Below are 230686 nucleotides of genomic sequence, written 5' to 3' on the forward strand. Positions count from 1 at the left end.
GCTGGGCCGTAAAGTCATAAAATAACACCGGAAATCAAAAAGGTGCCAGCGAATGAAACCCGATAGGTTCGGTGCGGTCATCTTTGTGTTCTTGGGTTTGGCGGGCTGTAAATCGTCTCTCGACTACGCTGCCTACGAGACTTCCAGATTTTGCACGACGCGCGCCCATCAAGGCGCGCCAAAACAAGTGGGCTCTGGTTATGACATCCAGTTCTCGAATGTCCACCGAGCTACAGGCGGCCCGGTTTTTTCAGACTGCATTCTCGTCAAACTTACGACGCCAAGCTTGATCCGGATTATCGCCATTGATGGCTCGGACAGCGCACCTGGCCGGGCTTACGTTCTGGTTGATGGCGAGCCGTTCTCTAGTGCCGAGATTGGCGACGCGGAACTGGTTCAACTGACCGTTGATGCGCGCCCAGGACACAACGTCGTCCGTTTCGAAATCGATGGAAGGCCTATGGAATGGAATGTGTACGTCACCCAATCTGCCGGCAGCGAAGCTGAAACGCGGACAGTTTCTCGAAATCCGCCTGAACCACTGCCAGAGCCGCCCTTTAGCCCAGTGCCAGAACCAGCACCGACGCCAGAACATGATCAAGGTCCGCAGAAAGAACCGGAGATGATCTCAAGCCCGCAGCCTAGTCCTGTCCCCACGCCCAGCCGCGAGACCGACAGGGTTCTTGAAGTGATCACGATCGGCAACGGCGATCGTATCCTGATCAATCTGAATTCGGATCCCATGACCATACTTGAGATGACCACAACCGCGGATGGCGAGCGCGAAATGGTTCCGTCTACGCGATAACACAATAGACCAGAGCAAGTGATGCCGTGAGCTTGTCGCATTTCAGGCCACGGCAGTTCTTCTATGAAATCTGCGCCAAGCCCTGGGGCCGGTGGCAGCGTTTCGAGAGCGCGTTCCTCGTCGACTCCCTCGGCAACAACGCCTTTGTCCGTAAGGGCAAGGCCAGGTTCCCGATCAAGAAGATGTTCGGCCCATCCATCCCGAAGGAGATGGTCCAGGACGCCACACGCGCGGCATTCGAGGCCGCGCAGCCAAACGTGCTGGCAGAAGCCACAAGACGGCTCCGAATGCTGCTTGAGCCCTTCGGCTGACGGGCATTGTGAGGTCTCGCTTTCACGACCTTACGATCAACCGACCAGTTCAGTCAGGTGTCAAAAAACCTCAAATAATACACGTCCAAGGCGAATTCGTATGGTTGGTCAAGATTGTCGAATACCCTTGATATAGGTCAAGTCATCGTATGCACTCCCTTGATATTCTGAATCGAGAATATGAAGGAGCTCAAAAGATGGTACTCAATTGGAAACTCGGGGGGCTGCTGCTCGGGCTGGTGTTTTTCGCCGCCGTGCTGCTTGTCAAGCCCATCGGGGTATCTACGCAATTCGTGATCTTGAACGGTGTCGTTGCAGACATGGTATCCCCAGATTTCATAACCAAGACCGACGAGGCTTACACCTCGACCAACGCCTATATGGCGAAGTCAGGTGGGAAATATGCGGGCAATGCGGCCAACCCGCTGAACTATAGCTTTGTGTTTGTCCTCGCGATGGCTCTTGGTGCCTTTCTGTCCGCACGTCTTCGAGGCGGCATCGACGCCGCGGAACGGGCCGCTCCCGAGATCTGGCGCGCCAATTTCGGCGTCACGCCGGTAGCGCGTTATGCTGTGGCCTTTCTGGGCGGGTTCATCGTGCTCTATGGCGCGCGATTGGCGGGGGGCTGCACGTCGGGGCACATGATGTCCGGGATGATGCAGACCGCGCTGTCGGGCTATATCTTTGCCGCTGGCGCGTTTGCCGCCGCCATTCCCACCGCCATGCTGATGTACAAAAAGGGCTGAGACATGACCTCCATTCTTCTTGCAATCGTGATCGGTGCGGCCTTCGGGGCGGTCCTAGACCGGATCGGAGCCACCAACCCCAACTGGATCGGCGGCATGCTGACATTGCGGCGGCTGCACCTTATGAAGACCATTCTTCTGGCTATCGGTACGGGGTCAATCATGATGTTCGGCGGCCAGATGCTTGGTCTCGTCGATGTCGGCCACATGTCGGTCAAGGCGGCTTATGTCGGCGTCTTCATTGGCGGTTTGATGCTTGGCGCAGGCTGGGCGGCGTCGGGATATTGCCCCGGTACCGGTGTCTGCGCAGCGGCCTCAGGGCGCAAGGACGCACTCTTTTTCATCGCGGGCGGTTTGCTCGGGGCAGCGGCGTATATGGCGACCTATCCAGCGTGGAAGGCGTCTGGCCTGCTCGACGATTTTGCAGGCGGCAAGGTGACCCTGGGCTCGGTGCCGGGAGCGTCATATGATGGCCTAATGGCGATGTCAGGTGACCTTCTGGGCATCGTTCTCGGCGCCGTTTTCGTATTGGTGGCCTTCGTCCTGCCGGACAGCCTTGTCGGAGAGCGACAGTCGGTAGAAGTGCCCGCAGAGTGATCGAAGCCATGATTTAATCAAAGAACGCCCCGACCTCAGTCGGGGCGTTCTTTCGTGTCGACTTCAATATCTTGTACATAACTCGTGAGCTGCCCCCCGGAAGTTCCCTCGCTGTGATGTAGAGTCTGCCCAACCTGAAGGAGCAGACGACATGAGGAAAAGCCGTTTCACCGAAGCGCAAATCATCGGGATGATCAAAGAGCAGGAGGCCGGGCTGCCGACCTCCGAGCTTTGCCGGAAGCATGGGCTGAGCCCGGCCACGTTCTACAAGTTGAAGGCCAAGTATGGCGGGATGGACCTGTCCGATGCCAAACGGCTGAAGCAGCTCGAGGATGAGAACGCGAAGCTGAAACGCCTGTTGGCGGATGCGATGCTCGACAACGTGGTGCTGAAGGATCTGCTGGGAAAGCCCTGACGACGCCGGTGCAACGGCGGGACGCGGTGCTGCGAGCGCTGAGGGATCATCCGATCTCTCAGCGTCGGGCCTGCGTCCTGGTCGGTGTCGATCCGAAGACGGTGCGACGAGAGAGGCCGCCCGACAACCCGGAAATCCGTGAGGAGATGCACAAGATCGCCGAGAAGCGCCGTCGCTTCGGTTATCGGCGCGTGGGCATCATGCTGGAGCGCAAGGGCATGATCATGAACGAAAAGAAACTCTACCGGATCTACCGGGAGGAAGGGCTGTCGGTGCGACGCAGGCGTGGCCGGAAACGGGCACGGGGCAGCCGAACGCCAATGCCGGTGCCGCTGCGGCCGAACCAGCGGTGGTCCCTGGACTTCCTGTCCGACACGTTCGGTGCCTGCCGGAGGTTCCGCATCCTCGCCGTGAACGACGATTGCTGCCGTGAGAACCTGGCCCTGATCGGCGACACCAGCATCTCGGGGGCCAGGGTGGCGCGGGAACTCGATGCGCTGGTCAGGGTCTACGGAAAGCCCAGCTGCATCGTCAGTGACAACGGGACCGAGTTCACCAGCAAGGCGATCCTGAAATGGGCCAACGAGAACGGCGTCGAATGGCATTACATCGACCCCGGAAAGCCCCAGCAGAACGCCTTCATCGAGTCCTTCAACGGCAGCCTGCGCGACGAATGCCTCAACGAGGAGATCTTCGACACCCTAGCCGATGCCCGCCGCAAACTGGCCCTCTGGCGCTACGACTACAACAACGTCAGGCCGCATTCCTCGCTGGGCAACAAGACCCCGTCCGACGCGCGCCAAGCGCTTGAGCAATCTGAGGGCTCCGCGCCCGGCGCGCTTGCCCAACCCGAAACCGACCACTATCAATCCCAAGGACTCTCGTTATGAACGAGGGACGACCGGGGGGCAGGTCACTCGGCCATCATAGACTGTAACTCGTTACGGGCTTTCCAACCTGTGACGTGTGACTAAACCCGCGATGAGCAGGAGACTATCAGATGACCGTTGATCTGGCCTGGGACAACTTTCTGGAACCCGATGAGGAAATCCTCTGGAGCGGCAAGCCTGGTGGTCAAATCATCTTTTCTGATGCCTTAAGCTTTTTGACGATCTTTGGGATCGCAATATCCTTTTTCTCCCTCACTTGGATGGGCGGTACCTTGGTGGCAGTCGCTCGGCCGGGCGCGCCAATCCTCGCATATCTTTTTCCACTTTTCGCGCTGCCATTTCTTCTATTCGGACTGCAAATGGCAGGTGGTCACATCCTTGTCGACGCCTACCGACGCCGAAGAACGTGGTACACGTTGACAAACAAAAATGCTTACATCGCGACTTCAGGCTTGTGGAAGAAGAGTCTGGACATCTATCCGGTTGAGGAGATGAACGTTCTCCGGATTGAACCGGGTGCGCTCGGAACGGTTATCTTCAAGGAGCATAGATCGCGCAAAAGAACCGCGATCAAGCGGCCCAGTGGTTTTTACAAAATACCTGACGCAGTTGATGTTTTCAACTTGCTGAGGGAGCTCCGGGGTCAAAAAGCGCAATACGCCACCAAAGCCAACTAAAGCTCAATACGAAACACGCTGCGTTCACTTCCGGGTTGCTGCTCCACAGGAAGCCCCTTCAAACACGCGTGTATAGCTGCCGATGACCGACATTCAGCCGGTTGGCAATTTCACTAGCCCCGCCCGACCTGGCGCGATGTCGGCCAGCCGCGGCCTGCAGCCCCCCACCCCTTGGGTCCCTTCCGGGGGTTTGATCTCATGCGGGGCCGCCGCCTCGCGGGATTTTCGTGTTTTTTATTTTTTGAAAAATCCATTTCGCTTCGTTTCAGAGGGGGTCCGATGCAAGGATTTCAATGGCTTAGGTCTCGAATTGCCGAAATGCCCCCCGCTGGTTTCGCCAATTGAAACCGCGATCTTGTGCGCTTCAAAGGGGGCCTGACCGAATGATTTCAATAACTTAGGCTTCGATTCAGCGAACAGTCGGCGCTGCAAAACAGCGTGTTTTTGACACAGAATACCCGTTTTTGCAGCGTGACGCTGCAATGTCACTACCTCAGATTGACTAACCCAACCCCGGCCCCGTTTCGGTTCGCGGGCCCAGTTTTCGCACCCAAAGAGCAGGTGGAAACGGCGGTGCAAAATTAGGCCATGGTAGCGGCGGGATAGTCTCGCTGCGGGCGGAGTAAAATCCTGCCACTTTTCCCTTCTTGCATCGGCAGGGAGGGCGGGGAGATCTATACCGTGGAACTTTACAAGAAGGTTCGCTTGGCGTGTTCCGAGGGCATGAGCGCGCGGGCGGCGGCGAAGCATTTCAACATTTCGCGTGGGACGGTTGATAAGATGTTGGCCTTTTCGGTGCCGCCTGGCTACCGGCGGGACAAGCCGATCAGGCGGCCGAAGCTGGACGGGTTCACCGAGTTCATTGACGCCTGGCTTGAAGCCGACAAGGTCGTGCATCGCAAGCAGCGTCATACGGCCAAGCGGATATGGGAACGGCTTCAGGCCGAGCACGGCTTCACCGGAGGCTATACGATCGTCAAGGATTACGTGCGTGATCGCGAGCGGCGGACCCGGGAGATGTTTGTGCCGCTGGCTCATCCGCCGGGCCATGCTCAGGCCGATTTTGGCGAAGCGGTTGTCGTCATCGGCGGTGTCGAGCAGAAGGCGCACTTCTTCGTCATGGACCTGCCGCACAGCGATGCCTATTTCGTCCGGGCCTATCCAGCGGCGACGGCGGAGGCCTGGATAGACGGCCATGTCCGCGCGTTTGACTTCTTCGGCGGGGTGCCGCAGTCGGTGCTCTACGACAACGACCGCTGCCTGGTGTCGAAGATCCAACCGGACGGCACGCGCATCCGCGCCGCGCTGTTCAGCGGCTTGCAGTCGCATTACCTGTTTCGGGATCGCTATGGTCGGCCCGGGAAGGGGAACGACAAGGGCGCTGTCGAGGGGATGGTCGGCTACGCCCGCCGCAACCACATGGTGCCGATCCCCCACTTTGCCAGTTGGGACGATTTCAACGCAGACCTTGAAGGGCAGTGCCGCGCACGCCTGACGCGCATTCTTCGGGGTCACAAGGAGACGATCGGTGAGAGGTTGCAGCGCGATCTGGTCGCGATGCGCCCCCTGCCTGCCGCCCCGTTCGACGCCTGCGACCAAGCGGGCGGCAGGGTCAGCTCGCAGTCTCTCGTGCGCTATGACACCAACGATTACTCGGTCCCGGTCGCCTATGGCCACCAGGATGTCTGGATCCGCGGCTATGTCGATGAGGTCGTGATCGGCTGTCGCGGGGAGGTGATCGCCCGACACCCGCGCTGTTACGATCGCGAGGACATGATCTTTGATCCGGTTCACTACCTCCCGCTGATCGAGCGCAAGATCAATGCCTTGGACCAGGCCGCACCCTTGGCGGAATGGGACCTGCCCGAAGAGTTCCAGACTTTGCGCCGCCTGATGGAGGCGCGCATGCTCAAGATGGGGCGCCGCGAGTATGTGCAGGTGCTGCGTCTGCTCGAGACCTTCGAGATGGATGACCTGCATGCCGCCGTGAAGAAGGCCCTGAAGCTGGGCGCGGTCGGCTTCGACGCCGTGAAGCACCTCGTGCTTTGTCAGGTGGAGAAGCGCCCCCCGAGGCTTGATCTCGATGTCTACCCCTACTTGCCGCGGGCGAATGTCGAGACGACGCGGGCGGCCAGCTACATGGCCTTGATGTCGGAGGCGGCGGAATGACCGAGGCCCCGAAGATCCTGCTTGCCCACCATCTGAAGACGCTGAAGCTGCCCACATTCTTGCGGGAGCACGAGAAGGTTGCGCGTCAATGCGCCGCCGAAGGACTGGACCATGTCCAGTTCCTGTCGCGCCTCGTGGAACTGGAACTCATTGACCGCGAGCGGCGGATGGTCGAGCGCCGCATCAAGGCCGCGAAGTTCCCGGCCACCAAAAGCCTCGACAGCTTCGACTTCAAGGCGATCCCGAAGCTGAACAAGATGCAGGTGCTGGAACTGGGGCGTTGCGAATGGATCGACCGGCGTGAGAACGTGATCGCCCTCGGGCCCAGCGGAACCGGCAAAACCCACATTGCACTGGGCTTGGGACTGGCAGCCTGCCAGAAGGGCATGTCTGTCAGCTTCACCACCGCCGCCGCGCTGGTCAACGAGCTGATGGAGGCGCGAGACGAACGTCGGCTGCTGCGCGTCCAGAAGCAGATGGCTGCCGTGAAGCTGCTGATCATCGACGAGCTCGGATTCGTGCCCCTGTCCAAGACCGGCGCCGAGCTGCTTTTTGAGATGATCTCCCAGCGCTACGAGCGCGGCGCCACGCTGATCACCAGCAATCTGCCCTTCGATGAATGGACCGAGACCTTCGGCACCGAGCGGCTGACCGGCGCGCTCCTCGACCGGTTGACCCACCACGTCAACATCCTCGAGATGAACGGCGAAAGCTATCGCCTCGCGCAAAGCCGCGCACGCAAGCCCGGCGAAAACATCAACTGATCCAAAGCCCAGACTTGGACCTGACGGTCCAAGGCGGCCAGTCACCCGCCAGCTACATGGAGAGCGCGGCTGACTGGCCGCCGCTCATCACCCGCGTCCCGCGTAAACCCAAAGTGGCCCAGTTTTGCGCCGCCCCGTGGCCTAATTTTACTCCGCCGTTGACAGATTTCGGTGCCATTTTACGATCGCGTTGTCCTGCAATGGCGCGGCGATGCCGGGCTGCAACTGAACCGCCCCGGGTTTACCGGAGAGTAAAACACTCAAAGGATGAGCCCTATGACAAAGCAGAGATTCACCCCCGCCTATCCGGCCGAGCTTCGCGAACGCGGTGTTCGGATGTTTCGAGAGAACCGTACCGATTATTCCAGCGATACGGCCGCCTATAAGGCCATCGCGCCGAAGCTTGGCTGTTCGCCGGACAGTCTGCGGGTCTGGTGTCAGCAGGCCGAACGCGATGCCGGGCAGCGGGCCGGTCTGACAAGTGCCGAGAAGGATCGGATCAAGGAACTTGAGCGTGAGGTCCGTGAACTGCGCCAGGCCAACGAGATCCTGAAGAAGGCCAGCGCATATTTCGCAGCGGCGGAGCTCGACCGCCCATTCCGCAAATGATCGCGTTCATTGATGATCACCGTTGTGTCCATGGTGTCGGGCCGATCTGCCGGGTTCTGGGGATCGCACCATCGACTTATTACGCCTTCAAGGCCGTGGAGCGTGATCCGGATCTGGCATCGGACCGGGCCAGGCAGGATCAGCTGGACATGGCTGCGATCAAGCAGGCCTTCGAGGGCAGCCGGGGCCGATATGGCGCGCGCAAGGTCTGGCACCAGCTACGCCGCAGTGGCCATGATATCGCCCGCTGCACGGTGGAGAGGTTGATGCAGGTCATGGGATTACAAGGCGTTGTGCAGGGCAAGAAGGTGATCACCACCAACCCCGATACGGCACAACCTTGCCCGCACGATAAGGTAAACCGAGCCTTCGTGGCGGACATGCCAAACCAGCTTTGGGTCAGCGACTTCACCTATGTTTCCAGCTGGCAAGGAATGGTCTACGTGGCTTTCATCATCGACGTCTTCGCCCGCAAGATCGTTGGCTGGCGGGTCTCGACCTCGATGACGACTGGTTTCGTCTTGGATGCCCTGAACCAGGCCATCTGCCAGAGGGCGCCGTCTGAGGCTGACAAATTGATCCATCACAGTGATCGTGGCAGCCAATACCTGTCGATCCGATACACCGAGCGGCTCGCAGAGGCCGGCATCGATACCTCGGTCGGAAGCGTCGGCGATTCCTATGATAATGCCCTCGCCGAAAGCATCATCGGCCTGTTCAAGACCGAGGTCATCAAGTTCCTCGGCCCCTGGAAGTCGGTCGGTCAGGTCGAATGGGAAACTCTGAAATGGGTCGACTGGTATAACAACACCCGCCTTCACAGCGCCGTCGGTTACATCACGCCACAAGAAGCAGAGGAGGCATTCTACGCAAGCTTGAACGCTGACGAAAAAGCAGCCTAACTATTGAACCAGAAACTCTCCGGTAAACCCGGGGCGGTTCAAACTGCATGCGCGGGAATTCGATGCAGAGTACTTTACAGACGGTCACGTCTGGCACGGTTCCAGTCGTGATGCAGCGCGTGCCGCGACCGGACAGGGCGGGTTTTTGACAACTCTCGGCACAGTGGACGCACCAGACGCGCTCGTGGCCGAAGTCTACACCTTTCCATCGGGTATGACGCAGGCCTCGGGCACTGTCGCGCTGACCATCGAAGCCGAAATCCTTGCGTCGAATTGCAACAGCAGCGTTGAGGCGCAAACACTCGAAATCCGCAGTGGCGCCGAGCTGAGTTCAAAGGAACTGACAATCGACGTTCCGGGATGTGACGCGGTAGGGGATTTCTTGCTGTTGAAAAATCTTGTCGAAGACCTGACAATCGCTGCAAAATAAGCGAGCGGGTCAAAGGCTCTTTGTGAGATGAAACAGTTCTGTGCGGTGCTTTGGGCCGCACTTTTCCTTGTGGTGAATGGTGCCGCGGTGCGCGCCGATGATGTGACACTTCGGTCGCAGGATGGTGCAATCGAATTATCCGGCACATTGTTGGGCTTCGATGGCCAGTATTACCGTGTCCAGACACAGTATGGCGAACTCACCGTCGACGGGTCCGGTGTTCTGTGCGAGGGGCCGGGATGCCCTTCGCTGACCGACTTTGTTGCAGAGCTGTCGATTTCCGGGTCTTCGACAATCGGTGAGGTCATGATGCCTGCGCTGGTTGAGGGGTTTGCCCTTCAGACCGGGCTCAAGGCCGAGCGGATCAAGCAGGACGACACCCATTTCGAATATATCTTGTCCACCCCTGATGGCGCTACGCCTGTCGGGCGGTTCCGTTTTCGTGTGTCGAGTACCGATGAGGGTTTCGCCGATCTGTTGGCAGACGAGGCCGATCTGGTGATGGCCCTGCGCGAAATCCGCAGTGGTGAGCTGGCGCTGGCCGCCGAGGTTGGCCTTGGTGAACTTGATGACGTAAATCGCAGCCGCGTTCTGGCGTTGGATGCGATGACGGTGATCGTGTCTCCGACAAATCCGGTTTCGGCGATATCTGTGTCTGACCTTGCGCGTATTCTTGCCGGTAATATCGACAATTGGCGGACCTTGGGTGGGGCAGATGCACCGATTTCGATCCATATGCGCGACGCACAATCCGGTATCGCCCAAGCGGTCGAAGACAGAGTGATGCAACTGGCAGGCCTGTCACTGATCGACGATGTGACGCGGCATCCAAGCAATGCTTCCCTTGCCGAGGCTGTCGCGCGTGACCAGCTTGCGCTTGGTGTGGCCAGCTATTCCGAAATCGGAAACAGCAAGCCGCTCGCGCTTACCGGAACATGCGGGTTTCAGTTGCGTGCCAACCGGTTGACCATAAAGACCGAGGACTACCCGCTCACCGCGCCGATGTTTCTGTATATCCCAGCCCGGCGTTTGCCCAAGCTCGCGCGGGAATTCCTTGCTTACACACGGACGGGACCGGCCCAGATCATCACGCGGCGCGCCGGGTTCGTGGATCAGGCGCCTGAAGAGATCAGCCTGAATGCCCAAGGTGACCGCTTTGCCAATGCCATTCGGGTGGCCGACGGAGAGAACGGTTTGGCGTCGCTGAAACGCATGGTCGACACGTTGGCCCCGTTGCGGCGATTGTCCACATCGTTTCGATTCGAGGCGGGTGCTGCCCGACTGGATGCGCAGTCGCGATCGAATGTTCAGCAATTGGCCCACGCGATCGAAGCCGGGGTCTATGACGGGCGGCAATTGGTGTTGGTCGGGTTCTCTGACGGTGAAGGCCCCGCAGAGGGCAATCTTCGGATCGCCCAGCAGCGCGCGCAAGCGGTGAAACAGGCCATCGAAGCAGCGGTTGAGACTGCAGACCTTTCGCAAGTGCGTCTGTCTACGGATGCGTTCGGAGAGGCGATGCCGATGGCCTGTGACGACACAAGCTGGGGGCGGCAGGTGAACCGTCGAGTCGAGATCTGGGTGCGGTAGAAGCCGGTCAGAGATAACCTTCGGATTTAAAGCTGACCTCTGTCGATTTGCCAATGATCAGGTGGTCATGCAGTGTGATCCCCACCAATTCGCAGGCGCGTTGGATGGTTTCTGTCATGTCGATATCGGCGGTTGATGGGGTGGGATCCCCTGAAGGGTGGTTGTGTACGAGGATCAGCGCCGAGGCGTTGAGGTCAAGCGCGCGTTTGATCACCTCACGCGGGTAGACGGGGACGTGATCGACCGTGCCTTTGCCTTGGATTTCGTCAGCGATGAGGACATTTTTGCGATCCAGAAAGAGGATGCGGAATATTTCTGTTTCGCGATGGGACATGGTCACCCGGCAGTGTTCAAGCAAAGCGTTCCAGCTTGAGATCACGGGCCGTTTGAGCACCTTGCCTTGCGACATGCGGTGGGTCGCCGCTTCGATCAGTTTGAGGTCGAGGGCGATTTCCGGGCCGATGCCTTTCACCTTTTTCAAGCGTTCGATCGGGGCAGACAGCACACGGTTGGAATCGTCGAATTCTTCGAGAAGGCGATGGGCGGTTGGTTTCACATCCCCGTTCTTGAGACAGCGAAAAAGTAGCAACTCAAGGAGTTCATAATCGGGGAGCGGTTCCGCGCCGCCGACCAGAAATCGCGCACGCAGGCGTTCACGGTGGCCTGCGACGTAATTTGGCTGCTTGGGTGGTTTGGGTTTTGGCGGCGCGATTTGCACAGGGGCGACCGCCGCCGCTTCGAAGAGCGAGAGTTGAGTTGCGCGAGACCGCTTCATGAGCCGACCATGGCGCAGAAGTCCTTAAAAAGACTTTAACGGCCCCGCGTCGGGCGGGGCCGTCGAATCATCCTTTCATGGAGTCCCAAAAGCCTTTGACTGATTTGAAAAAGCTCTTGGATTCCGGGTTGTTGTCTTCGCTCAGCTCTTCGAATTCGCGCAGCAGGTCTTTCTGCTTGGCCGTCAGGTTGACGGGTGTTTCAACCGCCAATTCGATGAACATGTCGCCCTGCCCGGCCCCACGCAATGCGGGCATTCCTTTGCTGCGCAGACGCATCTGGCGGCCAGATTGGCTGCCTGCCGGAATTGCGACGCGGCTGCGCCCCCCATCAATGGTCGGCACTTCGATGTTACCTCCCAAAGCGGCAACCGTCATCGACACGGGCACCCGGCAATGCAGATGCACGCCATCGCGTTCGAAGAGTTCGTGCTGGGCGACTTCGATAAAGATGTAGAGGTCGCCCGGAGGCCCGCCGCGCAGGCCCGCTTCACCCTCACCGGCAAGGCGGATGCGGGTGCCAGTTTCCACGCCTTTGGGAATGTTGACCGACAGAGCACGCTCTTTCTGAACACGGCCAGCGCCGCTGCAGGTTTTGCAGGGGTTCTTGATCGTCTGCCCCAAACCCGAACAGGTCGGACAGGTGCGTTCGACAGTGAAGAAGCCTTGGGTCGCACGGACTTTGCCCATGCCCGAACAGGTCGGACAGGTTGTAGGTTCGGCACCGCCTTCTGCACCCGATCCGGAACACGATCCGCATTGCACAGATGTGGGAACCTGGATCGTCTTTTGCAGCCCGGCAAACGCGTCTTCGAGCGTCACGCGCAAATTGTAGCGCAGGTCAGCGCCGCGTGACGCGCGTTGACGCCCGCCGCCGCGTTGGCCGCCCATGAAATCGCCGAACAGGTCATCGAACACATCGGAGAACGCACTGGCAAAGTCGCCCTGCCCGCCACCGCTGAATCCGCCGGGACGCCCACCGCCCCCCATGCCACCTTCGAAGGCTGCGTGGCCATAGCGATCATAGGCGGCTTTCTTGTCAGCGTCCTTGAGAACCTCGTAAGCCTCGTTCGCCTCTTTGAATTGGTCCTCGGCCTTGGGGTTGTCTGCGTTGCGATCCGGGTGAAGCTCTTTCGCCTTGGTGCGATAGGCTTTCTTGATCTCGTCGGCAGAAGCGCCTTTCTTTAGGCCGAGCACTTCGTAGTAGTCACGTTTGGACATCATGCCCTCCTTCTACGGAACGAAAGAGGCCGGCCCGGTGTCCGGACCGGCCCCATTTCGGTTCCGCCCAACCAGCGTCAGGCGCGCTTGTTGTCGTCGAGATCTTCGAAATCGGCATCAACGATGGTGTCATCGTCGTCGCCACCCCGATCTGCCGCCGTGGGTTCGGCATCGCCATCATCGGCTTGCGCCTTGTAGATCGCTTCGCCCAGCTTCATCGCGGCTTCGGTCACGTTCTGGATGCCCGACTTAATCTTGTCTGCAGTCGATTTTTCGTCTTCCAGATCGTCCTTGAGCGCCGCAATCGCGAGTTCGATTGCTTCCACGGTCGTTGGGTCGACCTTGTCGCCGTGTTCTTCCACCGACTTTTCGGTCGAATGAATAAGGCTTTCGGCCTGGTTGCGGGCCTCGACCATTTCACGACGTTCTTTGTCCGCTTCGGCGTTTGCTTCGGCGTCCTGAACCATCTTTTCGATGTCTTCGTCGGACAGACCACCAGAGGCTTGGATAGTGATGTTCTGCGTCTTGCCGGTGCCTTTGTCCTTGGCCGACACAGACACGATACCGTTGGCGTCGATGTCGAACGTCACCTCGATCTGCGGCATGCCGCGCGGTGCGGGCGGGATGTCTTCGAGGTTGAACTGGCCGAGCATCTTGTTGTCGGCCGCCATCTCGCGTTCACCCTGGAACACACGGATCGTCACGGCGTTCTGGTTGTCCTCGGCGGTCGAGAAGATTTGCGACTTTTTCGTCGGGATCGTCGTGTTGCGGTCGATCAGGCGGGTGAACACGCCACCCAGCGTTTCGATACCCAGCGACAGCGGCGTCACGTCGAGCAGAACAACGTCCTTCACGTCACCTTGCAGAACGCCAGCCTGAATCGCCGCGCCCAGCGCCACAACTTCGTCCGGGTTCACACCCTTGTGCGGCTCTTTGCCGAAGAACTTGGTCACTTCTTCCACGACGCGCGGCATGCGGGTCATACCGCCGACGAGAACGACTTCGTCAATGTCGGAGGTCGAGAGACCGGCATCTTTCAGAGCGGCAGCACAAGGCTTCATCGACGCCTTGATCAGATCGCCCACGAGGCTTTCCAACTTGGCGCGGGTCAGCTTCATCACCATGTGAAGCGGCTGGCCGGTCTTACCGTCCATCGAGATGAACGGCTGGTTGATTTCGGTCTGGCTGGAGGAAGACAGTTCGATCTTGGCCTTTTCCGCAGCTTCCTTGAGGCGCTGCAGGGCCATCTTGTCTTTGGTCAGATCGACGCCGTTCGCTTTCTTGAACTCATCCGCAAGGTAGTTGACGATCCGCATGTCGAAGTCTTCACCACCAAGGAACGTGTCGCCGTTGGTGGATTTCACTTCGAACAAGCCATCGTCGATTTCGAGAATGGTCACGTCGAACGTACCGCCGCCAAGGTCATAGACCGCGATGGTGCGGGATTCTTTTTTGTCGAGGCCGTAGGCCAGCGCGGCGGCTGTCGGTTCGTTGATGATCCGCAGCACTTCGAGACCGGCAATCTTGCCTGCGTCCTTGGTTGCCTGACGCTGTGCGTCGTTGAAGTACGCGGGTACGGTGATGACCGCCTGTGTCACTTCTTCGCCGAGGTAGCTCTCGGCGGTTTCCTTCATCTTCTGCAGAATAAAGGCGGAAATCTGGGAGGGGCTATATTTGTCGCCCTTGGCGCGCACCCATGCGTCGCCATTGCCGCCGTCAATCACTTCGAACGGCATGTTCTTGCGGTCCTTGGCAAGATCCGCGTCGTCGTTGCGACGGCCGATCAGGCGTTTGACACCAAACACGGTGTTTTCCGGGTTGGTCACAGCCTGACGCTTTGCCGGCTGACCCACCAGACGCTCGTCGTCGGTGAATGCCACGATGGATGGGGTGGTGCGTGCCCCTTCGGAGTTTTCAATCACGCGCGGTTGCGATCCGTCCATGATCGCGACGCAGCTGTTGGTTGTACCGAGGTCAATACCAATCACTTTGGCCATGTTTTCGATCCCTTCATGTCTTAAGGCGATGTCACGAGACGATGACCCATTCCGGCATCCCGCCCCGCATTTCATTCCACTGGCGTTACACTCCAGCGGGTCCGGTGGGTATATAAGGAGGCATCCACACGCCTGCAAGCGCCGCTGTTACAGCGAATTTCTGAAAATTGGGTATGTGTTTCCCGGATGCGCGGGTTATTTTCGGGTCATGACCCTGTTGCGCATCCGTGATTTTGCCATTCACCCGGGGTATTTTACCCCGGATGCGCAGGTGGCCCTTGTTGCAGACCTGCGTAAAATTCTCTCGCATGCGCCATTGTTTCGGCCTGTCACGCCACGCGGCACGCAGATGTCGGTGCGGATGAGCGCGGCAGGCAGCTATGGTTGGATCAGTGATCGCAAGGGCTACAGGTACGAGCCCCTGCATCCTTCGGGCGCAAGCTGGCCACCAATTCCAGACAGCCTTTTGCGGATGTGGCGCGATCTTGTTTCGGATGCGCGCCTGCCGGAATGTTGTCTGATCAATTGGTATGACGAGACCGCCAAGATGGGCATGCATCAAGACAGGGATGAAGCCGACCTGTCACAGCCGGTTGTGTCCGTTTCTCTTGGCGATGATGCGCTGTTCCCGATGGGACACGAGACGCGTGGAGGTAAAACCGAGTCCGTGTGGCTTCGGTCGGGGGATGTTGTGGTTCTGGCTGGTTCAGCCCGCCGCGCCTATCATGGGGTTGATCGTATCCGACCTAACAGCTCGACCCTGCTGGCAAACGGGGGGCGGATCAACCTGACGCTGCGGGTCGTGACTTGATCAGCGTCGCGCCGACCAGGACGCAGAGGCGTGCCTGCGCGTGTAGAATTCCCCCATCAGACCGATCATCAAAAGCGTCAGCGACAGGTACACCACGTATTCCCAATTGGTGTTGCGCGGCACATAGTTGATAAAGGCAAACCCACGCGCCTGATCGATCGTGTGAAAAAGAGGGTTCCAGTCGAACAAGGCAATCATGAAGGATGGCAGGGAATTGGCCACAAACATCTTGCCGGACGCGATCATGTTGGCCCGCTTGTAGACGTTGGACAATGTCGCCGTCAGACCGGGGAGCCATGGTTTCAGTGCTAAAAAAACCATGCCCACAGCGCCGCCCGAAAACCATGATAACAGCAGCATTCCCATAACCGGTGCCGGATCGACGATTTCCGTCAGAACGTACGGGTTCATGGCAATGTCGTAGACGAACAGGATCAGGATGATCGCAAGCACCTGAATGTAGAGCACCGACAGCATCCCCGAAAGGATTGAGATAAACGTGTTCATCGGGGCATGCTGCATCATCGCACTTGATGGGCCTTCGCTGCCCAAAACCGCCCCAACCGCCTTGTTGTGGGTCATGAACATGAAGATGCCAGTAAGCAGGAAGATGACGAAATCCCCCCTTAACGCGAGCCCCTTGAGGCCCATGATGCTGAACATGATGTAGAAAAAGAGGACAAAGAGCAGCGACTGAAACACGCTGACCGCAATAGACATAAACGCGTTGCCATGCGCCTTGCGGACGGATCGCACCGTATTGTGGTAGATCAGTTCAAGGATGTTGACTGCCGAAGACGCACGGTTCGTCGGCACCGTTTTCTGGAACATCAGTTTTCTGCCTCTGCCGTAATCCGCGTTTTTCCGTCAATTGGACTGACTGTTGTTGCGGACATTTGTTAAGCCAATGATAAGGGAGGCGCGCTTTTAAATCAATCGACGTGAGGATGGACGCGAATGAACTATGAAGAATTGACGCAAACGATGCGTCGCCTTGCGCTCGAAGCCGGTGACACCATCATGCAGATTTACAACGCCGATGATTTCGAAGTGCGCTCCAAATCCGACGACAGCCCGGTCACGGTGGCCGACGAGGCGGCGGATGCGTTGATCTCGGCCGGGTTACGCGCAACGTTTCCCGACATTGCCCTGATCACGGAAGAACAGGCCGATACGCATGATCTGGACGTGCGCGACTTTCTGATCGTCGATCCCTTGGACGGCACAAAGGAATTCATCAACCGGCGCGGTGATTTCACGGTGAACATCGCGCTGGTGGAAAACGGTGTGCCGACCCGCGGTGTTGTTTATGCGCCCGCCAAGGGCCGATTGTTCTATACCGATGCCAACGGGCAAAGCGTGGAAGAAAGCGGAGCGTTCAACAAGACAACAGCCGGGGCCACAACGCCGATCCGTGTCTCGAATCCCGATCTGGATGCGCTGATGGTCGTTGCCTCGAAATCGCATCGGGATCAGGCGACGGACGATTACATCAACCGCTATTCCGTCAAGGACAGCAAAAGCGCTGGATCGTCGCTCAAATTTTGCCTTGTCGCCACGGGTGAGGCGGATTTCTACCCGCGTTTGGGGCGGACGATGGAGTGGGACACGGCAGCCGGCCATGCAGTTCTCAACGGCGCGGGAGGCCGTGTCTTGCGGCTGGAAGATTTGCAGCCCCTGACCTATGGCAAGCCGGGCTTCGGTAACCCGTTCTTCGTGGCTTCGGCACCGGGCGTCGATCTCGTCCCAGTCTGACCGGCGCAATGCAGCCCCCGGCATTCAGTCTGATCATCGTCAGCCGACATCGGCCGGACTGGTTGCGACGCTGCCTCAAGGCTGTCGGCCAACTGGATTACCCTCGGTTTGAGACAATTGTGGTCGCCTGCCCAAAAGGTGAAGAGGTGGCTAAAGCGGTGCCAGGCACGCAGGTGATCGGCTTTGATGTGGCCAATATCTCGGCAGCGCGCAATGCAGGGGCCGATGCGGCGTCGGGCGACATTATCGCATTTATGGACGATGATTCCGTTCCGGAGCCGACATGGCTTGCACATCTTGCGCTCGCCTTTGCCGATCCCGAAGTCGTACAGGCCGGAGGCATCACGCTTGGTCGCAACGGGATCTCGGTTCAGCATGGTGCGGCTTTGGTCGACGACACAGGCCACAGCCACCCGCTTCACATAGCACCCTCAGAGCCGGTCGTCGTTCACCCCAAGGACCACTGCCACCCGCGTTTGCATGGAACGAATATGGCGCTGCGGCGTGCCGCCCTATTGGAACATGGTGGCTGTGACACACGCTTTGCGTTCTACCTCGATGAAACCGATCTGAGCTACCGGATCTCTCGGGCGGGGGGCAAAACCGTCTTTCAACCCAAAGCCGTGGTGCATCACTCGAGCGGAGCAAGTCGGTTCAGACAGGCGGACAGGACACCGCGGGACGTTTTCGAAATTGCCGCCTCGGCCGCGGTCTTTCACCTTACGCACAGCCCGACGTCCAAACGCAATGCAGCGCAGGACGCGTTCCTGTCTGAGCGGCGCAATTGGATTTTGCGTCATATGCAGACTGGCGGTTTACCACCGGACCGGGCATGGGCGTTGATCCGTGACCTTGACGCTGGATATGCGGCGGGGCGCAGCCGTGTCACACGCCAGCCGGCACAATGGAGCGTACTCGAACGAGGCGACATCTTACCTACCACTACCACCGCGCGTGCAGGCGACCTTTGGCTTGTCACTTCGGGCGGCAATGCCAAGGACATCCATTCCAAGGCAAGGGATCTGGTTGCCCAAGGGAACCGCGTCACTGTCTTGGACTACCAGAGGACTGCACGTTTTCACCATGTCCGGTTTACGCAAGATGGCGTCTGGCTTCACACGGGCGGGATCTACGGCAAGGAAATACGGACCGAGCCGATGTTCCGAAAAAGCTCGAAAGAAGAACGGTGGCGTCAGACGGCGTTGTTGCATTACCCCGGCCTGAGGCGTGACGTCCCCTTACCCCGCTGACGTTATGCCACGCGGACGATCTCGGCGGTGCCGAGGGCGTTGAAGCGGTTCATGAGGGCGATGCGGATGTGGATTTCGGCGGTCTGTCGGTCGGGGTCTCTTGCCATGATACGCTCGCCGAAGGATTTCAGGCAGCGCATCTTCGCCTCGATCCGGTTGCGGGCGTGGTATCCGGTCCAGCGTTTCCAGAACGCCCGCCCGTAGTATCGCGTCGCGCGCAGGGTGTCGTTGCGGGCGCGTGCAGCCGGGCAGTCTTCTTTCCAGAGACGTCCGTTCTTTCGGATCGGGATGATCGGAACGGCGTCGCGTTCGATGATGGCCTTGTGGCAGCGGCGTGTGTCGTAGGCGCCGTCGGCGGTGACCGTGCCTATCTGCTCACCTGCCGGGATCTGGCCGAGCAGGTCGGGCAGCACGGGGCTGTCGCCGTCGCGGCTGGGGGTGAACTCGACTGCCCGGATGTCCGAGGTGGTGGTGTCCATGGCCAGATGGACTTTGCGCCATTGGCGTCGGCCTTGCACCCCGTGCTTGCGGGCCTGCCATTCGCCATCGCCGAGGAACTTGATCCCGGTGCTGTCGACCAGCAGGTTCAGCGGGCCGTCCGCACGGCGATACGGGACCTGGACGGCCAAGGTCTTTTGCCTGCGGCACAGCGTGGAAAAGTCCGGCACGGGCCAGTCCAGGCCGGCCAGTCGCAGCAGGCTGGCCACCATTCCGGCGGTCTGGCGCAACGGCAACTTGAACAGGACTTTGATCGATAAGCAGAACTGTATGGCCGCATCGGAAAACACCGCCGGACGTCCGGGTCGACTGTCACGCGGCGCGCGCCAGGTCATGTCCTTGTCGACCCAGATGAGCAGAGACCCCCGCTTCCTGAGTGACGCGTTGTAGCTGGACCAGTTCGTCGTGCGATAGCGGGCGGGAGATGGCTTGCTCATGCACCGCGTCTAACGCCATGGATTCGCGAAGTGAATCCTTCGTCGTCAGACTTTTGCAACAATGCCGCGTCAGACATTGGATCGATTGGCAGGCATCAGGTCAATTGATCCGCTGAATTTTGTCGATGAGACATAAATTCGACAAAAGTCCTTATTATTTCGTCGTCAAGGCCGTACACTTAGGTGTGCTTATGCATTGTAACCAGTGACGCGCAGTAAGACGCGATAAGGAGGAGCAGACTGATGCGTAGAAAAGTGACCAAAGCCGTTTTCCCGGTAGCTGGACTTGGAACACGCTTTCTTCCGGCCACGAAATCGGTGCCGAAAGAAATCATGACCCTCGTGGACCGGCCACTGGTGCAGTACGCGATCGACGAAGCGCGCGCTGCCGGGATCAAAGAATTCCTTTTCATTACTTCGCGCGGCAAAAGTGCGCTTGAGGATTACTTCGACGAGTCGCCCCTTCTCGAACGCGAACTGCGCAAGAAGGGTAAGCTGGACATCCTCGAAGATTTGAAGGCCACCAATATGGAAAGCGGCGCCATCGCCTACATGCGCCAGCACAAGGCATTGGGTCTTGGCCATGCCGTTTGGTGCGCACGCCGCCTCATCGGGGATGAGCCCTTTGCCGTCATGCTCCCAGACGACGTGATCTCGGCGGAAAAGCCATGTTTGCAGCAGATGGTCGAAGCCTACGAGGAAACCGGCGGGAATATGGTCGCCGCGATGGAAGTGCCACATGAGAAAACGTCGAGCTACGGCATTCTCGACATCAAGGAAGACATGGGGTCCATGGTTTCGGTCAAGAACATGGTCGAGAAGCCGAACGTAGAAGACGCACCGTCCAACCTTGCTGTGATTGGTCGCTACATTCTCGATCCGCAAGTGCTCAAGAACCTCAACAAGCTCAAGACCGGCGCAGGTGGAGAGATCCAGCTGACTGACGCCATCGCGCAAGAGATCGACGGCACCGGCGTTTACGGATACCGCTTCCGGGGGCAGCGCTTTGACTGCGGCTCGAAGGCGGGCTTCCTTCAGGCAACGGTGGCCTTCGGGTTGGCGCGCGACGATCTGAAAGACGACCTCCGTGGTTTCCTTAATTCGGTGATGCACATCGAAAACGCAGCGGAGTGATCCGTGACGCGCCCGCGTCCGACACATCACGACGCGGGGCCGTGTCCCAGTGTCCCCTGTCGTTCATAGCCCCGGTTCTGCGCATCTTCTGGATGTCACGCGGACGGTGCGGCGTGCCGGGATGCGTCCGACAGGGATTGACCGGATCGAACGGGCCTATATCGACCACCTGATTGACGAGAGTTATTGTCAAATCTGGTGCCCAAGCGATCATCATGCGGCGGTTAGCTGCTGGTTTATTGGCTTGATGCCGTTGACGAAATCGACGCCCTGGATGACGTCGGCGAGATGAACGAAGCCGCGCAGCTTGCGCCAGCTTTGCTCAGCGCATTGTCCGAGTTTGAACATCATGTGAAGCATGCCGTCCCGGCTGAGACAGCCTTTGGTGCGCTTGGTCCGGTGCCGGATCGTGGCGAACGCGCTTTCGATCGGGTTTGACGTCCGGATGCTCTGCCAATGCTGGGCTGGGAAGTCGTAGAATGTCAGCAGTTCATCCCGATCCTTGATCAGGCATTCGGTCGCCTTCGGATATTTCGCCTCGAAGGTTTCGATGAACAGATCGAACGCAGCATGGGCATCCTCGCGGGTCTCGGCCTGCCAGATGTCGTGAAGCATCTTCTTAGCCTTGGGCTGGGTGCGCTTGGGGAGGTAATTGAGCACATTGCCCGTTTTATGCATCCAGCAGCGCTGTTGGCGCGTGGTTGGAAGAACCTCTTCCAATGCCGCCCAGAACCCCATGGCCCCGTCACCGGTGGCCAGCTTCGGAGCAGCGAGCCCACGGGCTTTGAGGCCGAGAAGCACCTCGCGCCAGCTTTGCGTGCTTTCCCGGACGCCATCTTCAATGGCCAGAAAGTGCTTCTCGCCACGGGCGTTGACCCCGATCACAACGAGCACGCAGAGCCGATCATCAGTGTCACGGAGCCCGCTGTAGATGCCGTCCGCCCAGATATAGACCCACTCGTCACGGCTCAGATCGGCCTTGCGCCAATCATTGTATTCCGCCGCCCACTGGCCTTTCAAACGTGAAATTGTCTTGGCAGAGAAACCGGTTGCCTCCGGGCCCAAGAGCATCTTCAGAGCCGCGCCCATTTCGCCTGTCGAGATACCCTTGAGATAGAGCCAGGGCAGCGCGGCTTCGATAGTTTTGGCCTTTCGGACGTAGGGCGGCACAAGCGCCGAGCGGAATGTCACGGGCTTGCCGTCCTTCGCCCGTACCTTCGGCACTTTCACCGTGACCGGTCCGATCCCGGTCTGCACCGCGCGCTCTGGATGATATCCGCTGCGAACAACCGCAGCACGGCCTTCTGCTGTCCGGCGTTCAGCAAACGCGGCGAGAAAGGCGTCTCTCTCAGCTTCAACAGCGGCCTGAAGCAATTCCCGGGCTCCTTTTCGCAGAAGGTCTGTCAGCGGGTCCGTGATGGCGTCTCGACCCGCAAAATCGATGATGGTAGCGTCGTCCATGATGGTGGTGCTCCTTTGGATGGTGGCTTGTGTCGCAACAACAAACCAACCAGATGCACCGCCGTCATTCAAACCGCCCAGACACCAGATTCAGCCATAACTCGATTGACGATCCGGCCCCTCTTTTCGGCCTCGTCCGCACCAAGCTTGGCTTTCTTTTGCTGGACAAAGACGGCTGCAGCCAACTGCTAAGTCATTGCGATCAGCCGATCTGGACACAGTCAGATTTGCTGTCCCGCTTATCCCGAACACAGGATGCCGCGCGGGCGAATACGGAAACTGGCCTGCGCCGGATCGCGACAGACCGAGCCATACCGTCACGCTTGGCAAAGATGCTGAACCGAAACCTGCCTGCAGGCGCGGTTTTCCTGAATGTCGGGCAAAGCAATTTCAACGACGTGATCGTGCATAGCCTGCGCACCTGCAAAGGGCTTCGCATCGCAGTCTACGTGCATGATACAATCCCACTGGACTGGCCGGAGTTTCAAACTCCAAAATCGCGTCAGGCCTTCAGGGCTTTTTTTGACAGGGTCGATCGCAATGCCGATTTTGTCTTCTGCAATTCATCGGACACGCGCACACGTGTTCTGTCCGATGCCCGCCATCTTACGGCAGATCGGGTCCGCGTTATCCTTCCAGGGCTCCCGGATATTCGCGTTGATGATCCGCCAACCGGGTCTTGGACAGGCAAGCCATACTTTATGGCGATCGGAACGATAGAGCCCCGCAAGAATGTCGGTTTCCTGCTGGACGTTTGGAAAGGGTTTACCGGTGCAACCGATCCGCACCTTGTTCTTTGCGGGCGCCGAGGCTGGATGAACGAAGACGTTTTCAATCGGCTGGATCAGTCTCCGCCCAATGTGCACGAGCTTCCCGCCCTGTCCGATCAAGAGATGTGGGGTCTTCTTGAACAGAGTAATGGCTTGCTTTTCCCAAGCCTTGCCGAAGGCTTTGGTTATCCGGCTCTCGAGGCAATCCGACTGGACGTTCCGCTGATCTGCAACCCTTTACCCGTTTTCAAGGAAGTCCTCGGCAACTCGCCTATTTACGCAGATGCGTCTGATTGCTACCTTTGGCAGCAAGAAATTAAAAAACTGGCGCACAGACGTCGGGATCGAAGCGGTGAAAGGTACTTGGTTATGTCTTTAGAGACTCCGACTTGGCAGGAGCATTTCAACCAACTATTCACATCACTTTGATACTGGCGTGTGGCGTGCGACCACAAACACAGGCAGCTGACTCTTGGGAGTGGTGCAAAGATACGGTTTGAGACTTCAGCGCAAACGCTGGAGATTTCGCGCGTTTCGTAAACGCCGCGAGCTAAAACCTGTGTCCAATCGCACGGACCTGATCCGCAAAACGGATATCCTCCTGTTCTGCACTGTTCGTAATGAAGGCGTGCGCCTGCCCTACTTCCTTAAGTATTATCGAGAAATGGGGATCTCCCATTTCTTTATTGTCGACAATGACAGCACGGACGGCACCGCCGAGTTGCTGGCCGAGCAACCCGATGTATCGGTTTGGCACAGCCGCAAAAGCTACAAGCGGTCCCGCTTCGGCATGGATTGGATCAATTGGCTGCTGCGCAAATATGGCCATGATCACTGGTGCTTGACCGTCGATCCCGATGAATTCTTCGTCTACCCGTTCTGCGACTCGCGTCCGCTGCCCGCCCTGACGGACTGGTTGGATGCATCCTCGATCCGGTCGTTCAGTGCGATGCTGGTTGACATGTACCCCAAAGGGCGCATCGACGCGGTGCCTTATCAGGCGGGCCAGAACCCGATGGAAATCGCGTCTTGGTTCGATTCCGGGAATTACACGCTGAAACGCAATCATCTTTTGGGGAACCTTTGGATTCAGGGGGGACCACGCGCACGGGTGTTCTTTGCCGACCGACCCGAAGCTGCGCCTGCGTTGAACAAGATCCCGCTGGTCAAATGGCACCACCGATACGCCTATGCCAGTTCGACCCACATGCTTTTGCCACGCGGTCTGAACAAGGTTTACGACGAATGGGGTGGTGAAAAAGCGTCTGGTGTTCTGTTGCACACAAAGTTCATCAGCACGTTCAATGAAAAAGCGATGGAAGAGCTGGAGCGCCGCGAACACTACGCGGGCAGCCTTGAATACGTCGCCTATGCGAATGCGCTGCAGGATAATCCCGAGTTGTGGTGCAAGTGGTCCGAAAAATACATCAACTGGCGCCAGCTTGAAATTCTTGGCCTCATGTCGATGGGCAACTGGGCATGAGCATCGGTATCATCATGCTCGCGCACACGGCCCTTCATCGGGCCGAGCAAGTCGCACGTCACTGGACCAAGGCAGGCTGTCCAGTGGTGATCCATGTTGATCAGGTTGTGTCGCCGAAGCGCTATAAGATTTTCACCGATCGGCTGAGCGATGATCCTTTGGTGCGCTTTTCACGCCGCCATCGCTGCGACTGGGGCACGTGGGGTCTGGTCGCGGCCAGTCAAAACGCCAGCGAACTTATGTTGGCCGAATTCGAAGATGTCAGCCATGTCTACCTCACGTCCGGGTCATGCCTGCCGCTGCGCCCGGTTCAGGAACTGATCGACTATCTCAAGGCGCGGCCGCGCACCGATCACATAGAAAGCGCAACAACCGCGGATGTCCCTTGGACGGTTGGCGGATTGGATGAAGAGCGTTTCACCATGCGGTTCCCGTTCTCATGGCGGCGCAATCGGTATCTGTTTGACCGCTTTGTCGAATTGCAGCGCAAGGTTGGATATAAGCGCAAGATCCCCGATGGTCTGACGCCGCATATGGGCAGCCAGTGGTGGTGCCTTACCCGCCAGACTTTGGCTTCGATCCTCGAAGACCCCAAGCGCAAGGTCTACGACCGCTATTTCCGCCATGTGTGGATTCCCGATGAAAGCTATTTCCAGACGTTGTCCCGGTTGTATTCGACCAACATCGTCAGCCGATCTCTGACGCTCTCGAAGTTCGATTTCCAAGGCAAGCCGCACATCTTTTATGATGATCACCTGCAACTGCTGCGTCGGTCAGACTGCTTTGTTGCGCGCAAAATCTGGCACAACGCCGACCGACTGTATGAGACGTTTCTGAGCCCCAAACCCGGTGAGTTGAGCCTGCAGGAACCCAACCCCGGTAAAATCGACCGCATCTTCGCCAAGGCGGTGGATCGGCGGACGCGAGGGCGGCCTGGGCTTTACATGCAGAGCCGGTTCCCCAATGAGGATTGGGAGAACGGGGTCACTGCCGCCAAGTATTCGGTATTCCAAGGATTCACAGAGCTTTTCACCGATTTTCAACCGTGGCTGGCGCAAGTCACTGGCGCGCGGGTGCATGGGCACCTGTTTGCGCCTGACAGGGCGCATTTCGCCGATGGCCAGACGGTGATGAATGGCGCATTGTCCGACAACGCGACGCTGCGCGACTACGACACCAAGATGTTCCTGACGAACCTGCTGTGGAACACCCGCGGCGAACGCCAATGTTTCCAGCTTGGCCCAAGCAGCACGCGTCACGTTGTGTGGGACATCGCCAAAGATCCGAACGCACAGGTTTTTGTCATCAGTGGCGCTTGGGCGATCCCGCTGTTCCAATCGAACCAGAGCTTTGCCGAGTTGCGGCGCGAGGCGGCGCAGTTGCAGAAGATCGAGACCGAGATGCTGGATGCTTTGCGGTCGCCTTATTCGAAATGCCGCAGACGCATCTGGACGATGGCAGAGTTCATTGAAAGCCCGATGGAAGCGATACAGGTCATCGTGGATGAAATCGGTACGCAACCGCACCGGCGTCTGACCGAAGCGCCCAAAATGGTGGACTTGGCTGGCTTTGGGCAGTTCTTGCAGAACCTCAAGAACCAGGGGATGCACCCTTATCTGATGGGTGACTTCCCTGCCGATCCGATTGCCCAAGGCCCAGCTTTGAACGCACCGCGCCCCCGCCCCTATCTTGTGAAGAAGTGACGCGTGGCTGGTTCGTTAGATCTGTTTGTCGTTTTCCCCGAGATGCGAACAGGGTCCAATCTGCTCGAAGATTACCTGAACCAGATCAACGGCGTGACCTGCCACGGAGAAGCGTTCAACCCCAATTTCATCGGCTACCCGAACCGCGATGACATACTTGGCATCACCCACCGGCAGCGCGAAGACAATCCCGACCGCCTTTTGCGGGCGATCCGTGAAAAGACCGATGGGTTAGGCGGGTTCCGCTATTTCCACGACCATAATCCGCGGGTCCTTGCACCAATCCTGTCGGATCCGCGCTGCGCAAAGATCATTCTCACCCGCAATCCGCTGGACAGCTACATCAGTCTCAAGATCGCACGGGCGACCGATCAGTGGAAGCTGACCAACGTCAAGAACCGCAAGGAAGCGCAGGCTCATTTCGATCTGCCTGAATTTGAGCGCCATCTGGGCCGGACACAAAGCTTTCAACTTGAGGTCATGCGCGCATTGCAAGTGACCGGGCAAAGCGCGTTTTATATCGGCTATGACGACCTGCACGATACAGAAGTGCTTAGTGGGCTTGCACATTGGCTTGGGGCGCAGGCCAATCCTGATGTCTTTCAGGCCAACCTCAAGCCACAGAACCCACAGCCTCTGTCGGACAAGGTGGTTAACTACAGCCAGATGGAAGTGGCGCTGCGCGCGCTTGACCGGTTCGATCTCACGCGCACACCAAATTTCGAACCGCGACGCGGGCCCGTTGTGCCAAGCTATGTGGCCTGTGCCCGCCATCCTCTTCTCTATCTGCCGATCCGTTCGGGGCCGGAAGACAGGGTCACGGCATGGATGGCAGAGCTGGATGGCGCGGGGACCGAACGCGTCACGAATTTCAATCAGAAAAGCTTGCGTGGCTGGTTGCAGGACAATCCCGGACATCAGCGGTTCACGGTGCTGCGTCATCCTTTGGCACGCGCTCATGCGGCCTTTTGCGACAAAATCCTGAACACCGGGCCGGGCAGCTTTGCCAAAATCCGCCAGCAACTGGCACGGTTTCACGATCTGGATCTGCCAGAGGATGCAAATGACCCCGGCTATGGTCCGTCGGCGCACAAGGCCGCGTTCGAGGGGTTCTTGCGGTTCTTGCGGGCCAATCTGAACGGCCAGACCAGTATCCGTGTCGACGCGCATTGGGCCAGCCAAGTGGCCTGCCTTCAAGGAATGTCAGAGTTTTGTCTTCCCGACCGCCTTTTACGCGAAGACGACCTGCCTGATGCATTGCCGCAGATTGCGGCTCAGCTTGGGGTCACCGCCCCCCCGGAGTTTAACAGCGCACCAGATGCAAACACCCGGCGTTTGTCGCAGATCTACGACCAGTCGCTGGATCAGCTATGCCGCGACGCGTATCCGCGTGACTACACGATGTTTGGATTTTCCGACTTCCGCACGCCTGCTTAGGCAGCCGCTCTGCTTACGCCGCCTGCACAGCAGGAGCTTCGGTGATGATGGTGTGCAGCGTGGCCGGATCGGGGTTCGCCCGCAGTTTCGCACAAAAGCTTTGATCCCGCAGAGTACGCGACACAAGGGCCAGAGCTTTTAGATGTTCGACGCCTGCATCTTCGGGTGCGAACAGCGCAAAGATCACATCCACAGGCTGGCGGTCGATCGCTTCGAAATCAATCGGCTTTTCCAGCAGGATGAATACGCCCACCACCGATTCAACCCCGTCAAGCCGCGCGTGAGGCAGAGCAACGCCATGGCCCACACCGGTGGGGCCAAGGCTTTCGCGTTCGAGCAACGCCTCGACGGCGCGCTGAGCAGAGATGCCATAGGCAGACTCGGCCACGTCGGCGATATCGTGCATCAAGCGCTTCTTGCTGGATGCACTTGTCACCGCCTTGACGGCCTTTGAATTCAAAAGGTCTGCAAATTTCATGTGCTGCTCGTTATTGGGACGCAGGACGCCCGTATATCGATATTATGGATCAATCCAGCCGATGTTTCCATCTTCGCGGCGATATACGACGTTCACACCGTCCTTTTTGTCATTTCGGAACACCAGAACGGGCAGTCCTGCCAACTCCATCTGCATCACCGCCTCGCCCACAGTCAGGGACGGAATCTTGGTCTCCATCTCGGCGACGATAATGGGCTGCAACGATTCAGGCTCGTCGTCATGTGTATCAACTTCGCTGGCGAGGATATATGAGGATGCCCCAAAGAGTTCAACTGGTTCCGTACGGTCCTTGTGGTGATCTTTCAGACGGCGCTTATAGCGGCGCAGCTGCTTGTCCATCTTTTCGCAACAGGCATCGAAAGCTGCGTAGATTTCTGTCGCATGTGCCTTGGCGGTGGCGTTCAAACCGGTGGACAGGTGAACCACTGTCTCACAAACAAACTCGTGGGCGCTCTTGGAGAAGACAACGGTCGCATCCGTCGGACGACCGGCATACTTGGCCAACATCGCGTCCAGTTCGGTCTGCACATGGGTCTGAAGGGCTTCACCTACATCAATCTGTTTGCCGGTTATCTGGTAACGCATAGGATGTCCTTTTTATTGTTTTGGTTCTGCAGCCGAACTGCACCGGCAGGGCCGGGCGACAGGTTCGGAAGCAAAAGGTAGATGGCGTACTGACCGTTGTGTTTCATTGTCCAGCCGAGGTGGCAGGCGGAGCGGAACTTGACGGTCTGAGTGTTCAAACGCCATGAGATCATTTCAATCCTGCGCGGGCTTCGTGTCAATGGTTTCCGTAAAATGGCGCGGGAATTATCCGATGCGGAAACTGTCGCCCAGATAGACCCTGCGCACGTTCTCATTGCGCACCACTTCATCGGGTGAACCCGACATCAGAACTTTGCCATCATGCAAGATGTAAGCGCGGTCCACGATCTCTAGCGTTTCACGGACGTTGTGATCGGTGATCAGCACACCGATGCCACGTTTTTTGAGATCGGCAACCAGATGACGGATGTCTCCGACGCTGATCGGGTCCACCCCGGCAAAGGGTTCATCCAGCAGCAGGTACTTGGGATCAGCCGCCAGACAGCGGGCGATCTCGACACGGCGGCGTTCGCCACCCGACAGCGCCAGCGCAGGCGCGCGGCGCAGGTGTTCGATGGAAAATTCGCCCAACAGCTCTTCCAAGCGTTCGCGCCGCTTGTGGCGGTCCGGCTGGCTGATGTCGAGAATGGCGCTGATGTTATCCTCGACGCTCATGCCGCGGAAGATCGACATTTCCTGCGGCAGATACCCGATTCCCATCCGGGCACGGCGGTACATTGGCAGGTAGGTCACGTCCTGTCCGTCGATCAGCACCTGCCCCCCTTCGGGGTTCACCAACCCGGCAATCGCATAGAAGGATGTGGTCTTGCCGCTGCCGTTTGGGCCAAGCAGGGCCACCACCTCGCCGCGATGCACCTCAAGTGACACGTCCCGGATCACGACGCGCTTTTTATAGCTCTTGCGCAGATGCCGGACGATCAGCCCGCTTTCTCCTTCGGTGACAGAGAGGTTCGGGCCCGCCATCAGTTGTCGCCTGATTGGAACACGGTCCGCACCCGACCGTTCATCAGGGCGGTGCCCGCTTCGAGATCGACATCCATACTGTCGGACACCAGCGTGTTCGCGCCCTGCGTCAAAAGCACGTTGCCAACCATGCGAATGGTGCCGCGATTGACTTCGTATTCCGCTGTTTCGGCTTCCGCCGCCTGATCCCCATTAACAAGGGTCACTCCGCCGGTGGCCTGGAGCCGTTCAACCCCGCTTTGGTTTTCGGTATAGAACACCAGAACGCGCGGTGCAGACAGGCGCATTTCGCCCTGACCGATGACGACATTGCCCGTAAACAAAGCCGATCCATCATTCTGCGAGACCGACAGCGAATCCGCACTGACCTCAACTGGAAGCGATGTGTCTTGCTGCACGGTGCCAAAGGCAACCTCTGTCCCCTGCGCCTGCGCCTGCGCGAAACTCGCCACCCCGACCGCAAGTACGGTCATCACTGTTCGGATCATCATTTGGCCCCGTCTTGTTGCGGGATGTATATCAGCTTTACCCCATCCGTGAACAGCAACTGAATGTCCCGCGTTGTTTCATCCTCCTCAACTCGGAGTTTTCCCGCTGACAGGGTCAATCCGGGGCCATCCGCTTCGACATTAGATGTGCTTTCAATGGCAACGCGGTTGATCTCGGCATTAAGGCCTTCGGTACGCACTGTGTATCCGGAACTGCTTTCCAGAGTGACGCCTTCACGAAGCAAAAGTCGGTCGCCCTCTTCCATCTGGCCAAGCGTGGCGTCGATGACAATCCGATTGCCGTCGCGCACGTCGATGATCGCCCGCAGGTCATCCGCGATCATACCCGAGCTTTCAGGGTTGCTGAACCGCGCCTGACGGGCGGCCAGAGTCAGACCTTGCCCATTTTCGGTTGTTCCCGCGTAAAACGGGCCTCCGATCTGTTCAGTCAGCGTCGGGTCCGCCCCACCCGTCAGCAACGGGATGGTCGCTATGGGATCGGGACCACGCGAATACAGAAAGATGGTGGACAACAGCGCAAGTGCACCCAGCGGAAGCAGGATCTTCAGCCAGGCGATCAAGCGCGAATACATATTATATGACCGCGCGATCAGCTATGGGCGAAAATGTCGGTGTCCGGCCAACCCGCAAGATCAAGCTGTGCACGGGTCGGCAGGAAATCGAAACAGGATTGCGCCAGATCTGCACGATCTTCGCGTTCGAGCATGGCAAGCAAGGCGTCGCGCAGTTTGTGCAGATACAGAACATCCGACGCTGCATAGTTGACCTGTGCTTGGCTCAGGGTCTCGGAGCCCCAGTCGCTGGATTGCTGTTGCTTGGAAATATCGATGCCCAGAAGTTCCTGCAGCAGAACCTTGAGACCGTGACGGTCGGTATAAGTCCTGACAAGGCGGCTTGCGATCTTGGTGCAGAACACCGGGGCCGTCACGACACCAAAGGCGTTCTGCATGGCAGCGATATCAAAGCGACCGAAATGAAACAGCTTCAGCACCGTCGGATCCACCAACAGCTTTTCCAGATTGGGAGCCGAGGTTTGACCCTTTTCGATCTGCACAAGATGCGCGGTGCCATCTCCGCTGGACAACTGGACAACACATAGACGATCGCGATGCGGGTGCAGACCCATCGTCTCGCAATCGATTGCAACCTCTGGCCCCAAATCAAGGTCATCGGGAAGGTCACGGAAATGGACAGTGTGGGTCATCACGTTCGATCCTGCTCAGAGAAGTTTGAAGGCAGATAGACCTTCACCGATTGTGGCGCAACCTGCCCAAGCTCGCCACACTTTCGTCTGATTCTGACTTTTCAGACATGATTCGGGCTCAATCGTGACAAACGCTGTCTAAAGATAGACTCAATTATACCAAAAGTATTTCAATTTGTTTCACTCCGTGATCCACGGGCGCGCAGGCCTGCCGTGCGACAGATTGGGGAGGATCATATGCGCATTTTGAAACAATTGATCACATAATGTCCAAAGTCATGCATCTGTATCGTTGGCGATGTGGTAATCGAAAGTGTCGATCTTTCACCGCTACGTGTGATCTAAAGATACTAGTTTATCTTTAGCGATATGCAATTACCTAAAAGAGATGGCCAATCTTGCAGATGCAGCATTTTTTCCTACCGATCTGTCAACAAAACGCAGATGACCTAGGGTCACCGCAGCGCGGCGACTTAACCATCGACAACGACACGTCACAAAGGTCCGGGATTTTAGTGGGCTGGCGATAAATGTGATTGATTGCTGGATTTTTTCCAAAATGGACACACTCGAAAAACACGCATAGAGAGAACTTTTTACTGGGAATGCACGAAAAAGTTTTCCCCCGTTCCGAAAGTTGACCAAATTGAGGCATACCGCCATAAAGATACCATGCTTTGGCAGGTCACAATTCTGCCGCATATTCGTAAGGCACTTGGGGGTTGGTGCTTCCACTTGGGAGTTGCAAAAGGTTCGTCTGCTGAAATCTGCCACATAGCCTGAAAACCTGACCACCATTCTTCTTGATCGGATCAATCCTGTTCGCAGCATAGCGCGGCGAGCAACCGATATTTTCATGCCTGCGGCACCCAGCATGCGGCCCGAGCAAAGGGTCAACAGGGTGTTCAATGACACTGCACATGCGTCAACCAGGACCGAGCGTCGAAATCGAAACGATAGTGAATGCCGCGTTCTCGAAGTCGAACAAGAGCGACGTCTATCGTAATTACTTCAAGCGGGCTCTCGACATCTTTCTAGTCGTCATGGCCGCCCCGGCAGTTCTGCTGGTCATCGCCATCTGCGCTGTGATGATCGCCAAGGACGGCGGAGTTCCGTTCTACCACCAGACACGCGTTGGTCGGTTCGGCAAGACCTTCAAGATGTGGAAGCTCCGCAGCATGGTCATGAATGCGGACGTCGCGCTTGAAGAGCACCTGCGCACAAACACGGCTGCCCGCTTTGAATGGGACCGGAACCAGAAGCTGCGCAACGACCCGCGGATCACGAAAGTCGGCCGAATCCTGCGCAAGACATCGCTGGATGAGCTGCCGCAGCTTTGGAACGTTCTGAAAGGCGACATGTCGCTGGTTGGACCGCGCCCGATGATGGTCGAGCAGCAGTCGATGTACCCCGGTTCGGCATACTATGCACTGCGCCCCGGTATCACTGGCTTCTGGCAGGTGTCTGTTCGCAACGAAAGCAGCTTTGCCGAGCGTGCCAGCTACGACGCAGAATATCTGCGCAAGGTAACCCTGGCGCAGGACCTGACCGTCATGCTGAAGACCGTCAGCGTTGTAACGAAAGCCACCGGCTGCTGATCAGGCAGACCGGTGCGCAACCGCATGATGGCGCAAGGCCCGCATGAGATCATCCAAGGCCTTGGCATTCAATTCATTGATAAGCCGTCCCTGATCATCCCACTGCTTTGACGTCGCCGCGACCATCACTTCCGGTCCGGTCAACAGAAGAGGGCGGAACGGCGTGAGGCACAGGCGCGCCATGTTCTGGGTCCGCTCTCCTCCAGCACGGCCAGCCGCAGCCGACATTATGGCAACGGGTTTATTGGCCCAAGGTGTTCCTTTCGTCCGACTGATCCAGTCCAACGCATTTTTCAGCACACCCGAGATCCCCTTGTTGTATTCAGGGGTCGCGACAATGACAGCATCTGCTGCTGCGATTTGATCGGCCAAAATTTGCACCGCCTCGGGAATGCCGGACTGATCTTCCAGATCTCCATCGTAAAGTGGCAACCGCAGATTACCTTCGATGAATTCCGCCTCCCCAAAGCGCCGTGCGGCTTCCAGCATGAGAAGTCGGTTGGTCGAGGCACCACGCAAAGATCCGCACAGGCCCACAAGCTTCAAATCTGCCATAAGTCTACTCCGTACCAGTCACGATGACAGGTGGCGCACGCCGCCCTTCCGACAAGCGAAAAGCGACCAGCCGTAAAAAAAAGACCCGCGTCACGAAGATACGGGCCTTGATGTGGGACATGATCAGTGATCAGGCGTTGGGCAGGATCACAATCTCGACCCGACGGTTCTGCGCCCGGCCTTCCGGTGTGAGGTTGCTTGCAAGCGGCTGATCTTCACCGCGACCAATGCTTTGGATACGGAACGAAGGAACACCTTCGGTCATCAGGATGTTCGCAACGGATTGCGCACGCTGACGCGACAGGTTCAGGTTATACCCTGCATCGCCTGTGTTATCGGTATGGCCAAGAACCTGAACGGTGGTGTCCGGATAGGCCAACAGGCTTTGACCGACGGTGCGCAGGTCGCGTTGCAAGTCAGGACGCAGTGTTGCGCTGTCGGTTGCAAACAGGATGTCCTGCGGCAGCGTCACAATCAGACGGTCGCCGGTGTTCTGGATGTTGACGTTGCTGTTGCCCATCTGGGCGCGCAGATCAGCCTCTTGCTTGTCAAGCTGGTTACCGATGAGAGCACCGCCACCTGCACCAAGGATCGCACCTGCGGCTGCGTTGCGGCGACGCTCTTCGGGATCATTGCCCATCAGAGCGCCAATCACCGCACCGGTCCCGGCGCCGATCAAAGCGCCATTTTTGGTTTGGCGGTTCGGATCGTTCGGGTTGTTGAAATTGCCGGTCGTACACGCCGAGAGTGCGATGGCACTGCACAGCGCGACGGTCATGGGAAGTTTTGTAAATGTCATAGGTTTTTGCCTCGTCTATCTATGCCCGACTGTAGGGGTCTCTTTGCTGCTATGCGATAACATACCCCGGCAGAACCCGATTGTCGCGGGGAAATCGGCGCATTTCCGCGCAGGGCTCAGGCTTCGACGCGCGCGGATTCCCACGCAAGGATGCTGCGTTTGACGGGCAGACCCCAGTGATAGCCACCCAATCCACCAGATTTGCGCAGGGCACGGTGACACGGGATCAGATAGCTGATCGGATTGCGCCCCACCGCCGTTCCAACCGCACGCACCGCCTTGGGGTGACCGATGAATTCAGCGATCTCGGAATAGGTGGTGACATGGCCCGAGGGGATCTGCATCAGCGCCTCCCACACCTTGATCTGGAACGGTGCGCCAATCATGAACAACGGAACGTCACCGTCGGCCTGTCCAAAGGCGCTGCGCACCCAAGGACCAAGCTTGTCTGGCGCTTCGACATAGGTTGCATTGGGCCAACGACTTTGCAGATCGAGCATCGCTTCGGCCTCGGTGCATTCAGCGCCAAAGCCAATGCCGCATAGACCCTTTTCGGTGCCCATCACGAGCGCGGGTCCAAACGGACTGTCGAACCAGCCCCAATACACCGTAAGACCTTCGCCCTTGCGGGCAAAGTCGCCGGGGCTCATCGCCTCCCAACGCAGGAAGAGATCGTGCAGCCGTCCGCCACCGGACAATCCTGCCTCGTGGGCGGTCTCCAGCGTGGTAAACCGTTCCGCCAAAAGCGCCTTGGCGTGGCCCAGCGTCAGGTATTGTTGATAGCGTTTCGGACTGACGCCCACCCAGCGCGAGAACACTCGTTGGAAATGCGCGGGGCTCATGTTCATCTGGGCTGCAAGGTCATCGAGCGAAACAGCCGGTCCGCTTGCGTCGATCACATCAAGCGCGCGGCGCATGACGTGGAAATGATAGCCTTGGGTCTCGGACATGGTGTGGCCCCTCATTGCCATATTTGCGGTCCTGTTTGGCGCAACCGCGCGCACGGCGCGACCCGGTTTTTGCGCTTTACGCGATACCACTTTGGAAAGCCGTAGTGTCGTGCCATGCTGAATCATGAGCAAGACCGTTGAAACCTTTGGCCCACCATCCTCGCAGGCTCTGCAGGCGCGGGTATGGGCAAAATGGCAGGACCTGCGTGATGATCCCGCCATCGCCACCCACGGGCGTGCGCTGGCACTGGCGTCGCCCGAGGTCGCTCCACTGTCGCGCCAGGTCGCCATGGCCCGCGAGATGGGCGCCTCGGCCTGTGAGCATATACATGAGGCGGACGTTGCCGCCCGCTTTGCCGCGCTGGAGGGTGAAGGGCTGAAAACCGACAGCTTCGTCGATTGGCGCAGCAGTGCGGAAACCCTGCAGCTGGCCCGCGCGCGTCTGGCTGCCCGGCCCTTTGCCGATGACCTGACTTTGGGCCTCGTGGGGCCGGACACGCCTGCCGACATCATGGCCGGTCTTGATGCGGTGACGCAGGTTTGCGATATGATGTTGCCGCTCGGACCATTCATACGCGGCCTCGAACGGCCAGCAGTCTGCGCTTATGTGGCCGAACCGTCAGGGCGGATCGTCGGCACTTCGGCCTCGGTCGAGATGTACCACCCCGCCTCAGACTGGCCGGGGCTGTGCTGGTGGGGCATGCTGTCCACCCACCCGGACCGACGGGGCGAGGGCATCGCCAGCCGCCTTGGTGCAATAGTGCTGGACGAAATGAACCGTCGGCACGGCATGACCGAGTTCTTTACCGGCATCCGAACCGGCAACACCCCGTCCGAGGCGCTGTGCACGCAGCTTGGCTTTGGACCATCGCCGTATCATGTCGTTATTGCCATCGATCCAGAGCTGATGGCCGGGGGACGTCTGACCAAGTAACGTCAGTTTTCCGTTGCAGCCCCCGCCCGCCCCCGGCCATAAGACGGCGATGGCAAAACAACTCGATTATCACACGATCGGCGAGATCTTCACCCGCTTTCAGGCGGTGGACCCTGAACCCAAGGGCGAGCTTGAGCACGTCAACGCCTATACGCTGGTCGTTGCCGTCGCTCTGTCAGCGCAGGCGACCGATGTAGGTGTGAACAAGGCCACCCGCGAGTTGTTCAAGATTGCCGACACGCCGGAAAAGATGCTGGCGCTTGGAGAAGACGGCGTCATCGAACACATCAAGACCATTGGCCTTTACCGCAACAAGGCCAAGAACGTCATCAAGCTCAGCCAGATCCTTGTCGATCAATATGGCGGCGAGGTGCCCAATTCCCGCGCCGCACTGGAAGGCCTGCCGGGCGTGGGGCGCAAGACGGCCAATGTGGTTCTGAACATGTGGTGGGGCCATCCAAGTCAGGCGGTGGACACGCATATCTTCCGCGTCGGCAACCGCACCGGCATCTGCCCCGGCAAAGACGTGGTCGCAGTCGAACGCGCCATCGAAGACCATATCCCGGTCGATTTTCAGCATCACGCCCATCACTGGTTGATCCTGCATGGGCGCTACACCTGTGTTGCCCGAAAACCCAAATGCGGCGTCTGCGTGATCCGCGAACTCTGTCAATTCGAGGACAAAACCGAATGAGCAAGAAATACCAGGTTGTCGGCATCGGCAATGCCGTTGTCGACGTGATCGCACGCGCAGAAGACACGTTTCTGGACCTGATGGGCATCCAGAAAGGCATTATGCAACTGGTGGAACGCGAACGCGGCGAAACGCTCTATGCGGCAATGAAAGAGCGCGTACAGACGCCGGGTGGGTCGGTGGCCAACACACTGGCCGGGCTTGGCAATCTGGGGCTGCGCACCGCCTTCATCGGGCGGGTGCATGACGATGCTTTGGGGCGTTTCTACGCAGATGCGATGGAAAAAGACGGCACTGATTTCGTCAACGCGCCGGTCCCGGGTGGCGAATTGCCCACTTCTCGGTCGATGATCTTTGTGTCCCCGGATGGTGAGCGCTCGATGAACACCTATCTGGGCATCTCGGCTGAACTGGGGCCCGAAGACGTGTCCGAAGATGTGGCGGCTGAAGCCGAATTGGTGTTTCTCGAAGGCTATCTTTTCGACAAGGACAAGGGCAAAGACGCTTTCATCCGCACCGCCCGCACCTGCCGCGCCGCAGGAGGCAAAGCGGGGATCGCAATTTCTGACCCGTTCTGCGTCGAACGCCACCGTGACGATTTTCTGAACCTGATCGAACACGAAATGGACTACGTGATCGGCAACGAGGCCGAGATCATGTCGCTTTATCAGAACAACGATCTGGAAGCTGATCTGGCCGCTGTCGCCGCAATCTGCCCGCTGGTGGTGTGCACACGATCAGGCGATGGTGTGTCGATCATCCACGAAGGCGCACGTTATGACATTCCCGTCGAAAAGGTTGTGCCGGTCGATGCCACAGGCGCTGGCGACCAGTTTGCCGCCGGGTTCCTTTACGGCCTTGCCACAGGTCGCGACATGGACACCGCAGGGCGCATGGGATGCGTTGCGGCCGCCGAGGTGATCTCCCATATCGGACCACGCCCCGAAGCCAACCTGCAAGACCTGTTCAAGACCGCCGGATTGATCTGATCCGGCGAACCGGGGTCACGCCGGGGCTGTCAGCCAGACAATGTCCGACACCCCAGCCAACCGTGCAAAGCGCACCAGTTCACTCTCGAGCTTGCGAACCCGCTGCGCCGACGGCTGGACACCCGGTTCCCACCAGAGGTTCTGCACCGTCAGGGTGCTTCGCTTGCGATCCGCCTTGACCTCGACGCGTCCGACAAAACGGTCTCCTTCCAGGAGGGGAAACACGTAATACCCCCAAACCCGCTTGGCGGCAGGCACGAACATCTCGACCGTGTAGTCAAACCCGAACAGCCGCTTCAGCCGCACCCTGTCGCGGATCGCGGGGTCGAACGGGTTGAGAATGCGCAACCGCGACGTGGGCTGTCCAAGGTTTGCGATCCGTTCTTCGATATCCAGCGTTGCAAAGGCTTTGGTCCAGCCGCCATCTGCTGATTCGATGTCGACTGGAAGCGTGGTTGCAGAATGGCGGTCAGCCCAGCCCGCCACCTCGGACACCTCTGTCGCATCCCAGAACTTGCGGATCTCGCCCAAAGTTCCAAGGCCGATCCGATCCAGCGCCGCATGACATAACCAGTCGATCTGCTCCCGATCTGGTTGATCTTGGGTGCGCAAGTCTTCGGGGAAAACCCGTTCGGCCAAATCATAATACTTGGTAAAGCCATCCCGGTGACAGGTCGCCAATTCCCCGGCATACCAAAGGTAATCCAGCCCGATCTTGTGCGGCGGGCGTTTCCACATCTCGCGTGCGCCTTGGATCTTGGTATCAAAGTCATGGGTCGAAAGTGGCCCTTCCTCAGTGATGCGGCGGCGGATATGGTCAAGGTGATCTTCGGCCAGATGTTTGCCGTACCACGACGACCGGCTGACTTTGTCCTGCATCCGTCGGAATTGTCGCTGCCACATCGGAAGAAACGTCATCGGCAGGACCGAGGCATCATGCGTGAAATGCTCGAATACGCCGCGATCCTGTGCCAGATGCCGGTTCAGCATCGGTTCGCGGTAATTCTGGTTGCGGCTCCAGAGGATATGGTGATGGGCGCGCGACACGACCTGGATCGTGTCGAGTTGCACAAAGCCCAGATCAGGGATCAGCGCGCCCAGATCAAGTGGACCGGTCGGTGACTGCCCCAGCCCGTTTGTGGCAAGCCAAAGCTGTCGCGCGGTCCGGTTCGGTATTTTGAGGGCGGTCACAACATCTCCAACGGCAGTTTATCGGCGGAACGGGCTGGGCCGGAGACCTGACTGAGCGGAACTGACGACATCGGCAATCCGTTTCCTGCGCGTTGCCTCGTTCTTGGCGGTCTTGATCCATTCCAGAGTGCCGCGTTTGACCGATTTCGGATAGTCGTCCCAAACTGGAACAAGATCTCCCATCGCGGCGGTGAGATCGTCGGGCCGTTCCAGCCGCTCCACATCGTCAAGGAAATCCCACATGCCATTGGCCTGCGCCACCGCGATCAGCGCTTCACCGGCGGGTGTCATCAATCCCGCGGCGCGGACTTCCTCGACCTTGGCCTTGTTGACCGCCGACCATGCGGATTTGGGGTTGCGCGGCGCTATGCGGTAAGACGAGCGATCCGCGTCCACCTTACGCGTGACACTGTCGACCCACCCCCAACACAGAAGTTCCGAGACCGCATCCCCCCACGGCAGGTAGTGGTCGGTGTGTTTCTTGTAGACGACCAGCCAGACGCCCTCGGTCCTTGTGTGGTTCTCGGCCAGCCACGCGCGCAGCTCGGCGCGGGATTTGACCTCGACCTCGGTCATGGGCGCGTAAGGCTCTTGCAAGAGCCTTGGGAAGAGATTTCTAAATCTCTTCCCCGCATCAATGCGCCTCGGCCCAGTTCTTGCCTTGCCCAGCATCGGCGATCAGGGGCACTGTCAGGTGAACCACTGGATCAGCAGCGCCTTCCATCACTTCACGCACGACCTTGATCAGATCGTCCTCGGCCCCCTGATCCACCTCGAACAGCAATTCGTCATGCACCTGCAGCAGCATCTTCGCAGGCAATCCCGCAATTGCATCCGGCATGAGGATCATCGCGCGACGGATGATGTCTGCCGCCGTGCCCTGAATTGGCGCGTTGATTGCGGCGCGTTTGGCAAAGCCTGCGCGCGGGCCTTTGGCGTTGATCTCGGGCGTGTGGATCACCCGACCGAACAGGGTTTCCACGCGGTTATGCTCCTGCGCGAACTTTGTGGTCTCATCCATATAGGCCTTGATACCGGGGAAGCGTTCAAAATAGCGGTCGATGAACCCCTGCGCTTCGGCCCGCGGAATGCGCAGGTTGCGGGCAAGGCCGAAGCCGCTGATCCCATAGATCACACCAAAGTTGATCGCCTTCGCCTGACGGCGCACATCTGGTGTCATCTCGTCCAATGGCACATTGAACATTTCCGACGCGGTGGCGGCGTGAATGTCCTGCCCTTCCTTGAACGCGTCCTTCAGCGCCTGAATATCCGCGATATGCGCAAGGATGCGCAACTCGATCTGGGAATAATCCAGCGCTACCAGCGTCTTGCCCTCTTCGGCGACAAACGCCTCCCGGATGCGGCGGCCTTCCTCAGTGCGGATTGGGATGTTTTGCAGGTTCGGATCGGTTGAGGCCAGACGGCCAGTGTTCGCACCCGCGATCGAATAAGACGTGTGAACGCGCCCCGTCTCGCGGTTGATGTGGTCCTGCAATGCGTCGGTATAAGTGGATTTCAGCTTGCTCAACTGCCGCCAGTCAAGCACCCGGCGTGGCAGTTCATGCTCAGTCGCCAGATCCTCCAGCACGTCAGCGCCAGTCGCATAAGCGCCTGTTTTCCCGCGCTTGCCGCCTTCCAATCCCATCTCATCGAACAGGATCTCACCCAACTGCTTGGGTGAGCCTACATTGAACTTGCGGCCCACAAGCTCGTAAATCTCGTCTTCCAACCCGGCCATCTTTTGGCTGAACGCATTGGACATGCGAGACAGCGTATCGCGATCAACCTTGATGCCGGCCATCTCCATCTCGGCCAGCACCGGAACCAGCGGGCGTTCCATGCCCTCATAGACGCGTGTCACCTTGGTTTGGTGAAGCTGCGGCTTGAACATCTGCCACAGCCGCAACGTGACCTCTGCATCCTCAGCCGCATAGGGCACGGCTTTGTCGATGGGCACGCGGTCAAAGGTGATTTGGCTCTTGCCGCTGCCCAGCAGATCCTTGATCGGGATTGGCGTATGGCCCAGATAGCGTTCGGCCAGCGTGTCCATGCCGTGGCCATGCAGCCCCGCGTTCATCGCGTAAGACATGAGCATCGTGTCGTCGATGGGCGCGACACTGATCCCCAAACGCGCCATGATTTTGGCGTCGTATTTCATGTTCTGGCCGATCTTCATAACCGCCGGGTCTTCCAACAGCGGTTTCAAAGCGTCCAGCGCATCGTACAATGGGATCTGCCCTTCGGCCAGATCATCAGAGCCGAACAAACCCTCACCACCCTCGGCACGGTGAAGCAGCGGGATGTAACATGCCTTTCCCGGCTCAACACAGAGCGAGATGCCGACGAGATCAGCGGTCATTTCATTCAGACCTGTGGTTTCCGTGTCAAACGCCACCCAGCCCGTTTCATTTGCTGCATCGATCCAAGCCTGAAGGGCCTTCAAATCCCGCACACACTCGTAACGGGAAGTGTCCATCGCAGGCAATTCCGGGGCATCCCCGGACGGAGGATTCGCGCCCTCGGGCGTCGTGTCAGGGATGGCGGGCGCCTCGACCTTGAGCGCCTCCGCGATGCGTTTGGTAAGCGTTCGAAACTCCATCTCGGCCAAGAACGTCATCAGCTTGTCGGGATCGGGGTCACGCACCTCTAGATCGTCGATAGTGAACCCAAGCGGCGTGTTCTCGTCCAGCAAAACCAACTTTTTCGACATCTCGATCTGCTCGCGCTTTGCGATCAAGGTCTCGCGGCGTTTGGGTTGCTTGATCTCGCCTGCGCGGTCCAACAACTCTTCCAGCGACCCAAACTCATTGATCAGCAGCGCCGCCGTCTTGATCCCGATGCCGGGCGCGCCGGGTACGTTGTCGACGCTGTCGCCGGCCAAAGCCTGCACATCGACCACCCGTTCCGGATAGACACCGAATTTCTCGAAAACGCCCTCGCGGTCGATGGTGCGGTTCTTCATGGCATCGAACATTTCGACCCCGTCGCCCACCAGCTGCATCAGGTCCTTGTCGGAGCTTATGATCGTCACCCGCCCACCAGCCTTGCGCCCCTGCACGGCCAAAGTGGCGATGATATCGTCAGCCTCGTATCCCTCGAGCTCTTCGCAAGCGATGTTGAACGCCTCGGTGGCACGGCGGGTCAAAGGGATTTGCGGACGCAGGTCTTCTGGCATCGCCTCGCGGTTGGCCTTGTACTGGTCGTACATGTCATTGCGGAATGTGTGGCTGCCCTTGTCAAAGATTACCGCCACATGGGTCACATCTGACCCGGCATTCCCTTCGACATAGCGTTGCAGCATGTTGCAAAACCCGCTGACAGCCCCGATGGGCAGGCCGTCGGATTTGCGCGTCAGGGGCGGCAGCGCGTGGTATGCGCGAAAAATGAAGGCCGAGCCGTCGATCAGGTGAAGGTGATGTCCTTTGCCAAATGCCATGTCGCGCGCCCTGTTTTTGCAATCACATGCGGTTCTGCCACGGATTGCAGAGGGGGGCCAGTGCCGCTGCACATGCCAATGGGACGCCACAACCCTGGGCGCTGCTTTTCCCGCAAATGGGCGCGCTTTGGACCAAAGGCCGCCGCATTCGTTTTCTATCGCTGTCAGTGATATTTAAGAAAGGGCATGCGATGTTTCAGTCCCAACATGAGAGTCACAAAACCTCTCTGGATGCCATGCAGACCAGTATTACCGCATATCTGAACAATAGCCCTGTCAAAGGTCTTGTCGCGTTCGGCCTCAATACCTTGAAGCGTGTGCAAAGGCAGCCAGCCATCGCCTGCGCCTATTGTGGATCGTCCGTTGCTCTTGGTGTGCCGAATTGCGCGAACTGCGGCGCCGGAACACCCCCACCGCCGCCCCGCTCTGCCAAAGCCAAAACAAGCATAGGACAGCGTGTGGCAACCGGCGCACTTTGGTATTTCGGCGGATTTCTCGGCCTCCACTGTTATCCAGCCGGACGGCCTGTGCGCGGCTTGTTCTATCTCATCGCGTTCATTGTGATGCTCTTCCTCGCAACATCCGTCAGCGCATCCGGAAACATATTCAGTTACAATGCCGTGCTTCTCGGGATCGGGTTGACGGTTATGTGGGGATTCGATGGGATTCAGATCATGCGCGGGCGTTTCGCAAAATCCCATGGCTGATACATAGACGCGCTTTGAAAGCAAAAACGGGCATGATGGCATGTTCGGGCATATCCACGCCCGCAGGGTCATTGGCAGATCATATCCGGCAGCCTATCTTCCGGGTGTTACGCTTTTTCTTGGTGTGGAGGCTGTATGCTGCGCGGTGCGTTCCTTGGTGTTTCGATTCTGTTCCTGAGTCAGGCCGCGATGGCCAATGAGACCCTAAACCTTGATGGGCTCAGTCCCAAAACCAACCTGAAAGCCAGCCTTCCGGTCTGTGAGAATGTCCCTTACGACAAAGCAAATTGCGTGCGCGCGTTGGCCTGCATCGGGACCGACGGAGTCTATTTCGACGGCCAGGCGCATGGCTGGGACACCGGCATTGTCATCGGCTTTCTGGACGACGGCACGGCCTGCAATGGCGAATGGGTCGCGGGAGGGCCGCAGACCCCGGGGCGCGCCAGCCTGATCTGCGAAAACGGTATGGAAGCGAACGTGCTTTACCATACACTCAACAACGAAACCGGCACAGTGATCGGCAGCGGGTTGGACAATCAGGGGCGCGAGATCATGGCATGGTCTGGTGAAAAGGTGCTGCAATTCCTGACCGGGCCAGACGATAACACGCCAGTGCTGCCCTGTGGGCCTGCGCCGATCCCGATCAGCTAAAGGGCGGTTCCGGCAAAGGCGGGACGGCGGCCCAACCGTTGTCCCGACCAGACAATCAGTGCTCCAAAACCCGAGAACACCACCAGCAAACCAAAGATGTTGATCCCCGTGCGCAGCGGTCCTAGGTCGCTCAGGTTAAGGAAATGGTAAGGGTAGCGCCCATCGAAGAACCCAGCACGCACCATGGCCACAATACAATAAAGCAGCGGCAGGATCAGCCACGGCGGAATGTCTGGAAATCTCAGATCGGCCTTCTGCACGAACACCAGCCAATAGCCTGCAAAACCCAGTGGGATCAGCGTGTGCAGCATGAGGTCGATCACCATGTCGATGCCTTGGTAGTCGCGCAGATGGGCAAGCAAAACATGGTAGACAATAGCCACCATCGAAATCGACAGCAAAAGACCGCCTTGTGCCTTTGCCGGCTCGCGTCCGCCCAGCGCAACCCACGCGCAGGTCAAACCGACAAGCGTGTTTGTCCAGATGGTGAAAAACCGATAATTGAACGCCAGCGTCTCAAGCAGCCCGATGTCGTATCGGTCGATCCGCAGCCAAACCCGCGTGACGATCGTCACACAAACGGCGAGCGCCAGAAGCGCCGCGCAAAACCGTTTTGGCGTCATGAGTCCTGTTGGTCGGCGAAATCTGTGTGGATGTATTTCGCATCGCAATAGCCGCACTCGACCCAACCCGTGTCGTGCGGGATTTGCAGCCAGACGCGTGGGTGCCCCAAGGCCCCTTCGCCGCCATCACAGGCGATGCGGTAGCTGTCCACGATCTTGGTTTCGGGCGCTTGCGTAGCCATCTACTGCGTTTCCTTCGTTCGGAATTTCCACTAGGTGCGGTTTAAGACGACGCGGCCACGGGAGCAAGAGACAGCAATGACACAGCACGCCATTGAGATCGAAGGGCTGAAAAAGACTTATTCCGGAGGCAAAGACGCCCTGAAAGGTATCAACCTGACCGTTCCACGCGGATCAGTCTTTGGTCTTTTAGGGCCGAACGGAGCCGGAAAATCGACGCTCATCAATATTCTGGCAGGTCTGGTGACCAAAAGCGCAGGCAGGGTAACGATCTGGGGCTGGGATCAAGATGTGAACCCACGCCAGTCTCGTGCAGCCATAGGCGTGATGCCGCAAGAGTTGAACCTAGACCCGTTCTTCACACCGCGCGGTGCTTTGGAGGTGCAGGCGGGGCTTTACGGCGTCCCCAAAGCGCAGCGCCGTTCTGACGAAATTCTCGAAATGATTGGCCTCACCGACAAGGCCGAGGCCTATGCCCGGACGCTGTCAGGCGGCATGCGGCGGCGGCTTCTGCTGGGCAAGGCGCTGGTGCACCACCCGCATGTTCTGGTGCTGGATGAACCGACAGCCGGTGTGGATATCGAGCTGCGCCAGATGCTCTGGACCAATGTACGCAAGCTGAACCGCGAAGAGGGCATGACGATCATCCTGACCACGCATTACCTCGAAGAGGCCGAAGAAATGTGCGACGAGATCGCAATCATCAACCATGGCGAAGTGGTGGCCCGCGACAGCACCAGCAATCTGCTGGGGGCGCTGGACGCCAAGACAATGGTCATACAGCCCGACAGCGCGGTGGGCCAGCTTCCCGAAGTGGACGGCATCGGTGTAACGACGCGCGACGACGGCACAATTGCAGTTACCTATCGCGCCCGCCAGACTTCCGCCGAAGATGTGCTTTCAATGCTGCGCGACAACGGCGTGCGCATCCGCGATGTCCGCACCGAACAGGCTGATCTGGAAGACGTGTTCTTGTCTCTGACGCGCTCGGCCTGACACCATGGACGGATCAGCGTTTTCCAAAACGCTTGCCCACAATTTCGAAATTGTGGCCAAAGGCTTTTCGAAAAGCCTTCACCGCGCCGGTTGCAGCATGCGACCAAGCCCCCGTCCGCCAAGCACGTGGACATGCAGATGCGGCACCTCCTGCACACCGGCTTCACCGGCGTTCGAGATGATCCGGTATCCGCCCGACTGCAACCCTTCGGCTTTCACGACCTCACCCACAGCCCGATTGAAATCCACGATCTCTGCATCGCTCGCTTCAAGTACGAAGTGATCGTAGCACACATAAGGCCCTTTCGGGATCACCAGCACATGCACTGGCGCTTGCGGCTGGATATCCCGGAACGCCAGCGTGTGTTCGGTTTCAAGCACAGTGGCATTCGGGATCTCGCCGCGCAAAATTTTGGCGAAGATGTTCTGGTCGTCATAGCTATAGCCCATGCGGCATGTCCTCAGTCTGCAAAAAGATGGTCCGAACGTGCGATTTCAATCGCTTGCTCTGATGGGATCGCCAAAAAGCTGGCTAAAGCCGCAGCGTTGGCCTCAATGCTGTCTTCTTCGCGGATACGCAGGTGATTTTCGAACTCGGCATCGCGAATCCGGTCGCTTTCATGCACGATATCATTGCGGATCGTCGGCAAAAGTCGCTCCAGCGTTTCCTGCGGCGTGCGTTCGCCGGCCAGACCGACACGCATCGCATGACCGATCAGATAATCATCCGTGAAAGTGCAATTGACCTCGAGAAGCCGAGTCGTTGCCCGGTCGCGACAAAAATCCTCAAGCAGGTCAAGATTGCCCGGGTCCATGCAGACCACCATGCGATCTGAGTCGAAATAGTCGAACAGCATCCGCATCAACGACCGCCGATGGCGGTGCCGCTTGCCGAGCGTCGATTGAATGCCTCCCATATCCGGCAGGTCTGTCTGCTCCTCGTTGAACAGGTATTCAATGCAAGGAACGTTCGTCTGCTGTCGGATGCGCGAGACAAGCCGCTTGGCCACATGCCATTTCTTGCAGACCACGATCAGCAACTCGCGCTCTCGCCCAAGCGTACTCTCGGTTTCCCAGAACCGCGGCGCAAAGCGGCGACCAATGCGGCCCTTGCCGGTCAGAAACTTGTAAAGCGACCGACCTTCGTTCGAGATTTGGAAATTCACACCCTTTGCCGAATAAAGCGACCCAAGCCGCTCCTTCAAGAGCAGGGCCTCCGGGCTGATCTTGCGGGCAAACAGGAAATCCTGGCTGAGCAGAAGATCATAATGGTCGTTGTAGAAGGTGACCGGCATCCCGTAATCCGAGAACATCAGAAAGGTCAGCGTCCGGCATTCGATCTCGTTTTCGGGCACGAGGTGCCGCACAAGTGTCTGGAAAAAGGTCTCGTCAGGGATCCATGTGGTGCTGAAAAAGCGCATGACATCCCGTCGCTGCCTGACGAAATCGAGGATCGCCTCAATCGTCCGACGCCGCAGACACCACCACTGGCTGCCGATCTGAATCTCGAGATCATCAGGAACCTTGCGCTTCAATCCCAGCTTTCTCTGCAGATTGAAGCTTTGATAGAAGATCCACTTTTGAGTTCGCTCGTTGAAATAGTGGCGGTAGATCAGCCGCTCTTCCTTCATTCCGGTCTTGATCCAGTCCGACGCGAAAAAGTCAAAGCTTTCGATGAAATCCGCATCCATACGGTCCAGATATTCATGTGCATACTCGGCGGTCTTGATCGCCTGACAATCCCCCGACAGCATGTAGAAATGGGTTGCACGGGGAAACGCCTCGACCGCAGCTTCGACGGCGTAAAGCGTCGCCTGCACCAGCGACCATTCTCCCCAGCCACACTTGATTCGTTTCTTGGCGAAGGTGACGTTCGGGTTGTCCGACAGCGCCGTATGGATCGCCGTGTAGGCCGCTGCGTCAGCGCGGGCATCGAAATGGATGGATATATAATCTCCGACCGCTGTCAGGCTCAGTGCCTGTCGGATGATTGCGTCCGGGTCCTTGTGACACAGCAGTATGAAGGCAATATTCGCCATTCAGCTCTTCATTTGCCCAACTTTTACCTCGTTCTTGTAGTGATAAGCGTGTTCAGAGATTGAATAAACCGACTTTCTTTGATTTTTTGTATACGTTACCGGACGACAAGAGCCCGGAACGAGGCTGGAGGCGGCAGAACGATGGGATTTCCCGGCACATGGATGACCGAAAGCGAAAGCATGGTTTATCGCGTGGTCCCGAAATGCGCATGCTCGACCATTGGTCAGATCATGTTCTATTCCGACCATGGCACGTTTTTTGACGGCGACATCCACGACGCGCAAAGTGGCCTGCACAAATGGGCGCTGGACCACTCGAAAGACCCGATCACGCAACGCATTCAGGCGCATGACACCTATGCCTTCACCTGCGTGCGCAACCCATATACCCGCATCCTGAGCTCGTTCTTCGACAAGATCTGCGGCATCCAGCGCAACGGTAAACGCTATCGCGGCAATCTTGTCCCGCTGCTGATACAGAAATACGGGATCGAAGTCGGCGGCGACGATGGCAAGCAGGATTTTGATCAGATCAAAAGCTTCCGTCGCTTCCTGCTGTTTGCCCGCGACACCATTCGCTGGCGCCGCCCGATGGATCCGGACATTCATTGGTCGGCGATGTCAGGCCATATCAGCACGTTCATCGTCAACGGTGGCCGGTATGATAACATCTTCTGGACCGAAAGCTTCTATGACGGCATGGCTGACGTTCTCAAACATGTTGAAACAAAACAGAAAATCGATCTAAGTGAGATCCCGCGCTTCAACGAAAGCGAAGGGCACGGGCCGAAACGGGCCCATCCGGTCGAGGATTATTTTGATGATCTGTCGATGCACCTGATCTACGAAATCTACAAAAAGGATTTCGAGCTCTTCAAATACGATTTCGAACATCCGGGAAACAAGATGCCCATCGGAGAGATCGACCTCGACGAAGTCCACGCCAAACTGGGTGATTGACGGCAGGAGCTTTAGGACCAACGCTTTTCGAAAAGCGTTTCTAAGCCGCTTCGAAGCGGCTTTCCGTGCCAATCATTCCGGCAGCTCGTCCGAAGGAATGATCGGAAAAAACGCGCCATCCGACCAGACGCCAAACCAGCTTTGACCATCCACCATGTGATGCGCTCCACATTCGACTAAGCGGTAGAAGCTCTTGCGATCGATCAACGCCTCCAGATTGGCACGCACAAGCACATAAGGTGACGGCTCCCCGGTCTCCGCATCCCGCTCGACCCGGATCGGATGATCCGACCCCGCAACAGCCGTATCGCCCACATGGGTGGTAAAGGTCAGAACCTGCGCCTCGCCCTCACCCACAATTTCGAAATCCGTGGCGACGAATGGCGCGTCATCCACTGTGATGCCCACTTTTTCGACAGGGGTCACAAGAAAATACTTGTCGCCATCTTTCCGCAGGATCGACGAGAAAAGTTTGACCAGAGGCGCGCGCCCGATCGGTGTGCCAAGATAGAACCACGTCCCGTCACGGGCGATGCGCATGTCCAGATCACCGCAAAAGGGCGGGTTCCACAAATGGACCGGCGGCAAACCTTTGCTCTTGGTGGCGCGAACAGAGGCAGCGATGCCTTCGGCGGACGGAATAACACGATCTTGTGCGCTCATTGCTTTTGCCATTTTCCCTTTGCGCGTTACACTTTCCTGAAACAGACGTAATGCGCAAGGGAGACACGTCATGGCCACAGGCGAAGATTTGGTCGCAGAGATCGAAGCGCTGGAAGACAAGCTGGCGCAGGCCAAGACCGCAATCACCCGCCGCTTCATCGGTCAGGAACGCGTCGTCGAACTGACGTTGACCTCGCTATTGTGCGGCGGCCACGGTCTTCTGATCGGCCTTCCCGGCCTTGGAAAAACCCGTCTGGTTGAAACCGTGTCGACGGTCATGGGCCTCAATGGCAACCGCGTTCAGTTCACCCCCGACCTGATGCCCGCCGACATCCTTGGTTCCGAAGTTCTGGAAACCGGAAGCGATGGCAGCAGGGCGTTCAAGTTCATTCAGGGTCCGATCTTCTGTCAGCTCCTGATGGCGGACGAAATCAACCGCGCCAGCCCGCGGACACAATCGGCGCTCCTGCAGGCGATGCAGGAAAAGGTGGTCACGGTCGCGGGCGAAACCCGCAAATTGGATGCGCCGTTCCACGTTCTGGCAACCCAGAACCCGATTGAACAGGAAGGCACCTACCCCCTTCCCGAGGCGCAGCTTGACCGTTTCCTTGTGCAAATCGACGTGCAGTATCCCGACCGCAAGACAGAAAAGGAAATTCTGCTCGCCACCACCGGAGCAGAAGAAGCAGACGCCTATGAGGTGTTCACCGCAGCTGAACTGATCGCGGCGCAGAAACTGCTGCGGCGCATGCCCGTCGGAGATGCCGTGGTCGAAATGATTCTCGATCTGGTCCGCGCCTTCCGTCCGCATGATCCGATGTCTGGCGAACGCGTCAAAGACACTGTCGCATGGGGGCCCGGCCCGCGTGCTGCACAAGCGCTGATGCTGACGGTGCGTGCACGCGCCTTGCTTGAGGGGCGCCTTGCCCCGTCGCCGCAAGACGTGATCAATATGGCCCGCCCCGTATTGACCCACCGTATGGCGCTCACGTTCTCGGCCCGTGCCCGTGGTGAGGACCTGGGCAGCCTGATTGACGAAGTCGCCCACCGCATGGTGGCGACCGAGGCCGCTGCGTGACAACCATCACCGCCCTCCGTCAACGCTCGGAAGAAGAAGCGGCCAAGCTGCCCGCGCTTTTGGCACGGGCAGAACACCTGGCGGGAACGGTCCTCTTGGGCGAACACGGTCGACGCCGGTCTGGCTTGGGCGATGATTTCTGGCAATACCGCCCCATGCAGCAAGGTGATGCCCTCCGCGATATCGACTGGCGGCGGTCCGCCCGCAGCGACACGCAATTCGTGCGCGAACGCGAATGGCAGATCGCACAAAGCGTCATTGTTTGGGTCGATCAGGCCGCGTCGATGCGCTTTGCCTCCGACGCCAATCTAAGCACAAAAGCCGACCGCGCCCGTACACTGGCTCTGGCAAGCGCAATTTTGTTGATCAGGGGGGGCGAGCGGGTTGGGCTGACCGGATTTGAACTTCCGCCCCGGCGTGGTCAGGCACAGATCACACGCTTGGCACAGATGCTGTCCGTTGATCATGGCGACGATTACGCCGAACCCGAGGCGCGCGGGATGATCCCGCAATCGCGCGCAATCTTCTTTTCCGATTTCCTCGGCGATCCCGCCCCGGTCGAAGCCGCACTGACCAAAGCAGCCGACCGTGGCGTACGGGGTGCTTTGGTGCAAATCCTTGACCCAAGCGAAGAGAGCTTTCCCTTCGACGGCCGCACAATCTTCCAAAGCATCGGCGGCGGTATTGTGCACGAAACACTAAAGGCAGGCGACCTGCGGACGCAGTATCTGGATCGGCTGGCTGAACGCAAAGACCGGCTGGAACGCCTGTCGCGGGTAACCGGCTGGCAATATCTTTGCCACCACACAAGTGAGAGCGCGCAATCGGCGCTTCTCTGGATTTACCGGGCTATGGATGGGGCTCACGGATGACGCTATTTGGCATCGGCTTTGCGACACCTTGGCTTCTGCTGACGCTTCTCGCGCTGCCGATCCTTTGGCTGATCCTGCGTGCAGTGCCCCCGGCACCGATCCGCCGCATGTTCCCCGGCGTTGTGCTGCTGCTCGGCCTCAAGGACGACGATCAGGTCAGTGACCGCACTCCGTGGTGGTTATTGCTGCTCCGAATGTTGGCGGTCGCAGCCCTGATCATTGGACTTGCCGGTCCGATCCTGAACCCGCAGACCGACGACATCACTGCGAATGACGGCCCGCTTCTTGTTGTCATGGATGGTTCTTGGGCCAGTGCTGCAAGCTGGCGCGCGCGAACACAAGCGCTGGACGGCTTGCTTGTCCAAGCCGCCCGCGATGACCGCCGCGTGGCATTGCTCAAGCTGAGCTCACCTGAACCCACCAGCTTCCAAACCGCAGACGATCTGCGGGCGCGCTTGGTCGGTCTGTCTCCTGAGCCTTGGGAACCGGGTGAAGCCCAAATCACCCGCGCGCTCGAGCTTTTGCCCGAAGGTGATTTCGACACCTATTGGATGTCCGACGGGCTCGAACGCGACAGCCGTACTCCCCTTCTGTCGACCCTCCAAGACCGTGGAACTGTCACTGTGTTTCAGGCCGGACAATCCATCCTCGGCCTCGCGCCAGCGCGGTTCGAAGATGGCAACATCGTCCTGACCGCCCTACGCGCCCAGTCGGGCAGTGACCGCGAAGTGACAATCCTCGCCCAAGGGCGCGACCCCGCGGGCAACCCTGCCGTTCTGGCGCGCGCCACCGCTACCTTTGACGCCGACGCCACCGCGACCGAAACCGCGTTGTCATTGCCTTCGGAACTGCGCGCGCGGATCACCCGGTTCGAAATCGAAGGCAACCGCAGCGCCGGTGCCACAACCCTGCCCGACGACAGCCTGCGCCGCCGCGAAGTCGCTCTGATGGCTGGCCGCGAAGACCGCGAGGGGCTGCAACTTCTCTCGCCCCTGCATTATCTCGAAAAAGCGCTTGAACCCAGCGCTGACCTGCTCAGTGGGGCGCTGATGGATATGATCCCTGCGAACCCGGATGTGATCGCGCTGGCCGATGTGGCCACAATGGGCGCCGCCGAGGAAGAAGCCCTGCTCGACTGGCTCGATGGCGGTGGAATCCTGCTGCGCTTTGCCGGGCAACGCCTTGCCGCAAGCGACATCAGCCGCGAAACCGAAGACCCGCTGATGCCCGTGCGCCTGCGCGCCGGAGGCCGCAGCGTCGGTGGCGCGATGAGCTGGGGTGAACCAAAATCGCTCGCCGAATTCAGCGAAGACAGCCCGTTCTTTGGCCTGTCCATCCCACCCGACGTGACCGTGACAGCGCAGGTCATGGCACAGCCCGACCCGGCTTTGGCCGAACGGGTGATCGCGCAACTCACCGACGGCACGCCACTGGTCACCCGCAAAGCCGTAGGTCAGGGCCAGATCATTCTGTTCCACGTCACGGCCAATGCAGAATGGTCGTCCCTGCCATTGTCCGGCCTCTTCGTGCAGATGCTTGAACGTCTCGCCGTTGCCGCAGGAAGCGCAAGCCAGCCCAGCGCAGAAGACCTCGCCGGAACGATTTGGCAGCCCAACATGGTACTGGACTCGTTCGGATCACTGAACGATGGCAGCACACTGCCCGGCGTGCCCGGCGAAAACATGGTCGACGCCGATCTTGGCCCCGATCTGCGCCCCGGCCTTTACCAAAGTCAGGACCGCACCATGGCCCGCAACGTGCTGTCGTCCGACACCACTTTGACTCCGGTCACGTGGCCCTCCGACATTACAGTAGAAGGGCTGACCCAGTCCGAAGAAACCCCGCTGGCAGGCTGGCTCCTCGCCCTCGCAATCGCGCTACTCTTGGCAGACATCATCGCCTCGCTCTTCCTTTCCGGTCGCCTCTCCGGCCCCCGCACGACCACCGCAGCCGGGATCGCTCTTGCCCTGCTAGTGATGCCCATCACCCCGGCACAGGCGCAATCGACCGAAGATCAGTTCGCTCTCGCGGCCACAGCCGAAGTGACATTCGCCCATGTCATCACCGGCGACACTACTCTGGACCGCACAGCGCAAGCTGGCCTGTTGGGCCTGTCCGAAACACTGTTCTTCCGCACATCCGTCGAACCCGCGGCACCAGTCGCAGTGAACTTGGAAACCGATGAACTGGCATTCTTCCCGTTCCTGTATTGGCCGATCACACCCGACCAACCCACACCTTCGGCCGAAGCCTATGCAAAGCTGAACACGTACCTTCGCTCTGGCGGGATGATCATGTTCGACACCCGCGATGCCGACATCGCCCGTTTCGGCACCGGCAGCCCGAATGGACGCAAGCTGCAACAATTGGCAGCACCGCTGGACATTCCGCCGCTTGAGCCGGTACCGGAGGACCACGTGCTCACCCGCACTTTTTACCTGCTGCAGGATTTCCCCGGCCGTCACAACAGCCGCGATGTCTGGGTCGAAGCCGCACCACCTGATGCCGAACTGGTCGAAGGCATGCCCTTCCGCAACCTCAACGACAATGTCACTCCGGTGATCATCGGCGGCAACGATTGGGCGTCAGCCTGGGCGATGGATGAACGCGGCAACGCACTGTTCCCCATCGGACGCGGCTATTCCGGCGAACGCCAGCGCGAGATCGCGTATCGCTTCGGGGTAAATCTGGTCATGCACGTGCTGACCGGGAACTACAAATCCGATCAGGTTCACGTCCCTGCACTTCTTGACAGATTGGGCAATTGATGACCGGCAGCATTGTCTTCGATCCACTTCTCCCGTGGCTGTTCATCGCTGTTCTGGCAATGCTCGCCGCACTTGGCGTAGGTCTGGCCCTCTGGCGCGGTTTGCAGGGCTGGGCACTGCGCGCGCTGGCCGCTTTGGTTGTGCTCGCAGCTTTGGCACAGCCGTCCTATCAGGTCGAAGACCGCGCCCCGCTGTCCAACATCGTTCTGATCGTTGAAGACAAAAGCGCCAGCCAATCGCTGGGGGATCGCCTGAACGACACCACCAACGCCGCCGTGTCTCTGGCCGCACAACTCAACGCCCGCGACAACACGGAAATCCGCCGGATCGAGGTGCGCGACGGCGAAGGCGACACTGGCACGCTGCTCATGTCCGCCGTCTCTGATGCCTTGGCCGAAGAACCGCGCGGTCGCATCGCGGGCATCTTCCTTCTCAGCGACGGGCGCGTTCATGATCTGGAACGCACTCCAGACCTTCCCGCGCCGCTTCACCTGCTGCTAACAGGCAAGGAAACTGACTGGGACCGCCGACTGATCGTCAAGAACGCTCCGGCCTTCGCCATCCTTGGTGAACCCGTCACTCTGACCCTGCGTGTCGAAGACGACGGCGCGGCCCCGCAAGCCACCTCGACCGTGATCGATATCTCAGTCGACGGCGCAGAGCCGCAGCGCTTTGACATGCCCATTGGCGAAGACATCGAATTGCCGATCACCCTGCCCCACGGCGGGCTGAACGTGATCCAGTTCACCGTTCCCACCGCTGACGACGAACTGACCGACCGCAACAACACCGCGCTTGTCCAGATCAACGGCGTGCGCGATCGTCTGCGTGTGCTTCTGGTCAGCGGTGAACCACACGCAGGCGGTCGCACATGGCGCAACTTGCTCAAGTCCGACAGCTCGGTTGATCTGGTGCATTTCACCATCCTGCGCCCACCTGAAAAGCAGGACGGCGTGCCGGTCACCGAACTGTCTCTGATCGCCTTCCCGACCCGCGAATTGTTCCTTGAGAAGATCGAGGATTTCGACCTGATCATCTTCGACCGCTACAAGCGGCGCGGCATCCTGCCTGCGATCTATCTCGACAACGTGGCGAACTATGTCGAAGGGGGCGGCGCTGTCCTGGTCGCAGCTGGTCCCGATTTCGCCAGCGCCGACAGCATTTACCGCTCTCCTCTGGCAGATATCATTCCCGCCGAACCCACCGCTCGCGTGATCGAACGCGGCTATCGTCCCGCCATCACCGATCTCGGCAATCGCCACCCCGTCACCTCCGGCCTTGCCGGGGCCGACACATGGGGCCGCTGGATGCGCCAGATCGAGGTCGATCCTATCGGCGGCGACGTCGTGATGAGCGGCATTGACGATAAACCGCTGCTCGTCCTTGACCGCGTCGGTGAAGGCCGCGTTGCGCTGATTGCGTCGGATCATGCATGGCTCTGGTCGCGCGGCTTCGAGGGCGGTGGCCCACAGCTCGACCTGTTGCGCCGTCTCGCGCACTGGATGATGAAGGAACCCGAGCTTGAGGAAGAGGCGCTCTGGGCCGAACCCACGGGCCAGACCATGCGCATCATCCGCCGCACGTTGGACGAAACCATCGGCACCGTGACCGTCACGCGCCCCGATGGCACCGGAGAAGAGATCACGCTGGAAGAGGTAACGCCGGGCCGTTTTGAGGCGCTCTACACCGGACCCGAGATTGGGCTCTATCGCTTGGCCGAAGGTGATCAGGATGCAGTTGTGGGCCTTGGCCCTGCCGCCCCGCGCGAGTTCGAACAGACGATCGCCAGCGGTGATTTGCTTGAACCTGCCGTCGATGGCACACGCGGCGGCGTGCGCCCTCTGGAAGACGGCCTGCCCAGCATCCGCGCCGTCGGCGAAGGCCGCTCTGCGGCTGGTCGCGGCTGGCTTGGCATCACCCCGCGTGAGGCGTTCGAGACTCTGGATGTGACTCAAACACCGATGTTACCCGGCTGGTTGGTTCTGCTTCTGGCCTCTGGCCTGATCCTTGGCGCTTGGCTTCGCGAAGGTCGGCGGACATAAAGCTCTGTTAACAAAAGGTTAAAAGGTCCGAACCGGACGCATTGTTTCGCGCGCGAAACATTTGGGCCGGATCGGACCTATTCTCAAACACAACGCAGAAACTAAAAAGGCCGGTCCATCGAACCGGCCTTTCAACGCGTGATGTTTGACGTTTAGCCGCCAACTTTCTCGTCGATGATTTCCTGGAATTCACCATAGCTCATGTTGGAATAAGTCGTCCCGTTGATCACGAAAGACGGTGTCGAGCTGATTCCGTGCTCTTCGGCGTTGGCTTGATACCACTCAATCAGCCCACGCGCCTTGTCACCATTGCTCAAACACGCCTCAAGCTGGTCATTTTCCAGCCCAGCGATCCGACCGATCTTGCGCAGCTCGTCTGCAATCGCCGCTTCCGAACCTGCACGGCTCCATTCGCCCTGCGTGTCATAGATCATTTCGGTAATGCCGAAAAAGCGGTCTTCACCACCACAGCGGGCGACCAGCGACCCCCAAAGGCCGTAACGGTCGAAATACACCTCGCGGTAGGTGAACTTGACCTTGCCGGTGTCGATGTAATCGGCCTTCAAATCCTTGAAGACGCCCTTGTGGAACGTCGCGCAATGCGGACAGGTGTAAGACGCGTATTCGATGATTTCGACCGGCGCATCTTCGGCGCCAAGAACCATTTCCTGAATGGTGACATCAGCCGCAGCGCTTTCCTGTGCATTGGCTGCACCCGGCAGCGCGATGGCTTGCCCGTTGATCGTCGGCGCTTGGCCCGTCGTTCCGGCGACCCACCATCCAGCGCCCGCCACGAGGGCCGTTGCTAGTGCAATCGTCATCAACCGTTGTTTCATTGCGAAACCCTTTGCTCTGTTTGCCGTAGGACCTAGGTCCGATTTTGAGTTTTTGAATAGACGTTCGTGGCCAGACGTTCCAGCGCCGCGCGCAAACCGTCGTCCTGAACGCCCCCAGCCATCTTCTGGGCTTCCGGTAGAATCGCAGCAGGCGTGTCATCCTGCGCCGATTTGGGGCGGTGATCAAAGCTCACCTGACCTTCGGAAAACCCGGTCGCCGCCGTCTGCGTGATTCGCACCTTGGAAATCGCGTTATATCCGTAAACCGCGTTGACCTTTTCGCGCAGCTTTTCTTTCTGCATCTCAAGGATGGGCGCGTTGGCTCCGGTGGTCAAAAGCGTAAGCGTCGCCCCAAAGCCGCTCCGCCCATAGCGCACTTCGACAGGTCGGCTGATCGCCGCGATGTCGTCACCCGCGATCTCGGCCCAGTGGGTCAACAACCGCGATTGCGCAAAGCCACGCGTTTCCGAGGTCTTGCGGATCTGTGTCTGCAAGAGGCTCGAAGTGCGTTTGAAGCCATGTGTCTGACTGTTGCGCGGCGCCATGTTTGACTCCCTTGTCCGAACGCTATTCTAGTGGTGCTGCGCCGTTGCAACCACCCCACAAATGAGAGCCGAAATCAAAGGTATGTCAGACCTGCGTGATCCGCCCGATCCCTCCCTGCTGCTTGAATGGTACGACAGGCACGCCCGCCAGATGCCGTGGCGCGTCGGACCCAAGGCACGCGCCCAAGGCATGTGGCCTGATCCCTACCGCGTGTGGATGTCCGAAATCATGCTGCAACAGACCACTGTTGCCGCCGTCAAAAGCTATTTCGAGGCGTTCACCACTCGCTGGCCCACGGTCAGCGATCTGGCACGGGCAGAAGATGCCGATGTGATGGCCGCATGGGCCGGGCTTGGGTACTACGCGCGCGCACGCAACCTGCTCAAATGCGCGCGCGTCGTGCATCACGATCATGCAGGCGTGTTTCCCAACACCTATGACGGCTTGATCGCGCTTCCGGGGATCGGCCCCTACACCGCTGCCGCCATCGCCTCAATCGCGTTTGACCTGCCGGAAACTGTGCTGGATGGAAATGTCGAACGGGTGATGGCGCGGCTTTATGATGATCACACGCCGCTTCCCGCTGCGAAACCTGTCCTGATGCAATACGCCTCGGCGCTGACACCGCAGACACGTCCCGGGTGCTATGCCCAAGCGGTGATGGATCTGGGGGCCACCATCTGCACCCCGCGCAACCCCGCATGCGGTCTTTGCCCGTGGCGCAAATCCTGCGCGGCATGGGACGCGGGCACCGCCAAGGAGTTGCCCAAGAAATCACCGAAAAAGCGCAAACCCACCCGGTTCGGCATTGCCTACCTTGCCCGCCGGATCGATGGCGCATGGCTTTTGGAACAACGCCCGGACAGCGGCCTGCTGGGCGGCATGCTGGGCTGGCCCGGCAGCGATTGGGGCGATGCTCCAACCGAAGACCCGCCAATCCGTGCCGAATGGCGCACCCTTCCTGAAGAGGCGCGGCACACCTTCACGCATTTCCATCTGCGGCTCACGGTGAAAACTGCGCTAGTGCCAATGGACCGGGCCCCTGCACGCGGCATGTTCATCGAACCAGACACATTTGACCCGAACGACCTGCCGACGGTGATGCGCAAGGCGCATGCGTTGACACTGGGCAAATAACGCAACGTCACGTCAATATTGGTCGACGGCGGTTCTGCCGTTAGTGTGAATGATGTCTGGAAACATATTGGCCCCCATGTCTGACAGCACTCTGCATACGTCCTCAGACCGCCTTCCCTTGAAGGCGGCCCTGCCGTTCTGGCTTTCGCTGTTCATGATCCCACTTGTGCTATCCGCAGCGCTTGTCGGAGGCATTTGGGTGGTGGTGCCCATCATCGCTGCATGGGGCGTCTTCGCCACGCTTGATGCCGCCTTGGGCCTTGATGCCAACAATCTTGATCCACAGACCAAAGACAGCGCACTCTACTGGCACCGAATGATCACGCTGATCTGGCCACCGCTTCAGTTCCTGATGATCTTTGGCCTGATCTGGTACATCCCCCGTACCGAGCATCTGAACCCGCTGGAAATCTATATGGTGACCGTAGGTGTGGGCGTTCTGTCGGGCAGCGTCGGCATCGTCTACGCGCATGAACTCATGCACCAGCGCAACAGGCTGGAACGCTGGCTGGGCGACATCCTGATGTGCATGGCGCTTTATGGGCATTTTCGGTCCGAACACCTGCTGGTGCATCACCGCCATGTCGGAACCCCTCGCGATCCGGTCACAGCACGCTACAACGAAAGCCTCTGGCGGTTTTATCCGCGTGTACTCAAGGGATGTTTGCTGTCCTCGTTTCGCGCCGAACGCGACATGCTGGCCCGCAAGACCCTGCCGTGGTGGCATGCCAGCAATCCGTTCTGGCGCTACTGGGGGCTTCAGGCCGCGTTCCTCTTGCTGGCCTTTGGGCTCGGCGGCTGGCTCGGGGTGCTGATCTTCGTGCTACAAGCCGTGTCGGCGATCTTCCAATTGGAGGTCGTGAACTATGTCGAGCATTACGGACTGACGCGAAAATATCTTGGCGACGGCAAGTACGAGCATGTCAAGCCGCGTCACAGCTGGAACGCATCACACAAGGCGTCGAACTGGTTTCTGATCAACCTGCAACGACACTCCGATCATCACTACAAACCGGATCGGCGCTTTCCTCTATTGCAGACCTATGAAGAGGACGAGGCGCCGCAATTGCCCTATGGCTATCCGGTGATGACCTTCTTCGCACTGTTCCCGCGCAAATGGCGGGCGATGATGAACCCCCGCGTCACTGCATGGCGCAAGAGGTACTATCCCGAGATCGACGACTGGTCTGCATACAACAAGGCCCGGCACGGACTGTAATCCGGCACCGGGCCAAAACTCTTCGAAGAGTTTTCGGCAATCCTTCGAAGGATTGCCGCGCAGTTCAAAGCTCGGCGAGCAACGCCTCGCCACCGGACACTTCGCAGACGCCGGGGCTTTCCTCGACATGCAGCTTGGTGACTTTGCCGTCTTCGACCAGCATCGCATACCGCTTGGAGCGGGCGATCAAGCCAGCGGGTGGGGCGTCAAAATCCATGCCAATGGCCTTGGTGAAGGCGCTTTCCGCATCGCCCAGCATGGTGATTCCGGCCTCAGTGGCGCCGGTGGCCTCGCCCCAGGCCTTCATCACGAACGGGTCGTTGACCGACACGCAGATGATCTCGTCCACGCCTTTTGCGGCGAACTGATCCTTGGTGCGGATGAAGCTGGGCACATGCGCTGAATGGCAGGTCGGTGTGAACGCGCCGGGTACGGCGAAGATCACAACTTTCTTGCCTTTGGCATGGTTGGCCAACGCCACGGCCTCAGGGCCGTCAGCCCCCATTTTCACAAGTGTTGCGTCCGGAAGTGTATCACCCTGTGCGATTGTCATCGTCGGTCCCTCGTTGATGAATTGCATTCTCGATGCTCTGCCATATAGGGTCGCGCGCAACCAGACCAATGGCAGGGCGGAAAAAGGTTTAGCGATGAAGCATGTAATTGTAGTCGGCGCCGGGCAAGCCGGGGCATCCTGTGTTGCCCGATTGCGTGCCAAAGGGTTCGACGGCCAAATAACTTTGATCGGCGAAGAGCCGTTTCCGCCGTATCAGCGCCCGCCCCTGTCCAAGGCCTACTTGCTGGGCGAGATGGAGCGAGACCGGCTGTATTTGCGGCCCGAGAGTTTCTATGTGGAACAGGAGATCACGTTGAAGCTTGGCACCCCGGTGACAGCGATTGATCCTGCAGCGCAGACACTGACTGTGGGCGATGACGTGCTGCATTATGACGATCTGGTCCTGACCACCGGCTCAACCCCGCGCCGCTTGCCTGCCGCTATTGGCGGGGATCTCGACGGGGTAATGGTCGTACGCGGGTTGCAAGACGTGGACGCAATGGCGCCACGCTTTGCCAAGGGCGCGCGGGTGCTGATTGTGGGGGGTGGTTATATCGGGCTTGAGGCGGCGGCCGTGGCGACCAAGCTAGGACTGAGCGTGACACTGGTCGAGATGGCCGACCGCATCTTGCAACGAGTCGCAGCCCCTGAAACCTCGGATTATTTCCGGCAGGTACACAGCAAACATGGTGTGGATATTCGCGAAGGCGTCGGGCTTGATCATCTGACCGGCGCGGAGGGTCGGGTGACCGGCGCTGTGCTAAGCGATGGCAGCACTGTCGAGGTGGATTTCGTGCTGGTGGGTGTGGGGATTGCTCCGAACACGCAACTGGCCGAGATGGCCAGTGTCGAGATCGACAACGGCATCGCGACGGACGCGCAAGGACGCACGTCGGACCCGCACATCTGGGCGGCGGGGGATTGCGCCTCGTTCCCGTTGAACGGTCAGCAGATGCGGCTTGAAAGTGTGGGCAACGCCATCGACCAAGCGGAATGTGTGGCAGACAATATTCTGGGGGAGGGTCGGGCCTATGAGGCTAAGCCGTGGTTCTGGTCTGACCAGTATGACGTCAAGCTTCAGATCGCAGGGCTGAGCACCGGGTATGACCGGATCGTCACGCGACATGGTGAAGACGGAGTAGTGTCGTTCTGGTACTACGCGGGCGACCAGTTGTTGGCCATCGACGCGATGAATGATCCGCGCGCCTATATGGTGGGCAAGCGGCTGATCGAGAGCGGCAAGTCTCCTGCCCCCGAAGCGGTGAGCGATCCCGCCACCGACCTCAAGGCGCTGCTCAAGGCGTGAGGATCATCGCGGGCACATGGCGCGGGCGTGCGCTGGCCAATGTGGGCAAGGGCGATCCCGGTGCGCATCTGAGGCCCACGACGGACCGGGTACGCGAAAGCCTGTTCAACATGCTGGCAGGCGGGCGGTTCGGAGATCCGTTCGAGGGGGCCCATGTGCTCGACCTCTTTGCAGGGACCGGAGCGCTGGGTCTGGAGGCGCTGTCGCGCGGGGCGGTGTCGGCGGTGTTTGTCGATGACGGGCGCAAGGCGCAGTCTCTGATCAAGGAGAACCTCCAGCTGTTGCGCTGCGAAACGGGGCGGGTGATCACGCGGGATACCACGCGGCTGCCGGCTTGTGACACGGAGCGGGCCACGCTGGTGTTTCTTGATCCGCCTTACGGCAAGGGGCTTGGGGACAAGGCGCTAGCGGCTGCGGTGAAAGGCGGTTGGCTGGCCGAGGGGGCGCTGGTCGTCTGGGAAGAGAACGCGCCGCAGATCGCGCCCGAGGGGTTCACCCGGCTGGATGCACGGCGCTATGGCGACACGCATGTGACCGTGTTGCGATTTGAGGGAATGGCTGACCTGTGATACGGTCGGCACATGGATTTCTACAGCCCGACCCTTGAAGAGTTGCGTGTGCTGGAGATGCGCGCGCAGACCGAAACATCCTCACCCCGGCGAAGTGGGCCGGTGTTGATGGCCGATTGCACCACGCCTTTGGCCGGAGAAACGCTTTTGTCGCTTCTTTGGAAGCGTTGGGACCGGGAGAACTGATCCCGCGCGGGTGGTTTTGCGTCGACGCAAAACGACGCGGCATCGATGCCGCGCCGCTCTTGGCACTGTAGGCGCTTTACCCGTCCGTCCCGGTCGCCGCGCCGCGAGTCGCCTCGACGGCTGCGCGGGCATCTTCGACCAGTTGCGCGCCATCCAGGCCACGTTCGGCCATCTCGGCGATCCAGTCTTGTGTGACCTCATCGCCCAGCGCTACGATCTGTGCGGTGACCTCTTCACTGAGCGTCGCGATCTCGTTGCCGGCGTCTTCCATCACGACAAATCCGTCACGATCACCTGTGTCATGGGCCCGGCCCGCCATCGCAGACGTCTCCAGACCTGAGTTGGCGTCGATCACAGCCTTCAGATCATCGGGCAGCGCGTTGTAGCTGTCGGTGTTCATCGCCCAGATGAAGTAGAGGTTGTAGAGCGACTTGTCCCCTGCCACATCGGTGTGGCTATCCGTCAGCTCATCAAGCTTGAGAGAGGGCGACATCTCCCATGTGATCACACCACCATCAACCACGCCTTTGGACAGCGCCTCGGGGAATTGCGGCACGGGCAAGCCGATGGGTTCAGCCCCCAGCTTGTCGAGCAGCAGAGTCGCCGGGCGCGATGGCCCGCGCAGTTTGAGACCTGCGAAATCGCTCAGGTCTTCGATGGCCGCACCTTTCTTGTGCACGATGCCGGGGCCGTGCATGTGCGCCGCGATCAGGTGGACATCGGCGAAATCGTCCATCAGGTGTTTTTGCGTGAATTCCCACGCCGCGCGCGAGGCTTCTTCAGCGCTTTTGGTGACCATGAAGGGCAGTTCCAGCGCCTCGGCTTCGGGGAAACGGCCCGGCGTATAACCGGGGATCACCCAGCCGCCGTCGATCACACCATCGCGGATTAGGTCATATTGCGCGGTGGCTTTGCCGCCAAGCTGCATGAACGGGTAGATCTCGATCTTGATCCGACCGTTCGATTCCGCTTCGACCTTTTGCACCCAAGGATCGAGGAAGTATTTCGGGTTTGCCGAATTGGGCGAGACAAAGTGCTGGAATCGGAGGGTAACCTCCTGCGCGATACCAGCGGTTGCGGTGATGCCAAGCATGGCGGCGAGAGCGGCTGTCTTGAGAAAGGTCATGTCCGCGCCTCCTGTATGAAGCTATGTCCAAACGCTGCTGCACTGCAGCGCAGGGGGTATCTATGCTGCCCCTGCGGAAGTTGCAAATCACTCGCAACGTGGTGCACCATTGGATTGAGCATCAAGTCTTTGGCGTGATTGGCCAAGTTCCCGATATGGGGGAATTAGAATTAATTCTCCCCCCATAGCGGTATGGCTAAAAATCAGAATTGCAGCGTGGCGGACAGTAATGTTATTCACAAATTTGAATTTATCTCTGGGAGGAGACACCATGTTATTGCGCCCCACACGTCGGTCATTCCTGAAAACCGCCGCCGCGATGCCCGCTTTTGCGCTTCCGGGCGCGCAGGCGCTGGCCGAATTGGGAGGCCCCGAGGGCGGCAACCCAGCCTATTTCCGCTTCACCATGGGTGAGGCCAAAATCACGATTGTCTCTGACGGCTACCTAAGCCTGCCGACCAATGGGTTGGGCGTGAATGCAGACCCAGCCGAGGTGCAGGCGTTTCTGGCGGCGCATTACCTGTCGACCGAGACCAACACCTCGCACACCAACCACCTGATCGTCGAGATCGGCGGCAACACCGTTCTGGTCGATGTGGGGTCGGGTAACCGGTTCATGGACACCGCCGGGCGGCTTTGGGGCAATCTGGATGCGGCGGGGATTGATGCCTCTGGCATCACGCACGTGGTCATCACTCATGCGCATCCGGATCACATCTGGGGCGTCCGCGACGATTTCGACGAAGCGATCATTCCGGACGCCGCCTATTACCTTGGCGAAACCGAGCATGATTACTGGATGCAGGACGGGTTGGCGTCGCAGGTGCCTGCCGAGATGCAGCAATTCGTTGTAGGTGCGCAGAATTCGATCAATGTCGATGGTGCCGAGTGGGAGCTGATGTCGGACGGGTTCGAAGTCGTGCCCGGCGTGCGGGTGATCGACACGCCCGGTCACACGCCCGGCCATATGGCTGTGGTCGTGGAAAGCGGCGGGCAGCAATTGATCGCTTTGGGCGATGCGATGAGCCACGCCTACACCAACTTTGCGCATCCCGAATGGTACAACAATTTCGATGCGGACGGCGATCAGACCGTGGCCACGCGCAAGCGGCTCTTGGATATGGCTGCGACGGATCGGATGGCGGTTCTGGGGTATCACTTCCCGTTCCCCGGTGTCGGACATGTGATGCGCGACGGCGATGCCTACAGCTTTGTTCCGGCGCTTTGGAAGTTCGACTGACGGGCCGCGCGGAGATTGGCGGCGCGGTGGGACCACAGAAGGTGACCCAGCGCGCCAAGCGCCGCGACCCCTGCTGCGGCGCCCAGCCATGTGAGGTCACCGACGGTTTGTACGAGGCCGCCCAAAGCGGAGCCTGACGCAGTGCCAACATAGATCGCGGCAGCGTTGAGCGCGAGCACGACGCCCACGAGGTTCGGGGCAAGCTGCATGAGGCGGACCTGTTGCGGTGCCATGAAGGACCAGCCAAAGGCGGACCAGACGAAGGCCAGCACCAGCACCATCCACGGGGCCAGCGGCAGGCCAGAGAAGACCGGCATTAAGATGATCTGACCCAGACAGAGCAGCACCAGCGATGCAACGGACCCTAGGCGGTCGGTGAGAAACCCGCCCAGCAGATTGCCCACCACTGCACCTGCGCCGAACACCAGAAGGACAAGCGTGATCCCGTCACGGCCAAAGCCCATCGTCTGTTCGAGAAGCGGCGCGAGATAGGTGAAGAGGATGTAGATTGCACCAAGGAAGGTTGCGGTGAACAGCACCGCGCCCATGATCAGCCCATCTTTCAGCGCGCGGCCCAGATCAGAGAGCGACACCGGCGTAAAGCGCAGGCCAGCAGGCACTCGGACCCAGATCAGGATTGCCGACAGGATCGCGAGCGCGAGGACCATCCAGAAGGCCATGCGCCAGCCAAAGGTATAGGCGATCCAGCCTCCTGCAGGGACGCCAATCACCTGAGACAACGTCAGACCGAAATAGAAGGCCGAGATGGCCTTGCCCTGCGCGGCAGGTGCCGCCAACGCCATGACCACCGCAGCGCCCACAGGGGTGACCACGCCTGCGCCAGCGGCGGCCAAAGCGCGGGCGATGTAGAGGACCGTCACGTTCGGCGCGAGGGCGGAAAGCAATGCGCCCAATGCAAAGATCGCCATTCCAGCGGCGATCACACGGCGTCGGCCAATCCGACCGGTGACGGATACCAGGATCGGAGACAGGACTGCATAGGCCAGCGCATAGGCGGTCATTGCCCCTCCGGCTGCAGCTGTGCTGACATCAAGGTCGGAGGCCAAAAGCGGCACCATGCCGATCACCACGAAAGCGCCCATGCCGATCACGAAATTGCAGGCCGACAAAAGGGCAAGGATGCCGACGGGCAGTCGGGTAGTGTCGGGCTGCGATGTCATTCGGATTATCCTTCGCGCGGTGCTGCGGCGCGGCTGAGGCGGTCGTTGATCGCGATACCTAGCCCTTCGTGTGGAATAGGCGAGACTGCGATTGTACCGCCGCCCATCGCATCGAGGCGGTGCAGATAGTCAAACAGGTGCGCCGCTGCCTCGACCAAATCCTCGGCTTCTGACAGGTTGAGGTCGCAGTCCACATCGCCGAACCCAAGGCGAATTTCGCCCGGCTCCCATTCGGTCGCGTTGAGGCGCACCAGCGCTGTAGGCGCGTAGTGGGACATCAGCTGACCCGGGGCCGAGATCGCATCGGCCTTGTGGCGCACGGCAAGGTGGCGACCGAGTGTCTGTGCCAGTTCCTGTTCGGTGATGCCTCCGGGGCGCAGCAGGACGGGTTTGTCGGTGAGACCGACAATGGTCGATTCGACACCGACCTTGCACGGCCCACCATCGAGAATTGCAGCGACTCGCGCGCCAAGGCTGTCGGTCACATGGCGCGCCAGCGTGGGGCTGATCTGACCAGACCTGTTGGCCGAAGGGGCCGCAACGCCGCCACCAAAAGCTCGCAGCACGGCGCGCGCAGAAGCGTGGGCGGGAAGGCGCACCGCAATTGTGTCTAGACCCGCGGACACCAATGGCGAGATCGGACTGTCCGACTGTTTGCGCAGCACCAGTGTCAACGGGCCGGGCCAATAGGTCTGCGCCAGAAGCTCTGCCTCTGGGGTCCAGTGGACGTGCTGTTTGAGCATGTCGAGATCGGCAAAGTGCACGATCAGCGGATTGAAGCTGGGTCGGCCCTTGGCCTCGAAAATCTGTGCTACAGCGTGATCGTCGCAAGCATCCGCGCCCAATCCGTATACCGTCTCGGTCGGGAAGGCGACCAACCCACCCGATCGAAGAACAGCAGCGGCTGCGGCGTGGCCCATTTGGGTATCAGGCAACATATCAGGCGAGGTGGTGTTCATGAGTTATGACGCCGCGTTCTTGTTGATGGGGTGGGCCGCATTCGTCAGGGTCGCATCAAAAGCTGTCGGTTGCTTAGCGATCCAGCTCGCAATTGCCAAGCCACAGAACTTAAGTCCTGACGCCCGAGGAAAGTTGACTATGTCGTACCGCGCCCCTGTTTCCGAAATCCGTTTCCTGTTCGACCATGTGGTCGGCTTTGGCCAGGTTGCCGCAACAGAACGGTTTGCCGAAGCGACGCCCGAAACTGTAGAGGCCGTCCTGAGCGAAGCGGGAAAGCTGTGTGAAGACATCCTGTCGCCGCTTCAGCGTGCAGGCGATCTGCATCCAGCACAGCTCGAGAACGGTATCGTGCGCACGTCGCCGGGATATGCCGAGGGCTACCGCGCCATCGCAGACGGTGGGTGGATCGCGATTGCGGCTGATCCGAAGTACGGCGGGATGGGTCTGCCCATGGCTATGACGACTGCGGTCAATGAAATGATGAGCGCGGCGTGCCTTTCGCTGCAACTGGCGCCTTTGATGACGCAAGGCCAGATCGAGGCGTTGGAGCATCACGCCAGCGATGACATCAAGGACCTGTATCTGCCCAAGCTGATTTCCGGCGAATGGATGGGCACGATGAATCTGACCGAGCCCCAAGCCGGGAGCGACGTGGGCGCCCTCACCACAAAGGCCGAACCCAAGGGCGACGGCACCTATGCGATCACGGGACAGAAGATCTACATCTCGTGGGGCGACAACGACATCACCGAGAACGTATGCCATCTGGTTCTGGCCCGCCTTCCAGACGCGGTCCCGGGCACCAAAGGGATCAGCCTGTTCCTCGTGCCCAAGCGCCTTCCGGATGAAAACGGTGTTCCCGGAGTGGCCAATAGCCTCAAGGTGGTGAGCTTGGAGCACAAGATGGGTCTGCATGGCAGCCCAACCGCCGTGATGCAGTATGACGGCGCGACCGGGTGGCTGATTGGCCAAGAAAACGATGGTATGCGTGCCATGTTCACCATGATGAACAACGCGCGTCTTGGTGTGGGTGTGCAGGGCATTGGCGTGGCTGACGGAGCATATCAGCACGCGCTGGCCTATGCCGAAGGCCGCAAGCAGGGCCGGACCGAGCATAATACGATCACCGACCATGCCGATGTCCGCCGCATGCTGGCGACGATGAAGGCCGACACCTTTGCCGCCCGCGCCATCGCACTTGCCAATGCGGTCGCAATCGACATGGAAACCGCCACCGGACACGCCGATTGGTCCACACGCGCGGCACTTCTGACCCCGATCACCAAGGCGTTCGGAACCGATACGGGGATTGACGTAGCGGAACTTGGCGTGCAGGTGCATGGCGGTATGGGATTCATCGAAGAAACCGGCGCGGCGCAGTATTCCCGCGATGTGCGTGTGACCGCGATTTACGAAGGCACCAACGGCATCCAGTCGATGGACCTGGTCGGCCGCAAGCTGATGGATGGGGGCGAAGCCGCCTATCGCCTGCTCGACGAGATGGAGGCCGATGCCGAAGCGGCGCGCACGGCGTTACCAGAGTTGGCAGAGGCCGTCTGGCAGGCTTGTGAAACGCTACGAGAAACAACCGAGTGGATGGTCGCGCATGGCGCGCAGGACCGTTTCGCCGGGTCGGTGCCCTATCTGCGGGGCTTTGCCCGGGTGCTTGGTGCACATTTCCACCTCAAGGCCGCGCGCGCAGATCGGGGTGGCAAACACGAACGTTTGGCCACCTTCTATATCCACAGCCTGTTGCCCGAACATGTCGGTCTGCTGACCCATGCGCGGCAGGGCGCTGATGACCTCTATGCCTTGAGCATGGATGATCTTGCCGCATGAAAGATCGAAGCACAGGCGGAATTCGCTACCCTTGGGACACACCACCAGAAGAAGGCACCGCCACAGAGGTTGCTGAGGGCATTCTCTGGATTCGCCTGCCGCTTCCGATGAAGCTCGATCACGTCAATGTCTATGCGTTGGACGATGGCGACGGCTGGACCATTGTCGACACGGGTTTTGCATCAAAACGCGGCAAGGCGATCTGGGCGCGGCTGCTGGAGGGTCCGCTGCGGGGCAAACCGGTTCACCGCGTGATCGTGACACACCATCACCCAGACCATGTCGGGCTGGCAGGTTGGTTGAAGTCCAAACATGGCGCTGACCTGATCACGACGCGCACCTCATGGCTGATGGCGCGAATGCTGCAGCTTGACGAACAGCCGGTGCCCAGCGCGGAAACCCTTACTTTCTGGACCCGCTGCGGGATGGCATCCGATGTTCTGGATAAACGCCAAACGGAACGCCCGTTCAATTTTGCCGATTGCGTTGACCCTTTGCCGCTGGGCTACACCCGCATTCAGCAGGGCGATACGATCAGCGCCGGTGGGCGGACGTGGGACATTCATATCGGCAATGGGCATGCGCCCGAACACGCCACGTTCTGGTCGCGGGATGACAACCTGATCCTTGCGGGCGATCAGATCCTACCGTCAATCAGTTCGAATATCGGGGTCTACGCGACTGAACCCGAAGCTGACCCTGTCGCGGATTGGCTGGAATCCTGCGAACGCCTGTCCACCATCGCGCGGGATGATCATCTGGTTCTGGGAGGGCACAAACTGCCTTTCACGGGGCTGCCGCTGCGTCTGCACCAGTTGATCGAAAACCACCACGGCGCCTTGCGTCGGCTCGAAGCGCATCTGGACACGCCGAAATCGGCAGGGGATTGTTTTGCGCCCTTGTTCAAGCGGACCATCGGTGACGGCGAATATGGCTTGGCTCTGGTCGAGGCGATGGCGCATTGCCAGCACCTTTGGCATGAAGGGCGGGCCACTCGCCATTTGAATGACGCGGGCGCGTGGGTGTTTCAGACCCAGCCCTGAGCTTTTCGTTTTACAAATGCCTCGGGGCAAGGCCCGAAGACAGTCCGGGACGAGGGGCAGCGCCCTTGCCGGAGGTTTCACCGCCGGCACGCGCCTCTTAGGCGCGTCCGCCCGCCGACGACAGGACCAGCGGTGAAATGCCAAGACGGCCCAGCGCGGCTTCCCACTTTTCGGTATCCACAGTGTCGAACACCAACTCACTGTCGGCCTCGCAAACCAGCCAGCCATTCTGAGCGATTTCACGTTCAAGCTGTCCCGGTCCCCATCCAGCGTAGCCCAGAACGATCAGGCGTTTGTCTGGGCCTGAGCCCTGCGCGATGCTTTCCAGAACGTCAAGCGTGGCAGTCATCGCAAATGCGTCATCCACCTGCAACGTCGTCATGTCGGATTGGAAATCCGGCGAATGCAGAACAAAACCGCGGCCCACTTCGACGGGGCCGCCGAAATGTACGCGTATTTCGGAAAGGTTGCCCGTGTTTTCGATCGGCAGCTGGTCGACAAGCGTTTCAAAACTCATCTCGGCGGAGGGCTTGTTGATGATCAACCCCATCGCGCCGTCCGAGGAGTGGGCGCACAGGTAAATCAAGCTGTGCTCAAACCGGGGATCAGGCATCCCCGGCATCGCGATCAGCATTTGCCCGGTCAGGTCTGTGATGGATGTTTTCTGGCTCACCAAGAGAACATGGACAGCGATGCGTGGGGTTGCAAGAGCACAGACACGCCCTGCACACGACGGATCGCCCGTTTGTGACTTTTCATCGCGGCGGAAAACCGCCATCTGCTAATGTATGACGCATTTTCTTCGTACCCTCATGACAGTTGTGGCCGTGGCTTTTGGCCTCGTTACTCCGACGGTTTCCGCGGCCTCGGACACGACGGGCCTGTCCCTTGTCGAACTGCGTCCGGGTTGGCGGATGGCTGACGGCACACATATGGCCGCCCTGCACATTGTGCTGGAACCGGGGTGGAAGACCTATTGGCGTGCTCCGGGCGATGTGGGGATTCCTCCACAATTCGACTGGAGTGGTTCGAAGAACATCCACGCGATCTCGGCCAAGTGGCCGACACCTATGGTGTTCTTTGAACAGGGGATGCGATCAGTCGGCTACAAGTCCGAAGTGGTGATCCCGCTGCAAATGACCGCGCAAAACACTGACCAAAACATGCATCTGTCCGGTGAGATGCAAATCGGCATCTGCAAGGACATCTGCATCCCGGCCAATCTGCGGTTCACTGCGACCTTGCCGCCCAATGTCACACTGCCAGACCCGATGATTGCGGCGGCCCTCACGAACCGACCCTATACTGCATCCGAGGCCGGAGTGCGCGGTGTGACCTGCTCAATCGAACCGGGGGCGGACGGCGCGCTGGTGCTGCATGCACGCATCGACATGCCATCGGCCGGAGGCACGGAATATGTCGTGGTCGAGGCTGGAAACCCGCATGTCTGGGTTGCGGAGCCCGACAGTCGCCGCGATGACGGTATTCTGCACGCCAGCACGCGCCTTGTTCACGTCGAAGGGGGCAGCTTTGCTTTGAACCGCTCGGACCTGCGGTTTACCGTGATCGGAACTGCCCGCGCCGTCGATATCCTTGGGTGTACGTCCTGAGCGTCAGGCCGAGCGGCTGCGCATCCGAGCGACCACAAGCGCGACAGCAGAGAGCAGGTAAACCGTAAGGCAGATCACTGCGGCTCCACCCAAGAAGAAACCAAGGCTTCGTGCAAGTGTCAGGTCTCCGGCCAAAGGCGTGTCCGCCAGTGCCGATCGAAGTGTCTCAGGCAGCGCGCCGGTCAGGGCAAAAGCCCCCATCGTTGCGCCCAGCCACGCCACAATCAACGCTGATGCGGTGCCCAAAACCACGCGGATACCGCCCTGTCGGAACCGCAAGCCACGCCGGGCGGTCTGGGTTAGACGGCCGATGTCGTTCTGAATGGCAATCAGCGACGGCACGATGAGCAGCACGAGGAACATCCCGAACCCCAGCCCATAAACGAGGGTGATCACCGTCGGTTTCAGGAATTGCGCTTGGCTGGATTGTTCGTAGAGCAAAGGCACAAGTCCAAGAACCGTGGTCGCCGTAGTTAGGAAAACCGGGCGCAGTCGGTCTGCAGCACCGTCAATGATCGACGGGATCAAGCCACGGTCCTGTGCCTTTTCGTCGATCGTCGTCACCAGAACGATGGAATCGTTGATGATGATCCCGGTCATCCCCAAGAGACCGACCACGGTAAACATGCTCAGCGGGACGTCCCATGCGGCGTGCCCATAGATCGTGCCGACCAGACCAAACGGGATCACGGACATAACCACCAAGGGGCGCGTCCAGCTTGCGAACACCCATGACAACACGAGGTAGATCGCAAGCAATGACAGGATCAGGCCCGTACGCGCGTCGTTCAGGAAATCGCCTTCTTGCTCGCTGAGGCCCGACAAGCGGTAGTCCACCTGACGTTCGCTGGCGATGGTGGGCAGGATCTCTGTCTCAAGCGCCAACATGATGTCATTTGCTCGCGCCGGATCGTCTTCGGAGATGTCCCCCGTGACGGAAATCAAACGGATGCCGTTCTCGCGGCGAACGGTTGAAAACCCAGTGCGGCGTTCGACGCTGACAATATCGGCCAACTGCACATACGCGCCCTCAGGCGTGCGCATTTGGGTCCGTTCAAGAAAATCCGCTGTTAGTTCACCGATGGGCAGTTCCACGCGAATCTCGGCGCTGCGAGGGCCGTCGGGATAGGTCGCCGCTTCGACGCCACCAAGACGCGCGCGCAGAACGCTGCCCAGACCGTCGATGGTAAAGCCCAACGCCTGCCCTTGCGGCGTGAGTTCGAGGATCAGTTCTTCTTTGTCATAGGCAAGGGTGTCTTCGACAGCCGACACTTCGGGATACTGAAGCAGCGCGGTTTTCAGATCCTCGGACGCGGCCTTGAGCGTGTCGGCACTGGCGCCATAGAATTGCACATCCAAAGCATCGCTTTGAGGTCCGCTGCCCCAGCTTCGAAAGCTGATGGTTTCCACCATCGGGTGGCGCGGCACGCTGTCCTGCAATTCGGTCACGAACGCGCGGCTGGAGAAAGGGCGAAGATCGGCGTCTATCAATTCAATCGAGATGCCGCCCAACTGATCCGCGTCCTTGGTGTCAGCCCCGGCGATGCCGCGCCCGGCATTGCCGCCGACTTCGGCGATCACGTAGTCAATCGGATTGACGCCATGCCGGTCTTCAAAGCTTTTCGCGACATCTTCGACCGATCTCTGGAAGATACGCATCATTTCGAACGTGTCTTCGCGGGTGGCACCGGGCGCCATGGCGAAATTGCCAGTGACAGAGCTTTGTTCCGGCGAGTTGAAAAATCGCCATTGCACATCGCCCCGGATGAACAGCGCTGCCTGAGAGGCCAGCAGCACCACAGCACCCGCCAACACCGCATAACGCGCCTGAATGACCAACGCCATGAAGGGACGGAACATCGTTTCACGCATCCAGCGGAAGCCTCGGTTCACCACGCGGGACGGGATGTCGTACCAGTGTTCCTTGGCACTGTGGGCGATGGCGTGGGCCATGTGGTTCGGCAGAATGAGGAAGCATTCTACCAAAGACGCAGCCAGAACAGCGATCACGGTAAAGGGAATGTCGGCTATCAGATCGCCAAATCGACCACCAATCGCCACGAGACCAAAAAACGCAATGATCGTGGTCAGCGTTGCAGCAAATACTGGCAGCGCCATACGCTGCGCAGCCCGTTCCGCCGCCTCGACCGGAGACAGGCCAGAGCGGGCGAGATGATCGGCATGTTCGCCCACGACAATGGCATCATCCACGACGATGCCCAACGTGATGATCAGCGCAAAAAGCGAGATCATGTTGATGGTGATCCCACCCGCATACATCAACGCAATCGCCGCCATCATCGCTGCAGGAATGCCTGCGGCCACCCAAAAGGCTGTACGCGCATTCAGGAACAGGAACAGCAACAAGACCACCAGTCCAAGACCCGTCAGACCATTATCAAGCAGGATGTCGAGACGCCCGGTAATCGCTTCGGCGCGCGTGCGGATAAGGTCGACGGTCACACCAGCGGGCAAAGAGGCTTCGAATTCGGTCGCAACCTCTTCGACTTTGCGCTGAATCGCAATCGCGTCGCCTTGATCGCTGCGGTCGACGCGAATGGAGATCGCAGGGTTTTCGCCAACGAAGTAGCTGCGTTCGCGATCAATACCTTCGATAATGATCGTGCCCACATCCCCTACGGTGAGGTTTGATCCATCAGGGTTTGACCGCAGCACAATATCCGCGATTTGTTCGGCGCTGCGCTTTTCGACACCAGTGCGGACGCGGGTGTTGGCATTGCCGACGTCGCCCGCTGGATCGGCATCGACTTCTTGAGCAATTGCTTCGGCGATCTGCCGCATGGAGATATCAAACGCGATCAAGTTGGCCGACGGCACTTCGATCACGGTACGCGGAGCAGAAAGGCCCCGAATGGTGGTGCGGGTAACCCCTTCGGCGAACAGCCGGGCGCTCAGTTCATCGGCAAATCGTGCCAGTTGGTCAACGCCCACGGGGCCCGTGATGACCAGGTCGGTGACCCGGTCCCGCCATGTGCCGCGACGGACCACCGGGTCTTCGGCATCGGCGGGCAAAGTGGACACCGCGTCAATCGCGGTCTGCACATCGTCAGCGGCGCGTGACATGTCCCAGCCGGGTTCGAATTCCAGCCGGATGCTGGCACGTCCTTCGCGCGACGTCGCTTCCGAACTTTCAACACCTTCGACGGAGAGCACGGCGGGTTCCAGCACCTGCACAATGCCCCGGTCCACGTCTTCGGCCCCTGCCCCGTCCCACACAACCGAGACATCGACATCGTCGACGATCACATCCGGAAAGAACTGCGCGCGCATATTCGGGATCGACACAGCACCCGCCGCAAGCAACAAGATCAGCAGAAGGTTTGCGACCGTCCGGTGGCGCACAAAATAGCTGAGGATGCCCCCGGCCTTGCCTGACAGAACCCGCACCATGGCTTAGCCCCCCATCCGGGATTCGATTCGTTCGACGACCTGCGCAGGCACGGCACCTTGGGAGAGCTGTTGCAGAATGCGCTGGCGGGCCTCTTCCGGCATCCGCGTGTTGGACTGCACAAAAGCGGTCAAACGCGCGCGGCGTTCTTCGGTGAGTTCGACCATTTCAGGCTCTTCTGGCGCAGCCTGTCCAGCCTCGCGCAATGGGCGCACCTTGATACCAGCGCCGAGAAGCGGGGTCCGTTCGGCCACAACCTCGCGCCCTTCCAAACCCCGTGCGCGCACCAGAACATCATCGCCCTGACGGCGCAGCAGGTTTACGGAAACGACCTCTAGCCGATCTTCCCCGGCGATCACCAGCACCTCGTTCGCCGCGTTCAATGAAGATGCAGGCAGACGCGCCACATTCTCCAATGGCGGCTCATCAATCTGCACCGTCACGAAGTCTCCGGGACGGAAACCCGGTGCGCTGTTCAAAGTGGCAAACAATTGCCGCCCGGTCTGGCCATCGCCCACGGCAGCGCCGGCGCGGCTGAGCGTGCCGGTCGCAGTCAGGTTGGTGCCGAAGACGTCCAGAATTACAGTGACATCCGACTGCGTCAGTTGCCCGCTTTCATCCAGCAAACGTGCGAATTGTTGGGTCGAGACCCGAAACGCCACTTCGAGCGCGTCCGCGTCTATCAGGCGGGCAAGTTGTTCGTTCGACGACACCAGTCGCCCCTGCACCACCGACACATCCGCCAAGGTGCCCGAGAAATCCGCCGTGATCAGCGTGTCATCCAGCCGCCGCTGGGCTTCGGCCGCGGCTATGACGGCACGGGACAGGCGTGTTGTTGCCTGATCAATGCGTGCCTCTGCCTGTGCGACGGCTTGTCTGCGAGACAGAACCGCCTGCCGCGCCTGCGCTGCTGCAAGTTCAGCGACTTCGACTGCCGCTGCAGTTCCGACGCCGCGATCCTGCAAATCGACCTGCCGCTGATAAGCGCGTTCTCGCAGCGTCGCTTGTTCATCGGCGGCGACGAGTTCATCGCGTGCGAGAATGATTGCGCGTTCCGCCTCGCGCTTTTCGGCCTCGGCATCGAGGATATCGCTTTCAACCCGCTGCAACACCGCTTCGGCATCGGTCGGATCAATCCGCACCAGCATTTGGCCTTCGGTGACGGATCCGCCTTCAATGAACTCGGGCGCGATTTCAAGAACACGTCCGCCAACCGCCGCGCGCAGTTCCAAAGTCCGCACACTGTCGATCTGACCAAAGGCTGTCAGAACCGGTGTGACCGTTTCGAAGTTCGCGGGCACGATATTGACCGCAAACACACGTTCACGCTGCGGAAAGCTGCGCGGTTCTTGCGCCATCCGCTCTTGCACCGCATCGCGCACTTGAACTCCGGCGTACGCCAAAAGCCCAAGCGTCAGCGAAAGTAGAAAAAGCCCGGTCAGGCTACGGCGCAGAAACCGCATAAACGACAATCCTCATTATCCATTCTGCCTAACAGGTAGCCAGAACTGAATGTTTTCCAATAACACATCTCTTCGTTACACGAAGAGAATTGCTATTTCCGTCGCAGATGCTCGTCCAATCGCGGTAAAATCTCGACAAAGTTACAAGGCCGGTGCCGGTAATCGAGTTGCAGGCTCAGAATTTCGTCCCACGCATCCTTGCAGGCGCCGGGGCTGCCGGGCAGCGCAAAGAGGTATGTTCCATTGCGCACACCGCCCGTTGCACGGCTTTGAATGGCGCTTGTGCCGATTTTCTGGAACGACACCATCGTGAACACGGTGCCGAAAGCGTCGATCTCTTTTTCATAGACATCGCGATGCGCCTCGACCGTTACATCACGACCAGTCAAACCTGTGCCACCTGTGGAAATGACAACGTCGATATCGGGTTGATCGCACCATGCGCGGAGCTGGTCTGCGATCTGATCACGCTCGTCTTGGATGATCTTGCGGTCCGCCACGATATGCCCTGCACCTTCGATCCGCCCGACCAGCGTGTCGCCAGAGCGATCTTCGTCAAGTGACCGCGTATCACTGACCGTCAGAACGGCGATACGGATGGGCAGGAAGTCTTTGGATTCATCAATACGGCTCATGGATCAGGCTTTCTTGGTCAGTCGCGCATTCAGGTCGAGCAGATCGGCCCAAGCCTCACGCTTGGCGGACGGGTTGCGCAAAAGGTAGGCTGGATGGAACATCGGGATGACAGGTAGGCCCTCGGCCTCATCCCACTGGCCGCGGAGGCGCGTGATACCACGTTTGCCAAGCAGCGCCTGGCACGAGATATTGCCCATGACCACCAGAACATCGGGTTTGGCAAGCGCGATATGCCGCTTGAGGAACGGCAGCATCATGGCCATTTCATCGGGTTTCGGATCGCGGTTCTGCGGCGGACGCCACGGCAAGACATTGGTGATGTAGACTGCCTGTTCGCCGTCACGGTCTCGGCCCAGATTGATCGCGGCCAGCATTTTGTCCAGCAATTGCCCAGCGCGACCGACAAAGGGTTTGCCGATGCGGTCTTCGTCACGCCCCGGCGCTTCGCCGATAATCATCACGCGCGCGCCCGCAACGCCGTCACAAAAGACCAGATTGCGCGCCCCTTTGCGCAGTTCGCAATGCGGGTATTCGGCCATGGCTGCCTGCAGTGCGGCAAGGTCAGGTGCCGCGCGCGCTGCTGCTTCGGCCTCGGCTACCGGATCAACCTCTGGCACCGCGTGAACCGGTACAGAGGGCGCGGCAACGCCAGAACCGACACCCGCTTTCGGTGGCGGCGCAACCTGTTCAAAGCGATTGATGGGCGTTTCCGAGATTGTCTCGGTCACACCCATCTCAAGCTGCCATTCAAGGGCAGCACGCGCAGCATGCCAGTCTATTTGCGAATCCATGACTGCAACCTAGCCTGAGCGACAGGCCGACAAAAGCGGCGTTACACCGCCGCTCTTGGTGTTCAGGTCACAACGGAGGGAACTGCCCCGGATAGCGCTTCCAGTTGGGAAGGATCGGCTGTGGCGCAGAGTACGTCTGAACGTGTGACGGGGCAGGCGCGACCTTTCCCATCATCGCTGGCGCATGGCGTGCAGGGCCAGCACCGTCAACACATCCCTGTTCAATCATTGCTTTGGAGATCGCGTCGTAGTGACCGCGCGCACTGGCAAGCTGTGCAGACTGGTCAACGCTGATAGGCAAAGCAAAAATTGCCGGCCAGAAGATTAGGGCGCTTGCCGTGAAAAACACGGTGTCAGATTGAGCAGCTTTTCGCTGTTCGGCGGTAACGTGTCGGACATAACCGGCAAGAGTAACCCGCTCGTTGTACAGTTCCAGGCAGTTGGCACCGCGATAGACGATGCTGGGAATGTATGTCGCAGGCACACGCTGAGCCTGTTCGGCGCAGGCAGAGAGAAAAAGCCCGGCCCCTAGCAGGAGGCCAGTGAAGGTCTTGTTAATAATTATGTTTTCCCCACAAGTTCTACACCCGGTTGTATTGACCATGACGAATGCCGTCAACTATATGGAGAGTAATTTTTTAGGTTTATCGCTACATTTAGATTTTGCGGTTCGCTGCCGTGGTTCCAAAGGAGTTGGCTTGCTGCATCGCAATAGGACTCCTATAACCGGGCTGCTCCGGGTTCTAAGGCTCTCATATGATCTTCACACAAAGACACCTGCTTGGGATCGAACCCCTTCGCCCTGACGAAATCACAACGCTGCTTGATCTGTCGGACCAATATGCCGACCGCAACCGTAAGCGAACGCCGAGCACGGATGTTCTGGCGGGCATGACGCAGATCAACATGTTCTTTGAAAACTCCACCCGGACGCAGGCCAGTTTCGAACTGGCGGGCAAGCGGTTAGGCGCGGATGTGATGAATATGGCGATGCAAGCATCGTCGGTGAAAAAGGGCGAAACCCTGATCGACACCGCGCTTACACTGAACGCGATGCATCCCGATCTGCTGGTGGTGCGCCATCCGCATTCCGGCGCGGTAGACCTGCTTTCACAAAAGGTGAATTGCGCGGTTCTGAACGCTGGCGACGGCAAGCACGAACACCCGACGCAGGCGCTGCTGGACGCTTTGACAATCCGCCGTGCAAAGGGGCGTTTGCATCGACTCTCGATCGCCATTTGCGGCGACATCGCTCACAGTCGTGTGGCTCGGTCGAACATCCTGCTGCTGGGCAAGATGGAAAACCGCGTGCGCCTTGTCGGCCCACCGACACTGATGCCAACCGGGATCGGAGAGTTTGGGGTCGAGGTCTTTGAGGACATGCGCGAAGGGCTCAAGGACGTCGATGTCGTGATGATGCTGCGCCTTCAGAAAGAACGCATGGATGGCGGGTTCATCCCGTCCGAGCGGGAATATTACCATCGCTATGGTCTTGACGCGGAAAAGCTGAGCTTTGCCAAGGATGACGCCATCATCATGCATCCCGGCCCAATGAATCGCGGGGTCGAGATTGACGGGACGCTGGCTGACGACATCAACCGCTCAGTCATTCAGGAACAGGTGGAAATGGGTGTGGCGGTGCGCATGGCTGCAATGGACCTGCTCGCGCGGTCGCTGCGCGAAAGACGCGAGGCGCAGTCCGAAGGCGTCATGGTATGAGCACGGAAATGCACATCAAAAGCAGCGAACGGGGTGTGATCCGGGTGTTTCATATCGACCTGCCACGCGAAGCCATCGAACGGTTCACAACGCAGGCCGGCACGGGCGAATGGCCCCTGCAATATGCGCTTGGGGCGAAGACACTGCGGTCGGCCTTTGTCGAGGTCATCAACATCCGCGATCTGGGCGACATGTCCCTGTCGCAATACTTGATCAATGCGCATGATGTTTCCGGTGCCGATTTTCAGGCGATGCGCACGCGGTTGGATGCGCTGACCGGGTTCGCGCTAGTGCTGCCGTCGCAGGCGTTTGACCACACTGAACAAGACCTGGCGATCTCCAACCCGCTGCGGTGGATAGGCACATTCAACGAACCGAAAGTTGCGACAATCGCCACCCCGATCCGCACCAACTCTGCCAAAGGTGTGGTCGGTACTGTCGCCGGGGGACCCACACCCAAAACGAACATCGGATTATGGGTTGTTGTTGGTCTTTTTGTTCTGATCCCACTTGCGATCATCATTGCCCGATTCACGCTTAACTGATTGTATCTGAAAGTTTTTATGATCGAATTCCAACCGGATATGACCACCTACATCCGCGCCCATGCGGTCATGACAGCGTTTGCGATGGCAGCCGGGATGCTGATCCTCTGGGCACTGGACAATCCGCATATCTGGACCGGCGCTGTTGGCGGGTTGGCCGCCGTTACTCTGCGGGGATGGTATATGGCGGATGAAATCATGGACGAGGTATGGACGATGAACAACACCAGCCTCACAGGCCCATATGAGCGGAAGGCACGCCTTGATGACATCACCAAGGTGAGGACGATTGCCGGGTCGGTACAGATCATCACCAAATCCGGCGATAAGCATCTTATCAAATACCAGCCGGACACCGGTGCGGTGATCGACCAGATCAACGCAGCGCGTCAGAAACAGGCGGCGTGACATGACCCTTCTCATCACCAATGCCCGCGTTGTCGATCCAGAGGCAGCAGACGTCAGGCCCGGTGCGATCCTTGTGCGCAATGGCATCATTGCCGAGGTGTTCGACACGCCAACCCCGGAGATCGGCACTGACAAAGTGCCATCCGAAAACCGCCGCGATGCGGGCGGAAAATACCTGGCACCCGGCATTGTTGATATCGGCGTCAAGATCTGTGAACCCGGTGAACGGCACAAGGAAAGCTATGGATCCGCCGGGCTGGCCGCTGCGGCAGGTGGCGTGACCACCATAGTCACCCGCCCCGACACAAACCCGGCCATCGACACGCCCGAAACACTGGAATTCGTCCGCCGCCGTGCAAACGAGGCAGCACCCGTACACGTCCTGCCGATGGCCGCTTTGACCAAAGGCCGCGATGGGCGCGAGATGACCGAGATCGGTTTCCTGATGGATGCCGGGGCTGTTGCGTTCACCGACTGTGACCGCGTTGTGCGCGACACCAAAGTGCTTAGCCGCGCGATGACCTATGCCCGCGCGTTGGGCGCGTTGGTCGTCGGGCATCCGCAGGAACCGAACCTGTCGGCAGGCGCGGCAACGACATCGGGCAAATTCGCATCCCTACGCGGCTTGCCCAGTGTTACGCCTATGGCGGAACGCATGGGGCTGGACCGGGATATCGCATTGGTCGAAATGACTGGCGTGCGCTATCACGCCGACCAGATCACCACGACCCGCGCCCTGCCCGCACTGGAACGGGCCAAGCGTAACGGGTTCGACGTGACCGCTGGCGTGTCGATGCACCACCTGACGCTGAATGAATACGACGTCGCCGACTACCGAACCTTCTTCAAGGTCAAGCCGCCGCTGCGGTCCGAGGATGACCGGCAAGCTGTGGTCGAAGCGGTGAAATCAGGCCTGATCGACGTGATCGGATCGTTTCACACACCGCAAGACGAGGAAAGCAAACGCCTGCCCTTCGAGGAAGCGGCAAGCGGGGCTGTGGGTCTGGAAACCATGCTTCCCGTGCTGATGCGCCTTTATCATTCCGGCGATCTGGACCTGCCGACGCTGTTCCGTGCGCTATCATTGAACCCAGCCAAGCGGCTCGGTCTTGAGTGCGGGCGTTTGACCAAAGGCGCGCCGGCCGATCTGGTGCTGTTCGATCCGGACAAACCTATTGTGCTGGACCGATTCAAATTGCTGTCCAAGTCGAAAAACACGCCCTTTGACGGCGCGCGCTTGCAGGGTAAGGTTCTGGAAACCTTTGTCAGCGGAAACTCGGTCTACCGGAGCACCTGATGCCAACGCTTGAGACAGGCATAGCACTCTACGCCCTTTGGGCCGCCATCGGCTACCTGCTAGGCTCTATTCCGTTTGGCCTGCTTTTGACCAAGGCACTGGGGCTTGGCAATTTGCGTGAGATCGGATCGGGCAATATCGGCGCGACCAACGTGCTGCGTACTGGCCACAAGGGAGCCGCTGCGGCGACCCTTCTGCTGGATGGCGCAAAAGGCGCGGTCGCGGTGTTATTGGCCCGCGAGTTCGCCGGCGAAGCGGCGGCGCAGATCGCGGCGCTTGCGGCGTTTCTGGGGCACTGCTTTCCGGTCTGGCTTGGCTTCAAGGGCGGCAAAGGGGTCGCAACATTCTTGGGCTTGATGCTTGCCCTTGCATGGCCCGTAGGTCTTTTGGCCTGTGCCACTTGGCTTGCCACAGCCGTTATCAGCCGGATTTCCAGCCTATCGGCATTGGTGGCCGCATCATGGTCAACGCTGTGGTGCCTGTTGGTCGGTCAAGGACAGGTGTTTTTCCTGACGCTGATCCTTGCGCTGCTGATCATCTGGCGGCATCGCGAAAACCTTGCCCGTCTTAAGGCTGGGACCGAGCCCCGCATCGGTGGCAATAAAGCCTGAGAACAGACGAAACCAGTCTTCAGGTCGGCTCGGGTTGCCGTGCCGCGCCTTTCGGTATACGAGCGCATTCAGGTGCCGGGCACCTGCCGCCTGCTGACATCCGTCATGGTGAAGCCCGGAACGTAAACACTGTCTCACCCTCGAAGCATTTCGCAGGTGGGTAACGCAGGCCCCCTCCCCGTCCGAAATGCCTCACTGGAGATGTGAGCAATGTCAGAACGACACTCAAACCAGACAGTCGAAATCCGCGATCCACGGCGCAAACCGCGCGTTGCGATGTGCACCGCATTCTTTGAATGTGAGGCGACATGACGGATCTGTTCCTCGAAACCGCAAAGACGCAGGCAAAGGCGCTTAGGCAGGCATTGCAGGCCAAAGGTGCCGCCGTCACGCATGCACAGGCGCTTGAACTGATCGCACAACAACACGGTGCCCGCGATTGGAACACCTTGCATGCGCGGCTCGCGCGGCGGAATGCACCGCTCGAACTTGCGCTAGGCGACACTGTGTCAGGCCAGTACCTAGGTCAGGCGTTCACCGGCCGCATCATCGGACTGTCCGGCCCTGAACATCTGCGACAGATCGAAATCAAACTGGATCATCCGATTGATACTGTTCGGTTCGACAGCTTTTCCAACTGGCGTCACCGTATCCGGGGCACGCTTGGCGAGAATGGCCAAAGCCACCGAAAGACGTCGGACGGCGTGCCTCAACTGATCGTCGAAAAGGCACGCTGATCGCAAAAAAAGGGCCGGAACAATGATCCGGCCCTTTCGATTGCATCTCACAGATTTTGGTAACCTTGCCTGCCGGGCAAGATCACTCCGCAGCGTCGCGTTTGGGAAGCACCCAGTTGGCGCGCGGGAAGTGGCAGGTATAGCCGTTTGGGAACCGCTCAAGGTAATCCTGATGCTCTGGTTCCGCTTCCCAGAAATCCCCCACGGGTTCGACCTCGGTGACGACCCGGCCTGGCCAGATGCCGCTGGCATTCACATCGGCGATGGTGTCCAGCGCGCAATCTTTCTGCGCCTCGTTCACATAGTAAATCGCCGAGCGATAGCTCAGGCCACGGTCATTACCTTGCCGGTTCGGCGTGGTCGGGTCGTGGATCTGAAAGAAGAACTCCAGCAGCTTGCGATACGAAATCACAGATGGATCGAAAATGATCTCGATCCCCTCGGCATGGGTGCCGTGATTGCGATAGGTCGCGTTGGGCACATCCCCACCGGTATAGCCCACGCGGGTTTCCTGCACGCCGGGCAGTTTGCGGATCAGATCCTGCATCCCCCAGAAACAGCCACCGGCCAGTACTGCACGTTCAGTCATGCCGCATCCTCCACTTGATCCAGATAAGCGCCATAGCCTTCGGCCTCCATATCGTCACGATGGATAAACCGGAGGCTGGCAGAATTAATGCAATAGCGCAAACCACCCCGGTCTTGCGGACCATCCGGGAACACGTGACCCAGATGGCTATCGCCATGGGTCGAGCGCACTTCGGTGCGGATCATCCCGTGGGACATGTCGCGCAGTTCATTGATATGCGCGGGTTCGATCGGCTTGGTAAAGCTGGGCCAACCGCAGCCGGACTCGTACTTATCCGCGCTTGCAAACAGAGGCTCACCGCTCACCACATCAACGTAGATGCCGGGTTCCTTGTTATCGAGGTATTCCCCAGTGCCCGGTCGCTCCGTCCCGCTTTCCTGCGTGACGTAAAACTGTTCGGGCGACAGCGTGGCAATCACGTCCGGGTTCTTTTCGTATTTGGCCATACGGGCACCTCCATTCGTCGTCTGGACATATAAATGGCGTGCGCAGCCGTAAGTCCAACCCTTGTTACAGCCCGGTCTCTGGGTCGTGAGCCGCGATCCTTGGCCGTCCGGTCGCCTCAACCACGATCCGCGCCTCCACAAACATCTCGCGCGCTTCGATTTCGGCCCGTTTGACCTCGCGCCAGACTTGCACATGAACCGAGGCGGCACCCGCCGCTTCGGCGTCTTCAGTCGCGGCAGCGCTGAGGGTTGCTTCCAGCATCGCCATTGCCGCATCCGCATCGCGGAAATCCTGCGGCGCATCGGGCAGGTGCGCCCGGAATAGCCCTTCCGACGGGCTACTGACCAACCCTTCGCGCAGCATTCGAATGCGCCCCGTGACGGCACCGATGGCGTTGGCCACATCGCCATGATCCGGCAGCAGCATCTCGGCGTTGAGGTATTGCCCGACCGCCGGATAGGTCGTCTGCGCCGACGCACCCAGGCCGACAACGGGGACCGACAGGCCAGCCGTCAGGTGCACCAGCCCCGGAGTTTGCCGCAACCCGCGCGCCATCAACGGATGGACGGCCAGCGCGGACGGATCCTCCATCCCATCCTCAGCAAAGGCCGCCTCCAGAAGCACCGTCCCTGTCGCACGTGTCAACGCATCAACGATCTGCTCCGCCATCTCTTGCGGAGTCTGGGCATGCTTTTCCCCTGATCCCGCCCGGTTTCGGGCCAACAAGGCCAGCGCCTTTTCCGACGCAGTCGCATCCCAATGGGTGAACCGCCCCAGCACATGCAGCGCATCTGTCGGCGTCGGCCCAGCCACCTGAATTAACCCGCGCGACACCAGAAGTCGCAACGACTGCGCCTCAAGCCGCGACTGCACCACAGCCCCCAAAGGCTGCGGCGCAACGGTGATCCGGTCCAGCACCGCCTGCGCACGCTCCGGCAAGCCTACTGCATCCTGCCCCTCGACTCGACGCACAAACCGCGCGTCGTATTCACCGGGAACTGCGCGGTTCATCTGCTCGTCCAGCGCCTTGTGTACGACCTCAGGCGAGTCCTGCGCCACAAGAGCGATCGGAAGCACCCGGCGCGGCCCAAGCCTCACCCCTCCGCTCAAACCGCCACTCGCCAAATGCACTTCGCTGTCACCGCCCAACCCGTGGGTGCGCATCGCCACCGCTTCGACCATGGTGCGATGCGGACCAACACGCGCGCCATCGGGGTCGATCACCGGCTGACCATTGCGCAGCACGGCAATGTCGGTTGTGGTGCCGCCAATGTCAGACACCAAAGCCTGATCCGCACCTGTCAACCAACGCGCACCAACGATTGAGGCGGCGGGCCCGCTCAGAATAGTTTCGATCGGTCGTTCCTGCGCTTGCGCCGCCGACATCAACGCGCCGTCACCCCGCACCACCATCAGTGGCGCATCAATCCCCAATTCTCGCAGCGCCCCTTCGGCCCGCCCGATCAACCGATGAGTCAACCCGATCAGCCGCGCATTCAGCACAGCCGTCAACGCCCGCTTCGGCCCGCCCAGCTTGGCCGACAATTCGTGCGAACAGGTAACGGGGCGCCCCGTTGCAGCCCGCACCGCTTCCCGCGCCGCTACTTCATGCGCCGGATTGCGCGTGCCGAATTGTGCCGCGATGGCAAAGGCCGACACATCCTGCACAGCGGCCCAATCGGCAATCAACGCCACATCCAAAGGTGTCACTTCCGACCCACTATGGCTGTGCCCACCGGCTGTCACCAGCACCGGATCACCAGCAAGCGCGTCGGCCAAACCTTGCGCTGCCAGATCGCGCTCAGAGAACCCGATATAGATCAGCGCCACCCGCGCACCTTGCCCTTCGACAAGCGCATTCGTGGCCAAAGTGGTCGACAGCGACGCCAAGGCAATGTCTTTCGGAGACACAAAGGACTTCGCCAGCACCGCCTTGACCGCCTCGCTGACACCAATGGCCAGATCCTGCCGCGTCGTCAGCGCCTTGGCGCTTGCGATCACCGCGTCTTCGTCGCGCATCAACACGGCGTCGGTATAAGTGCCGCCGGTGTCCACACCCAGTAGAATTGCCATAAACCCGCCTCCTGCGACTGACCTAGCCTAGTCGCCAGCCCCGGCCCGCGTGTTTGCGACATCGGAAAGTCGCATCGCGGCCCAACGCGCCGCATCGGCAACGGTTTCGTCGGGATCATCCACCAAGACTTGCGCCACGGCACGCAGTCGCGGTGACCCGGAATTGCCGATTGCATAGAGCACGTTGCGCACAAACCGATTGCGCCCGATCCGTTTGATCGGAGACCCCGAGAACCGCTCTCGAAACGCGGCATCGTCCAACTGTGCCAACTCCGCCAGATCGGGCGCAAGCAAATCCTCCCGCGCGTGGTATTTCACCTCGGCCGCGCGACTGGCAAACTTGTTCCACGGACACACCGCCAGACAATCATCACAGCCATAGATGCGGTTGCCCATCAGCCCGCGCAACGCTTCATCGACCGGCCCGTGATGCTCAATCGTGAGGTAGGAAATGCAGCGCCGCGCATCCAACTGATAGGGTGCCGGGAACGCATCTGTCGGGCACACATCCAGACAGGCCCGGCATGACCCGCAATGATCGACCTCTGCCGCGTCGGGTGTCAGATCGAGCGTCGTGAACACTGATCCGATAAAGAACCACGACCCCAGCTCGCGCGACACAAGGTTGGTGTGCTTGCCCTGCCAGCCCAGTCCCGCCGCCTGCCCCAACGGCTTTTCCGGCACGGGTGCCGTGTCGACAAAAACCTTCACCTCACCCCCACCTTCGGCGATCAGCCAGCGCGCCAAACGCTTGAGCCGCTTCTTCACCAAATCATGGTAATCGCGGTTCTGAGCATAGACAGAAATCGCGGCGTGTTCGGGATGCTCCAAAATCTCCAACGGATCATGGGCGGGGCCGTAATTCTCGGCCAACATGATGACCGACTGTGCCTCTGGCCACAGTACTTGCGGCGCGCCGCGCCAATGCGCGCGCTCTGCCAGCCAACCCATCTGCCCATGATACCCTGCATCCAGAAACGCGCGCAGTCGCTCTGGAACCTCCGGAACGTCCCACGGGCGACAGATGCGGCAGGCCGAGAACCCTTCGTTCAACGCCTGCGCTTTCAGTCGGGCTGTGAGGTCCATGCATGTCCCCATGTTCCGATTTTTCGGACGAAAAATCGGGTCCGCCTCAGAAATCCAGATCGGCATAATGCGGCGGTTGCGGGAAGCCCGGCACCTGATCGGCCAAGATCGACCGGAAGGCCGGGCGCGATTTGATCTTGGCGTACCAATCCTTGACCACGGCACTGCGGTTCCAATCCACGTCCCGGATATAATCCAGCGAGGACAGATGCGCGGCCGCGGCGAAATCAGCCAGCGTCATCGTATCGCCCGCCAGCCAGCGGCGATGGTCCAGCAGCCATGCCATGTAATCGAGGTGATACTTGATCGCCTTTGCTCCCGACTTGACGTTCGCGCTGTCCGGAAAGCCTTGCTTGGTCACCTTCTTGTTGACCCGCTCATAGAGCAGTTTCGACGTAACCTCGTTGTGGAACTTGTCGTCGAACCACCCCACCAGACGTCGCACTTCATAGCGCGCATCAAGCGAGCGGGGCATCAGCGGCGGCTCGGGGTATTTTTCTTCGAGATATTCACAGATCGCGGCACTTTCGGCCATCGTGCGCCCGTCGATCTTGAGAACGGGCACCTTGGCGGCAGGATTGCGGCGCAGGAAATCCGGGTCTTTCTCCCAGTATTTCTCTTCCACCAGCTCGCACTCGATCTTCTTTTCCGCAAGGCTCAGCCGGACCTTCCGGCAGAACGGCGACAACGGAACATGATAGAGTTTAGGCATGCGAAACAAGTCTCGAACAAGGGTGAACAGTCCCTCTCTAATTGCCGTGAAGCGCCCCGCAATACAATGGGCCGGGGTTCGATTAATCCCCGACGCGCGGTTTTCGTCTCACCTGCAGAGGCTCAGTTCTGGAAACAGGCCGCCCGACCGTCTTGATTGATGGTCTCGGCCCCGCCCCGGATCGACCGCGCGCGACGTTCCACGAAATTGCTGGGATTCGAGGCGGATCGCGTCTTGGGCGAGGGCAGGACTGCGGCCAGCCGCGCCGCTTGCAGCGCGCTCAGATCGCTTGCATCGACACCAAAATAATGCCGTGCAGCGGCCTGAACGCCAAACACACCTTCGTCGAATTCAGCGACGTTCAGATAAAGCTCGAGGATGCGCCGCTTGGACCACATTGCCTCTGACACCGGGGTCAGCACCGCCTCCATGCCTTTGCGCACCCAGGATCGTTGCTGCCACAGAAAGACGTTCTTCACGACCTGCTGCGAGATTGTTGACGCCCCGCGCGCGCCGCCCGCTTCGATCGCCGCCTGAATTGCTTCGACATCGAACCCCCAATGCAGACAGAAATTTGCGTCTTCCGCCGCCACGGCAGACCGGAACATCACCGGCGCAATCTGATCCGCATCGACCCATATCTGATCCACAGGCGCGCCCAGACGGCGGCCTTCGGACCACATCGTGTGGGTGGTCGGCGGGTTCACCACGCCGAAAAGACCAACGATCACCAATCCCAGAAAGACCAGCCCCAGCCCTGTGCGAAAACCCCATTTCACCAGCCAGCGATAGGGGGCAAGAATTTTGTCGACAACACCGGGTGCCTTGCGGGCACGGCTCCGCTTTGCCTTCGGCTTGTCCAGTCGAGGCCCCTGCTGAGTTGTTGATTTGGGTTTTCCGCCTGCCATAGCCGGCACATTAGGCGCAACTGCCATGCAAGAAAACATCCCCTCTGATCCTGTTCGATCCGAAACGTGCGCGATGAATCCGGTACAAGCTGGGCCACAGAGTGGCGACATGATGAAAGCGGTTTACTTTTTTTCCCGATCCCGGAAAACCACGCCCATGCTCTTGGCTCTTGCACTTCTTGCCTTCTATCTCAGCAGCCTTGCTGTTGCGTTTGCCTTTACACTGGCGCGTCAGGCCGTCGTACAAGGCATCGGCCTTTGCGCCGTGGCTGGTGTCGCGACTTTGACATTGTGGTTGCTCATGCGGTCCGGGCTTGTCGAGCCGTGGCTCTCAATAGGGATGATCGGCGTGATCGCTTTGCCGGGAGGGCTGATCGGCCTTGGCCTTGCTTTGGGCGGGCTGGTGCGGATCACCGCGCAGCATAGAGGCTGGAAACACGGGCTGGCCTGCGTTTGCGCGGCTACACCCGCCGTTCTGGGCATTTACGCAGCCTTTGCACAATGAGCCGCTCATGACATCGACCTCCGTCCGGTAAGGGGCAAGTGGGGAGCGATCCGCTCCCAGATGTTGAGAAGTACCGCACGATATTGCCGGATGGGCCGCTCAAAGAGCGTGGCAAAACCAAAGCAGATCGACAGTGTCAGCAGCAAGAGCACAAGGTTGTAGGCGGGCAGGGTTTCCGGCAGCGTTGCATCCAGCAGATGAAGCGTTGGGTAATGCACAAGGTAGAGCGAGAAACTGCCGCCTGCGACCCAGCGCACCGTCTTGGCCAGACCACCTTCGATGCGTTGCGGCCATGTATCGGCAAGATACCGCACGCCCACCAGATGCAGCGCGAGGCATACAGCGATGACCGTGTTCCAAAGTGCCTCGTTGGAATAAACCAGAATTGCATGGTGGTCATGGGGCGCCAGAACCCGGGCGGTAAAGGCTTCCAGATCGGCGGGGATCGACGACATTTTCATCATAACCAGCGCTACAATGCTACCCACGGCAAAGACCCATGCGCGGCTGCGCCCGTGGCCAGCGGTCAGAACCGACGCATGCCGCCAGACCCAGACGCCAACCCACCACGCGGGCAAGAGCGCAAGCGCGGGGGGACCAACCAAAAGCACCAGCGACAGTAGTACGGCGATGCGGACGGCGCCTTTCAGGAACAACACCGCACCAAATATCAGGTAGAACGCCACTTCGTAACTCAGCGACCAGATCGGGCCGTTTGTACCCAGCCGCACCCAGTCACCAGTGCCGGTCCAGAGGTTGGTCAGGGTCAGGCCGCGCCACAGGAATTCACCCAATGACACATCATGATAGTAGGGCGCCGGATAGGCCGATATGTCCGCTGACGTGCCGACCGCATCAAACACGAGCGTCAGCATCAGGGCGGGAACCAACACAGACATGATCCGCGTGATCCGATTGAAGGCATAGCGCCCCAAGGTGCCATCCCGTTCGGCGGCATAGGCGATGACTACACCGGACAGGCCAAAGAACACGGCAACCGCGTCGCTGGCCACGTTCCAGTCGCGCAGGAACTGATACTCACCCCCGGTAAAGCGCGTATGCGCCATATGTCCGAAAAGCACCGTCAACGCTGCCCCGGCCCGCAGCGCATCCAACCAAAGCGAAAACCCTTGGCTCATGCGCGCGGGATCGGCTTTGGCCTGTCCGTTGCCCCGAGCTTTCCATAGAACGGCAAGCACGTTTTCCATACTTTCCACAAAGGGTTTGAAAAGCGCGGCACCCAATGTCTCATAGGGTTGTTCGCGGCGTTGGCCCTTTGCGTCCGAAACCCCAAAGGTCAGGTCTTCATAGCTCTCGGGGACATAGAGGGTTCCGAACATCCAATCCCAAATCGCAAAGATCGACCCGTAATTCTTGTCATGGTGTTTCACAGCAACCGAATGATGGATTTGGTGCTGCGCAGGCGAAATCAGGATGTGCTCCATCACCCGCCCATAGCTGATCCAGATGTGGCTATGGCGAAAGTTCGATCCAAGCGTGTTGAAGAGAAAATACGCCGCATTCGCCCCTCCGATGTAAGCGGTGTCTGAAGGGCACTTGGGTTTCAGCTTGACGGCTGGAAGTTCCAAGGAAGCAACTCGTCGATGCGGTGTTGCGGATGTCCGGCCGCAATGGCTTCGAGCGTAGCCTTGAGATAGGCGAAAGGCTCGATGGCGTTGATCTTGGCGGTCTCGATCAGGGATGCGATGCGGCCCCATGCCTTGCCCCCCTCGTCATGACCGGCGAACAATGCGTTTTTCCTGTTCAAAGCAATCGGCCTGACCAGATTTTCGACCTTGTTGGAGTCGATCTCGACGCGTCCGTCCGTCAGGAAGGTCTGCAAACCATCCCAGTGTCGGTGGATGTAGGCAAGCTTCTCTCCGAGGCGCGATTTGGCCGAGATGCGCAGGCGCTGCGCTTGTAGCCAGATGCCGAAGGCTTCGACCAGTGGCGCGGATCGTGCCTGGCGCGCTGACAGGCGCTGGCCCGGGGACGTGTCGCGGATGTCTTTCTCGACGGCATAGATTCCTGCGATCTGGCGCAGGCCCTCGGCGGCGATCTCGGAACCATCGCGATCGAAGATTTCCTTGAGCTTGCGACGCGCATGCGCCCAGCAATGGGCGACAACGATCGGATCACCGCCCTTGCGGTCAGGGCGCGTCAGCCGGTTGTAGCCCTGGTAGCCATCGAGTTGCAGCGTGCCGTTGAAGCCGGTCAGGAATTTCTCGGCATTCTCCCCGCGGCGATCGGGAGCATAGAAAAAGACGACCCCGGGGGGATCATCGCCGCCCCATGACCGATCATCGCGCGCCAGAGCCCAGAGGTAGCCTGTTTTTGTCCGCCCGCGGCCCGGATCGAGGACCGGCGCCGTGGTTTCGTCCATGAACAGCTTCGTGGATGTCTTCAGGTGCTCGGCCAGCCGGTCCACGATGGGTCCAAGGTGGAAAGCTGCCACACCGACCCAATCAGCCAGCGTCGAGCGGTGAATGTCGATGCCAGAGCGGGCGAGGATCTGTGATTGTCGGTAGAGCGGGGCATGGTCCGCATATTTGCTGACCAGAACATGCGCGATGGCGCCTTCGGTTGGGAGCCCGCCCTCGATCAGCCATGCGGGCGTCGGTGCTTGTGTGACCCCATCGGTGCAGGTGCGGCAGGCATATTTTGGGCGGACCGTCACGATCACACGGCACTGTGCCGGGACGATGTCGAGCCGCTCGTTGCGGTCCTCGCCGATCCTGTGCATCTGCCCGCAACCACAGGGGCACATCAGGCTGTCGGGTTCGACTACCTGCTCGATGCGTGGCAAACCGGCGGGCAGGTTGCCGCGGTTGCGCCTGGCCACTCGCTTTCGCTTGGGCTTGTCGTCTCCGGGCGTCTGCACCTTCTTTTGTTCACGGGCCTCGGCGACGGCAGCTTCAAGATCCTCGAAGGTCAGCTGGCGATCATCTTCGCTGAGCTTCTCGGACTTCTTGCCGTGGACCACCTGGTTCAGCTCGGCCACCAGATGCTCAAGACGTTTGACGATGTCCTCCAGCTCCGCGGCCCGCGCAGCTTTTGCCTTCAAGGCCTCAAAAGCTACGCGGTATTCCGGTGGCAGGACGGACAGATCGAGGTCTTTGGCAGCGGCGCTCATGATCAGTATTATACACTGGGATCAAAGCCATGATCCCTGCATTCGTCGCCCCGAGTCACTCCGCCGCAGCTGGTGGGCGGGTCTCCAGCGCCTTGACCTTGCGCCAGTCCAGCCCGGAAAAAAGCGCCTCGAACTGTGCGTGGTTCAGCGCCATCATTCCGTCCTTGATCGTGGGCCAGGTGAAGGTCGTGTCCTCGAGCCGTTTGTAGGCCATGACCAGACCGCTGCCGTCCCAATAGAGAAGCTTCAGCCGGTCCAAGCGCTTGGCCCGAAACAGGAACACTGTCCCGGTGAACGGATCTTTGCGGAGCACGGTCTGCACCATGGCTGTCAGCCCGTCGTGTCCTTTTCTGAAGTCAACCGGCTGCGTTGCCACCAAAATGCGCACACGGTTCGAAGGGAAGATCATGCGCCACCCCCAAGCGCACGCACGATGTCCCCAATCCGGGCTGCAGGCGTGGCACCGTCCAGCCGGACAGAAACCGATCCAGCTACGATCTCGATTGCCCTACTCGCCGAACCCGTATCTTCCGCCGATGGCGAACTTTCGACATCGAACATCACCAACGGGGCGAAGTCCGTGTCAGCCTCTGGCGCGGGCAAAACAAGTTCACCATCCTTGGCCAGCCGCCGCCATCCCGACAGGTGGTTCGGGCGAAGGTTATACTTGCGCGCAACGTCATTCACCGTTGCTCCAGGCACCAGCGTTTCTGCCACGATCCGCGCTTTCACACGATCTGGCCACCGTCGGCTCCCGGTCCGTGAGACCTCAACGCCCAAACGCGTGAGAAACTCGTTCGTAGTCTCCATGGCGAAACTCACCTCCTGTTATCCAACAGGGCGTGAGTCTCAAATCACAAGGATCAAGAGAAGGTGGGCGCCACACAGCGCTTACCCTCCGATGGTCAACATGCTCAACTCACCGACAAGGAAATACAGTGTCAGACCTTGAGCGATGCCGACGAAGAGGGTCATCAAGAGCGCATTGATCATGGGTTCCAACGGATGAACCCGCTGCACCGTCAACGGGGTCAGCACGTCCGCCGAATGGTGGACCGCATGGAACGGCCACAGGGCCTTCCATTCGTGATGTGCCCGGTGCGCCCAGTATTTACAGAAATCACTGACAACCACGACGATAACCGTCACGACCGCAATCCGCATCCATGTGGTTTCAGGCGGTGCGTAATCGGCCCCACCGAATTGCGCAAGCAGACCGAAGGCCACTGTGGTCGGAAAGAAAACCGCGCCGAAGACACCCAGCACAGAAAACAGCCGGGATGCAAAGAACAGCTTGATGTCCAGAAGATTGGATCAGTGCCGGTACACTTCTTTCGGCAACAACCAAGATGTGAACGTGCCCGGACTACCCCGGTACTTCCAGATTCCAAAGGCAATCAGAATCGTGCAGGTGAGGTAGAAAATGGAGTACCGCACGTTGAAATCGAAGGGCGCATCAAGCGTCGCTGCGACAAAGTCCTGCAGTGTTTCCATATCCCGAACTCCGTAATGGTTCAGGATCCGCATAAAGGGGCATTTGGGCCGTATTGAGGCTCGTTTTTGTCGCCAATACGTAATCAATCGCCCAAAAACAAACGACCCGGCCACAGGGCCGGGTCGCTGATCTGGTCATTGATGCCCGCTTATTCGGCAGGCACCGCTGTCTTTTCGATTCCAAGCGGATGGCTGATCTTGTCCAGCATCTCCTTCGGGCAAACCTGAACAAAATTCGCCAGTTCGATATCCCAATGCTGCAAGATGTCCTGCGCCTTGCGGCTCATGGTTTCATCCACATGCCGTTCAATCAGACCCTTAAGCTGATCCACCCAATGATCCACGGTCACCGGACAGGTTACGAGGCTCTCCATGTTCATAAGCGCCTGCGCTTTGCCTTCGGGATCGTAGAGGTAGGCCATACCGCCAGTCATACCTGCACCAAAATTGGCACCGATATCCCCAAGGATAACCGCAACCCCGCCGGTCATGTACTCGCACCCGTTCGAACCACAGCCCTCGACCACCACTTTCGCGCCCGAGTTCCGCACGGCAAAGCGCTCACCTGCGCGGCCCGCCGCAAAGAGGTAACCGTCAGTCGCCCCATACAGAACGGTGTTGCCGATGATCGTATTGTTGGCCGCCACCAGTGGCGACATCATCGGCGGACGCACCACGATCGTGCCCCCTGACAAACCTTTGCCGACATAGTCATTGGCATCACCTGAGACTTCGAGCTTGAGCCCCGGAGCGGCAAACGCGCCCAGCGACTGGCCCGCAGAACCAGTGAGTTTGACCGTCAGGTGGTTCGGCTGCAACGCATTGCGCATCCCGAACTTGCTAACGATATGGGACGAGGTGCGTGTGCCCACGGTCCGGTGCGTGTTCTGCACGGCATAGGACAACTGCATCTTCTCACCATCCTCAAGGAACCGCGCCGCATCGCGCACGATTTCCGCATCCAGAGTATCTGGCACCGCATTGCGCGGCTTGTTGCGGTCGTAGACAATGTCGTCCGATCCATCGACACGGATCAGAAGCGGGTTGAGGTCCAGATCGTCCAGGTGATCCGACCCACGGCTGACTTGGCTGAGCAGATCGGCGCGGCCGATCACTTCGTCCAGCGACCGTGCGCCGATAGAGGCCAACACGTCCCGCACTTCTTGCGCATAGAACGTGATCAGGTTCACCACTTTGTCCGCGTTGCCAGTAAACTTGGCCCGCAGCGATTCATCCTGCGTACAGACTCCAACCGGACAGGTGTTCGACTGGCACTGACGCACCATGATACATCCCATCGCGATCAGCGCGGCGGTGCCGATGCCGTACTCTTCAGCACCCAGCATCGCCGCCATGACAATATCGCGTCCGGTGCGCAGACCACCATCGGTCCGCAGGGTCACACGATCCCGCAGCTTGTTCATCGACAGAACCTGATGCGCTTCGGTCAGACCCATCTCCCACGGCAGACCAGCATATTTGATCGAGGTCGCGGGCGACGCACCGGTGCCACCGTTGTGCCCGGAAATCAGGATCACGTCCGCCTTGGCCTTGGCCACACCAGCAGCAATCGTGCCAACACCCGAGGACGCCACCAGCTTGACCGTCACCTTGCAGCGCGGGTTGATCTGCTTGAGGTCGTAGATCAGCTGCGCAAGGTCTTCGATCGAATAGATGTCGTGGTGCGGCGGCGGTGAAATCAGCGTCACACCCTTGGTCGAATGGCGCAAACGGGCGATCAGGTCAGTGACCTTCATTCCCGGAAGCTGACCACCTTCGCCGGGCTTTGCACCCTGAGCGACCTTGATCTCAAGCTCTTCACACTGGTTCAGGTATTCAGCGGTCACACCAAACCGGCCCGACGCCACCTGCTTGATCTTGGCAGAGGGGTTGTCGCCGTTCGGTTCCGGCACGAAATGCGCCGGGTCTTCGCCGCCTTCACCACTGTCGGACTTGGCCCCGATCCGGTTCATTGCCACGTTCAGTGTCTTGTGCGCCTCGGGCGACAGCGCGCCCAGCGACATGCCCGGAGTCACGAAACGCTTGCGGATCGAGGTGATGGATTCCACCTGCTCCAGCGGGATCGGCTCTCCCAGAGGCTTGATCGCCAAAAGGTCCCGCAGATGGATTGGCGGGTTCGCCTGCATCGCCTTGGAATAGGTCTTCCAGATCTCGTAGGACGCCTTGTTGCAGGCCATCTGCATGAGATGCATCGTCTGCGCACCCCAGGCATGGGTCTCGCCAGATTTACGCGCCTTGTAGAAGCCACCAATCGGCAGCACGTCCTGACCACCCCGGAAGCCCAGCGCGTGGATTTCCTCGGCCTTGCGCTGCAGCCCGTTCAGGCCAATGCCCGAAATCCGGCTCAGCATACCGGGGAAGTATTCGGCGCACATGGCGCGGCTCAGACCGACGGCCTCGAAGTTCAGACCGCCGCGATAGGACGAGATGACCGAAATGCCCATCTTGGACATGATCTTGAGCAAGCCCTGATCCACCGCTTCACGGTATTTCGCGACCGCTTCGGTCAAGGTCAGGTCCAGCAGACCGCGCTTGATGCGGTCGGCCAAAGAATCCTCGGCCAAATAGGCGTTCACAACGGTCGCACCCGCACCGATCAGCACAGCAAAGTAATGCGGGTCGATACATTCCGCCGACCTTACATTGATCGAACAGAAGGTCCGCAAACCTTTGCGCGTGAGGTGGCTGTGCACCGCGCTGGTGGCAAGGATCATCGGCATCGCCACCTTACCGTCACCGCAATATTCATCTGTCAGGGTGATGTGGCCTGCACCAGACCGCACAGCATCTTCCGCCTCGGAGCGGATACGCTCCAACGCGACCTGCAACGCGCCCTGTTCGCCCGTTGCCGGGAAGGTACAGTCGATCTCGCAAAGACCGGCGTTAAAGTGGTTGGCAAGTTCCTTGAACTGCGCATTGCCCACAAACGGGCTGTCCAGAACAAGGATCTCGGTCTGCGCGCTCGACTCGTCCAGCACGTTCTTCAGATTGCCGAACCGCGTCTTGAGGCTCATCACGCGGAATTCGCGCAAGCTGTCGATCGGCGGGTTGGTCACCTGACTGAAGTTCTGACGGAAGTAGTGCGACAGCGGGCGATATTTCTTGGACAGAACCGCAGACGGCGTATCATCCCCCATCGAGGCCAAAACCTCTTTTCCGTCCTCGGCCATCGGCGCAAGCACCTGCTCAAGCTCTTCGATGGTGTACCCGGCCGCAATCTGACGGCGGCGCAGCTCTGCGCCTTCATAGATCGGCGCTTCGGACACGCGGCCCAGTTCTTCGTCCAGTTCGTTGATCTTGCCGACCCATTCCCCAAACGGCTGACTGGCAGCCAGTTTGTTCTTGATCTCGACGTCGTGGTAAAGCTTGCCCTCTTTCATATCGACGGCAAGCAATTGCCCCGGTCCAAGCGCGCCTTTTTCGCGCACAGTGCCTTCATCGATCGGCACCATGCCTGCTTCCGACCCGGCGATCAGCATGCCATCACCTGTTACGACATAGCGCATCGGACGCAGGCCGTTCCGGTCCAGACCAGCACACACCCAGCGACCATCGGTCATGGCAAGTGCCGCGGGGCCGTCCCACGGCTCCATCACAGAATTGCAGTAGGAATACATGTCGCGCCACGCCTCAGGCAGTTCAATCGCCTGCTTGGACCACGATTCCGGCACCAGCATGGTCTTGGCCATCGGTGCATTGCGCCCCGCACGCACCAGCACTTCGAAGACCGCGTCCAGCGCAGCGGAATCCGACGCACCATTGGCGATGATCGGCTTGATGTCCTCGGCCATGTCGCCAAACGCAGACGACGCCATCCGGATCTCGTGGCTCTTCATCCAGTTGACGTTGCCCTTGAGCGTGTTGATCTCGCCGTTATGCGCCAACATGCGGAACGGCTGCGCCAACCACCACTGCGGGAACGTGTTGGTTGAATAGCGCTGATGGTAGATCGCAAACGCGCTCTCGAAGCGCTCGTCCTGCAGATCGGGATAGAATTCGGCCACCTGTTCGGCCAGCATCATGCCCTTGTAGATGATCGACCGGCAGGACAGCGACGCAATATAAAGTTGACCGATGCCAGCGGCAGCCGCCGCCTTTTCGATCCGACGGCGGATCACATAAAGCTCACGCTCAAAGGTTTCCTCATCCACGCCCTTGGCGTTGGAGATAATGATCTGTTCGATCTCAGGCCGGGTCGCATTGGCCTTTTCGCCAAGGCACCCAACGCTGACCGGCACGTGCCGCCAACCATAGATGTAATAGCCCATACGCAGGACTTCGGTTTCCACAATGGTCCGGCAGGTCTCTTGGGCGCCGAAATCAGTGCGCGGCAGGAACACCTGTCCAATTGCCATCAGCTCGTCTTTGCGCGGCTCGTGGCCTGTGCGCTTGATCTGATCGTAGAAGAACGGAGCCGGGATCTGCACGTGGATGCCCGCGCCATCGCCGGTCTTACCATCGGCATCGACAGCACCCCGGTGCCAGATCGCCTTGAGCGCATCAATGCCCGCGTCGACCACCTTGCGCGACGGCTTGCCATCAAGACTGACCACAAGGCCAACGCCACAGGACGAATGTTCGTCTTCTTCCGAGTAAAGACCATTCTCCGCCATCCATTTGCGCTTGGCTTCCTCGGCACGGACCCATTCTGCATCATACTTGGTCATGGCGTGTCTCCTTCGACAAAAGGGTTGTTCGCTTCGTATTGCGCCTGCGTCGCGCGCTTGTGGTCGCCTTTGAGCTGCCCATAAGCGGGTGCGCGGTCGCAGTAGATTTCAGATATGACGGGGAACGAATCCGCCTCGATAAACAGCGCTGGCATCAATTCGTATTCGTCGTCTTCGCCGTTGTTGCGAAGCCAAACGTTGGTCCCGCATACCTCGCAAAAGGTGCGCGAGGCAAACGGCGTCGAGGCATAGCTTTTGGTCGGACCTTCGACATGCACAGCGTCGGGTTTGGCAAGGAAGTATCCAGTGATCGTCCCGGACCAGACCCGACATTTCCGGCAATGGCACACACCAACGGCGGCAACATAGTCACCGTCCACACGGATGCGCACGCCGTTGCACAGGCATGTACCCGCAAGTGTGCCCGTCCGCTGGTATGGTGCCGCAAGATCGCTCATTCCGCAGCGACAGCGCTCGCGCCGTTCAACTGGCGCAGCACCGCCTCGGCGCAGTCGCGCCCGTCGCGGATCGCCCAGACGACAAGCGACGCACCACGCACGATGTCACCCACGGCATAGACCCCCGGCAACGCGGTGGCACCCGTGGTAAACTCGGCCTTGATGGTGCCCCAACGGGTCACGTCCAGTTCCGGCACACCCCACAGCGTCGGCAGCTGTTCCGGCTCAAACCCAAGCGCCTTGATCACGATATCCGCAGGTTCGATATAGTCCGACCCTTCGATCACCTCGGGCATCTGACGACCGGTCGCATCGGGCAGGCCAAGGCGCATCCGCTCGACGATCACACCATTCACCGGATCGCCGGTAAAGCCCTTGGGCGCGGTCAGCCATTCGAACTGCACGCCCTCTTCCTCGGCGTTCTGCACTTCGCGCTGCGAGCCGGGCATATTGGCACGGTCACGACGATAGAGGCATTTGACCGACTCGGCGCCCTGACGGATCGCCGTGCGCACACAATCCATAGCTGTGTCGCCGCCGCCGATAACGACCACCTTCTTGCCTTCAGCATTCAGCTTACCGCTATCGAATTCGGACACCTCGTCACCAAAGCTTTTACGGTTTGACGCGGTCAGGTAATCAAGCGCCTTGACGATGCCATCGGCTCCCGAACCCGGACCACCCAAATCGCGCGACTTGTAGACGCCAGTTGCGATGATCACTGCATCATGCTGCGCGCGGATCTCTTCGAACGACATGTCCTCGCCGATGTTACAGTTCAGAACAAAGCGCAAACCGCCCTTTTCCAACTGCTCGTTCCGGCGCATGACCACCGGCTTTTCCAGCTTGAAGCCGGGGATGCCATAGGTCAGCAGACCACCCGCGCGGTCGTACCGGTCATAGACGGTGACCTGCACACCCTGACGGCGCAAAACGTCAGCTGCGGCCAGACCACCGGGGCCAGCACCGATGATGCCAACGCTTTCCTTACGTTCGTGCGCGGGCTTGATCGGCAGAACCCAACCTTCTTCCCACGCGGTATCCGTGATGTATTTCTCGACCGATCCGATGGTCACAGTGCCGTGGCCCGACTGTTCGATCACGCAATTGCCTTCGCACAGACGGTCCTGCGGGCAGATACGGCCACAAATCTCGGGGAAGGTGTTGGTCGCCTGGCTGACCTCATAGGCTTCCTGCAACCGGCCTTCCGCGGTCAGGCGCAGCCAATCGGGAATGTTGTTGTGCAGCGGGCAATGCGATTGGCAATAAGGCACACCGCACTGGGAACAGCGGCTCGCCTGCTCTTTGGCCTTCGCTTCCGCGTATTCCGCATAGATTTCATGAAAGTCCTCGCGCCGCTCATCGGCAGCACGCTTTGTGGGCATGTCGCGTTCAACTTTGACGAACTTCAACATCGGCTGGTTTGCCATGGCTCACATCCTTCCCTTCATGTGGTCGCGATTGATTATAGAAGACTGGAGAGAAAGAAAAGTCACTTATGCTGACCTATTTTTCCAAATTTCGCCGCGGCTCGACTAAAAATATGCTGCATCGCAGCTATTTTAGGTCCGAACCGGACTTAAAATTATCCTTCCCATTGGTTTTAAAGGCTTTATACCCAAGTGAGTTTTTGCTCTTGGACGGCACATCATGGCCCTGACCCATCTGCTTATCCTGGCACTGATTCAGGGCGTTACGGAATTTCTGCCGATTTCTTCGTCTGGCCACCTGATTCTTCTGCCGAATCTGACGGGTATGGCAGATCAGGGACAAGCGTTGGATGTGGCTGTACATGTCGGCACACTGCTGGCTGTCATCCTGTATTTCTGGTCCGACGTGAAGATCGTGACCTCGGGTCTGGGACGGCTCATCAAAGGTCGGATCGACACCCAAGGTGCGTTCTGGGCCTTGTGCCTGATCATCGCCACCATCCCCGTGATCCTCGTCGGACTGGCGCTCAAGCTGTCAGGGCTGAATGACCTTCTACGCTCGACCGCAGTGATAGGCTGGACCATGCTGCTGTTCGGTATCGTCCTGTATTGGGCTGATCAAACGGGTCCGGTCCTGAAACGTGCCGAAAACTGGGGTTTGAAAGACGCTATCATCATGGGCCTCTGGCAAACGCTGGCCCTGATACCGGGCACGTCACGGTCGGGCATCACGATCACCGCAGGGCGGCAATTGGGCTATGATCGCGAAAGCGCGGCACGGCTGTCCATGCTGATGTCGATCCCGACGATCCTCGCCTCAGGCGCGTTGCTCAGCGTCGAAGTGGTACAAGACGCAGATATGAGCATCGTCCGCGACGCAGGCATTGCCGCAGTCTTTGCCTTCCTCGCGGCTTTGGCTGCACTGAAACTGATGTTCAAACTGCTGAAATCGGTGAGCTTTACACCTTATGTGATCTACCGCGTGATCCTTGGCGTGGTGCTTCTGGTCATCGCATATACCTGACCACCCGCGCTGGCTTTCGGTCAACCGAAAGCCGCGATGCGTCCACGCATCGTGCCCCTAATCCCGATGATAGGGCGTCCCCGCGATGATCGACGCCGCCCGATAGAGCTGCTCTGCAATCATCACACGCACCAGCTTGTGCGGCCAGACCATCTTGCCAAAGGACAGAAGCATATCCGCCTCGGCCCGCAGTGCCGGATCAATCCCATCCGCCCCGCCAATGACGAAACAGACATCCGACCGCCCCTGATCGGCCCAACCCTGTAGCTTTTTGGCAAAGTCAGGCGTGGACATAAGACTGCCCCGCTCATCCAGACAGACCAGAAGGGAACCGGCCGGGATCGCGGCCCGCAGCAACGCTGCTTCCGCTGTCATCCCACCGTTTTTCTTGTCTTCGACCTCGGTCTCGCCCTCAAAGCGCCAACCAAGGCCGCGCCCTGTCTGGCCGAAGCGAGACAGGTAATCGTCGGTCAGCGCGCGTTCTTCCGAGCGGCCCGCGAGCCGCCCCACCGCGCGAAGATGTACGCGCATCCTAGTTGGTCAGGGCTGTCCCTGCCGGGAGCCACATTTTTTCCAACTGGTAAAATTCGCGAACTTCCGGCCGGAAAATGTGTACGATCACATCGCCGGTGTCGATCAGCACCCAATCGCCAGTTTCCTTGCCCTCGATTTTGGACAGGATACCACGCTCTGCTTTGAGCGTTTCGACCAGCTTTTCGGCCAGTGCCGATACTTGGCGGGTGGACCGCCCCGAACACACGACCATGTAGTCGCCAATAGACGTTTTGCCGCGCAGGTCGATCTGCACAATGTCTTCGGCTTTGTTTTCGTCGAGTTCAGAAAGAATCACCGCGAGCGTCGCTTCGCTGGCTGATCCGGTTCCGGGTGTGCCGGTCATGGGCAGACCCCCGTCAGTGGCACGCGCCACATCCGTTTGAAAAGACAGGACATCGTCCTCCTAAGTGTAAACGCCGTTCCGCCCCGGCGCTGGGTGAGCAGAAAATAGCATCGCATTGCCGAATTCTCAATGACCTGCGCGAAAATTGGCGGTCATGCGCCATAAGGAACCCACACCGTCTTGGTTTCGGTCGCCGCATCAAGAAATGCGTGCCCCTCGCCCTCGGCCCCAAGCCAGTCGCGAGTACGCCCGTTATTGACCCATGTCCGCTTGAGGTTGAGCGCGGCCCCACGTTCAATCTCAGCCGAAAGATCCGTCGATGAGAACGACCAAACCGCCTCCACATCCATGTGCTGCGCCAATGTCGGTCCCAGTTCCGCGTGCCGCCCGGTGAGGATATTGACCACTCCGCCCGGCACATCGGATGTATCAAGCACCTGATAGAAATCCGTCGCCGCCAGCGGGAAAGGTTCCGACGCCACCAGCACCACACGGTTGCCCATGGCAATCGCCGGGGCCATCACCGACACGAGGCCCTGAAGCGGATGATCATCCGGGCAAAACGCCCCGATCACACCGCAGGGTTCGCGCATGGCAAGCGCAACGCCCCGCAACGGCACCTGCGCCACGCGCCCGTCGAATTTGTCTGCCCAGGCGGCATAGGTGAAAAGCCGGTTCACAGCGACATCCACCTCTTTCGCGCCGGTCTTAGCACCGGTCATCTGGTTCAGCCGCGCTGCGAACTCGTCTTTCCGCGCAGCGAGGTTTTCGGCGATGTAGTACAGGATCTGCGCCCGAAGATGCGCCGTTGTCCCAGCCCAGCCTGCCGCCCCGCGCGCTGCTTCAACAGCATTGCGCACATCCTTGCGGTTCGCCAGCGGCGCCTGCCCGATCAGCTTGCCCGCTTTTGTGTAGACCTCGTAGGCATAACCCCCATCGGGCCGCGTCTGCTTGCCCCCGACATAAAGCTTGGCCGTTCGGTCCACCGCCTGCGGCTCCGCATCCGGCCCGCTGCTGAACCCGGCGATCCTGCCCAGCGCCTTGCCGCCACCTGACGGCTTGGTATAGGCCATCATCCCCTCCGGTCCGCCTTCACGCCCGAACCCGCTTTCACGAATGCCACCGAACGGTGCCGCAGCGTCGAACATATTGGTCCCGTTGATCCAGACCACCCCCGCCGCCAGCTTGGGCGCGATGTCCAACGCGACATTGATGTTCTCGCTCCACAGCGTCGCCGCCAGCCCGTAGCGCGTGTTGTTCGCCAGATCGACCGCCTCGGACGGCGTGCGGAACGTCGTTCCCACCAACACCGGCCCAAAAATTTCTTCCTGCATCAGCGGGTCAGCCGTGCTAAGCCCGGTGATGAGCGTCGGCGGGTAGAAACACCCGCTCTCCGGCATCTCGCAAGTCGCGCGATAGGTCTCGCCCGCCGTGTTGCTGTCCACCAAACGTGTGATGGTCTCCAACTGCTTCGGATCGACAATCGCGCCCACGTCAATTGACTTGTCCAAAGGCGATCCGACACGCAGCTTGTCCATCCGCGCCTTCAGCTTGGCATAGAAGCGATCCGCGACACCTTCCTGCACCAGAAGCCGCGAACCCGCGCAACACACCTGCCCCTGATTGAACCAGATCGCATCGACAAGGCCCTCAACGGCAGAATCCAGATCCGCATCCTCGAACACGATGTAGGGCGACTTGCCGCCCAACTCCAAGGTCAGCGCCTTACCCGACCCAGCCGTTGCCTCGCGGATACGCCGCCCCACGGCGGTCGATCCGGTAAAGGCCACCTTGTCCACATCCGGGTGCGTGACGATCATTTCTCCCACCGCCCCGTCACCCGTGACGATGTTCACCACACCTTTTGGCAGCCCGGCCTGACGGCACACATCCGCGAACAAAAGCGCGGTCAGTGACGTGTATTCCGCAGGCTTGAGAACAACCGTGTTCCCAGCCGCCAAAGCAGGCGCAACCTTCCACGCCAGCATGAGCAGCGGGAAATTCCATGGGATCACCTGACCACAGACGCCATGCGCCTCGCGCCCGGCAAATTCGCTGTCGAACAGCTGCGCCTGACCCGCGTGATAATAGAAATGCCGCTGCGCCAAAGGCACGTCGATGTCCCGGCTTTCGCGGATCGGCTTGCCGTTGTCCAACGTCTCTAGCACCGCAAACAGGCGTGCATGTTTCTGCATCAGCCGCGCCAGCGCATAGATGTACCGCGCACGCCCCGCGCCACCCAGCTTGGCCCAGCCCTTCTGCGCTTTTCGCGCAGCCGTCACAGCCGCATCCACATCGGCCTGCGTGCCTTGCGTCAGATGTGCCAGCACCTCGCCATTCGCCGGATTGCGACTTTCGAACACCTGCCCGGGATCGGTCATCGCACCACCTATGAAGTGCCCGAACCGATCCCCCTGATCGACCAGCCATGCCAGCGCGTCGCCTGCCGATTCCGGTGCGGTTCCGTAATCCATATTCTCGAATATCTCTTGGACGGTCATGGCTTCTTCTTTTCAAAAATATGCAAATACGGCCTATCCAATGGCATGCCGCCAAGAGGCCGAGTACACCCCGGTGACATGATGTTCCAACTGCCGTTCGATATCACCCAGAAGAGACGAGGCGCCAAAGCGGAACAGATCGTTCTGCACCCAGCGATCGCCCAGCTCTTCCTTCATCAGCGCAAGATACACCAGCGCATCCTTGGCCTTGGAAATCCCGCCCGCAGGCTTGTAGCCCACGCGGTAGCCGGTTTCCTCAAAGTAGTCGCGGATCGCCCGGATCATCACAAGCGACACTGGCAACGTGGCGTTCACGCTTTCCTTGCCGGTCGAGGTCTTGATGAAATCCGCCCCCGCCATCATGCAAACCAACGACGCCCTTGCGACGTTCTGCAACGTGCCCAATTCACCCGTCGCCAGAATGGCCTTCACATGCGCCTCACCGCAGGCCGAGCGAAACGCGCGCATCTCGTCATAAAGCGCTTGCCAATTGCCCGTCAGCACATGTCGACGCGAGATCACGATGTCGATCTCGGCAGCACCCGCTTTCACGCTCTCTTCAATCTCGGCCACGCGCAAGTGGAACGGCGACAGGCCCGCAGGGAACCCCGTGCTCACAGCGGCCACCGGGATCCCCGTACCCGCCAGCGCGTCCACGGCCGCTTCGACCATGTCGTGATAGACACAGACCGCACCGACCTTGAGCCCGTCCATGCCCAGCGCCGCCAGCAGATCCGCCCGCACCGGCTGCCGCGCCTTGGCACAAAGCCGCGCCACGCGCCCAACGGTATCGTCCCCGGCCAGTGTCGTGAGGTCGATGCAAGTCACTGCCCGGCACAGCCACGCCGCCTGATAGTCCTTCTTCACCGACCGGCGCCCCGGCAACGTCGCCGCCCGCCGCTCGATCGCCGAACGGTTCGCCGTGGCCCGCATCACCCAGTCCAGATCCAGCGCCATCCCCGGATTGCGCGGCTCAAGCGTTTGCGGCAAATGCACTGCTTCACGTGTCGTCGTCTGCATGGATCACTCACTCCTTGAATGCCGATGCTGGCACGGGCACACCGTGCGCACAAGACGCGACGCCGCGTAGTGCGCCTATCGGATCAGGTTCGAAAACCAGCGCTTGAACGCGTTCTTCTGCGGCCGCAGGATCGGCAAGTGCAGGATACGAGGCTTCGGCTGATCCGAATAAACCAACTCCGATGCCTCGAAAATCCGCTTGTTGAATTGCGGCGGAAACACGTAAAACCGCAGGTCCGAGTTCCACAGCGTCTCGCGGAAAGTCGGTTGATCAATCTTGAACCCCGCCGCATCATAGGCCGCCTGCCAGTCGTCAAAAAACTGCTCCGTCGCCGCGTTCTTGCGATAAAGCAAAACGCCGCAATTGATCTCGGGAAAGGTCTCGGGCACCTCGGTCTGCCATGTCCGTTTGTGCCGGGGCCGGTGCCAAAGCATCACATGCGCGCCACACAAATCGAACTTCTGCAACAGATCAAAAAGCGACGACAGATCCGCACGGATCATCGTGTCATTGTCGAGGTACAGCGTCTCGTCAAACGGGCTAAACTTCAGCGCCCCCACCTTGGGCCGGGTCATCTCGGCCGGAATGACAAAGCTCTGATCGAACCCGCTGGTGTCATCATCCGCCTCACACCAGATCGCCGCCTGCAAACCCGGGTTGTGCTGTTTCACCGACGCCGCAGACCGCCGCGCGACATCCACATGCGCCTTGCCCCAGGCCACGTACATCACGCCGCGTGTCCGGCTCTGCTCCGACATCCAACCACTCCTTCAGACATCCGTTGCCTAGCGCCCAGCCTGCCCCAAGTAAATCCGCCACGCGCTTTCCCCTTGACCACCCGCACCAGAGCGGGAATGCACAAAGGCGATGACGACACCGTTCTTCTCTGATCTGCACGCCGATGCACACGGGTTCCTGTCTGACATCGCACAGGAGGACAGCCTGATCCCTGCCGCGGTTCTGGTCACGGCCAGCTATGACGAGACCGTCTTTTCCGACGATCTCTTCGCACAGCTGGATATTCTTCAACCACCCGCTCTCAGCCGCGCCGTCCCCCGCCGCAGGGCCGAATTTCTTGCAGGCCGCGCCGTGGCAAAAGCTGCAATGGCTTGCCTCGGCCTACCACCCCGCCCGGTCGACACCACCCCCAGCCGCGCACCGCTCTGGCCCAAAGGCCTCTCCGGCTCGATCAGCCACGCACGCGGCCGCTGCGCCTGCCTGCTGTCACAAGACACCGGGCGCAGCTTCGGCATCGACACCGAGGCCATCGCCGAGGGCCGACCCCTCAACGCGATCCTGACACAGACCCTGTCCCAGACCGAACGCGCGCTGCTCACGCAGGGGCCCTATCCGGCCAGCATCAACGCGACACTGGCCTTCTCGGCCAAAGAAGCGCTCTTCAAGGCGCTCTACCCGCAGGTCGGCCACCATTTCGGCTTCGACGCCGCCAATCTGACCGAAGCGCCCCACCAGAACAGCTTGACCCTGTCCCTGACCACCAATCTCACGGACAATTTGCCGACAGGCCGCCGCTTCGACATCCACCTGTCGCTCACACCGACCCATGTGTCGACATGGCTTTCCGTGCCAAATCTCTGATCTTCTTCTTTTTCCAAATATGCAAAAGCGCCTTCTGCCACAGCGCGGACCGCCTTCCTGACTCGAATCACTGGAAAAAGAACAAAATAAGAACATAAAAGAGGAGTATGTTCGCAGAGCTGTCGATCACCTCCAACTTCACCTTCCTCACCGGGGCCTCCCATCCCGAGGAGTACATGGAGCGTGCCGCCACTCTGGGCCTCTCGGCCATCGCCATCACCGACACCAATTCCGTAGCAGGCATTGTCCGCGCTTGGTCCGAGGCCAAAACCCTCACCCGCCTCCTCCGTGAACGCACTGAACTCGAGGCCAAGAACGGCCCCATTGCCCCCCCCGTGCCGGATCACATCAACCACCAGCGCAGCCATATCCTCACCCATGTCCCCCGGCTGATCCCCGGCGCAACGATCGTCACCGACACCGGCTTCACTGCCACGGCGCTGGCCAGCACACGGCAAGGCTGGGCACAGCTCTGCCGCCTGATCACCACCGGACGCCGCCGCGCCCCCAAGGGCGACTGCCACCTGACCCTCAACGATCTGCTGCAATGCACGGACGGTCTCATCTGGCTCTTGCACCCGCCAACACAAGCGAACACGGCGCAGCGCGGCGCGGGCGACTGGCAGCCACAGGCAGAACGGCTGTCGCGCCGCTTCCCCGAACAGACCCATCTCCTGCTCAGCCCGCTTTATGACGGTCAGGACGGACCTCGCTTTGACCGGATCGCAAAACTGGCCAAAGATCTGAACCTGCCCACCATCGCCTCCGCCATGCCGATCATGCACCATGGCCGCCGCCGCAAACTGGCCGATGTTGTCACCGCCATCCGCCAAGGCTGCCGCGTCGACGAGTTGGGCACCAAGGCGCTCGCCAATGGCGAACAACGCCTGCGTTCCGAAACTGAGATGCGCCGCCTGCTCGGCCCCCATGCCAACGCCGTGACCCGCGCCGCGCAACTCGCCGAGGCGTGCCAATTCGATCTTGGCGAACTCCGCTACGAATACCCAAGCGAAATCACCGGGTCCGAAACTGCCCCCCAACGTCTGTCCCGGCTTGCCCACGAAGGGCTGAAATGGCGCTATCCGCACGGCGCGTCCGACAAGGTGAAAAAGCTGCTGGCGCATGAACTCACCCTGATCGGCAAGCTGAAATACGAGCCCTATTTCCTCACCGTGCGTGACATTGTGGCCTTCGCCCGCGACCGGGGCATCCTATGCCAAGGCCGTGGCTCTGCCGCCAATTCGGTCGTCTGCTACTGCCTCGGCGTGACTTCGGTCTCCCCCGAAATCGGCACCATGGTTTTTGAGAGGTTCGTCTCCGAGGCCCGCGACGAGCCCCCCGACATCGACGTGGATTTCGAACATGAACGCCGCGAAGAGGTGATCCAACACATCTACGAACGATACGGCCGCCACCGCGCCGGGCTTTGCGCCACGGTCATCCACTATCGCGGCAAACGCGCCATCCGCGAGGTCGGTGCTGCCATGGGTCTGTCCCAAGACACCATCGGCGCGCTCTCCTCCCAGCTCTGGGGTTTCTTCTCGAGCAACGGTCTGGAAGAACACCGCATGCGTGAAATCGGCCTCGACCCGAACGATCACCGCCTCAAACTCACGATGGAGCTGATTTTTGAGATCATCGGCTTTCCCCGTCACCTCAGCCAGCATGTGGGCGGCTTCATCATCACCGAAGGGCGGCTTGATGAACTGGTCCCCATCGAAAACGCCACGATGGAGGACCGCACTGTCATCTGCTGGGACAAAGACGATATCGACGCTCTGGGCATCCTCAAGGTCGATGTGCTGGCCCTCGGCATGCTGTCCTGTATCCGCAAGGCGTTCGACCTGATGACCTTGCATCACGGCCAAAGCTACAGCCTCGCCACCCTGCCCCCCGAAGATCCGGCAGTCTACGACATGCTCTGCAAGGCCGACAGTGTTGGTGTCTTTCAGGTCGAATCCCGCGCGCAGATGAACTTCCTGCCGCGCATGAAACCCCGCACCTTCTACGATCTGGTGATCGAGGTCGCCATTATCCGCCCCGGCCCCATTCAGGGTGACATGGTCCACCCTTACATTCGCCGCCGCAACGGCGAAGAAGAGGTGAGCTTTCCCTCCGACGAACTCGGCGCAGTGCTGGGCAAGACCCTTGGCGTGCCGCTCTTTCAGGAACAGGCGATGCAGATTGCCATCGTCGGCGCGGGCTTCACCCCCGAACAGGCCGACCGCCTGCGCCGCTCTCTGGCCACCTTCAAGAAACACGGCAACGTGTCGGAATTCCGCACCCTCTTCATGCGTGGCATGCGCAACAAAGGCTATGACGAAGATTTTGCAGAACGCTGCTTTTCCCAGATCGAAGGCTTCGGCTCCTACGGCTTTCCCGAAAGCCACGCGGCAAGCTTTGCGCTGCTGGTCTATGCCAGTGCATGGATCAAACACCATCACCCCGGCATCTTCGCCTGCGCGCTCCTGAACTCCCAGCCGATGGGCTTCTACGCCCCCGCCCAGATCGTCCGCGACGCCCGCGAACATGGCGTGACCGTCCTGCCCGTCTGCATCAATGCCAGCTTCTGGGACAACGTGATGGAACCCGACGCCAAGGGTGGCCTCGCCCTGCGGCTGGGGTTCCGACAGATCAAGGGCCTGAACGAGGAAGACGCGTCATGGATCGCCGCCGGACGCGGCAATGGCTACCAGAGCGTCGGCGACCTCTGGCGCCGCGCCGGGCTTGATCCAGCCACCATCGCCCGCCTGGCCGAGGCGGACACCTTCCGCGACTTGCAGTTAAGCCGCCGTCAGGCGCTGTGGGAGGCCAAGGCGCTCACCACCCGCAAGACCCTGCCACTGTTTGACGGAGATATCGACGGCGAAGCGATCCATGAACCCGCCGCTTTGCTGCCGCAGATGACCGAGGGCGAACAGGTGGTCGAAGATTACGTCTCCATGCGCCTTACCCTGCGCCGCCATCCGCTGGCGCTCCTGCGGCACATTTTGACACCAGACGCCGACCGTACGGCGCAACCGTACGTTTCAGGAACCAAACCGTACAAGCCGCCCATGCCCCTGCCCTTCACCCGCGCGAACCCGGATTGACCGGAAACGCCATGTTGAACTGCCGCAACCCATCACTTGTAAAGGAAATGATCCGAGTGTCCCGCACCCGATAGGCCCAGCCCATCATCTCGAACCGCTTGAAAAGCGCCCGCCCCAAAGACCCCGCCAAATGAGGCCGCCGGGCGCTCCAGTCCAGACAGGTCCGACACACCGGCGCACGGGATTTTACCAACTGGTCAAAATCTACACCAAGTGTTCGAACAAACCCTTGCCCAGCCTCCGTCAGAAACAGATCATCTCCGCGCAACTCCATGAAATCCTGTGCAAAAAGACTATCGTAAAGCTGTATCCCACGGGCACCAGCCAAATGGTTGTAACACACCCGCGCCTCGCGCAATTGCGCATCTTTTGGCCCAGTCCGCGTCCTCAGATGCCCCTGACCAGCGGCAAATCCCATAAGCACCTCAAGAACCTGCGCCACATCTTCACCAGCCAGCGCAAAATACTTGTGTCGCCCCTGACGCGCTTCCTTGACCAGCCCACCCTCCAGCAACCGCCCCATATGCGACGACGCAGTCGAGGCAGAAACCCCAGCCTCTCCCGCCAACTCACTGGCCGTCAACGCTTTTCCACTCATCAGCGCCGTCAGAATATTCGCCCGTGCCGGATCACCAATCAGCGCCGCAATCTGCGCAATGTCAGGTCCATGTTTCATGACAATCACCTTACACGCATGATCAACACGCACAATTCGATCCAGATCGAAATATCAGCGTCGCAATCCATGCCACAAACAGGTCAGCAACCGGAAAGGACACCCATGCTCACCTGCATCATCCGCTACGAAATCGACCCGACCAAGAAAGCCCAGTTCGAAACATATGCACGCAACTGGGGTCAGGCGATCCCCCGCTGCGGCGCTGATCTGATCGGATACTTTGCCCCACACGAAGGCTCCAGCACTCTGGCCTATGGCATCTACAATATTGAAAACCTTGCAAAATACGAAGCGTACCGCGCCCGCCTTGCCGCTGATCCTCTGGGTCAGGAAAACTACGCCTTTGCCCAATCCGAAAGGTTCCTCTTGCGCGAAGATCGCACCTTCCTAAAACTCTGCTCGACGCCATATGGGAACCAGACATGATCGCCATCATCTTCGAAGTCATGCCGGCAGACGGCCAAAAAGACGCCTATCTCGACATCGCCGCCACCATGCGCCCAATGGTCGAACAGGTCGAAGGCTTCATCTCGGTCGAACGTTTTCAAAGCCTCACCAACCCCGACAAGCTACTCTCCATCAGCTTTTTCGAAGACGAAGACGCCGTCCACCGTTGGCGCAAACTGGCCGCACACCGGAATGCGCAATCCAAAGGTCGCACCGGCGTCTTTTCGGATTACCGCCTACGCGTCTGTCACGTCATGCGCGACTACGGCATGTTTGACCGCGATCAGGCTCCCGAAGACAGCGTCAAGGCGCATGGCTAGCGGCTTCTTCTTTTTGCAAATATGCAAACGCAACTTTGCAAATCACACAGCGCCCGATACCGCATCACATCACCACTGGCCCGAGGACAAAGCCGAAGGCGGAGGACGAGACAAAAAGAATGAGCGCCCAAAGGCGCCCATGCTGTTCAAAACAAGATTCAGGTCAGATCCCGACGTCGATCATCGCCTTGGCAAGGATCGGTATCGACTCCTTGTTCAGACCCGCGATATTCAACCGCGAGTCCCCAACCAGGTAAATCGCGTGCTCTTCGCGCAGACGCTCCACCTGTTCGGGTGTCGCTCCAAGCCGCGAGAACATACCCCGGTGCTGTGCGATAAAGCCAAACCGGTCCGAGCCTGACAGACGCTGCAATTCGGCCGCCAACTGTTCGCGCAGACCCAGCATGCCATTCCGCATCTCTTCCAGTTCCGCAGCCCACTCGGTGCGCAGCGCATCGTCGGTCAGAACCATGGTCACCAACCGCGCGCCGTGATCCGGCGGGAAGGAATAGTTCTGACGGTTGAGATACGCCAGAGTCCCTTGGTTCAACTTGTGTGCCGATGGATCGGCAGCGACCGCCATCAGCAACCCAGTTCGTTCGCGGTAGATGCCAAAGTTCTTGGAACAGCTGGCCGCAATGATGGTCTCCGGCACCGACGACGCGATCAAGCGGGTCGCGGCCGCATCTTCCTCGAGACCGTCGCCAAAGCCCTGATAGGCGATATCGACCATCGGGGTAGCACCCGTCTTGATCAGCAGATCGACCAGCGCCTTCCATTCTGTGATATTCAGGTTGGCCCCAGTCGGGTTGTGACAGCAGCCATGCACCAGAACGATGTCTCCCGGACCCGCCTTGGCGAGATCTTCCATCATGCCGTTGAAATCCACACCGCGCGACTCGTCGTCGAAGTAACGATAGGGCACCATGTTCATGCCCATGTGCTTGAGGATCGACAGGTGGTTCGGCCATGTCGGATCGCTGACGAATACCTTGGCGTCAGGATTGGCCATCTTCACCATGTCAAAGCCCTGACGTACGGCACCCGTACCACCCGGAGTGGCAACTGCGGCCACGTTCGCACGTGGCACCGCATCGCCCAGAACCATCGCGATCATGGCATCGGCAAAAGCCGGATCACCCGCAAGTCCGGTATAGGCCTTGGTGGTCTCGGCCTCCCACAACTGCTGCTCGGCGTTCTTGATCGCGCGCATGATCGGCGTGTTGCCCGACGCGTCCTTATAGACACCGACGCCAAGGTCGATCTTCACCTCACGCGGGTCGTCGCGATAGGTCTGCATCAGAGCAAGGATCTTGTCTGCGGGTTGTTCCTTGAGGGACTCGAACATCAATTGTCTCCAGTGGCTACGGGAACCGTGGGGAACATCCCCCATTCGGACCACGAGCCGTCGTAAAGGGAATGGTCGTCTTTGCCCATACGTGCCATCGCGAGCGACAGGATCGCCGCGGTCACGCCAGAGCCACATGTGGTGATTGCCGGTTTCGACAGGTCGACACCGGCTGCTTCAAAGATCGCACGCGTCTCATCGGGCGACTTCATCGTCTGGTCTGCATTCAGCAGGCTGGAATAATGCACGTTCTTTGAACCGGGAATATGTCCGCCGCGCATGCCCGGACGAGGTTCCGGTTCTTCTCCACGGAACCGCCCAGGGGATCGCGCGTCGATGATTTCCTGATCGCGCAGCTTGGAGGCGGCAGAGACCTGCGTCACATCCTTGACCAGATGCGCCTGACGCCGCACCGTCATGTGCCGGTCGCGGATGATTGGCGGCATGTCCTCAAGCTCGCGGCCTTCTGCGACCCATTTTGGCAAACCGCCATCCAGAACAGCCACGTCGTTCTGGCCCATCAGCTTGAACAGCCACCAGACACGGGCGGCGGAAAAAAGACCGGCACCGTCATAAACAACAACCTGATGGCCGTCGCCCACGCCCATGGCCCGCAAACGCGACATGAACTTTTCAATGGGTGGCGCCATATGCGGCAGGTCGGACCTGCTGTCGGAAATATCGTCGATATCAAAGAAGCGCGCACCGGGGATATGACCCTCGGCATATTCTGCTTTGGCATCCCGGTCGCTGCCCGGCATATACATCGACGCATCCAGAATGCGCAGATCGGGATCGCGCATGTGAGACGCCAGCCAGTCTGTCGAAACCAGAGTTTTCGGGTCGTCCTGTGCCATATCATTCGCCACATCTGATTAGGATCAGTTCTGCATAGAACCGACAGGTCCGACTCGCAAGCGATTGACCTCAGCGCGACGGATGATGCGACAAGGGAAAGCCGCCTCGGCGCTAGCCTGCGTTCTTCAGGAGACGCTGCTTCTGACGGCCCCAATCCCGTTTGGCTTCGGTCTCGCGCTTGTCATGGTTTTTCTTACCCTTCGCGATGCCCAGCTTCATCTTCACCATGCCTTTGTGATTGAAGTAGAGCACCATAGGCACAAGCGTCATGCCTTTGCGCTGGGTCTCGTTCCACAGCCGCGACAATTCCTTGCGCGACACCAAAAGCTTGCGGCGGCGGCGTTCTTCGTGCGGGAACATCGCGCGATTGTAGGGCGCGATATAAGAATTCACGAGCCACAACTCTCCGTCTTCGACGGCCGCATAACATTCGGTGATATTGGCACTATTCTCGCGCAGCGATTTCACCTCTGAGCCTTGGAGCATAATGCCCACCTCGAGATCGTCCTCGATGGCATAGTCGAACCGCGCCCGACGGTTGTCGGCGATCACCTTGTAGTTAGGGTTGTCCTTCGGCTTGGCCATCGCTGCGGTCTCCTTTGCCCGCGAGAGCGCTAGATATAAGATGTCGCGCAGTTTTTGAAACCGCTTTTGCACAGATCACAGAAAAGGGCGGACCTTGCAGCCCGCCCTTTCGCATTTTGGTTTCGTCACGCGGATCAGCTAAACTTCTTGATCTCACCTGACTTGAGACGCGACCAATAGCTGTTCAGTTCGCGCTTCACGATGGGCATCAGAACGTAAAGGCCGATGATATTGACCACCGCCATCGCAAAGATCGCCGCATCCGAAAAGTCGATCACCGGGCCAAGGCTGGCCGATGCGCCGATCACGACGAAGAGGCAGAAGATCGACTTGAAGGTCAGCTCCTGCGCCTTGCCTTCGCCAAAGAGATAGGTCCACGCCTTCAGCCCGTAATAGGACCACGAGATCATGGTGGAGAAGGCAAACAGGATAACCGCCAGGGCAAGGATGTATTTGAAGCCCCCGATGGACGACGAGAACGCCGCCGAGGTCAGTGCCACACCGGAATTGTCCCCCACGGTCTGGATCGCGGTACCGGCTTCGTTCAGCACATAAAGCCCGGTGTTCGGATCCGAGATCAACTGACCGGTGATGATGATCACCAGCGCCGTCATGGTACAGACGATCACAGTGTCGATCAGCGGCTCCAGCAGGGACACGAAGCCTTCTGTGATCGGCTCTTTCGTGCGGACCGCCGAGTGGGCAATTGCCGCAGACCCCACACCCGCCTCATTCGAGAAAGCGGCACGCCGGAAGCCCTGGATCAGCGCGCCAACAAGCCCGCCAGCCACGCCAAGCCCGGTAAAGGCCCCGGCGAAGATCTGACCGATGGCCCAACCGATCTTGTCATAGTTCATCAGGATGATGATCAGCGCTGTGCCGACATAGATGATCCCCATGATCGGCACGACTTTTTCTGTGACGCGGGCGATAGACTTGAGGCCACCGACGATCACAGCAAACACGATACCCGCAAAAACGATACCCGTGATCCAGCCGGGGTATTCGCCGAACACGTTGGTCAACTGCGCATGAGCCTGATTGGCCTGGAACATGTTACCGCCGCCCAGCGCGCCTAGGATACAGAAGATCGAGAACATGATCGCAAGGAATTTGCCCCCCGGCATGCCACGCTCTGCAAAGCCCTTGGTCAGGTAATACATAGGACCACCGGACACGGTGCCGTTGGGGTATTCATTGCGGTATTTCACGCCCAACGTACATTCCGTGAACTTGGACGCCATGCCCAGCAAGCCGGCAAGGATCATCCAGAACGTTGCCCCCGGCCCGCCAATGCCGATGGCAACGGCCACACCGGCGATATTGCCCAGACCCACGGTGCCAGACAACGCGGTTGCCAGCGCCTGAAAGTGGCTGACCTCACCCGCGTCGTTCGGATCAGAGTAGTCCCCTTTGACCAGCGCGATGGCATGACCGAAGGCCCGGAACTGAATTACACCGAAATAGACAGTGAAGACTGTTGCGGCGACCACCAGCCAGCCGACGATCCACGGAAAACTGGTACCGGGAAAGTTGCTGAAGATCAGGTTTACGAACCAGCCGGTCGAACTGGCGAAGATGCTGTTGATCGTTTCGTCGATGGATTGGGCCGAGGCCGATAGCGCCGCGAAGAGACTGAAAAAGACGGCCAGAACCGCCGTCGGAAAAAGACGTGTCATCTGTTAAATTCCCTATGCGGTTATGGAACGATTGTGCAGGGCACTGGGGCGACCTGAACTAGTGACCCGGCGACCGAGCCAAACACGCGGCTCGACAGACCGCCATCGCCATCGCGGCCGATGACCATCTGCGTTGCGCCCTCTTTCTTGGCGACTTCGCACAGCGTCTTGGCAACGTGACCATATTTGATTTGGGTTTCCACGGGAACGCCAGCTGCGGCGATCGTGGACTTAAGCGGTGCCATCAGCGCCTTTTCCGCGCGATCTAATTCTTCTGTGCGGCGGGCATGGCGTTCTTCGATCTCTTCGGGTGTCAGAAAGGAATACGGCGACCATTCCAGCACGTGAACAATAAGGATACTTCCACCTTGGGCAGTGGCCCGCGACACGGCGAAATCAAGCGCACGTTTCGCAACATCGCTGCCGTCGTATCCAACGACGAATTTCTCAGACATAGTGTCCCCCTTTGGAGCGTTCCCGGTCTCAACGCCGGTGCCGACAATCTACCACCTACAGCAAAGGCCATTTGCCTCAATTCATTGTTCAAGGGCGGTAAACGCTGCAAAGATCTGCCCCAAATCAGCTTATTTGCGCAAAATTGTCCCGAATCGCAGGAATTATCCGCACTTTACAACCCTTGGGAGAGAGGCCTGTGAACGCTGTTGTCACTTCCGGTGCGCAATGCTGTCGCAGGCGAGGGGAAACCTGCATCTGCGACCTATCTTACCAACTAACAGAAAAACGTGTTTCAAAGGATGGTCAATCATGGACACTCTCATCCTCTCTCGCATCCAGTTTGGTGCCAATATTTCGTTCCACATCCTGTTCCCAACGATCACGATCGCACTGGGTTGGGTTCTGCTTTTCTTCAAGCTGCGCTTTGCGCGAACCGGTGACCAGAAATGGGTCGAAGCCTATCGCTTCTGGGTCAAGGTCTTTGCGCTCAGCTTTGCGATGGGCGTGGTGTCTGGCATCACCATGTCGTTCCAATTCGGCACCAACTGGCCGGGCTTTATGGAAAGCGTCGGCAACATCGCCGGGCCTCTCTTGGCTTACGAGGTGATGACCGCCTTCTTTCTCGAAGCGGTGTTCTTGGGGATCATGCTTTTCGGCATGTCCAAGGTGCCAAGCTGGTTGCACACCCTATCCACCTTCCTTGTGGCATTCGGCACCACCATGTCGGCGTTCTGGATTCTTGTCCTGAACAGCTGGATGCACACCCCAGCCGGGTTCGAGATGCGCGATGGCGTGGCCTTTGCGACCGATTGGTGGGCGATCATCTTCAATCCGTCCATGCCGTATCGCCTCGTGCACATGCTGCTCGCCTCTGGCCTGACCGTGGCCTTCCTACTGGCCGGTCTGAGCGCGTTCCGCTGGCTGATCGGCGACCGGTCGAAAGGTGTCCGCGCGACACTCAAAACGGGTATGACCATAGGTGCCGTTCTGATCCCGCTGCAAATTCTCGCAGGCGATTTCCACGGATTGAACACGCTGGAGCATCAGCCGCAGAAAGTGGCTGCGATGGAAGGCAACTGGGAAACCGGGCCGAATGTGCCGCTGGTTCTGTTCGGCATTCCAAATGAGGAAACCCGCTCGACCGATTTTGAAATCGCGATTCCGAACGGGGCGTCGCTCATTCTCAAGCATTCGCCAGATGGCGTTGTGCCGGGTCTCAACGATTTTGTTCTGGAAGACGGCACCATACAGCATCCACCGGTAGCACCCGTGTTCTTTAGCTTCCGCATCATGGTGGCAACCGGCATGGCAATGCTTCTGCTCAGTTGGGCGAGCGTGTTCTTCATGGCCCGCAAGAAGCGCGGTGTCGAAGGCCTGCCAAAGCCGCTGCTCTTGGCGATGGTTCCAATGGCGTTCTCGGGCTGGGTTGCTACTTTGGCCGGTTGGTACACAACCGAGATCGGCCGCCAGCCTTGGCTTGTTCAAGGCGTTCTGACCACTGAGGCCGCCGTGGCCGATGTACCTGCTCCCATGGTCGCATCTACGCTGATCGTCTATCTCGCGATCTATGCGGCATTGCTTGCAGCCTATATCGGCGTGCTTTTCTACCTTGCGCGCAAGGCCGCCAATGGCGAACCGCTTGGGTCGCGCGTTCCAAGCGCGTCCGAAGCTCAAGTCACTGTTGCGGCGGAGTAACCCATGTATCTGTTCGGAGACCCCGCCACTTGGCTGCCCTTGGCTTTTGCCGCTCTGCTAGGACTGTCCATTCTCATCTATGTTGTTCTCGACGGGTTCGATCTGGGCGTTGGGGTCTTGTTCCCCTTCGCCGAGAAGGATGAAAAGGACCGCATGGTTGCCTCCATCGGCCCGTTCTGGGATGCCAATGAAACCTGGCTGGTTCTGGCTATCGGTATCCTGCTGGTCGCTTTCCCAACGGCACACGGCACCATCCTGACCGCGCTTTACCTGCCGGTGGCGGTGATGCTGGTCGGGTTGATCCTGAGGGGTGTATCGTTCGAATTCAGGGTAAAGGCACCTGCCCATCATAAAAAAGCATGGGATGGAGCATTCTACATCGGCTCGATGATGACCTCGCTCAGCCAAGGGTACATGCTGGGCATGTATATCATGGGGCTTGAGGTAACCGCGTTCACTCTGACCTTTTCGGCGGTGACCGCCGTTTTCCTGACCGTCGCCTACAGCTTTATCGGTGCAACCTGGCTGATCCTGAAAACCGAAGGCGCGCTGCAATTGAAAGCCGTGGCGTGGTCTAAGGGCGGCATCTGGGGTGTTGTTCTGGGCATGGGCGCGGTGTCTCTGGCGTCGCCGTTTGTGAGCGAACGTATTTTCGACAAATGGTTCTCCATGCCCGAGTTCTTCTTGCTGTTGCCGCTGCCCCTGATGTCAGGTGCATTGATCGTCCTTTTGTGGCTGGCTCTGCGCCGCCTGCCCACCAGCGATGACAGCTTTGCGTGGTTTCCGTTCGCGGCTACCATCGTTCTGTTTGTACTGGGCTTTTTCGGGATGGCCTATTCGTTCTACCCGTTCATCGTCCCCGACCAGCTGACCATCTACGAAGCCGCAAGTGCACCCGAAAGCCTGTTCATCATCCTGATCGGAACCCTGTTCGTTCTGCCGATGATCCTTGGCTACACTGCGCTGGCCTATACGGTGTTCCGGGGAAAGGCGACGGCGCTCAGCTACGACTAGGCAGATGCTGGCGCCCCTTGGCGGTCAGGATAAAGACGTCTTCGCCCTCGAACCCGGCAACGGTTAGCGGGCGCCCGTATCCTGCACCGGTGTCCAGATTGATCCGGTTGGCGTAGCGCTCTGGCGCGTCCACTGGTGTGTGACCATGCACAACCAAAGCGCCGTGATCTCGTTTGTCACTGTGAAATTCTTGCCGAATCCAAAGAAGATCATTCTCGGCCTGCTGGTCCAGAGGCACGCCGGGGCGGATACCCGCGTGTGCAAAGAAGCGTCCGTCTTGGTGATGTGCCGTTTTCAACCCCCGCAGAAACGCTTTGTGTGTGTCGGGTACAGCCGCGTGCAAAAGCTCTGCAAGATCGGTTTTGCGAATGCGGTCAGGCAAGTAGACATCATAAGAGGCGATGGTTTCCGTGCCACCAATCGCCGGGTGAAACCAATGATAGCCCACCAACAAATGCGGGTCAAAGCGCGGACCGTCGGGATCAAGATACCATTCAAAGAACCGGTCATGATTGCCCTTGAGGCACACCCAGTCGCGCCCGTCCGCTAGTCCGCGCACAAGCGTGTCGATCACACCTTTGCTGTCCGGCCCCCGATCAACATAATCACCTAGAAAAACAACCCGCGCATTGCGTCCACCATCGGCATCTATTTGCGCCAGGGCAGTTTCCAGCATGCCGAGTTGGCCATGAATATCGCCAATGGCGTATAAGGTTTGTGTCATGCGCGGTATGTCGCATGTGGTCGGGAGCGGCGCAATCAGAACCGCCCCCAATTAAGTAAGGCGTCCGCGTCAGGCGACGTCGAACTGCAACGGCTTGACCTGCCGGAACAATCCTGTCGCCTTGAGCTTGTCTACCACATTGGCGGGCACCGGCTCGTCCACATAGAGCAAGGCAATCGCCTCGCCCTTGGCAACCGAGCGACCCAATGTGAAGTTCGCAATGTTGACGCTGTTCTGGCCCAGGGTCATGCCCAGCGTCCCGATGATGCCCGGCACATCTTCGTTGGTGGTGTAGATCATGTGCTGGCCGATCTCGGCGTCGATATTGATGCCTTTGATCTGGATGAAGCGCGGTTTGCCATCGCTGAAGACCGTGCCCGCAATCGAACGTTCCCGCTCGGACGTCACCACAGTCACCTTCACATAGCCGTCAAACGCACCGGATTTCGCCTGGTTGGTCGTGCTGATCTTGATGCCACGCTCTTTGGCGATGAGCGGTGCGCTGACCATGTTCACATCCGGGTTGACCCGCTTCATGATGCCCGCAATGGCCGAGCAGTTCAGCGCCTCGAGGTTCATCTCGGACACCGAACCATCATAGAGGATGTTGATCGCCTTGATCGGCTCGTCGGTCATCTGGCCGATAAAGCTGCCAAGGTGATCCGCAAGCTTGATCCACGGGCCCATGATCTTGGCTTCCTCAGCCGTCACCGACGGCATATTGAGCGCGTTTTCCACAGCCCCGGTCAGCAGGTAGTTGGCCATTTGCTCGGCCACTTGAAGGGCGACGTTTTCCTGCGCTTCGGTTGTGGCGGCACCAAGATGCGGGGTGCAGACAACGTTGGGCAGATTGAACAGCGGGTTCTCTGTCGCCGGTTCTTCGCTGAACACGTCAAACGCCGCACCTGCGACATGGCCGGATTTCAAAAGCTCTGCCAACGCGGCTTCATCTACCAAACCGCCACGGGCGCAGTTGATGATCCGCACACCCTTCTTGGTTTTGGCAAGGTTTTCGGCAGACAGGATGTTGCGGGTCTGGTCGGTCAGCGGCACGTGCAGCGTGATGAAATCGGCGCGCTTGAGCAGATCGTCCAGTTCGACCTTTTCAACCTGCATCTGCTTTGCCTTCTCTTCGCCCAAGAAGGGATCGTAGGCGATGACCTTCATCTTCAGACCGCGAGCGCGGTCGCAAACGATGCCACCAATATTGCCTGCACCTATCACGCCAAGCGTCTTGCCGGTCAGCTCAACGCCCATGAATTTGGACTTTTCCCACTTCCCCGCATGGGTCGAAGCAGAGGCCTCTGAGATCTGACGCGCGCAGGCGAACATCATTGCAATGGCATGTTCGGCAGTGGTGATCATGTTGCCGAAGGGCGTGTTCATCACGATCACGCCTTTCTTGGAGGCGGCTTCCTTGTCGACATTGTCGGTGCCAATCCCGGCGCGGCCGATCACTTTGAGATTGGTCGCATTCCCGAGGATCGTCGGCGTGACCTTGGTGGCCGAGCGTATCGCCAGCCCGTCATACTGACCGATCACTTCGGCCAGCTTGTCTTTGTCTTTACCCAGATTGGGCTGGAAATCGACCTCGATGCCACGGTCCTTGAAGATCTGAACGGCAGCGTCGGAGAGTTTGTCAGAGATGAGTACACGAGGGGCCATGTCAGTGGTCCTTTTGAATATCGGGGAAAGGTGCGTGGGATCACGCACCCTACAGGGAATGATGGGAAAGGGTGCGCGCGGGCGCGCACCGCATGATATCAGGCTGCTTTGGCCAGCGCCTCGATCTCGGCGTGGAAGGCCCAATCAAGCCACGGCAGCATCGCTTCGATGTCCGCAGTTTCGACCGTGCCACCACACCAGATGCGCAGACCAGCAGGCGCATCACGATACGCGCCGATGTCCAGCGCCACACCTTCGGCTTCAAGCCGCTTGGCGACGGCCTTGGCAAAAGCCGCACCATCGGTGATCCGGTCATCGGTGAACTTCAGACAGACCGAGGTATTGGAGCGCGTGGCGGGATCATCCGCAAGGTTCGCAATCCAGTCATTCGCCTCGCAGAAATCCCAGACAGCTTTCGCATTGGCATCTGCCCGCGCCATCAAGCCTTTGAGGCCGCCGACCGACCGCGCCCAGTCAAGCGCTTGCAGGTAATCTTCAACCGCCAGCATCGACGGTGTGTTGATGGTTTCGCCGACAAAGATGCCTTCGATAAGCTTGCCGCCTTTGGTCATGCGGAAGATTTTCGGCATTGGCCACGAGGGTGTGTACGACTCAAGCCGTTCGACCGCGCGCGGGCTTAGGATCAGCATGCCATGCGCCGCTTCGCCGCCCAGAACCTTCTGCCAAGAGAAGGTGGTCACATCCAACTTGTCCCAAGGCAAATCCTGCGCAAACGCCGCCGATGTGGCGTCGCAGATCGTCAGGCCTTCGCGGTCCGCCGGAATGGAATCGCCGTTGGGCATCCGCACACCCGAGGTGGTGCCGTTCCATGTGAAGACGACATCGGTGTCGTAATCGATCACAGCCATATCGACGATTTGACCGTACTCGGCGGTTTTCACCTCGGCGTCTATCTTAAGCTGCTTGACCACATCCGTGACCCAGCCAGCACCAAAGGATTCCCAAGCGACCATCGTGGCTTTGCGGGCGCCCAGCAGCGACCACATGGCCATCTCGACCGCGCCGGTGTCGGACGCGGGAACGATGCCGATGCGGTAATCGGCGGGCACCCCAAGCAGGTCGCGCGTCTCTTCGATCGCGGCTTTCAGCTTGGCCTTACCGACAGCAGCGCGGTGCGACCGGCCCAGCGGCGCGTCAGCGAGGTTGTCGAGTTTGAAAACGGGGGGTTTGGCACAGGGGCCAGAAGAAAAACGCGGGTTAGCCGGCCGCGTTGCCGGTTGTGCAATAGCCATTGATGCTATCCTTCCAGATAAGCGCCCCTCGTTGGGGAGGGGTGTCCCGCTGCTGCGTTTATGCGGGCCTCGCACGCCGCGCAAGTCGGAAAATGCGACCAATGTGACGCATTTGAAGTTCCGCACGAAACGCGCGTTGCGGATCGGAAACTTGGTCCTGTTTCACAAGTCCGGCGGCATCGGGCGCGGCACGCAGAGCGTATTTGGAACAAGAAGGGGGCAGTTGTGCGGTTCTTCCATCTGGCCTTTTTGACGAGCCGTCGATACATCGCGGCAAACCTTGCTTGGAGTGCTTTTATGTTCACCGCCACGTTGATTGCCCGTCCGGGACAGCTTGATCCTGCTCTTCCCGAAGTGCTGCGCAATGCCTGGGGCGGCGGTGATCTGGTTTGGCTTTCACCGGACGAGGCGGCGGAATTCGACATTCCCTTGGTGCCCGACACGGCCGAGTCCAGTTGGACGGCGCTTCAGGATCAGGGCGTTGATCTGGCGATCCAGCCCAGCGCGAATCGGCGCAAGAAGATGTTGCTGGCCGACATGGACAGCACCATGATCCAACAGGAATGCATCGACGAACTGGCCGAGGTGGCGGGTGTCGGCGCGCATGTGAAAGCGATCACCGCGCGGGCCATGAATGGCGAACTGGATTTCGAAGGCGCGTTGATCGAACGGGTTCGTCTACTCAAAGGTTTGCCAGAGAGCGTGATCGGCGATGTTCTGGCCACTCGCATCACCCTCATGCCCGGCGGGCCTGCTTTTCTGGCAACGATGAAAGCACACGGAGCCTATGCGGCTCTTGTGTCTGGTGGCTTTACAGCGTTCACCGCGCGCGTCGCTGCAACGCTTGGTTTTGACGAAAACCGCGCAAACACGCTGCTGGTTGAAAGCGGCACGTTGTCAGGCGAAGTCGGTCGTCCGATCCTTGGGCGTGAAGCCAAGGTCACCGCTCTGGAAGAGATCACTTCCCGTCTGGGCATCATCGATGCCGATGTTCTGGCAGTCGGCGATGGGGCCAATGACCTTGGCATGTTGCAGCGGGCAGGCGCAGGCGTGGCGCTGCACGCCAAACCCAGCGTGCAGGCGCAGGCCAAGCTGCGCATCAACCATGGCGATCTGACTGCCCTTCTCTTCTTGCAAGGCTACAGCAAGGACGATTTCGTTACACCAGAAGTGCCGGCGCTGGCCTGATCTCTCCGGTCACCAGCCCGTCCCAATTGTGAATGGTCGGGGACAGGAACGCCTTGACCTCAGGGTGATCGGCATCCAGCACATCCAGCTTCACAAGGATCGCCGCAATAGCACACTCCGCAGCCCGGGTCGCGCCGTCCGCCGCCTTGACCGCCACACCCAATCCGCGCGTCGGCAGTATCGCGATAAAGTAACCTTCGGCCCCAGTCTTGAGAGCGACAGGTTCCTTGGAAACCCGCATCAAACGCGTGCAGGCACGGCCCTCTCCCGCGACCAGCTCTGGATGCGTATGCATCGCTTCTACCAGACGGGCCCCAGCGGTGCTCATCGTATCTGACCGTTGTGCGGCAGTCGCAAACCACGCCATTGCCCGCGCCATACCATGCATCGTGGTGGCAAAGTTCGGCGCGGAACAACCGTCGATCCCAAACCCTGGGCTGGTCTGATCCGTCACCGTCTCGAACGCCTCAAGGCAGGCTTTCTGAACGGCATGCTCAGGATCGACATAGTTCGGGCCCGCGCCAAGATGCTGGGTCAGCGTCAGGAAGCCCGCATGTTTGCCGGAACAATTGTTGTGCACGCGGCAGGGCGACTCATGTGCACGGATCATCTCGATCTTCAGATCGGTGTCGCGACTCACTTGCGGGCCACAACACAGCGCATCATCGTTCAGCCCCAGATCAGTCAGCCAACGGTTCACCCGGTCCACATGAATCGCAGCGCCCTGATGCGACGCGCACGACAACGCCAATTGCTCGGTCGTCAAACCCCGCGCATCGGCGGCGCCAGACGTCAGCAGGGGCAGCGCCTGGATCATCTTCGACGAACTGCGTGGCAGCACGACCGCATCGGGATCACCCCACGCCGAAACGATCTGTCCAGACCCATCGCAGATCACGGCATGGCCGCTGTGATGGCTTTCAAGAAATGGACCGCGCCAGACCTCGGCCAGCGACACGGGGTGTGCCATGGGTTCGCTCCTTCGTGCGTGGGCAAAAAACTGCCAATTGGGCTTTAAAGATCCTCATAAATCAGGCTATTCTCACGCCGTCGAGGGCAAAGTTGCAGTGACATAAGCGGGGCAAACCCCATACTGTGGCGGACAAACGAGTTGAGGCTAAGGACAGTCTGGAGGCTGGACGCATGAATTCATGGATTGGCGGAGCGGTGATCGGTGCAGTCGCGCTGGTGGCGGCAAGTGCGGGCGTGGCGCAGGAAACGAGTACAAACCGCGTTAACGCCATCACCGACTGGAGCGTGTTCGAAGGGCAAGAACCACGGGAATGCTGGGCGGTCACGACTTACAAAGAAAGCGTGAACACCAAGGATGGCCGCGTTGTTGCCGTGACCCGTGGTGAGATCCTCCTGATGGTCTTCTACCGACCCGGAGCCGAAGTGCAGGGTCAGGTTGCTTTCACAGGTGGCTACCCGTTTGCACCAGGGTCGACGGTAAACGTCAACATCAGCGGTACGGAGTTCGAGCTGTTCACCGAAGGTGAATGGGCATGGCCCGCAACGCCGCAGGACGATTCCAAGATCGTCACCGCAATGAAACGCGGCGCTGATGCGGTTCTCACAGCGCGTTCTGCGCGTGGGACCACAACCAAAGACACATTCTCGCTCTTGGGCTTTACCGCTGCGGTCGAAGACGCCGAGAAGCGATGCGCAAGCGGTTAAACGGACGTTGCGACTGACCCAAATGATGTAAAGGCCGGGCAAATCTGTCTGGCCTTTTTTCGTGCCGCATGAATTTCACTTGCCATAAAACTATATTTCTAGTTTTATGGTTTCATGAATCAGACTCAACATCACGCCCGCTCTCTTTCTGCCTTGGGCCACGAAGCCCGGCTTCAGATATTCCGCGTTCTGGTCAAGGCGGGGCATTCCGGGCTGACGGTGAGCCAGATCGCCGAACATCTTGGCCTACCTGCCTCGACGCAGGCGCATCACCTCAAGATGCTCGTCGAAGGCGGATTGGTAACGCAGACACGCCAAGGGCGCGAAGTGATCAACACAGTCGATTTTGACAGGATGAACGGCCTGATCGGGTTCCTTTCAGAGGAATGCTGCACAGGGTTCGCAACCAACACATCCAACACCGCTGCATAGCTCAAGGACATCGAGAATGGCTGACCTCTCATCTAACGCACCCCCGAACCCGATCTGGCTTGCGGTCAAGAAACAAAAGGTTTGGATCACGTCTGCTATTCTGCTGTTAATCGTTGCATTGGTCTCAGCCAGTCAAGCCGAAGACAGCCTTGGCTTTGTGGTGCAGTCGCTTATGAAAACCGGCCCCTACCTTCTGTTGTCCATCGGGATTGCAGCTTGGGCTGTGGCGACAGGGGCGGACAACCTGATCGCCCGTGCCTTTACTGGATCACCAGCACTGATGATCTTTCTCGCAGCACTGGCGGGCGGGCTGTCCCCCTTTTGTTCTTGTGGCGTAATTCCCCTGATCGCAGCTCTTTTGACGATGGGTGTTCCGTTATCCGCTGTGATGGCCTTCTGGCTGGCATCGCCAGTGATGGACCCGTCGATGTTCTTGCTGACCTCGGGTGTGCTTGGGTTTGAATTCGCAGTTGCCAAGACACTGGCGGCAATCGGACTTGGCGTGGCGGGTGGCTATATCGTGCTGGCCTTGGGCGGCAGTCAAATCCTGCATGATGCCTTGCGCGAAGGTGTTGGAAATGGCGGCTGCGGGTCGGCCAAGATCCGCAATCCCAAGCCTGTGGTCTGGCGTTTTTGGGAGCACTCCGAACGGATCGAGAAATTTGGCAAGGAGGCAATGAAGACAACGCTCTTCCTTGCCCAATGGCTGACCTTGGCCTTTTTGTTGGAAAGCCTGATGCTGGCCTATATCCCTGCGGAAACCATTACGTCCGTTCTGGGTGGCACCGGGATTGGTCCGATTGCGATCGCAACGGTGGTCGGTGTGCCCGCCTACCTGAACGGCTATGCCGCGCTGCCGCTGATCAGTGGGTTGATGGAACAGGGCATGGCGTCCGGTGCCGGCCTTGCCTTCCTTGTCGCTGGGGGCGTCACGTCCCTGCCCGCCGCCATTGCGGTCTGGGCTCTGGTGAAGCCCCGGGTGTTTACGCTCTACATCGCAATATCGCTTGGTGGCGCATTTCTCATCGGTTTGGCCTATCAGGGCTGGACGATGATCTAGGCTCTTGCAAGAGCCTTCATTCGCATTCCCCTTTGGCAAAGCCCAAAGAATCCTATATGTGGCCCATCTCTTTTCGAGAAAGGCTGACCCAATGACCGGCTCTGCACCGATCACGCAAGACGTTCTGACCATCCCGCGCAAGATGCCGGAGGGGGGCAAAACGAATATTGTCGGACTGACCCGCGACAAGCTACGCGAGGCACTGGTCTCCATGGGCACGCCGGAAAAGCAGTCCAAGATGCGGGTCAACCAGATCTGGCAATGGGTCTACCAGTGGGGCGTGCGCGATTTCCACGCGATGACGAACCTCGCCAAGGCCTACCGCGCCGAACTGGACGACCATTTCGAAATCGCTCTACCGGAGATCGTGTCCAAACAGGTCTCGGCAGACGGCACGCGCAAATACCTTGTCCGCATTGCAGGCGGGCACGAGGTCGAGGTGGTCTACATTCCTGAAACCGATCGTGGCACGCTATGCATCTCGTCCCAGGTAGGCTGCACACTCACCTGTTCCTTCTGCCACACCGGTACGCAGAAACTGGTACGCAATCTGACCGCCGGAGAGATCATCGGGCAGGTCATGCTCGCGCGCGATGATTTGGGCGAATGGCCCGAACCCGGTATCGGCACCGGCGAGAACGGCCCACGCCTTTTGTCGAACATCGTGCTGATGGGTATGGGTGAACCGCTCTACAATTTCGACAACGTGCGCGATGCGATGAAGATCGCGATGGATGGCGAAGGCATCGCCCTGTCCCGCCGCCGCATCACGCTGTCCACGTCTGGCGTCGTGCCGGAGATCGCCAAAACCGCCGAGGAAATCGGATGCCTGCTGGCGGTCAGCTTCCACGCCACGACAGACGAGGTGCGTGACAGACTGGTTCCGATCAACAAACGATGGAACATCGAAACGCTGCTGGACACCCTGCGCGAATATCCGAAGAAATCGAACTCCGAACGCATCACCTTTGAATACGTGATGCTCAAGGACGTGAACGACAGCGACGAAGACGCCCGCCGTCTGGTTAAGCTGATTTCGGGCATTCCGGCCAAGATCAACCTGATCCCGTTCAACGAATGGCCCGGGGCACCTTACCAGCGCTCGGACTGGAGCCGGATCGAATCCTTTGCCGACATCATCTACAAGGCAGGCTACGCGTCCCCCATCCGCACCCCGCGCGGCGAGGACATCATGGCAGCCTGTGGCCAGTTGAAATCCGCGACGGAACGCGAACGCAAAAGCAAGGCACAGATCGCAGCAGAGAGCGGGACTTCCTAAGCCCAAGAGCTTTGCTTTGTGATGGGCACTTCCGGTGTCGACTGAAGAATTGACCATTTGCATGGCCAAATCAGGCGTAAGCTCGTCTTTTTGACCCAAAGTCCCATCAATGGCCTTGATCACCCGAGGTTCTTTATCCTATCTAAGAATATTCCTGATTATTTTAATTGGATATTATGCCACCAGGGTCCAACAAGGGTCAACCATGCACCACTCGCACATTCTTCTGCCGGATGATGACCTGCGATCCGCCGAAATGCGTGTGATCGCGCTGCTGCGTGCATGGAACACCAATTTGGACGCGCAATCAGCGATGTGGGAAGACCTGCAAACCTCCTTGGGCGACGCCCGCGCCAGATCGTGTCTGCAAGCGTTCGAACAGATGCTTCAATTGCTCGCAAAACACAGCTGGCGCCCTCTGACGATCATGCCCATGGAGACCAAGGGTATGACGCCTGACGAAGCAGCCTTGGCACGGTTTGTCATGGCGTCAACCGAACAGAGGCGCGACACCGCATTGGCCGAGGCTGGGTTTCTCGTAGCCCCCAATGCTCTTCTTCCGCTGCTCTGCGCGGCGTCGCGGTTTGGCCTGCCGCTCTTGTGCGAAGAATGCCGGGCGCGGATTTTTGCACCAGTTGCAAAAAGCCCGTTGAACTAGGCGTCAAGCTCCTGCCGCATGATTTCTTGATCTGTCCCCTTGACCTTCCAGCGACTGGAAGCCCTATCTGATCCTTGAACCACAAGGATTCACACATGACCACGCTTCGTTTCGCCGTCGACAACATGAGCTGCGCAGGCTGTGCAGGCCGCGCCGAGCGTGCATTGGCGGCTGCCCCCGGCGTGACCGAAGCATCAGTCAACATCGCCAATCACATTGCGCAGGTCACAGGGACCGCCTCGCCTGACACCCTGCGCGCCGCGCTCAAGACTGCGGGCTACCCCGCCCGCGAAACGACTCACAGTCTGTCCATCGAAGGCATGACCTGTGCCTCCTGCACCGGCCGTGTCGAACGCGCGCTTGAGGCCGTACCGGGTGTTCTGACGGCCAACGTGAACCTCGCCACACAGACCGCAAGCGTGCGTGTTCTGGATGGCGCAGTAACAATCGAAGCGCTTGCCCAGACGGTAACCGATGCCGGATATCCGGCGCGGCCAGTCGACAACGACACCCCGGCAGAGCGGCATTCCGAAATCGCTCCCCTGCGCCGCGACACCTTGATCGCCGCAGCACTCACGCTGCCTGTCTTCCTGACAGAAATGGGTGGCCACCTCTACCCGCCGCTACACCATGCGATCATGGGCAGCCTCGGGATGCAGAGCTTCTGGGTGTTGCAATTCCTGCTCATCACGCTGGTTTTGGCATGGCCGGGTCGACGGTTCTTCCGCATCGGACTGCCGCTGTTGGCCAAGGGCAGCCCCGACATGAACAGTCTTGTCGCCCTCGGCACGCTGGCCGCATGGAGCTATTCCACCATCGCCACCTTTGCACCTGCGCTTTTGCCCGAGGGCACCCGCGCGGTCTACTTCGAAGCGGCGGGTGTGATCGTTACTCTGATCCTCGCTGGCCGTTGGATGGAGGCCCGCGCTAAGGGGCGCACCGGCGCTGCCATCCGCCATCTGATCGAACTGCGGCCTGACACCGTGCTGCTGTCGCGGGACGGAGATTTTGTCGAAGTGCCGCTTGCCGATGTCGCAGTTGGCGATGTGATCATGGTGCGCCCCGGCGGACGTATTGCCGTCGACGGCATGGTGATCGACGGAGAATCCTATGTTGACGAGTCCATGATCACCGGAGAGCCTGTGCCCGTGGCCAAGACCACCGACGACGTCGTGACCGGCGGGACCATCAATGGGCGAAAGGCATTGACCTATCGCGCGACGGCGGTCGGCTCAAACACCGTTCTGGCCCGGATCATCGACATGGTGCAAACCGCGCAGGGTGCGAAATTGCCGATTCAGGCGCTGGCCGATACTGTAGTTCGCATTTTTGTGCCTGTCGTATTGGGCATCGCGGCGCTCACCATTGTTGTGTGGCTGACTTTCGGCCCGCAGCCATCACTGGGCTACGCGCTGGTTTCCGGGGTGGCCGTCCTGATCATTGCCTGTCCCTGCGCAATGGGCCTTGCGACGCCCACCTCGATTATGGTGGGCACCGGCCGCGCGGCTGAGCTTGGTGTGCTCTTCCGCAAAGGAGACGCGCTTCAACGCCTCGACAGCGCCACTGTAGTGGCATTCGACAAGACCGGTACCCTGACCGAAGGACGCCCAAGCCTTGTCGACCAATACACCGTGCCCGGCACAGAAGCCGCCGACGCGCTGCGCCTTGTGGCTGCGGTTGAACAGGGATCAGATCACCCTGTAGGGCGCGCCATCCTTGCCTCTGTCCCCGGCGACCTCCCCTCTGTTAAAGACAGCGAAACGGTTCCCGGCTATGGGCTGATCGCGTCACTGGGGGATCACAAGTTACTTGTCGGTTCCGAGCGTCACCTCACGGAAAACGGTGTGGACACGACACCGCTGCAAGCAGCAATCGCGCGGTTTGCAGATAACGGGCACAGCCTCGTCTGCCTCGCACAGGGTGGGCAGGCCGTGGCTGTCTTTGCGGTGGCAGACCAAATCAAGCCCAGCGCAAAGCCTGCCATCGACGCGCTGCACACAGCTGGCCTCAAAGTGGCGATGATCTCGGGCGACAATCCAGCCGCCGCCAATGCCATCGCCCGTCAACTGGGCATCGACCACGTCACTGCAGGCGTGCGCCCGGATGGCAAGGTCGACGCCATCAAGGATCTGCGCAGCCGCTTTGGTGCGGTCGCCTTCGTGGGCGATGGCATCAATGACGCCCCGGCCCTTGCCGAAGCCGATATCGGCCTGGCCATCGGCACAGGCACCGATGTCGCCATCGAGGCGGCGGACATCGTTCTGTCCTCGGGTCGGGTGTCTGGTGTGGTGAATGCAGTGGACGTGTCAAAACAGACCATGCGCAATATCCGGCAGAACCTGTTCTGGGCCTTTGCCTATAACACCGCGCTGATCCCGGTGGCTGCAGGTGTGCTGTATCCGGCGTTTGGCATCCTGCTGTCGCCGATGCTGGGCGCGGGTGCGATGGCGCTGAGTTCCGTGTTCGTCCTGACCAATGCCCTGCGTCTGCGTAACATCGCACTGGTGCAGGACGACTCGGCGTCCGTCACTTACGCGGAGGTCCCAGCATGAACATCGGAGATGTTGCCCAAAAGGCTGGACTGCCCCCAAAGACCATTCGGTATTATGAAGATATCGGGCTCATCACGCCGTTGCGGGATACCAACGGATATCGAGTGTTCCGAGAAAGCGATCTGCACAAGCTGGCCTTTCTCGGACGTGCACGCACGTTGGGGTTCACCATCGAGGACTGCCGCACATTGCTCGCGCTCTACGAGGATGACACGCGCGCGAGTGCCGATGTGAAAGACCTCGCACAAGCGCACTTGGCCAAGATCGAAGACAAAATCACGCAATTGGAATCCATGCGTGATACGCTTTCGAACCTTGTGCAAAGCTGCGCCGGGGACAATCGGCCCGATTGCCCGATCCTGAGCGATCTGGCCACTGGGCAGCACTGATACGACACCGCCCCAAAAGAACAGTCGGGTGAAAGAGCAACATGTGGTCGCCACGGGCGGCTTTTGACCAATGGAAATGCGCAGTGTCGACGTAGAGCTGGATGTTTCCTAGCGGATTTCGATAGATGTCATCTGCTTGTATGGTGCCTCCGGAGTACAGAGGATCGACGGGAATGCAGGCACGTTCACCGCGTTCGGCAAGTCCTGTGCCTCAAGACACAGACCGGCAAAACGCCCATGCGCCGCCCCCGGTCCTTCCGGCAAGTGCCGCGCCAAGCTGTTTGACGTGTAGACCTGCAACCCTGGACGATCCGTCCACAGCCGCAGCGCAAGCCCACCCGGGACTGTCACTTCAGCCGCGGGATCGGCGTTGGACGTCAAGACAAGGTTCCCATCCCACCCGTCACCATCCCCAAGTCGCACCGGGCGACGGAAATCATACGCCGTCCCCTTCACTGGCTCGATCGTGCCCAAAGGCACAAGTTCCGGGGCCGTGGGTGTGTAACGGTCCGCCGCTACCCGCACATAATGCTCGGCAACGGTGCCGTGGCCTGCAAGATTAAAGTAAACATGCTGTGCTAGATTGATCGGCGTCATGCGATCCGGCACACCTTCCATATCCCATGTCAGACACCCACCCCTGAGACGCAGCACCACGCGGAACGCCACATTTCCGGGGTAGCCCTGATCCCCGTCTGTCGAGAGCAATCGGAATTCCACCGCGCGGTCTCCATCCGGTGACATACGCCAGTTGCACCGGCCAAGCCCACCCGGGCCGCCATGCAGATGATGCGGCGACGCATTGGCTGGCAGGTCATAGCTGACACCGTTTAGGTCGAACCGAGCCCCGGAAATCCGGTTGACCACGCGCCCGCACACCGCGCCCATCGACGCCGGGTTTTGCCTGTAATGCTCGGGCTCTGCGTAACCCAGAACAAAGGGACGGTCTGCAACACGCCAATCCATCACCGCGCAACCCATCGAAAGCACTGTCACTTCGGTGTCTGCATCACGCAGAACATGGGATGTGATCTGCTCCATGGTGCCTCCTTTGGTGTCACCTGACAGGGCCAGCCGATTGCGGTCAATCCCAGATTGACCCGTATTACTTTCGGCGCACCAAGGGAAAAAGAACCTATATCCGGCGATCAAGGATCACCCAAATTAAGACACCTAGAACCAACGCTGTGAGGAGTCCTTTCGAGATCGGCTCCATTGTGCCGTCAATTTGCAGAGCATGCAGGGCCGTCCCAATGGCAATGATACTGACAAGAGAGGTATGCAGAAGGCGCCAAAGTCGCAATCGCTGTCCCATCCGGTGCCGCAGCGCCCCGATCAACGCCGCTGCAAACACAGCCCACATTGCGATCACACCCCAGATAGAGAACGGCGTGGGCGACATGAACAACAGCGCGTCGATGACATCGGGCGGGCTGGTAATCCAAAGTCCAGCCACATGGATGATCACCAGCCCGACAAGCAAAGCTCCTACGCCGCGATGTAATCGCCGTCCGGAGATACCCTTGAAACCGGGCAAGTATCCCCCGACCAACAAAGGCTGCATCAGCAACAGCCCCATGGCCATCACACCTGCAATCCCGGACCCGATATAAACCGGGTCACGCCATTGAAGCAGGGGGCTTGAGACGGCAAAGCCAAACGGCACCAACAGCGCTGTCGCGACCGCGATCCAGATCAACACCGCGCGAGGCCGGGACATGGTGTCAGCCCCCGTCAGACTGGTTGCAAGACGAAATCCGCACGCAGGCTGGTGTCGCGCAAACTGGCCATGACAGGACGCAGAAAGACAGTTTTGAATGCGTCCCCATCATAGGCCAGATGCCCGTGCGCTTGGCCAAAGGCTGGAACGATTTGCGGCATTTCCAGCCGGAATTCTCCGTTCGCATCCGTCAGCGTTGCGCCGTGGCTGTGCCAATCACGTTCATGGCCTTCGGTGGTATGCGCCCAGATTTGGATACGCTGACCTTCGAGTGGCGCTCCATCCTCGGCCCGACGCACCGTGCCGGTCATCCAGAACCCGCCACCACCAATCCGAGCAACGATAGGTGCACCTGGGCGATAATTGTTGGACCCACCCCGCATGGTCGGTGTCGGCGCAATCCCTTTGGCTCTTGCAGGAACCAGCAAACCCGACCCGGTTGTGAACAGCGCCGCAGCAGCAGTGGTTACCACGGACCGCCGCGTGAGACTTGAAATGGTCATGACGAACCTCCTTTGCATCCGAACAATCATGAGGCGCAACACAGCCTCACCGCCCGGTGTTGTGTTTGCGCGATCTTACCAAATGATATTCCGCTTTCCTGTCTTGAAAGGCCCCACCCACGTCATCGTGATATCCCAGCATGCCGACTGTGCCATGCGATAAGGTCTGTCTGCGGAATTTTGCCAATGGCCTTCGAACACCCGGCATAATCCAGCAGCAACACATTCAGCTGAAGCTATCTATAAGTGTCTCAACTGAAAAGAAACAACCTTAAGGCTTGGCGCAGCCCCGCGAATAATGTGGTGTGGAGGAATTGTTCAACACTCTATGAGGGAGAAATGCACGTGGCCAAAATTGCTCATCTAGACCTGATGAAATTCTTCAGCACCTGTCTCTACATGCTTGAAGAGAGGGGAATCACGGTCGAAGATTCATCGGATTTTGAAGGATGCGAAAACCGGATGCGCGCGATCGGCAAAAACTCGATCACACCAATGATCTCATCAGAACACAATGATCTGTCCAAAGACAATGCAGGGTGGCTGATCCTGCGCAAGGATGGTCAAGATATAGGTGGTGTCGCTGCCCGGCACGACCGGTTTGTGACCGAAACGCTATCAAGCTTCTGGTCCCGCAGTTATGGCAGATTATACAAGGGACAAGGGCATTTACGGGTTGTTTCGGACGAACGCCGCCCGTGTGACGAGATCACGGGAAGCGTCATCTACATGGGCGAGTTCTTTATCGCCGAAAAGATGCGCGGCTCTCGGCATATGTTGTCGCTCTACACGCATCTGCTGTTTGCCTATTGCCACCTGCGCTGGCATCCAGACTGGCTGTATGCCTTTGTGAGAGCCGATGATGCCCGGTTGGGCTATGCCACGGAATATGGCTTTACCCGTCAGTATCCCGGCGCGCATGTCTGGGGAACCTTGCCGAAAGGGCGGGCGACAGGTGAATATCTTGTGGCGATTCAATCAAGCGAACTGTGCGACATGGCACGCTACTTCAATCTTCACCCGTCTGTTCTTCTGGGGGTCGATTCGCTCAAAAGGGTGGAATAGTTCAGCACGAACAAGGTGCCCGACGCATCCCTGACAGGGAGCATGAGGCGAACGAAGCTGACCTCTGCGGTTTCGTTCGTTTCGGGAAAGGGCACAATCCGCTTGAGCGGCGTGATCATCCCCACACCGGAATGCGCAACCGATCTGATTTGTCCGTTCAGTTCGGTCAGATCAGATGTGCTCAGGGTTTCGAGAAAGTTCTCGAGCCTTGAATTGTCTGCCGAACCGAGCGTCGTCGCAGACAGGCCAAGCGCACCAACATGGTGAATGCGCGGGATCGACGTCAAAGCCTCGGCTGCACTGACAAGATCGAAATGCGGAGCGATCTGCTCGCTGCGAGACAGGTCGCCGTCAGTTTCCTTCCACCAAGCGATGATGGAATCCAGTGTCGGTCGATCTCCTATCCGGTCCAGCGACCGTTCGGTTGCCTTGAAGACCGCGGACAAAAGCTGTGCCGCCTGCCGATCCACTTCCTGCATCGGCAGCGCTTCGAAGTCTCCTTTGAGGTGATCGTTCCGGTCCCTAAGCAAAACATCCACCGGGATTCCCAAAGCGTCCGCCAATCGCACAGGTGCGGCCATGTTCGGCAATGTGCGACCACGCATGATTTCGTCCAGAATGCTAGCTTCCTCGAACCCTGCACGCGCCGACAACTCGGCTTCGCTGAGGTTTTGTGACTTCATTATGCTTTGCAGGTTCGCCCGGAAATTATCTAGAACTTCCAGCTCTTTCGTATGCAGCGTCATCTCGCCGTCCAGTAGTTACAGCTTTTGCCCACACCCAAGGTCATGGGTAACCTCGCAAAAGTGGTGTGTATAGCAAAATTGCACCCTTAAGGAGATTTATCCGTTCGCGCATCAAAGCCTTCACCTCAGGACACGCGGTTTGGACAGATGGCATTGCCCATGGATCAGCTTGCCAAAACATTTCTGAACAACCACGGGTCGCGTTCGTCGATATCTTCGGGGAAGTGTTCCCACCGATCCTGCAACGGTGTCCAATCAGTGTAATGCGCCTCAACAGGACCAAGGTAAGGGCGCTGCACATCAAGGCAGCGTGCATGATCCATCTCATCGGTTTCCACAATTCCCGCCTCGGGGTTTTCCAGTGCCCAGACCATTCCCGCCAGGACCGCCGAAGTCACCTGTAAGCCGGTGGCATTCTGATAGGGTGCCAGATCACGCGTTTCCGCGTTGGACAACCGAGACCCGTACCACATCGCGTTCTTTTCATGCCCATAAAGAAGCACACCAAGTTCGTCGATGCCTTCGACGATTTCGTCTTCGGTCAGGATGTGATGGATCGTTTGCTGTTTGCCCGACCCGAACATCTCGTGCAGGGACAACACCGCATCGTCGCAAGGATGATATGCATAATGACAGGTCGGACGGTAGTCGGGCGCAGCCGCATCACCGACCGTGTAATAGTCGGAAATCGAGATCGCCTCATTGTGCGTCACAAGGAACCCGAATTGCGGTCCCGGTGTCGGGCACCATGTATGCACCCGAGTGATCGCTCCGGGACGGTCCAACCAGATCGCCGCCTGACACCCTGTGTCATAGGAATACCCGTTTTCCGGAAACCATGTTTCGTGCGTGCCCCACCCTAGTTCGGCGGGTTGGAAGCCTTCGGCAATGAACCCTTCGACAGACCATGTATTGACGAACACGTTGCGCGGTCGCGGTTGACGGCGCGCTTGGGTATCTCGCTCTGCGATATGGACACCTTTCACACCCAGCGACTGCATCAGCGTCGCCCAACCCGATCGGTCTTTTGGCGCCGGCACTTCACGCCCCGTATCCTTGGCAAGGGTAAGCAAAGCCTCTTTTACGAACCATGACACCATGCCGGGGTTAGCCCCACAGCAACTCACCGCAGTCGGACCACCGGGATTGGCCGCCTTTTCGTTCCGCACCGCTTGCCGCAGGGCATAATTGGTGCGTGCTGCATTGTCGGCGGTGTCGAAATAATACCCGGCCCACGGCTCAACCACCGTGTCGATATAAAGCACACCCTGTTCACGGCAGAATTTCATGAGATCCAAAGACGACGTATCGACCGAAAGGTTAACGCAGAACCCTTTGCCCTCGGCAAAAATCCCCCCCAGTACCTCGCGATAGTTGTCGGGTGTTAGGGCAAGCTGCAGATGGCGGATCTTGTGCTGCCGCAGGAAATTGGCCTTACTGGCATCCGGTTCGATGACGATGAATTTATCTGCATCATATTCGAAATGCCGCTCGATCAGTGGCCATGTACCTTTTCCGATCGAACCAAAGCCGATCATAACGATCGGCCCATCAATACGCCCGTGGACCTGATGTTTGTCAGTCATGTACTTTCCTCGCCGCTCCTGTGTCGTGGACACTCCGTCCAGCACGACCGACAAGGCAGCTTCCCTTGTTTATCGCGCGCAGCACACAGAGTCCAAGATACTCTTGTCATTCGGAAAAACACATTCGGGGCCAATCGGTTTCCTTTGCAAACTGGCCACTCCCTCATTCCACAAAGCGAGCCGGACCTGTTCGTGACCTGTCAGCCACCCATGCAACGGCATCCGACGGCTTTAGCTGCGGGAAAGCGTTAAAACGCCGCCGCGTAATCACTGACAAGAAGATGGGTCGGTGCCGTGTCCTCTTCGATTGTAGAGAAACGGCCGATCGGTTCGCGAAAGATATTGTCGGTCTCGTCATCGTTCACGGTCGAGACTTCTCCGATCAACACATCGCCACCTTCCCCCCAGAACGCGTGCCAATCTCCCGGACGGAGTGTCACGCTTTCACCCGGCGCGAGGCGGAGCTTCTGGCCCGGCGCATAGTCCAGACGAATACCATCGCACCACACGACGCCGCCGCGATCTTCGGCAAATCTGCCTGCATCGTCCGATCCGAACAATTCGATCACCAGTGTTGCACCGCCTCGGTTGATGATGTCCTCGGCCTTGATCACGTGCGTGTGCATCGGAGACAACTGATCCTGCCGGGAAATAAGCAGCTTTTCAGCGTAGCACATCCCCCCGCCGCGCTGCAGGTCTGACAAGAGGCCATTGCGCAGGGTAAACAGGAAAAGGCCCAGCTCGGCGTACCGTCCTGCCCCGTAATCAGTAATGTCCCAACCGCAGCGTGTATCAATCACGTGCTGCGCCTCTGCTGCTCTGGCCCGGAATTCGTCCGGTGTCCAATATGCAAATGGCGGCAGGCTAAAGCCATGGGATCGGATCATCTCATCTGCATCCGCCATGATTTCATTGATGCGCGATCGTTTCATACCTGTGTTCCTTCGTTGCAGCGCAGACTGGGCTTAAGAAACCAGTAATGCCCAAGGGTTTCGTCGCCATTCAAACAGCCATGCTGAACGCCATCCGCCCAGTTTCGCCCAATGCACCCTCGAGCCAATATAGTTGCAATCATACTGTGCCTGTCCAACTCCCGTTAGCGACAACAACGGCAAGATCACGCCCGGCGCAAGCTGAAACTCAGGAACAAAGCCGCATGATGATGAAAGGCGCGGACATGGCAAACACCTCTTTCCTCTGGCAAACACGCTGGCTATCAAGGCAGACCAACAACATCAGAGGACACGTGACGTGAGCCAGAGCTCTGACCGTATTTCGCGCATCATCGCCGCTGACATCGACGCCCGACCGGATCAGGTCGCCGCCGCCGTCAGCCTTTTGGATGGAGGTGCCACCGTTCCCTTTGTGGCGCGGTATCGCAAGGAAGCAACTGGTGGTCTGGACGACACGCAATTGCGCACATTGGCGGATCGTTTGGTCTATCTGCGCGAGTTGGAAGCCCGTCGCGAGACGATCCTCAATTCGATCAAGGATCAGGGCAAGCTGACCGATGCCTTGGCCAAAGCCATCGCAAGGGCTGACACAAAAGCAGTGCTGGAGGACATTTACCTGCCCTTCAAGCCCAAGCGCCGCACTAAAGCGATGATTGCCCGCGAGAACGGTTTGGAGCCACTTCTCAGCGCCATTTTGAACACAAGGTCCGCCGCACCCGAAGACCTGGCCACCACGTATCTGACCGAGGCCGTTCCCACGGCGAAAGAGGCCTTGGCCGGTGCCCGCGATATTCTCGCGGAAGACCTCAGTGAAAACGCCGATCTTCTGGGCCGACTGCGGTCATTCATGCACGAGACCGCCTTGATCACCGCGCGTGTGCAACCCGGAAAAGAAGAAGCCGGCGCAAAATTCTCAGATTATTTCGACCATCGCGAAAAATGGGCGACCATCCCAGGCCATCGCGCTTTGGCCATTCTCCGCGCCGCCAAGGAAGAAATCGTCGCCATCGACATTGCACCAGACGCAGAAACCGACATGCCCCGCGCAATCGGGATCATTGCTGCGGCGATAGGGATCTCGGGCACCGGCCCGGCAGACATGTGGCTCCGAGCGGCGGCGGATTGGACATGGCGCGTCAAGCTCAGCCTTACGATGTATGTCGATCTGATGAGCGACCTACGCAAACGCGCCCATGAAGAGGCCATTTCCGTCTTTGCGCGAAACCTGCGCGATCTGCTGCTGGCAGCCCCCGCCGGACCGCGCCCGACACTTGGGCTTGATCCCGGCATTCGCACCGGGGTCAAGGCCGCAGTGGTCGATGCAACGGGCAAACTGCTGGAAACCGCAACACTTTACCCCTTCCAGCCACGTATGGATGAGACCGGATCCCAGTCCGCCATATCTTCCATGATCCAACGCCACGGCATCGAACTGGTCGCGATCGGCAACGGAACTGCAAGCCGCGAGACAGAACGGCTTGTCGCAGAGACGATCAAGCAAATGCCTCAGGGTGTATCGCGTCCAGCCAGCGTGATCGTGTCAGAGGCCGGGGCTTCGGTGTACTCCGCGTCGGAACTGGCGGCACAGGAATTCCCTGACCTCGATGTGTCCCTGCGCGGCGCGGTTTCCATTGCACGCCGCTTGCAAGACCCTCTGGCCGAATTGGTAAAGATCACACCGCAATCCATAGGGGTGGGACAATATCAACATGACGTCGACCAACGGCGGCTGGCGCAGGCGCTTGACGCGGTGGTCGAAGACGCCGTGAACGCTGTTGGCGTCGATCTGAACATGGCCTCAGCGCCGCTTCTGGCGCGCGTGGCGGGTGTTGGCCCATCCCTGGCCAACGCAATCGTCACACATCGCGACGCACAGGGTCGTTTTGCATCCCGCAAAGCGTTGCTCAAGGTTCCCGGGCTTGGCCCAAAGGCGTTTGAGCAATGCGCCGGATTCCTGCGGCTTCGGGACAGCTCTGAGCCGTTGGATGCGACATCGGTGCACCCCGAGGCCTACGACGTGGCACGCCGCATCGTACAAGCCTGTGGGCGCGACATCCGAGCGATCATGGGCGCGCCAGAAACCCTCAGTGGCCTGCGCGCTGAAGACTTCGTTAATGAACGTTTCGGCATCCCCACGGTCCGCGATATTTTATCAGAGCTTGAAAAGCCCGGCCGCGATCCGCGCCCCGATTTCGTCACGGCGCGCTTTGCCAATGGGATCGACAACATCAGGGACCTACGCCCCGGAATGCTATTGGAAGGAACGGTCACCAACGTCGCCGCTTTCGGAGCCTTCGTCGATATCGGTGTTCATCAAGACGGCTTGGTGCATGTCAGCCAACTGGCCGACAGGTTCGTCAAAGACCCCCACGAGGTGGTGAAAGCCGGGGATGTCGTCAAGGTTCGCGTGGTTGAGGTCGACGTCGCACGCAAGCGCATTGGTTTGAGCATGCGAAAAGACGCCCCGGACTCATCCAAGAACGTCCGAGACAAAAACCCATCCGGCCAGAAGGCACAGAACCACACCCCTAAAAAACTACGGCCAAATACGAAATCGGAAACAGGGGGCGGTGGTCAAGGCGCCCTTGCCGATGCGCTCCGGGATGCTCTTAAGGGCAAGACCTGACGCACCCACAAGCAACATCCCCGCGCGGGATCAGTCGCGGATGGCGGTTCGAACTCTGTCAGGAACGCCTCGGCAGCATTGCGCAGCGGCGGCCAAGATATCCGCACTGTGAAATGAGCACCGTCGGTAGCCCATCGCGCGTTCCGGCTGTTCGAGATGTTGCATCGGCGCGCCGTCGCGACAATTGATCCCGAGCTTGCGTCCTTAATGGCGTTTGTCGAAATAGGTTTTCTTGCCGGCTGCCCCTTGTTGGTCCGGGGTGATCTGTCAGGGGTAGCATGACCCCTGCCCCCTTGCCACGCCAGTCTGGAACGCTTTAGCTGTTGGTTGAGACTCACCGACAGTTCGAAAGATGTGCCCCATGGACCTGCGCCCGAATTCTGACGAAGCCCGCGATATCGCGTACCACTTCCACAGCTACACCAATGCCCGCCTGCACGAGCAGAACGGGCCGCTGATCATGGATCGGGGCGAGGGGGTTCATGTGTTCGACACCCATGGCAACAAATACATCGAAGGCATGTCAGGCCTCTGGAGCGTGGCTGTCGGTTTTAATGAACAGCGCCTGATCGACGCCGCAACCCGGCAGATGAGCAAGCTGCCCTACTATCACAATTTCGCGCACCGCTCGCACGGGCCGGCGATTGATCTGGCGGAAAAGCTGATCGGCATGGCGCCGGTTCCGATGAGCAAGGTGTTCTTCACCAATTCCGGGTCCGAGGCGAATGACACGATCCTCAAGATGCTGTGGTATCGCTCCAACAGCCTCGGCAAGCCCGAGAAGAAGAAAGTGATTTCGCGCATGCGCGGCTATCACGGGGTGACGATTGCATCCGCGTCGATGACCGGGCTGCCGTACAACCACAAATCCTTCGACCTGCCGCTGCCCGGTATCCTGCACACCACCTGCCCGCATTACTGGCGCGAAGGGCGCGACGGCGAGAGCGAAGAACAATTCGCCACCCGCTGCGCCGAGGACCTTGACGCGATGATCCAGGCTGAAGGGCCCGACACGATTGCGGCCTTCATCGCCGAACCGGTGATGGGCGCGGGCGGGGTTGTCGTGCCGCCCAAAACCTATTGGGAGAAGATACAGGCGGTTCTAGGCAAGTATGACATCCTGCTGATCGCCGACGAGGTGATTTGTGGGTTTGGCCGCACCGGCAAGATGTTCGGCTGTGACACGTTCCAGATCAAGCCCGACATCATGACCATGTCCAAGCAGATCACGTCGTCCTATTTCCCGTTCTCGGCCTTCATGATGACAGAAGAGGTCTACGCCCCCATCGCCGACGAATCCGGCCGCATTGGCGTGCTGGGTCACGGCTATACCGGCGGCGCGCATCCGGTGGGTGCGGCGGTGGCGCTGGAGAACCTCAAGATCATCGAAGAGCGCGATCTGGTGGCCAATGCCGCCGAACGGGGCGCGGAATTGCAGGCGGGTCTGGCCAAGTTCACCGGCCACCCGCTGGTGGGTGAGGCACGCGGCGTTGGCCTGATCGCCGCATTGGAAATCGTGGCCCCCGACGGCCGCGCCGAAGAGTTCGCACCGGGCAAACTGGGCGCGGGTCTGGGCGCGCATTTCCTGAAAAACGGCCTGATCTCGCGCAACATGACGGACGCCATGGCCTTCTGCCCGCCAATGATCATCACGCCCGCTCAGATCACCGAAATCCTGTCGGCAGTCGAGAAAAGCCTAGAGGCGTTCCAGGCAGAGTTGACCACATGACAGACCGCCACCTATTGCCACGACCCTCGGCCGTGCGATGAGACCGCTTCCGAAAATAATGGTCGCCCCAAGCGGCGCGCGCCTGTCGAAAGCAGACCATCCCGCATTGCCGCTGACCATCGACGAAGTCGTGACAGTTGCAAAAAGCTGTTTCGAGGTCGGCGCGGATGGGCTTCACGCTCATATCCGGGATGAACACGGGTCACATCTGCTTGATGCGGCGGTCTACCGCGATCTGCTGTCTGATCTGAGGCGTGCTGTGCCAGACATGGCCCTTCAAATCACGACCGAAGCGGCAGGGGTCTACCAGCCCGATGTCCAGATGGAGGTTGCCCTGAACTCGGGGGCTGACATGGTGTCCGCGGCGGTGCGCGAAATCGGCGAAGCCGGGTTGGAGACCGCCCGCGCGTTCTACGCCGAATGTGAGGATCGCAAGATCGCGGTTCAACATATTCTTTTTGATGTCGAAGATTGTCAGCGTCTCTCAGAGATACTGCCCCGGACGCGCCTCACCGACCCCAAACTTCAAATGATTTTTGTCCTTGGTCGTTACAGCCAAACAGGTGCGTCTTCGCCAAACGAAATGCTGCCGTTCCTCACGTGGCTGAAGGATCAAAATCTGACACCCGACTGGGCCGTTTGCGCGTTTGGAGCGGCGGAACCGGCGTGCTTGGTTGAAGCCGCCCGCAGAGGTGGAAAATGCCGTGTCGGTTTCGAGAATTCCCGACTGCTCAGCAACGGGTCTGTGGCGAAGGACAATCGAGAGAAAGTTGTGGACCTCTGCACGCAATTGACCCAACAAAACCTGTCGTTTTGATGGCCTTGGAATGCAGGGGGTCTGGACGGTTCAACGCACGTCCTCAAATGATTTCATAATGCAGGTTCAAAGCGATAAAGACCAAGGCCAGCCCCCCGGTCCAAGACAGTAGCTTGCGCACACCGGGGTTGGCCGACACAGAGGTCGACAGTGTCGATCCAAGCCATGCAACCACGAGATCCGACGGAATTGCGGTTAATGGGACAAGGGCACCCAAGACGATCAATTGCAACTGTAACGCTTGACCTGTGAGACTTGGATCAACAAACGGCGGAAGAAATAACGAGAAGAACAATACTGTCTTTGGATTAAGCAATTCGACCCACATGCCCTGCCACACGATCTGCCCGAAGGTTTGATGCAATGTCGGCGTGTCAGTGACAGTAAGATCGAGGGCGACATAGGAATCGCGGATCAGCCCATAGCCGAGATAGATCAGATACAGCGAGCCGAGAAACCGAAGGCCTGTCATCAGCCAATCGAACTGGCGAAACAGCGTTGCGAGGCCGAAGGCTGTAGCGATCGCCAGTAGAATGCCGCCAAGGCCCAAGCCCAGCGCCGAAGCATACCCCGCCTTCCGGCTTTGCCCGGCGCTTCGGGACAAGACATAAAGCATCGACGGTCCTGGCGTCGCACTTAGAACGAGCCCGGCAAGGGCCACGGTGAGCATCGTTTCGAGAGTTGGCATTGGGTGGTCAGGTGTTTTTCTTTAGTCTTTGCTCGAATGGGTTTTCGATCTGAAGGTGTCCATCCACAGGATCACATGCTTCGGCAGCTTTGGCCATCAATGCTTTCAGATATGGAAAATCGCGAATGAGCATCCGTTCCAAATGCGCACCTGCGGCAAAAGGTTGGTACTCAGGCGTCGCGCCTTTTGGGACAAGTTGTGGAAACGGCTGAATGATCGTGTCATGGTTCGCAGCCACGAAATAGGGCAACGAAAAGCGCTCGGGGCGGAGATTGAGCACACGATGAGGTGTAGATCGAAGCCTCCCATTCGTCCACGCCTCCATCATGTCCCCGATGTTAACGACCAGCGCCGTCGGGTCCACCGGAACGTCGATCCAGACATCGTCCTGCCCGAGGATCTGCAACCCCTGATTTCTGGTGTGCAACAACGTCAGACATTCGTAATCCGTATGCGCCCCCATGTTCACGGACTTTGTGTCTTTGACCGTTGCTTTTCGCACGTAGTGTAACAGCCGGAGCTGCGAGATTGGTTTTGTCATATGCTGCGTCATCGCACCCACTGGCAGGTCGAGATAAAGCTCCAGCGACGTGCTGATCAGCCGGCCCAGAGCCGCTACCTCGTCATAATACCGACCAACAGTTTCACGAAACCCCGCCAGCTCCGGCCAGTTGTTCGGACCAAGAACACGATTTCCCGCAAGAAAATCGGGATCATCCTGAGGCAGATCTAGCCCAAGGTCGAAAGCTTCATAGCTGCGGTGCACCTCGTCGGGGTAATCGCCTTTTTCGGAAAACGGCACGTAACCCCGGTGATTGGGGCTGTCCCCGATGTAACACCGCATCTTCACGTGTTCGGATTGAAGGAAAAACCTTTCCGCAGTTGCGTAGACAGAGTCGATCAGATCAAGCGGTATTCCGTGATCGCAGATTCGGAAAAATCCGTGTTGTTCGCAGGCTTTCCCGATTGCATGTGAAATCCGAGTGACCTCGCTTTCACAGCCCGACCTGAGTCCAGCGATACTGATGAGAGGCAAGACTTGCTCGCCTTTTTGAATGTCGGAGAACATCGTCATTGGATTCCTCCATGCAAGAAACCAATTTCATGAAATGAGCAGGCAACGTGAGCGACGGGTCACGGTTGGACCGGAAAAAACAGCTCCAGAATTGTCCCCTTGGGGGTGTTTTGAGACACGACTACCGCGCCACCGGATTGCTTCATGAAACCATGAACCATGGACAGCCCAAGCCCATATCCCGAACTTGCCGGTTTGGTGGAAAAGAACGGATCAAATACGCGCTCGATCTGGTCAGATGTCATGCCCGTTCCAGTGTCGACAACCTTAACCGACACATAAACCCCCGGAGACAAAACCCGCGGAAGCATGAGCCGGGACATTGTGCTGCGGCCAACGATATCTGTCGACACCGTGAGCGTGCCGCCGTCAGCCATAGCTTCGATCCCGTTGGAAATAACCGCATTGATCGCAGATTTTGCCGCGCTGACATCTGTATCGGCAACAAGGTCGATCGGTGACAGATCAAGCTGCAGCGTCACATTGTGGGGAACAACCGAAACGCCACATAGGTCGGCCACCAGATCGTTCATATTCGTCTTGGAAAACGTCAGTTTGGATCGCTGAGCAAAAACCAGCAGATCGGACACCAAACGTGTCGCCCGCTGTGACGCAAGGCTTGCTTCATTAAGAAATCGCCGGCTGCTCGGTTCCTTGAAATAGGCCTCGACCAGTTCAAGATTTCCCGAAATGATAGACAGCAGATTGTTGAAATCATATGCGAGGCGACCGGTCAGTTGTCCGACCGCTTCGTTTCTGCGCGCGTCGTGCAGCTTGGCCTCAAGCGCTTTTCGATTGCAGATTTCCTCTGAAAGCTTTGCATGCGTCTTGACGAGGTCGGCATACCGTTGCTGGGACCGATCCGCCTCGTCCAGCAGTTCAAGCTTGGCGCTTGTCATCGCGGCCACGGTTGTCAGGATTTCGAGCTCGGCCGGGCCGAAGGCATGCGCATCCGGGTGTTCGCTGTCGATCACACCAACCAATTGTCCACGGGACAGCAAAGGCACACAGATCTCCGAACGCGCGGGCTGGGAATCCTGAATGTAGTTCGCGTCATTCAGCAGATCATCCACAATAATCGGCCGCCGTGAGAGCGCCACTTTGCCTGTGATCCCGACACCAAAAGGAATGACGAGCGGATTGAGGATCGTCCTGCCGTAGGGGTTCTTTTCCCCAAGCGCAGCAACCTGTGTCAGTTCCTGCGTTTCAACGTCGGCGGTGTAGATCACACAATCTACAAACCCCAATCTGCCAACCACATTTCGTGCAACGTACCAGAACAGATCAGTGGCGTTCGGTATGGAAATTAAGTCGACGGCAAATTCATTGAGCGTACGCAGAAAATCAGGGTTTTGTTCGGCGAGACTCGCGTTGAACTCACTTGGTGCTGGATTACTCATAAGAAGATTCCCCGGACACTTGCGCGCAAAAGTTGTATAATGTGAATCGTGTATAGATCATAAAGCAAGACAGCTTTTTCCCAATCCACGCAAAGAATGATCATTCTCGATATCGAGCAAACTCGAGACATCCAGCCGCGAACCACTCAAAACATCATGATACGGTGCACAAACCCATAGGTGTATGGAACGCGCTAGGTATTGAAATTACGATGTTTTTTAGAAACAGATCAAAGCACTTCGAGATCTCACAAACACCTGCCCCGCAGCAACGGAACGGCTCTGAATTTTCTGCCGTCACCGTTCACTGGAACCGATCTGTAGAGGAAAGAACCCCGCATCTGATGCGCGCAACCCTAGCGATCATGCTGATTATGATGCCGAAAGCTCGGCCGCAAGGAAATCGAACACGAACCGCATGCGCCGATTGGTCAGGATATCCCGATGCGCGGTCAACCAGATCGGAAATGGCACATCTGGCAAAGATGGCGCGATACGGCACATAGTGGGATCACGGTCTCCGATCCCGGAATCAACAATTCCAACACCCAGACCCTGTCGAACCATTTCCCACATCGCAAGGTAGCTGGTGCACTCACAAGCGACAGAGGCGTGCGAGATAGACACTCCGAAACTCTGCAATGCGGTTATGAATTCTTGCGCTGGACCGGGTGTAATCAGATCAACATTGGCCCAATCAGCCTCAGTCTCGACCATGCCAGTGCGCGAAGCATAGTCCTGCGCAGCAAAAAAAGCGGCCCTCGCATCGGCAAGCCGTTTGGCAATCAGATCGGGCTCTTTCGGGCGAAAATTGCGCACCGCGATATCGGCCTCGCGCCGCATCAGGTCGCTGGCTTGATTGTCCGCCAAGATGCGCAACGTGATTTTGGGTTCCGCCTCGCGCAGACGCTTCAGGATCGGCGGCAATACCAAACCTGCGTAAAGATCGGACGCAGAGATCGTCACCAAGCCAGACATGTCTTCGGATTGCCCGTGCGCAGCAATCGACAACGCCATCGCGGCCTCGCCCATCTTTCGCGCATGCATAATCAGGTCGGCCCCGGCGGGGGTCAGTTCGAGCCCCCGGCCAAAACGCTCAAACAACACAACCCCCAGTTCGGTTTGCAACGCATCGACCTGCCGGCTGAGCGTCGGCTGTGCCAATCCTAATGCCCGTGCAGCCGCCGATAGCGACCCTTCTTCTGCCGTCACAAGAAAGGCACGCACGCGGTTCCAGTCAAAAGTCACAGAAGACCAATCCATGCACTTTTGCATATCAGAAATAGAATATATGTCAATTATGTTGAGATAACTTTGCAGCTAATCTCTGTCGCAGTCGTCACACCAAAGCGGCATCCGCGCGTTGCCCAACCTTCATAAACGGTGGTCACCCGACCCGCCGGTCCAAATGATTTTGCCTCAAGAAAGGACATGTCATGCACGCCTTTTCCGATCCGACCTCCCCCATCTATGCCCGAGTGACGGGCATGTTCTATCTCGGTATCGCCATCGCCGGTGGGTTTGCCATTGCGTATGTTCCCTCGCAGATCGTTGTCCCGGACGATCCGGCGCAAACAGTCGCGAACATCCTCAACCGAAGCGCGCTTTATCAATCCGGTATCGCGGCGGATGTTGTCGTAATGATATTCGAGATTATGGCCCTGACCATGCTCTACTTCATGTTCAAACCGGTTTCGTCGACCCTGTCCTTGGCCGCTGCAATGGCGCGGTTGAGCATGGTCAGCGTGATGTCCGCGATGCTGTTCTTCCATGCAGGAGCGACCCTCCTTGCGACATCTCCCGATCTCATGCCCAACTTCAACGCAAGCCAACGCGCCGACCTTGCCGGCCTCTTGCTGGAAATGCACCGCGCCGGTGTCTGGATCTGGCAGGTCTTCTTTACAGTCCATCTCGTTCTGCTCGGCGCTTTGATTGTGGCCTCCAACAAAGCCCCCCGCCTGATCGGCATCGGCCTCATGCTGGGCGCGTCCGGTTACCTGCTCGACAGTGTCTATGCTTTCGCATTCCCGGATGCCGCACTTCTCGGGGCTTTGCGCGTCGCTCTGTTGGTCATCGTAACACTGTCGGAACTCAGTTTCGCCCTTTGGCTCGTTATAAAAGGGCAAAGCACCGCAACACCAGCTCAGCGCATGGCGTTCAGCCACTAACTCCAAAACGAAAACGGGCGGCCTCATGACCGCCCGCGTCCATCAAGACCAGTGTTTGACCTAGTTTTCGAGAATAATGTCGAAATCAACCCGGTGCTCGCTAAGACCCGGCTGCCCAGCAAGAACCTGCGGGGCAGAATGCGCCGCGATGATGATCTGTTCCGGATCGAACCCGGCCGCCACAAGCGAACTCATCAATGCGACAGCCCGAAGGCGCGCAGTGGCCGGAGTTTCACCCGACCCCGGATCATCCGAGAACTGACCCACAACCCGCAACCGAGCATCGGGGCAGGCGCTGGCCTTGGCCGCGAGATCGACGACAGCAGGCATTCCATCAGATGGCGCAGTGATCGAACGCGGCGAATAGAACAGTTTGGTCTGTGCCACTGCCGCTTGCAGCTGTGCAGCACAGGCCGACGATGCGCTCGCCACCGGACGCGAGAACCCGGTGACACCCGCGCGCTGCGCCACTTCACGGACTTCGAACTCCACACGACGGTCATAGTACGCAGTCGACTGTGTGCCGGTGATGCGCGACGGTTCCTGACTGCCCAGCCCCACCGACTGGAACCGAACCACGTCGATGCCAGAGGCTGCGATCCGTTTCAGGACAGCGTCCGCGCGCTGCTTGCTGAGCCGCAAATTGGCCGCTGGATCACCTGACGGATCGGAATGCCCTTCGACAACGATTTCGACATGTGGACAGTCTTGCGCGACCAACCCGATAAGACGCGCTTGCGCCATGCCAGCCTCATCCGCTGTCAGACCACCGCTGGGGAAATAGACACGCGCTTCACCAGCCAGAACCCGCAGGTCTTCGACACAGGATCTGTCCTGCGCAAGATTGGCCTGCGCTGCGGCAAAGAACGCCCCCGGATTGCTTGTCGGGCTGACCGAAGGCTCTGGTTCGATCGACACCTGTTGCGGCGTGACCTCTGGCTGCGCCGGGGTCACAACTGCCGGTTCCACCGGGACAGGTGCCAACGTGACCTCAGGAACCTGCGGCGCCTGCTGGACAACCGCCTGAAGTGCTTCGACGCTGCCAGACGAGTCCGGCAGCATGCCGATCCCCTGTTCACCCAAGGCGACCGGGTTCTGCGTCATGGTACGTGACACTTCAAATTCAGACGCAACGTCGACCGGCGCTGCATCGCGCGGGCCAAAACTAATGACACCTGTGGCAGCAAGGACGATCGCCGTCGTTGGCGCAATCCACGGCAAATGCTCTTTCAAAATTCGTAAGGACATGCTCTTCCCCCAGAATTAAGCAGCATCGTGAGCGTTGTTTCGCTCAACATCTTGGCAGTGATATCTTAAGATACTGCTCAATTTAGTGTATGCGTCAACATCTATGTGGCAACCATGCGCTGTAGGATAGAATTTCTTTTCGCCTGTCACTTTCGCGACTCAGCATGAAAGAATCCCACCGGACATTCCGGCTGCCTTGCGTCCCTGCACCGTCGCGGCTAGGGAAAGCACGACACGGGCCGGAGGGTGACATGGACGATCTGCGCGACAAGTACATTGGGCTGATTGCAGCGGCGGGCGATGAATCCGCGCTTGAAGACCTGCGCGTGCAGGCGGTCGGCAAAAAAGGCGAGATCAGCCTCAAGATGCGCGAACTGGGCAAAATGAGCCCGGAAGAACGCCAGACCGCCGGTCCCGCACTGAACGCGCTCAAGGACGAGATCAACTCGGCTCTGTCCGCGAAAAAAGCCGCGCTAGAAGACACCGCACTTGACGAACGCCTGCGCGGCGAATGGCTCGACGTGACACTGCCCGGTCGCGGTCGCCGCCAAGGCACCATACACCCGATCAGCCAGGTCACCGAAGAAGTAACCGCGATCTTTGCCGATATGGGTTTTTCGGTCGCCGAAGGCCCGCAAATCGACACCGATTGGTACAATTTCGACGCGCTGAACATCCCCGGCCACCACCCCGCGCGCGCCGAGATGGATACGTTCTACATGCACCGCGCGGACGGCGACGACCGCCCGCCCCATGTGCTGCGCACCCACACGTCGCCGGTGCAGATCCGGTCGATGGAGAAAACCGGCGCGCCCATCCGCATCATCGCACCGGGCCGCGTCTACCGCGCTGATTACGACCAGACGCACACACCGATGTTCCACCAGGTCGAAGGCCTTGCCATCGACAAGGACATCTCGATGGCGAACCTGAAATGGGTGCTGGAAGAATTCGTAAAAGCATATTTCGAGGTCGACGATGTCGAACTCCGCTTCCGCGCGTCGCATTTCCCGTTCACGGAACCCTCGGCCGAGGTCGATATCCGCTGTTCTTGGGAAGGCGGCACGCTGAAGGTCGGCGAGGGCAACGATTGGCTCGAAATCCTTGGCTCCGGCATGGTGCACCCGAAAGTTCTGCAAAGCGCGGGTGTCGACCCGAACGAATGGCAGGGCTTCGCCTTCGGCATGGGCATCGACCGCATCGCGATGCTGAAATACGGCATCCCCGATTTGCGCGCCTTCTTTGACTCTGACCTGCGCTGGCTGCGCCACTATGGCTTCGCCGCGCTGGATGTGCCGACGCTGCATGGCGGCCTAAGCTAACACTGGGTGACCAATTCCAAGCTACAACTTCACGGAAACACCGTTCACAATGCTCTTTAGCCACGATCACAGAACTGGAACTGACCGACAGCGCCACACCTATGCGCTGTTCGAAGTCGCCTACACCTTGGTCGATTTCATTGCTGCGTTCTGTTTTGTTGTTGGGTCGGTGATGTTTTTCTCTGACGATTGGCAAATCCCTGGAACGTGGCTCTTCTTGATCGGCTCGATCTGCTTCGCGCTGAAACCAACACTCCGACTGTCCCGAGAGCTGAAACTCGCGGCGATGGGCGATGACAAAGACCTTGCGCAAAGGTTCAAAGGGGACTGACCATGAAATTCACCCTCTCCTGGCTGAAAAAGCACCTCGACACCACCGCGACCGTGGATGAGATCACCTATGCCCTGACCGATCTGGGTCTTGAGGTCGAAGGCGTCGAAAACCCGGCGGACAAGCTTAAAACCTTTACGCTGGCCAAGGTGAAGCACGCCGAACAGCACCCCGATGCCGACCGCCTGCGCGTCTGTACGGTCGAGACCGATGAGGGCGACAAGCAGATCGTCTGCGGCGCGCCGAACGCGCGTGCGGGCATCACCGTCGTTCTGGCGAAACCGGGCGACTACGTACCGGGCATCGACGTCACGCTCAGCGTCGGCAACATCCGCGGCGTTGAAAGCCACGGCATGATGGCCTCGGAACGCGAGTTAGAACTCAGCGACGAACATGACGGCATCATCGAACTGCCCTCGGGCGAGGTGGGCCAGAAATTCATCGACTGGCTCGCCGAAAACGACCCCGCCAAGGTGGACCCGGTGATCGAAATCGCCATCACCCCCAACCGCCCCGATGCGCTGGGTGTTCAGGGCATCGCCCGCGATCTGGCCGCCCGTGGTCTTGGCACGCTGAAGACCCATGCGGTCGATCCCGTCCCCGCCAGCTTCACAGCAAACACCAAGGTGGTGATCGACGAAGACACGCTGGACGGCTGCCCGCTGTTCTGTGGTCGCATCATTCGTGGCGTCAAGAACGGCCCAAGCCCACAGTGGCTGCAGGACGCCCTGCGCGCCATCGGCCTGCGTCCGATCAACTTCCTTGTCGATGTGACCAACTTCTTCACCTACGACCGCAACCGCCCCTTGCACGTGTTCGACATGGCCAAGGTGACAGGCGACCTGCGCGTCCACCGCGCCAAGGGTGGCGAGGAACTGCTGGCACTGGACGGCAAGACCTACGCGCTCCAGCCCGGCCAGATGGTGATCTCCGACGCCAAAGGCCCAGAAAGCATCGCGGGCATCATGGGTGGCGAGGAAACGGGCTGCATCGACGAGACCACAGATGTCTTCGTCGAAAGCGCCTATTGGGACCCGATCCAGATTGCCTACACGGGTCGCGCGCTCAAGATCAATTCCGACGCTCGCTACCGGTTTGAACGCGGTGTCGATCCGGCCTTCACCCCTGAAGGTCTGGAATTGGCCGTGCGGATGATCGTCGATCACGCGGGCGGCGAAGCGTCCGACATGATCATTGCCGGTGCCGTGCCCGACACCTCGCGCGCCTACAAACTCAACCCTGCGCGGGTGATCTCGCTCGTCGGCATGGACATTCCCGAGGCAACACAGCGCCAGACGCTGACCGCCCTTGGCTTCAAGCTCGAAGGCAACATGGCGCATGTCCCGTCCTGGCGTCCCGATGTCATGGGCGAGGCCGATCTGGTCGAAGAGGTCGCCCGCATCGCGTCCCTGACCAAGCTGGAAGGCAAACCAATGCGCCGTATGGACCCCGGTGTGCCCAAGCCGATCCTATCCCCCATGCAGCGCCGCGAACGCGCCGCGCGTCGGACAGCGGCGGCGCTCGGCTACAACGAATGCGTGACCTACAGCTTCATCGACAAAGCCTCTGCCACCCTCTTCGGCGGTGGTGATGACGCCACCATGCTCGCCAACCCGATCAGCACGGACATGAGCCACATGCGCCCCGCCCTGCTGCCCGGTCTCTTGCAGGCCGCCGCCCGCAACCAGGCGCGCGGGTTCATGGACCTTGCCCTTTTCGAACTCGGTCACGCCTTCCACGGCGGCGAACCCGAAGAACAGCATCTGATGCTGTCCGGTGTCCTGATCGGCAAGACCGGCCCCAAAGACGTGCACAGCACCGCCCGCACGGTTGATGTGTTCGACGCCAAGGCCGACGCCGAAGCGATCCTTGCGGCGATGGGCGCACCCGCCAAAACCCAGATCCTGCGCGGTGCCAGCGAATGGTGGCATCCGGGACGTCACGGCATGATCTGCCTTGGCCCGAAAAAGGTGCTGGGCGTTTTTGGAGAACTGCACCCCAAGGTGCTGAAAGCCATGGATGTCAAAGGGCCCGTCGTTGCCTTCACCCTCTGGCCACAGGAAATCCCCCTGCCGCGCAAGACGGGGGCGACACGCCCTGCGCTGGTGCTCAACGATCTGCAAGCGGTCGAACGGGACTTCGCCTTTGTCGTCGATGCCCAAATCGCAGCGCTCGACCTGATGAACGCCGCAGCCGGTGCCGACAAGGCGTTGATCTCTGACGTGCGTCTGTTCGATGAATTCATCGGCGGGTCGCTGGGTGAAGGCAAGAAGTCCCTCGCCATCACCGTGCGGCTTCAGCCAACCGACAGCACGCTCAAGGAAGCGGACATCGAAGCGGTCGGCAAAAAGATCATCGAAAAGGTCGAAAAAGCCACCGGCGGCGTGCTGCGCGGCTGAGGCGTCATAGCAAAAAGGCGAGGCCACCATGTATAAGTCTGCGAAGTTCTGGGATCGGGCCGCGGACAAATACGCGGCCTCGCCGATCCGCAACCAAGACGCCTATGAGGCCACCTTGGACAAGATGCGCCAGCTCTTGTCACCCGACGATACCGTGCTTGAACTGGGCTGCGGCACCGGCACCACTGCGCTTGCCCTTGCCGCAAGCGTCCAACACATCATCGCCACTGATGTCTCTGACGCAATGTTGGACAAGGGACGCGATAAGGCGCAGGCTGCTGGCACGACCAATGTCGATTTCCAGCAGTTCGACGCTGCTGATGCCCCTGAAGGCCCGTTCGACGCGGTGCTGGCCTTCAACCTTCTGCACCTGATCGAAGACATGGACGGCGCCTTGGCCGAAATCGCCAAACGGACCAAACCCGGTGGTCTGTTCGTGTCAAAAACCTTCTGCATGCCGGAACACCGCAACATGATCTGGTGGTTCATCCAGCTTGGCCTGCCCATCATGCAAGCCATTGGCAAAGCACCCTATTTCGCCAAACTGTCAACTTCCGACCTTGATGCTGCGATCACCAAAGCCGGGTTCACCATTGTCGAAACCATAAACGCTCCGGGCAAAGACCCCCGCCGCACAGTTATTGCGCGCCGGGCCGATTGATTGGCCTTTCCGCAGATCTGCGCTACCCCTTTCCCAAACAATTAGGAGTACCCCATGACCTTGCGTGTCTACCTGTCCGGCGAAATCCACACCGATTGGCGTGAACAGATCATCGATGCCTGCGAAGGCCTTGATGTAACCTTCGACAGCCCCGTCACTGATCACGCCGCCAGCGACGATTGCGGAGTGGCGATCCTCGGCGCAGAAGAGAACAAGTATTGGCACGACCACAAGGGCGCGATGGTCAACGCGATCCGCACCCGTAAGGGCATCGCGGATGCCGATGTGGTCGTCGTGCGGTTCGGCGAGAAATACAAACAGTGGAACGCTGCCTTTGACGCCGGATACGCCGCCGCCTTGGGCAAGTCGCTGATCATCCTGCAACAGCCCGAACATGACCACGCGCTGAAAGAGGTCGACGCGGCGGCTCTTGCGATGGCCCGAACCCCTCAGGAAGTCGCGCAAATCCTGCGCTACGTGCTCAAAGGAACACTCCCCGGCTAAAAGCATCTTTAAAGGTGAGTCTTCGATGCGGCATTTTTGCGGCAAGGTTTCGCAATTTCCCCGTGGTTTGTGTCGGAAGACGTGACAAAGACCGTGGCGATGATATCAAAATCTCCGCTGCGCGTTTTTCGCCGCGGCAAGCCAACACGAGGGAAACATAGTAATGATTCAAGAATTCAAGGACTTCATTGCCAAAGGCAATGTCATGGACATGGCCGTCGGTATCATCGTCGGCGCTGCTTTCACAGCGATCGTCACATCACTGGTCGGCGACATCATCAACCCGATCATCGCGCTCTTTACCGGCGGCATCGACTTTTCGGGTTGGTTCTACACGCTTGATGGCAGCACCCATGCATCACTGGCCACCGCGCAGGAAGCTGGCGCTCCGGTTTTCGCAGTGGGAAGCTTCATCATGGCCCTGATCAACTTTCTGATCATCGCCTTTGTGGTGTTCCTGCTGGTCAAGATGGTCAACCGGATCAAATCCGCCGCCGAAAAGCCGGAAGATGTGGCACCTGAAGTTCCAGCCGGCCCGAGCGAACTCGATGTCTGCTCGAAATCCGGGATGCCTTGAAGAAAGGCTGACACGCTCTCTCCGCAGGCTGCGTGACTGACCCTAAAAGAGCCCTGCGCCGGACCGTCCGGCGCAGGGTTTTTCGTATCAGTTGCCCGGAGTGAGCTTGTGGATAAAGCCCTCATCCGTCGCGGTGTACAGGCTACCATCCGGCCCGAACACAACCGACCGGAACCGTCCCGACTCCATCGGCAAGGTCAGTTCCGTGACATCTTCAACCGTCAGCTCGTCAGTCAGTTCGATGACGTCGATCCGCTGGCCGATCGGTGTGCCACCAAAGCCAATACCCATAATGCCAACGACCATCGCACCGTTCCAGTCACCCCACTGCTCGCCCTCAAGGAACGCAGCCGAAGATGTGCCCTGTGACCAGCCGTTATTGTCCCAGATCGGCGGCATCGCGTCGGGATATGTTGCCAGATCCGTCATTGGCATGAACGCGGCACGTGCATAGCGGTCCATGCCATCCATCTGGTTCGGGCTGTAACCGCAGTAATTGTCCGGGCAATCGCCCCGACCGGCCATGTTCGGGCGCGGGTCCCAACCGGCGTTGCCGCCGTTGCGCAGGACAGTGATCTCGTCCGAATGCCACGGGCCATGCTCTGCCGTGATCGGCGTGCCGGTTCCCGGATGGAATGCGATGCCCTGAACGTTGCGATGCCCATAGGTGTAGGTCCGCTTGTCGAACCCTTCCGGCGGCGTGTTCTCGGCAGCGGCGTTGCCATCCCGGTCGATGCGCAACACCTTGCTGCCCATCATCGTCGGGCTTTGCGGCACTTCACCGTTATGGGTGTCGCCTGTGGTCAGATAGATATACCCATCCGGCCCAAAACGAACCCGTCCGCCATTATGCGCGCCCGACCCACCGAAGGGGTGATCACTCGGCGCCATCTTGTAGGGCACATCGTCCACGATATCGGTGCGGTCCGACACGTTGGTGAAATCGTCATTCACCACCATGCGCATCAAGCGATTGGTGTGCGGCGTGACCATGTTCGATGTCGAATAGACATAGATCTGGCGGTTGGTCGCAAAATCGGGATCAACGGCAACACCCATCATCCCGGCCTGGCCATCACAGAACAGGTCGTCAGCGCTGCTGGCATAGCCTTCGGCACCGGACATACCCAAAAGGCTGTTCACCTGACCGGACGGCAGCATAACGGACAGCCCGTCACATTTTTCCGTAAAGAACATGGTGCCGTCGTCAAGGAACGACATGTCCCATGGCTCATCAAGGTCTTGCAAAACAAGTGTATGCTGCAGGCTGGTCGTATTCATCATTTGGGCCGAAGCCGAAGACGCGGCAATAAATGCACCGGTCATGAACGGCGCAAGGGCCAGAACAGCGGTAGTACGAGACAGATAACCCATAATATCCTCCCTGATTTATGGAACATCCAACTTCCTCCGATAACGCAAGGTGACCCTGCGTCAGTTGGACACAGCAGAGCTAGCGCCACGCCCAGATCTAATCAACACCTGAGATGCATCTTTTCTTGATAATTGGGATTTCGGCAGAAAAGCTGCCGCCGCGCAGACGCTCCTTGTCAGACCACCACGTCCAGCCGTTCTTGCGCGCCAACGTCGAAAACACGCTTGTAGCGATCAATCTGGTCCTGTGGCCCCATCGCCTTGTTAGGGTTGTCAGACAGTTTTACCGTCGCCCGCCCATTCGCATCGACCGCCTTGCACACAAGGCTGAACGGCGCCAGTCGATCATCCGGCGTCAGCCCCCGGAAGTCATTGGTCAGCAAAGTCCCCCAACCAAAGGACACGCGCACCCGTCCGGCGAACTGACGCTGCAACTCTAGGATCTTGTCCACATCCAACCCGTCCGAGAAGATCACCAGCTTCTTGGTCGGGTCTTCCCCCCGGTCCTTCCACCAGCGGATCGCAGTCTCGGCCCCGGTCGCGGGATCACCCGAGTCGATCCGGATACCCGTCCACCCCGCCAGCCAATCCGGTGCGTTCTTGAGGAAGCCCTCGGTGCCATAGGTGTCCGGCAGGATCATCCGCAGATTGCCCTCGTGTTCCTCGTGCCAATCAGCCAACACGTCATAGGGGGCTTTGGCCAGCGCCGCATCATCCTCGGCCAGCGCGGCATAGACCATCGGCAATTCATGCGCATTGGTGCCAATCGCTTCAAGGTCGCGGTTCTTGGCGATCAGGCAGTTCGACGTACCGACGAAACTGTCGCCCAGCCCCTCGTACATCGCCTGCACGCACCAGTCCTGCCACAGGAACGAATGCCGCCGCCGTGTGCCGAAATCCGCGATGCGCAAGGCCGGATCACCACGCAGCTTTTCGATCTTCTCCCACAGCTTGGTCATCGCGCGCGCATAAAGCACCTGCAACTCGAACCGCCCCATGTCGTTCAGAACCGCGCGTCCGCGCAACTCCATCAACACCGCCAGCGCCGGAATCTCCCAAAGCATCACCTCGGGCCAAGCGCCCTCAAAGGTAAGCTCGTACTGATCGCCCACGCGCTCGAGGTGATAAGGCGGCAGGCGTAGCTGTTCGAACCATTCCATGAAATCTGGGCGGAACATCTGGCGCTTGCCGTAAAACGTGTTCCCGCGCAGCCATGTGCTTTCATTCCGACGCAAAGACAGCGACCGGATGTGATCCAACTGTTCGCGCAACTCCCCTTCGTCAATCAGCTTGGCCAAGGGCACATGCGACGACCGGTTGATCAGGCTGAACGTGACCTGCGTGTCGCGCTTGTTGCGGAACACCGACTGGCACATCAGCAGCTTGTAGAAATCCGTGTCGATGAGCGACCGCACAATTGGGTCGATCTTCCATTTGTGGTTCCAGACGCGGGTGGCGATATCAACCATGAGGGTCTCCGAAAGCGCGGGCGCCTCGCTTAGACCAACCCAACCCGAACTTGTCCAGTGTCAGTGGTACTTGTCCCAGTTCGCGACCTCTTCATCGCGAATGCGCTCACAGGTCGCCTCATCCACGCCCAAGAGACCAGCAATCTCACCGACAAGCAGGTCTTCCTTGGCATGGCGATTGCCATCGGCATAGACCACATCCCACAGAGCCGCGACCGCCGCTTCGCGTTTCTCTTGGCTGATGTTTTCGGTCAGGATCGCAGCTAGGTCGGCTGTCTTGGGAAGTTCGTGTTCCAGCTTCTCGCATTGCGCCCGCATCTTGGCCGCTTCAAGGGGTTTGAGCCCGTACATCCGAGACAACACCCGGTCGATCTCTTCGACCTCCTGAAAAAGGTACGCTTTATCTGCCATCGCAGTGCGCACCATCAACGCACCAAGCGCATATTTGGCGTCCGCAGGCGGCAGCGGAGTTGTGGGCGTGGACTTATCAAACAGGGCAAGGATGCGTTCGAACATGGCTCGGTGCCTCTTACGAGAGTGTTTTTAAGAGACTACGAAACTCTGCGACAGGCACAAAGGGGGAAACCACATGCAGATGCGTCTCCGTTCCCAACAGTGCGCATTCGGGAACACCCTTGGTCAAACGCGCGAGATATCCCGCTTGCTGCGCTTGAGTTCTGCGTCCAACTCGGTCGGTTTGTGCCGTGCTTGTACCAAAGCCTCGTCCAGCGAAACCCCGTCGACAGCTGCCGCTGCAACCTGTGCCAACGCATAGGTCGACACCCGCTTCACCCCCTTGAGGGCCGCGCGGCTCAGACCGATGGCCGCAAGATAGGTGTGATACGGCCCCAATGTGCCCGGCCCCGGAACGGCCTGTCCCTCGGACAACGATTTACATGCCTCGACATCGGTCGACACATAGGCCCGGCAGATCATCGGTCGTGCCTCGTACGCGCGGCAACTGCGGGTCTCGGGGTCCAGCGATGGACACGCTTTGGGATGCCACGCGCGCCCGTCGGGTTGTCCCGCCAAGGGCGCAAGTGCGCTGTGCAGTGCAACAGCTTCGGCCTCGGTGATCGTTCCGCCATCCGCACCTGACAGAATGCAACAGAACGCGCAGCCATCGGCGCAGGCCAGTCCCTGCGGCGACAGCCCGGACAAAGCGACCCGCCCAATCCCTGTGGCTGCCGTCCCATCAGCAAGGTCTTTCGTGGCACGCGCCGTGTCGGGCTGCGCCCCTATGTAAGCGACCAAGCCACGCTTGGCGCGGTCACTCACCTCGGGCGTGCTTGTTGTGCGGGCTTTGTTCAGGCGGTCCGCCAGCGTCGGGGCTTTGCTCATGCCAGCGTCACACCCGCCTGCGCCATGTCCTGTTTCGCCGCCTCAAGCGATCCGTTCAGGTCGATGGCCCGGCAGAGGTCCATGCGCACAGTGACATCGAACCCCAGCTTGGCCGCATCAATCGCCGAGTAGGCGACGCAAAAATCAGTGGCGAGGCCAACCAGTGTCAATGTCGTAATCCCGCGCGTGCGCAGATAGCCCTCAAGACCGGTGGGCGTTTTGTGGTCATTCTCAAAAAACGCCGAATAGCTGTCGATCGCGCGGCGGAACCCTTTGCGGATCACCATCTCGGCGCGGTCGGTGGTCAGGTCAGGGTGAAACGCAGCTCCCGCTGATCCGATCACACAATGATCTGGCCAAAGCACTTGCGGACCGTACGGCATCTCGATCAAACCGTACGGCTCCTGCCCGTCATGTTGCGAGGCGAAACTCGAATGGTCCGCCGGGTGCCAATCCTGCGTCAGCACAACCGCCTCAGCCTCTGCCATCAGTGCATTAATGCCCGGAACGATCTTGTCGCCTTCTGGCACGGCCAATGCGCCGCCGGGGCAGAAATCGTTTTGGACGTCGATGACGATCAGCGCAGACATGGGGCAAGCCTCCTCTTTGGTGTGACTTGGGTAAGAACACTGTCCAACAGGGTCAAGGGTTGCGGCATCGCGGGGCCTTGCGCGACCGGAAATCGAGGCGTAATTCCGCGCGCATGTTTACGGTTTGCGCACTCTACCACTTCACCCGCTTTGACGACCCCGCTGCCCTGCAGGAGCCATTGCTGACGGTCTGCCGCGACAACGCGATCACCGGCACGCTGCTGCTGGCGCGCGAAGGCATCAATGGGACGGTCGCCGGGCCCGAGGCTGGCATTAACGCTTTGTTAACCCATCTGCGCGCTCTGCCCGGCTGCGCCGATCTGGAATGGAAACTGTCGACCGCGCAAGAACGCCCTTTCCACCGGATGAAAGTGCGGCTGAAAAAAGAGATCGTGACCATGGGCGTGCCCGATGTCGATCCGCGCGCCAAGGTCGGCCACTACGTGCAACCTGCGGACTGGAACGAGCTGATCCAAAGCCCCGATGTGGCCGTGATCGACACCCGCAATGATTACGAGGTCGCCATCGGAACCTTCGACGGCGCGGTCGACCCCAAGACCGAAAGCTTTCGCGAATTTCCGGAATGGTGGGAAAAGAACAAGGACCGCTTTCATAACAAGCGGATTGCCATGTTCTGCACAGGGGGTATTCGCTGCGAAAAGTCGACGAACTACCTGATCAGTCAGGGGGTGGAGGATGTATACCACCTCAAGGGCGGCATCCTGAAATACCTCGAAGAGGTGCCAGCCGAGCAAAGCACCTGGCAGGGCGAGTGCTTTGTATTCGATGCCCGTGTGTCGGTCGGGCATGGGCTCAAGGAAGGGCCGCATTTGCTCTGCCACGCTTGCCGTCACCCAATTTTACCGGATGATAAAAACCGCCCCGAATACGAGCAAGGTGTGTCCTGCCATCTGTGTATCAACGAGACGTCGAACGACGACAAAGCCCGATTCCGCGAGCGGCAAAAACAGATCCGCTTGGCCGAAGCGCGGGGAGAGCGACACCTGCATTCGGATGTGGTTGATGAAACGTAAATAGGTCAGCCCCGGCCCTATTGTTTCGCACGCGAAACATTGGGTCAGGTTCCGTGTCCTTTCTTGTCCACCATTTTTGGGGTGCGGTCTGAGGATGGTCGAACAAAAGGTCTCAGCGCAGCAGGGAAACGCGCGTGTCGGACCAGCCATCAACAGAACACTTGGCCCGGATGAACAACGGGTCATCGGGCAGATCGTTGACCGTTAGGCTGCGGGTAAACGGCTGCTCCTCAACATGCGGATGCAGCAATTCCCGAGTGCCAAGCACCGTCCCGTCCTCGGTCTCGACCCGCCAGCCACCAGCATAGTAATCCCATCCCGTATCCGGATGCGCGAGGGTTACAGACACGCGCACACCGCTCACTTCAGCCCCTACGATCTGAGGTGGATCAGCAAAAGCGGGCGCTGCGAAACAGAAAAGACAAAAGAGAGCACGGGTCAACATGGGATGAGACTAGCAGACCCATCTTCACCCAGCGGTCACGATTTCGCGTCCGGCGCACCGTGAATGAGGACATACCGCGATTGAGACGCGAATTCCCGTCGCAAGATCACCAGAAGGGTCACCAGCGTGGCAAGGATCAACGGCCCCGCCCCCAGCAACCATGCCGAGGACGCGATGCCGAAATAGACCGACCGCAGCCCGCGATTGTATCCCCGCGCTGCCGTGATATTCAATTCACCTGCTTGTAACGCCATCGGCAATGCCTTTGGGTCTTTCGGGTCGTTCGGCACTGCCGCCATGATGACCGAGCAGTAACCGAACAGCCGATGCGACCAGACAAATTTCAGAAATGCGTTTGCTGCGAACAACAGCAGAACCAACAGTTTGACCTCGAGTAGAAAAATCGGATCGCTTTCCAGCGTCAAATCCTGCGCCACCCCTCGTAACCGCTCCGCATTACCCAACAGCGCGAACCCACCACCGATGGCGATCATGCTGGCCGACGCGAAAAACGCAGTACCCTGCCGGAGACTTGCAATGATCTGACTGTCGAAGATTCGCGGATCGCGCTGCACGAAGGTGCGCATCCATTCGCGGCGAAACTCTGCCATGATCTGCGATGTAGACGGATGTGACTTTGGTGCGTTCTCGACCACCAGACTGCACAGAACCCAACTGCCGATAAGCATGCCAAGACCAACCGCATCCAAAACAGTGAACAGGTAAAGGCGATCAAACCAGTCCATTGGTCAGAACGGTTTGACGACGACAACCCACAGGATCGCAATGGCGCCGAATACGCTGACTTCGTTGAAGATGCGCAGGTAGCGGTCGGATTCAGTGAACACCCCGCGTTTCGCACGCAACACCAGCCGACCTGTCCATGTGTAGTGAAGTGCCAGCAACAGTACGAGCGCCAGCTTGACCCATACCCATGTTGGAAACTGCCACAGCGACCCAAGCCAGATACCGGTGATCAGGGCGATCACACCCAACCCTGCGGAAAAGCGATAGAGGCGGATCGTGAGGTCCCCCAAGGGACCGAATTCCCCGATCCGGTCATATTCGCGTTTCCAATAGATCAGGGCGCGCGGCACGGCAAAGATCGAGGTCATCCAACCCATGACGCAGAGAATGTGAATAATCTTGATCCAGTCCATATCCGCTTGGTGACCGGGCTTTGCCGCAAAGGCAAGAGGAACAGATGCCGCGCGTTGCGAAATTTTCGCTGGTGTTATTTGACATATTGGTTATATCTTTTTACCAATTTGGAGGAAACGCCATGCAAATGCCAAAACCCGATGCACGTGTTCTGTCGCGCAAAGCACAGATCGTGGCACGCCTACGCGATGCAATCCCGGCGGATGCGGTGATCTCGGACGAGATGGAAACCCGTGCCTATGAGTGCGATGCGCTGACGGCCTATAAGTGTCCGCCTCTTGCGGTCGTTCTGCCGTCGACAACCGAAGAGGTCGCGGCGGTTCTCAAGGTCTGCCACGAGATGGGTGTTCCCGTTGTTCCGCGCGGATCAGGCACATCACTGGCCGGGGGCGCATTGCCAACGGCGGATTGCGTGTTGCTGGGCGTCGCACGCATGAATGACGTGCTGGAGACAGATTTCGATAACCGCTTCATCCGTGTGCAGACCGGGCGCACCAATCTGAGTGTCACCGGCGCAGTTGAGGCGGATGGGTTCTTTTACGCGCCTGATCCGTCCAGCCAATTGGCTTGCGCCATCGCGGGCAATATCGCGATGAACTCGGGAGGCGCGCATTGCCTGAAATACGGCGTGACGACCAACAATCTGATGGGTGTCACCATGGTGCAGATGGATGGCACCGTGATGGAGATCGGCGGCAAACATCTGGATGCAGGAGGATATGACCTGCTTGGTCTGATCTGTGGTTCAGAAGGTCAGTTGGGCGTCGTCACCGAAGCCACGCTGCGCATTCTGCCCAAACCCGAAGGCGCGCGGCCTGTGCTGATGGGATTCGATGCAAACGAAGTCGCGGGCGCCTGCGTGGCCGACATCATCAAGGCTGGCGTTCTTCCCGTGGCCATCGAATTCATGGACCGTCCCTGCATCGAGGCGACCGAAGCCTTTGCCAAGGCAGGCTATCCGATGTGTGAAGCACTGTTGATCGTTGAGGTCGAGGGCAGCCCGGCCGAGATCGACGAGCAGCTTGCCCTGATCCTTGAGATTGCACGGCAGCACAATCCGGTGGAGCTGCGCGAAGCCAAGGATGCCGACGAGGCTGGACGCATCTGGCTGGGGCGTAAATCGGCCTTCGGCGCAATGGGCCAGATCAACGATTACATGTGTCTGGATGGCACGATCCCGGTGTCAGAGCTTCCTTACGTGCTGCGCCGCATTGGTGAGATGTCCAAGGAGTACGGTTTGGACGTGGCCAATGTGTTCCACGCAGGTGACGGCAATATGCACCCGCTGATCCTGTTCGATGCGAACAAAGAAGGCGATCTGGAGCTGTGCGAGGCGTTTGGTGCAGACATCCTGCGGCTCTGTGTCGAGGTAGGCGGATGCCTGACTGGGGAGCACGGTGTGGGGATCGAAAAGCGCGATCTGATGGTGGATCAGTTTGCACCGGCAGACCTTGAAGCGCAGATGGCGGTGAAGGACGTGTTCGATCCGGCGTGGCTTTTGAACCCGGCTAAGGTGTTTCCGCTGGCGGCATCGGAAAGCCGCCGCAGCGTTGCGCTCGCGGCAGAGTGAGACTTGGGGGGCCAGCCCCCCAAACCCCCCGGCATATTTAGAAAAAGAAGAAGATCATGAGACCTGAGACAGAGGCCGAGCTGGCCGACATGATCGCATCGGCCAGCGCGCCGATTTGCGTCAAAGGCGGGGGAACGCGGGGCGTTAACCTTGATGGGGATGTGCTGGAGACCGGCGGGCTGTCTGGGATCACACTGTATGAACCCGGCTCGCTGACCCTTGTTGCGCAGGCGGGTACGCCTTTGGCCGAGATCGAAGCGGCGCTCGATGCCGAAGGGCAGCGGCTTGCCTTCGAGCCGATGGATCATCGCGGCCTGTTGGGCACGTCGGGGGAGCCAACGATTGGCGGTGTTGTCGCGGCAAATGTCAGCGGGCCGCGCCGCGTGTCGGTGGGGGCTTGCCGGGATTTCATGCTTGGCGTGCGTTATGTCGATGGCGCCGGAACGGTCGTCAAGAATGGCGGGCGGGTCATGAAGAACGTCACCGGCTATGATCTGGTCAAGCTGATGAGCGGGTCTTGGGGAACCTTGGGTGTCTTGACCGAGGCCAGTCTCAAGGTTTTGCCGAAGCCGGAAACGGCCGCTTGCGTGATGATCGACGGATTGAGCGATGCGGACGCAGTGCGGGCGATGGCAAAGGCGCTGGGATCGCCGTTCGAGGTATCGGGTGCGGCACATATCCCTGTCGGATTGGATGGGCACCCGGTGACCATGCTGCGGATCGAAGGGTTCTCCGGGTCGGTGGCTTATCGTGCGGATCAGATCGCAGGGCTGTTTGGTGAAATGGCTGTGTGGGTTGACCGCGATCCGGAGGCGGTGACAAAAAGCTGGGCTTGGGTGCGCGATGTCTCGGCATTTCATGACGCGGAGGGCGATGTATGGCGCGTGTCCTGTACGCCGTCGAACGCCGTAATGCTTGGAGCCAAAATCGGCGCTGATGCGCTGCTCTACGATTGGGGCGGAGGGTTGATCTGGGCGCGTGTGACGCAAGGCAAAGACGTGCGGGCGCGTCTGGGCGAGTTTGACGGCCATGCGACCTTGGTCCGCGGAACAGGTCAACCGAAGTTTCAACCCAACCCGGCGCCTATTGCTGCGTTGTCAAGTGGGCTGCAGCAGAAATTCGATCCGAAGGGCATCCTGAACACAGGATTGATGGGGTAAGCCATGCAGACGACATTCACAGAAGACCAGCTCCGTGATCCGGATATCAAACGTTCGAACGAGGTGTTACGGACCTGCGTGCATTGCGGGTTCTGTACGGCCACTTGCCCGACCTATCAGGTTCTGGGCGACGAGTTGGACAGCCCGCGCGGGCGGATTTACCTAATCAAGGACATGCTCGAAAATGAGCGCAAGCCGGATGAGAAGACGGTCAAGCATATCGACCGCTGCCTGTCCTGTCTGGCCTGCATGACGACCTGTCCGTCTGGGGTGCATTACATGCATCTTGTCGACCATGCGCGGGCCTATATCGAAAAGAACTATGACCGCCCGTGGCACGAAAAGGCGCTGCGTTGGACTTTGGCGCATATCCTGCCCTATCCGACGCGGTTCCGAGTGGCGTTGTTGCTGGCGAAGATTGGCAAGCCGTTTGCGCCGCTCATTCCGGATGCACGGGTGAAGGCGATGCTGGAGATGGCACCAAAGCGGATTCCGCCAGTGAGCCGCAATGACGATCCGCAAAGCTTTGCGCCTGTTGCGCCACGCCGGAAGCGGGTGGCGTTGATGACCGGCTGTGCGCAGAAGGCGCTGAACACCGACATCAACGATGCCACCATTCGTTTGCTCACGCGACTGGGCTGTGAGGTGGTCGTGGCACAAGGTGCGGGCTGTTGCGGGGCGCTGACGCATCACATGGGCAAGGTGGATGAAAGTCACGGCTCTGCGGCGGCCAATATCAAGGCCTGGGCGCGCGAGATGGATGGTGCAGGCCTTGATGCGATTGTCATCAACACAAGCGGCTGTGGCACCACTGTCAAGGATTACGGGCATATGTTCCGCAATGAGCCTCTCGCGGCGGATGCGGCGCGGGTGTCGGCGATCGCCAAGGATGTCAGCGAAGTGCTGATTGACCTGATCGACGAGGCCAGCGTGGCTGGGGCGCGGACGCATCATGGTGGGATGAAGGTGGCCTATCACGCCGCGTGCAGCTTGCAGCACGGGCAGCAGATCAAGACACATCCCAAGACGCTGCTCAAGGCGGCAGGGTTCGAGGTGGTGGAACCGGCGGACAGCCATCTGTGCTGCGGATCAGCAGGCACCTACAACCTGATGCAACCGGAGATTTCCAAACAGTTGAAGGCGCGCAAGGTCAAAACGTTGGAGGCCAAGCAACCCGACATCATCGCAGCTGGGAATATCGGGTGCATGATGCAGATCGGGTCCGGGACGGCGGTACCGATCGTACATACCGTCGAGTTGCTGGATTGGGCGACGGGTGGGCCGAAACCAACAGCACTTGCCGCGTCTCACGGCTGACCCCGGGTCATAGTTTCGCCCCAATTGGCGCATAACTGCACAAGACAAACGGAGGTGACCTGTGCGCCAAATGCTCTGGGGGGCATTGTTTTCGCTGCTTCCAGCCATTGCTGGAGCTCAAAGCACCGGGCTGTTCTCGATGGAGAGCCGCCAGGACGGTCGCGCATGGGAAGCTGTTGGGCGGCTAGAACTGGCTGGCACAGCGTTTTGCACTGGGTCACTGATTACCCCAAACCTCGTTCTGACGGCGGCCCATTGCCTGTACAACGAAGCGGGCGAATTGCTTGCCCCCGAGGATATTCAGTTCCTTGCCGGGTGGCGCAACGGGCGTGCGGCAGCCTATCGGCGCGTACGACGGGCGGTGGCGCATCCAGAGTACGACTTTACCGCTGACCCCAGCCCAGAGCGCGTTTACTTCGATATCGCTTTGATCGAGTTGCAACACCCGATTCAGAATACGACGATCATCCCGTTCGTAACCGGGGAACATCCCAAGGTTGGCGAAAGCGTCGGTGTCGTTTCGTACGCCCACAACCGATCCGAAGCGCCCTCCATGCAGGATACCTGCGAAGTGATGTCGGCGCAGAAGACCCTTTTGATCATGTCCTGTTCCGTAGATTTCGGCAGCTCCGGATCGCCGGTTTTCGCGTTTGGGGCGCAGGGCACGCGAATTGTCTCGGTGGTCTCGTCCAAGGCCAAGAGCGGGGAGCAGCCAGTGTCCTTGGGTGCCCCTCTCGAGGCGCAGATCAACGCAATTCTCGGGATGATGGCGCAGGGCGCAGGGTTCCCCGAAGGTTCGGTACACCGCCCGCTCCGTGCCGAGGCTGGCGAACGCAAGGATACAGGCGCGAAATTCATTCGACCCTGAGCCGTGTGACATCACCCTTGAAACCCGAAGCTTGCCTTCCCAAATCACATTCGTCGGGATGCCCAGACGGGGCCTGACACCGAACTGAGCCTGTCCACATCGGAAGGCTTGCAACATCTGGTATCGCTCAATGGAGGATGACCTATGCGAGGATATGATTTCGCACCGCTTTACCGCGCAACTGTCGGCTTTGACCAAATCGCCGACCTGATGGATCGGGTTCTGACCAACGAGGTCGCGCAACCTACCTACCCACCCTACAATATCGAAAAGACAGCCGACGATGCATATCGCATTTCGATCGCCGTTGCCGGGTTTTCGGATGACGACCTGACCGTTGAGGTCAAGGATGGCGCGCTACATGTGTCCGCGCGCAAGGTCGATGAAAACGAAGGCCGCACCTATCTGCATCGTGGCATTGCGACCCGCGCGTTCCAGCGTCGGTTCCATCTCGCCGATCATGTCCGCGTCGTTGGCGCGAGCCATGAGAACGGTATGCTGCATATCGATCTGCAACGCGAGATTCCCGAAGCGCTGAAACCGCGCCGGATCGCGATTGCCAGGGCCGATGCGGTCGAGAAAGACGTCGTCGACGCGAAGGCTGTCAACTGATCTTTCCCTGATCCGAAACGTCGAAGGCGCGGGAGGACCCGCGCCTTTTCGCTTTTTTGGTCGGGATTTAGTATTTGCCGTCAACGGCGAAGAACATGGTCTCGCCGGAATGGTCATCGACACCGTCATTGTCGGTGGACACCCACATCGTTCCGTCGGCAGTGATGGCCAGACCTTCGACCTTATCTAGGACATAGCCGCCAGTTGAGGTGAGGTAAGGCAGCAGGTCGACCACCTCTTCTTTGGCCACGACGGGCAGGTCTCCACCCAGAGGCGCGGGTACCATCTCGGACAGGGCCACGCGATAGACCTTCTTGGTCACGGCCGTATCACCGATCTGATTGTCGCGTTCGATGATGTACACGTAATCACCATGCGCGGTGATTTCCGACAGACCAACCCAGCCGGCCGCAGGTTCGGCTTTCTCGTAGCGCACGGCACCCCATTCTTCGGTCTCGAGGTTATAGGCCACGAGTTTCACATGGTTTGCCGGATCATCGGCCCATTCGCGCTGAACAGCCATCCAGAGCATGTTGCCGACCTTGGTGATGCCTTCGAAGCCGAACCGGCGTTCAACCGCGAGAAGTTCGGACGGAACCGGAATGGTGGTTTCGATCTCGCCATCGCCGTTCAAATGGTAAAGCGCATGCAGGACACCGCGATCCAGACGGCCTTCCGAGGCAACCCAGAACCCGCCTTCACCGTCGAGCGTGATGCCTTCCATATCCATCAACTGCGCGGGTTGGCCGCCACGGGTGACGGGAATGGCGTGCATGATTTGCGCCGGGGTCTGGCTCGGGTCGATGTGGAAGATCGTCGGCTGGAAGCCGTAGAAACTGTCATTGACCGCCCAGATCGTGCCATCGGCATCGGCCACCATGCCGGAATTCGCACCCCAACCTGTCAGCGTGTCCATGCCCGCAGAGGTGATGTGCGGATAGGCGGCAGGTGCATCCTGGTATTCGTAGATCATCACATGCGCGCGGGCTGCACCGTCTTCCAGACCGTCGAACTCGTTGGCCGTGGCAAGCAGGTTGCGACCGGGGATTGCGACAGCACCTTCAGGCGAAATGCCCGAGGGCAGCAGTTGCTTGAGCAACGGGTTGGCCGGGTCGGTCATGTCGTAGACACCGATCACCGACGCCCGTTCGGCCAGCAGAAACACGTAAGGTGTGTCGCCGAACACGGCAGCTTCCATGCCTTCGGGTTCAACACCTTTGGCGTCAGAGCGTCGGTCAGGATAATGACCGATCTGGACCACGGCATGTTCGAACGAAGAACCGCTTTCGTAAATGACGGTGCCATCCTTGTGGAACACGGTGAACCCGCGCGATCCGCCATCCATATCGCCTTCGTTGGCGGTCACGAAATGGTCCGTGTCGATCCACTGGATGCCGTCGGGTTCACGCGGAACGTTGGTCAAGGTTTCGGTGAACAGCAGTGCTGCGCGTTCATCGGTGGCATCGACGTTTTCGAGGTCCACAGACCCGGCAGAGAAGTGGCTGAGCACCTCTCCGGCGGGGGACAGAACGACGATGTGGTTGTTTTCCTGCAGCGTCACGACGATCTCGCCATTGGCGTTCACATCGACGAATTCGGGTTCGGGATCTTCGGGCGCGATGTCGGCAAGGCCGGTCACGTTCGCGCGGATCTGGGCGTCGCACTGCATCATGCCATCTGCATTGAGCGGGATGATCGACACATGGCCTGCGGGCATCTGGGGTACGCGGCCATCACCTGCGTCCTCGTCACGTTCGTTCTCGATGGCGACAACGACGAAGGAGCCATCGGGCGCAACGGCGGTCGAGTCAGGCTGACCACCCAGATCACAGCGCGCGGCCTCGGCACCCGTCGCCATGTCGAGATGCAAGAGGAAACCGGACGGTGCGGTGTAGCTTTCCGACGTGTTAACGCCGACAAACACCGTGTTGCCCAGCGCGGACACAGCCGTCGGCTCACCACCTTCAAGCGCCACATTGCCCTTGGGCTGCGGGTTCGCCGGGTCGGTGATGTCGATCATGCCGATCACCCCCAGCGGGCTGTCGGAATAGACCAGCGTCATGCCATCGGCACTGGCCGAAATGATCTCGGCGCTGGATTCGCGGGCTGTGTCTTCGCCCTCGGCCATGTTGGCCACAACCGGGAAAGATGAGATGCGGTTGAATTTCATCTCGGCGGCAGCAGCCGAGGCAGTCAGAGCTATGGCCGATGTCAGGCACAGCGCACGATATGTCATGGAAATCACCCCTTGGATTGACACCAAGGGAGGTGCCGCGACTGCGCGACACGGGCGTGACAGATTTGATTCAGTTTTGTGAACTTGTGATGGAGGGTCATCAAAGAGGCATCTTGGCTTTCAAAGAACTAAGGCCGGGCAGAAGCCCGGCCTAATGCTGCGCTTTCAGCAAAGTTTCAGATGCTCATGCAGACGTATTTCATCTCGAGGAATTCCTCGATCCCGTGGTGACTGCCTTCACGGCCCAGACCGGACTGTTTGACGCCGCCGAAGGGTGCGACCTCGGTCGAGATGATGCCGGTGTTCACGCCGACGATGCCGTATTCCAGCGCCTCGGCGACCTTGTAGACGCGGCTGAGATCCTTGGCGTAGAAATAGCTGGCCAGACCAAAGATCGTGTCATTGGCCAGATCGATCACGTCGTCCTCGGTCTCGAATTTGAAGAGCGGGGCCAGCGGGCCAAAGGTTTCCTCGGTCGAGAACGCCATCTCGCGGGTTGCCCCGGTGACGATGGTTGGTGCGATGAAATTGCCGTCGTTGCTACCCGACTCGTCGCCCAGAATAACCTCGGCCCCTTTGGATTTCGCATCAGCGATATGCTCGCGCACCTTGTCGATTGCCTCGGAATTGATGAGCGGCCCAAGGTCAGTACCTGCTTCAAGACCGTCGCCCACCTTCATCTTGGACACGCGATCCTTCAGTTTTTGCGCAAAGGTGTCATAGACTCCGGCCTGCACATAGATGCGGTTGGCGCAGACGCAGGTCTGGCCGTTGTTGCGGAACTTGCACATGATGGCACCCTCGACAGCCGCATCCAGATCGGCATCGTCGAACACGATGAAGGGCGCGTTGCCGCCCAGCTCCATTGAGCATTTCATCACCTGATCCGCCGCCTGACGCAGCAGGATGCGGCCCACTTCGGTGGAGCCCGTGAAGGTGATTTTGCGGACTGCCGGGTTCTCGCACATCTCCTTGCCGACCTCGGAGGCGGAGGACGACGGGACGATGTTCAGCACACCCGCAGGGATCCCGGCGCGTTCAGCCAGCACACCCAGTACGATGGCGGACAGCGGTGTCTCGGCAGCGGGGCGCGCGACAAAGCTGCAGCCTGCGGCCAATGCCGGGCCGGCCTTGCGGGTGATCATCGCGTTGGGGAAATTCCACGGCGTGATCGAGCCGACAACGCCGATAGGCTGTTTCATCACCATGATGCGCTTGTCACGCTGGTGGCCGGGGATGGTTTCGCCATAGATGCGCTTGGCCTCTTCAGCGAAGAATTCGATGAAGGATGCGCCATAGGCAATCTCGCCCTTGGCCTCGGCCAGCGGCTTGCCCTGTTCGGCGGTCAGGATCGTCGCAAGGTCGTCTTGATGTTCCATCATCAGATCAAACCATTTGCGCAGAACGCCCGCGCGTTCCTTGCCGGTCCACTTGGCCCATTCCTTTTGCGCCTTTTCGGCAGCGGCAATCGCGGCGGCCACTTGGGCGCGCGAGAGATCGGCCACATCGGCAATCGTGTCACCACGCGCGGGATTGTCCACCGCGAAGGTGCCATCATCGCCGTCGATCCAAGCGCCGTTGACATAGGCGCGGGTTTCCAGCAGCGATGGGTCCTTGAGAAGGCTGGCAAGGTTTGTTGTCTGGTCGAGCATGGAGTCCCTCCGGATTTTGTGCTGACAAAGGTGGAACACTTGCTAGATGCAATGACAAGTGCTGATCTTTCGGAGCCGTGACGTGGAATTGGACGACGCCTACGCCAACAGCAAACATATCCCCAACGGGGACGGTTTCCCAGCCATCTGGCGCGCCGATGCGGATGCCTATCGTCAAAGGATGTCGGTTTTGGGCCGTGCGCGGCTGGGGGTGATGTACGGGCACGGAACGCGCGAGATCGTCGATCTGTTCCTGCCGGATGGTGTGCCCAAGGGTCTGGTGGTCTTTGTGCATGGCGGGTTTTGGCGGCAGACGGGCGGATCGCTTTGGTCACATTTAGCCCAAGGTGCCGTTGACAGTGGTTGGGCGGTGGCGATGCCAACCTATGACCTTTGCCCGCGCGTCCGGATTGCCGACATCACCCGTCAAGTGGCCAATGCGATTTCCGTGATCGCGCACGAGGTGTCGGGCCCGATCCGGCTGGCCGGGCATTCCGCCGGTGGGCATCTGGTGGCGCGGATGTTGGACCCCGGTGTGCTGCCGGATGATGTGCGGGCGCGGATCGCCAATTGTGTGCCGATCTCACCGCTCTCGGATCTACGACCATTGATGCAAACCTCGATGAACACCGACTTCAAGCTGGACGAGGCGCAGGCTCTTGCCGAAAGCCCGATTGCCATGAGCCCACCCGACTTACCGGTGACCGTCTGGGTCGGCAGCGATGAACGCCCCGCCTTTCTGGATCAGGCGCAATGGTTGGCCGATGCGTGGGGCTGCGGACATGTGATCGACGCGGGCACGCATCATTTTGATGTCATAAACGGCATGACCCGGGCGGACAGCCCCCTGATGCGAGCAATTCTCGACAGCCCGTCTTGACACTTAACAAAATTCAGAAAGAGCTTCCGACGCGTAATGTCTTTTTCTGACCGAGAATTGACTGAAAAGGACAGGCCGCATCGTTCAACCCCGTGCGAGGGTCGTCGGGAAGGAGTCGACTGATATGCGATATTCAGGTTTCCGCGTGATCAAGGAAGCGCTCACCGGCCATCGCGGCTGGGGGCCGGCGTGGCGTGATCCTGATCCGCAGCCAGAGTACGACTATGTCATCATAGGTGGCGGCGGACATGGTCTGGCGACCGCCTATTACCTTGCCAAGGAATACAAGCAGTCGCGCATCGCAGTGCTGGAAAAGGGCTGGATCGGCGGCGGGAATGTGGGGCGCAACACAACCATCGTGCGGTCTAATTACATGCTCGACGGAAACGAGCCATTCTACGAATTCTCGCTCAAGCTTTGGGAAGGGCTGGAGCAGGACCTGAACTACAACGCGATGATGAGCCAGCGCGGGATCATCAACCTGATGCACTCCGACGCCCAGCGCGACGCCTATATCCGGCGCGGCAACGCGATGATCCTCAATGGTGCGGATGCGCAGCTTCTGGACCAGAAGCAGGTGCTGGAGAAGTACCCGTTCCTGAATGTGAAGAACGCCCGCTTCCCGGTCATGGGCGGCCTGCTGCAAGCGCGTGCCGGGACCGCACGGCATGATGCGGTGGCGTGGGGCTATGCCCGTGCTGCGGATCAGCGCGGCGTGGACATCATCCAGAACTGCGAAGTGACCGGCTTCCGGATTGAGGGCGGCAAGATCCGTGGCGTTGAAACCTCGCGCGGGTATATCGGCGCAAAGAAGGTCGGGTCTTGCGTGGCCGGGTCGTCCTCCAAGGTGATGGCGTATGCCGGAATGCGCCTGCCGATCGAAAGCCATGTGCTTCAGGCGTTTGTATCCGAAGGCCTTAAACCCGTTCTGCCCGGTGTCATCACATTCGGCGCTGGGCATTTCTATGTCAGCCAATCCGACAAGGGTGGTTTGGTTTTCGGTGGCAATATCGACGGCTACAATTCCTACGCTTCCCGCGGCAATCTTCCGATGGTCGAGGACGTGATGGAAGAGGCCATCGCAATGTTCCCGATGATGGGCCGCGCGCGTTTGCTGCGCTCTTGGGGCGGGATTACGGACATGTCGATGGACGGCACACCGATCATCGACAAGACCCATATCGACGGGCTCTATTTCAACGGCGGCTGGTGCTATGGCGGGTTCAAGGCAACGCCTGCGTCGGGCTTGGTCTATGCCCATCTGCTTGCCACCGACACACCACACGACACTGCCACCGCATTCCGACTGGACCGGTTCCACACCGGGCACATGGTCGACGAAAAAGGGATGGGCAATCAGCCCAATCTGCACTGATGATCATCAACCACCCCATTCTTGGGCCGCGCGACCTGAGCGAATTCGTTTATCTGGGTGATGCCTGCCTCATCAACCGCCCTGACTGGCAAGCGGACGATGCGCTGAACCAGTTCATCGACTACGGTCACACCCGTGACAACCCGGCAGGACTGCACCGAGAGCTTTGGTATCACGAACAAGGCGACCGGTCATGGCTGGTGGTGACCCGCAACACGGTCACGCACGAGATCACACAGGTGGAACTGGCCCGCGATGCGGCCCGGGCAGAGGGGCGGTCCAAATGACCCAGAAGAACCGTTTGGACGGCGGGCTGATCGACCGGTCCGAGACCTGGTCCTTCCGTTTCGACAGCCAGTACTACAAAGGCCACAAAGGCGACACGCTCGCCTCCGCGCTGCTGGCCAATGGCGTGCGGTTGATGGGGCGGTCGTTCAAATACCACCGCCCGCGTGGGCCAATGACCGCCGGCTCAGAGGAGCCGAACGCGATTGTCGAACTGCGCGAAGGTGCGCGCCGCGAACCCAACACGCGGGCGACGACTGCAGAGCTTTACGACGGGCTGCGGGCCAATTCGCAGAACCGCTGGCCGTCGTTGAAATTCGACGCAATGCAAGTGAACGACCTTCTGTCGAACTTCTTTGCCGCTGGGTTCTACTACAAAACCTTTATGTGGCCCGCCGCGTTCTGGGAAAAGGTCTATGAGCCGATCATCCGCCACGCTGCTGGTCTGGGGTCGCTGAGCCTTCAGGACGATCCGGACGGGTACGACAAAGGCTTTCTTCATTGCGATCTGCTGATCATCGGCGGTGGCCCTGCCGGTCTGGCTGCTGCACTGACCGCAGGGGCAAGCGGAGCACGGGTGATCCTGTGTGACGAGGATTTCCTGATCGGCGGTCGCCTGAACCTTGAGACCTACGCCGTTGGAGGCATGTCGGGCGCGGCTTGGGCGGCGGACACCGTCGCGCGCTTGCAGGCGATGCCGAATGTGCGTGTCATGCCCCGCACCACGGTGATCGGCGCATTCGACCACGGCATTTATGGTGCGGTAGAGCGGGTAAGCGATCACCTTGCGGTGCCCGAAGATGGCAAGCCGAGGCAAATCCTCTGGCGCATCACCTCCAAGCGCGCGCTGCTTTGCGCCGGGGCAACGGAACGCCCCATCGTGTTCGAGAACAACGACCGCCCCGGCATCATGCAGGCCAGTGCTGTCCGCGCTTATGCGAACCGCTGGGCGACGACGCCTGCACAGCAGGTGGCGATCTTCACCAACAACGACGACGGGCATCGCACCGCATCCGATCTGGTGGCGAAAGGTGTTGAGGTCGTTTCAGTGATCGACACCCGCGCCGATGCGCCGACCTCGTCAGGCTATGACGTGATTGCAGGTGGCGTGATCGACCAAACGTGGGGCCGACTAGGCCTGTCCCAGATCGAGGTGAAGATGCCCAAGGGCGGCATCCGCCGGATCAAGTGCGGGGCGCTGGGTGTGTCGGGCGGCTGGAACCCGAACGTGCATCTGACCTGCCATCAGGGCGGACGGCCCGTCTGGAATGAGGCACTTGCGGCCTTTGTCCCCAGTGGAAAACTGCCACCGGGCATGTCGGTTGCGGGTGCTGCGAATGGCATCTTCTCGACCCACGGCGCACTTCAGTCCGGCGCGGACGGAGCCAAGGCGATCCTTGCGGATCTCGGCATCAACGCCAGTTCCCCTGCCCTCCCAGAGGCCGAAGACACTCCGGTGAAAATCACCCCGTTCTGGCACGTCAATACTGCCAAGCGCGCATGGGTGGACCAGCAGAACGATGTAACCGCCAAGGACATCAAGCTGGCGCATCAGGAAAACTATGTCTCGGTCGAACACCTCAAGCGCTACACGACGCTGGGCATGGCGACCGATCAGGGCAAGACCTCGAACATCGCGGGTCTGGCTATCATGGCCGAGGTGGCGGGCAAGGCGATCCCCGAGGTGGGGACCACCATGTTCCGCCCACCCTATACGCCCACAGCAATGGGCGTCTTCGCAGGCCGCGCGTGGGGCATGGACACCAAACCAACACGCCTCACCCCCAGCCACAAATGGGCCGAGGAACAAGGCGCGGTCTTCACCGAAGCGGGCCTTTGGCTGCGCGCACAATGGTTCCCGCAACCCGGCGAAACCCATTGGCGGCAAAGCTGCGACCGCGAGGTGATCCAGACCCGCAAATCGGTAGGCATCTGCGATGTGACCTCGCTGGGTAAAATCGACGTGCAGGGCGCGGATGCGGCGGCGTTCCTGAACAAAGTTTACTGCAACGGCTTTGCCAAGTTGCCGGTCGGCAAGGTGCGCTATGGCCTGATGCTGCGCGAGGACGGGATCGTCATGGATGACGGGACCGCCGCGCGACTGGCCGAGGATCATTTTGTTGTCACGACCACCACGGCCAAGGCGGTTCCGGTCTATCGCCACCTCGAATTTGTGCGTCAGTGTCTTTACCCGGACATGGACGTGCAGATGATTTCCACCACCGACGCCTGGGCGCAGTTTGCCGTGGCCGGTCCGAATTCCCGCAAGCTGCTGCAAAAGATCGTCGACGACGGTGTGGACCTGTCGAACGACGCGTTCCCCTTCATGGCCTGCGGCGAGATTACCATCTGCGGTGGGCTGCGCGCGCGGCTCTTCCGTATCTCGTTCTCGGGCGAACTGGCCTACGAGATTGCCGTACCTACACGCTATGGCGACGCGTTAATCCGACGCTTGATGCAGGCGGGTGAGGAATTCGATGTGGTGCCTTACGGGCTTGAGGCACTGAACGTGATGCGCATCGAAAAGGGCCACGCGACAGCGAACGAGTTGAACGGGACAACCACCGCGTTGAACCTTGGGATGGGCAAGATGGTGTCCAAGGCGAAGGATTCCATCGGGTCGAAACTGTCAGAACGCCCCGGTCTGAATGAACCCGACGCGCTGAAACTGGTGGGGCTGAAGCCCGTGAATCCTGACCACAAGGTGCCCGCTGGCGCGCATCTGATGACCAAAGGCGACAAGGTGCAGGCAAAGAACGATCAGGGATACGTCACCTCGGCCTGCTATTCACCAAACCTTGGCTCCCATATCGCGCTTGGCTTCCTGAAATCCGGCGACACCCGCATCGGGGAAATCATCCGCCTCGTCAGCCCGTTGACCGGCGTGGATCACGATGTCGAAGTCGTCAGCCCGCATTTCGTCGATCCGGAAGGAGACCGTCTCCGTGCATGATATGGCCCCACTGTGCGCCCTCAGCAGCGCAGAACCGCGCACCAACACTGTGGCGGGTGTCACACTGACCGAAAACCCCGGTCACGCTTTTGCCTCTGTCGCCGCTCGGCTCGGACAGGAAAGCGCCTGTGCCGACCGTCTTGGCACTCTGCTGGGCGCAAATGCGCCGGGCGTTAGCGCCTGGGTACGGTCAGACCCGATGTCAGCCTTTTGGATGGCACCGGATCAATGGATGGTCAGCGCTCCGTTCAGCACACATGAAGACCTTGCCACGCACCTGACCGACCATTTCGGCACAACCGCGTCGATCACCGAACAGACCGATGCATGGGTTTGTTTCGACATGCAGGGTGACGGCGTCGAACGGGTGATGCAGCTGTGTGCCAATTTCGACATCGAAACGATGCCTGTCGGTTCCGCCACGCGCAGCGTGATCCATTACATGGGGGTCTATGTACTGCAAAGCGCACCAGATGCTTTGACGGTCCTCGGTGGCCGGTCCTCGGCTGGGTCATTGCACCATGCGCTGCTGACTGCGATGAAATCCGCGCTTTAGCACGGGAACCTTTGCTCGCGCGCAACGTTATCTGGTCGTTCAGAAATAACGGTGCTCTTAAAGACGTATCATGTCCATCCGGCCTGCGTCGGCGTTTGCCTCTGGTGCGGACAGCCTTGCACAGCGCGCCCGCCCTCGGGTGATCGCGCTGACCATCGCAAAGCACGCGCCCATCTTTCTCATCCTTTTTGTTCCGCCAGCGCTCTGGGCCAGTGTCGACCGTGACTGGGCGCTGGTGATCGCCCTCGCGATACCGTCAGCGCTTGCGCTTGCCCTTTTTGCATTTTCATTTCGGATCGCCCTTCCAGAAGACCTGCGGCGGGTCGAGGCGATGGTGACGGTTGCTTTCATCATGTTGATCGGTGCTCTCTTCGCGGTGCCAGCCTTGATGACACTTGGCATGCCGCCACACGCGGCCCTTTTCGAAGCCATGAGTGGAATCACAACGACGGGACATTCCGTTGCAGCGGATGCCCAAGACTGGCCCTTTGCCGCGCATTTTCTGCGGGCGTGGCTGCAATGGTGTGGCGGGCTGGTGATGGCGACAGCGGTGCTCGCCCTTCTGCTGCCCGCGGGCGTGCCGACCCAACGCTTGGGCCGCGCTGGTATCGACCAAGGCGACAGAATTGCATCGACACGCGTGCAGGCGCGGCAATTGCTGAGTGTCTATCTGAGCCTAACGGTGATCATGGCGATCCCCACAATGCTGATCATTCCAGACTGGCGCGAGGGGTTTGTGCTGACACTTTCTGCCATTTCGACCGGGGGCTTTGCACCCCGACCGGACAGCCTCGCATCCTACTCCGCCGCCGGTCAGGGCATCGTGATGCTGACATGCGTTTTGGGATCGGTGTCGTTGCTGACATTTGTTCTGCTGGGGCAGAAGAAGCCGGTTGATGCTTGGTGGCTGGGTTCCATTCGCCGGGTCATGATGACATTGGGGTTACTTTGCATGGCTTATGCGATTGTTTTGCTTGCCACAGGGAGCACCTCTGCCGAAAGCATTTATGGCGAAATGCTCAACCTGATTTCCGGTATGACAACCGCCGGGTTTTCGACCGATGCGATGCCCGTCTATGGACCGGCAGTGATCATTTTTCTGATGGCGATGCTGCTGGGGGGCGATGTCGGGTCCACCGCCGGGGGTTTCAAGATCGCGCGCTTCGGCATTCTGCTGCGCGCAATGGTTCATGCGATGCGCGACGTGCGTTTGCCCAAGCGGGCGGTGAACCCACTGATGGAGAACGGCAAGAAGGTTGAGGCAAGCACGCTGATCAATCTGCTGGCGCTTCTGATGCTCTATGCGGCGACAGTGGTGCTGCTGTGGCTGCAATGCCTTGCCCATGGGCTGCCTGCGCTTCCGGCACTGTTCGACATCATTTCGACCCTGTCCACCGTCGGCCTGTCCAGCGGCATCGTGAATGCCGATCTCCCGCCCGACCTGATCCTTTCGCTGACCTTTGCGATGTGGTTGGGCCGACTGGAATTTATTGCGGTGCTGGTGCTGCTGGCCCCGTCCACCTGGCTGAAAAGGAGCTGACCCATGCGGGTAGTCATTCTGGGCGCGTCACGATTTGGCGCCGCCATTGCCGAAAAACTGATCGAGGAAAACCACGAGGTCGTTCTGATCGACAAAGATCGGGACCGGCTGGAAAAGCTGGCCGAACGGCTGGATTGCGGCATGATCGAAGGTGATGGCACCATGCCCTCGGTGCTTGAAGAAACCTTCCGCGACAAGAAGGATGCTTTTGTCGCCGTCACAAACGCATCCGAAGACAACATCCTTGCCGCGCTGGTGGCGCGCTCCATCGGCTTTGGGCGAGTGATCCCCCAGATCGTGACATCTCAGCTGGTGAACGTCTGCCGCCAGCTTGAGCTTTATGACGTGATCAATCCACACGCGACGGTCGCCGAAAGCATTGCCGATGCACTGGAAGACACGACCGCGCTTGAGAATGAGCCGGTGTTCCAGAACGAGCTTTGCTTGAAGCGGGTCGAAGTGCCGAAACGGTTGGACGGCACGGCTTTCAAAGATATCGATCTGCCGGACGGAGTTCGCGGTATTGCGGTGATTGCACAAGAAAGCGAGCGACTTCTGGCAGGTGACGAAGTGCTTACCGCCGGAGACAGTCTGTTGTTTGCTGTCGAGCGCACACAGCTGGACGCGCTTAGGGGGCTTTTCGAAGTGACGGGATCGTGACGTAGAGATCGGGGAACCCGATAGCCGACCGTGGGTTGATACGGTGAAAGGAGAAACCCATGACAGCAGAATTTCTTGTACCACTTCTTGCCCTGATGACGATGTTGGCTTTGATCATTTTCGCCCTCGTCAGCAAGCACCGAACAGAAGAAAAGCTACATGATCCGAACGCGCCAAAGTCGCGGTTGGCCAAGGACGCGCCCGACCACTGAACGGCGCACCACATTTCCAAACACAAAGAATAGCGCGCTCCAATCGGGGCGCGCTATTTCGTTTGATGGGACGGGATTAGTCAGGTGTGAAGGGCTGATACTCGAAACTGATGGACAGTATGTACCGGTCGTCTGTTTCCGTTTCCTGCAGATCAGCATCCAACTGACTGGCAAAGGCAAGGATCAACCGCTTTCCCAAACCGCTTCCTGTATCCGCTGATGTTTCTGCATCAACCGAGTTTTCGATGACCAGACGCACATGGGTTGTGCCGCCCTCAATTGTCTCTTTCAGATGCACTTTCAACCGAAACAAACCGTCTGGACCGGGGCCGCCATATTTGAACGCGTTAGACAAAGCTTCGGTTGTGACCATGGCAAGCGGGCTGGTTTGATCCGGCAAAAGCGTCACCGGGTCCAGCTCTAGGTCGATCTCGACGGGACGGTATTGCGCACTGCCCACAGCGTTGACCTGCGAGACAAGATCGCCCAGCAGCACGTCGAACCGAATATGGGTGAGCGACGGTTCCTGATACAATGCCCGGTGCACCGAGGCGAGGCTGGTCACTCGATCCTGAAACTGTCGCAACGCCGCAACCGCTTCGGGGCTGGCCACCTGTCGCACCTGCATGTTGATGATCGACGAGATGAGCTGAAGATTGTTCTTCACCCGATGGTGCACTTCTTTCAACAGCACCTCACGTTCGAAGACCGCGTTCTCCAGATCGGCTTCGTCACGCAGCAACTGGTCGGCCATGCCTTCAAAGGTTTCATTGATCGTCAGAATTTCGCTGGGCGCATCGTCGATCTTTTCCGAGGTCTCGACATCGCGATAGGTCGCGAACCGGCGCATCCTGCGACCCAAATCGCTGATGTGCCGCAACACAAGACGGTTCAGCGACACCACCGCGACAATGATCCCGACAAGCCACATAAGAAACGGGAAGAGCAGCGTTGAAATCGTGAACCAAGGTGAACTTGTGCGCTGCAACTCAGCCCGCCCCCAACTACCCAAGGCATACACCTCTCCGGGTAGGATGGGCACAACCGAAATCAGCCGGGTTTCCCCGGATTGAGTGGTTGCGGTGAAAAAGGTATCACCCTGATTTACGAACCCGTCAAAGGCCAGACCGCTTGGCAGATAATCCGTTATCGGACCCTCGGGCGTGAAGGTCGACAAGGTGTCACCGAATTTGTTGAAGGTCAAAAGTGCAACATCCCGGTTTGGGCCGGTCGCGGTGTCCGATTGCAGCAAAGGCTCTGTCTCGAACGAAATCGTGACGAACCCTTTAAGCACATCATCCGACGAGAAGGTCGGATAAGCGACGATGATTACCGGCAGTTCAGAAGCCGATCCTTGCGGGTCGAAGGTAATATATGGCTCGGGATTAGTGAACAAGGTGTCCGACCGCGCATTGGGTAGGAACTCGAACCGCCGACCGATGCTATTACAGTTGGACACGGACCCCGGCTCTAGAAGTCCGGCAAAGGCCAGCCGCGGATTACTTTCCTGAACACGCTGCATGATGGCCGTGCAATCCGTGATGCTGAGTTCTGCCGCACCGATCGTATCGGCAAGTGCGCTTGCTGTCCCAATCTTAGAAAAAAGCGCCTGACGTTCAGGCGCTACAAGCGCCGCAGTGCGTGCGTGAATGGACGCTTCGAGGTTGTCATTCGTAATGTGCAACGCCCGCCAGCTTTGTCCCATCGCCACCAATCCAATCGGCAACAAAGCCAAGGACAAAAGGAAAGCGATGCGCACAACCAACTTTTGGCTGAGCGCTTTCACTCCGCTCTCTCGGCCCTGCGAGACTGCGTTATCGGTGTTAGGCGTTTGCATTGATCCTATGTCATGATTGCTGTGTCATGCATGCATGCCAAGTCCCCGTCGAAAGGGCCGCCCGGTTCTGAAAGCGCCGTTCGTATCGTCGAAGACATTGCCACTCCGCTTTTTGTTTCGATCAGGTTCCCGTCATGCAACGCACCATTTTGTAACCGGTTCCGTTAAAATGAGGATCAAGTCAGGAATTTCCTGCAAAAATCTCCATCGGATCCGCGCTGAGTAGAAATTGTCACAGGCTTGACGCTGCTGACCTTTTGGCAACACTGCATCACACGGGGTGAAGACAACCCTGCCTCAGCACAGGTGTTCTTTGACCAAACTCACGCAGAATCCACATCGCACGACCGACATCCAAGAGAAGGTTCTTGAAGTCGCAATCGGTCGCGAACTGCGGGCTTTTCGCAAGCAGCAGAATCTGACTGTGGCCGACTTGTCGAAACAGACCGACATCTCGGTCGGGATGCTCTCCAAGATCGAAAACGGCAACACCTCGCCTTCGCTCACCACGTTGCAAACGCTGGCAAATGCGCTGTCAGTTCCATTAACCGCGTTCTTTCGAGGGTTCGAGGAAAAGCGTGAGGTGGTGCATACACCCGCCGGTCAGGGCCTCACCATCGAACGCGAAGGCACGCGGGCCGGGCATCAGTACAACTTGTTGGGCCATATCGGCGCGAACACCAGCGGTGTGATCGTCGAGCCCTACCTGATTGTACTAAACGCGGAATCGGACACGTTCCAGACGTTCCAGCATGACGGGATAGAAACCATTTTTATGCTCGAAGGCGCTGTCGATTATCGGCACGGTTCCACGATCTATCCGCTCAGACCAGGCGACACCCTGTTTTTCGAAGCGGATGCACCGCATGGACCGGAAACGCTGGTAGAGCTTCCAGCCCGGTATCTGTCGATCATAAGCTACGCCCAAAGCTGAAAAATCAGGCAGACACAGTTTTCCTAAGAAGAATATTTCATTCCCCCTGTTGTCGATAGACACAGGCGATGTTATCCAACGCCATCGTTTTGAACTCCGACAACGCAGAAGGAACGCGGGATGTGTGGAATCGTTGGATTATTCCTCAAAGATCGCTCGCTTGAACCACAGCTCGGGTCACTGCTGACTGACATGCTGATCACCATGACGGATCGCGGCCCCGACAGCGCTGGCATCGCGATCTATGGCGAAGAAAACGCAAGTATATCAAAACTGACAGTCCAGTCGGACACCCCGGATCACGCCTTTGCGACGCTGGAAGCGGATCTGGGAACTGCGCTGGGCAGCCCGGTCCATCTGCGCCGGAAAGACACGCATGCGGTTCTGCACATCCCGCGCGGCCAACTGTTTGCCGCCCGCGCGGCACTGGCCGCACTCAATCCTGACATCCGCGTCATGTCCGCAGGCGACACGGTTGAGATCTACAAAGAGGTCGGTCTGCCCAAGCAGGTCGCGGCGCGCTTTGACCTACGCGCGATGTCCGGCACTCACGGCATCGGTCACACGCGGATGGCCACGGAATCGATGGTCACAACCATGGGCGCGCACCCGTTCAACACCGGGCCGGATCAGTGCCTTGTCCATAACGGGTCGCTGTCCAACCACAACCGCCTGCGCCGCAAGTTGCAGCGCGAGGGTATCCATATCGAAACCGAGAACGATACCGAGGTGGGTGCCGCCTACCTCACATGGTGCATGCAGAATGGCGCGACTTTGGGTGAGGCGCTGGAAAGCTCGCTCAACGATCTTGACGGGTTCTTTACCTTTTTAGTAGGCACCAAAGACGGGTTCGGCGTGGTCCGTGACCCCATCGCCTGCAAACCCGCTGTCATGGCAGAAACCGACCAATATGTGGCCTTTGGCAGCGAATACCGTGCGCTGGTCAACCTGCCGGGGATCGAAGGTGCCCGCGTCTGGGAGCCAGAACCCGCAACGGTGTATTTCTGGAGCCACGCCGACACCTCCACCCCAACAGAAAGGGCCGCCTGAGATGCAGACCATCGACATGGCAACAACCCCGCTGCGCGACCTGAACGCCACGCTTCAGGCGCAGGCCGAAGCGACCAACCAGACCGCATGGGAAATCGTGAATCCAAAGGGCAGCCACGCCATCGCGGTCGGTCTTGATGCCGAGATCGAAGTGACGGTCAAGGGATCGACCGGCTATTACTGCGGCGGCATGAACAAGTTGGCGACGATCAACGTGCACGGCTCTGTCGGGCCGGGTGTGGCCGAAAACATGATGTCCGGTACGGTCATCATTGACGGTGACGCGTCGCAATACGCTGGTGCCACCGGCCATGGCGGCACACTCATCATCAAGGGCAACGCCTCGTCGCGCTGCGGCATCTCGATGAAGGGCATCGACATCGTCGTGCACGGCAATGTCGGACACATGTCCGCCTTCATGGCGCAATCGGGCAATTTGGTTGTCTGCGGCGATGCAGGTGATGCGCTGGGCGACTCGATCTACGAGGCGCGGCTCTTCGTGCGCGGCTCGGTCAAATCGCTGGGCGCGGACTGCATCGAAAAAGAAATGCGCCCCGAACATATCGCGCTCTTGGCCGACCTGCTGAAACGCGGTGGCTGCGATGCCAAACCCGAAGAGTTCAAACGCTACGGCTCTGCCCGGCAGCTTTACAACTTCAACATCGACAACGCGTATTGAGGGCCGGACAGATGAAAGACGACCACACCAACGCCCCGCGCACCGTTCCGATCCAGTCGGCCACCTTTTCCAATCCGGTCAACGCCGAGATCCGGCGCGCTGCAGCCACCGGCATCTACGACATTCGCGGCGGCGGTGCGAAACGGAAAGTCCCGCATTTCGATGATCTGCTGTTCCTCGGCGCATCGATCTCCCGCTATCCTCTCGAAGGCTACCGCGAGGCGTGTGACACCTCTGTCACCCTCGGCACGCGCTATGCGAAAAACCCGATCCAGCTCGACATCCCAATCACCATCGCGGGCATGTCCTTCGGCGCCCTGTCTGGTGCCGCGAAAGAGGCGCTCGGACGCGGTGCGACGCTTGCAGGCACCTCCACGACCACAGGTGATGGCGGGATGACGCCCGAGGAACGCGGGCATTCCAAAACGCTGGTCTATCAGTACCTGCCCTCACGCTATGGCATGAACCCGGACGATCTGCGCAAGGCGGACGCCATCGAAGTGGTCGTCGGCCAAGGCGCAAAACCCGGCGGCGGTGGCATGCTGCTGGGTCAGAAAATCACCGACCGCGTGGCCAACATGCGCAACCTACCCAAAGGCATCGACCAGCGCTCCGCCTGTCGTCACCCGGATTGGACAGGGCCCGACGATCTTGAGATCAAGATCCTCGAACTGCGCGAAATCACAGGCTGGAAAGTCCCGGTCTACATCAAGGTCGGCGGCGCGCGGCCCTATTTCGACACCACGCTCGCGGTCAAGGCCGGGGCGGATGTGGTCGTCCTTGACGGCATGCAGGGCGGGACCGCAGCAACGCAGGATGTGTTCATCGAAAACGTGGGCATGCCGACGCTGGCCTGCATCCGCGAAGCGGTACGTGCGCTCGAAGACCTTGGCATGCACCGCGAGGTACAGCTGATCGTATCGGGCGGTATCCGCACCGGGGCCGATGTCGCCAAATGTATGGCATTGGGCGCAGACGCCGTATCCATCGGCACCGCAGCCCTGATCGCACTGGGCGACAATGACCCGAAATGGGAAGCCGAATACCAAAAGCTGGGCACCACAGCCGGGGCCTATGACGACTGGCACGAAGGCAATGACCCCGCAGGCATCAGTACCCAGAATCCAGACCTCGCCTCGCGTCTTGACCCGGTTGAAGGCGGGCGACGCTTGCGCAACTATCTCAAGGTGATGACGCTTGAAGCACAAACCATTGCCCGCGCCTGCGGCAAGAACAAGCTGCACAATCTCGAACCCGAGGATCTGTGCGCGCTGACCATGGAGGCTGCGGCGATGGCCAAGGTGCCGCTCGCCGGAACCGACTGGTGGCCCGGCAAGCCCGGCACAACATTCTGAACAAAACCCAAAGGCGCGGCCCCCATGCTGCGCCTTTTTCCATTGGATAACAGACAACGGGGAACAGATCGCATGACCACGGATCTCGCCAAATTCGCCAAGGACAACGGCGTCAAATACTTCATGATTTCCTTCACCGATCTTTTTGGGGGGCAACGCGCCAAACTGGTCCCGGCGCAGGCCATTGCGGATATGCAGGAAGACGGCGCTGGCTTTGCCGGATTTGCAACGTGGCTCGACATGACACCGGCGCATCCAGATATGCTGGCTGTACCTGACCCGTCCTCAGTCATCCAACTGCCGTGGAAACCAGAGGTTGCATGGGTCGCAGCCAACTGCGTGATGGAGGGCGAAGACGTCGCCCAAGCCCCGCGCAACGTGCTGCGCCGGCTGATCGACGAGGCGGCCGGCGAAGGCTTGCACGTCAAAACAGGCGTAGAGGCGGAGTTCTTTCTTCTCACCCCCGAAGGCGACCAGATCAGCGATCCGTTCGATACCGCCGAAAAGCCCTGCTACGACCAACAAGCGGTCATGCGCCGCTACGATGTGGTGCGCGAGATTTGTGACTACATGCTCGACTTGGGCTGGGGTCCGTACCAGAACGACCACGAAGACGCGAATGGCCAGTTCGAGATGAACTGGGAATTTGACGATGCTTTGAAGACCGCCGACAAACACTCGTTCTTCAAGTTCATGGTCAAATCGGTGGCCGAAAGACACGACTTCCGCGCCACGTTCATGCCAAAACCTGTCGAAGGGCTCACTGGCAACGGTTGCCACGCCCATATCTCGGTCTGGGATGCACCGGGCGATCAGGCCAAAACCAACGTCTTTGCAGGGGAAGGCGATGGCCCGACCGGAGAGGTGGGCCTTTCCGAACGCGGCAAGCACTTCCTTGGCGGCATCATGAAACACGCCAGCGCTTTGGCTGCGATCACCAACCCGACGGTCAACAGCTATAAACGCATCAACGCGCCACGCACCATGTCGGGGGCCACTTGGGCACCCAACACCGTCACATGGACCGGCAACAACCGCACGCATATGGTGCGTGTCCCGGGCCCCGGCCGGTTTGAGTTGCGCTTGGCCGATGGTGCGGCGAACCCATATCTTTTGCAGGCGGTCATCATCGCGGCGGGACTGTCGGGCATCCGGTCCAAGGCCGATCCGGGCAAGCGGTACGACATCAACATGTATGCCGAAGGCCACAAAGTGCGTGGCGCACCGCGCCTGCCGCTCAACATGCTGGACGCCCTGCGTGCCTACGACAAGGATAAGGAACTTAAGGCTGCGATGGGGGACGACTTCTCCTCTGCCTTCCTGAACCTGAAGATGCAGGAATGGAAGTCCTACGTGTCACACTTCACCCAGTGGGAGAAAGACAACACGCTGGACATTTGAGTTTCAGCTTGCCGAATTCAGGATTTTGGGCATTGTGCGGGGCAACTGCATACGATTGCAAAAAGGCCCGCCATGCCCGGTTTCCAATCCGAAAAACAGCTTGTCCGCGACTATTACGCGGCTTTGTCAGGGGCTGATGAACCTGCCCAAGTGATGGCGCGCTTCTGCCATTCTGATCTGATCTGGCGCGGCTATCATCCCGTCGGTCTGTTGACCGGGCCAGAGGCTGTGGCAACACAGTTCTGGCAGCCGATCAAAACCGCGCTCACGTCGCTGCAACGACGCACCGACCTGTTCTTCGCCGGGCGCAACCATGTGGCCAATGATGGCGCGGTGTGGGTGGCGTCGATGGGACACCTGATGGGCCTCTTCGATCAGCCACTCTGGGGCATCCGTCCGACCCGCAAGATCGCCATGCTCCGTTTCGGCGCGTTTCACAAAATCGAAGATGGTAAGATCACCGAAGAGGTGATGTATTTCGACCTGCCCCACCTGATGATGCAGGCCGGACAGAACCCGTTCGGCCCGCAGACCGGCGCACATCTGGTGCAGCCGGGGCCGATCACCCATGACGGGCTGCTGTATCACGACGCGCCCGAAGCCGAGGCCACCGCGACCCTGCACGCGATCAATGCGATGGTCGGTGATTTGGGCGATTGGAACCTTGGCTTGCCGCTGGAAGAAGAACTGCGCCGCACGTGGCATGAAGACATGCTTTGGTGGGGGCCTGCCGGGATCGGGTCTACCTACACAATCCCGCGCTATGCCGAGCAGCATTCCGCACCATTCCGCGCAAGTTTTACCAATCGGTCAAAAACCGGCCACCTGTGTCGCATGGCCGAGGGGCATTTCGGCGGGTTCTTCGGCTGGCCCAACTTTACCGCCGAGTTCACAGGCGGGTTCATGGGTATGCCTGCCACAGGAAAGCGTGTCGAATTCCGGGTAATCGACTTTTACCGCCGTGACAGCGACAAGCTAGCCGAGAACTGGATCTTCATCGACCTGCTGCACCTCTGGGCGCAGCAGGGTGTCGATCTTTTGAAACGTACAGTCGAGATAGGTTGATCGTACGTTTGGGGCGGCAAGACATTTCGAAATGTCTTGCCAAGTGTTTTCGAAAACACTTGGCCCCTGATCTACTGAACCGGGAAATAATCCTCGCAGTCGCCATCGCGGTAGACATCCGCCGTACAGCAGTGCAGCCCGCCGCCAAACGCATAGGCATCGCGCAATTCGACCGGGATGACTTCCATGCCCAGCTTGTCCATCTGCTCCATCTGGTAGACCTCGGACGCCTCGACGCAGACGGTCTTGGGATCAAGCACCAGCACGTTCATCGACAACCATGTCGAGGAATAGCACAGCGGCGGCGGCGTGTTGTGTGCGGGCTGCGCAGCGTCGACGATTTCCCAATCGTTCTTGTTGAAATACGCGCGCTGTTCGTCTGGCAAACGACGGTTCGGATTGTTCAGGATCAAACCGGGCCGCAGCGGGGTGAAGGTCGCGTCGATATGGATCGGGTACGGATCACCCGGGAAGTTCACCGCGCGGACGCGGTGGTCGGGGAAGTGACGACGCAGCCATTCGATGCCTTTGAGGTTTGTAGTGAACCCGTGCTGCACGATCAGGTCTTTGCCAAAGCGCAAAACGTCCGCCGCATCGAACAGAGGCTCTTCTTCAGTGGTGACAAAGAACTTTTCGGCGGTCCACTTCAGGCGCTTTTCGATGCCGATCTTTTCGGACAGGTAGTCGGCGTGATAGTCCGCATCGGTCAGCCGCGGCTTGGGCGCGGTTTCATGGCGGAAGTTTTGGTCTTCGTCGAAGTATTGCTGCATCAGCGGGCGGTAGCACAGATATTCAAACCAGCGGCAGCGATAGGACATCGTCGCCTCCAGGATCTCGTGTCCCACGGTCAGCAACACGTCGCGCGGCGGCATACAGCCGAACTGACTGTCAGTGTGGAAATCAGGGGTTGTGACCGGCAGGCTGAAATCCGTGGGCGTCGGGCGATCCACTCGGATACCGCGCTTGGCCAGCATGCCTGCAAAATTGTCGAGCAATTCGTTCGCGCGGTCGATGGTTTCCTGCGGACGGCGCCCCCATTGGCCGCGCATGTCGCTGTCTTCGGGCACCTTGGCATCCAGCGCCGGTTCCTCGGGTGGGATATGACAGTCATCGGCTTTGCCCACGATCACGTGGCGCAGTGTGTCCCATTCGTTCCAGCTTTTGACTTGGGTTGTGTCGGGCGACCAATTCATTCGGTTCTTCCTTGATGGTGTGGTTACGTGCGGATCACGTATTCTTTTCGGGTGGTTTCGATGACGTTCCACGACCCGGAAAAGCCGGGACGCAGGATGAAGCTGTCGCCAGCCTTCAACTCGTATTCAGTACCGTCCGCATCGGTGATGATCGAATGACCGGAAAGGATGTGACAGAACTCCCATTCGTCATAGGAAATCCGCCAGTGGCCGGGCGTCGCTTCCCAGATGCCGCAATAAAGGCCATCACGCTCTTCATGGTTCCACGTCCGGAACGTGGGCGACCCTGAAATCACACGGTCTGCCGGTGGCGCGTCTTCCTCGACCTCGACCGAGGGCAGAACGCGCAGGAACAGATCGGACATGGAAGATGCTCCTTGACTGGGTTGCGGAAGGGATGCGTCACAAGACGCAGGTCAGCAAGTCCAAAGACGACGAAAGGCGTCGCAGGGGGGACGCCTTTCGGGTTTTTACCGGCTGGTCAAATTCTTCAGTTGCCGAAATTCGACAGCCCGTCGAAGTCGATCCCCTCCATTGCCTGCAGCAAAAGCGCTTCGTCGCCTCCTTCGATGGTGATCAGGATGCGGTTGTTGACCAGCGCCATCGCCTGACCATCATTGATTGCGACGCGCTGCCGACCCACACGCTCGACCTTCATGCCCATAGCTGCTGCATTGGCGACCATGGCACCCATGCTGGCGACCATCGCGTTGTCGGCCATCATGGTGATCGAATAGTACTGCGAACCATCCGGTGCACGGTATTCGGCGCTTGCCCCCATACCGCCACCCATCATGGCAAGACCTGCCTGCATTTCGGTTTCCACATCACGCGTCCACCCATCGGGGGCCAGAGGCAGGAATTTCTGAAACGCCTCAGTGCGCAAGGCCATCAGTTTTTGACGCGCAAAATCCAGTTCTTCCAACGCATAGGTGATATCGCCCTCATTGTAGGCTTCGATGGCAGCTTGAAGGGTATCGGAAATTTCGTCGGCTTGAACCGAAAGCGGCAGAGAAAGCGCCGCAGTCAAAGCCAAAGTCATAATACGTTTCATGTCAAACTCTCCGTTGAGATGTCCAAGCGATCCGGTCACCCGGATCACCTTGTACACCTTTAAGCGCGATCTTCACTTCCCTTTCAACCGGGCTTTTGCGATTGTTTTGTCAGACCCGGTTCGGCGCCCCCCCGAGATGCCATTAATGCCGCTCCGGCTGGTTTGATTGGAGGATTTGGAATGGCGGATTTCGACACTCAAGTGCGCGAAAGCCAGGCACAGGTGGCCGAAGCACAGGCCAAGATCGCGGAACTGACCGGACGGATCGAAACCGCACGCACCAAGATGAAGGATGGTACAGATGTCACCTTTGACATCGAGAACGCCACTCTCGATGACGTACACGCGCATACGGATGTGATGAACGCGAATATTGCAGAGCTCATCATGGGTCTGGATGACGTGACTGCTGCGTTTTCCAAGGATTTTGACGAGATGCGGTCGAAAACCGGTTGGGAAAGTTTTGTCGGGATCTTCTCGACAGGCAAATCAGAGTCGATGCGTCAGGAACGGATGAAGACTGCCTCCATCGATGACAAGCTTCAGGATCTGATCGCCAAGTCCGACGTGATCGTGACACTGTTGCAGGGGCAGTTGAACCTGCTGAACGAGCAGAAAGACAAGGTCGAGGTGAACCTTTCCGAAACGCTGGACGAGCGCGAGGCGACCGTTGGAGAATTGGAATCGGTGCGGGCCGAGATCCTGACGATGGACCCGAAGATCATCGAGCTGGAGAACAAGATCAGCGTCGAACAGGACGCCGCCGCCCGCACCAAGCTGGAAACCGAATTGGCCGAGTTGAACGCCGCCTATAACGCGATGGTGCAAAACGAGCAGGTCAAACTGGCCAAGAGCCAGACGCTCGAGCGCTATATCGAGAAGGGCAAGACCTGGATCGACTCGCTCCAGAATCAGGCAGCGACGCAGATGGTGCTGATCAACAAGCTGCAGACCGACACCAAGCAGCGGGTTGTGCTGTACGATGCGCTGTCGAAGTCCTTGAAGACCGCCCAACAGCAGGATGTGGCGCACCGGATCAACGAGATCGGGGTGAAGACCGACCAAGAGGCCCAGACCGCGATGGCCGGGATCGGGGCGGCGACCAATCAGAAGATGGCCGACATGCTGGAAAGCCACGAGGACCACATGGTCTTCGCCCGCGAGGTGCTGGAGGCCAAGGCCAAGGCGGATGAACGCTTTGCCCGCCGATTCCAGGCGATTGTCGAGAAACATGACAAGAACCTGTATGGGGCATGACCACCGCGGCCAATGATCACCGGGGGCTGCCTGACACTCAGGCCAGCCGCCGGTATTTTGCGAAATTCGAAAAGATCCTCGCCCATTTGGGGCGCGTGGCAGCAATGCTGCATGTGGAAAAGCGGCTGACCAAGGACGAGGTAGAGGTTCTGACGCGCTACGTGATCGCGCTGAACCTGACCTTTCGGGCGCTGTCGATGAAGTACCTGCTGGTTGGCCGGGACACCGGGCAGTTCTTTGGCTCCCTGACGATGGACGTGAAGGACAGCGGGTTTCCGACGACAACCGAGCTTTTGGTCATGGCGAATGACGCCGCGCAGGCGGATCAGCATTTGCGGACCATGCCCTCGGTCGATGCGCTGAAGGACCAGATGGTGGCCGAGATCATCGGCGATCAGGCGATCCCGACGCGGCTGCAATTCACCCTGAGCCAGCAGCTTTATTACGAGGAACTGGCGCGCGGCAAGCTCTACTGGGCGCGCAATGACCCGCAATGCCTGTGGCTCTCGGGGACCGAGCCAAGGCGGCGGTATCTGCTGCATTGGGGGGTCTATGACAGCCAAGTGAACCTGCCGACGATCTACCTGATGGAGGTCGAGGACAGTGGCCGCAACGCGCTGCCGAAAGACGATCGTCGCTGGCCCGAAGTGCAGGCGCATCTGATGGCGCAATCGCTTGGTGGGCTGAAACTGTTGACCATCGCGCAGGGGTTTGACGAGACCTTTGACGACCTGCACCCCAAGCGGCTTCGGCGCTTTCATATCGGGCCGATGTATTCGCATTCCTTCACCCAGCAGTTGGGCCCGATCCGCGAGGTGCTGGAACAGGCGCGTGCGCCCGAAGGGCAGGATTGGGCACTGGCCTGGACCCTGGAGGAACTGGAAAGCGAACGGGTGCGGCAGGAGAAATCGGGCTGGTTTTCCAAAGTGGACCGTGAGGTGTTCGCTTTGGACCCGTTTGCGGGACGCGGGGCTGAGACCGGGACAACGGCGACTGAACGCATGGTGATCCTGCCGGAGCGGCCGTTTCAGGCGCTGGCGGAATTGAACCCGCCGGGATTTGCGACGGTCCGCAAGTTCGTGGTGAATGATGCGGGGCGGGTGTTGAGTTATTGACCGTCGTGCTTGCGTTTGCTGCGGGAGCCTCCGGCGGGAGTTTATTTGGCAAGATGAAGCATAGGAGCGTCGCAAGATGTCCGTAACGTCCGATTTGATGGAACTGCGCGAAGAGGCGATCGGCAAGCATTATGCGGCGGCCAACGCGATGCTTGAGGGGTTCGATCACACGCCACGGGTGGCGTCCGGAGCCGAGCCTGCAGCGGTGGAGCGGTCATCGGGGATTGGCACGCGACGGCGGTTTCGGTCGACCACGCCGGGCTTGGTGACACGGTCTACGGCCCGACCCGAGGGGGTGCATCTGCTGGATCGGATTGCCGGAGCGGATGGCGATGATCCGCTCGTGTCGCCCGCGCAGGCGTCGGTGATGCATGGGCTGCGGCGGGCGCTTGGGATTGCGCGCGCGGTGGGGGAGGCGTTTTCGGACGCGACACCGTTGGGCGAGATGAAGCAGGCGAATTTGCAGGGATCGCTCGCGGCGGATCGGAAGGCTGAGTTTTCGGCTTTGCTTGAGGGGGAGGCGCTGGCGGTTGGGTATGTTTTTGCCAATGCGACGGCGTTCTTGCTGGCGTCGCAGGCGTCGGAAGTAACGGTCGATGTGGGCGAGGTGCAGGAGGTTCTGACCGACAACGCGCAGCTTGCCCTGCATGGTGCGCTTTGGGAGTTGGACCAGAAGCTGGCGCTTCTTGCGTCAGATGAGCCACGCATGGTGGCGACGGTTCTGGCCTTTGCCGAGCAGCTGATGGAGCGGATCGCGTTGCGCGCCCAGAACGGGGCGCGGACTGGGGCGTTTACCAGCGCCAACTGGCGGGTGGAGGCGGATGATCTGACGCTGCGGGGCTTCACGCCCGCGACGAAGGCCAAAGGCACGACGCTCACCATGCAGTTCAAGAAGCCGCATCAGGTGGTGGGCAACCATATCGCCAAGTATCAGGCGATGCGGCTGGCCAAGATGCTCATGGCCTATGATTTCGAACGGCGGCTGAACCCGTTTGCGGAACTGGGCGGCTTCATCTTTACCTTCATGGGCGACGGCGCGCCGGGGACGGGGAAGACGACGCTCATTCAGATGATGGCGGGGATGATCCACGAGTATTGCCAGAACGCCGGCTACACGTTCCGGTATCAGAACTTCGGCATCGACAATATCGACAGCTATCAGGGCAAGTCGGGGCAGAACGCGAAGGCGTTCATCAACAATGTGCTCGACCCGTCGGTGATCGGGTTTGGCACCATCGACGACATCGACCAGATCGCGGGCAAACGGGGGGATCAGCAGTCGAGCGCAGGTCAACAGGAGGTCACGGCAGTGTTCATGGAGGCGTTTGCCGGGGCCAATACGGTGGTGCGGGGGAACTGCACGTTCGGGATGTTCTCGAACTTTCCCGAGAACGTGGACGATGCGCTGCGGCAGCGGGCGGGGGCGCGGTTCCTTGTGGACGGGCCGCAGACGCGGGAGGATTACATCGACATCCTCGCGCTGCTGATGGGCAAGAAGCACGACATCCCCTTGGGTGACCATGAGCTGTATGCGGCGCAGCAGATCCAGAAGGCGGTGGCGGCGTCGTTTGACTCCCACAACAGGCCCAAGGAACCGGGGTTGATGGAGGTGTTCGACCGGGTGTCGTCGCAGATCGGCGCGCTCGACACGATTGCCAAGATGGGCACGTATCTCAAGGCCATTAAGGAGGCCGACCCGCGCTTTACCGGCCGCGCGATCAAGAACATCACCGACGCGGTGAAGGTCCGCGCGATGGATTTCGAACTGCCGGATGAATGGATGGAGCAGCCGGACCTGTTCCTGTTCCAGCCCTATGATCGGAAGGCGGCGATGATCGAGGAGTTGCGACGGCCGATCACGGTGGAGATGGTGATCCAGGAGATCAACTGCTACGCGGATTCCGAGTTCAGGTACGCGGACAAGTCGGATGAGGTGGCGATCGAAGCCATGGTGCGGGACTTTGGGCGTCAGGAAGAGGCGAAGAAGAGGTATTTGGAGGGGAAGGGGTGAATGAACCAATGTGGGCTTCTGGCCCGGGCGAAATACTTCGACACGGATTGTCCTTGTTGGAAAAGGACACAGATACAAACCGTCGCTTAGCAATGATAAGCATCGACAACTCTGTGGAACTGATGCTCCAAACTTTTATTCAATTGCCAAAAAGAGTTACTGGTGTGGATTTGCCGCGAGCCAAAAGAGACGAAATCTGCAAGAGTTTTCTGGCGTTGCTAGATGGCATTGAAGCTAATGCACCAGAGAGAGTTAATGCATTTGACTTGGGATTAATTGAATGGTTTCACAGGCTCCGCAACCAATTATACCATCAAGGTAATGGTCTCACTGTCGAGCGCAGCAAAGTCGAAGCCTATGCAGAGTTAGCATTGGGATTGTTCAAAGCTTTATACGATGCGGATTTAGATACGCCTGAGACTGAAGGCATGAAGAGTCTCTCTGAGTTCGCCACGCAATGGAGTAAGATCGAGGAAGCGCTGGAAAAAATGGCAGTGCAAGAGATGCCAGGCGTTATTTCCAAAAGGGTGCAGTACTTGGTTTTGGCTGGCTTTCTAACAGGAGAGCAGGCACGTGAATTGAAAGGGCTACAAAGTCTTCGAAACAGCCTAGTGCATGGCAATGAGTCTGCCAAAGTCTCTGTTGGACCAAACATAATCAAACGGACCAAACATTTCGCAAAGATATTGTCGGCCATCAACTACGGTGACCTAGATGGCTGACACTCGGAGCCTATTGAAATTTATGAATCTTGGAAACACCACGTCAAAGACGAACCCACCCTCGGGCCGGGCGCATCGCTTCGTGCTGTGTGATAGGTGTTGGACATGAACCGCCTCATCCAATCCGGCCTCATGTTCGGCAACCTGATCCATGTCGCCTCGCCGGCGCTGGTGGAGCGGTATAACCGCGCGCTCAAGCATCTGACGGGCAAGACCACGAGCCAGACCGATTTTCACATCGACATCTCCGGCTTCTCGCCCGAGATCGGGGATGAACTCAACGACCCGCTCTACCTCAACCACAACGGGGTGAACCGGCAGTTCATTCTGCTGACGACGCAGCAGAAGACCGCGCCGCTGCTCGATGCGAAATTCTCGACCTCGCGGGATATTCTGCGGCAGTTCATCGAGGCGAATGAGAGCCAGTTGTTCGCGCTCACCGCCAAGGATGCGGTGGCGGGGGAGTTGGTGAACACGGTGTTCGACGTGTCGAACCCGGAACGGCTGTTCGATATTCACACGATCAGGATCGAGGCGGACACGACGAGCGGCACGGTGCGCGATGCGGAAAAGCTGGGCGCGTTGGTGGATCGGTTCAAGACCGACGCCGACGGCTGGCATGATGATGTGCTGATCGCAGAAATGATCACCTTGGCCAAGCGCACGGGCGATGTGGTGCGCAATCCGGTGCGGCTCAAACAGATGGAGTTCAAACAGGAAAACTTTCACACAAGCCATTTCGGTGGGATGTACGTGTTCCGACAGGTAGAGCATCCGGCGGCGATCTGTGCGGGGGATGTCGTGCCGGGGCTGCCGATTGCCTATACGTTCGGGTTGCGGGATCGGAACAAGGTGGCGAAGTTTCTGGACCTGAACGGGTTGGTGGAGCCGATTGTGAAAGCACGGGGGATCGATGCCTCGGCCATTCTGCGGCAGAAGATGGATTTCATCGTTGTGGATATCGCGCAGGAGGCGGAGATCGACCGTACCGGGGCGACCCGGCGCGACATTCGCGGGCTGGCGCGGCGGTACTCTGATCGGCTCCCCCCCGAATGGCACGCGCTGAACCAGCTGGTGCAATGGGCGGATGGGGATGCCAAGTGGCCCCGGATCGCGAGCGACAACCCGGCGTATTTCTACACGCTGCGGGCCAGTGACACGCCCGATGCCACGCTGGTCAACATGCTGCTGTCCGAGCTGTCGCCCAAGGACATCCGCCAGCTCTATATCTGCCACAAGGAGGCGTTTTACGCCGCCTATCGCGGGTGGACGGACACGAAGCGCGCCTATGTGGTGGATTTCCTGACGCGGGAATACGTCGCCGACAAGGCCGGTGCGCGGGAGGCTTTGTTCGGCCATGACGCGCCGCTTGAAGAACCGGCGCCGATCCGCGACGATATCATCACGCGCGTGGGCCCCTGGGGGGCGGTTCGGAGGTAGGGTATGTTTGCACTTGGTCGGTTGCTGGTGATCGGATTTCTGGTCCTGAGCGTGGTCTATATCTGCCTCTCGCTTTATTCCCGCGCGGTCAGGCGCGACAAGCTGGAAAAGGAATGGGACGAAGAGATCCAAGAGGGCGACCGGGAGACCTTTGTCGAAGGTGGCTTGCGCGAGTATGACGGATCGCTGCGACGTAAGCTCATTCTGGGGGTGTATATCGTGCCCATGGTGGTTATCTCTGTGATCATCTACTTTACGAACTTCTACTAGGGGACGCGCCGTGGGTTACATCAAATGGGCTTTCATCCTGACCTTTTGGGTGCTGTTCGCGTCGTTCCTGCATTACACGCTGCCGCAGCATGATATTGCGCGGATCACCGATACCGAAGTGCGCCGCGTTGATCCGGGCGAGAACCGCTGGTTCTGGGCGTCCGCAGATGTAGGCAGCGATGGCAGCCTGCCGAACCGTGACGTTTTCTTTATCTCAGGCGTGCGGTCGGGTGGCGATGTCATGGTGTATCGCAATGAAGACACCGGCTGGGGCTGGCCGCCCTATTTTAAGTTCGACACATCGAACCTGCAAGCCGAAGCAGCGGATCTGCGCAGCACGTCTGCCGCGCCGCAATGGGTGGTGATCAAGCATTATGGCTGGCGCAACGAATTCCTGACGATCTTTCCCAACGCTTTGAATGTGCGGGCTGTGGACGGCCCGGATGTGCGGATCATTCCGTGGATCAACATCATCATCCTGACGACCTTGGCCGCGCTGTTCTGGGCGATCTGGGTGCGCTGGCGGCGCTTCCGCATCGCGCGCATCGACCCCGTTTTTGAGGACGTGGAAGAGGGCTTCGAGTCGGTCGGTGACGGCATCGCGCGCCGTCGCAGCGGGTTCCGGCGGTGGCTGGACAGCTGGAAGTCCAAGTAACGCGCTTGCCAAATCGGGGGGGATGCGTCCACTCTCTTGCAAACGCATGCAGTGAGGGATGATGGCAGGCGCACGACCGGAACAGGCGGTTCTGACCCGCGATACGGATCTGTCCAAGACCGAAGACACCCGCCGGGTGATCGAAGGCATGGTGGACGGTCTCAACGACCACCGCATTGCCGATATCGGTGAGTTCTTTGCTGAGGGGTTCCGCTGGATGGGCAACACCGGCTGCGGCACCAAAGAGGGTCTGCGAGAGTTTCAGGACAACTGGCAAAAGCCGTTTCAAGCCGCGTTCTCGGACAAAGTCTGCGTTGACGAGGCGCGGCTTTACATGGTCGAATGGGCCGCTGCCTTTGGACGTCAGGAAGCGATACATTCAGGGCGGTTCATGGGGGTGGAGCCGACAGGCAAGCGCGTCACCATCCGTTACATGGATTTCTGGAAAGTGGTCGATGGCAAGATCGTCGACAATTACGTGATGGTCGATTTCCCGCATGTCTTGGCACAGCTTGGCGTTGACGTGTTCGGCGGCGAAGGCTGGGAAGCCTATGACCGGGGCGAAAAGACCCCACCTGCCCCATGACCACAACGCGCAAAGTCACATCGCTTGACGTCGCCAAGCGCGCGGGGGTCAGTCGCTCTGCGGTCAGCCGCGTTTTCACGCCCGGGGCTTCGGTCAGCGAACGCACGGCCTCCAAAGTGCGCGAGGCCGCCAGCGCACTGGGCTACCGACCCAACGTGCTGGCGCGCGCGATGCTGACCGGAAAAAGCAAAATCATTGGGCTGGTAGTGGCCTATCTTGATAACCATTTCTACCCGACCGTGCTGGAACTGCTGTCCGAAGCGCTGGAGCGCGAGGGGTATCACGTGCTGGTCTTCATGGCGGCGCACTCTACAGATGATGTCGAAGACGTGGTGAGTCAGATCCTCGATTACCAAGTGGACGGTCTGATATTGGCCTCGGTTTCCTTGAGTTCCGATCTTGCGGATCGCTGCCGCGCATCGGGTGTTCCTGTCGTTTTGTTCAATCGCAAGCTTGAGGCCGAGGGCGAGTTGGCGGTGGTGTCGGACAACCGCATGGGGGGGCGTTTGGCGGCGGAGCATTTGATTTCGCTTGGGCGCACGCGGATCGGGCATATCGCGGGCTGGGAAGGCGCCAGCACGCAGCGCGACCGCGAGGCGGGTTTCATGGAAGGGCTGCGCGCCGCGGGGCTGGGCCTGTTTGCGCGGGAGGTCGGCGACTACCGCTTGCCCCGCGCCAAAGAGGCGGCGCGGCGCATGTTCGACACGCCCGACCGGCCGGATGCGGTGTTCGTGGCCAATGACTATATGGCGTTTGGCGTGATGGATGTTCTGCGGTCGGAACTGGGTTTGCGCGTACCGGAAGATGTTGCGCTGATGGGCTTCGACGATGTGCCAAGCGCGGCATGGCCGGCCTATGGTTTGACCACGATCAAGCAGGATGCCGAAGCGATGGTAAGCACCACCGTAGATGCGCTGCTGTCCGAAATCGGCGGGACAGAGGTTTTGCCCCCTGCCCCATTGCCCGTGACTCTGGTGCGTCGCACCACGGCGTAGAGGTCAAAGGTTTCCGGTCGCCAGCAGGATCTGTTTCCAGACCGCAGTTTCGTCGATCAACGTCCATTCACGCCGCAATCCATTTCGCCCAAACTCAGCATGGGTGATGCCCATGATGAACACTTCAACCCCGGTCGGCGCGCCGAACATGCCCCAGCCAGAATGGGTGCCGTGCAAAGACCAGCGCACCGCAGCACGCGCACCGCACAGCGGCTCCTCCATCCCGATTTGGTGATCGATAGAAAACTGCGCGTTTGGGAACGCCGCGTGAAGCTGCATCCAGAACCGGTCTGCATCTGAGTGACCCACGCCGGTGACATGCCCGGGATAAGCAAGCTCGGCAGCGCGGTCATAGCTTTCAGGTATGACAGAGAATTCAGCTTTGGCGATCCGGGTCAGGATGTCGGCCAACGCCTGTCCCCAAGGGCTGTCGTTGCCGGTACCCTTGTAAGGTCCGGGCATGTCCGTCGCGGGTGTCAGCGGTTTCACGCATGTGTCTGGCCCACCCTCCCACACGATGAGGTCTCGAGTCCAGTCCACCACGTCCTGTCCCATCTGGCGGACAATCGCGCCCTGATCCCGTACCAACCACTCGTCATGCACGCCGTTGTCGCGGCACCAGCAATCGGCAAGGATGCGGTAGGCCAGTTTGCGCCCCGTCGGCGCGCCATACACATCCGGGCCGTCATGTGTGGCGCTACAATAGAGACGATGCGAGGACAGGAAGCTATCGTCGCCAGTGGCGCATCAGATCACGTCTTCGCCCAGAAGCTGACGATCCGGAAATTCGGCCAAAGTGGCCTCGGTCGCGGCGATGATCCCGGTGTTGCCCCTTAATGACAGAAGCCGGAGAACGGACCACAAGCTCTGGCCCGTAATATTGGTGCAGCGTGTTTATGCCGCGGTCTTCCCAGATGTCCTTGGTGATCCCTAAGATGAAGTCGGGAACGTCCTTCCAGCGTTCGTCAAACCCCGGAAGGAATGCCATGGATCACCGCATCCCGTAGTAAAGTCCGACCACGTGTTCTGCTTCTGCAAAGAACAGCCAGCGGGACACCAGAACGCCCGCGATGTGGCTGATCAGGGCCAGCAGGCCGAAGATGTGCGGATAGGGCAATAGCAAGAGGAACACGGGGACGACCAGCATCAGAATGAATGCGATCATCCGCAGTTTCTGCGCATGTCGGCGACCAACAGTGTAGACCATCTCATTCAGCAGGTAGTTCGTTCCCGTATGCGGTGGCTCAAAAGCGCGGACTTCACCGATATTGCCAAGGCCGGTCGCAGTCTTGAGATCGGTGCCGCTTTGCTTGAACCGCGTGTCGCCGGTCTTCCACCAAAGCGCCTGAAGGCCGCCCGCCACCAAGAGCAGGATCAGGCCGATGGTCACACGCCCAGAGAGCAGCGCGCCGCCTGCAATCGACAGCGCCAGGAAGAGTGCCGAGGTCAGGACAGTGTTCCAGCGCGGCACGGTCTTGAGCTGCGCATAGATCATTGACGTCGTGTAGACGGTGGCCAGCGCAAACGCGGCCCCGATCCAACCCAGGATCGAGACCTGCGTGTCGAAGAAGACGAGCAGGAACGCGTAGATCCCCATGGTCACCAGAGCGGCAACGGCACACCACGCCTCTCGGCTGAGCCAGCTTGTCTGCCATTGGGTGAAAGCCTTGATCGCCCGCTCGGGGCGGCCAAGGTGGAAGGTCGACGAGATCAGCCCTCCGACTGCCAAAGCATAGCCAATCGCGAAGAACGCGAAGGCCACCCAGCCGGTTGGCGCTGTTGAGTCGATCCCAAGCCAGAACAGCAGGCCCAAACCAAGACCCGAAAACGTGCTGAACGCGATAATTGATGGAGCCGGATGCATCAGAGTTTCTCCAGCGTCTTGTCGAGCCATCCCAGAAAGCCCTTGGGCTCTTCCACCACGGGGGCGAGCAGCGGGGCTAGGATGTCGATTTCTTCGTTGAGCCGGTCCTTGGGACGCGGCGGCAGGTATTTGTTGACGGGCTTGGTGCCTTGTTCAGGCATCAGGTCCATCCCACCACGTTCGGCGACAAGCTGGCTGACAGCGCTGTCGGGGTCGCCGAGATCGCCAAAGTGACGGGCATTGGACGGACAGGTGCGCACGCAGGCGGGAACGCGGTCTTCCTCGGGGAGGTTCTCGTTATAGATGCGGTCCACGCAAAGGGTGCATTTCTTCATCACCCCTTCCGCCTTGTCCAACTCGCGCGCGCCATAGGGACAGGCCCAGGCGCAGAGACCGCAGCCGATGCAGTCTTTCTCGTTCACCAGTACGATCCCGTCTTCGGTGCGCTTGTAGCTGGCCCCTGTTGGGCAGACGGTCACGCAGGGTGCGTCTTCGCAATGAAGGCAGGATTTCGGGAAATGGATGAGCTGCGCCGGGCCGCTTTCGGGCTGAACCTCGTAGGAATGAACACGGTTAAGGAACGTGCCTGACGGGTCCGCGCCATAGGGGTTTTGGTCTGACAAAGGCGCGCCGTAGTTTTCGGTGTTCCAGCCTTTGCAGGACACAACGCAAGCATGACACCCGACACAGGTGTCGAGGTCGATCACCAGACCCATCTTGCGGTCTGTCTTTTCGGGAAGCTGCGTCATGCGGTGCGGTCCTCTGTGATCGTGATGGTGGGTGCTGGCGCAAACCCGATCGGCTGTTCTGCCTCTTTGTCCCAGGTTGCGACGAACCAGATGAACGACCCAGCCATGCCGATCAGCACAACCGCGATGGCCAGCAGCGTGGCTTTCATTGCTCCGCTCATGGTTCCACCTTCCAGCGCAACTCATCTGGTCCTTGGCCGACAGGCGATTTCAGCTCATCGAACACAGGATGCGATTCAGACGGTCCGTCTACCTTTTCGATCTTCACCCGCAGATCGAACCACGCCGCCTGTCCGGTGATCGGGTCAGAGTTTGCCCAGCGCAGACCATCGCCTTTGGGCGGCAGCAGTTCGTGGATCAGGTGGTTCAACAAGAACCCTTTGGTCGCCTCAGGCGCGTCTTTGTCCAAGGCCCATGCACCTTTGCGTTTGCCGATGGCGTTCCATGTCCAGACGGTGTTTTCGTTCAGCGCCGCCATATGCGCGACAGGGACTGTGATGTCACCATGAGCAGACGTCACGCGCGCCCAATTCCCAGTCTTGAACCCGTGCTTTTCCCAAAGCTTGGTCGGCAGGTAGAGCGGGTTATGCCCATGGATTTGCCGCAGCCACGCGTTCTGCGTGCCCCAGCTGTGGTACATCGCCATCGGGCGCTGCGTCAGCGCGTGGATTGCGAATTCCTCGGTGTCGACGCGGCTGTCTTCGAAAGGCGCATACCAGATCGGCAGCGGATCTAGCGTTTCCTTGATCCGCGCGCGCAGGTGATCCGGCGGTTGGCGGTCGCCATGCCCTTCGGCGGCCAGTTGGAACTTGCGCATCGGTTCGACGTAAAGCTGGAAGATATAAGGCGCGGCCGCATCGTAGAGACCGATTTCCACCGCCCAATCCTGATAGGCCTTGTTCCACGGTTTATAGTACAGCCCCTCGTCCGGCACATGCGACGACCAGAACCCGCCATTTGCGATATAGCTGTCGATCTGCGCCTCGTTGACGTCGCCGCGCCCGCCGGTCAGGCCCTCTTGGCCCATACGCCACCCCGCCAAGGGACCGACACCGGGGCGTCGCTGGTGGTTGGTGATGTAATCCGCGTAATCCGCGTATTTCTGGCTGCCGTCCTCATTCACAAATCCCGGCAGGTCGAGTTTCGCGCCCAACTCGCACAGCACCGATTGGAAGCCGCGCACATTACGGTCGGGTTCAACCACAGGCCATCGGATCGCATCGGCCGCCGCGTCCGCCTCGCAGATCGGGCGGTCGAGGAGCGAGATACAGTCGTGCCGCTCAAGGTAGGTCGTGTCGGGCAGGATCAAGTCGGCATAAGCGACCATCTCGGACGAATAGGCATCGGAATAGATGATGCGCGGGATCACGTAGTCGCCGTTCTCACCCGTGTCCGTGAGCATCTTCATCACGCCAGACGTGTTCATCGTCGAGTTCCACGACATGTTCGCCATATACATGAACAGCGTGTCGATCTTGTAGGGATCGCCGGCATAGGCATTCGAGATGACCATGTGCATCAGGCCATGCGCGCTCATCGGGTTTTCCCATGTGAACGCCTTGTCGATGCGGGCGGGGGTGCCGTCTTCCTTGAGACACAAGTCGTCGGGGCCATGCACAAAGCCCAGATGCGGGCCGTCCAGCGGCTTGCCCGGTGTCACCTTGCAATGCGGCTTCGGATGCGCTGTTGCGGGCTTGGGGTAAGGCGGTTTGAAGCGGAACCCACCGGGGGTTTCAACGCTGCCGAGCAGGATTTGCAGCACATGCAACGCGCGGCAGGTCTGGAAGCCGTTGGAATGGGCACTGATGCCGCGCATCGCGTGGAAGCTGACAGGGCGACCCACCATCTTGTCGTGCTTTTCGCCCCGGAAATCAGTCCAAGGCTGGGCAATCTCAATCGCTTCGTCAAAGGCGACGCGGGCAATCTCGGCCGCGATGCGCTTGATCTTGGTGGCGGAAACGCCGCAAGTTTCAGCCACAGCTTCGGGGGCGTATTGCGGATCAAGATAGCGTTCGGCCATCAGGTGCATGACGGTCTTATGCGTGATCCCGGCATGACGGTAGCTGGCGGCAAGGTCGGGCTTGACGCCCGGCTGATCGAATGGTGTCAGTTTGCCGGTCGCGCGGTCCATAACCAGCGGCTTGCCGTTGTCGTCCTTGAGGAACAGCCCATGTTCCGGCGACTTCGGATCGCCATTCACTAAAACCGGCGCGTTGGTGTAGCGGGCAAGGTAATCGAGGTCGATCTTCCCGGCCTTCATCAGTTCATGCACCAGCGCGAGAATGAACAGACCATCCGTGCCCGGCGTGATGCCGACCCAATCATCGGCAATCGCGTTGTAGCCGGTGCGGATCGGGTTGACGCCGATCACCTTGGCCCCGCGCGCCTTGATCTTGCCAAGGCCCATTTTGATCGGGTTGCTGTCGTGATCTTCGGCCACGCCAAACAGTATAAACAGCTTGGTGTGGTCCCAGTCGGGTTGACCGAATTCCCAGAATGCACCACCCATCGTATAGATGCCAGCGGCGGCCATGTTGACGGAACAGAAGCCACCATGCGCGGCATAGTTCGGAGTGCCGAAATTCTGCGCCCAAAAGCTTGTGAAGGATTGCGACTGGTCGCGACCAGTGAAGAACGCGAGCTTTTCCGGTGCCGCGTCGCGGATCGGCTTGAGCCATCCAGTCGCGATCTCCAATGCCTCGTCCCAGCTGATCTCCTCAAACTCACCCGACCCACGCGGACCAACCCGTTTGAGCGGTGCCCGCAGACGGGACGGTGCGTTGTGCTGCATGATCCCCGCGCTGCCCTTGGCACAAAGCACACCTTTGTTCACCGGATGGTCCCGGTTGCCTTCGATATAGGCGACCTTGCCATCCTTCATGTGCACGTTGATCCCACAACGGCAGGCGCACATGTAGCACGTGGTTTTGCGCACCTCGTCCGAGACTTTCGGTGACAGGTTCAGCTCTGGCTGGACGTGGCCCATATCAATTCTCCCTGATCCGCCGGGTGTCGCCCCGGTCAGAATTGGCGACAGTGTTTACGTTTCTGCGCCGATGGTAAAGGCGCATTATGCAAGCGCTTACATCTCCGTCTCATCGGGCGTCTATTGGCAACCAATCACGCGGTTCCGGCCCGTTGTAGAGTGTGAGCGGACGGATGAGAATATTCCCGCGCTGCTGTTCGATGCACTGGATCACCCACCCCGGCATCCGGCCGATGGCAAAGATCGGAACGTAAAGGTCCATCGGGATACCGTGCAGCTGGTAGATCACCCCTGAATAGAAATCCACGTTCACATTCAGACCGTGACGGCTGTAGGGCTTCATCGCTTCGACGACCGCTTGCAGGATCTCGTACCATTCGGGAGCACCCATCTCTTCGCCCAGCTTGCGGACCCCTTCACGCATGTGGCGCGCTCGGGGGTCTTCGGCGCGGTAAACGCGGTGGCCGAAGCCGGTGACAGCCTCGCGGTTGGCGCGCTTGGTCTTGACGTAGTCCGCCGCTTTTTCGGGCGTTCCGATCTCCTTGACCATCTTCATCACGTCTTCCGCCGCACCACCATGCGCAGGACCCGCCAGCGTGCTGAGCGCAGTCACGATGGCACCGTGCAGGTTCGCCTCGGTCCCAACCGTCACCCGCGCGGCAAAGCTCGACGCGTTGGCACCATGTTCGGCGTGTAGGACAAAATCCACATCGGCCAGACGCGCTGCATCCTCCGACGGCTTTTCGCCCTTGAGCATCCAGAGCCAGTTGGCGGCGTGGCTGAGGTCGTCATCCGGGGCAACCGGATCACGCCCATTGCGGATCGCCTCATGCGCCGCGACGAGCGTGGGAACTTGTGCGGTCAGGCGAATTCCGTTGCGAAGGAACGCTTCTTCCCCGGTCGCAAGGCTGTCCGGCTCCAACGCCGCCAGCGCAGACACCGCCGTGCGCAGCACGTCCATCGGGTGGCCATCTTTGCACACGCGGATGATGTCGAGAACGGTATCCGGCACAGCCCGCGCTGCACGCATCTCCGCGTCAAAGGCTGCAAGTTCTGCCGCGTTCGGCAACTCGCCCTTCATCAAGAGGTGGCACACCTCTTCGAACGTGGCATGCGTGGCCAGATCATGGATCGAATAGCCCCGATATTGCAGCGTTCCAGCGGCGCCGTCGATGTCGCTCACCCCGGACCGTTCGAAATAGACGCCCTTCAAGCCTCGGTTGATCTTGACGTTATCAGTCATTGAAGGCTCCTTTGCGGGCGGAAGTGGGAGAGTGATATGAGCGTTCTGGACAAGGCACGCGCCGTTGCTGCAGGATCGAACACCCGCGTCGTGTTCCCCGAACTGGACGATCCACGCGTTGCAAACGCCGCGCAGCGTCTGACCAAGGACGGGCTGTGTTCCGTGCTCGATATCGCGGCTGATCCCACTGAGGCACAGGTTGCCGCCCTCGTGTCGGCGCGCGGGATGAAAGAGGCGATGGCCCGCAGGCTTTTGCAGAAACCCCTGTACCGCGCCGCCGGAATGGTCGCCGCAGGCGAGGCCGACGCGATGGTCGCAGGGGCCGACAGCCCGACGCGGCGCGTGATCGAAGCGGCGAGCATGGCCATCGGTCTGGCCAAGGGCGTGACAGTCCCTTCCTCGTATTTCCTGATGGTGTTCCCGGATGGGCGCGAATTCGTGTTCGCAGATTGCGCGGTAAACGTGGCACCGGATGCAGCGGCGCTGGAAGCCATTGCGCGGGCGTCGGCTGACACGGCAAAGGCGCTGATGGGCGACGCGCGGGTCGCGCTTTTGTCGTTCTCCACCGGCACCAGCGGCGCAGGCGACAGTGTGGATCTCGTGCGCAGCGTTGCCGAGGCCACGGGGTTTGCAGGACCGATCCAGGCGGATGCCGCGCTGAACACCACCATTGCCGCGAAGAAAGGATTGGGCAGCGGAGATGCCAATGTGCTGATCTTCCCATCGTTGGACGCGGGCAACATCGCGTACAAGCTGTGCCAGGAATTGGCGGGCGCGCAGGCTATCGGCCCGTTTCTGCAAGGTTTTGCCCGCCCGGTTTGCGATCTGAGCCGCGGAGCCACAATGGACGACATCGTGGCGTCAACGCTGGTCACGATCACCCTCGCGCAGCAAAGCTGAACGGTGGATCTCATGCGGCCTCCAACAAGGCCATGGCATCCAGCGCAATCATGCGCTCTTCTTCGGCGGTGATGACCCAAACAGCGACTTTAGAACTGTCTGCATGCAGGCGTGGGCCAGAGCGGTGATTGAAATCCGGATTGATCCGCACACCCGCCCATTCCAGCCCCCGCAGGATACGTGCCCGCACACCGACTGCATTCTCACCAATCCCTCCGGTAAAGGCGATGGCGTCGAGACCCTCCAAAGCCGCGATCAGCGATCCGGCATGGCGAAGGGTCCAATAGCAAAAATGCTCGACCGCAAAGGCGCTTTCAGCCGACGCATCCAGCATTAGCTTGCGCATGTCAGACTTGCCACCCGACAGGCCCAGCAAACCGCTCTCGTGATTCAGGATCGCCTTGGTCCGCTCCAACCCGTTTTCTTCAACCAGCCGCAGGACTGCGTTCGCGTCGATCCCGCCAGAGCGTGTGCCCATCGTCAGGCCGTCCAGCGGCGAATATCCCATTGTCGTGGCAATCGACTGTCCATTGTGGATTGCGCAGAGCGACGCGCCGTTACCGAGGTGGAACGCCAAAAGGCGCGACGGCAGCGCCTCGCCCGACACTTCTGGAAGACGGCGCACAAGGGACGCGTAGCTGAGCCCGTGGAACCCGTAGCGGCGGATGCCCTTAGTCTCCATCATTTTTGGGATCGCGTATCGCGTGGCCACATTCGGGTTATTGGCATGGAACGACGTATCGAAGCTGGCAAACTGAGGCAGGTCCGGTGCAAGCCGCAACAGCGCTTCCATCGGCGCAAGGTTGTGCGGATTGTGCAGCGGGGCAAGCGGGGTGCAATTGGCGATCTCGGCGCGCACCTCATCAGTGACGCGCATCGGACCGGTGAGCTTGCGCCCACCATGCACCACGCGATGCCCGGCCGCGCGAAGCGTGTCAGGGGTGATCCCCCGCTCGGCCAACGCATTGAGGATGGCTTCCAAAGCGGCACGGTGGTCTATGAGCGGGACGTCCCGCTTATCCGCACCTATCCGAAGACTGGACGCGCCGCCGATGGCTTCGGCCATGCCCGAGAGCGTTTCAGTCACGTTCTTATCAAACAACGCGAACTTGATCGAGGACGACCCCGCATTCAGAACCAAAATCGGTCCTTCATGTGCGGGGTCGGTCATGTCAGGCGACCTTTTGCGGGCGCATATCCGCCGGGTCGATGCCCGCGACGGCAACGGGCGTTTTCATCGCGTCGCGGCGGAACGGCTCTCCCAGTTCCTGATTGATCATGGCTTCGATCAGCGTTGTCTTGCCATTCTCCATCTGATCCTTGATGGCGGTGTTCAGCGCATCGCGCAGTTCGTCCATCGTGCGGGCCACAATACCCTGCAGACCGCAGGCCTTGGCGATAGCGGCGTAGCTGACACCCTCGTCCAGTTCCGTACCGACGAAGTTGTCGTCATACCAAAGCGTGGAGTTCCGCTTTTCCGCTCCCCACTGATAGTTGCGGAACACGATCTGAGTGATCGCGGGCCATTCCGGACGACCGATCGCAGTCAGTTCGGTCACAGCGATGCCGAACGCACCATCACCCGAGAAGCCGACCACCGGCACATCCGGGCACCCGATCTTGGCACCCACAATGGACGGCAGACCGTAACCACAGGGGCCAAACAGACCGGGGGCAAGGTACTTCCGCCCTTGTTCAAAGGTCGGGTAGGCGTTGCCGATGGCGCAGTTGTTGCCGATGTCGGACGATATGATCGCGTCGTTCGGCAACGCTGACTGGATCGCGCGCCATGCCATGCGGGGGCTCATCCAGTCCGGCTTGGCGGCACGGGCGCGTTCGTTCCATGTGGTGCCGGGATCGTCCTGTTCGTGGTCCATGCTGGACAGTTGCTGCGCCCATGTGGATTTGGTTTTCGCGATATTGGCTTTCCGTTCCTCACGGCCCTCATCGCCCGCCGTATCGGACAGACGTGCGAGGATGCCCTCGGCCACTTTCTTGGCATCACCAACGATGCCGACGCTGACCTTCTTTGTCAGACCGATGCGGTCGGGGTTGATGTCAACCTGAATGATCTTCGCGCCTTTGGGCCAATAGTCGATGCCATAGCCCGGCAGGGTGGAGAACGGATTGAGGCGTGTGCCAAGGCACAGAACAACGTCGGCTTGGCTGATCAACTCCATCCCCGCCTTCGACCCGTTATACCCCAAAGGTCCGGCAAACAGCGGATGCGATCCCGGAAAGGCATCATTGTGCTGATAGCCAACGCACACAGGTGCCGTGAGCCGTTCAGCAAGGGCCATGGTTGCGGGGATTGCGCCCGCCAGAACCACACCCGCGCCGTTCAGGATAACCGGGTTCTTGGCGGACGAGATCAGGTCAGCGGCCTTTTGAATGGCGCTGTCACCACCGGAGGGCCGTTCGAACTCGACCACTTCAGGCAGGTCGATGTCGATCACTTGGGTCCAGAAGTCGCGCGGCATGTTGATCTGTGCGGGGGCAGAGGCGCGCTTGGCGTTCAGGATCACGCGGTTCAGCACTTCGGCCACGCGCGAGGCGTCGCGTACTTCTTCCTGATAGGCGACCATATCTTCGAACAGCTTCATCTGTTCGACTTCTTGGAAGCCGCCCTGCCCGATGGTTTTGTTGGCCGCTTGCGGCGTGACCAGCAACAGAGGCGTGTGGTTCCAGTAGGCCGTTTTCACGGCGGTGACGAAGTTGGTGATGCCCGGACCGTTCTGCGCGATCATCATGCTCATCTTGCCGGATGCGCGGGTATACCCGTCAGCCATCATGCCGCCAGAACCTTCATGTGCACAGTCCCAGAACGTGATGCCTGCTTTCGGGAAGATATCCGAGATCGGCATGAACGCAGACCCGATGATCCCGAACGCATGTTCGATCCCGTGCATCTGGAGGACTTTGACAAAAGCTTCTTCGGTGGTCATTTTCATGGTGGCTCTCCCTGAGAAGGGCGCGGACCGAGGGGCCGGCGCGGTTGGGCGGACACTAGCGATGCGTCGCAATAGCCAATAGGGCCAATTTGATACCCAACTTATAGCCAAAATCCATGAACGCACTGCCCGACACGGCCAAACCGGGAAGCTGCACTATCATGTATTTGCTGCATTCCCGCACCATTTGTGCCGAATTTCGATTGCAGTATGTTAAACGGGTCAGGAACCAGACATGGCTTTGAGCTGTGGCTCCAGACTATAAATGCAACCGACCCTCGAACGGCATGCTAACGGCAGGACACTGAATGCCAAATGCATTGGCACTTCTAATACTGGCCATATGGCCACTCGTGACAGTTGTTCTGTTTCAGAAACTGCCGCCCGGCCGTGCTGTGATCGCAACGCTTCTGGCTGGCTATCTGTTCTTGCCAGAACCTCCTGCTGGTTTTGACTTTCCGCTGGTTCCACCGCTGACCAAACATACGATCCCGGCGCTTAGCGCGCTTGTGATGTGGTTCTGGATGTATTCTCGCGACTTCAGGCTGTTGCCGCGATCGCCAATCGCCGTGGTGCTGTTAGTTCTGTTCATCTTCTCGCCTGTCGCCACAGCGCTACTCAACCGCAGCCCGATCTATTGGGGCGAATTCTATATCCAAGGCATGACCATTCGCGACGCGATTGCATTCATCATTCAGCAGGTACTGCTGATCCTGCCCTTCCTGCTGGCCCGAAGATTCCTGTGCCATGCAGAGGATCAACGTGATCTCATGCTGGCGTTTATGATTGGCGGGCTCATTTACTCTTTGCCGATGCTAATCGAAGTCCGCCTGTCGCCCCAACTGAACCTGTGGATCTACGGCTATTATCAGCACGACTTCGTCCAGACGATCCGCTTTGGCGGCTTCCGTCCCATGGTCTTTCTGTACCACGGCATCTGGGCAGCATTCTATCTGCTGATGGCCATCGTCGCGGCTTTTGCCCTTTGGAAGACCGGCGCATTCAAGTCGAATTGGAAATTCCTGCTGATCGGGATGTACCTGACAGGTGTTCTGATCCTAGCGAAATCGCTCGGCGCTTGGTTGTTCGCTGCGGTTTTGATCCCTGTGATCGTATTGTTCGGCATGAAATGGCAGATGCGATTGGCTGTGTGCATCGCTGCGTTTGCGATCACCTATCCCGCCATGAAAGGCGCAGGTCTTGTCCCAGAGACCGCTATCCTTGAGGCAGCCGCCAGCATTGACGAAGATCGCGCGGCCTCGCTGGACTTCCGGTTCCACAACGAGAACAGGCTTCTTGAACGCGCCCAAGAAAAGCCCCTTTTCGGCTGGGGCAATTATGATCGCAACCAGATCATGAATCCGAGCAACGGGATGATCGAGACGATCACTGACGGTCGCTGGATCATCCTGATCGGTCAGTTGGGATGGCTTGGCTTTCTGGCGGAATTCGGGCTCTTGGTCTTGCCCGTTTTCCTGTTGTGGCGCGAAATCAGGTACCGGGAACAGGGCGACTATTCGCTCCTGATCATTCCGCTCTCATTGATCCTCGCGGTCAATGTCTTCGATATGTTGCCGAATGCCACGCTTACGCCACTGACGTGGTTGATGGCCGGCGCTTTAACGGGCTATGCAGAAACCCTCCGCGACGGGCGGGGCGCGTATCTATCCAGCCACCGCGTGCAATGGCGCACCGTATTGTAGGACACGACGATCCTTATGCAAACATCGAGAAACCGCCCTCCGCGGGTTTTGGCCATCGCCGAAGCCGCGAACCCCGAATGGGTGAGTGTTCCGCTTGTGGGCTGGTCGCTCGCGCAGGCCTTGCGGGACGTGGCGGATGTGCATCTGGTCACGCAAGTGCGCAACCGAGATGCGATTCTGCGTGCAGGGCTTGTCGAAGGGAAGGACTTTACGGCAATCGATTCAGAGGCCGTCGCGCGGCCACTATGGGCTTTGGCCGAAAAACTGCGCATGGGCGAAGGCAAGGGCTGGACAACGCTGCAAGCAATAAACGCGTTGATATATCCTTGGTTCGAGCATCTTGTCTGGAAGGAATTCGGCCCCGCAATCAAAGCTGGCGCTTTCGACGTTGTCCACCGGATCACGCCACTAAGCCCGACCATCAGCTCTCCGATTGCGCGCAAGGTTCACCGCGTTGGTGTACCGTTTGTTTTGGGTCCTTTGAATGGGGGCGTACCCTGGCCCAAGCATTTCGACGCCGAGCGGCGCGCGGAAAAGGAATGGCTAAGCTACATTCGAAGCGCTTACAAACATCTGCCCGGCCGCAACACCGCTCTCAAGCATGCATCGGCAATCGTGGTCGGATCACGCCACACACAAAGCGAAATTCCCAAGGCGTATCAGGACAAAACGGTCTACATCCCGGAGAACGGCATTGATCCGGGTCGGTTCAACAAGATCGCAAAGCCGACCGGTGATGTTCTGAAGGCCTGCTTTGTCGGACGTCTGGTGCCTTATAAAGGCGCAGACATGCTGATAGCGGCGGCGGCGGATCTCCTGCGTAGCGGTCGGATGACGCTGGATATCATAGGTGACGGACCGATGCTCGGAGACCTGATCGCCCAAGCAAAATCGCTTGGATGCGAAACAGGACTTACGTTCCACAAATGGATAGACCATTCCGAAGTTCAGACGCTCCTGAGCAAGTCTCACATCCTCAGTTTTCCGTCGATCCGTGAATTCGGAGGCGGGGTCGTGCTTGAAGCGATGGCTTTGGGCGTTGTTCCCGTCATCGTGGACTACGCAGGTCCGGGTGAATTGGTAACGACTCAATCAGGTTTCAAAGTGCCATGCGGCAGCCGTGATGAGATCATCGCCGGATTTCATACCATATTCCAACGCTTGGCAGAAAACCCGGACGCCCTTGCGCCGATTGCAGCGACGGCGAAAGCACGGGTGGATGAGTTTTTCCTGTGGTCCCGCAAAGCGAACCAGATCCGAGATGTCTACGAATGGACTCTCGACAAGAGGCAAGCAGACAAACCTGACATTTTCGCGGCTGGATTGCGACCAATCTCCGCAACAATGCCATAATCGGTACAACACACTGTTTCCCAATTGGCAGTTGCCCGCGCCGTCAGCGAAGGAGTATCCATGCTCAACGGTGGGGGCCGTAGCTGCTAAGGTGTGATACTGTGTCAACCCGCTCGACCTTGCGTGTGTCAGACGTCTTTGTTCTCAAAGATTCTGAATCCGCGCGGTCGGAAATCAGACAGTTTCTACTTGCATTGGCCTGCCTCGCTTTTGTTCTTGCCGCTTTGGGCGCGGGACAAGTGGGTGCGGACGCCTTTGCCAAGGATATCATCCTTGTCTTTTGTGGCGCGTGGTGCGCCAATCAGCTGATCCGTGGCACGGACATATTCAAATCCCAGATCATCTGCGTGTTGCAGGCATACTTCATCGGCGTTCTGTGCTGTGCCGTGCTGCTGTTCGGCGTGGGCTGGATGGTGTTCTTACCGCAAGAGTATGAGAACCTTGGTCATGCGTTGTTGTTGGCTGCCACCTTCACAACCAATATCGGCCAAGTGTTCTTTCCTGTTGAAACGGGCATGCGGTTCGACGGGCTTTTCGACCATTTGTGGTTGCTGGCACTGATCGCGCAGTGTGGCGTGATCCTCAGCGTGCTCTTCTGGTTGTTTTCACCTAACAGCGTGCGTTTGCTTTTCGTGCTGGGCAGCATTTCCATCGTTTCGTTGGTCCTGACACTGATCGACGCTCCGATGGTTCAACAGCTTCCCATCGGCGGCTTATGGGCCTTTCTGTTCGGCGCACTGCCGTTCATCATCACGCACCTATTCCGCGTTCTGGAGTTCGCAGCATTTATCGGCGTCATTAATATCTTGGCCGGAATCCTTGCAATCTCGGCCTTCGGTGACACGTTGGTGTCGCGTGCCACTGTGGCGCTCGGCCTGTCTTTTCTCTATCTTGGGAGCCGCAGTCGAACTTCGCAGCCAGAGATGACCGACTTTGGCAGGCGTTGGTTTGGAATGGTGCTTCACACCTTCCTTTGGGCCGTTCCACTTCTCAAACTGAACACCGCGCTCAGCATCTCAGGGCATGCGAAGCTCGACCTAGTCTTGCTGGTCATCCCCTGCCTGCTCTTTGCGATTTTCTCTTGGTCGGTCTGGCAACATATCGAACAACGGACCGGAACAAATAGGCTCGTTATCAGCGGCGCGGTTGCGACGGTCCTGTTCGTCAATGGCATGATCAGTCTGATGACACATGGATTGCAATGGCGGTTCCCCGATGGGGCGCAAGCGTATCTTCACGCGCTGCAGTCGGACGCATCGTCCACGCGGTGTCCGCGCGAAACCGACGGCCCTTTGGCGGGGCTCGAAGTCTGCCGCTTTGGGCCCGACGGCCCGCCAAAGGTTTTGGTCTGGGGCGATCACCAGCTTGATGCGATCCGCATTGGCTATGCCGAGGCTGCACGCCGGGCGGCTGTGCCCACATTGCTGATCGCGCGCACTGACTGCGTGCCCTTGGGCGACCTGCAAAGTCGATTCCCTGAGGGATCATCTGTTTCCGGACAGGAATGCGACAGGCAGTCAGCCCAAGTCCTTCAGGCCCTGCCGCATCTGACGTCTGTTCGACAAGTCACTCTTGTTGCGGATTGGGCCTATTACCTTGATGTTCCAAAGACTGAACTTCTCACCCATGCCAAAGTGCGCATCGGGCCCTTGGACGGCAGTCCCATGGACATCTCACGACAAGCAGACTACGTGGCGAGCGCAGCAAAAAATACTTTGCAGACCTTGTCAGACAGAGGCGTGCGCGTCTCGGTTCTGCGGCAAGTTCCATCACATCCAAGCTTTGACGCAGAAATGGCCGCACGATCCAGCTTGCCCGGTGCGGGGCTGTATATGGGTATGCCCAAAATCTCGACCATGGTCACAGTCTCGGACGTCACACAGCGCCACGCCACGATGGACGACCTCTTCCGCAGCTTTGCTGCGACCGGCCAGATGACCTATGTCGACACGTGGGGCGCATTCTGTTCAAGCACGCGATGTGATGTGCGCGGTGGCTTGTCGAGTGACTACATCACCTCAACACGGCTTAGCCCAAGCGGAGCCTTGTCGCTTGCCAAGATCCTCGCTGACGATCTGAAACGTGCCACGACACATGCATCGTACCGAAGAAACCTAGACAGCTGATCACGCGGCTTGCGGGGCCATGAGTTCCTTCCACCGGTGGCACGCCACATCATGCCCTTTGCCGTCCGTTTCAAGCTTGGGTTCAACCTGTTTGCAATGATCGATAGCGAATGGGCACCGCGTGTGAAACTTGCAGCCAGAGGGTTGATTGGTCGGCGACGGAATTTCCCCCGTCAGCTTTTGCGCTGAACCCCGGTCATCCGGATCAAGCGACGGGATCGCCGAGAACAACGCTTTGGTATAAGGGTGGCGCGGGGCCGCAAACAGTTTGCGTGTCGGAGCGGATTCAACCAAGCGACCGAGATACATCACGGCGACATTGTCACAGGTGTGGGCCACCACCGACAAATCGTGGCTGATGAACATGAAGGTCAGACCCATATCGGACTGGATCTGCTTGAGCAGGTTCAGAACATCCGCCTGAATGGACACATCCAAAGCCGCAACGCTTTCATCCGCAACGATGAACTTGGGTGCCGACACCAGCGCGCGGGCAATCGAAATACGCTGACGCTGCCCACCGGAAAATGCGTGAGGAAATCGGCGCAAGTGTTCAAGGTTCAACCGGCACTTCGCAGCTATTTCACGCACGCGGGCATCGGTTTCCTGGCGGTTCTTCGTGAGACGCATCACTTCTAGAGGTTCAGCAATGATATCCCGCACCGTCATACGCGGGCTAAGCGCCGCATAGGGGTCCTGAAAGATCAATTGTGCGCGCTTGCGATAATCCTTGAGCTGGTCATTCGTGATCTTCTCAAGATCGTAATCAACCTCACCATCACTGTAATGCGCACCACCCGCAGTGATCGGAGCTGCCTTCAAAAGAGCGCGTCCCAGCGTGGTTTTCCCGGAACCACTTTCGCCGACAAGACCAAAGAACGATCCCTTTTGAATATCGAGAGAGACGTTGTCGACAGCCTTGAGAATCTGTTTGTTGAACAGGCCACCCCCAATAGGAAACCCCACGGACAGCCCTTTGGCGCGGATCAGAACATCACTCATGCCGGCACCTCGTCGTAGATATGGCAGGCCACTTTGTGGGTCGCGTCAATCTTGCGGTCCTTGGGATCGGTGATTTTGCACACGTCACCAACAACCTTGGAACAGCGTGTGTGAAACACACACCCTGACGGCCGCTCAAGTGGTGACGGGATGTCGCCGGGGACAGGGGTCAACGGCGAGTCAAGGTCATCCAGTTTCGGCAAAGCCGCAAGCAAACCCTGCGTGTAGGGATGTTTTGAATTGCGGATCACCTCGCGGACGGGGCCTTCTTCGATCATCCGGCCCAGATACATGACGTTCACCTTGTCAGCGGTCTGTGCAACCACTCCAAGGTCATGTGTGATAAACACGATCCCCATGTGAAACTCGGCCACGAGGTCTTTCATAAGGTCGATCACCTGCGCCTGAATGGTCACGTCCAGTGCCGTTGTCGGTTCATCCGCGATCAGCAGCTTGGGTTGCGTCGACAGTGCCATCGCGATCATCGCCCGCTGGCGCATGCCCCCCGACAATTCAAACGCGTACTGATCGAACCTCTTGGACGGATCAGAAATGCCAACGCGGTCCAGCATTTCAATTGACCAGCGCTTGGCGCTCTCGTTCGTATACGTTCCATGAAGCTGAAGCTGCTCGACCATTTGTTTGCCGATGGTGATCGCGGGCGCAAAGCTGGCCATCGGTTCCTGAAAGATCATCGACACAGCACCGCCACGCACGATGTTCAACTCGCGCGGCGTTTTGAGGGATAGAACGTCTACTGGGCCGCTTTCGGTGTGAAGCGTGATCTTGCTTTCCGGCGTATAGACCGCATTGCGGGCGTTCAGATGCATCAGCGCCTTGGCGGTCACCGATTTGCCCGAACCGGACTCTCCGACCAACCCCATCACTTCGCTCTTGTTGAGCGAGAAACTGACATTGTCGACAGCGGTGATCAGCCCCTCGTCAGTGCGAAACTTGAGTGTCAGGTTTTCTACGTCGATCAGGGCCGTCATTTGTTGTTATCCGAATAGGGGTCTGCCGCGTCGCGCAAGCCGTCACCGACAAACACAAACGCCATCACCAGTGCGATGAAAAAGATCACCGGGATGAAGTACCATTGGTAATTAAGAAGCACGTCCGCGCTGGTCACGTTCTGAAGCATGACGCCAAGGCTGTTCACCGGATCCTTGAGGCCAAGACCGATAAACGACAGCGCGGTTTCCGACAGCACCATGTATGGAAACGAGATCACCAGATCGACGATGATGTAGCTGGTGAAGCTGGGCAGCAGGTGCCGCCGGATCACGTGGCCCGAGGACGCTCCGCACAGTTGTGCCGCCAGCACGTATTCCTGGTTCCGCTCGGTCAACAGGTGCGTCCGCACTCGGCGCGCCAATGTCGGCCAGTTGATCAGGCCGAGGATGAGCGAGATGTAGAAGAACCGTTCTTCGGCGGATAGCTCGGGTGGCATAAACGCTGCAACCGCCATGAAGAGCGGAATGGCAGGCACTGTTCGCACGGCATCGGTGATCATCTGCAAGACCGAGTCGATCCAGCCGCCATAATACCCCGACACGCCCCCGATCACGAGCGCCAGCACAAAAGCGATCAAGACGCCGATGGTGCCCACCTGCAACGACGTCCAGATGGCATGGAATGTACGCGAAAAGATGTCTTTGCCCGCGTCATCCGTGCCGAAGACATGCACGAACCCTTCCGGCGCTCCGAACAGATGTGTGTCCATCGGGATGAAGCCGAACAGCTTGTACTCCCACCCTTCCACGAAGAAGTAGATGTAGTGACGTTCGTCTTCGTTGATCGTCGTCACCCAGCGGAAATTCGTCGCCATCGACCGCTCGCGTTCAACCGCATGGACGAAGGGGCGCAATGAACAGCCATTCACATCGCAGAACTGCGGGATCTGCGGCGCACCATTGGTATATTCGTCGTTCTTGCCAGCAATCGTCGGATTGTAGGGCGACAGGAACGGCGCAAAGATGCCCGACAGGACCAGAAACAAAAGCACACATGCCGCGATCATCGCCGAGCGCTGTCTCTTGAACCGCGCCCAGATCAGTTGGCCTTGCGAGGCCGTGAAATACGCCTCCTTCGACCGCCGCTCGACCGCCGCGTCGGTTTCGACCACCTGCACATCAGGTCCTGTTGTCTCCGCCAGATTGGGCTTCATGGGATCGGGTGTCGTCGTCATGGCGTCACCTTACGATGCTCTTGCGGACGCGCGGATCAAGTACCGCCAACAACACGTCCGTCAGGAAATTGAGCGTCACGATGGACGCGGTGAGAAGGAAAATGATCGCCCCGGCCAATTGTTGGTCGTTAGACCGCGCCAGCGCTTCGATCAACAACGCGCCCGCTTCGGTCAGCGTCAGGATCAAGGCGACGATGGGCAATTCGTTGAAGATACGGTTGAGGTCAAAGCCAAGGCTATTGACGATTGGGCCAAGCGCGTGACGGGCCGGGTAGTTCCAAAGCAATTTGCGCCCATGCACGCCGCGGGCTGACGCAGCCGTCACGTAAAGCTTGCCGATCTCGTCGGACATCAGTGCACGCACCGTTTGCAACGCAAAGGCGGTAGCCGACCAACCAAGGATGAAAATGGGCAACCACGCGTTACTCAGCAGGTCAAGAACCCGATCCACACTCCATGGTGCATCGCGATATTCGGCTGAAAACAATCCGGTCAGCGTGTCCCCGAAATAGACAGTCGAGAACAGCATGATCATCAGCGCCAGCAGGAAGTTCGGCATGGCAAGGCCAAGATAGCTGAACAGACGCAGCGAGTTGTTCAGGATCGCATTGTCAGATGCGGCTGCGATGATCCCAACTGGCAAGGCAATCGAATAGGCCAGAAGCAATGAGGCAAGACACAGACCCAGCGAGATCCAGAATTTATCACCAAGAAGCTGGGCGATATCCACGCGCAGGATACAGCTGTCGCCGAACTCGCCTTGGAATGCGTTGACGATCCACTTGCCCCACCGTTCGAGGAACGGCCTGTCCAGACCAAGGCGGATGCGTTCGTTTTCGATATCGGCGGCGGAAATCCCCGAACCTTGGGTGTTCTTGAACGCAAGGTATCGCTCCGCGCAATCGCCCGGCACCAGCTCCATAAGCGAAAACACGACCAGTGACACGATGATCAACGTGATCATCGCAAGCACTGCACGTGTCACCACGAAGCGCGCAAAATTCAACATGAAGCATGCCCCTGCATTGCGTCTGCGCCTCCGGTTGATCCGGTGTGTCGGTCAGACTGCCGTCGTTATTGCAAAAAAACGCGGGCAGCCAATGCCGCCCGCGCCAAGATCAGAGATCTTATTCGTCCAACCACCACTGTGTCGCGCGGTAGGGGTAGGTCCGGTAATATTCGTAGGACCATGTCTTGAACTCGGTGAAGTTCTTAAGGTTGTTGCTGGCATAGATCGGTTCCGGCGCTTTCACCGTGCCGATCATCACCATGTTGCTCACGAAGTTCTCCACCAGACCAGCGCCCAGCGCATTGGACTCAGCGGTGCCCGGAACAGCCGACTGGAACGCGTCGATATCAGCGGCCAGCTTTTTGGCCCATTCCGGCGGCTCAACGCCAGATGCGCCATTGGTGTCCAGCCATTCCGCCCAAAGCATTCCGGTGCGGTGTTCGAAATACGTGCCGAACGGCGGACGGAAGAAGCTGTTCAGACCCAGATGGATCGCCAGCGGCGCACCGTACTGCCACAGACCCACATCAAGGTTGTTGGCGGATTGTGCGGAACGATATTCATCCGGCGTCACTTCCTTGACCTGCGTTTGGACGCCGACATCGGCCCAGTTCTGGCCAACCAGTTCCACCACGGCACCGGCAATACCCTGAGTCGAGAATTGCAGATTCAGAGTGATCTTTTCCCCGTTGGGCAGTTCACGGAAACCGTCGCCATCGGTATCGACCATGCCGATCTCATCCAGCAGCGCCTTGGAGGTGTCTGGATCAAATTCGGCCTTGTAGGTTTCCCAGCTGGGATCAACGAAATCAGGCGCCGGGTTGAACGGTGCGATCTGGCTGGGCGTACCCTGACCGAAATACGCGATCTCGTTCAGCTCGTCGCGGTTGATCGCAATCGACATTGCTTCACGGAAACGAAGGTCATTGTAAAGCGCGCGCTTGCCTTCGTCTTCGATGGTGAAGTTGAAGCTGAAGGCTGGCATGCCAACTGTCGGCTTGAGCTGGATCGAGTAGTTGCCCTTTTCCTGATTTTCCAGGAGCAGCGGAGCGGATTCAAGACGCACGGACTGCGATTTGTAATCCACTTCGCCGTTTACCAGCTTGAGGATGCGCACTTCGTTATCGTTGATATAAAGCTCGTCCTGCGTCGAGATGTAGGGAAGCTGCTGACCAGTTGTGTCGACCTGGTGGAAATACGGGTTCGCCACCAGTTTCCGACCTTCGGTCGTGTCGGTGATGTAGATGTGCGATTCCAGCGTAGGCACAGTTGCCTTGGGCAGACCATCGACGATGTCCGCACGCGACAGCATCGGGGTCGGCGTGTCGGTCCAGTCCGAGTTGCCGTAATAGGCCAGGATCGCATCATAGCCGTTTTCAAAGCCAAGCGACTGCGCATAGCTGTCGGCATCCGGGTTGATGTCCGGGTGGAACTGGCCAAGGAAATGCTTGGGCTGGAAACCCTGCGCATAGGATGTCGCGAAGTGGGTCAGCAGACCGGGCTTTGGCGCGGGCAGATTGAAGATCACCGTCACATCATCCGGCGTGTCGACCGTCATGGTCTCACCGCCAACGGTCACGTAGTCGCGCACCTGTTCGAAGATGTTGGTATCGAGCATGATGTTGTCATGCCAGAACTTCACGTCAGCCGACGTAAAAGGCGCACCGTCAGACCACTTGTGCCCCGCACGCAGGTTGAAGGTCAGCTGGGTGTAATCGTCGTTCCACGACCACGACTTGGCGATGTTCGGAACGATTGTCTGAAGGTCATCGGAATAGCGCACGAGGTTGACGTGACGCACCGACAGGAAATCGGATGTGCCCGCTTCTGTCGCGTTCGACAGAACATTCAGTTCACCACCGTATTGACCAACGCTGTCATAAGGCACGACAACCAGCGGCTCTGCCGGGATACGCTCAGCAAGCGGCGGCAGGTCGGGGTTGCCTTTGATCTGTGCATTCAGCGCTTCGATTTCCGGGTTTGCCTTGAACTCCATGGAGCAGCCGGCGGCGTCCTGAAAGGCACTCAGCTCGAACTGTTGCGGGAATTCACCGGCGGCGACGCCTTGCATATCGGCAACTGTGACTGCGGGGCAGTTGGCATAAGCCGCTGCCGGCAGGGCAATCATGGCCACGCCTGAAAGTAGAAGTCGTTTCATTTTATCTCCTGTTGGTTCCAAGTGGTGAATGGGGGCTGTTCCCCCTTTTTCCGGTACATTCAACGTCCGGTCATTTCGGGTGTCCATAGTATCGCGCCAGCGTTCGGCAGATCTCGACGCGACGGTAGAACTGGGTTCTGGCAGTGTGCCTCCTTTATTTGGTCAGCCCGGTTGAAACAGCCGGGATGTGTATCTCTGGCAACCATGACAGATGCGTGACAGGACCAGATCAGCAAAACTCATGAGGCCACTTTCACGCCGTTGTCGGTAATCAGCGTTCTTGAGAAAGTGCCATCGCTGTTAACCATTCGATGGCAAAGCATATCCTGCATCAAATCAAGCATTGTCTGCATATGTGCTGAATTTTTTGCCAGATTTTGAACTTCCATGCCGCTGGAAACGTCCATGAGGATCGGCGGCAGCCCACCTGCAAATTGCACGAATCGCATCGGACCACGGCGCAGCACAGCCAGATTCGCGGCATCAATGGGTAGATCATGAACCGTCTGCCAAAGTGTCGGCTTGATCGGATCGCCAAAATCCAGCTCTGATACAGACACCTGTCGCCAATCTTTCGGCGCCTCGCCGTCAAGAAATGGTTTCAGGCTTTTACCATCCATAGAATGCGGCGCATCCAGCCCCAGACACTCCAGAATCGTAGGCGTGACATCTATGGACTCCGTCGGCTGCGCGACGGTCACTCCGCGAACAGTGGCCTGTGGTGCGCGAATGATCAACGGTACGTGGAATGCCGCATCATGGAACGTCATCTTGCCCCACAGCCCGTAGTCACCCAACATTTCGCCGTGATCAGCGGTCAGAACAATCAACGTATCATCATATTGACCAGTTTCCTTGAGCCAACCAATCAGCCGCCCAATGTGATGATCCACCTCTGTCGCCAGCCCAAAATACAGCTTTCGGATCATGCGCGTTGTCGCGTCCGAAGTTTCTAAATCGGGGAACCCGACAACCGTCGAAGACACTTTGGATTTGCGCCGTGCCGTCGCCACATAAGGATGCCAATCTGGATCATCGGCCTCTTGCGCAGTTGGCATGTCGGCTGCGGCATACATCTGGTTATACGGCGCAGGTGCCACAAAAGGCGGATGCGGCCGGATATAAGTCACCAAGCCAAACCAACCCGGCGGGCGTTGGCCCAAATCGTCGATCACGCGGTCCGTCAAATAGGCCGTGTCGCTATGTTCAGCTGCATAAAGCGCGGGGGAATCCGGCGTGTCCCCGATTGGCCGGTACATCTCTGGATAAGGCGGCACATCGTAGCCATGCGCGCGCAAATGATCCTCCCACGCGCTGGAATCCTCCTCCAACCGCATGCGCACCACTTCTTCGAACCCGGGCGCAAGCTCTTCATAGGAAAACAGTCTCGGATCGTCCGGTGGCAGGAATCTTGGATCATGCGAGGTGTCTGTATATCCGAACAACAACGGATCGAACCCGTGCTGCCGTGAAACCGTCGCTAGGTTCGGCGTGTCCCGCTTAAGCGGCGTCCCGTTGCGCGTGGCGCCGTGGTTTGACGCATATTGCGCGGTCAGCAAAGACACGCGGGACGGACCGCAAGGCGATGTCACGGAATAATGGTTGCTGAATGTCACCGCATCTGCAGCAAGCGCACGCATATTTGGCAGGTCGAGATGCGCCGCAAGCGCCCCAAACACGCAGTCCGCGCGCAGCTGGTCGATCACGATGAACAGCGTATTCGGCTTTGGTTTTGACACGGCATTTCCCAGACTTGAGTCGATCATGCCGAGCAAGGATCATATGTAAAGACAAGTGATTTGTATAAGCCTATAGGTAAAACCTATAGATATAACTGCGTCACGCAGTCGTCAGGGTCTTTTGCACGGCTTTCACAAACCCCCGGATCAGCGGCACATCCCTGCGCGCGGATAATGTGACAAGGGATTCCGACATTCCCAAGTCGACATCTTCGAAAGGAATGGCCTTCAGCCGCCGGTCATGCCCGAACTCAGCCTCGCTGATGAACCCGATCCCCGCCCCAGACGCGACAACCTCGCGCATTGCTTCTCGACCTTCGACCTCGATCGCGGCATTCAGTGAGAGCTTCAACCGATCCGCTTCTTCTTCGACCTGCGCCCGTGTGCGTGACCCCACTTCGCGATAGATCAGCGGGTATTGCCCCAAATCGCGGAACCGCAATTTGCGTGTCCCCTGCGGCAAATACCCTTTGGCGACCAAGGCAAGGATTGGCGTCCGCCCAAGGTCGATGCTGTCCAAATCAGGCGCAGAAATCGAATTCCCGACAACACCGATCTCCGCCTCGTAATTCCGCAAGCGACGCAACAAATCCTCGGTGTTTCCGGTGCGGATCGTCACGAACACCCCCGGACTGGCCTCACGGAACCGCCGCACGGCATCGGTGATATGCATCGCCGAGTCAGCCATGATCCGCAGGTGTCCCGAAAGTGCAGTTCGGCTTTCGTCGAACAAGGCGCTGATGCGTTCTTCGACTTCGAACATCTCACTCGTCAAACGGAACAGCGCCTCACCCGCGTCCGTCATCCGCACCTGCCGCGCTTCGCGCGTGAACAACAAGACATCATGTCGTTGTTCCAACTGGCGCACCTGATCCGAAACCGACGGCTGGGATATGTTCAAGGCGCGCGCCGCACGGGAAAACCCGCCATGCAGGGCCACGTGATGAAAGGCGCGTAGTTGACTGTACCGCATCTTTGCTCCGGGGTTCGCTGGATTGCCATAACCCTAGCCTATCAATCAATAGAGAACAAAGATTTTACATATGTCTGACAGCACCGCATATCCAAATTCAGATCAGCTTTGGGACCACACCATGTCTACTACACCGCTGCCTGCCCCGGAACTTGGGGAACCCTATCTTCTGACCCCTGGCCCACTGACCACGGCCTATGCCGTCAAGCAGGAGATGCTTAAGGATTGGGGCAGTTGGGATGACGACTTTCGGGCAATGACCCGCACGATGCGCACCCGGTTATTGGGGTTGATCGGCGATGGCGCACCTGAATACGACTGTGTTCCGATCCAAGGCTCTGGCAGCTACTGCGTCGAGGCGATGTTGGGCAGCTTTGTCCCTCGTGACGGCAAAGTACTTGTGCTTGCGAACGGCGCTTACGGACTGCGCGCAGCGCAAACGCTAGGCTATCTTGGCCGCGCCTGCCATCTGCTCGACAAGGGCGACTATCTACCACCGCGCGGGGACGAGGTTGCGGCCATCCTCGCCAACGACCCCGCCATCACCCATGTTCTCGCGATCCACTGCGAAACCTCCAGCGGCATCCTGAACCCGGTCGAGGAAATAGCCGCTGCCACGCAAGCCGCCGGGCGCAAGCTCCTGATCGACAGCATGTCAGCCTTCGGCGCCCTACCGCTGGACCCGGTCAAACTCAACTGCACCGCATTAGTGTCCTCGGCCAACAAATGTATCGAAGGTGTCCCCGGTTTCGGCTTTGTCATCGCCCGTAAGGACGAGATTGAGGCGTCCAAAGGCAACTCGCATTCCCTGTCGCTCGACGTGCACGCACAATGGGCGACGATGGAGAAAACCGGCCAGTGGCGCTTTACGCCCCCGACTCATGTGGTCGCCGCCTTCCTCAAGGCGCTTGATCTACACGAGGCCGAAGGCGGTGTGCCCGCCCGTGGCGCACGCTATACCCGCAACCGCGATGTGATGGTGCAGGGCATGCGCGATCTGGGCTTCGAGACCCTGCTCGCCGACCGCTGGCTCAGCCCCATCATCGTGACCTTCTTCTGCCCTGCCGATCCGAACTTTACCTTTCAAGGCTTTTATGACGCCATGAAAGCACGTGGGTTCATCATCTATCCCGGCAAACTGACCGTCGTGGACAGCTTCCGCATCGGGGTGATCGGGCAGATGGACGAACACGTGATGCGCCGCGTGGTGGAGGCCGCCCGCGATGCGCTGGCAGATATGAACGTCAGCAGTGCGGCCCCACCCGCCGCCGCTTTGGAAGAACGCAAGAAACTCGCCGCCTGAAGGAAAAGATATGCCGATTAAGAACTCCGTGGTCGCCAACGACCGCACCTACCCCGCGCCCAAGACCTGTGCGATTGCGATCTGTCTGGATGGCTGCGAACCGGAATACCTCGAGGTCGCCATCGCCGAAGGGCTGATGCCGACGCTCAAACGCATCCGCGAAACCGGTACAGACCGTCTGGCCCATTCGGTGATCCCCTCCTTCACCAACCCCAACAACATGAGCATCGCGACGGGCCGTCCGCCTGCGGTGCACGGCATCTGCGGCAACTTCCTTTACGAGCCGGAAACCGGCCAAGAAGTCATGATGAACGACGTCCGCTTCCTGCGCGCGCCCACCGTGTTCTCCAAGTTCTACGAAGCGGGTGCGCGGGTCGCCGTCGTCACCGCCAAGGACAAACTGCGTGCGTTGCTCGGCGCTGGCCTCAAGTTCGACGAAGACCGCGCCATCGCGTTTTCGTCCGAACGATCCGGCGACACGACCAAAGCAGAGCACGGCATCGACAAGGCGTCAGACTGGCTTGGTATGCCGGTGCCCGAAGTATACTCCGCTGACCTGTCGGAGTTCGTCTTCGCCGCCGGTGTAAAGCTTCTGAAAGAGTGGAAACCGGACGTGATGTACCTCTCCACCACCGACTACATCCAGCACAAGTTCGCCCCTGATGAACAGGGTGCCAAAGGCTTCTACGCGATGTTCGACCGCTACCTGACAGAGCTTGACGCCATGGGTGCCGCCATCGTCGTCACCGCCGACCACGGCATGAAGCCCAAGCATGACGCCAACGGCGACCCGGCCGTGATCTACGTTCAGGATCTGCTCGACGAGTGGCTGGGCGAGGCTGCCGCTCGCGTGATCCTGCCGATCACAGACCCCTATGTGGTGCACCATGGCGCGCTGGGGTCGTTCGGCACCGCCTATCTGCCTTCGGGCGCAGATCAGGCTGACATCATCGCTCGCCTGCGCGCTTTGCCCGAAATGCTCGAAGTTGTGGACAAGGCCACCGCTGTTCAGAAATACGAACTCCCCGCCGATCGCATTGGCGATATCGTCATGATCTCGACCGAGAACATGACCATCGGCACCTCTGCTCACCGCCACGACCTTGCTGCGCTCAAGGAACCGCTGCGCAGCCATGGCGGGCTGACCGAACAGGAAGTGCCCTTCATTGTGAACCGGGTCATCGACCTGCCCAACGCACCGACCCTGCGCAATTTCGATGCGTTCTTCTATGCCACCACCGCCGCCGCGCTCGGAGAGGTGCCCGCATGACCGAAATACGTCACGAACAGATGCGCATCGGTGGTGAAAAGGTCGACACCGAGGCGCGGCTTGAAGTCCGCTACCCCTATACCGACGAAGTGATCGGCACCGTCCCCATGGGCACCGCCGAGCATGCGCGCCGCGCGTTCGAGATTGCCGCGAATTACCAGTCCAAGCTGACTCGCTATGAACGCAGCCAAATTCTGCAACGTGCGGGTGAGATCATTGGCGAAAAGCGCGAGTACCTTGCCAAATGGCTGACGCTGGAACTTGGCATCTGCCATCAGCATTCGATCTACGAGACCAAGCGCGCGCAAGACGTCTACCAATTCGCCGCCGCCGAGGCCCTCAAGGATGATGGCGAGATTTTCTCGTGTGACCTGACCCACAACGGCAAGGCGCGCAAGATTTTCACCATGCGCGAACCCGTCCGCGCCATCAGTGCGATCACCCCGTTCAACCACCCGCTCAACATGGTCAGTCACAAGATCGCCCCGTCGATTGCCACGAACAACTGCATGGTGTGCAAGCCAACGGAACTGACACCGCTGACCGCGCTCACGCTCGCCGACATCCTGTATGAAGCAGGCCTGCCACCCGAGATGTTCCAGGTCGTGACTGGCATGCCCGCCAATATCGGCGACGAGATGATCACGAACGAAAACATCGACATCATCACATTCACCGGCGGCGTGCCCGTTGGCAAACTGATCGCCTCCAAAGCGGGCTACAAACGCACCGCGCTTGAACTGGGCGGCAATGATCCCCTGATCATCTGCAACGACCTGACCGATGCCGACCTCGACAAGGCCGCAACCATCGCTGTGGCAGGTGCCACTGGCAACTCCGGCCAGCGCTGCACCGCAATCAAACGCATCCTCGTGCAGGAAAGCGTCGCGGACAAATTCGTCCCAATGGTGGTCGAGAAGGCCAAGAAGATCAAATTCGGTGATCCACAAGATCCCGAAACCGAACTCGGCTGCGTGATCCATGCCCAGGCCGCCGAACTGTTCGAAAAGCGCGTCTACATGGCCGCCGACCAAGGTGCCAAGGTGCTCTACGATCCCGGTCGAAAAGGCGCACTCCTACCCCCCATCGTCGTCGATCACGTGCCTCATGACAGCGAACTGGTGATGGAGGAAACCTTCGGCCCGATCATCCCCATCGTCCGCGTCCCCGACAACGACGAAGAGGTCATGCGCATTTCAAACAGCACCGATTTCGGCCTGTCCTCGGGTGTTTGCACGAACGACCTGAACCGCGCGATTGCCTATATCAACGGTCTGAACGTCGGCACCTGCAACATCTGGGAACAGCCAGGCTACCGGATCGAGATGTCCCCCTTTGGCGGCATCAAGGACAGCGGCAATGGCGTGAAGGAAGGCGTCATCGAAGCGATGAAGTTCTTCACCAACGTCAAAACATAC

Annotated in this window: 212 protein-coding genes, 2 pseudogenes and 1 other annotated feature (1 of these 215 running past the window's edge); of the genes and pseudogenes, 109 read left to right on the top strand and 105 right to left on the bottom strand. The window is 59.2% G+C overall.

The window, feature by feature from the left end; translation table 11 throughout:
- Positions 1–52: 52 nt before the first annotated feature.
- The 11 genes from ACK3EW_RS17080 to ACK3EW_RS17130 all read left to right on the top strand — a co-directional run bounded on the left by ACK3EW_RS17080 (position 53) and on the right by ACK3EW_RS17130 (position 10905).
- Positions 53–808 carry a hypothetical protein gene (locus ACK3EW_RS17080; RefSeq protein ID WP_493807105.1) on the top strand — a complete coding sequence of 252 codons (756 nt, stop codon included), beginning with the start codon at positions 53–55 and terminating at the stop codon, positions 806–808.
- A gap of 26 nt (positions 809–834) precedes the next feature.
- On the top strand, positions 835–1119 hold the full coding sequence (locus tag ACK3EW_RS17085) for a hypothetical protein (RefSeq protein WP_493807106.1): 285 nt from the start codon (positions 835–837) through the stop codon (positions 1117–1119).
- 197 nt (positions 1120–1316) lie between these two features.
- Entirely contained in the window at positions 1317–1865 is a 549-nt protein-coding gene (locus ACK3EW_RS17090) for a YeeE/YedE thiosulfate transporter family protein (protein ID WP_493807107.1), read from the top strand.
- A 3-nt stretch (positions 1866–1868) separates the two neighbouring features.
- The gene (locus ACK3EW_RS17095) at positions 1869–2462 is read left to right on the top strand and encodes a YeeE/YedE thiosulfate transporter family protein (RefSeq protein ID WP_300585051.1); all 594 of its coding nucleotides are present in this window, start codon (positions 1869–1871) and stop codon (positions 2460–2462) included.
- A gap of 151 nt (positions 2463–2613) precedes the next feature.
- A protein-coding gene (locus ACK3EW_RS17100) for an IS3 family transposase (RefSeq protein ID WP_493807108.1) occupies positions 2614–3767 on the top strand; the annotation gives its coding sequence in 2 pieces (ribosomal slippage) (positions 2614–2863 and positions 2863–3767; 1155 coding nt in all).
- A gap of 110 nt (positions 3768–3877) precedes the next feature.
- Positions 3878–4444 carry a hypothetical protein gene (locus ACK3EW_RS17105; protein ID WP_493807109.1) on the top strand — a complete coding sequence of 189 codons (567 nt, stop codon included), beginning with the start codon at positions 3878–3880 and terminating at the stop codon, positions 4442–4444.
- Between the two features lie 672 nt (positions 4445–5116).
- Positions 5117–6613, top strand: coding sequence for an IS21 family transposase (istA, locus tag ACK3EW_RS17110; RefSeq protein WP_493809682.1), 1497 nt, complete (start codon positions 5117–5119; stop codon positions 6611–6613).
- On the top strand, positions 6610–7377 hold the full coding sequence (gene istB / locus ACK3EW_RS17115) for an IS21-like element helper ATPase IstB (protein ID WP_493806540.1): 768 nt from the start codon (positions 6610–6612) through the stop codon (positions 7375–7377). Before istA ends, istB begins: the two co-directional genes overlap by 4 nt.
- 276 nt (positions 7378–7653) lie before the next feature.
- Positions 7654–8888 (top strand): IS3 family transposase gene (locus ACK3EW_RS17120; RefSeq protein WP_493807110.1). Its coding sequence is split into 2 segments (ribosomal slippage): positions 7654–7954 and positions 7954–8888, totalling 1236 coding nucleotides; the frame shifts between segments, so codons are not numbered across the junction.
- Positions 7941–8057: a sequence feature (AL1L pseudoknot), on the top strand. (Overlaps the previous gene by 117 nt.)
- A 145-nt stretch (positions 8889–9033) precedes the next feature.
- Entirely contained in the window at positions 9034–9318 is a 285-nt protein-coding gene (locus tag ACK3EW_RS17125) for a hypothetical protein (protein ID WP_493807111.1), read from the top strand.
- Between the two features lie 27 nt (positions 9319–9345).
- Positions 9346–10905: a phosphate ABC transporter substrate-binding/OmpA family protein gene (locus ACK3EW_RS17130; RefSeq protein WP_493807112.1), complete on the top strand. Its 1560-nt coding sequence runs from the start codon at positions 9346–9348 to the stop codon at positions 10903–10905.
- A gap of 7 nt (positions 10906–10912) precedes the next feature.
- Here the strand turns inward: ACK3EW_RS17130 and radC are convergent, their stop codons facing one another.
- From radC to dnaK, 3 genes are all read right to left on the bottom strand, one after another.
- Positions 10913–11680, bottom strand: a complete 768-nt coding sequence (gene radC / locus ACK3EW_RS17135; protein WP_493807113.1) for a RadC family protein — start codon at positions 11678–11680, stop codon at positions 10913–10915.
- Between the two features lie 67 nt (positions 11681–11747).
- Positions 11748–12899 (bottom strand): molecular chaperone DnaJ, encoded by a 1152-nt coding sequence (gene dnaJ, locus ACK3EW_RS17140; protein WP_085628143.1) that lies wholly within the window; start codon positions 12897–12899, stop codon positions 11748–11750.
- 77 nt (positions 12900–12976) lie between these two features.
- On the bottom strand, positions 12977–14896 hold the full coding sequence (gene dnaK / locus ACK3EW_RS17145; protein WP_439118712.1) for a molecular chaperone DnaK: 1920 nt from the start codon (positions 14894–14896) through the stop codon (positions 12977–12979).
- 208 nt (positions 14897–15104) lie between these two features.
- Here dnaK and ACK3EW_RS17150 point away from each other — a divergent pair, with 208 nt between their 5' ends.
- Complete coding sequence (locus ACK3EW_RS17150; protein WP_493807114.1) at positions 15105–15707, top strand: alpha-ketoglutarate-dependent dioxygenase AlkB family protein; 603 nt, start codon at positions 15105–15107, stop codon at positions 15705–15707.
- On the opposite strand, the gene ACK3EW_RS17155 is transcribed toward ACK3EW_RS17150, so the two are convergent.
- On the bottom strand, positions 15708–16538 hold the full coding sequence (locus ACK3EW_RS17155; protein WP_085627789.1) for an ABC transporter permease: 831 nt from the start codon (positions 16536–16538) through the stop codon (positions 15708–15710).
- Between the two features lie 126 nt (positions 16539–16664).
- Here ACK3EW_RS17155 and cysQ point away from each other — a divergent pair, with 126 nt between their 5' ends.
- Complete coding sequence (gene cysQ, locus ACK3EW_RS17160; protein ID WP_493807115.1) at positions 16665–17462, top strand: 3'(2'),5'-bisphosphate nucleotidase CysQ; 798 nt, start codon at positions 16665–16667, stop codon at positions 17460–17462.
- A gap of 8 nt (positions 17463–17470) precedes the next feature.
- Positions 17471–18712 (top strand): glycosyltransferase family 2 protein, encoded by a 1242-nt coding sequence (locus tag ACK3EW_RS17165; protein WP_493807116.1) that lies wholly within the window; start codon positions 17471–17473, stop codon positions 18710–18712.
- 2 nt (positions 18713–18714) lie between these two features.
- On the opposite strand, the gene ACK3EW_RS17170 is transcribed toward ACK3EW_RS17165, so the two are convergent.
- Positions 18715–19647 carry an IS5 family transposase gene (locus ACK3EW_RS17170; RefSeq protein WP_493806415.1) on the bottom strand — a complete coding sequence of 311 codons (933 nt, stop codon included), beginning with the start codon at positions 19645–19647 and terminating at the stop codon, positions 18715–18717.
- A gap of 243 nt (positions 19648–19890) precedes the next feature.
- Here ACK3EW_RS17170 and galU point away from each other — a divergent pair, with 243 nt between their 5' ends.
- On the top strand, positions 19891–20781 hold the full coding sequence (galU, locus tag ACK3EW_RS17175; protein ID WP_493807117.1) for a UTP--glucose-1-phosphate uridylyltransferase GalU: 891 nt from the start codon (positions 19891–19893) through the stop codon (positions 20779–20781).
- A gap of 213 nt (positions 20782–20994) precedes the next feature.
- Here the strand turns inward: galU and ACK3EW_RS17180 are convergent, their stop codons facing one another.
- Positions 20995–22242: an IS256 family transposase gene (locus ACK3EW_RS17180; protein WP_493807118.1), complete on the bottom strand. Its 1248-nt coding sequence runs from the start codon at positions 22240–22242 to the stop codon at positions 20995–20997.
- 29 nt (positions 22243–22271) lie between these two features.
- Here ACK3EW_RS17180 and ACK3EW_RS17185 point away from each other — a divergent pair, with 29 nt between their 5' ends.
- The 4 genes from ACK3EW_RS17185 to ACK3EW_RS17200 all read left to right on the top strand — a co-directional run bounded on the left by ACK3EW_RS17185 (position 22272) and on the right by ACK3EW_RS17200 (position 27635).
- A complete protein-coding gene (locus tag ACK3EW_RS17185; RefSeq protein WP_493807119.1) occupies positions 22272–23441 on the top strand; it encodes a glycosyltransferase family 4 protein in 1170 nt (389 codons plus the stop codon).
- A gap of 67 nt (positions 23442–23508) precedes the next feature.
- Positions 23509–24495, top strand: coding sequence for a glycosyltransferase family 2 protein (locus ACK3EW_RS17190; protein WP_493807120.1), 987 nt, complete (start codon positions 23509–23511; stop codon positions 24493–24495).
- Positions 24492–26198, top strand: coding sequence for a DUF5927 domain-containing protein (locus ACK3EW_RS17195; RefSeq protein ID WP_493807121.1), 1707 nt, complete (start codon positions 24492–24494; stop codon positions 26196–26198). Before ACK3EW_RS17190 ends, ACK3EW_RS17195 begins: the two co-directional genes overlap by 4 nt.
- Before the next feature lie 3 nt (positions 26199–26201).
- Complete coding sequence (locus tag ACK3EW_RS17200) at positions 26202–27635, top strand: sulfotransferase family 2 domain-containing protein (RefSeq protein ID WP_493807122.1); 1434 nt, start codon at positions 26202–26204, stop codon at positions 27633–27635.
- A 13-nt stretch (positions 27636–27648) separates the two neighbouring features.
- Here the strand turns inward: ACK3EW_RS17200 and ACK3EW_RS17205 are convergent, their stop codons facing one another.
- The 6 genes from ACK3EW_RS17205 to ACK3EW_RS17230 all read right to left on the bottom strand — a co-directional run bounded on the left by ACK3EW_RS17205 (position 27649) and on the right by ACK3EW_RS17230 (position 31416).
- Positions 27649–28113 (bottom strand): PTS sugar transporter subunit IIA, encoded by a 465-nt coding sequence (locus ACK3EW_RS17205; protein ID WP_493807123.1) that lies wholly within the window; start codon positions 28111–28113, stop codon positions 27649–27651.
- A gap of 42 nt (positions 28114–28155) precedes the next feature.
- Complete coding sequence (gene hpf, locus ACK3EW_RS17210) at positions 28156–28719, bottom strand: ribosome hibernation-promoting factor, HPF/YfiA family (protein ID WP_493807124.1); 564 nt, start codon at positions 28717–28719, stop codon at positions 28156–28158.
- A 225-nt stretch (positions 28720–28944) separates the two neighbouring features.
- The gene (gene lptB, locus ACK3EW_RS17215) at positions 28945–29703 is read right to left on the bottom strand and encodes an LPS export ABC transporter ATP-binding protein (protein WP_493807125.1); all 759 of its coding nucleotides are present in this window, start codon (positions 29701–29703) and stop codon (positions 28945–28947) included.
- A complete protein-coding gene (gene lptA, locus ACK3EW_RS17220) occupies positions 29703–30191 on the bottom strand; it encodes a lipopolysaccharide transport periplasmic protein LptA (RefSeq protein WP_493809755.1) in 489 nt (162 codons plus the stop codon). The genes lptB and lptA overlap by 1 nt, the downstream gene beginning before the upstream one ends.
- Positions 30191–30784: a hypothetical protein gene (locus tag ACK3EW_RS17225; protein WP_493807126.1), complete on the bottom strand. Its 594-nt coding sequence runs from the start codon at positions 30782–30784 to the stop codon at positions 30191–30193. Before ACK3EW_RS17225 ends, lptA begins: the two co-directional genes overlap by 1 nt.
- A gap of 17 nt (positions 30785–30801) precedes the next feature.
- On the bottom strand, positions 30802–31416 hold the full coding sequence (locus ACK3EW_RS17230) for a ribonuclease D (RefSeq protein ID WP_493807127.1): 615 nt from the start codon (positions 31414–31416) through the stop codon (positions 30802–30804).
- 920 nt (positions 31417–32336) lie between these two features.
- On the opposite strand from ACK3EW_RS17230, the gene ACK3EW_RS17235 reads away from it, so the two are divergent.
- Positions 32337–33014, top strand: a complete 678-nt coding sequence (locus ACK3EW_RS17235) for a sugar transferase (RefSeq protein WP_493807128.1) — start codon at positions 32337–32339, stop codon at positions 33012–33014.
- On the opposite strand, the gene ACK3EW_RS17240 is transcribed toward ACK3EW_RS17235, so the two are convergent.
- The 3 genes from ACK3EW_RS17240 to ACK3EW_RS17250 all read right to left on the bottom strand — a co-directional run bounded on the left by ACK3EW_RS17240 (position 33015) and on the right by ACK3EW_RS17250 (position 35318).
- Positions 33015–33569: an NADPH-dependent FMN reductase gene (locus tag ACK3EW_RS17240; protein WP_493807129.1), complete on the bottom strand. Its 555-nt coding sequence runs from the start codon at positions 33567–33569 to the stop codon at positions 33015–33017. It lies immediately after the preceding gene.
- 130 nt (positions 33570–33699) lie between these two features.
- A complete protein-coding gene (locus tag ACK3EW_RS17245; RefSeq protein WP_085632426.1) occupies positions 33700–34368 on the bottom strand; it encodes a YiaD family glycine zipper/OmpA-like lipoprotein in 669 nt (222 codons plus the stop codon).
- Positions 34369–34484: 116 nt separating this feature from the next.
- Entirely contained in the window at positions 34485–35318 is an 834-nt protein-coding gene (locus ACK3EW_RS17250) for a methylated-DNA--[protein]-cysteine S-methyltransferase (protein WP_493807130.1), read from the bottom strand.
- A 124-nt stretch (positions 35319–35442) separates the two neighbouring features.
- Here ACK3EW_RS17250 and ACK3EW_RS17255 point away from each other — a divergent pair, with 124 nt between their 5' ends.
- Genes ACK3EW_RS17255 through ACK3EW_RS17265 form a run of 3 tightly spaced genes read left to right on the top strand, consistent with a single transcriptional unit; the run spans position 35443 to position 37935 of the window.
- Complete coding sequence (locus ACK3EW_RS17255) at positions 35443–36252, top strand: GNAT family N-acetyltransferase (protein ID WP_493807131.1); 810 nt, start codon at positions 35443–35445, stop codon at positions 36250–36252.
- A gap of 49 nt (positions 36253–36301) precedes the next feature.
- Positions 36302–36946 (top strand): endonuclease III, encoded by a 645-nt coding sequence (gene nth, locus ACK3EW_RS17260; protein ID WP_493807132.1) that lies wholly within the window; start codon positions 36302–36304, stop codon positions 36944–36946.
- Complete coding sequence (locus tag ACK3EW_RS17265; RefSeq protein ID WP_493807133.1) at positions 36943–37935, top strand: adenosine kinase; 993 nt, start codon at positions 36943–36945, stop codon at positions 37933–37935. The genes nth and ACK3EW_RS17265 overlap by 4 nt, the downstream gene beginning before the upstream one ends.
- Before the next feature lie 15 nt (positions 37936–37950).
- Here the strand turns inward: ACK3EW_RS17265 and ACK3EW_RS17270 are convergent, their stop codons facing one another.
- From ACK3EW_RS17270 to polA, 3 genes are read right to left on the bottom strand one after another with little or no spacing between them, the layout of a single operon-like run.
- A complete protein-coding gene (locus ACK3EW_RS17270) occupies positions 37951–39126 on the bottom strand; it encodes a winged helix-turn-helix domain-containing protein (protein WP_493807134.1) in 1176 nt (391 codons plus the stop codon).
- A gap of 18 nt (positions 39127–39144) precedes the next feature.
- Positions 39145–39702, bottom strand: a complete 558-nt coding sequence (locus ACK3EW_RS17275; protein WP_493807135.1) for a YdeI/OmpD-associated family protein — start codon at positions 39700–39702, stop codon at positions 39145–39147.
- Positions 39703–39760: 58 nt separating this feature from the next.
- Positions 39761–42562, bottom strand: coding sequence for a DNA polymerase I (polA, locus tag ACK3EW_RS17280; protein ID WP_493807136.1), 2802 nt, complete (start codon positions 42560–42562; stop codon positions 39761–39763).
- Positions 42563–42678: 116 nt separating this feature from the next.
- Here polA and ACK3EW_RS17285 point away from each other — a divergent pair, with 116 nt between their 5' ends.
- Together ACK3EW_RS17285 and ACK3EW_RS17290 are read left to right on the top strand one after the other, a co-directional pair.
- Positions 42679–43269 carry a hypothetical protein gene (locus ACK3EW_RS17285; RefSeq protein ID WP_439118734.1) on the top strand — a complete coding sequence of 197 codons (591 nt, stop codon included), beginning with the start codon at positions 42679–42681 and terminating at the stop codon, positions 43267–43269.
- A gap of 135 nt (positions 43270–43404) precedes the next feature.
- Positions 43405–43920, top strand: a complete 516-nt coding sequence (locus ACK3EW_RS17290; RefSeq protein ID WP_493807137.1) for a hypothetical protein — start codon at positions 43405–43407, stop codon at positions 43918–43920.
- On the opposite strand, the gene ACK3EW_RS17295 is transcribed toward ACK3EW_RS17290, so the two are convergent.
- Complete coding sequence (locus tag ACK3EW_RS17295) at positions 43917–44543, bottom strand: Pr6Pr family membrane protein (protein ID WP_493807138.1); 627 nt, start codon at positions 44541–44543, stop codon at positions 43917–43919. The genes ACK3EW_RS17290 and ACK3EW_RS17295 overlap by 4 nt on opposite strands.
- Complete coding sequence (locus ACK3EW_RS17300) at positions 44540–44725, bottom strand: zinc-finger domain-containing protein (protein ID WP_493807139.1); 186 nt, start codon at positions 44723–44725, stop codon at positions 44540–44542. Before ACK3EW_RS17300 ends, ACK3EW_RS17295 begins: the two co-directional genes overlap by 4 nt.
- A gap of 76 nt (positions 44726–44801) precedes the next feature.
- On the opposite strand from ACK3EW_RS17300, the gene ACK3EW_RS17305 reads away from it, so the two are divergent.
- Entirely contained in the window at positions 44802–45719 is a 918-nt protein-coding gene (locus ACK3EW_RS17305; protein WP_493807140.1) for an ABC transporter ATP-binding protein, read from the top strand.
- A 78-nt stretch (positions 45720–45797) separates the two neighbouring features.
- Here ACK3EW_RS17305 and ACK3EW_RS17310 read toward each other — a convergent pair whose 3' ends face one another.
- Positions 45798–46169: a histidine triad nucleotide-binding protein gene (locus ACK3EW_RS17310; RefSeq protein WP_493807141.1), complete on the bottom strand. Its 372-nt coding sequence runs from the start codon at positions 46167–46169 to the stop codon at positions 45798–45800.
- A gap of 11 nt (positions 46170–46180) precedes the next feature.
- Positions 46181–47758 (bottom strand): DUF5928 domain-containing protein, encoded by a 1578-nt coding sequence (locus ACK3EW_RS17315; protein WP_493807142.1) that lies wholly within the window; start codon positions 47756–47758, stop codon positions 46181–46183.
- Positions 47759–47899: 141 nt separating this feature from the next.
- Here ACK3EW_RS17315 and ACK3EW_RS17320 point away from each other — a divergent pair, with 141 nt between their 5' ends.
- Entirely contained in the window at positions 47900–48718 is an 819-nt protein-coding gene (locus ACK3EW_RS17320) for a sulfotransferase family protein (RefSeq protein ID WP_493807143.1), read from the top strand.
- Between the two features lie 72 nt (positions 48719–48790).
- Here ACK3EW_RS17320 and ACK3EW_RS17325 read toward each other — a convergent pair whose 3' ends face one another.
- Positions 48791–49381 carry a DUF1285 domain-containing protein gene (locus tag ACK3EW_RS17325; RefSeq protein ID WP_493807144.1) on the bottom strand — a complete coding sequence of 197 codons (591 nt, stop codon included), beginning with the start codon at positions 49379–49381 and terminating at the stop codon, positions 48791–48793.
- A gap of 70 nt (positions 49382–49451) precedes the next feature.
- On the opposite strand from ACK3EW_RS17325, the gene ACK3EW_RS17330 reads away from it, so the two are divergent.
- From ACK3EW_RS17330 to ACK3EW_RS17345, 4 genes are read left to right on the top strand one after another with little or no spacing between them, the layout of a single operon-like run.
- Positions 49452–50459: an AAA family ATPase gene (locus tag ACK3EW_RS17330; protein ID WP_493807145.1), complete on the top strand. Its 1008-nt coding sequence runs from the start codon at positions 49452–49454 to the stop codon at positions 50457–50459.
- Complete coding sequence (locus ACK3EW_RS17335) at positions 50456–51331, top strand: DUF58 domain-containing protein (protein ID WP_085632396.1); 876 nt, start codon at positions 50456–50458, stop codon at positions 51329–51331. The genes ACK3EW_RS17330 and ACK3EW_RS17335 overlap by 4 nt, the downstream gene beginning before the upstream one ends.
- The gene (locus tag ACK3EW_RS17340) at positions 51328–54099 is read left to right on the top strand and encodes a DUF4159 domain-containing protein (protein ID WP_493807146.1); all 2772 of its coding nucleotides are present in this window, start codon (positions 51328–51330) and stop codon (positions 54097–54099) included. Before ACK3EW_RS17335 ends, ACK3EW_RS17340 begins: the two co-directional genes overlap by 4 nt.
- On the top strand, positions 54099–56141 hold the full coding sequence (locus tag ACK3EW_RS17345) for a hypothetical protein (RefSeq protein ID WP_493807147.1): 2043 nt from the start codon (positions 54099–54101) through the stop codon (positions 56139–56141). Before ACK3EW_RS17340 ends, ACK3EW_RS17345 begins: the two co-directional genes overlap by 1 nt.
- 152 nt (positions 56142–56293) lie before the next feature.
- On the opposite strand, the gene ACK3EW_RS17350 is transcribed toward ACK3EW_RS17345, so the two are convergent.
- Together ACK3EW_RS17350 and ACK3EW_RS17355 are read right to left on the bottom strand one after the other, a co-directional pair.
- On the bottom strand, positions 56294–56977 hold the full coding sequence (locus tag ACK3EW_RS17350) for a DsbA family protein (RefSeq protein ID WP_493807148.1): 684 nt from the start codon (positions 56975–56977) through the stop codon (positions 56294–56296).
- A 32-nt stretch (positions 56978–57009) separates the two neighbouring features.
- A complete protein-coding gene (locus ACK3EW_RS17355; protein ID WP_085632388.1) occupies positions 57010–57522 on the bottom strand; it encodes a DUF721 domain-containing protein in 513 nt (170 codons plus the stop codon).
- A gap of 82 nt (positions 57523–57604) precedes the next feature.
- On the opposite strand from ACK3EW_RS17355, the gene mutY reads away from it, so the two are divergent.
- Positions 57605–58660 carry an A/G-specific adenine glycosylase gene (mutY, locus tag ACK3EW_RS17360; protein WP_493807149.1) on the top strand — a complete coding sequence of 352 codons (1056 nt, stop codon included), beginning with the start codon at positions 57605–57607 and terminating at the stop codon, positions 58658–58660.
- A 76-nt stretch (positions 58661–58736) separates the two neighbouring features.
- Entirely contained in the window at positions 58737–59879 is a 1143-nt protein-coding gene (locus ACK3EW_RS17365; RefSeq protein ID WP_493807150.1) for an alkane 1-monooxygenase, read from the top strand.
- A gap of 64 nt (positions 59880–59943) precedes the next feature.
- Here the strand turns inward: ACK3EW_RS17365 and ACK3EW_RS17370 are convergent, their stop codons facing one another.
- Positions 59944–60432 (bottom strand): peroxiredoxin, encoded by a 489-nt coding sequence (locus ACK3EW_RS17370; protein WP_085632437.1) that lies wholly within the window; start codon positions 60430–60432, stop codon positions 59944–59946.
- Positions 60433–60526: 94 nt separating this feature from the next.
- Here ACK3EW_RS17370 and ACK3EW_RS17375 point away from each other — a divergent pair, with 94 nt between their 5' ends.
- Genes ACK3EW_RS17375 through ACK3EW_RS17385 form a run of 3 tightly spaced genes read left to right on the top strand, consistent with a single transcriptional unit; the run spans position 60527 to position 62493 of the window.
- Positions 60527–61738: an NAD(P)/FAD-dependent oxidoreductase gene (locus ACK3EW_RS17375; RefSeq protein ID WP_493807151.1), complete on the top strand. Its 1212-nt coding sequence runs from the start codon at positions 60527–60529 to the stop codon at positions 61736–61738.
- Positions 61735–62307 carry a 16S rRNA (guanine(966)-N(2))-methyltransferase RsmD gene (gene rsmD, locus ACK3EW_RS17380; protein ID WP_493807152.1) on the top strand — a complete coding sequence of 191 codons (573 nt, stop codon included), beginning with the start codon at positions 61735–61737 and terminating at the stop codon, positions 62305–62307. Before ACK3EW_RS17375 ends, rsmD begins: the two co-directional genes overlap by 4 nt.
- A 12-nt stretch (positions 62308–62319) precedes the next feature.
- The gene (locus ACK3EW_RS17385; protein ID WP_439120030.1) at positions 62320–62493 is read left to right on the top strand and encodes a hypothetical protein; all 174 of its coding nucleotides are present in this window, start codon (positions 62320–62322) and stop codon (positions 62491–62493) included.
- 76 nt (positions 62494–62569) lie between these two features.
- Here ACK3EW_RS17385 and ACK3EW_RS17390 read toward each other — a convergent pair whose 3' ends face one another.
- Complete coding sequence (locus ACK3EW_RS17390) at positions 62570–63619, bottom strand: TRAP transporter substrate-binding protein (protein WP_493807153.1); 1050 nt, start codon at positions 63617–63619, stop codon at positions 62570–62572.
- A 271-nt stretch (positions 63620–63890) separates the two neighbouring features.
- Between ACK3EW_RS17390 and ACK3EW_RS17395 the strand changes: the two genes are divergently transcribed.
- Positions 63891–64859 carry an MBL fold metallo-hydrolase gene (locus ACK3EW_RS17395; RefSeq protein ID WP_493807154.1) on the top strand — a complete coding sequence of 323 codons (969 nt, stop codon included), beginning with the start codon at positions 63891–63893 and terminating at the stop codon, positions 64857–64859.
- Here ACK3EW_RS17395 and ACK3EW_RS17400 read toward each other — a convergent pair.
- Both ACK3EW_RS17400 and ACK3EW_RS17405 read right to left on the bottom strand, forming a co-directional pair.
- Positions 64823–66040 (bottom strand): MFS transporter, encoded by a 1218-nt coding sequence (locus ACK3EW_RS17400; protein WP_493807155.1) that lies wholly within the window; start codon positions 66038–66040, stop codon positions 64823–64825. The genes ACK3EW_RS17395 and ACK3EW_RS17400 overlap by 37 nt on opposite strands.
- A 5-nt stretch (positions 66041–66045) precedes the next feature.
- Positions 66046–66960, bottom strand: coding sequence for an L-threonylcarbamoyladenylate synthase (locus ACK3EW_RS17405; protein WP_493807156.1), 915 nt, complete (start codon positions 66958–66960; stop codon positions 66046–66048).
- 178 nt (positions 66961–67138) lie between these two features.
- On the opposite strand from ACK3EW_RS17405, the gene ACK3EW_RS17410 reads away from it, so the two are divergent.
- Positions 67139–68839 (top strand): acyl-CoA dehydrogenase, encoded by a 1701-nt coding sequence (locus tag ACK3EW_RS17410; RefSeq protein WP_493807157.1) that lies wholly within the window; start codon positions 67139–67141, stop codon positions 68837–68839.
- Positions 68836–69882 (top strand): MBL fold metallo-hydrolase, encoded by a 1047-nt coding sequence (locus tag ACK3EW_RS17415; RefSeq protein ID WP_493807158.1) that lies wholly within the window; start codon positions 68836–68838, stop codon positions 69880–69882. The genes ACK3EW_RS17410 and ACK3EW_RS17415 overlap by 4 nt, the downstream gene beginning before the upstream one ends.
- 97 nt (positions 69883–69979) lie before the next feature.
- On the opposite strand, the gene ACK3EW_RS17420 is transcribed toward ACK3EW_RS17415, so the two are convergent.
- Positions 69980–70555: a YqgE/AlgH family protein gene (locus ACK3EW_RS17420; RefSeq protein ID WP_493807159.1), complete on the bottom strand. Its 576-nt coding sequence runs from the start codon at positions 70553–70555 to the stop codon at positions 69980–69982.
- Between the two features lie 115 nt (positions 70556–70670).
- Between ACK3EW_RS17420 and ACK3EW_RS17425 the strand changes: the two genes are divergently transcribed.
- Positions 70671–71492, top strand: coding sequence for a protein-disulfide reductase DsbD domain-containing protein (locus ACK3EW_RS17425; protein WP_493807160.1), 822 nt, complete (start codon positions 70671–70673; stop codon positions 71490–71492).
- Positions 71493–71495: 3 nt separating this feature from the next.
- On the opposite strand, the gene ACK3EW_RS17430 is transcribed toward ACK3EW_RS17425, so the two are convergent.
- From ACK3EW_RS17430 to ACK3EW_RS17450, 5 genes are all read right to left on the bottom strand, one after another.
- On the bottom strand, positions 71496–74903 hold the full coding sequence (locus ACK3EW_RS17430; RefSeq protein WP_493807161.1) for an efflux RND transporter permease subunit: 3408 nt from the start codon (positions 74901–74903) through the stop codon (positions 71496–71498).
- 3 nt (positions 74904–74906) lie between these two features.
- A complete protein-coding gene (locus tag ACK3EW_RS17435; protein WP_493807162.1) occupies positions 74907–76364 on the bottom strand; it encodes an efflux RND transporter periplasmic adaptor subunit in 1458 nt (485 codons plus the stop codon).
- A gap of 92 nt (positions 76365–76456) precedes the next feature.
- Positions 76457–76999 (bottom strand): molybdenum cofactor biosynthesis protein B, encoded by a 543-nt coding sequence (gene moaB / locus ACK3EW_RS17440; protein ID WP_439120040.1) that lies wholly within the window; start codon positions 76997–76999, stop codon positions 76457–76459.
- A gap of 3 nt (positions 77000–77002) precedes the next feature.
- Positions 77003–77791 (bottom strand): uracil-DNA glycosylase, encoded by a 789-nt coding sequence (locus ACK3EW_RS17445; protein WP_493807163.1) that lies wholly within the window; start codon positions 77789–77791, stop codon positions 77003–77005.
- Positions 77792–77858: 67 nt separating this feature from the next.
- Positions 77859–78395 (bottom strand): hypothetical protein, encoded by a 537-nt coding sequence (locus tag ACK3EW_RS17450; RefSeq protein ID WP_493807164.1) that lies wholly within the window; start codon positions 78393–78395, stop codon positions 77859–77861.
- A 152-nt stretch (positions 78396–78547) separates the two neighbouring features.
- Between ACK3EW_RS17450 and ACK3EW_RS17455 the strand changes: the two genes are divergently transcribed.
- The 6 genes from ACK3EW_RS17455 to ACK3EW_RS17480 all read left to right on the top strand — a co-directional run bounded on the left by ACK3EW_RS17455 (position 78548) and on the right by ACK3EW_RS17480 (position 83108).
- Positions 78548–79510 carry an aspartate carbamoyltransferase catalytic subunit gene (locus ACK3EW_RS17455; protein WP_085632354.1) on the top strand — a complete coding sequence of 321 codons (963 nt, stop codon included), beginning with the start codon at positions 78548–78550 and terminating at the stop codon, positions 79508–79510.
- Positions 79507–80055: an aspartate carbamoyltransferase catalytic subunit gene (locus tag ACK3EW_RS17460; protein ID WP_493807165.1), complete on the top strand. Its 549-nt coding sequence runs from the start codon at positions 79507–79509 to the stop codon at positions 80053–80055. The genes ACK3EW_RS17455 and ACK3EW_RS17460 overlap by 4 nt, the downstream gene beginning before the upstream one ends.
- An 18-nt stretch (positions 80056–80073) precedes the next feature.
- The gene (locus ACK3EW_RS17465; RefSeq protein WP_493807166.1) at positions 80074–80463 is read left to right on the top strand and encodes a hypothetical protein; all 390 of its coding nucleotides are present in this window, start codon (positions 80074–80076) and stop codon (positions 80461–80463) included.
- A 1-nt stretch (position 80464) separates the two neighbouring features.
- On the top strand, positions 80465–81760 hold the full coding sequence (gene pyrC / locus ACK3EW_RS17470; RefSeq protein ID WP_493807167.1) for a dihydroorotase: 1296 nt from the start codon (positions 80465–80467) through the stop codon (positions 81758–81760).
- Positions 81760–82371 carry a glycerol-3-phosphate 1-O-acyltransferase PlsY gene (plsY, locus tag ACK3EW_RS17475; RefSeq protein ID WP_493807168.1) on the top strand — a complete coding sequence of 204 codons (612 nt, stop codon included), beginning with the start codon at positions 81760–81762 and terminating at the stop codon, positions 82369–82371. Before pyrC ends, plsY begins: the two co-directional genes overlap by 1 nt.
- Positions 82372–82679: 308 nt before the next feature.
- Positions 82680–83108 (top strand): glyoxalase superfamily protein, encoded by a 429-nt coding sequence (locus ACK3EW_RS17480; protein WP_493807169.1) that lies wholly within the window; start codon positions 82680–82682, stop codon positions 83106–83108.
- Positions 83109–83190: 82 nt separating this feature from the next.
- Here the strand turns inward: ACK3EW_RS17480 and msrA are convergent, their stop codons facing one another.
- The 6 genes from msrA to mtgA all read right to left on the bottom strand — a co-directional run bounded on the left by msrA (position 83191) and on the right by mtgA (position 88950).
- The gene (msrA, locus tag ACK3EW_RS17485; protein ID WP_493807170.1) at positions 83191–83697 is read right to left on the bottom strand and encodes a peptide-methionine (S)-S-oxide reductase MsrA; all 507 of its coding nucleotides are present in this window, start codon (positions 83695–83697) and stop codon (positions 83191–83193) included.
- A complete protein-coding gene (msrB, locus tag ACK3EW_RS17490; protein WP_493807171.1) occupies positions 83694–84143 on the bottom strand; it encodes a peptide-methionine (R)-S-oxide reductase MsrB in 450 nt (149 codons plus the stop codon). The genes msrA and msrB overlap by 4 nt, the downstream gene beginning before the upstream one ends.
- Before the next feature lie 64 nt (positions 84144–84207).
- The gene (locus ACK3EW_RS17495; RefSeq protein ID WP_493807172.1) at positions 84208–86217 is read right to left on the bottom strand and encodes a hydantoinase/oxoprolinase N-terminal domain-containing protein; all 2010 of its coding nucleotides are present in this window, start codon (positions 86215–86217) and stop codon (positions 84208–84210) included.
- A 27-nt stretch (positions 86218–86244) separates the two neighbouring features.
- A complete protein-coding gene (gene queG, locus ACK3EW_RS17500; protein ID WP_493807173.1) occupies positions 86245–87303 on the bottom strand; it encodes a tRNA epoxyqueuosine(34) reductase QueG in 1059 nt (352 codons plus the stop codon).
- A 46-nt stretch (positions 87304–87349) separates the two neighbouring features.
- Positions 87350–88015 (bottom strand): FtsZ-binding protein FzlA, encoded by a 666-nt coding sequence (fzlA, locus tag ACK3EW_RS17505; protein ID WP_493807174.1) that lies wholly within the window; start codon positions 88013–88015, stop codon positions 87350–87352.
- Positions 88016–88137: 122 nt separating this feature from the next.
- On the bottom strand, positions 88138–88950 hold the full coding sequence (gene mtgA, locus ACK3EW_RS17510; RefSeq protein WP_493807175.1) for a monofunctional biosynthetic peptidoglycan transglycosylase: 813 nt from the start codon (positions 88948–88950) through the stop codon (positions 88138–88140).
- A 130-nt stretch (positions 88951–89080) separates the two neighbouring features.
- Here mtgA and ACK3EW_RS17515 point away from each other — a divergent pair, with 130 nt between their 5' ends.
- Positions 89081–89428, top strand: a complete 348-nt coding sequence (locus ACK3EW_RS17515) for a hypothetical protein (protein ID WP_493807176.1) — start codon at positions 89081–89083, stop codon at positions 89426–89428.
- Positions 89429–89433: 5 nt separating this feature from the next.
- Here the strand turns inward: ACK3EW_RS17515 and ACK3EW_RS17520 are convergent, their stop codons facing one another.
- From ACK3EW_RS17520 to ACK3EW_RS17560, 9 genes are all read right to left on the bottom strand, one after another.
- Complete coding sequence (locus tag ACK3EW_RS17520) at positions 89434–91017, bottom strand: acyltransferase family protein (protein WP_493807177.1); 1584 nt, start codon at positions 91015–91017, stop codon at positions 89434–89436.
- On the bottom strand, positions 90993–92561 hold the full coding sequence (gene tnpC, locus ACK3EW_RS17525) for an IS66 family transposase (protein WP_301070747.1): 1569 nt from the start codon (positions 92559–92561) through the stop codon (positions 90993–90995). Before tnpC ends, ACK3EW_RS17520 begins: the two co-directional genes overlap by 25 nt.
- Positions 92562–92616: 55 nt before the next feature.
- Positions 92617–92970 (bottom strand): IS66 family insertion sequence element accessory protein TnpB, encoded by a 354-nt coding sequence (tnpB, locus tag ACK3EW_RS17530; protein ID WP_301070749.1) that lies wholly within the window; start codon positions 92968–92970, stop codon positions 92617–92619.
- Positions 92967–93371: an IS66-like element accessory protein TnpA gene (gene tnpA / locus ACK3EW_RS17535; protein ID WP_301070753.1), complete on the bottom strand. Its 405-nt coding sequence runs from the start codon at positions 93369–93371 to the stop codon at positions 92967–92969. The genes tnpB and tnpA overlap by 4 nt, the downstream gene beginning before the upstream one ends.
- A gap of 81 nt (positions 93372–93452) precedes the next feature.
- Entirely contained in the window at positions 93453–93827 is a 375-nt protein-coding gene (locus tag ACK3EW_RS17540) for a sterol desaturase family protein (protein WP_493807178.1), read from the bottom strand.
- A 48-nt stretch (positions 93828–93875) separates the two neighbouring features.
- Complete coding sequence (locus tag ACK3EW_RS17545; protein WP_493807179.1) at positions 93876–94055, bottom strand: hypothetical protein; 180 nt, start codon at positions 94053–94055, stop codon at positions 93876–93878.
- 149 nt (positions 94056–94204) lie between these two features.
- Entirely contained in the window at positions 94205–98743 is a 4539-nt protein-coding gene (gltB, locus tag ACK3EW_RS17550) for a glutamate synthase large subunit (RefSeq protein ID WP_493807180.1), read from the bottom strand.
- Positions 98740–99201, bottom strand: a complete 462-nt coding sequence (locus ACK3EW_RS17555) for a GFA family protein (RefSeq protein ID WP_493807181.1) — start codon at positions 99199–99201, stop codon at positions 98740–98742. The genes gltB and ACK3EW_RS17555 overlap by 4 nt, the downstream gene beginning before the upstream one ends.
- A complete protein-coding gene (locus ACK3EW_RS17560; protein WP_493807182.1) occupies positions 99198–100631 on the bottom strand; it encodes an NAD(P)-dependent oxidoreductase in 1434 nt (477 codons plus the stop codon). Before ACK3EW_RS17560 ends, ACK3EW_RS17555 begins: the two co-directional genes overlap by 4 nt.
- A gap of 220 nt (positions 100632–100851) precedes the next feature.
- Between ACK3EW_RS17560 and ACK3EW_RS17565 the strand changes: the two genes are divergently transcribed.
- Positions 100852–101655, top strand: a complete 804-nt coding sequence (locus ACK3EW_RS17565) for an undecaprenyl-diphosphate phosphatase (RefSeq protein ID WP_493807183.1) — start codon at positions 100852–100854, stop codon at positions 101653–101655.
- Between the two features lie 57 nt (positions 101656–101712).
- On the opposite strand, the gene rlmH is transcribed toward ACK3EW_RS17565, so the two are convergent.
- The 5 genes from rlmH to ACK3EW_RS17590 all read right to left on the bottom strand — a co-directional run bounded on the left by rlmH (position 101713) and on the right by ACK3EW_RS17590 (position 106833).
- The gene (gene rlmH / locus ACK3EW_RS17570; protein WP_493807184.1) at positions 101713–102186 is read right to left on the bottom strand and encodes a 23S rRNA (pseudouridine(1915)-N(3))-methyltransferase RlmH; all 474 of its coding nucleotides are present in this window, start codon (positions 102184–102186) and stop codon (positions 101713–101715) included.
- A 1-nt stretch (position 102187) separates the two neighbouring features.
- Positions 102188–102553 (bottom strand): ribosome silencing factor, encoded by a 366-nt coding sequence (gene rsfS / locus ACK3EW_RS17575; protein WP_085632323.1) that lies wholly within the window; start codon positions 102551–102553, stop codon positions 102188–102190.
- A gap of 152 nt (positions 102554–102705) precedes the next feature.
- Positions 102706–105054, bottom strand: a complete 2349-nt coding sequence (locus tag ACK3EW_RS17580) for an aldehyde dehydrogenase family protein (RefSeq protein ID WP_493807185.1) — start codon at positions 105052–105054, stop codon at positions 102706–102708.
- Positions 105055–105087: 33 nt separating this feature from the next.
- Complete coding sequence (gene deoC / locus ACK3EW_RS17585; RefSeq protein ID WP_493807186.1) at positions 105088–106074, bottom strand: deoxyribose-phosphate aldolase; 987 nt, start codon at positions 106072–106074, stop codon at positions 105088–105090.
- Positions 106075–106149: 75 nt separating this feature from the next.
- Entirely contained in the window at positions 106150–106833 is a 684-nt protein-coding gene (locus ACK3EW_RS17590) for a hypothetical protein (RefSeq protein ID WP_493807187.1), read from the bottom strand.
- A 109-nt stretch (positions 106834–106942) separates the two neighbouring features.
- Between ACK3EW_RS17590 and ACK3EW_RS17595 the strand changes: the two genes are divergently transcribed.
- Both ACK3EW_RS17595 and ACK3EW_RS17600 read left to right on the top strand, forming a co-directional pair.
- Complete coding sequence (locus ACK3EW_RS17595; RefSeq protein ID WP_493807188.1) at positions 106943–107674, top strand: 4'-phosphopantetheinyl transferase family protein; 732 nt, start codon at positions 106943–106945, stop codon at positions 107672–107674.
- Positions 107675–107781: 107 nt separating this feature from the next.
- Entirely contained in the window at positions 107782–110766 is a 2985-nt protein-coding gene (locus tag ACK3EW_RS17600; protein WP_493807189.1) for an error-prone DNA polymerase, read from the top strand.
- Here ACK3EW_RS17600 and ACK3EW_RS17605 read toward each other — a convergent pair.
- Positions 110744–111442 (bottom strand): ArsR/SmtB family transcription factor, encoded by a 699-nt coding sequence (locus tag ACK3EW_RS17605; RefSeq protein ID WP_493807190.1) that lies wholly within the window; start codon positions 111440–111442, stop codon positions 110744–110746. The genes ACK3EW_RS17600 and ACK3EW_RS17605 overlap by 23 nt on opposite strands.
- Positions 111443–111547: 105 nt before the next feature.
- On the opposite strand from ACK3EW_RS17605, the gene ACK3EW_RS17610 reads away from it, so the two are divergent.
- Entirely contained in the window at positions 111548–111871 is a 324-nt protein-coding gene (locus ACK3EW_RS17610) for an NIPSNAP family protein (protein WP_493809756.1), read from the top strand.
- Complete coding sequence (locus ACK3EW_RS17615; RefSeq protein ID WP_439119114.1) at positions 111868–112212, top strand: antibiotic biosynthesis monooxygenase family protein; 345 nt, start codon at positions 111868–111870, stop codon at positions 112210–112212. Before ACK3EW_RS17610 ends, ACK3EW_RS17615 begins: the two co-directional genes overlap by 4 nt.
- Before the next feature lie 163 nt (positions 112213–112375).
- Here the strand turns inward: ACK3EW_RS17615 and ACK3EW_RS17620 are convergent, their stop codons facing one another.
- The 5 genes from ACK3EW_RS17620 to ACK3EW_RS17640 all read right to left on the bottom strand — a co-directional run bounded on the left by ACK3EW_RS17620 (position 112376) and on the right by ACK3EW_RS17640 (position 117137).
- Positions 112376–113560, bottom strand: coding sequence for an amino acid aminotransferase (locus tag ACK3EW_RS17620; protein WP_493807191.1), 1185 nt, complete (start codon positions 113558–113560; stop codon positions 112376–112378).
- Positions 113560–114417, bottom strand: coding sequence for a 3-mercaptopyruvate sulfurtransferase (sseA, locus tag ACK3EW_RS17625; RefSeq protein ID WP_493807192.1), 858 nt, complete (start codon positions 114415–114417; stop codon positions 113560–113562). The genes ACK3EW_RS17620 and sseA overlap by 1 nt, the downstream gene beginning before the upstream one ends.
- 112 nt (positions 114418–114529) lie before the next feature.
- Positions 114530–115003, bottom strand: a complete 474-nt coding sequence (gene smpB, locus ACK3EW_RS17630; protein WP_439119117.1) for an SsrA-binding protein SmpB — start codon at positions 115001–115003, stop codon at positions 114530–114532.
- Between the two features lie 134 nt (positions 115004–115137).
- A complete protein-coding gene (locus ACK3EW_RS17635) occupies positions 115138–116682 on the bottom strand; it encodes an alanine/glycine:cation symporter family protein (RefSeq protein ID WP_493807193.1) in 1545 nt (514 codons plus the stop codon).
- Positions 116683–116702: 20 nt separating this feature from the next.
- A complete protein-coding gene (locus ACK3EW_RS17640) occupies positions 116703–117137 on the bottom strand; it encodes a universal stress protein (protein WP_493807194.1) in 435 nt (144 codons plus the stop codon).
- A 310-nt stretch (positions 117138–117447) separates the two neighbouring features.
- On the opposite strand from ACK3EW_RS17640, the gene ACK3EW_RS17645 reads away from it, so the two are divergent.
- A complete protein-coding gene (locus ACK3EW_RS17645; protein WP_493807195.1) occupies positions 117448–118833 on the top strand; it encodes a cytochrome ubiquinol oxidase subunit I in 1386 nt (461 codons plus the stop codon).
- 3 nt (positions 118834–118836) lie between these two features.
- On the top strand, positions 118837–119847 hold the full coding sequence (locus tag ACK3EW_RS17650; RefSeq protein WP_493807196.1) for a cytochrome d ubiquinol oxidase subunit II: 1011 nt from the start codon (positions 118837–118839) through the stop codon (positions 119845–119847).
- On the opposite strand, the gene ACK3EW_RS17655 is transcribed toward ACK3EW_RS17650, so the two are convergent.
- From ACK3EW_RS17655 to ACK3EW_RS17665, 3 genes are all read right to left on the bottom strand, one after another.
- Positions 119834–120571 (bottom strand): metallophosphoesterase family protein, encoded by a 738-nt coding sequence (locus ACK3EW_RS17655; protein WP_493807197.1) that lies wholly within the window; start codon positions 120569–120571, stop codon positions 119834–119836. The genes ACK3EW_RS17650 and ACK3EW_RS17655 overlap by 14 nt on opposite strands.
- A 69-nt stretch (positions 120572–120640) precedes the next feature.
- Positions 120641–122236 carry a phosphoglycerate dehydrogenase gene (gene serA / locus ACK3EW_RS17660; protein WP_493807198.1) on the bottom strand — a complete coding sequence of 532 codons (1596 nt, stop codon included), beginning with the start codon at positions 122234–122236 and terminating at the stop codon, positions 120641–120643.
- A 98-nt stretch (positions 122237–122334) separates the two neighbouring features.
- Positions 122335–123489: a phosphoserine transaminase gene (locus ACK3EW_RS17665; protein ID WP_493807199.1), complete on the bottom strand. Its 1155-nt coding sequence runs from the start codon at positions 123487–123489 to the stop codon at positions 122335–122337.
- A gap of 297 nt (positions 123490–123786) precedes the next feature.
- Between ACK3EW_RS17665 and serB the strand changes: the two genes are divergently transcribed.
- Complete coding sequence (gene serB / locus ACK3EW_RS17670) at positions 123787–124677, top strand: phosphoserine phosphatase SerB (protein ID WP_493807200.1); 891 nt, start codon at positions 123787–123789, stop codon at positions 124675–124677.
- Here the strand turns inward: serB and ACK3EW_RS17675 are convergent.
- Positions 124649–125647: an asparaginase gene (locus tag ACK3EW_RS17675; protein ID WP_493807201.1), complete on the bottom strand. Its 999-nt coding sequence runs from the start codon at positions 125645–125647 to the stop codon at positions 124649–124651. The genes serB and ACK3EW_RS17675 overlap by 29 nt on opposite strands.
- Before the next feature lie 173 nt (positions 125648–125820).
- Here ACK3EW_RS17675 and ACK3EW_RS17680 point away from each other — a divergent pair, with 173 nt between their 5' ends.
- From ACK3EW_RS17680 to cueR, 7 genes are all read left to right on the top strand, one after another.
- The gene (locus tag ACK3EW_RS17680; protein ID WP_085627735.1) at positions 125821–126354 is read left to right on the top strand and encodes an invasion associated locus B family protein; all 534 of its coding nucleotides are present in this window, start codon (positions 125821–125823) and stop codon (positions 126352–126354) included.
- Between the two features lie 114 nt (positions 126355–126468).
- A complete protein-coding gene (locus tag ACK3EW_RS17685) occupies positions 126469–126786 on the top strand; it encodes an ArsR/SmtB family transcription factor (RefSeq protein ID WP_493807202.1) in 318 nt (105 codons plus the stop codon).
- A gap of 16 nt (positions 126787–126802) precedes the next feature.
- Complete coding sequence (locus ACK3EW_RS17690) at positions 126803–127846, top strand: permease (RefSeq protein WP_493807203.1); 1044 nt, start codon at positions 126803–126805, stop codon at positions 127844–127846.
- Positions 127847–127937: 91 nt separating this feature from the next.
- On the top strand, positions 127938–129125 hold the full coding sequence (rlmN, locus tag ACK3EW_RS17695; RefSeq protein ID WP_493807204.1) for a dual-specificity RNA methyltransferase RlmN: 1188 nt from the start codon (positions 127938–127940) through the stop codon (positions 129123–129125).
- A 205-nt stretch (positions 129126–129330) separates the two neighbouring features.
- On the top strand, positions 129331–129783 hold the full coding sequence (locus ACK3EW_RS17700) for a hypothetical protein (RefSeq protein ID WP_493807205.1): 453 nt from the start codon (positions 129331–129333) through the stop codon (positions 129781–129783).
- A gap of 95 nt (positions 129784–129878) precedes the next feature.
- Complete coding sequence (locus ACK3EW_RS17705; protein ID WP_493807206.1) at positions 129879–132335, top strand: heavy metal translocating P-type ATPase; 2457 nt, start codon at positions 129879–129881, stop codon at positions 132333–132335.
- Positions 132332–132724, top strand: coding sequence for a Cu(I)-responsive transcriptional regulator (gene cueR / locus ACK3EW_RS17710; protein ID WP_439119132.1), 393 nt, complete (start codon positions 132332–132334; stop codon positions 132722–132724). The genes ACK3EW_RS17705 and cueR overlap by 4 nt, the downstream gene beginning before the upstream one ends.
- A 108-nt stretch (positions 132725–132832) precedes the next feature.
- Here cueR and ACK3EW_RS17715 read toward each other — a convergent pair whose 3' ends face one another.
- The 3 genes from ACK3EW_RS17715 to ACK3EW_RS17725 form a co-directional block, all read right to left on the bottom strand.
- Positions 132833–133765 carry an aldose epimerase family protein gene (locus tag ACK3EW_RS17715; RefSeq protein ID WP_493807207.1) on the bottom strand — a complete coding sequence of 311 codons (933 nt, stop codon included), beginning with the start codon at positions 133763–133765 and terminating at the stop codon, positions 132833–132835.
- A 94-nt stretch (positions 133766–133859) separates the two neighbouring features.
- Positions 133860–134444 (bottom strand): ferric reductase-like transmembrane domain-containing protein, encoded by a 585-nt coding sequence (locus tag ACK3EW_RS17720; protein ID WP_493807208.1) that lies wholly within the window; start codon positions 134442–134444, stop codon positions 133860–133862.
- A 14-nt stretch (positions 134445–134458) separates the two neighbouring features.
- Positions 134459–134947, bottom strand: a complete 489-nt coding sequence (locus ACK3EW_RS17725) for a twin-arginine translocation pathway signal (protein WP_493807209.1) — start codon at positions 134945–134947, stop codon at positions 134459–134461.
- Between the two features lie 345 nt (positions 134948–135292).
- On the opposite strand from ACK3EW_RS17725, the gene ACK3EW_RS17730 reads away from it, so the two are divergent.
- Positions 135293–136012, top strand: a complete 720-nt coding sequence (locus tag ACK3EW_RS17730; RefSeq protein WP_493807210.1) for a hypothetical protein — start codon at positions 135293–135295, stop codon at positions 136010–136012.
- Here ACK3EW_RS17730 and ACK3EW_RS17735 read toward each other — a convergent pair.
- The 3 genes from ACK3EW_RS17735 to ACK3EW_RS17745 form a co-directional block, all read right to left on the bottom strand.
- Complete coding sequence (locus tag ACK3EW_RS17735) at positions 135964–136758, bottom strand: helix-turn-helix domain-containing protein (protein WP_493807211.1); 795 nt, start codon at positions 136756–136758, stop codon at positions 135964–135966. The two genes, ACK3EW_RS17730 and ACK3EW_RS17735, sit on opposite strands and share 49 nt — an antisense overlap.
- 164 nt (positions 136759–136922) lie before the next feature.
- Complete coding sequence (locus ACK3EW_RS17740) at positions 136923–138344, bottom strand: homospermidine synthase (RefSeq protein WP_493807212.1); 1422 nt, start codon at positions 138342–138344, stop codon at positions 136923–136925.
- Between the two features lie 248 nt (positions 138345–138592).
- A complete protein-coding gene (locus ACK3EW_RS17745; RefSeq protein WP_493807213.1) occupies positions 138593–139276 on the bottom strand; it encodes a D-lyxose/D-mannose family sugar isomerase in 684 nt (227 codons plus the stop codon).
- Positions 139277–139595: 319 nt separating this feature from the next.
- On the opposite strand from ACK3EW_RS17745, the gene ACK3EW_RS17750 reads away from it, so the two are divergent.
- From ACK3EW_RS17750 to ACK3EW_RS17760, 3 genes are all read left to right on the top strand, one after another.
- Positions 139596–141923 carry a Tex family protein gene (locus ACK3EW_RS17750; RefSeq protein ID WP_493807214.1) on the top strand — a complete coding sequence of 776 codons (2328 nt, stop codon included), beginning with the start codon at positions 139596–139598 and terminating at the stop codon, positions 141921–141923.
- A gap of 361 nt (positions 141924–142284) precedes the next feature.
- Complete coding sequence (locus ACK3EW_RS17755) at positions 142285–143652, top strand: aspartate aminotransferase family protein (RefSeq protein WP_493807215.1); 1368 nt, start codon at positions 142285–142287, stop codon at positions 143650–143652.
- Between the two features lie 37 nt (positions 143653–143689).
- The gene (locus ACK3EW_RS17760) at positions 143690–144469 is read left to right on the top strand and encodes a 3-keto-5-aminohexanoate cleavage protein (RefSeq protein WP_493807216.1); all 780 of its coding nucleotides are present in this window, start codon (positions 143690–143692) and stop codon (positions 144467–144469) included.
- A gap of 43 nt (positions 144470–144512) precedes the next feature.
- Here the strand turns inward: ACK3EW_RS17760 and ACK3EW_RS17765 are convergent, their stop codons facing one another.
- From ACK3EW_RS17765 to ACK3EW_RS17780, 4 genes are all read right to left on the bottom strand, one after another.
- A complete protein-coding gene (locus tag ACK3EW_RS17765; protein ID WP_493807217.1) occupies positions 144513–145157 on the bottom strand; it encodes a LysE family translocator in 645 nt (214 codons plus the stop codon).
- 7 nt (positions 145158–145164) lie between these two features.
- Positions 145165–146232, bottom strand: coding sequence for an isopenicillin N synthase family dioxygenase (locus ACK3EW_RS17770; RefSeq protein WP_493807218.1), 1068 nt, complete (start codon positions 146230–146232; stop codon positions 145165–145167).
- Between the two features lie 59 nt (positions 146233–146291).
- Positions 146292–147632 (bottom strand): ATP-binding protein, encoded by a 1341-nt coding sequence (locus ACK3EW_RS17775; protein WP_493807219.1) that lies wholly within the window; start codon positions 147630–147632, stop codon positions 146292–146294.
- Between the two features lie 372 nt (positions 147633–148004).
- Complete coding sequence (locus ACK3EW_RS17780; protein ID WP_493807220.1) at positions 148005–148895, bottom strand: LysR family transcriptional regulator; 891 nt, start codon at positions 148893–148895, stop codon at positions 148005–148007.
- A 173-nt stretch (positions 148896–149068) separates the two neighbouring features.
- On the opposite strand from ACK3EW_RS17780, the gene ACK3EW_RS17785 reads away from it, so the two are divergent.
- Positions 149069–149800 carry a DUF4386 domain-containing protein gene (locus ACK3EW_RS17785; protein WP_493807221.1) on the top strand — a complete coding sequence of 244 codons (732 nt, stop codon included), beginning with the start codon at positions 149069–149071 and terminating at the stop codon, positions 149798–149800.
- A gap of 60 nt (positions 149801–149860) precedes the next feature.
- Here ACK3EW_RS17785 and ACK3EW_RS17790 read toward each other — a convergent pair whose 3' ends face one another.
- Positions 149861–151048, bottom strand: a complete 1188-nt coding sequence (locus tag ACK3EW_RS17790; RefSeq protein WP_493807222.1) for an OmpA family protein — start codon at positions 151046–151048, stop codon at positions 149861–149863.
- Between the two features lie 251 nt (positions 151049–151299).
- Here ACK3EW_RS17790 and pheS point away from each other — a divergent pair, with 251 nt between their 5' ends.
- The 6 genes and pseudogenes from pheS (at position 151300) to mscL (ending at position 156853) form a co-directional block, all read left to right on the top strand.
- Positions 151300–152370: a phenylalanine--tRNA ligase subunit alpha gene (pheS, locus tag ACK3EW_RS17795; protein ID WP_493807223.1), complete on the top strand. Its 1071-nt coding sequence runs from the start codon at positions 151300–151302 to the stop codon at positions 152368–152370.
- Between the two features lie 49 nt (positions 152371–152419).
- Positions 152420–152701, top strand: a complete 282-nt coding sequence (locus ACK3EW_RS17800) for a YrhK family protein (protein WP_493807224.1) — start codon at positions 152420–152422, stop codon at positions 152699–152701.
- A gap of 2 nt (positions 152702–152703) precedes the next feature.
- Positions 152704–155100, top strand: a complete 2397-nt coding sequence (pheT, locus tag ACK3EW_RS17805) for a phenylalanine--tRNA ligase subunit beta (RefSeq protein ID WP_493807225.1) — start codon at positions 152704–152706, stop codon at positions 155098–155100.
- Positions 155101–155128: 28 nt separating this feature from the next.
- Positions 155129–155761, top strand: coding sequence for a class I SAM-dependent methyltransferase (locus ACK3EW_RS17810; RefSeq protein WP_493807226.1), 633 nt, complete (start codon positions 155129–155131; stop codon positions 155759–155761).
- Positions 155762–155815: 54 nt separating this feature from the next.
- Entirely contained in the window at positions 155816–156265 is a 450-nt protein-coding gene (locus tag ACK3EW_RS17815) for a YtoQ family protein (protein WP_493807227.1), read from the top strand.
- Between the two features lie 163 nt (positions 156266–156428).
- Positions 156429–156853, top strand: a pseudogene (gene mscL, locus ACK3EW_RS17820) (large conductance mechanosensitive channel protein MscL).
- 76 nt (positions 156854–156929) lie between these two features.
- Here mscL and ACK3EW_RS17825 read toward each other — a convergent pair.
- From ACK3EW_RS17825 to pncA, 5 genes are all read right to left on the bottom strand, one after another.
- Positions 156930–158216, bottom strand: coding sequence for a PQQ-dependent sugar dehydrogenase (locus ACK3EW_RS17825; protein WP_439120449.1), 1287 nt, complete (start codon positions 158214–158216; stop codon positions 156930–156932).
- A 176-nt stretch (positions 158217–158392) separates the two neighbouring features.
- Entirely contained in the window at positions 158393–159685 is a 1293-nt protein-coding gene (gene pncB, locus ACK3EW_RS17830) for a nicotinate phosphoribosyltransferase (RefSeq protein WP_493807228.1), read from the bottom strand.
- Positions 159686–159745: 60 nt separating this feature from the next.
- Positions 159746–160201, bottom strand: a complete 456-nt coding sequence (locus tag ACK3EW_RS17835; protein ID WP_439120447.1) for a tellurite resistance TerB family protein — start codon at positions 160199–160201, stop codon at positions 159746–159748.
- 123 nt (positions 160202–160324) lie between these two features.
- A complete protein-coding gene (locus ACK3EW_RS17840; RefSeq protein ID WP_493807229.1) occupies positions 160325–161026 on the bottom strand; it encodes a YkgJ family cysteine cluster protein in 702 nt (233 codons plus the stop codon).
- Complete coding sequence (gene pncA, locus ACK3EW_RS17845; protein WP_493807230.1) at positions 161023–161616, bottom strand: bifunctional nicotinamidase/pyrazinamidase; 594 nt, start codon at positions 161614–161616, stop codon at positions 161023–161025. The genes ACK3EW_RS17840 and pncA overlap by 4 nt, the downstream gene beginning before the upstream one ends.
- A 113-nt stretch (positions 161617–161729) precedes the next feature.
- Here pncA and trhO point away from each other — a divergent pair, with 113 nt between their 5' ends.
- The gene (gene trhO, locus ACK3EW_RS17850) at positions 161730–162650 is read left to right on the top strand and encodes an oxygen-dependent tRNA uridine(34) hydroxylase TrhO (RefSeq protein ID WP_493807231.1); all 921 of its coding nucleotides are present in this window, start codon (positions 161730–161732) and stop codon (positions 162648–162650) included.
- Between the two features lie 112 nt (positions 162651–162762).
- Here the strand turns inward: trhO and ACK3EW_RS17855 are convergent, their stop codons facing one another.
- The 3 genes from ACK3EW_RS17855 to ACK3EW_RS17865 all read right to left on the bottom strand — a co-directional run bounded on the left by ACK3EW_RS17855 (position 162763) and on the right by ACK3EW_RS17865 (position 164255).
- Complete coding sequence (locus ACK3EW_RS17855) at positions 162763–163014, bottom strand: hypothetical protein (RefSeq protein ID WP_493807232.1); 252 nt, start codon at positions 163012–163014, stop codon at positions 162763–162765.
- A gap of 116 nt (positions 163015–163130) precedes the next feature.
- The gene (locus tag ACK3EW_RS17860) at positions 163131–163841 is read right to left on the bottom strand and encodes a DUF599 domain-containing protein (protein ID WP_493807233.1); all 711 of its coding nucleotides are present in this window, start codon (positions 163839–163841) and stop codon (positions 163131–163133) included.
- 3 nt (positions 163842–163844) lie between these two features.
- On the bottom strand, positions 163845–164255 hold the full coding sequence (locus ACK3EW_RS17865; RefSeq protein WP_493807234.1) for a CopD family protein: 411 nt from the start codon (positions 164253–164255) through the stop codon (positions 163845–163847).
- 122 nt (positions 164256–164377) lie between these two features.
- Between ACK3EW_RS17865 and ACK3EW_RS17870 the strand changes: the two genes are divergently transcribed.
- From ACK3EW_RS17870 to ACK3EW_RS17890, 5 genes are all read left to right on the top strand, one after another.
- A complete protein-coding gene (locus ACK3EW_RS17870) occupies positions 164378–165826 on the top strand; it encodes an FAD-linked oxidase C-terminal domain-containing protein (protein ID WP_493807235.1) in 1449 nt (482 codons plus the stop codon).
- Between the two features lie 56 nt (positions 165827–165882).
- Positions 165883–166986: an FAD-binding protein gene (locus ACK3EW_RS17875; protein WP_493807236.1), complete on the top strand. Its 1104-nt coding sequence runs from the start codon at positions 165883–165885 to the stop codon at positions 166984–166986.
- A gap of 3 nt (positions 166987–166989) precedes the next feature.
- On the top strand, positions 166990–168303 hold the full coding sequence (gene glcF, locus ACK3EW_RS17880; protein ID WP_493807237.1) for a glycolate oxidase subunit GlcF: 1314 nt from the start codon (positions 166990–166992) through the stop codon (positions 168301–168303).
- 70 nt (positions 168304–168373) lie between these two features.
- Positions 168374–169171 (top strand): trypsin-like serine peptidase, encoded by a 798-nt coding sequence (locus tag ACK3EW_RS17885; RefSeq protein WP_493809757.1) that lies wholly within the window; start codon positions 168374–168376, stop codon positions 169169–169171.
- Positions 169172–169315: 144 nt separating this feature from the next.
- The gene (locus ACK3EW_RS17890; RefSeq protein WP_439120436.1) at positions 169316–169783 is read left to right on the top strand and encodes an Hsp20 family protein; all 468 of its coding nucleotides are present in this window, start codon (positions 169316–169318) and stop codon (positions 169781–169783) included.
- Positions 169784–169850: 67 nt separating this feature from the next.
- Here the strand turns inward: ACK3EW_RS17890 and ACK3EW_RS17895 are convergent, their stop codons facing one another.
- Both ACK3EW_RS17895 and ACK3EW_RS17900 read right to left on the bottom strand, forming a co-directional pair.
- Positions 169851–172019 carry an esterase-like activity of phytase family protein gene (locus ACK3EW_RS17895; protein ID WP_493807238.1) on the bottom strand — a complete coding sequence of 723 codons (2169 nt, stop codon included), beginning with the start codon at positions 172017–172019 and terminating at the stop codon, positions 169851–169853.
- A gap of 176 nt (positions 172020–172195) precedes the next feature.
- Positions 172196–173671 carry an NAD-dependent succinate-semialdehyde dehydrogenase gene (locus ACK3EW_RS17900; protein ID WP_493807239.1) on the bottom strand — a complete coding sequence of 492 codons (1476 nt, stop codon included), beginning with the start codon at positions 173669–173671 and terminating at the stop codon, positions 172196–172198.
- A gap of 82 nt (positions 173672–173753) precedes the next feature.
- On the opposite strand from ACK3EW_RS17900, the gene ACK3EW_RS17905 reads away from it, so the two are divergent.
- From ACK3EW_RS17905 to ACK3EW_RS17940, 8 genes are all read left to right on the top strand, one after another.
- Positions 173754–174551 (top strand): hormone-sensitive lipase, encoded by a 798-nt coding sequence (locus tag ACK3EW_RS17905; RefSeq protein WP_493807240.1) that lies wholly within the window; start codon positions 173754–173756, stop codon positions 174549–174551.
- Positions 174552–174675: 124 nt separating this feature from the next.
- Positions 174676–175926, top strand: a complete 1251-nt coding sequence (locus ACK3EW_RS17910; protein WP_493807241.1) for a sarcosine oxidase subunit beta family protein — start codon at positions 174676–174678, stop codon at positions 175924–175926.
- Entirely contained in the window at positions 175926–176213 is a 288-nt protein-coding gene (locus ACK3EW_RS17915; protein ID WP_493807242.1) for a sarcosine oxidase subunit delta, read from the top strand. The genes ACK3EW_RS17910 and ACK3EW_RS17915 overlap by 1 nt, the downstream gene beginning before the upstream one ends.
- Positions 176210–179164: a sarcosine oxidase subunit alpha family protein gene (locus ACK3EW_RS17920; protein ID WP_493807243.1), complete on the top strand. Its 2955-nt coding sequence runs from the start codon at positions 176210–176212 to the stop codon at positions 179162–179164. Before ACK3EW_RS17915 ends, ACK3EW_RS17920 begins: the two co-directional genes overlap by 4 nt.
- Positions 179157–179720 carry a sarcosine oxidase subunit gamma gene (locus tag ACK3EW_RS17925; RefSeq protein WP_493807244.1) on the top strand — a complete coding sequence of 188 codons (564 nt, stop codon included), beginning with the start codon at positions 179157–179159 and terminating at the stop codon, positions 179718–179720. Before ACK3EW_RS17920 ends, ACK3EW_RS17925 begins: the two co-directional genes overlap by 8 nt.
- A 70-nt stretch (positions 179721–179790) precedes the next feature.
- The gene (locus tag ACK3EW_RS17930; RefSeq protein WP_493807245.1) at positions 179791–181260 is read left to right on the top strand and encodes a TrkH family potassium uptake protein; all 1470 of its coding nucleotides are present in this window, start codon (positions 179791–179793) and stop codon (positions 181258–181260) included.
- 3 nt (positions 181261–181263) lie between these two features.
- Positions 181264–181920, top strand: coding sequence for a potassium channel family protein (locus tag ACK3EW_RS17935; protein ID WP_493807246.1), 657 nt, complete (start codon positions 181264–181266; stop codon positions 181918–181920).
- Positions 181921–181979: 59 nt separating this feature from the next.
- Entirely contained in the window at positions 181980–182132 is a 153-nt protein-coding gene (locus ACK3EW_RS17940; protein ID WP_171046054.1) for a hypothetical protein, read from the top strand.
- 76 nt (positions 182133–182208) lie between these two features.
- Here ACK3EW_RS17940 and ACK3EW_RS17945 read toward each other — a convergent pair whose 3' ends face one another.
- Positions 182209–183918 carry a sensor histidine kinase gene (locus ACK3EW_RS17945; RefSeq protein WP_493807247.1) on the bottom strand — a complete coding sequence of 570 codons (1710 nt, stop codon included), beginning with the start codon at positions 183916–183918 and terminating at the stop codon, positions 182209–182211.
- Positions 183919–184282: 364 nt separating this feature from the next.
- Here ACK3EW_RS17945 and ACK3EW_RS17950 point away from each other — a divergent pair, with 364 nt between their 5' ends.
- The 6 genes from ACK3EW_RS17950 to ACK3EW_RS17975 all read left to right on the top strand — a co-directional run bounded on the left by ACK3EW_RS17950 (position 184283) and on the right by ACK3EW_RS17975 (position 190453).
- Positions 184283–184903: a helix-turn-helix domain-containing protein gene (locus tag ACK3EW_RS17950; RefSeq protein WP_493807248.1), complete on the top strand. Its 621-nt coding sequence runs from the start codon at positions 184283–184285 to the stop codon at positions 184901–184903.
- A 120-nt stretch (positions 184904–185023) separates the two neighbouring features.
- Positions 185024–185953, top strand: a complete 930-nt coding sequence (locus ACK3EW_RS17955) for a class II glutamine amidotransferase (RefSeq protein WP_493807249.1) — start codon at positions 185024–185026, stop codon at positions 185951–185953.
- Between the two features lies 1 nt (position 185954).
- A complete protein-coding gene (locus ACK3EW_RS17960; RefSeq protein ID WP_493807250.1) occupies positions 185955–186632 on the top strand; it encodes a protein GlxC in 678 nt (225 codons plus the stop codon).
- Positions 186633–186643: 11 nt separating this feature from the next.
- Positions 186644–187987, top strand: coding sequence for an FMN-binding glutamate synthase family protein (locus tag ACK3EW_RS17965; protein WP_439120658.1), 1344 nt, complete (start codon positions 186644–186646; stop codon positions 187985–187987).
- 72 nt (positions 187988–188059) lie between these two features.
- Complete coding sequence (glnT, locus tag ACK3EW_RS17970; protein WP_493807251.1) at positions 188060–189388, top strand: type III glutamate--ammonia ligase; 1329 nt, start codon at positions 188060–188062, stop codon at positions 189386–189388.
- A gap of 72 nt (positions 189389–189460) precedes the next feature.
- Positions 189461–190453, top strand: coding sequence for an ester cyclase (locus ACK3EW_RS17975; protein WP_493807252.1), 993 nt, complete (start codon positions 189461–189463; stop codon positions 190451–190453).
- A 71-nt stretch (positions 190454–190524) separates the two neighbouring features.
- Here the strand turns inward: ACK3EW_RS17975 and ACK3EW_RS17980 are convergent, their stop codons facing one another.
- The 3 genes from ACK3EW_RS17980 to ACK3EW_RS17990 form a co-directional block, all read right to left on the bottom strand.
- Positions 190525–191646 (bottom strand): serine/threonine protein kinase, encoded by a 1122-nt coding sequence (locus ACK3EW_RS17980; protein WP_493807253.1) that lies wholly within the window; start codon positions 191644–191646, stop codon positions 190525–190527.
- A 23-nt stretch (positions 191647–191669) separates the two neighbouring features.
- Positions 191670–192011, bottom strand: coding sequence for a cupin domain-containing protein (locus tag ACK3EW_RS17985; protein ID WP_493807254.1), 342 nt, complete (start codon positions 192009–192011; stop codon positions 191670–191672).
- A 125-nt stretch (positions 192012–192136) separates the two neighbouring features.
- Positions 192137–192700 carry a hypothetical protein gene (locus ACK3EW_RS17990; RefSeq protein WP_493807255.1) on the bottom strand — a complete coding sequence of 188 codons (564 nt, stop codon included), beginning with the start codon at positions 192698–192700 and terminating at the stop codon, positions 192137–192139.
- 180 nt (positions 192701–192880) lie between these two features.
- Between ACK3EW_RS17990 and ACK3EW_RS17995 the strand changes: the two genes are divergently transcribed.
- From ACK3EW_RS17995 to ACK3EW_RS18035, 9 genes are all read left to right on the top strand, one after another.
- Positions 192881–193957: a hypothetical protein gene (locus tag ACK3EW_RS17995; RefSeq protein WP_493807256.1), complete on the top strand. Its 1077-nt coding sequence runs from the start codon at positions 192881–192883 to the stop codon at positions 193955–193957.
- Entirely contained in the window at positions 193954–195072 is a 1119-nt protein-coding gene (locus tag ACK3EW_RS18000; protein ID WP_493807257.1) for a hypothetical protein, read from the top strand. Before ACK3EW_RS17995 ends, ACK3EW_RS18000 begins: the two co-directional genes overlap by 4 nt.
- A 76-nt stretch (positions 195073–195148) precedes the next feature.
- Entirely contained in the window at positions 195149–197083 is a 1935-nt protein-coding gene (locus ACK3EW_RS18005) for an AAA family ATPase (RefSeq protein ID WP_493807258.1), read from the top strand.
- A gap of 56 nt (positions 197084–197139) precedes the next feature.
- A complete protein-coding gene (locus ACK3EW_RS18010) occupies positions 197140–197805 on the top strand; it encodes a hypothetical protein (RefSeq protein WP_493807259.1) in 666 nt (221 codons plus the stop codon).
- A gap of 105 nt (positions 197806–197910) precedes the next feature.
- Complete coding sequence (locus ACK3EW_RS18015; RefSeq protein WP_493807260.1) at positions 197911–199245, top strand: DUF6638 family protein; 1335 nt, start codon at positions 197911–197913, stop codon at positions 199243–199245.
- 3 nt (positions 199246–199248) lie between these two features.
- A complete protein-coding gene (locus tag ACK3EW_RS18020; RefSeq protein ID WP_439121496.1) occupies positions 199249–199515 on the top strand; it encodes a hypothetical protein in 267 nt (88 codons plus the stop codon).
- 10 nt (positions 199516–199525) lie between these two features.
- Positions 199526–200170, top strand: a complete 645-nt coding sequence (locus ACK3EW_RS18025) for a DUF1523 family protein (RefSeq protein ID WP_493807261.1) — start codon at positions 199526–199528, stop codon at positions 200168–200170.
- A 61-nt stretch (positions 200171–200231) separates the two neighbouring features.
- Positions 200232–200756, top strand: a complete 525-nt coding sequence (locus tag ACK3EW_RS18030) for an ester cyclase (protein WP_493807262.1) — start codon at positions 200232–200234, stop codon at positions 200754–200756.
- Complete coding sequence (locus ACK3EW_RS18035) at positions 200753–201751, top strand: LacI family DNA-binding transcriptional regulator (RefSeq protein ID WP_493807263.1); 999 nt, start codon at positions 200753–200755, stop codon at positions 201749–201751. The genes ACK3EW_RS18030 and ACK3EW_RS18035 overlap by 4 nt, the downstream gene beginning before the upstream one ends.
- Positions 201752–201754: 3 nt before the next feature.
- Here the strand turns inward: ACK3EW_RS18035 and ACK3EW_RS18040 are convergent.
- The 6 genes and pseudogenes from ACK3EW_RS18040 to ACK3EW_RS18065 all read right to left on the bottom strand — a co-directional run bounded on the left by ACK3EW_RS18040 (position 201755) and on the right by ACK3EW_RS18065 (position 208593).
- Positions 201755–202739 (bottom strand): annotated as a pseudogene (locus tag ACK3EW_RS18040) (nuclear transport factor 2 family protein).
- 3 nt (positions 202740–202742) lie between these two features.
- Positions 202743–203615 (bottom strand): dimethyl sulfoxide reductase anchor subunit family protein, encoded by an 873-nt coding sequence (locus tag ACK3EW_RS18045; protein ID WP_493807264.1) that lies wholly within the window; start codon positions 203613–203615, stop codon positions 202743–202745.
- Positions 203615–204364 (bottom strand): 4Fe-4S dicluster domain-containing protein, encoded by a 750-nt coding sequence (locus ACK3EW_RS18050; RefSeq protein ID WP_493807265.1) that lies wholly within the window; start codon positions 204362–204364, stop codon positions 203615–203617. The genes ACK3EW_RS18045 and ACK3EW_RS18050 overlap by 1 nt, the downstream gene beginning before the upstream one ends.
- Positions 204361–204525: a hypothetical protein gene (locus ACK3EW_RS18055; protein ID WP_416884051.1), complete on the bottom strand. Its 165-nt coding sequence runs from the start codon at positions 204523–204525 to the stop codon at positions 204361–204363. The genes ACK3EW_RS18050 and ACK3EW_RS18055 overlap by 4 nt, the downstream gene beginning before the upstream one ends.
- Positions 204522–207350 (bottom strand): molybdopterin oxidoreductase family protein, encoded by a 2829-nt coding sequence (locus ACK3EW_RS18060; protein ID WP_493807266.1) that lies wholly within the window; start codon positions 207348–207350, stop codon positions 204522–204524. Before ACK3EW_RS18060 ends, ACK3EW_RS18055 begins: the two co-directional genes overlap by 4 nt.
- A gap of 109 nt (positions 207351–207459) precedes the next feature.
- Positions 207460–208593, bottom strand: coding sequence for a citrate synthase (locus tag ACK3EW_RS18065; RefSeq protein ID WP_493807267.1), 1134 nt, complete (start codon positions 208591–208593; stop codon positions 207460–207462).
- A 36-nt stretch (positions 208594–208629) separates the two neighbouring features.
- On the opposite strand from ACK3EW_RS18065, the gene ACK3EW_RS18070 reads away from it, so the two are divergent.
- Positions 208630–209493, top strand: a complete 864-nt coding sequence (locus ACK3EW_RS18070; protein WP_493807268.1) for a phosphate acyltransferase — start codon at positions 208630–208632, stop codon at positions 209491–209493.
- Between the two features lie 10 nt (positions 209494–209503).
- Here the strand turns inward: ACK3EW_RS18070 and ACK3EW_RS18075 are convergent, their stop codons facing one another.
- Positions 209504–210664, bottom strand: coding sequence for an acetate/propionate family kinase (locus ACK3EW_RS18075; RefSeq protein ID WP_493807269.1), 1161 nt, complete (start codon positions 210662–210664; stop codon positions 209504–209506).
- 1 nt (position 210665) lies between these two features.
- Entirely contained in the window at positions 210666–212444 is a 1779-nt protein-coding gene (xsc, locus tag ACK3EW_RS18080) for a sulfoacetaldehyde acetyltransferase (protein ID WP_493807270.1), read from the bottom strand.
- 308 nt (positions 212445–212752) lie between these two features.
- Here xsc and ACK3EW_RS18085 point away from each other — a divergent pair, with 308 nt between their 5' ends.
- The 3 genes from ACK3EW_RS18085 (at position 212753) to ACK3EW_RS18095 (ending at position 217626) form a co-directional block, all read left to right on the top strand.
- A complete protein-coding gene (locus ACK3EW_RS18085) occupies positions 212753–214147 on the top strand; it encodes a hypothetical protein (protein ID WP_493807271.1) in 1395 nt (464 codons plus the stop codon).
- A 15-nt stretch (positions 214148–214162) separates the two neighbouring features.
- Positions 214163–215500: a glycosyltransferase family 4 protein gene (locus ACK3EW_RS18090; protein ID WP_493807272.1), complete on the top strand. Its 1338-nt coding sequence runs from the start codon at positions 214163–214165 to the stop codon at positions 215498–215500.
- Positions 215501–215601: 101 nt separating this feature from the next.
- Complete coding sequence (locus tag ACK3EW_RS18095) at positions 215602–217626, top strand: SGNH hydrolase domain-containing protein (protein ID WP_493807273.1); 2025 nt, start codon at positions 215602–215604, stop codon at positions 217624–217626.
- Here the strand turns inward: ACK3EW_RS18095 and ACK3EW_RS18100 are convergent, their stop codons facing one another.
- From ACK3EW_RS18100 to ACK3EW_RS18130, 7 genes are all read right to left on the bottom strand, one after another.
- Positions 217627–218628 carry an ABC transporter ATP-binding protein gene (locus ACK3EW_RS18100; protein ID WP_493807274.1) on the bottom strand — a complete coding sequence of 334 codons (1002 nt, stop codon included), beginning with the start codon at positions 218626–218628 and terminating at the stop codon, positions 217627–217629. It abuts the gene before it with no gap.
- Positions 218625–219620, bottom strand: a complete 996-nt coding sequence (locus tag ACK3EW_RS18105; RefSeq protein ID WP_493807275.1) for an ABC transporter ATP-binding protein — start codon at positions 219618–219620, stop codon at positions 218625–218627. The genes ACK3EW_RS18100 and ACK3EW_RS18105 overlap by 4 nt, the downstream gene beginning before the upstream one ends.
- Positions 219617–220816, bottom strand: a complete 1200-nt coding sequence (locus ACK3EW_RS18110) for an ABC transporter permease (RefSeq protein WP_493807276.1) — start codon at positions 220814–220816, stop codon at positions 219617–219619. Before ACK3EW_RS18110 ends, ACK3EW_RS18105 begins: the two co-directional genes overlap by 4 nt.
- A 4-nt stretch (positions 220817–220820) precedes the next feature.
- Complete coding sequence (locus tag ACK3EW_RS18115; RefSeq protein WP_439119464.1) at positions 220821–221825, bottom strand: ABC transporter permease; 1005 nt, start codon at positions 221823–221825, stop codon at positions 220821–220823.
- Positions 221826–221943: 118 nt separating this feature from the next.
- Positions 221944–223983 (bottom strand): ABC transporter substrate-binding protein, encoded by a 2040-nt coding sequence (locus ACK3EW_RS18120; RefSeq protein WP_439119465.1) that lies wholly within the window; start codon positions 223981–223983, stop codon positions 221944–221946.
- Between the two features lie 239 nt (positions 223984–224222).
- Positions 224223–225722, bottom strand: a complete 1500-nt coding sequence (locus ACK3EW_RS18125) for a sulfatase-like hydrolase/transferase (protein WP_493807277.1) — start codon at positions 225720–225722, stop codon at positions 224223–224225.
- Between the two features lie 100 nt (positions 225723–225822).
- Positions 225823–226695, bottom strand: coding sequence for a LysR substrate-binding domain-containing protein (locus ACK3EW_RS18130; protein WP_085627652.1), 873 nt, complete (start codon positions 226693–226695; stop codon positions 225823–225825).
- A gap of 121 nt (positions 226696–226816) precedes the next feature.
- On the opposite strand from ACK3EW_RS18130, the gene ACK3EW_RS18135 reads away from it, so the two are divergent.
- The 3 genes in view from ACK3EW_RS18135 to phnY are tightly spaced (at most 10 nt apart) and all read left to right on the top strand, a layout consistent with a single transcriptional unit that may run on beyond the window.
- On the top strand, positions 226817–227998 hold the full coding sequence (locus ACK3EW_RS18135; protein WP_493807278.1) for a 2-aminoethylphosphonate--pyruvate transaminase: 1182 nt from the start codon (positions 226817–226819) through the stop codon (positions 227996–227998).
- A 10-nt stretch (positions 227999–228008) separates the two neighbouring features.
- A complete protein-coding gene (gene phnA / locus ACK3EW_RS18140) occupies positions 228009–229268 on the top strand; it encodes a phosphonoacetate hydrolase (RefSeq protein ID WP_493807279.1) in 1260 nt (419 codons plus the stop codon).
- On the top strand, positions 229265–230686 hold the 5' portion of the coding sequence (gene phnY / locus ACK3EW_RS18145; protein WP_493807280.1) for a phosphonoacetaldehyde dehydrogenase. Its footprint extends 21 nt past the window's final position; only the first 1422 of its 1443 coding nucleotides appear in the window; the start codon lies at positions 229265–229267; its stop codon lies beyond the right edge, outside the window. Before phnA ends, phnY begins: the two co-directional genes overlap by 4 nt.

The organism is Marivita sp. NO-S04 (assembly GCF_059070475.1).

Bases quoted from the DNA above. Each gene is read 5' to 3' on its own strand.
- ACK3EW_RS17080 (WP_493807105.1), top strand. From the start codon at position 53: ATGAAACCCGATAGGTTCGGTGCGGTCATCTTTGTGTTCTTGGGTTTG.
- ACK3EW_RS17090 (WP_493807107.1), top strand. From the start codon at position 1,317: ATGGTACTCAATTGGAAACTCGGGGGGCTGCTGCTCGGGCTGGTGTTT.
- ACK3EW_RS17095 (WP_300585051.1), top strand. From the start codon at position 1,869: ATGACCTCCATTCTTCTTGCAATCGTGATCGGTGCGGCCTTCGGGGCG.
- ACK3EW_RS17105 (WP_493807109.1), top strand. From the start codon at position 3,878: ATGACCGTTGATCTGGCCTGGGACAACTTTCTGGAACCCGATGAGGAA.
- istB (WP_493806540.1), top strand. From the start codon at position 6,610: ATGACCGAGGCCCCGAAGATCCTGCTTGCCCACCATCTGAAGACGCTG.
- ACK3EW_RS17130 (WP_493807112.1), top strand. From the start codon at position 9,346: ATGAAACAGTTCTGTGCGGTGCTTTGGGCCGCACTTTTCCTTGTGGTG.
- radC (WP_493807113.1), bottom strand. From the start codon at position 11,680: ATGAAGCGGTCTCGCGCAACTCAACTCTCGCTCTTCGAAGCGGCGGCG.
- dnaJ (WP_085628143.1), bottom strand. From the start codon at position 12,899: ATGTCCAAACGTGACTACTACGAAGTGCTCGGCCTAAAGAAAGGCGCT.
- dnaK (WP_439118712.1), bottom strand. From the start codon at position 14,896: ATGGCCAAAGTGATTGGTATTGACCTCGGTACAACCAACAGCTGCGTC.
- ACK3EW_RS17150 (WP_493807114.1), top strand. From the start codon at position 15,105: ATGACCCTGTTGCGCATCCGTGATTTTGCCATTCACCCGGGGTATTTT.
- ACK3EW_RS17155 (WP_085627789.1), bottom strand. From the start codon at position 16,538: ATGTTCCAGAAAACGGTGCCGACGAACCGTGCGTCTTCGGCAGTCAAC.
- cysQ (WP_493807115.1), top strand. From the start codon at position 16,665: ATGAACTATGAAGAATTGACGCAAACGATGCGTCGCCTTGCGCTCGAA.
- ACK3EW_RS17165 (WP_493807116.1), top strand. From the start codon at position 17,471: ATGCAGCCCCCGGCATTCAGTCTGATCATCGTCAGCCGACATCGGCCG.
- ACK3EW_RS17170 (WP_493806415.1), bottom strand. From the start codon at position 19,647: ATGAGCAAGCCATCTCCCGCCCGCTATCGCACGACGAACTGGTCCAGC.
- galU (WP_493807117.1), top strand. From the start codon at position 19,891: ATGCGTAGAAAAGTGACCAAAGCCGTTTTCCCGGTAGCTGGACTTGGA.
- ACK3EW_RS17180 (WP_493807118.1), bottom strand. From the start codon at position 22,242: ATGGACGACGCTACCATCATCGATTTTGCGGGTCGAGACGCCATCACG.
- ACK3EW_RS17195 (WP_493807121.1), top strand. From the start codon at position 24,492: ATGAGCATCGGTATCATCATGCTCGCGCACACGGCCCTTCATCGGGCC.
- ACK3EW_RS17205 (WP_493807123.1), bottom strand. From the start codon at position 28,113: ATGAAATTTGCAGACCTTTTGAATTCAAAGGCCGTCAAGGCGGTGACA.
- hpf (WP_493807124.1), bottom strand. From the start codon at position 28,719: ATGCGTTACCAGATAACCGGCAAACAGATTGATGTAGGTGAAGCCCTT.
- lptB (WP_493807125.1), bottom strand. From the start codon at position 29,703: ATGGCGGGCCCGAACCTCTCTGTCACCGAAGGAGAAAGCGGGCTGATC.
- lptA (WP_493809755.1), bottom strand. From the start codon at position 30,191: ATGATCCGAACAGTGATGACCGTACTTGCGGTCGGGGTGGCGAGTTTC.
- ACK3EW_RS17225 (WP_493807126.1), bottom strand. From the start codon at position 30,784: ATGTATTCGCGCTTGATCGCCTGGCTGAAGATCCTGCTTCCGCTGGGT.
- ACK3EW_RS17230 (WP_493807127.1), bottom strand. From the start codon at position 31,416: ATGACCCACACTGTCCATTTCCGTGACCTTCCCGATGACCTTGATTTG.
- ACK3EW_RS17235 (WP_493807128.1), top strand. From the start codon at position 32,337: ATGCGTCAACCAGGACCGAGCGTCGAAATCGAAACGATAGTGAATGCC.
- ACK3EW_RS17240 (WP_493807129.1), bottom strand. From the start codon at position 33,569: ATGGCAGATTTGAAGCTTGTGGGCCTGTGCGGATCTTTGCGTGGTGCC.
- ACK3EW_RS17245 (WP_085632426.1), bottom strand. From the start codon at position 34,368: ATGACATTTACAAAACTTCCCATGACCGTCGCGCTGTGCAGTGCCATC.
- ACK3EW_RS17250 (WP_493807130.1), bottom strand. From the start codon at position 35,318: ATGTCCGAGACCCAAGGCTATCATTTCCACGTCATGCGCCGCGCGCTT.
- ACK3EW_RS17255 (WP_493807131.1), top strand. From the start codon at position 35,443: ATGAGCAAGACCGTTGAAACCTTTGGCCCACCATCCTCGCAGGCTCTG.
- nth (WP_493807132.1), top strand. From the start codon at position 36,302: ATGGCAAAACAACTCGATTATCACACGATCGGCGAGATCTTCACCCGC.
- ACK3EW_RS17265 (WP_493807133.1), top strand. From the start codon at position 36,943: ATGAGCAAGAAATACCAGGTTGTCGGCATCGGCAATGCCGTTGTCGAC.
- ACK3EW_RS17275 (WP_493807135.1), bottom strand. From the start codon at position 39,702: ATGACCGAGGTCGAGGTCAAATCCCGCGCCGAGCTGCGCGCGTGGCTG.
- polA (WP_493807136.1), bottom strand. From the start codon at position 42,562: ATGGCATTTGGCAAAGGACATCACCTTCACCTGATCGACGGCTCGGCC.
- ACK3EW_RS17285 (WP_439118734.1), top strand. From the start codon at position 42,679: ATGGGCGCGCTTTGGACCAAAGGCCGCCGCATTCGTTTTCTATCGCTG.
- ACK3EW_RS17290 (WP_493807137.1), top strand. From the start codon at position 43,405: ATGCTGCGCGGTGCGTTCCTTGGTGTTTCGATTCTGTTCCTGAGTCAG.
- ACK3EW_RS17295 (WP_493807138.1), bottom strand. From the start codon at position 44,543: ATGACGCCAAAACGGTTTTGCGCGGCGCTTCTGGCGCTCGCCGTTTGT.
- ACK3EW_RS17300 (WP_493807139.1), bottom strand. From the start codon at position 44,725: ATGGCTACGCAAGCGCCCGAAACCAAGATCGTGGACAGCTACCGCATC.
- ACK3EW_RS17305 (WP_493807140.1), top strand. From the start codon at position 44,802: ATGACACAGCACGCCATTGAGATCGAAGGGCTGAAAAAGACTTATTCC.
- ACK3EW_RS17310 (WP_493807141.1), bottom strand. From the start codon at position 46,169: ATGGGCTATAGCTATGACGACCAGAACATCTTCGCCAAAATTTTGCGC.
- ACK3EW_RS17315 (WP_493807142.1), bottom strand. From the start codon at position 47,758: ATGGCGAATATTGCCTTCATACTGCTGTGTCACAAGGACCCGGACGCA.
- ACK3EW_RS17320 (WP_493807143.1), top strand. From the start codon at position 47,900: ATGGGATTTCCCGGCACATGGATGACCGAAAGCGAAAGCATGGTTTAT.
- ACK3EW_RS17325 (WP_493807144.1), bottom strand. From the start codon at position 49,381: ATGAGCGCACAAGATCGTGTTATTCCGTCCGCCGAAGGCATCGCTGCC.
- ACK3EW_RS17330 (WP_493807145.1), top strand. From the start codon at position 49,452: ATGGCCACAGGCGAAGATTTGGTCGCAGAGATCGAAGCGCTGGAAGAC.
- ACK3EW_RS17340 (WP_493807146.1), top strand. From the start codon at position 51,328: ATGACGCTATTTGGCATCGGCTTTGCGACACCTTGGCTTCTGCTGACG.
- ACK3EW_RS17345 (WP_493807147.1), top strand. From the start codon at position 54,099: ATGACCGGCAGCATTGTCTTCGATCCACTTCTCCCGTGGCTGTTCATC.
- ACK3EW_RS17350 (WP_493807148.1), bottom strand. From the start codon at position 56,977: ATGAAACAACGGTTGATGACGATTGCACTAGCAACGGCCCTCGTGGCG.
- ACK3EW_RS17355 (WP_085632388.1), bottom strand. From the start codon at position 57,522: ATGGCGCCGCGCAACAGTCAGACACATGGCTTCAAACGCACTTCGAGC.
- mutY (WP_493807149.1), top strand. From the start codon at position 57,605: ATGTCAGACCTGCGTGATCCGCCCGATCCCTCCCTGCTGCTTGAATGG.
- ACK3EW_RS17365 (WP_493807150.1), top strand. From the start codon at position 58,737: ATGTCTGACAGCACTCTGCATACGTCCTCAGACCGCCTTCCCTTGAAG.
- ACK3EW_RS17370 (WP_085632437.1), bottom strand. From the start codon at position 60,432: ATGACAATCGCACAGGGTGATACACTTCCGGACGCAACACTTGTGAAA.
- ACK3EW_RS17375 (WP_493807151.1), top strand. From the start codon at position 60,527: ATGAAGCATGTAATTGTAGTCGGCGCCGGGCAAGCCGGGGCATCCTGT.
- ACK3EW_RS17385 (WP_439120030.1), top strand. From the start codon at position 62,320: ATGGATTTCTACAGCCCGACCCTTGAAGAGTTGCGTGTGCTGGAGATG.
- ACK3EW_RS17390 (WP_493807153.1), bottom strand. From the start codon at position 63,619: ATGACCTTTCTCAAGACAGCCGCTCTCGCCGCCATGCTTGGCATCACC.
- ACK3EW_RS17395 (WP_493807154.1), top strand. From the start codon at position 63,891: ATGTTATTGCGCCCCACACGTCGGTCATTCCTGAAAACCGCCGCCGCG.
- ACK3EW_RS17400 (WP_493807155.1), bottom strand. From the start codon at position 66,040: ATGACATCGCAGCCCGACACTACCCGACTGCCCGTCGGCATCCTTGCC.
- ACK3EW_RS17405 (WP_493807156.1), bottom strand. From the start codon at position 66,960: ATGGGCCACGCCGCAGCCGCTGCTGTTCTTCGATCGGGTGGGTTGGTC.
- ACK3EW_RS17410 (WP_493807157.1), top strand. From the start codon at position 67,139: ATGTCGTACCGCGCCCCTGTTTCCGAAATCCGTTTCCTGTTCGACCAT.
- ACK3EW_RS17415 (WP_493807158.1), top strand. From the start codon at position 68,836: ATGAAAGATCGAAGCACAGGCGGAATTCGCTACCCTTGGGACACACCA.
- ACK3EW_RS17425 (WP_493807160.1), top strand. From the start codon at position 70,671: ATGACGCATTTTCTTCGTACCCTCATGACAGTTGTGGCCGTGGCTTTT.
- ACK3EW_RS17430 (WP_493807161.1), bottom strand. From the start codon at position 74,903: ATGGTGCGGGTTCTGTCAGGCAAGGCCGGGGGCATCCTCAGCTATTTT.
- ACK3EW_RS17435 (WP_493807162.1), bottom strand. From the start codon at position 76,364: ATGCGGTTTCTGCGCCGTAGCCTGACCGGGCTTTTTCTACTTTCGCTG.
- moaB (WP_439120040.1), bottom strand. From the start codon at position 76,999: ATGAGCCGTATTGATGAATCCAAAGACTTCCTGCCCATCCGTATCGCC.
- ACK3EW_RS17445 (WP_493807163.1), bottom strand. From the start codon at position 77,791: ATGGATTCGCAAATAGACTGGCATGCTGCGCGTGCTGCCCTTGAATGG.
- ACK3EW_RS17450 (WP_493807164.1), bottom strand. From the start codon at position 78,395: ATGGTCAATACAACCGGGTGTAGAACTTGTGGGGAAAACATAATTATT.
- ACK3EW_RS17455 (WP_085632354.1), top strand. From the start codon at position 78,548: ATGATCTTCACACAAAGACACCTGCTTGGGATCGAACCCCTTCGCCCT.
- ACK3EW_RS17460 (WP_493807165.1), top strand. From the start codon at position 79,507: ATGAGCACGGAAATGCACATCAAAAGCAGCGAACGGGGTGTGATCCGG.
- ACK3EW_RS17465 (WP_493807166.1), top strand. From the start codon at position 80,074: ATGATCGAATTCCAACCGGATATGACCACCTACATCCGCGCCCATGCG.
- pyrC (WP_493807167.1), top strand. From the start codon at position 80,465: ATGACCCTTCTCATCACCAATGCCCGCGTTGTCGATCCAGAGGCAGCA.
- plsY (WP_493807168.1), top strand. From the start codon at position 81,760: ATGCCAACGCTTGAGACAGGCATAGCACTCTACGCCCTTTGGGCCGCC.
- ACK3EW_RS17480 (WP_493807169.1), top strand. From the start codon at position 82,680: ATGACGGATCTGTTCCTCGAAACCGCAAAGACGCAGGCAAAGGCGCTT.
- msrA (WP_493807170.1), bottom strand. From the start codon at position 83,697: ATGACTGAACGTGCAGTACTGGCCGGTGGCTGTTTCTGGGGGATGCAG.
- msrB (WP_493807171.1), bottom strand. From the start codon at position 84,143: ATGGCCAAATACGAAAAGAACCCGGACGTGATTGCCACGCTGTCGCCC.
- ACK3EW_RS17495 (WP_493807172.1), bottom strand. From the start codon at position 86,217: ATGGCAATTCTACTGGGTGTGGACACCGGCGGCACTTATACCGACGCC.
- queG (WP_493807173.1), bottom strand. From the start codon at position 87,303: ATGGACCTCACAGCCCGACTGAAAGCGCAGGCGTTGAACGAAGGGTTC.
- fzlA (WP_493807174.1), bottom strand. From the start codon at position 88,015: ATGCCTAAACTCTATCATGTTCCGTTGTCGCCGTTCTGCCGGAAGGTC.
- mtgA (WP_493807175.1), bottom strand. From the start codon at position 88,950: ATGGCAGTTGCGCCTAATGTGCCGGCTATGGCAGGCGGAAAACCCAAA.
- ACK3EW_RS17515 (WP_493807176.1), top strand. From the start codon at position 89,081: ATGCTCTTGGCTCTTGCACTTCTTGCCTTCTATCTCAGCAGCCTTGCT.
- tnpC (WP_301070747.1), bottom strand. From the start codon at position 92,561: ATGAGCGCCGCTGCCAAAGACCTCGATCTGTCCGTCCTGCCACCGGAA.
- tnpB (WP_301070749.1), bottom strand. From the start codon at position 92,970: ATGATCTTCCCTTCGAACCGTGTGCGCATTTTGGTGGCAACGCAGCCG.
- tnpA (WP_301070753.1), bottom strand. From the start codon at position 93,371: ATGGAGACTACGAACGAGTTTCTCACGCGTTTGGGCGTTGAGGTCTCA.
- ACK3EW_RS17545 (WP_493807179.1), bottom strand. From the start codon at position 94,055: ATGGAAACACTGCAGGACTTTGTCGCAGCGACGCTTGATGCGCCCTTC.
- gltB (WP_493807180.1), bottom strand. From the start codon at position 98,743: ATGACCAAGTATGATGCAGAATGGGTCCGTGCCGAGGAAGCCAAGCGC.
- ACK3EW_RS17555 (WP_493807181.1), bottom strand. From the start codon at position 99,201: ATGAGCGATCTTGCGGCACCATACCAGCGGACGGGCACACTTGCGGGT.
- ACK3EW_RS17560 (WP_493807182.1), bottom strand. From the start codon at position 100,631: ATGGCAAACCAGCCGATGTTGAAGTTCGTCAAAGTTGAACGCGACATG.
- ACK3EW_RS17565 (WP_493807183.1), top strand. From the start codon at position 100,852: ATGGCCCTGACCCATCTGCTTATCCTGGCACTGATTCAGGGCGTTACG.
- rlmH (WP_493807184.1), bottom strand. From the start codon at position 102,186: ATGCGCGTACATCTTCGCGCGGTGGGGCGGCTCGCGGGCCGCTCGGAA.
- rsfS (WP_085632323.1), bottom strand. From the start codon at position 102,553: ATGACCGGCACACCCGGAACCGGATCAGCCAGCGAAGCGACGCTCGCG.
- ACK3EW_RS17580 (WP_493807185.1), bottom strand. From the start codon at position 105,054: ATGACCGTCCAAGAGATATTCGAGAATATGGATTACGGAACCGCACCG.
- deoC (WP_493807186.1), bottom strand. From the start codon at position 106,074: ATGCAGACGACGACACGTGAAGCAGTGCATTTGCCGCAAACGCTTGAG.
- ACK3EW_RS17590 (WP_493807187.1), bottom strand. From the start codon at position 106,833: ATGTCGGAGCAGAGCCGGACACGCGGCGTGATGTACGTGGCCTGGGGC.
- ACK3EW_RS17595 (WP_493807188.1), top strand. From the start codon at position 106,943: ATGACGACACCGTTCTTCTCTGATCTGCACGCCGATGCACACGGGTTC.
- ACK3EW_RS17600 (WP_493807189.1), top strand. From the start codon at position 107,782: ATGTTCGCAGAGCTGTCGATCACCTCCAACTTCACCTTCCTCACCGGG.
- ACK3EW_RS17605 (WP_493807190.1), bottom strand. From the start codon at position 111,442: ATGAAACATGGACCTGACATTGCGCAGATTGCGGCGCTGATTGGTGAT.
- ACK3EW_RS17610 (WP_493809756.1), top strand. From the start codon at position 111,548: ATGCTCACCTGCATCATCCGCTACGAAATCGACCCGACCAAGAAAGCC.
- ACK3EW_RS17615 (WP_439119114.1), top strand. From the start codon at position 111,868: ATGATCGCCATCATCTTCGAAGTCATGCCGGCAGACGGCCAAAAAGAC.
- ACK3EW_RS17620 (WP_493807191.1), bottom strand. From the start codon at position 113,560: ATGTTCGAGTCCCTCAAGGAACAACCCGCAGACAAGATCCTTGCTCTG.
- sseA (WP_493807192.1), bottom strand. From the start codon at position 114,417: ATGGCACAGGACGACCCGAAAACTCTGGTTTCGACAGACTGGCTGGCG.
- smpB (WP_439119117.1), bottom strand. From the start codon at position 115,003: ATGGCCAAGCCGAAGGACAACCCTAACTACAAGGTGATCGCCGACAAC.
- ACK3EW_RS17635 (WP_493807193.1), bottom strand. From the start codon at position 116,682: ATGACACGTCTTTTTCCGACGGCGGTTCTGGCCGTCTTTTTCAGTCTC.
- ACK3EW_RS17640 (WP_493807194.1), bottom strand. From the start codon at position 117,137: ATGTCTGAGAAATTCGTCGTTGGATACGACGGCAGCGATGTTGCGAAA.
- ACK3EW_RS17645 (WP_493807195.1), top strand. From the start codon at position 117,448: ATGGACACTCTCATCCTCTCTCGCATCCAGTTTGGTGCCAATATTTCG.
- ACK3EW_RS17650 (WP_493807196.1), top strand. From the start codon at position 118,837: ATGTATCTGTTCGGAGACCCCGCCACTTGGCTGCCCTTGGCTTTTGCC.
- ACK3EW_RS17655 (WP_493807197.1), bottom strand. From the start codon at position 120,571: ATGACACAAACCTTATACGCCATTGGCGATATTCATGGCCAACTCGGC.
- serA (WP_493807198.1), bottom strand. From the start codon at position 122,236: ATGGCCCCTCGTGTACTCATCTCTGACAAACTCTCCGACGCTGCCGTT.
- ACK3EW_RS17665 (WP_493807199.1), bottom strand. From the start codon at position 123,489: ATGGCTATTGCACAACCGGCAACGCGGCCGGCTAACCCGCGTTTTTCT.
- serB (WP_493807200.1), top strand. From the start codon at position 123,787: ATGTTCACCGCCACGTTGATTGCCCGTCCGGGACAGCTTGATCCTGCT.
- ACK3EW_RS17675 (WP_493807201.1), bottom strand. From the start codon at position 125,647: ATGGCACACCCCGTGTCGCTGGCCGAGGTCTGGCGCGGTCCATTTCTT.
- ACK3EW_RS17680 (WP_085627735.1), top strand. From the start codon at position 125,821: ATGAATTCATGGATTGGCGGAGCGGTGATCGGTGCAGTCGCGCTGGTG.
- ACK3EW_RS17685 (WP_493807202.1), top strand. From the start codon at position 126,469: ATGAATCAGACTCAACATCACGCCCGCTCTCTTTCTGCCTTGGGCCAC.
- ACK3EW_RS17690 (WP_493807203.1), top strand. From the start codon at position 126,803: ATGGCTGACCTCTCATCTAACGCACCCCCGAACCCGATCTGGCTTGCG.
- rlmN (WP_493807204.1), top strand. From the start codon at position 127,938: ATGACCGGCTCTGCACCGATCACGCAAGACGTTCTGACCATCCCGCGC.
- ACK3EW_RS17700 (WP_493807205.1), top strand. From the start codon at position 129,331: ATGCACCACTCGCACATTCTTCTGCCGGATGATGACCTGCGATCCGCC.
- ACK3EW_RS17705 (WP_493807206.1), top strand. From the start codon at position 129,879: ATGACCACGCTTCGTTTCGCCGTCGACAACATGAGCTGCGCAGGCTGT.
- cueR (WP_439119132.1), top strand. From the start codon at position 132,332: ATGAACATCGGAGATGTTGCCCAAAAGGCTGGACTGCCCCCAAAGACC.
- ACK3EW_RS17715 (WP_493807207.1), bottom strand. From the start codon at position 133,765: ATGGAGCAGATCACATCCCATGTTCTGCGTGATGCAGACACCGAAGTG.
- ACK3EW_RS17720 (WP_493807208.1), bottom strand. From the start codon at position 134,444: ATGTCCCGGCCTCGCGCGGTGTTGATCTGGATCGCGGTCGCGACAGCG.
- ACK3EW_RS17725 (WP_493807209.1), bottom strand. From the start codon at position 134,947: ATGACCATTTCAAGTCTCACGCGGCGGTCCGTGGTAACCACTGCTGCT.
- ACK3EW_RS17735 (WP_493807211.1), bottom strand. From the start codon at position 136,758: ATGACGCTGCATACGAAAGAGCTGGAAGTTCTAGATAATTTCCGGGCG.
- ACK3EW_RS17740 (WP_493807212.1), bottom strand. From the start codon at position 138,344: ATGACTGACAAACATCAGGTCCACGGGCGTATTGATGGGCCGATCGTT.
- ACK3EW_RS17745 (WP_493807213.1), bottom strand. From the start codon at position 139,276: ATGAAACGATCGCGCATCAATGAAATCATGGCGGATGCAGATGAGATG.
- ACK3EW_RS17755 (WP_493807215.1), top strand. From the start codon at position 142,285: ATGGACCTGCGCCCGAATTCTGACGAAGCCCGCGATATCGCGTACCAC.
- ACK3EW_RS17760 (WP_493807216.1), top strand. From the start codon at position 143,690: ATGAGACCGCTTCCGAAAATAATGGTCGCCCCAAGCGGCGCGCGCCTG.
- ACK3EW_RS17765 (WP_493807217.1), bottom strand. From the start codon at position 145,157: ATGCCAACTCTCGAAACGATGCTCACCGTGGCCCTTGCCGGGCTCGTT.
- ACK3EW_RS17770 (WP_493807218.1), bottom strand. From the start codon at position 146,232: ATGACGATGTTCTCCGACATTCAAAAAGGCGAGCAAGTCTTGCCTCTC.
- ACK3EW_RS17775 (WP_493807219.1), bottom strand. From the start codon at position 147,632: ATGAGTAATCCAGCACCAAGTGAGTTCAACGCGAGTCTCGCCGAACAA.
- ACK3EW_RS17780 (WP_493807220.1), bottom strand. From the start codon at position 148,895: ATGGATTGGTCTTCTGTGACTTTTGACTGGAACCGCGTGCGTGCCTTT.
- ACK3EW_RS17785 (WP_493807221.1), top strand. From the start codon at position 149,069: ATGCACGCCTTTTCCGATCCGACCTCCCCCATCTATGCCCGAGTGACG.
- ACK3EW_RS17790 (WP_493807222.1), bottom strand. From the start codon at position 151,048: ATGTCCTTACGAATTTTGAAAGAGCATTTGCCGTGGATTGCGCCAACG.
- pheS (WP_493807223.1), top strand. From the start codon at position 151,300: ATGGACGATCTGCGCGACAAGTACATTGGGCTGATTGCAGCGGCGGGC.
- ACK3EW_RS17800 (WP_493807224.1), top strand. From the start codon at position 152,420: ATGCTCTTTAGCCACGATCACAGAACTGGAACTGACCGACAGCGCCAC.
- pheT (WP_493807225.1), top strand. From the start codon at position 152,704: ATGAAATTCACCCTCTCCTGGCTGAAAAAGCACCTCGACACCACCGCG.
- ACK3EW_RS17810 (WP_493807226.1), top strand. From the start codon at position 155,129: ATGTATAAGTCTGCGAAGTTCTGGGATCGGGCCGCGGACAAATACGCG.
- ACK3EW_RS17815 (WP_493807227.1), top strand. From the start codon at position 155,816: ATGACCTTGCGTGTCTACCTGTCCGGCGAAATCCACACCGATTGGCGT.
- ACK3EW_RS17825 (WP_439120449.1), bottom strand. From the start codon at position 158,216: ATGGGTTATCTGTCTCGTACTACCGCTGTTCTGGCCCTTGCGCCGTTC.
- pncB (WP_493807228.1), bottom strand. From the start codon at position 159,685: ATGGTTGATATCGCCACCCGCGTCTGGAACCACAAATGGAAGATCGAC.
- ACK3EW_RS17835 (WP_439120447.1), bottom strand. From the start codon at position 160,201: ATGTTCGAACGCATCCTTGCCCTGTTTGATAAGTCCACGCCCACAACT.
- ACK3EW_RS17840 (WP_493807229.1), bottom strand. From the start codon at position 161,026: ATGAGCAAAGCCCCGACGCTGGCGGACCGCCTGAACAAAGCCCGCACA.
- pncA (WP_493807230.1), bottom strand. From the start codon at position 161,616: ATGTCTGCGCTGATCGTCATCGACGTCCAAAACGATTTCTGCCCCGGC.
- trhO (WP_493807231.1), top strand. From the start codon at position 161,730: ATGTTTACGGTTTGCGCACTCTACCACTTCACCCGCTTTGACGACCCC.
- ACK3EW_RS17860 (WP_493807233.1), bottom strand. From the start codon at position 163,841: ATGGACTGGTTTGATCGCCTTTACCTGTTCACTGTTTTGGATGCGGTT.
- ACK3EW_RS17865 (WP_493807234.1), bottom strand. From the start codon at position 164,255: ATGGACTGGATCAAGATTATTCACATTCTCTGCGTCATGGGTTGGATG.
- ACK3EW_RS17870 (WP_493807235.1), top strand. From the start codon at position 164,378: ATGCAAATGCCAAAACCCGATGCACGTGTTCTGTCGCGCAAAGCACAG.
- ACK3EW_RS17875 (WP_493807236.1), top strand. From the start codon at position 165,883: ATGAGACCTGAGACAGAGGCCGAGCTGGCCGACATGATCGCATCGGCC.
- glcF (WP_493807237.1), top strand. From the start codon at position 166,990: ATGCAGACGACATTCACAGAAGACCAGCTCCGTGATCCGGATATCAAA.
- ACK3EW_RS17885 (WP_493809757.1), top strand. From the start codon at position 168,374: ATGCTCTGGGGGGCATTGTTTTCGCTGCTTCCAGCCATTGCTGGAGCT.
- ACK3EW_RS17890 (WP_439120436.1), top strand. From the start codon at position 169,316: ATGCGAGGATATGATTTCGCACCGCTTTACCGCGCAACTGTCGGCTTT.
- ACK3EW_RS17895 (WP_493807238.1), bottom strand. From the start codon at position 172,019: ATGACATATCGTGCGCTGTGCCTGACATCGGCCATAGCTCTGACTGCC.
- ACK3EW_RS17900 (WP_493807239.1), bottom strand. From the start codon at position 173,671: ATGCTCGACCAGACAACAAACCTTGCCAGCCTTCTCAAGGACCCATCG.
- ACK3EW_RS17910 (WP_493807241.1), top strand. From the start codon at position 174,676: ATGCGATATTCAGGTTTCCGCGTGATCAAGGAAGCGCTCACCGGCCAT.
- ACK3EW_RS17915 (WP_493807242.1), top strand. From the start codon at position 175,926: ATGATCATCAACCACCCCATTCTTGGGCCGCGCGACCTGAGCGAATTC.
- ACK3EW_RS17920 (WP_493807243.1), top strand. From the start codon at position 176,210: ATGACCCAGAAGAACCGTTTGGACGGCGGGCTGATCGACCGGTCCGAG.
- ACK3EW_RS17930 (WP_493807245.1), top strand. From the start codon at position 179,791: ATGTCCATCCGGCCTGCGTCGGCGTTTGCCTCTGGTGCGGACAGCCTT.
- ACK3EW_RS17935 (WP_493807246.1), top strand. From the start codon at position 181,264: ATGCGGGTAGTCATTCTGGGCGCGTCACGATTTGGCGCCGCCATTGCC.
- ACK3EW_RS17940 (WP_171046054.1), top strand. From the start codon at position 181,980: ATGACAGCAGAATTTCTTGTACCACTTCTTGCCCTGATGACGATGTTG.
- ACK3EW_RS17955 (WP_493807249.1), top strand. From the start codon at position 185,024: ATGTGTGGAATCGTTGGATTATTCCTCAAAGATCGCTCGCTTGAACCA.
- ACK3EW_RS17960 (WP_493807250.1), top strand. From the start codon at position 185,955: ATGCAGACCATCGACATGGCAACAACCCCGCTGCGCGACCTGAACGCC.
- ACK3EW_RS17965 (WP_439120658.1), top strand. From the start codon at position 186,644: ATGAAAGACGACCACACCAACGCCCCGCGCACCGTTCCGATCCAGTCG.
- glnT (WP_493807251.1), top strand. From the start codon at position 188,060: ATGACCACGGATCTCGCCAAATTCGCCAAGGACAACGGCGTCAAATAC.
- ACK3EW_RS17975 (WP_493807252.1), top strand. From the start codon at position 189,461: ATGCCCGGTTTCCAATCCGAAAAACAGCTTGTCCGCGACTATTACGCG.
- ACK3EW_RS17980 (WP_493807253.1), bottom strand. From the start codon at position 191,646: ATGAATTGGTCGCCCGACACAACCCAAGTCAAAAGCTGGAACGAATGG.
- ACK3EW_RS17985 (WP_493807254.1), bottom strand. From the start codon at position 192,011: ATGTCCGATCTGTTCCTGCGCGTTCTGCCCTCGGTCGAGGTCGAGGAA.
- ACK3EW_RS17990 (WP_493807255.1), bottom strand. From the start codon at position 192,700: ATGAAACGTATTATGACTTTGGCTTTGACTGCGGCGCTTTCTCTGCCG.
- ACK3EW_RS17995 (WP_493807256.1), top strand. From the start codon at position 192,881: ATGGCGGATTTCGACACTCAAGTGCGCGAAAGCCAGGCACAGGTGGCC.
- ACK3EW_RS18000 (WP_493807257.1), top strand. From the start codon at position 193,954: ATGACCACCGCGGCCAATGATCACCGGGGGCTGCCTGACACTCAGGCC.
- ACK3EW_RS18005 (WP_493807258.1), top strand. From the start codon at position 195,149: ATGTCCGTAACGTCCGATTTGATGGAACTGCGCGAAGAGGCGATCGGC.
- ACK3EW_RS18015 (WP_493807260.1), top strand. From the start codon at position 197,911: ATGAACCGCCTCATCCAATCCGGCCTCATGTTCGGCAACCTGATCCAT.
- ACK3EW_RS18020 (WP_439121496.1), top strand. From the start codon at position 199,249: ATGTTTGCACTTGGTCGGTTGCTGGTGATCGGATTTCTGGTCCTGAGC.
- ACK3EW_RS18030 (WP_493807262.1), top strand. From the start codon at position 200,232: ATGGCAGGCGCACGACCGGAACAGGCGGTTCTGACCCGCGATACGGAT.
- ACK3EW_RS18035 (WP_493807263.1), top strand. From the start codon at position 200,753: ATGACCACAACGCGCAAAGTCACATCGCTTGACGTCGCCAAGCGCGCG.
- ACK3EW_RS18045 (WP_493807264.1), bottom strand. From the start codon at position 203,615: ATGCATCCGGCTCCATCAATTATCGCGTTCAGCACGTTTTCGGGTCTT.
- ACK3EW_RS18050 (WP_493807265.1), bottom strand. From the start codon at position 204,364: ATGACGCAGCTTCCCGAAAAGACAGACCGCAAGATGGGTCTGGTGATC.
- ACK3EW_RS18055 (WP_416884051.1), bottom strand. From the start codon at position 204,525: ATGAGCGGAGCAATGAAAGCCACGCTGCTGGCCATCGCGGTTGTGCTG.
- ACK3EW_RS18060 (WP_493807266.1), bottom strand. From the start codon at position 207,350: ATGGGCCACGTCCAGCCAGAGCTGAACCTGTCACCGAAAGTCTCGGAC.
- ACK3EW_RS18065 (WP_493807267.1), bottom strand. From the start codon at position 208,593: ATGACTGATAACGTCAAGATCAACCGAGGCTTGAAGGGCGTCTATTTC.
- ACK3EW_RS18070 (WP_493807268.1), top strand. From the start codon at position 208,630: ATGAGCGTTCTGGACAAGGCACGCGCCGTTGCTGCAGGATCGAACACC.
- ACK3EW_RS18075 (WP_493807269.1), bottom strand. From the start codon at position 210,664: ATGACCGACCCCGCACATGAAGGACCGATTTTGGTTCTGAATGCGGGG.
- xsc (WP_493807270.1), bottom strand. From the start codon at position 212,444: ATGAAAATGACCACCGAAGAAGCTTTTGTCAAAGTCCTCCAGATGCAC.
- ACK3EW_RS18085 (WP_493807271.1), top strand. From the start codon at position 212,753: ATGCCAAATGCATTGGCACTTCTAATACTGGCCATATGGCCACTCGTG.
- ACK3EW_RS18090 (WP_493807272.1), top strand. From the start codon at position 214,163: ATGCAAACATCGAGAAACCGCCCTCCGCGGGTTTTGGCCATCGCCGAA.
- ACK3EW_RS18100 (WP_493807274.1), bottom strand. From the start codon at position 218,628: ATGAGTGATGTTCTGATCCGCGCCAAAGGGCTGTCCGTGGGGTTTCCT.
- ACK3EW_RS18105 (WP_493807275.1), bottom strand. From the start codon at position 219,620: ATGACGGCCCTGATCGACGTAGAAAACCTGACACTCAAGTTTCGCACT.
- ACK3EW_RS18110 (WP_493807276.1), bottom strand. From the start codon at position 220,816: ATGACGACGACACCCGATCCCATGAAGCCCAATCTGGCGGAGACAACA.
- ACK3EW_RS18115 (WP_439119464.1), bottom strand. From the start codon at position 221,825: ATGTTGAATTTTGCGCGCTTCGTGGTGACACGTGCAGTGCTTGCGATG.
- ACK3EW_RS18120 (WP_439119465.1), bottom strand. From the start codon at position 223,983: ATGAAACGACTTCTACTTTCAGGCGTGGCCATGATTGCCCTGCCGGCA.
- ACK3EW_RS18130 (WP_085627652.1), bottom strand. From the start codon at position 226,695: ATGCGGTACAGTCAACTACGCGCCTTTCATCACGTGGCCCTGCATGGC.
- ACK3EW_RS18135 (WP_493807278.1), top strand. From the start codon at position 226,817: ATGTCTACTACACCGCTGCCTGCCCCGGAACTTGGGGAACCCTATCTT.
- phnA (WP_493807279.1), top strand. From the start codon at position 228,009: ATGCCGATTAAGAACTCCGTGGTCGCCAACGACCGCACCTACCCCGCG.